At 69.0% G+C, this 224,460-nt stretch carries 219 protein-coding genes and 2 tRNA genes (2 of these 221 only partly in view); 155 read left to right on the top strand and 66 right to left on the bottom strand.

Annotation, left to right across the window (positions count from 1 at the left end; genetic code table 11):
- On the bottom strand, window positions 1–562 hold the start of the coding sequence (locus EL338_RS15960; protein WP_235666166.1) for an AraC family transcriptional regulator. Its footprint begins 617 nt before the window's first position; the window shows 562 of its 1,179 coding nt (coding positions 1–562); it begins with the start codon at window positions 560–562; its stop codon lies off the left edge, out of view.
- 143 nt (window positions 563–705) lie between these two features.
- Here EL338_RS15960 and EL338_RS15955 point away from each other — a divergent pair, with 143 nt between their 5' ends.
- The 31 genes from EL338_RS15955 (at window position 706) to nuoN (ending at window position 31,890) form a co-directional block, all read left to right on the top strand.
- A complete protein-coding gene (locus tag EL338_RS15955; protein ID WP_126334636.1) occupies window positions 706–1,260 on the top strand; it encodes a DUF1641 domain-containing protein in 555 nt (184 codons plus the stop codon).
- Between the two features lie 100 nt (window positions 1,261–1,360).
- A complete protein-coding gene (locus EL338_RS15950) occupies window positions 1,361–2,332 on the top strand; it encodes an NADH-quinone oxidoreductase subunit B family protein (protein WP_126336907.1) in 972 nt (323 codons plus the stop codon).
- A 75-nt stretch (window positions 2,333–2,407) separates the two neighbouring features.
- Window positions 2,408–4,015, top strand: a complete 1,608-nt coding sequence (locus EL338_RS15945) for a nickel-dependent hydrogenase large subunit (RefSeq protein WP_126334635.1) — start codon at window positions 2,408–2,410, stop codon at window positions 4,013–4,015.
- Window positions 4,016–4,121: 106 nt separating this feature from the next.
- Complete coding sequence (locus EL338_RS15940) at window positions 4,122–4,856, top strand: hydrogenase maturation protease (protein ID WP_235666534.1); 735 nt, start codon at window positions 4,122–4,124, stop codon at window positions 4,854–4,856.
- 5 nt (window positions 4,857–4,861) lie between these two features.
- Complete coding sequence (locus tag EL338_RS15935) at window positions 4,862–5,134, top strand: hypothetical protein (protein ID WP_126334634.1); 273 nt, start codon at window positions 4,862–4,864, stop codon at window positions 5,132–5,134.
- The gene (locus tag EL338_RS15930; RefSeq protein ID WP_126334633.1) at window positions 5,134–6,411 is read left to right on the top strand and encodes a tetratricopeptide repeat protein; all 1,278 of its coding nucleotides are present in this window, start codon (window positions 5,134–5,136) and stop codon (window positions 6,409–6,411) included. The genes EL338_RS15935 and EL338_RS15930 overlap by 1 nt, the downstream gene beginning before the upstream one ends.
- Entirely contained in the window at window positions 6,408–7,283 is an 876-nt protein-coding gene (locus tag EL338_RS15925; RefSeq protein ID WP_126334632.1) for a NifU family protein, read from the top strand. The genes EL338_RS15930 and EL338_RS15925 overlap by 4 nt, the downstream gene beginning before the upstream one ends.
- A complete protein-coding gene (locus tag EL338_RS15920; protein WP_126334631.1) occupies window positions 7,280–8,470 on the top strand; it encodes an NHL repeat-containing protein in 1,191 nt (396 codons plus the stop codon). Before EL338_RS15925 ends, EL338_RS15920 begins: the two co-directional genes overlap by 4 nt.
- A gap of 11 nt (window positions 8,471–8,481) precedes the next feature.
- A complete protein-coding gene (hypF, locus tag EL338_RS15915; RefSeq protein WP_235666164.1) occupies window positions 8,482–10,839 on the top strand; it encodes a carbamoyltransferase HypF in 2,358 nt (785 codons plus the stop codon).
- Window positions 10,840–10,843: 4 nt separating this feature from the next.
- A complete protein-coding gene (locus EL338_RS15910) occupies window positions 10,844–11,089 on the top strand; it encodes a HypC/HybG/HupF family hydrogenase formation chaperone (RefSeq protein WP_126334629.1) in 246 nt (81 codons plus the stop codon).
- Complete coding sequence (locus EL338_RS15905) at window positions 11,089–11,811, top strand: HypC/HybG/HupF family hydrogenase formation chaperone (protein ID WP_126336905.1); 723 nt, start codon at window positions 11,089–11,091, stop codon at window positions 11,809–11,811. The genes EL338_RS15910 and EL338_RS15905 overlap by 1 nt, the downstream gene beginning before the upstream one ends.
- Window positions 11,808–12,488 carry a D-sedoheptulose-7-phosphate isomerase gene (locus EL338_RS15900; protein ID WP_126334628.1) on the top strand — a complete coding sequence of 227 codons (681 nt, stop codon included), beginning with the start codon at window positions 11,808–11,810 and terminating at the stop codon, window positions 12,486–12,488. Before EL338_RS15905 ends, EL338_RS15900 begins: the two co-directional genes overlap by 4 nt.
- Window positions 12,485–13,597 carry a hydrogenase expression/formation protein HypE gene (gene hypE, locus EL338_RS15895; RefSeq protein ID WP_126334627.1) on the top strand — a complete coding sequence of 371 codons (1,113 nt, stop codon included), beginning with the start codon at window positions 12,485–12,487 and terminating at the stop codon, window positions 13,595–13,597. Before EL338_RS15900 ends, hypE begins: the two co-directional genes overlap by 4 nt.
- 65 nt (window positions 13,598–13,662) lie before the next feature.
- A complete protein-coding gene (locus tag EL338_RS15890; RefSeq protein ID WP_126334626.1) occupies window positions 13,663–13,935 on the top strand; it encodes a HypC/HybG/HupF family hydrogenase formation chaperone in 273 nt (90 codons plus the stop codon).
- A gap of 11 nt (window positions 13,936–13,946) precedes the next feature.
- Window positions 13,947–15,092: a hydrogenase formation protein HypD gene (hypD, locus tag EL338_RS15885; protein WP_126334625.1), complete on the top strand. Its 1,146-nt coding sequence runs from the start codon at window positions 13,947–13,949 to the stop codon at window positions 15,090–15,092.
- On the top strand, window positions 15,089–15,844 hold the full coding sequence (locus tag EL338_RS15880) for a DUF6390 family protein (protein WP_126334624.1): 756 nt from the start codon (window positions 15,089–15,091) through the stop codon (window positions 15,842–15,844). Before hypD ends, EL338_RS15880 begins: the two co-directional genes overlap by 4 nt.
- Window positions 15,841–16,686 carry a hypothetical protein gene (locus EL338_RS15875; protein ID WP_126334623.1) on the top strand — a complete coding sequence of 282 codons (846 nt, stop codon included), beginning with the start codon at window positions 15,841–15,843 and terminating at the stop codon, window positions 16,684–16,686. The genes EL338_RS15880 and EL338_RS15875 overlap by 4 nt, the downstream gene beginning before the upstream one ends.
- A 117-nt stretch (window positions 16,687–16,803) precedes the next feature.
- Entirely contained in the window at window positions 16,804–17,163 is a 360-nt protein-coding gene (locus EL338_RS15870) for an NADH-quinone oxidoreductase subunit A (protein WP_126334622.1), read from the top strand.
- A gap of 4 nt (window positions 17,164–17,167) precedes the next feature.
- Window positions 17,168–17,722, top strand: coding sequence for a NuoB/complex I 20 kDa subunit family protein (locus tag EL338_RS15865; protein ID WP_126336903.1), 555 nt, complete (start codon window positions 17,168–17,170; stop codon window positions 17,720–17,722).
- A gap of 35 nt (window positions 17,723–17,757) precedes the next feature.
- A complete protein-coding gene (locus EL338_RS15860) occupies window positions 17,758–18,381 on the top strand; it encodes an NADH-quinone oxidoreductase subunit C (protein WP_126336904.1) in 624 nt (207 codons plus the stop codon).
- Window positions 18,381–19,700: an NADH dehydrogenase (quinone) subunit D gene (nuoD, locus tag EL338_RS15855; RefSeq protein WP_126334621.1), complete on the top strand. Its 1,320-nt coding sequence runs from the start codon at window positions 18,381–18,383 to the stop codon at window positions 19,698–19,700. The genes EL338_RS15860 and nuoD overlap by 1 nt, the downstream gene beginning before the upstream one ends.
- Window positions 19,701–19,728: 28 nt before the next feature.
- Window positions 19,729–20,379 (top strand): NADH-quinone oxidoreductase subunit NuoE, encoded by a 651-nt coding sequence (gene nuoE / locus EL338_RS15850; RefSeq protein ID WP_126334620.1) that lies wholly within the window; start codon window positions 19,729–19,731, stop codon window positions 20,377–20,379.
- Window positions 20,360–21,682: an NADH-quinone oxidoreductase subunit NuoF gene (gene nuoF, locus EL338_RS15845; RefSeq protein ID WP_126334619.1), complete on the top strand. Its 1,323-nt coding sequence runs from the start codon at window positions 20,360–20,362 to the stop codon at window positions 21,680–21,682. The genes nuoE and nuoF overlap by 20 nt, the downstream gene beginning before the upstream one ends.
- Window positions 21,679–24,033, top strand: coding sequence for an NADH-quinone oxidoreductase subunit G (locus tag EL338_RS15840; RefSeq protein WP_126334618.1), 2,355 nt, complete (start codon window positions 21,679–21,681; stop codon window positions 24,031–24,033). Before nuoF ends, EL338_RS15840 begins: the two co-directional genes overlap by 4 nt.
- Entirely contained in the window at window positions 24,030–25,337 is a 1,308-nt protein-coding gene (gene nuoH, locus EL338_RS15835; protein WP_126334617.1) for an NADH-quinone oxidoreductase subunit NuoH, read from the top strand. Before EL338_RS15840 ends, nuoH begins: the two co-directional genes overlap by 4 nt.
- Window positions 25,330–25,854 (top strand): NADH-quinone oxidoreductase subunit NuoI, encoded by a 525-nt coding sequence (gene nuoI, locus EL338_RS15830; protein WP_126334616.1) that lies wholly within the window; start codon window positions 25,330–25,332, stop codon window positions 25,852–25,854. Before nuoH ends, nuoI begins: the two co-directional genes overlap by 8 nt.
- A complete protein-coding gene (locus EL338_RS15825; RefSeq protein ID WP_126334615.1) occupies window positions 25,851–26,648 on the top strand; it encodes an NADH-quinone oxidoreductase subunit J in 798 nt (265 codons plus the stop codon). The genes nuoI and EL338_RS15825 overlap by 4 nt, the downstream gene beginning before the upstream one ends.
- Window positions 26,645–26,944, top strand: a complete 300-nt coding sequence (nuoK, locus tag EL338_RS15820; protein WP_126334614.1) for an NADH-quinone oxidoreductase subunit NuoK — start codon at window positions 26,645–26,647, stop codon at window positions 26,942–26,944. The genes EL338_RS15825 and nuoK overlap by 4 nt, the downstream gene beginning before the upstream one ends.
- Window positions 26,945–26,966: 22 nt before the next feature.
- Window positions 26,967–28,847, top strand: a complete 1,881-nt coding sequence (nuoL, locus tag EL338_RS15815) for an NADH-quinone oxidoreductase subunit L (protein ID WP_163792380.1) — start codon at window positions 26,967–26,969, stop codon at window positions 28,845–28,847.
- Window positions 28,844–30,361: an NADH-quinone oxidoreductase subunit M gene (locus EL338_RS15810; protein ID WP_126334613.1), complete on the top strand. Its 1,518-nt coding sequence runs from the start codon at window positions 28,844–28,846 to the stop codon at window positions 30,359–30,361. Before nuoL ends, EL338_RS15810 begins: the two co-directional genes overlap by 4 nt.
- Window positions 30,358–31,890 carry an NADH-quinone oxidoreductase subunit NuoN gene (gene nuoN / locus EL338_RS15805; RefSeq protein ID WP_126334612.1) on the top strand — a complete coding sequence of 511 codons (1,533 nt, stop codon included), beginning with the start codon at window positions 30,358–30,360 and terminating at the stop codon, window positions 31,888–31,890. The genes EL338_RS15810 and nuoN overlap by 4 nt, the downstream gene beginning before the upstream one ends.
- A gap of 15 nt (window positions 31,891–31,905) precedes the next feature.
- Here nuoN and EL338_RS15800 read toward each other — a convergent pair whose 3' ends face one another.
- Entirely contained in the window at window positions 31,906–32,790 is an 885-nt protein-coding gene (locus EL338_RS15800; RefSeq protein ID WP_126334611.1) for a phosphoribulokinase, read from the bottom strand.
- Window positions 32,791–32,816: 26 nt separating this feature from the next.
- Complete coding sequence (locus EL338_RS15795) at window positions 32,817–33,890, bottom strand: class 1 fructose-bisphosphatase (RefSeq protein ID WP_126334610.1); 1,074 nt, start codon at window positions 33,888–33,890, stop codon at window positions 32,817–32,819.
- 117 nt (window positions 33,891–34,007) lie between these two features.
- Here EL338_RS15795 and EL338_RS15790 point away from each other — a divergent pair, with 117 nt between their 5' ends.
- Together EL338_RS15790 and usfY are read left to right on the top strand one after the other, a co-directional pair.
- A complete protein-coding gene (locus EL338_RS15790) occupies window positions 34,008–34,442 on the top strand; it encodes an ANTAR domain-containing protein (RefSeq protein WP_235666163.1) in 435 nt (144 codons plus the stop codon).
- On the top strand, window positions 34,442–34,750 hold the full coding sequence (gene usfY / locus EL338_RS15785) for a protein UsfY (RefSeq protein WP_126334609.1): 309 nt from the start codon (window positions 34,442–34,444) through the stop codon (window positions 34,748–34,750). Before EL338_RS15790 ends, usfY begins: the two co-directional genes overlap by 1 nt.
- Window positions 34,751–34,891: 141 nt before the next feature.
- Here the strand turns inward: usfY and EL338_RS15780 are convergent, their stop codons facing one another.
- The 4 genes from EL338_RS15780 to EL338_RS15765 are packed head-to-tail and all read right to left on the bottom strand — an operon-like array spanning window position 34,892 to window position 39,492.
- Window positions 34,892–36,523 (bottom strand): SulP family inorganic anion transporter, encoded by a 1,632-nt coding sequence (locus EL338_RS15780; RefSeq protein ID WP_126334608.1) that lies wholly within the window; start codon window positions 36,521–36,523, stop codon window positions 34,892–34,894.
- Window positions 36,520–36,885 carry an ArsR/SmtB family transcription factor gene (locus EL338_RS15775; RefSeq protein WP_126334607.1) on the bottom strand — a complete coding sequence of 122 codons (366 nt, stop codon included), beginning with the start codon at window positions 36,883–36,885 and terminating at the stop codon, window positions 36,520–36,522. The genes EL338_RS15780 and EL338_RS15775 overlap by 4 nt, the downstream gene beginning before the upstream one ends.
- Before the next feature lie 43 nt (window positions 36,886–36,928).
- A complete protein-coding gene (locus EL338_RS15770; protein ID WP_126334606.1) occupies window positions 36,929–38,074 on the bottom strand; it encodes an NAD(P)/FAD-dependent oxidoreductase in 1,146 nt (381 codons plus the stop codon).
- A 38-nt stretch (window positions 38,075–38,112) separates the two neighbouring features.
- Window positions 38,113–39,492, bottom strand: a complete 1,380-nt coding sequence (locus EL338_RS15765) for an MBL fold metallo-hydrolase (protein WP_126334605.1) — start codon at window positions 39,490–39,492, stop codon at window positions 38,113–38,115.
- A 208-nt stretch (window positions 39,493–39,700) separates the two neighbouring features.
- Between EL338_RS15765 and EL338_RS15760 the strand changes: the two genes are divergently transcribed.
- The 5 genes from EL338_RS15760 (at window position 39,701) to EL338_RS15740 (ending at window position 42,650) form a co-directional block, all read left to right on the top strand.
- Window positions 39,701–40,294, top strand: coding sequence for a rhodanese-like domain-containing protein (locus EL338_RS15760; protein ID WP_126334604.1), 594 nt, complete (start codon window positions 39,701–39,703; stop codon window positions 40,292–40,294).
- A gap of 6 nt (window positions 40,295–40,300) precedes the next feature.
- Window positions 40,301–41,200 (top strand): sulfite exporter TauE/SafE family protein, encoded by a 900-nt coding sequence (locus EL338_RS15755; protein WP_126334602.1) that lies wholly within the window; start codon window positions 40,301–40,303, stop codon window positions 41,198–41,200.
- Between the two features lie 102 nt (window positions 41,201–41,302).
- On the top strand, window positions 41,303–41,572 hold the full coding sequence (locus EL338_RS15750; RefSeq protein ID WP_126334601.1) for a metal-sensitive transcriptional regulator: 270 nt from the start codon (window positions 41,303–41,305) through the stop codon (window positions 41,570–41,572).
- Between the two features lie 18 nt (window positions 41,573–41,590).
- Window positions 41,591–42,010 carry a DUF302 domain-containing protein gene (locus EL338_RS15745; protein ID WP_126334600.1) on the top strand — a complete coding sequence of 140 codons (420 nt, stop codon included), beginning with the start codon at window positions 41,591–41,593 and terminating at the stop codon, window positions 42,008–42,010.
- Window positions 42,011–42,173: 163 nt separating this feature from the next.
- Window positions 42,174–42,650: a homocitrate synthase gene (locus EL338_RS15740; protein ID WP_126334598.1), complete on the top strand. Its 477-nt coding sequence runs from the start codon at window positions 42,174–42,176 to the stop codon at window positions 42,648–42,650.
- A gap of 1 nt (window position 42,651) precedes the next feature.
- Here the strand turns inward: EL338_RS15740 and EL338_RS15735 are convergent, their stop codons facing one another.
- A complete protein-coding gene (locus EL338_RS15735; RefSeq protein WP_126334597.1) occupies window positions 42,652–44,139 on the bottom strand; it encodes a cytochrome P450 in 1,488 nt (495 codons plus the stop codon).
- A gap of 126 nt (window positions 44,140–44,265) precedes the next feature.
- Between EL338_RS15735 and EL338_RS15730 the strand changes: the two genes are divergently transcribed.
- Together EL338_RS15730 and EL338_RS15725 are read left to right on the top strand one after the other, a co-directional pair.
- A complete protein-coding gene (locus EL338_RS15730; RefSeq protein ID WP_179967215.1) occupies window positions 44,266–44,919 on the top strand; it encodes a TetR/AcrR family transcriptional regulator in 654 nt (217 codons plus the stop codon).
- Between the two features lie 26 nt (window positions 44,920–44,945).
- On the top strand, window positions 44,946–45,887 hold the full coding sequence (locus tag EL338_RS15725; RefSeq protein WP_126334596.1) for an SDR family oxidoreductase: 942 nt from the start codon (window positions 44,946–44,948) through the stop codon (window positions 45,885–45,887).
- On the opposite strand, the gene EL338_RS15720 is transcribed toward EL338_RS15725, so the two are convergent.
- The 3 genes from EL338_RS15720 to EL338_RS15710 are packed head-to-tail and all read right to left on the bottom strand — an operon-like array spanning window position 45,811 to window position 48,677.
- Window positions 45,811–46,926 carry an AAA family ATPase gene (locus tag EL338_RS15720; RefSeq protein WP_126334595.1) on the bottom strand — a complete coding sequence of 372 codons (1,116 nt, stop codon included), beginning with the start codon at window positions 46,924–46,926 and terminating at the stop codon, window positions 45,811–45,813. The genes EL338_RS15725 and EL338_RS15720 overlap by 77 nt on opposite strands.
- 48 nt (window positions 46,927–46,974) lie before the next feature.
- Window positions 46,975–47,922 carry a sensor domain-containing protein gene (locus tag EL338_RS15715; protein WP_126334593.1) on the bottom strand — a complete coding sequence of 316 codons (948 nt, stop codon included), beginning with the start codon at window positions 47,920–47,922 and terminating at the stop codon, window positions 46,975–46,977.
- A gap of 32 nt (window positions 47,923–47,954) precedes the next feature.
- Window positions 47,955–48,677 (bottom strand): sensor domain-containing protein, encoded by a 723-nt coding sequence (locus EL338_RS15710; protein WP_126334592.1) that lies wholly within the window; start codon window positions 48,675–48,677, stop codon window positions 47,955–47,957.
- Window positions 48,678–48,944: 267 nt separating this feature from the next.
- Between EL338_RS15710 and EL338_RS15705 the strand changes: the two genes are divergently transcribed.
- Complete coding sequence (locus tag EL338_RS15705; RefSeq protein WP_126334591.1) at window positions 48,945–50,423, top strand: neutral zinc metallopeptidase; 1,479 nt, start codon at window positions 48,945–48,947, stop codon at window positions 50,421–50,423.
- On the opposite strand, the gene EL338_RS15700 is transcribed toward EL338_RS15705, so the two are convergent.
- Together EL338_RS15700 and EL338_RS15695 are read right to left on the bottom strand one after the other, a co-directional pair.
- A complete protein-coding gene (locus EL338_RS15700; RefSeq protein WP_126334590.1) occupies window positions 50,420–51,496 on the bottom strand; it encodes a DNA polymerase IV in 1,077 nt (358 codons plus the stop codon). The genes EL338_RS15705 and EL338_RS15700 overlap by 4 nt on opposite strands.
- Window positions 51,484–52,047 (bottom strand): TetR/AcrR family transcriptional regulator, encoded by a 564-nt coding sequence (locus EL338_RS15695; protein ID WP_126336900.1) that lies wholly within the window; start codon window positions 52,045–52,047, stop codon window positions 51,484–51,486. Before EL338_RS15695 ends, EL338_RS15700 begins: the two co-directional genes overlap by 13 nt.
- A 134-nt stretch (window positions 52,048–52,181) precedes the next feature.
- Here EL338_RS15695 and EL338_RS15690 point away from each other — a divergent pair, with 134 nt between their 5' ends.
- From EL338_RS15690 to nrdE, 4 genes are all read left to right on the top strand, one after another.
- The gene (locus tag EL338_RS15690; RefSeq protein ID WP_126334589.1) at window positions 52,182–52,763 is read left to right on the top strand and encodes an NAD(P)H-dependent oxidoreductase; all 582 of its coding nucleotides are present in this window, start codon (window positions 52,182–52,184) and stop codon (window positions 52,761–52,763) included.
- Window positions 52,764–53,297: 534 nt separating this feature from the next.
- A complete protein-coding gene (gene nrdH, locus EL338_RS15680; protein WP_126334587.1) occupies window positions 53,298–53,540 on the top strand; it encodes a glutaredoxin-like protein NrdH in 243 nt (80 codons plus the stop codon).
- Window positions 53,541–53,620: 80 nt separating this feature from the next.
- Window positions 53,621–54,073, top strand: coding sequence for a class Ib ribonucleoside-diphosphate reductase assembly flavoprotein NrdI (gene nrdI, locus EL338_RS15675; RefSeq protein WP_126336899.1), 453 nt, complete (start codon window positions 53,621–53,623; stop codon window positions 54,071–54,073).
- Window positions 54,040–56,226, top strand: coding sequence for a class 1b ribonucleoside-diphosphate reductase subunit alpha (gene nrdE / locus EL338_RS15670; protein WP_126334586.1), 2,187 nt, complete (start codon window positions 54,040–54,042; stop codon window positions 56,224–56,226). The genes nrdI and nrdE overlap by 34 nt, the downstream gene beginning before the upstream one ends.
- Before the next feature lie 88 nt (window positions 56,227–56,314).
- Here nrdE and EL338_RS15665 read toward each other — a convergent pair whose 3' ends face one another.
- Window positions 56,315–56,701 (bottom strand): DUF5997 family protein, encoded by a 387-nt coding sequence (locus tag EL338_RS15665; RefSeq protein WP_126334585.1) that lies wholly within the window; start codon window positions 56,699–56,701, stop codon window positions 56,315–56,317.
- 29 nt (window positions 56,702–56,730) lie between these two features.
- Here EL338_RS15665 and EL338_RS15660 point away from each other — a divergent pair, with 29 nt between their 5' ends.
- Together EL338_RS15660 and EL338_RS15655 are read left to right on the top strand one after the other, a co-directional pair.
- Complete coding sequence (locus EL338_RS15660) at window positions 56,731–57,444, top strand: LysR family substrate-binding domain-containing protein (protein WP_126334584.1); 714 nt, start codon at window positions 56,731–56,733, stop codon at window positions 57,442–57,444.
- A gap of 61 nt (window positions 57,445–57,505) precedes the next feature.
- Entirely contained in the window at window positions 57,506–58,924 is a 1,419-nt protein-coding gene (locus EL338_RS15655; protein WP_126334583.1) for an IS110 family RNA-guided transposase, read from the top strand.
- A 253-nt stretch (window positions 58,925–59,177) separates the two neighbouring features.
- Here EL338_RS15655 and EL338_RS15650 read toward each other — a convergent pair whose 3' ends face one another.
- Complete coding sequence (locus EL338_RS15650; RefSeq protein WP_126334582.1) at window positions 59,178–59,594, bottom strand: VOC family protein; 417 nt, start codon at window positions 59,592–59,594, stop codon at window positions 59,178–59,180.
- Between the two features lie 127 nt (window positions 59,595–59,721).
- Between EL338_RS15650 and EL338_RS15645 the strand changes: the two genes are divergently transcribed.
- Window positions 59,722–62,505, top strand: coding sequence for a toll/interleukin-1 receptor and WD40 repeat domain-containing protein (locus EL338_RS15645; RefSeq protein ID WP_163792189.1), 2,784 nt, complete (start codon window positions 59,722–59,724; stop codon window positions 62,503–62,505).
- 4 nt (window positions 62,506–62,509) lie between these two features.
- Here the strand turns inward: EL338_RS15645 and EL338_RS26575 are convergent, their stop codons facing one another.
- Genes EL338_RS26575 through EL338_RS15635 form a run of 3 tightly spaced genes read right to left on the bottom strand, consistent with a single transcriptional unit; the run spans window position 62,510 to window position 66,090 of the window.
- Window positions 62,510–62,923 carry a hypothetical protein gene (locus EL338_RS26575; RefSeq protein ID WP_235666162.1) on the bottom strand — a complete coding sequence of 138 codons (414 nt, stop codon included), beginning with the start codon at window positions 62,921–62,923 and terminating at the stop codon, window positions 62,510–62,512.
- Window positions 62,920–64,899, bottom strand: a complete 1,980-nt coding sequence (locus EL338_RS15640; protein WP_235666161.1) for a hypothetical protein — start codon at window positions 64,897–64,899, stop codon at window positions 62,920–62,922. Before EL338_RS15640 ends, EL338_RS26575 begins: the two co-directional genes overlap by 4 nt.
- Before the next feature lie 9 nt (window positions 64,900–64,908).
- Complete coding sequence (locus tag EL338_RS15635; RefSeq protein WP_126334580.1) at window positions 64,909–66,090, bottom strand: NAD(P)/FAD-dependent oxidoreductase; 1,182 nt, start codon at window positions 66,088–66,090, stop codon at window positions 64,909–64,911.
- A gap of 239 nt (window positions 66,091–66,329) precedes the next feature.
- Here EL338_RS15635 and EL338_RS15630 point away from each other — a divergent pair, with 239 nt between their 5' ends.
- The 3 genes from EL338_RS15630 to nrdF all read left to right on the top strand — a co-directional run bounded on the left by EL338_RS15630 (window position 66,330) and on the right by nrdF (window position 69,688).
- Window positions 66,330–67,079 carry a TetR/AcrR family transcriptional regulator gene (locus EL338_RS15630; protein WP_179967214.1) on the top strand — a complete coding sequence of 250 codons (750 nt, stop codon included), beginning with the start codon at window positions 66,330–66,332 and terminating at the stop codon, window positions 67,077–67,079.
- A gap of 44 nt (window positions 67,080–67,123) precedes the next feature.
- On the top strand, window positions 67,124–68,605 hold the full coding sequence (locus EL338_RS15625) for a flavin-containing monooxygenase (RefSeq protein WP_126334579.1): 1,482 nt from the start codon (window positions 67,124–67,126) through the stop codon (window positions 68,603–68,605).
- A 120-nt stretch (window positions 68,606–68,725) separates the two neighbouring features.
- Window positions 68,726–69,688, top strand: coding sequence for a class 1b ribonucleoside-diphosphate reductase subunit beta (gene nrdF / locus EL338_RS15620; protein WP_126334578.1), 963 nt, complete (start codon window positions 68,726–68,728; stop codon window positions 69,686–69,688).
- A gap of 4 nt (window positions 69,689–69,692) precedes the next feature.
- On the opposite strand, the gene EL338_RS15615 is transcribed toward nrdF, so the two are convergent.
- From EL338_RS15615 to EL338_RS15605, 3 genes are all read right to left on the bottom strand, one after another.
- Entirely contained in the window at window positions 69,693–70,742 is a 1,050-nt protein-coding gene (locus tag EL338_RS15615; RefSeq protein ID WP_126334577.1) for an NAD(P)-dependent alcohol dehydrogenase, read from the bottom strand.
- An 83-nt stretch (window positions 70,743–70,825) separates the two neighbouring features.
- Window positions 70,826–71,101, bottom strand: coding sequence for a YciI family protein (locus EL338_RS15610; protein WP_126334576.1), 276 nt, complete (start codon window positions 71,099–71,101; stop codon window positions 70,826–70,828).
- 26 nt (window positions 71,102–71,127) lie between these two features.
- Window positions 71,128–72,228 (bottom strand): ABC transporter substrate-binding protein, encoded by a 1,101-nt coding sequence (locus tag EL338_RS15605; RefSeq protein WP_126334575.1) that lies wholly within the window; start codon window positions 72,226–72,228, stop codon window positions 71,128–71,130.
- A 125-nt stretch (window positions 72,229–72,353) separates the two neighbouring features.
- On the opposite strand from EL338_RS15605, the gene ctaD reads away from it, so the two are divergent.
- Together ctaD and serB are read left to right on the top strand one after the other, a co-directional pair.
- Complete coding sequence (ctaD, locus tag EL338_RS15600; protein WP_126334574.1) at window positions 72,354–74,099, top strand: aa3-type cytochrome oxidase subunit I; 1,746 nt, start codon at window positions 72,354–72,356, stop codon at window positions 74,097–74,099.
- 9 nt (window positions 74,100–74,108) lie between these two features.
- The gene (gene serB / locus EL338_RS15595; protein ID WP_126334573.1) at window positions 74,109–75,350 is read left to right on the top strand and encodes a phosphoserine phosphatase SerB; all 1,242 of its coding nucleotides are present in this window, start codon (window positions 74,109–74,111) and stop codon (window positions 75,348–75,350) included.
- On the opposite strand, the gene yczR is transcribed toward serB, so the two are convergent.
- Window positions 75,351–76,826, bottom strand: a complete 1,476-nt coding sequence (gene yczR, locus EL338_RS15590; protein WP_126334572.1) for a MocR-like transcription factor YczR — start codon at window positions 76,824–76,826, stop codon at window positions 75,351–75,353.
- Window positions 76,827–76,890: 64 nt separating this feature from the next.
- Here yczR and yczE point away from each other — a divergent pair, with 64 nt between their 5' ends.
- Genes yczE through EL338_RS15550 form a run of 8 tightly spaced genes read left to right on the top strand, consistent with a single transcriptional unit; the run spans window position 76,891 to window position 83,573 of the window.
- Window positions 76,891–77,625 (top strand): membrane protein YczE, encoded by a 735-nt coding sequence (gene yczE, locus EL338_RS15585; protein ID WP_126334571.1) that lies wholly within the window; start codon window positions 76,891–76,893, stop codon window positions 77,623–77,625.
- Window positions 77,574–78,425, top strand: a complete 852-nt coding sequence (locus EL338_RS15580; RefSeq protein WP_126334570.1) for an ABC transporter ATP-binding protein — start codon at window positions 77,574–77,576, stop codon at window positions 78,423–78,425. Before yczE ends, EL338_RS15580 begins: the two co-directional genes overlap by 52 nt.
- Window positions 78,422–79,231: an NUDIX hydrolase gene (locus EL338_RS15575; protein WP_126334569.1), complete on the top strand. Its 810-nt coding sequence runs from the start codon at window positions 78,422–78,424 to the stop codon at window positions 79,229–79,231. Before EL338_RS15580 ends, EL338_RS15575 begins: the two co-directional genes overlap by 4 nt.
- On the top strand, window positions 79,228–79,950 hold the full coding sequence (locus EL338_RS15570; RefSeq protein ID WP_372939236.1) for an enoyl-CoA hydratase: 723 nt from the start codon (window positions 79,228–79,230) through the stop codon (window positions 79,948–79,950). Before EL338_RS15575 ends, EL338_RS15570 begins: the two co-directional genes overlap by 4 nt.
- An 11-nt stretch (window positions 79,951–79,961) precedes the next feature.
- Window positions 79,962–80,960, top strand: a complete 999-nt coding sequence (locus EL338_RS15565) for a class I SAM-dependent methyltransferase (protein ID WP_126334568.1) — start codon at window positions 79,962–79,964, stop codon at window positions 80,958–80,960.
- A gap of 8 nt (window positions 80,961–80,968) precedes the next feature.
- Window positions 80,969–82,153 (top strand): THUMP-like domain-containing protein, encoded by a 1,185-nt coding sequence (locus tag EL338_RS15560; RefSeq protein ID WP_435404936.1) that lies wholly within the window; start codon window positions 80,969–80,971, stop codon window positions 82,151–82,153.
- Between the two features lie 9 nt (window positions 82,154–82,162).
- Window positions 82,163–82,837 (top strand): esterase, encoded by a 675-nt coding sequence (locus EL338_RS15555; RefSeq protein WP_235666159.1) that lies wholly within the window; start codon window positions 82,163–82,165, stop codon window positions 82,835–82,837.
- A 31-nt stretch (window positions 82,838–82,868) separates the two neighbouring features.
- Complete coding sequence (locus EL338_RS15550; protein WP_276006090.1) at window positions 82,869–83,573, top strand: esterase; 705 nt, start codon at window positions 82,869–82,871, stop codon at window positions 83,571–83,573.
- A gap of 7 nt (window positions 83,574–83,580) precedes the next feature.
- On the opposite strand, the gene EL338_RS15545 is transcribed toward EL338_RS15550, so the two are convergent.
- On the bottom strand, window positions 83,581–84,873 hold the full coding sequence (locus EL338_RS15545; protein WP_126334566.1) for an outer membrane protein assembly factor BamB: 1,293 nt from the start codon (window positions 84,871–84,873) through the stop codon (window positions 83,581–83,583).
- Window positions 84,874–84,963: 90 nt separating this feature from the next.
- Here EL338_RS15545 and EL338_RS15540 point away from each other — a divergent pair, with 90 nt between their 5' ends.
- Window positions 84,964–85,701 carry an acyltransferase gene (locus tag EL338_RS15540; protein WP_126334565.1) on the top strand — a complete coding sequence of 246 codons (738 nt, stop codon included), beginning with the start codon at window positions 84,964–84,966 and terminating at the stop codon, window positions 85,699–85,701.
- Window positions 85,702–85,786: 85 nt separating this feature from the next.
- Here the strand turns inward: EL338_RS15540 and EL338_RS15535 are convergent, their stop codons facing one another.
- The 3 genes from EL338_RS15535 to EL338_RS15525 form a co-directional block, all read right to left on the bottom strand.
- Window positions 85,787–87,016, bottom strand: coding sequence for a glycosyltransferase family 4 protein (locus tag EL338_RS15535; protein WP_126334564.1), 1,230 nt, complete (start codon window positions 87,014–87,016; stop codon window positions 85,787–85,789).
- A gap of 130 nt (window positions 87,017–87,146) precedes the next feature.
- Window positions 87,147–88,688, bottom strand: coding sequence for a 1,4-alpha-glucan branching protein domain-containing protein (locus EL338_RS15530; RefSeq protein ID WP_126334563.1), 1,542 nt, complete (start codon window positions 88,686–88,688; stop codon window positions 87,147–87,149).
- Window positions 88,685–89,515, bottom strand: coding sequence for a class I SAM-dependent methyltransferase (locus EL338_RS15525; protein ID WP_126334562.1), 831 nt, complete (start codon window positions 89,513–89,515; stop codon window positions 88,685–88,687). The genes EL338_RS15530 and EL338_RS15525 overlap by 4 nt, the downstream gene beginning before the upstream one ends.
- A 229-nt stretch (window positions 89,516–89,744) precedes the next feature.
- Between EL338_RS15525 and EL338_RS15520 the strand changes: the two genes are divergently transcribed.
- The 6 genes from EL338_RS15520 to mnmA all read left to right on the top strand — a co-directional run bounded on the left by EL338_RS15520 (window position 89,745) and on the right by mnmA (window position 95,640).
- Window positions 89,745–90,536, top strand: coding sequence for an electron transfer flavoprotein subunit beta/FixA family protein (locus EL338_RS15520; RefSeq protein ID WP_126334561.1), 792 nt, complete (start codon window positions 89,745–89,747; stop codon window positions 90,534–90,536).
- Window positions 90,537–90,570: 34 nt separating this feature from the next.
- Window positions 90,571–91,527 carry an electron transfer flavoprotein subunit alpha/FixB family protein gene (locus tag EL338_RS15515; RefSeq protein WP_126334560.1) on the top strand — a complete coding sequence of 319 codons (957 nt, stop codon included), beginning with the start codon at window positions 90,571–90,573 and terminating at the stop codon, window positions 91,525–91,527.
- Between the two features lie 143 nt (window positions 91,528–91,670).
- The gene (locus tag EL338_RS15510; RefSeq protein WP_126334559.1) at window positions 91,671–92,492 is read left to right on the top strand and encodes a GNAT family N-acetyltransferase; all 822 of its coding nucleotides are present in this window, start codon (window positions 91,671–91,673) and stop codon (window positions 92,490–92,492) included.
- A complete protein-coding gene (locus EL338_RS15505; protein WP_126334558.1) occupies window positions 92,492–93,322 on the top strand; it encodes a lysophospholipid acyltransferase family protein in 831 nt (276 codons plus the stop codon). The genes EL338_RS15510 and EL338_RS15505 overlap by 1 nt, the downstream gene beginning before the upstream one ends.
- A gap of 45 nt (window positions 93,323–93,367) precedes the next feature.
- Complete coding sequence (locus EL338_RS15500; RefSeq protein ID WP_126334557.1) at window positions 93,368–94,561, top strand: cysteine desulfurase family protein; 1,194 nt, start codon at window positions 93,368–93,370, stop codon at window positions 94,559–94,561.
- Window positions 94,561–95,640, top strand: coding sequence for a tRNA 2-thiouridine(34) synthase MnmA (gene mnmA / locus EL338_RS15495; protein ID WP_126334556.1), 1,080 nt, complete (start codon window positions 94,561–94,563; stop codon window positions 95,638–95,640). The genes EL338_RS15500 and mnmA overlap by 1 nt, the downstream gene beginning before the upstream one ends.
- Here mnmA and EL338_RS15490 read toward each other — a convergent pair.
- Window positions 95,624–96,682: a zinc-dependent dehydrogenase gene (locus EL338_RS15490; RefSeq protein WP_126334555.1), complete on the bottom strand. Its 1,059-nt coding sequence runs from the start codon at window positions 96,680–96,682 to the stop codon at window positions 95,624–95,626. The two genes, mnmA and EL338_RS15490, sit on opposite strands and share 17 nt — an antisense overlap.
- A 300-nt stretch (window positions 96,683–96,982) precedes the next feature.
- Between EL338_RS15490 and EL338_RS15485 the strand changes: the two genes are divergently transcribed.
- Window positions 96,983–98,887 carry a PTS mannitol transporter subunit IICBA gene (locus EL338_RS15485; protein WP_235666532.1) on the top strand — a complete coding sequence of 635 codons (1,905 nt, stop codon included), beginning with the start codon at window positions 96,983–96,985 and terminating at the stop codon, window positions 98,885–98,887.
- 12 nt (window positions 98,888–98,899) lie between these two features.
- Window positions 98,900–99,658, top strand: coding sequence for a DeoR/GlpR family DNA-binding transcription regulator (locus EL338_RS15480; protein WP_126334553.1), 759 nt, complete (start codon window positions 98,900–98,902; stop codon window positions 99,656–99,658).
- Window positions 99,659–99,664: 6 nt separating this feature from the next.
- Here the strand turns inward: EL338_RS15480 and EL338_RS15475 are convergent, their stop codons facing one another.
- Complete coding sequence (locus EL338_RS15475) at window positions 99,665–100,300, bottom strand: sensor domain-containing protein (RefSeq protein ID WP_235666158.1); 636 nt, start codon at window positions 100,298–100,300, stop codon at window positions 99,665–99,667.
- 37 nt (window positions 100,301–100,337) lie between these two features.
- Between EL338_RS15475 and EL338_RS15470 the strand changes: the two genes are divergently transcribed.
- The 4 genes from EL338_RS15470 (at window position 100,338) to EL338_RS15455 (ending at window position 102,667) form a co-directional block, all read left to right on the top strand.
- Window positions 100,338–101,348 carry a uroporphyrinogen decarboxylase/cobalamine-independent methonine synthase family protein gene (locus EL338_RS15470; protein ID WP_126334551.1) on the top strand — a complete coding sequence of 337 codons (1,011 nt, stop codon included), beginning with the start codon at window positions 100,338–100,340 and terminating at the stop codon, window positions 101,346–101,348.
- 76 nt (window positions 101,349–101,424) lie between these two features.
- On the top strand, window positions 101,425–101,907 hold the full coding sequence (locus EL338_RS15465) for an SRPBCC family protein (protein ID WP_126334550.1): 483 nt from the start codon (window positions 101,425–101,427) through the stop codon (window positions 101,905–101,907).
- A complete protein-coding gene (locus EL338_RS15460) occupies window positions 101,904–102,236 on the top strand; it encodes an ArsR/SmtB family transcription factor (protein WP_126336894.1) in 333 nt (110 codons plus the stop codon). The genes EL338_RS15465 and EL338_RS15460 overlap by 4 nt, the downstream gene beginning before the upstream one ends.
- A gap of 32 nt (window positions 102,237–102,268) precedes the next feature.
- Window positions 102,269–102,667: a RidA family protein gene (locus tag EL338_RS15455; protein ID WP_126334549.1), complete on the top strand. Its 399-nt coding sequence runs from the start codon at window positions 102,269–102,271 to the stop codon at window positions 102,665–102,667.
- Here EL338_RS15455 and EL338_RS15450 read toward each other — a convergent pair.
- Entirely contained in the window at window positions 102,630–103,061 is a 432-nt protein-coding gene (locus EL338_RS15450; RefSeq protein WP_126334548.1) for an MmcQ/YjbR family DNA-binding protein, read from the bottom strand. The two genes, EL338_RS15455 and EL338_RS15450, sit on opposite strands and share 38 nt — an antisense overlap.
- A gap of 55 nt (window positions 103,062–103,116) precedes the next feature.
- Between EL338_RS15450 and ligA the strand changes: the two genes are divergently transcribed.
- Together ligA and EL338_RS15440 are read left to right on the top strand one after the other, a co-directional pair.
- Entirely contained in the window at window positions 103,117–105,228 is a 2,112-nt protein-coding gene (gene ligA / locus EL338_RS15445; RefSeq protein WP_372939229.1) for an NAD-dependent DNA ligase LigA, read from the top strand.
- An 18-nt stretch (window positions 105,229–105,246) separates the two neighbouring features.
- A complete protein-coding gene (locus tag EL338_RS15440) occupies window positions 105,247–106,068 on the top strand; it encodes a mycofactocin-coupled SDR family oxidoreductase (RefSeq protein WP_126334546.1) in 822 nt (273 codons plus the stop codon).
- A gap of 19 nt (window positions 106,069–106,087) precedes the next feature.
- On the opposite strand, the gene EL338_RS15435 is transcribed toward EL338_RS15440, so the two are convergent.
- Window positions 106,088–106,753, bottom strand: a complete 666-nt coding sequence (locus EL338_RS15435; protein WP_163792187.1) for an ACT domain-containing protein — start codon at window positions 106,751–106,753, stop codon at window positions 106,088–106,090.
- Between the two features lie 32 nt (window positions 106,754–106,785).
- Between EL338_RS15435 and gatC the strand changes: the two genes are divergently transcribed.
- Genes gatC through EL338_RS15420 form a run of 3 tightly spaced genes read left to right on the top strand, consistent with a single transcriptional unit; the run spans window position 106,786 to window position 109,622 of the window.
- Entirely contained in the window at window positions 106,786–107,085 is a 300-nt protein-coding gene (gene gatC / locus EL338_RS15430; protein ID WP_126334544.1) for an Asp-tRNA(Asn)/Glu-tRNA(Gln) amidotransferase subunit GatC, read from the top strand.
- Complete coding sequence (gatA, locus tag EL338_RS15425) at window positions 107,082–108,572, top strand: Asp-tRNA(Asn)/Glu-tRNA(Gln) amidotransferase subunit GatA (protein ID WP_126334543.1); 1,491 nt, start codon at window positions 107,082–107,084, stop codon at window positions 108,570–108,572. Before gatC ends, gatA begins: the two co-directional genes overlap by 4 nt.
- A gap of 18 nt (window positions 108,573–108,590) precedes the next feature.
- On the top strand, window positions 108,591–109,622 hold the full coding sequence (locus tag EL338_RS15420; protein WP_126334542.1) for an ATP-dependent 6-phosphofructokinase: 1,032 nt from the start codon (window positions 108,591–108,593) through the stop codon (window positions 109,620–109,622).
- Here the strand turns inward: EL338_RS15420 and EL338_RS15415 are convergent, their stop codons facing one another.
- The gene (locus EL338_RS15415; protein WP_126334541.1) at window positions 109,623–110,321 is read right to left on the bottom strand and encodes an NAD(P)-dependent oxidoreductase; all 699 of its coding nucleotides are present in this window, start codon (window positions 110,319–110,321) and stop codon (window positions 109,623–109,625) included.
- Between the two features lie 76 nt (window positions 110,322–110,397).
- Here EL338_RS15415 and EL338_RS15410 point away from each other — a divergent pair, with 76 nt between their 5' ends.
- Complete coding sequence (locus EL338_RS15410; protein WP_126334540.1) at window positions 110,398–110,877, top strand: MarR family winged helix-turn-helix transcriptional regulator; 480 nt, start codon at window positions 110,398–110,400, stop codon at window positions 110,875–110,877.
- Between the two features lie 17 nt (window positions 110,878–110,894).
- The gene (gene gatB / locus EL338_RS15405) at window positions 110,895–112,418 is read left to right on the top strand and encodes an Asp-tRNA(Asn)/Glu-tRNA(Gln) amidotransferase subunit GatB (protein ID WP_126334539.1); all 1,524 of its coding nucleotides are present in this window, start codon (window positions 110,895–110,897) and stop codon (window positions 112,416–112,418) included.
- On the opposite strand, the gene EL338_RS15400 is transcribed toward gatB, so the two are convergent.
- Window positions 112,419–113,549 carry a PQQ-dependent sugar dehydrogenase gene (locus EL338_RS15400; protein ID WP_126334538.1) on the bottom strand — a complete coding sequence of 377 codons (1,131 nt, stop codon included), beginning with the start codon at window positions 113,547–113,549 and terminating at the stop codon, window positions 112,419–112,421.
- 137 nt (window positions 113,550–113,686) lie between these two features.
- Between EL338_RS15400 and EL338_RS15395 the strand changes: the two genes are divergently transcribed.
- On the top strand, window positions 113,687–114,520 hold the full coding sequence (locus EL338_RS15395; protein WP_126334537.1) for a DoxX family protein: 834 nt from the start codon (window positions 113,687–113,689) through the stop codon (window positions 114,518–114,520).
- Window positions 114,521–114,530: 10 nt separating this feature from the next.
- On the opposite strand, the gene EL338_RS15390 is transcribed toward EL338_RS15395, so the two are convergent.
- Window positions 114,531–114,914: a PH domain-containing protein gene (locus EL338_RS15390; RefSeq protein ID WP_126334536.1), complete on the bottom strand. Its 384-nt coding sequence runs from the start codon at window positions 114,912–114,914 to the stop codon at window positions 114,531–114,533.
- A gap of 285 nt (window positions 114,915–115,199) precedes the next feature.
- Here EL338_RS15390 and EL338_RS15385 point away from each other — a divergent pair, with 285 nt between their 5' ends.
- The 3 genes from EL338_RS15385 (at window position 115,200) to ilvC (ending at window position 118,616) form a co-directional block, all read left to right on the top strand.
- On the top strand, window positions 115,200–117,038 hold the full coding sequence (locus EL338_RS15385; RefSeq protein WP_126334535.1) for an acetolactate synthase large subunit: 1,839 nt from the start codon (window positions 115,200–115,202) through the stop codon (window positions 117,036–117,038).
- Complete coding sequence (gene ilvN / locus EL338_RS15380; RefSeq protein ID WP_126334534.1) at window positions 117,038–117,553, top strand: acetolactate synthase small subunit; 516 nt, start codon at window positions 117,038–117,040, stop codon at window positions 117,551–117,553. The genes EL338_RS15385 and ilvN overlap by 1 nt, the downstream gene beginning before the upstream one ends.
- A gap of 61 nt (window positions 117,554–117,614) precedes the next feature.
- Window positions 117,615–118,616, top strand: coding sequence for a ketol-acid reductoisomerase (ilvC, locus tag EL338_RS15375; protein WP_126336893.1), 1,002 nt, complete (start codon window positions 117,615–117,617; stop codon window positions 118,614–118,616).
- A 43-nt stretch (window positions 118,617–118,659) separates the two neighbouring features.
- On the opposite strand, the gene EL338_RS15370 is transcribed toward ilvC, so the two are convergent.
- The gene (locus EL338_RS15370) at window positions 118,660–120,090 is read right to left on the bottom strand and encodes a phytoene desaturase family protein (RefSeq protein ID WP_126334533.1); all 1,431 of its coding nucleotides are present in this window, start codon (window positions 120,088–120,090) and stop codon (window positions 118,660–118,662) included.
- 63 nt (window positions 120,091–120,153) lie between these two features.
- Between EL338_RS15370 and serA the strand changes: the two genes are divergently transcribed.
- Window positions 120,154–121,740: a phosphoglycerate dehydrogenase gene (gene serA / locus EL338_RS15365; RefSeq protein WP_126334532.1), complete on the top strand. Its 1,587-nt coding sequence runs from the start codon at window positions 120,154–120,156 to the stop codon at window positions 121,738–121,740.
- Window positions 121,741–121,769: 29 nt separating this feature from the next.
- Window positions 121,770–122,780, top strand: a complete 1,011-nt coding sequence (locus EL338_RS15360) for a 3-isopropylmalate dehydrogenase (protein ID WP_126334531.1) — start codon at window positions 121,770–121,772, stop codon at window positions 122,778–122,780.
- Here EL338_RS15360 and EL338_RS15355 read toward each other — a convergent pair.
- From EL338_RS15355 to EL338_RS15345, 3 genes are all read right to left on the bottom strand, one after another.
- Window positions 122,777–123,925: an MFS transporter gene (locus tag EL338_RS15355; protein ID WP_126336892.1), complete on the bottom strand. Its 1,149-nt coding sequence runs from the start codon at window positions 123,923–123,925 to the stop codon at window positions 122,777–122,779. The genes EL338_RS15360 and EL338_RS15355 overlap by 4 nt on opposite strands.
- Before the next feature lie 43 nt (window positions 123,926–123,968).
- On the bottom strand, window positions 123,969–126,254 hold the full coding sequence (locus EL338_RS15350) for an esterase-like activity of phytase family protein (RefSeq protein ID WP_126334530.1): 2,286 nt from the start codon (window positions 126,252–126,254) through the stop codon (window positions 123,969–123,971).
- A gap of 126 nt (window positions 126,255–126,380) precedes the next feature.
- Window positions 126,381–127,589, bottom strand: a complete 1,209-nt coding sequence (locus EL338_RS15345) for an oxygenase MpaB family protein (RefSeq protein ID WP_126334529.1) — start codon at window positions 127,587–127,589, stop codon at window positions 126,381–126,383.
- 62 nt (window positions 127,590–127,651) lie between these two features.
- On the opposite strand from EL338_RS15345, the gene EL338_RS15340 reads away from it, so the two are divergent.
- The 5 genes from EL338_RS15340 to EL338_RS15320 all read left to right on the top strand — a co-directional run bounded on the left by EL338_RS15340 (window position 127,652) and on the right by EL338_RS15320 (window position 130,892).
- Window positions 127,652–128,278 (top strand): TetR/AcrR family transcriptional regulator, encoded by a 627-nt coding sequence (locus EL338_RS15340; protein WP_126334528.1) that lies wholly within the window; start codon window positions 127,652–127,654, stop codon window positions 128,276–128,278.
- 22 nt (window positions 128,279–128,300) lie between these two features.
- Window positions 128,301–129,077 carry a fumarylacetoacetate hydrolase family protein gene (locus tag EL338_RS15335; RefSeq protein WP_126334527.1) on the top strand — a complete coding sequence of 259 codons (777 nt, stop codon included), beginning with the start codon at window positions 128,301–128,303 and terminating at the stop codon, window positions 129,075–129,077.
- A complete protein-coding gene (gene gltX / locus EL338_RS15330; protein WP_126334526.1) occupies window positions 129,077–130,543 on the top strand; it encodes a glutamate--tRNA ligase in 1,467 nt (488 codons plus the stop codon). Before EL338_RS15335 ends, gltX begins: the two co-directional genes overlap by 1 nt.
- Window positions 130,544–130,672: 129 nt before the next feature.
- Window positions 130,673–130,744: transfer RNA gene (locus EL338_RS15325), tRNA-Gln, on the top strand.
- A 72-nt stretch (window positions 130,745–130,816) separates the two neighbouring features.
- A tRNA-Glu gene (locus tag EL338_RS15320) sits at window positions 130,817–130,892 on the top strand.
- A gap of 54 nt (window positions 130,893–130,946) precedes the next feature.
- Here EL338_RS15320 and EL338_RS15315 read toward each other — a convergent pair.
- Window positions 130,947–131,444: a PPOX class F420-dependent oxidoreductase gene (locus EL338_RS15315; RefSeq protein ID WP_126334525.1), complete on the bottom strand. Its 498-nt coding sequence runs from the start codon at window positions 131,442–131,444 to the stop codon at window positions 130,947–130,949.
- Window positions 131,445–131,553: 109 nt separating this feature from the next.
- On the opposite strand from EL338_RS15315, the gene EL338_RS15310 reads away from it, so the two are divergent.
- Window positions 131,554–132,735 (top strand): APC family permease, encoded by a 1,182-nt coding sequence (locus tag EL338_RS15310; protein ID WP_126336891.1) that lies wholly within the window; start codon window positions 131,554–131,556, stop codon window positions 132,733–132,735.
- Here the strand turns inward: EL338_RS15310 and EL338_RS15305 are convergent.
- A complete protein-coding gene (locus EL338_RS15305) occupies window positions 132,732–133,433 on the bottom strand; it encodes an IclR family transcriptional regulator (protein WP_126334524.1) in 702 nt (233 codons plus the stop codon). The two genes, EL338_RS15310 and EL338_RS15305, sit on opposite strands and share 4 nt — an antisense overlap.
- A gap of 69 nt (window positions 133,434–133,502) precedes the next feature.
- Between EL338_RS15305 and leuC the strand changes: the two genes are divergently transcribed.
- The 3 genes from leuC (at window position 133,503) to EL338_RS15290 (ending at window position 136,399) form a co-directional block, all read left to right on the top strand.
- Entirely contained in the window at window positions 133,503–134,918 is a 1,416-nt protein-coding gene (leuC, locus tag EL338_RS15300) for a 3-isopropylmalate dehydratase large subunit (protein ID WP_126334523.1), read from the top strand.
- Window positions 134,919–134,938: 20 nt separating this feature from the next.
- Window positions 134,939–135,535 (top strand): 3-isopropylmalate dehydratase small subunit, encoded by a 597-nt coding sequence (leuD, locus tag EL338_RS15295; RefSeq protein ID WP_126334522.1) that lies wholly within the window; start codon window positions 134,939–134,941, stop codon window positions 135,533–135,535.
- 201 nt (window positions 135,536–135,736) lie between these two features.
- On the top strand, window positions 135,737–136,399 hold the full coding sequence (locus tag EL338_RS15290; RefSeq protein WP_126334521.1) for an HU family DNA-binding protein: 663 nt from the start codon (window positions 135,737–135,739) through the stop codon (window positions 136,397–136,399).
- 69 nt (window positions 136,400–136,468) lie between these two features.
- Here EL338_RS15290 and mutT1 read toward each other — a convergent pair whose 3' ends face one another.
- The 3 genes from mutT1 to cofC are packed head-to-tail and all read right to left on the bottom strand — an operon-like array spanning window position 136,469 to window position 140,265.
- Window positions 136,469–137,380 (bottom strand): 8-oxo-(d)GTP phosphatase MutT1, encoded by a 912-nt coding sequence (gene mutT1, locus EL338_RS15285; protein ID WP_126334520.1) that lies wholly within the window; start codon window positions 137,378–137,380, stop codon window positions 136,469–136,471.
- 27 nt (window positions 137,381–137,407) lie between these two features.
- On the bottom strand, window positions 137,408–139,603 hold the full coding sequence (locus EL338_RS15280; RefSeq protein ID WP_126334519.1) for an RNA degradosome polyphosphate kinase: 2,196 nt from the start codon (window positions 139,601–139,603) through the stop codon (window positions 137,408–137,410).
- Window positions 139,600–140,265: a 2-phospho-L-lactate guanylyltransferase gene (gene cofC, locus EL338_RS15275; RefSeq protein ID WP_126334518.1), complete on the bottom strand. Its 666-nt coding sequence runs from the start codon at window positions 140,263–140,265 to the stop codon at window positions 139,600–139,602. The genes EL338_RS15280 and cofC overlap by 4 nt, the downstream gene beginning before the upstream one ends.
- A gap of 71 nt (window positions 140,266–140,336) precedes the next feature.
- On the opposite strand from cofC, the gene EL338_RS15270 reads away from it, so the two are divergent.
- Genes EL338_RS15270 through EL338_RS15260 form a run of 3 tightly spaced genes read left to right on the top strand, consistent with a single transcriptional unit; the run spans window position 140,337 to window position 143,639 of the window.
- Window positions 140,337–141,347 carry an NAD(P)H-dependent glycerol-3-phosphate dehydrogenase gene (locus EL338_RS15270; RefSeq protein WP_126334517.1) on the top strand — a complete coding sequence of 337 codons (1,011 nt, stop codon included), beginning with the start codon at window positions 140,337–140,339 and terminating at the stop codon, window positions 141,345–141,347.
- 2 nt (window positions 141,348–141,349) lie between these two features.
- Window positions 141,350–142,468 carry a cystathionine gamma-lyase gene (locus EL338_RS15265; protein WP_126334516.1) on the top strand — a complete coding sequence of 373 codons (1,119 nt, stop codon included), beginning with the start codon at window positions 141,350–141,352 and terminating at the stop codon, window positions 142,466–142,468.
- 34 nt (window positions 142,469–142,502) lie between these two features.
- The gene (locus tag EL338_RS15260) at window positions 142,503–143,639 is read left to right on the top strand and encodes a D-alanine--D-alanine ligase family protein (RefSeq protein ID WP_126336890.1); all 1,137 of its coding nucleotides are present in this window, start codon (window positions 142,503–142,505) and stop codon (window positions 143,637–143,639) included.
- Window positions 143,640–143,649: 10 nt separating this feature from the next.
- On the opposite strand, the gene EL338_RS15255 is transcribed toward EL338_RS15260, so the two are convergent.
- Window positions 143,650–144,168 (bottom strand): DUF3515 domain-containing protein, encoded by a 519-nt coding sequence (locus EL338_RS15255; RefSeq protein WP_126334515.1) that lies wholly within the window; start codon window positions 144,166–144,168, stop codon window positions 143,650–143,652.
- Window positions 144,169–144,222: 54 nt separating this feature from the next.
- Between EL338_RS15255 and EL338_RS15250 the strand changes: the two genes are divergently transcribed.
- Together EL338_RS15250 and EL338_RS15245 are read left to right on the top strand one after the other, a co-directional pair.
- Entirely contained in the window at window positions 144,223–145,188 is a 966-nt protein-coding gene (locus EL338_RS15250; RefSeq protein ID WP_126334514.1) for a thiamine-phosphate kinase, read from the top strand.
- 11 nt (window positions 145,189–145,199) lie between these two features.
- Entirely contained in the window at window positions 145,200–145,880 is a 681-nt protein-coding gene (locus EL338_RS15245) for a uracil-DNA glycosylase (protein WP_126334513.1), read from the top strand.
- Here the strand turns inward: EL338_RS15245 and EL338_RS15240 are convergent, their stop codons facing one another.
- Together EL338_RS15240 and rpmB are read right to left on the bottom strand one after the other, a co-directional pair.
- Complete coding sequence (locus EL338_RS15240; RefSeq protein WP_126334512.1) at window positions 145,881–146,222, bottom strand: hypothetical protein; 342 nt, start codon at window positions 146,220–146,222, stop codon at window positions 145,881–145,883.
- Between the two features lie 42 nt (window positions 146,223–146,264).
- Complete coding sequence (gene rpmB, locus EL338_RS15235; protein ID WP_126334511.1) at window positions 146,265–146,456, bottom strand: 50S ribosomal protein L28; 192 nt, start codon at window positions 146,454–146,456, stop codon at window positions 146,265–146,267.
- Between the two features lie 191 nt (window positions 146,457–146,647).
- Here rpmB and EL338_RS15230 point away from each other — a divergent pair, with 191 nt between their 5' ends.
- The 3 genes from EL338_RS15230 to EL338_RS15220 are packed head-to-tail and all read left to right on the top strand — an operon-like array spanning window position 146,648 to window position 151,206.
- Window positions 146,648–148,276: a fatty acid kinase ATP-binding subunit FakA gene (locus EL338_RS15230; protein WP_126334510.1), complete on the top strand. Its 1,629-nt coding sequence runs from the start codon at window positions 146,648–146,650 to the stop codon at window positions 148,274–148,276.
- Complete coding sequence (recG, locus tag EL338_RS15225; RefSeq protein ID WP_126334509.1) at window positions 148,277–150,499, top strand: ATP-dependent DNA helicase RecG; 2,223 nt, start codon at window positions 148,277–148,279, stop codon at window positions 150,497–150,499. It abuts the gene before it with no gap.
- A complete protein-coding gene (locus tag EL338_RS15220; RefSeq protein ID WP_179967212.1) occupies window positions 150,496–151,206 on the top strand; it encodes an HNH endonuclease family protein in 711 nt (236 codons plus the stop codon). Before recG ends, EL338_RS15220 begins: the two co-directional genes overlap by 4 nt.
- Here EL338_RS15220 and EL338_RS15215 read toward each other — a convergent pair.
- Window positions 151,115–152,800: a DUF222 domain-containing protein gene (locus EL338_RS15215; RefSeq protein WP_235666157.1), complete on the bottom strand. Its 1,686-nt coding sequence runs from the start codon at window positions 152,798–152,800 to the stop codon at window positions 151,115–151,117. The genes EL338_RS15220 and EL338_RS15215 overlap by 92 nt on opposite strands.
- A 116-nt stretch (window positions 152,801–152,916) precedes the next feature.
- Here EL338_RS15215 and EL338_RS15210 point away from each other — a divergent pair, with 116 nt between their 5' ends.
- Window positions 152,917–154,293 carry an FAD-dependent oxidoreductase gene (locus EL338_RS15210; protein ID WP_179967211.1) on the top strand — a complete coding sequence of 459 codons (1,377 nt, stop codon included), beginning with the start codon at window positions 152,917–152,919 and terminating at the stop codon, window positions 154,291–154,293.
- On the opposite strand, the gene EL338_RS15205 is transcribed toward EL338_RS15210, so the two are convergent.
- Window positions 154,232–155,074 carry an aldo/keto reductase gene (locus EL338_RS15205; protein ID WP_126334508.1) on the bottom strand — a complete coding sequence of 281 codons (843 nt, stop codon included), beginning with the start codon at window positions 155,072–155,074 and terminating at the stop codon, window positions 154,232–154,234. The genes EL338_RS15210 and EL338_RS15205 overlap by 62 nt on opposite strands.
- A gap of 99 nt (window positions 155,075–155,173) precedes the next feature.
- Between EL338_RS15205 and EL338_RS15200 the strand changes: the two genes are divergently transcribed.
- The 7 genes from EL338_RS15200 (at window position 155,174) to sepIVA (ending at window position 163,056) form a co-directional block, all read left to right on the top strand.
- Window positions 155,174–156,277: an alpha/beta hydrolase gene (locus tag EL338_RS15200; RefSeq protein WP_308213142.1), complete on the top strand. Its 1,104-nt coding sequence runs from the start codon at window positions 155,174–155,176 to the stop codon at window positions 156,275–156,277.
- 74 nt (window positions 156,278–156,351) lie between these two features.
- On the top strand, window positions 156,352–157,122 hold the full coding sequence (locus EL338_RS15195; RefSeq protein WP_126334507.1) for a DsbA family protein: 771 nt from the start codon (window positions 156,352–156,354) through the stop codon (window positions 157,120–157,122).
- A 17-nt stretch (window positions 157,123–157,139) separates the two neighbouring features.
- A complete protein-coding gene (locus EL338_RS15190; RefSeq protein ID WP_126336887.1) occupies window positions 157,140–157,781 on the top strand; it encodes a vitamin K epoxide reductase family protein in 642 nt (213 codons plus the stop codon).
- 28 nt (window positions 157,782–157,809) lie between these two features.
- The gene (locus tag EL338_RS15185) at window positions 157,810–161,193 is read left to right on the top strand and encodes a pyruvate carboxylase (RefSeq protein WP_126334506.1); all 3,384 of its coding nucleotides are present in this window, start codon (window positions 157,810–157,812) and stop codon (window positions 161,191–161,193) included.
- On the top strand, window positions 161,190–161,750 hold the full coding sequence (gene rsmD / locus EL338_RS15180; protein ID WP_126336886.1) for a 16S rRNA (guanine(966)-N(2))-methyltransferase RsmD: 561 nt from the start codon (window positions 161,190–161,192) through the stop codon (window positions 161,748–161,750). Before EL338_RS15185 ends, rsmD begins: the two co-directional genes overlap by 4 nt.
- Window positions 161,747–162,223 (top strand): pantetheine-phosphate adenylyltransferase, encoded by a 477-nt coding sequence (gene coaD, locus EL338_RS15175; RefSeq protein WP_126334505.1) that lies wholly within the window; start codon window positions 161,747–161,749, stop codon window positions 162,221–162,223. The genes rsmD and coaD overlap by 4 nt, the downstream gene beginning before the upstream one ends.
- Window positions 162,224–162,318: 95 nt before the next feature.
- Window positions 162,319–163,056, top strand: a complete 738-nt coding sequence (gene sepIVA / locus EL338_RS15170; protein ID WP_126336885.1) for a cell division protein SepIVA — start codon at window positions 162,319–162,321, stop codon at window positions 163,054–163,056.
- A gap of 7 nt (window positions 163,057–163,063) precedes the next feature.
- Here the strand turns inward: sepIVA and EL338_RS15165 are convergent, their stop codons facing one another.
- Complete coding sequence (locus EL338_RS15165) at window positions 163,064–164,263, bottom strand: SfnB family sulfur acquisition oxidoreductase (RefSeq protein WP_235666156.1); 1,200 nt, start codon at window positions 164,261–164,263, stop codon at window positions 163,064–163,066.
- Complete coding sequence (locus EL338_RS15160; protein ID WP_163792185.1) at window positions 164,260–165,429, bottom strand: LLM class flavin-dependent oxidoreductase; 1,170 nt, start codon at window positions 165,427–165,429, stop codon at window positions 164,260–164,262. Before EL338_RS15160 ends, EL338_RS15165 begins: the two co-directional genes overlap by 4 nt.
- Window positions 165,430–165,608: 179 nt before the next feature.
- Here EL338_RS15160 and EL338_RS15155 point away from each other — a divergent pair, with 179 nt between their 5' ends.
- Genes EL338_RS15155 through smc form a run of 6 tightly spaced genes read left to right on the top strand, consistent with a single transcriptional unit; the run spans window position 165,609 to window position 172,029 of the window.
- Window positions 165,609–166,163: a YceD family protein gene (locus EL338_RS15155; RefSeq protein WP_126334504.1), complete on the top strand. Its 555-nt coding sequence runs from the start codon at window positions 165,609–165,611 to the stop codon at window positions 166,161–166,163.
- Window positions 166,160–166,855, top strand: a complete 696-nt coding sequence (gene rnc / locus EL338_RS15150; protein ID WP_126334503.1) for a ribonuclease III — start codon at window positions 166,160–166,162, stop codon at window positions 166,853–166,855. The genes EL338_RS15155 and rnc overlap by 4 nt, the downstream gene beginning before the upstream one ends.
- A 1-nt stretch (window position 166,856) precedes the next feature.
- A complete protein-coding gene (mutM, locus tag EL338_RS15145) occupies window positions 166,857–167,717 on the top strand; it encodes a bifunctional DNA-formamidopyrimidine glycosylase/DNA-(apurinic or apyrimidinic site) lyase (RefSeq protein WP_126334502.1) in 861 nt (286 codons plus the stop codon).
- A 9-nt stretch (window positions 167,718–167,726) separates the two neighbouring features.
- Complete coding sequence (locus tag EL338_RS15140; protein ID WP_126334501.1) at window positions 167,727–168,140, top strand: OsmC family protein; 414 nt, start codon at window positions 167,727–167,729, stop codon at window positions 168,138–168,140.
- Complete coding sequence (locus tag EL338_RS15135; protein ID WP_126334500.1) at window positions 168,137–168,418, top strand: acylphosphatase; 282 nt, start codon at window positions 168,137–168,139, stop codon at window positions 168,416–168,418. The genes EL338_RS15140 and EL338_RS15135 overlap by 4 nt, the downstream gene beginning before the upstream one ends.
- Before the next feature lie 29 nt (window positions 168,419–168,447).
- Window positions 168,448–172,029, top strand: a complete 3,582-nt coding sequence (gene smc / locus EL338_RS15130; RefSeq protein ID WP_126334499.1) for a chromosome segregation protein SMC — start codon at window positions 168,448–168,450, stop codon at window positions 172,027–172,029.
- Here the strand turns inward: smc and EL338_RS15125 are convergent.
- A complete protein-coding gene (locus EL338_RS15125) occupies window positions 172,026–172,466 on the bottom strand; it encodes a type II toxin-antitoxin system Rv0910 family toxin (RefSeq protein ID WP_126334498.1) in 441 nt (146 codons plus the stop codon). The genes smc and EL338_RS15125 overlap by 4 nt on opposite strands.
- Before the next feature lie 56 nt (window positions 172,467–172,522).
- Here EL338_RS15125 and ftsY point away from each other — a divergent pair, with 56 nt between their 5' ends.
- The 6 genes from ftsY to EL338_RS15095 all read left to right on the top strand — a co-directional run bounded on the left by ftsY (window position 172,523) and on the right by EL338_RS15095 (window position 180,908).
- Window positions 172,523–173,812, top strand: a complete 1,290-nt coding sequence (gene ftsY / locus EL338_RS15120; RefSeq protein ID WP_126334497.1) for a signal recognition particle-docking protein FtsY — start codon at window positions 172,523–172,525, stop codon at window positions 173,810–173,812.
- A gap of 168 nt (window positions 173,813–173,980) precedes the next feature.
- Window positions 173,981–175,345, top strand: coding sequence for an ammonium transporter (locus EL338_RS15115; protein ID WP_126334496.1), 1,365 nt, complete (start codon window positions 173,981–173,983; stop codon window positions 175,343–175,345).
- Between the two features lie 39 nt (window positions 175,346–175,384).
- Complete coding sequence (locus EL338_RS15110) at window positions 175,385–175,723, top strand: P-II family nitrogen regulator (RefSeq protein ID WP_102142927.1); 339 nt, start codon at window positions 175,385–175,387, stop codon at window positions 175,721–175,723.
- Between the two features lie 32 nt (window positions 175,724–175,755).
- A complete protein-coding gene (locus tag EL338_RS15105) occupies window positions 175,756–178,233 on the top strand; it encodes a [protein-PII] uridylyltransferase (protein ID WP_126334495.1) in 2,478 nt (825 codons plus the stop codon).
- 51 nt (window positions 178,234–178,284) lie between these two features.
- Window positions 178,285–179,841, top strand: coding sequence for a signal recognition particle protein (gene ffh, locus EL338_RS15100; RefSeq protein ID WP_126334494.1), 1,557 nt, complete (start codon window positions 178,285–178,287; stop codon window positions 179,839–179,841).
- Window positions 179,841–180,908 (top strand): amidohydrolase family protein, encoded by a 1,068-nt coding sequence (locus tag EL338_RS15095; protein ID WP_126334493.1) that lies wholly within the window; start codon window positions 179,841–179,843, stop codon window positions 180,906–180,908. Before ffh ends, EL338_RS15095 begins: the two co-directional genes overlap by 1 nt.
- Before the next feature lie 11 nt (window positions 180,909–180,919).
- Here EL338_RS15095 and EL338_RS15090 read toward each other — a convergent pair whose 3' ends face one another.
- The 3 genes from EL338_RS15090 to EL338_RS15080 form a co-directional block, all read right to left on the bottom strand.
- Complete coding sequence (locus tag EL338_RS15090; RefSeq protein WP_126336882.1) at window positions 180,920–181,762, bottom strand: D-alanyl-D-alanine carboxypeptidase family protein; 843 nt, start codon at window positions 181,760–181,762, stop codon at window positions 180,920–180,922.
- Between the two features lie 72 nt (window positions 181,763–181,834).
- Window positions 181,835–182,701 carry a D-alanyl-D-alanine carboxypeptidase family protein gene (locus EL338_RS15085; protein ID WP_126334492.1) on the bottom strand — a complete coding sequence of 289 codons (867 nt, stop codon included), beginning with the start codon at window positions 182,699–182,701 and terminating at the stop codon, window positions 181,835–181,837.
- Between the two features lie 17 nt (window positions 182,702–182,718).
- The gene (locus EL338_RS15080) at window positions 182,719–184,359 is read right to left on the bottom strand and encodes a diflavin oxidoreductase (RefSeq protein WP_126334491.1); all 1,641 of its coding nucleotides are present in this window, start codon (window positions 184,357–184,359) and stop codon (window positions 182,719–182,721) included.
- Window positions 184,360–184,454: 95 nt separating this feature from the next.
- Here EL338_RS15080 and EL338_RS15075 point away from each other — a divergent pair, with 95 nt between their 5' ends.
- The 5 genes from EL338_RS15075 to trmD all read left to right on the top strand — a co-directional run bounded on the left by EL338_RS15075 (window position 184,455) and on the right by trmD (window position 186,984).
- Window positions 184,455–184,874: a nuclear transport factor 2 family protein gene (locus tag EL338_RS15075; RefSeq protein WP_126334490.1), complete on the top strand. Its 420-nt coding sequence runs from the start codon at window positions 184,455–184,457 to the stop codon at window positions 184,872–184,874.
- A 166-nt stretch (window positions 184,875–185,040) separates the two neighbouring features.
- Window positions 185,041–185,523, top strand: coding sequence for a 30S ribosomal protein S16 (gene rpsP, locus EL338_RS15070; protein WP_126334489.1), 483 nt, complete (start codon window positions 185,041–185,043; stop codon window positions 185,521–185,523).
- A complete protein-coding gene (locus tag EL338_RS15065) occupies window positions 185,520–185,762 on the top strand; it encodes an RNA-binding protein (protein WP_085102554.1) in 243 nt (80 codons plus the stop codon). Before rpsP ends, EL338_RS15065 begins: the two co-directional genes overlap by 4 nt.
- Window positions 185,763–185,776: 14 nt before the next feature.
- Window positions 185,777–186,298, top strand: a complete 522-nt coding sequence (gene rimM / locus EL338_RS15060) for a ribosome maturation factor RimM (RefSeq protein ID WP_126334488.1) — start codon at window positions 185,777–185,779, stop codon at window positions 186,296–186,298.
- Between the two features lie 8 nt (window positions 186,299–186,306).
- Window positions 186,307–186,984: a tRNA (guanosine(37)-N1)-methyltransferase TrmD gene (gene trmD / locus EL338_RS15055; RefSeq protein WP_126334487.1), complete on the top strand. Its 678-nt coding sequence runs from the start codon at window positions 186,307–186,309 to the stop codon at window positions 186,982–186,984.
- 7 nt (window positions 186,985–186,991) lie between these two features.
- On the opposite strand, the gene EL338_RS15050 is transcribed toward trmD, so the two are convergent.
- Window positions 186,992–187,894 (bottom strand): serine hydrolase, encoded by a 903-nt coding sequence (locus EL338_RS15050; RefSeq protein ID WP_372942702.1) that lies wholly within the window; start codon window positions 187,892–187,894, stop codon window positions 186,992–186,994.
- Between the two features lie 281 nt (window positions 187,895–188,175).
- On the opposite strand from EL338_RS15050, the gene rplS reads away from it, so the two are divergent.
- The 5 genes from rplS to EL338_RS15025 all read left to right on the top strand — a co-directional run bounded on the left by rplS (window position 188,176) and on the right by EL338_RS15025 (window position 190,889).
- Window positions 188,176–188,517, top strand: coding sequence for a 50S ribosomal protein L19 (gene rplS, locus EL338_RS15045; RefSeq protein ID WP_126336881.1), 342 nt, complete (start codon window positions 188,176–188,178; stop codon window positions 188,515–188,517).
- Between the two features lie 63 nt (window positions 188,518–188,580).
- Entirely contained in the window at window positions 188,581–189,402 is an 822-nt protein-coding gene (gene lepB, locus EL338_RS15040) for a signal peptidase I (RefSeq protein ID WP_126334485.1), read from the top strand.
- Window position 189,403: 1 nt separating this feature from the next.
- Window positions 189,404–190,108 carry a ribonuclease HII gene (locus tag EL338_RS15035; RefSeq protein WP_126334484.1) on the top strand — a complete coding sequence of 235 codons (705 nt, stop codon included), beginning with the start codon at window positions 189,404–189,406 and terminating at the stop codon, window positions 190,106–190,108.
- Window positions 190,105–190,410 carry a DUF2469 domain-containing protein gene (locus EL338_RS15030; RefSeq protein ID WP_003893809.1) on the top strand — a complete coding sequence of 102 codons (306 nt, stop codon included), beginning with the start codon at window positions 190,105–190,107 and terminating at the stop codon, window positions 190,408–190,410. The genes EL338_RS15035 and EL338_RS15030 overlap by 4 nt, the downstream gene beginning before the upstream one ends.
- A 59-nt stretch (window positions 190,411–190,469) precedes the next feature.
- Entirely contained in the window at window positions 190,470–190,889 is a 420-nt protein-coding gene (locus tag EL338_RS15025; protein WP_126334483.1) for a DUF6188 family protein, read from the top strand.
- Between the two features lie 58 nt (window positions 190,890–190,947).
- Here EL338_RS15025 and EL338_RS15020 read toward each other — a convergent pair whose 3' ends face one another.
- Window positions 190,948–191,934 carry an Abi family protein gene (locus tag EL338_RS15020; protein WP_126334482.1) on the bottom strand — a complete coding sequence of 329 codons (987 nt, stop codon included), beginning with the start codon at window positions 191,932–191,934 and terminating at the stop codon, window positions 190,948–190,950.
- A gap of 219 nt (window positions 191,935–192,153) precedes the next feature.
- Between EL338_RS15020 and EL338_RS15015 the strand changes: the two genes are divergently transcribed.
- Genes EL338_RS15015 through dprA form a run of 3 tightly spaced genes read left to right on the top strand, consistent with a single transcriptional unit; the run spans window position 192,154 to window position 195,163 of the window.
- Entirely contained in the window at window positions 192,154–192,522 is a 369-nt protein-coding gene (locus EL338_RS15015; RefSeq protein WP_126334481.1) for a YraN family protein, read from the top strand.
- A complete protein-coding gene (locus tag EL338_RS15010) occupies window positions 192,522–194,033 on the top strand; it encodes a YifB family Mg chelatase-like AAA ATPase (protein ID WP_126334480.1) in 1,512 nt (503 codons plus the stop codon). The genes EL338_RS15015 and EL338_RS15010 overlap by 1 nt, the downstream gene beginning before the upstream one ends.
- On the top strand, window positions 194,030–195,163 hold the full coding sequence (gene dprA, locus EL338_RS15005) for a DNA-processing protein DprA (protein ID WP_126334479.1): 1,134 nt from the start codon (window positions 194,030–194,032) through the stop codon (window positions 195,161–195,163). The genes EL338_RS15010 and dprA overlap by 4 nt, the downstream gene beginning before the upstream one ends.
- A 7-nt stretch (window positions 195,164–195,170) precedes the next feature.
- On the opposite strand, the gene EL338_RS15000 is transcribed toward dprA, so the two are convergent.
- Window positions 195,171–196,580 (bottom strand): short-chain fatty acyl-CoA regulator family protein, encoded by a 1,410-nt coding sequence (locus EL338_RS15000; protein WP_126334478.1) that lies wholly within the window; start codon window positions 196,578–196,580, stop codon window positions 195,171–195,173.
- Window positions 196,581–196,698: 118 nt separating this feature from the next.
- Between EL338_RS15000 and prpD the strand changes: the two genes are divergently transcribed.
- The 5 genes from prpD (at window position 196,699) to EL338_RS14975 (ending at window position 202,182) form a co-directional block, all read left to right on the top strand.
- Window positions 196,699–198,204, top strand: coding sequence for a 2-methylcitrate dehydratase PrpD (gene prpD / locus EL338_RS14995; RefSeq protein WP_179967210.1), 1,506 nt, complete (start codon window positions 196,699–196,701; stop codon window positions 198,202–198,204).
- The gene (gene prpB, locus EL338_RS14990; RefSeq protein ID WP_126334476.1) at window positions 198,201–199,118 is read left to right on the top strand and encodes a methylisocitrate lyase; all 918 of its coding nucleotides are present in this window, start codon (window positions 198,201–198,203) and stop codon (window positions 199,116–199,118) included. The genes prpD and prpB overlap by 4 nt, the downstream gene beginning before the upstream one ends.
- Window positions 199,115–200,215: a bifunctional 2-methylcitrate synthase/citrate synthase gene (locus tag EL338_RS14985; RefSeq protein WP_126334475.1), complete on the top strand. Its 1,101-nt coding sequence runs from the start codon at window positions 199,115–199,117 to the stop codon at window positions 200,213–200,215. The genes prpB and EL338_RS14985 overlap by 4 nt, the downstream gene beginning before the upstream one ends.
- A 175-nt stretch (window positions 200,216–200,390) precedes the next feature.
- Entirely contained in the window at window positions 200,391–201,260 is an 870-nt protein-coding gene (locus EL338_RS14980) for a siderophore-interacting protein (protein ID WP_126334474.1), read from the top strand.
- Window positions 201,261–201,264: 4 nt separating this feature from the next.
- Window positions 201,265–202,182, top strand: coding sequence for a tyrosine recombinase XerC (locus EL338_RS14975; RefSeq protein ID WP_126334473.1), 918 nt, complete (start codon window positions 201,265–201,267; stop codon window positions 202,180–202,182).
- 1 nt (window position 202,183) lies between these two features.
- Here EL338_RS14975 and EL338_RS14970 read toward each other — a convergent pair whose 3' ends face one another.
- A complete protein-coding gene (locus EL338_RS14970) occupies window positions 202,184–202,693 on the bottom strand; it encodes a M23 family metallopeptidase (protein WP_126334472.1) in 510 nt (169 codons plus the stop codon).
- Between the two features lie 289 nt (window positions 202,694–202,982).
- On the opposite strand from EL338_RS14970, the gene rpsB reads away from it, so the two are divergent.
- The 3 genes from rpsB (at window position 202,983) to EL338_RS14955 (ending at window position 206,167) form a co-directional block, all read left to right on the top strand.
- Window positions 202,983–203,819, top strand: coding sequence for a 30S ribosomal protein S2 (gene rpsB, locus EL338_RS14965; protein ID WP_126334471.1), 837 nt, complete (start codon window positions 202,983–202,985; stop codon window positions 203,817–203,819).
- 21 nt (window positions 203,820–203,840) lie between these two features.
- Window positions 203,841–204,662, top strand: a complete 822-nt coding sequence (tsf, locus tag EL338_RS14960; protein WP_126334470.1) for a translation elongation factor Ts — start codon at window positions 203,841–203,843, stop codon at window positions 204,660–204,662.
- A 98-nt stretch (window positions 204,663–204,760) separates the two neighbouring features.
- Window positions 204,761–206,167 (top strand): amidase, encoded by a 1,407-nt coding sequence (locus EL338_RS14955; RefSeq protein ID WP_126334469.1) that lies wholly within the window; start codon window positions 204,761–204,763, stop codon window positions 206,165–206,167.
- On the opposite strand, the gene EL338_RS14950 is transcribed toward EL338_RS14955, so the two are convergent.
- Genes EL338_RS14950 through EL338_RS14930 form a run of 5 tightly spaced genes read right to left on the bottom strand, consistent with a single transcriptional unit; the run spans window position 206,155 to window position 210,976 of the window.
- The gene (locus EL338_RS14950) at window positions 206,155–206,784 is read right to left on the bottom strand and encodes an ABC transporter ATP-binding protein (RefSeq protein ID WP_126334468.1); all 630 of its coding nucleotides are present in this window, start codon (window positions 206,782–206,784) and stop codon (window positions 206,155–206,157) included. The two genes, EL338_RS14955 and EL338_RS14950, sit on opposite strands and share 13 nt — an antisense overlap.
- Window positions 206,781–207,548, bottom strand: a complete 768-nt coding sequence (locus EL338_RS14945) for an ATP-binding cassette domain-containing protein (RefSeq protein WP_126334467.1) — start codon at window positions 207,546–207,548, stop codon at window positions 206,781–206,783. The genes EL338_RS14950 and EL338_RS14945 overlap by 4 nt, the downstream gene beginning before the upstream one ends.
- A 1-nt stretch (window position 207,549) precedes the next feature.
- Window positions 207,550–208,389 carry an ABC transporter permease gene (locus EL338_RS14940; RefSeq protein WP_126334466.1) on the bottom strand — a complete coding sequence of 280 codons (840 nt, stop codon included), beginning with the start codon at window positions 208,387–208,389 and terminating at the stop codon, window positions 207,550–207,552.
- Entirely contained in the window at window positions 208,386–209,414 is a 1,029-nt protein-coding gene (locus tag EL338_RS14935; RefSeq protein ID WP_126336880.1) for an ABC transporter permease, read from the bottom strand. Before EL338_RS14935 ends, EL338_RS14940 begins: the two co-directional genes overlap by 4 nt.
- Window positions 209,402–210,976 carry an ABC transporter substrate-binding protein gene (locus EL338_RS14930; protein WP_126334465.1) on the bottom strand — a complete coding sequence of 525 codons (1,575 nt, stop codon included), beginning with the start codon at window positions 210,974–210,976 and terminating at the stop codon, window positions 209,402–209,404. Before EL338_RS14930 ends, EL338_RS14935 begins: the two co-directional genes overlap by 13 nt.
- Before the next feature lie 182 nt (window positions 210,977–211,158).
- Between EL338_RS14930 and pyrH the strand changes: the two genes are divergently transcribed.
- The 4 genes from pyrH to rlmN are packed head-to-tail and all read left to right on the top strand — an operon-like array spanning window position 211,159 to window position 214,515.
- Window positions 211,159–211,887, top strand: a complete 729-nt coding sequence (pyrH, locus tag EL338_RS14925) for a UMP kinase (RefSeq protein WP_126334464.1) — start codon at window positions 211,159–211,161, stop codon at window positions 211,885–211,887.
- Window positions 211,888–211,936: 49 nt separating this feature from the next.
- Window positions 211,937–212,494: a ribosome recycling factor gene (gene frr, locus EL338_RS14920; protein ID WP_126334463.1), complete on the top strand. Its 558-nt coding sequence runs from the start codon at window positions 211,937–211,939 to the stop codon at window positions 212,492–212,494.
- An 11-nt stretch (window positions 212,495–212,505) separates the two neighbouring features.
- On the top strand, window positions 212,506–213,381 hold the full coding sequence (locus EL338_RS14915; protein ID WP_126336879.1) for a phosphatidate cytidylyltransferase: 876 nt from the start codon (window positions 212,506–212,508) through the stop codon (window positions 213,379–213,381).
- 39 nt (window positions 213,382–213,420) lie between these two features.
- Complete coding sequence (gene rlmN / locus EL338_RS14910; RefSeq protein ID WP_126334462.1) at window positions 213,421–214,515, top strand: dual-specificity RNA methyltransferase RlmN; 1,095 nt, start codon at window positions 213,421–213,423, stop codon at window positions 214,513–214,515.
- A gap of 13 nt (window positions 214,516–214,528) precedes the next feature.
- Here rlmN and EL338_RS14905 read toward each other — a convergent pair whose 3' ends face one another.
- The 4 genes from EL338_RS14905 to EL338_RS14890 are packed head-to-tail and all read right to left on the bottom strand — an operon-like array spanning window position 214,529 to window position 217,825.
- A complete protein-coding gene (locus EL338_RS14905; protein ID WP_126334461.1) occupies window positions 214,529–214,783 on the bottom strand; it encodes a DUF2631 domain-containing protein in 255 nt (84 codons plus the stop codon).
- Between the two features lie 35 nt (window positions 214,784–214,818).
- Entirely contained in the window at window positions 214,819–216,120 is a 1,302-nt protein-coding gene (locus EL338_RS14900) for a cryptochrome/photolyase family protein (protein ID WP_126334460.1), read from the bottom strand.
- Window positions 216,117–216,743, bottom strand: a complete 627-nt coding sequence (locus EL338_RS14895) for a TetR/AcrR family transcriptional regulator (protein WP_235666153.1) — start codon at window positions 216,741–216,743, stop codon at window positions 216,117–216,119. Before EL338_RS14895 ends, EL338_RS14900 begins: the two co-directional genes overlap by 4 nt.
- Window positions 216,740–217,825: an oxygenase MpaB family protein gene (locus EL338_RS14890; RefSeq protein ID WP_126334459.1), complete on the bottom strand. Its 1,086-nt coding sequence runs from the start codon at window positions 217,823–217,825 to the stop codon at window positions 216,740–216,742. Before EL338_RS14890 ends, EL338_RS14895 begins: the two co-directional genes overlap by 4 nt.
- Before the next feature lie 93 nt (window positions 217,826–217,918).
- Here EL338_RS14890 and dxr point away from each other — a divergent pair, with 93 nt between their 5' ends.
- The 6 genes in view from dxr to EL338_RS14860 are tightly spaced (at most 51 nt apart) and all read left to right on the top strand, a layout consistent with a single transcriptional unit that may run on beyond the window.
- On the top strand, window positions 217,919–219,112 hold the full coding sequence (dxr, locus tag EL338_RS14885) for a 1-deoxy-D-xylulose-5-phosphate reductoisomerase (RefSeq protein ID WP_126334458.1): 1,194 nt from the start codon (window positions 217,919–217,921) through the stop codon (window positions 219,110–219,112).
- The gene (locus EL338_RS14880) at window positions 219,109–220,326 is read left to right on the top strand and encodes a M50 family metallopeptidase (RefSeq protein ID WP_126334457.1); all 1,218 of its coding nucleotides are present in this window, start codon (window positions 219,109–219,111) and stop codon (window positions 220,324–220,326) included. Before dxr ends, EL338_RS14880 begins: the two co-directional genes overlap by 4 nt.
- An 18-nt stretch (window positions 220,327–220,344) precedes the next feature.
- Window positions 220,345–221,508, top strand: a complete 1,164-nt coding sequence (gene ispG, locus EL338_RS14875; protein ID WP_126334456.1) for a flavodoxin-dependent (E)-4-hydroxy-3-methylbut-2-enyl-diphosphate synthase — start codon at window positions 220,345–220,347, stop codon at window positions 221,506–221,508.
- Window positions 221,509–221,554: 46 nt separating this feature from the next.
- The gene (locus tag EL338_RS14870) at window positions 221,555–222,409 is read left to right on the top strand and encodes a GNAT family N-acetyltransferase (RefSeq protein ID WP_126334455.1); all 855 of its coding nucleotides are present in this window, start codon (window positions 221,555–221,557) and stop codon (window positions 222,407–222,409) included.
- A gap of 51 nt (window positions 222,410–222,460) precedes the next feature.
- Window positions 222,461–224,275 (top strand): penicillin-binding transpeptidase domain-containing protein, encoded by a 1,815-nt coding sequence (locus tag EL338_RS14865; protein ID WP_126334454.1) that lies wholly within the window; start codon window positions 222,461–222,463, stop codon window positions 224,273–224,275.
- 34 nt (window positions 224,276–224,309) lie between these two features.
- Window positions 224,310–224,460 carry the 5' end (the start) of a DUF1707 SHOCT-like domain-containing protein gene (locus EL338_RS14860; protein ID WP_126334453.1) on the top strand. The gene runs 437 nt beyond the window's last position, so only the first 151 of its 588 coding nucleotides appear in the window; it begins with the start codon at window positions 224,310–224,312; its stop codon lies off the right edge, out of view.

Raw genomic sequence — 224,460 nt, 5'->3', positions numbered from 1 at the left:
ATTGTGGGGAGTCGTAGTCGAGTCCCATCCGTAGCGGCGCTCCAGGGCTGGTCACCAGCGCCCGTAGGGTGTTGGCTTCGAAGGCGGTGTCCCGGTATTCCACCAGTGCGCGACCGTTCATCGGCATGTGCACGGCGAAGTATTCGCCAAGGGCGGGAACGTCGATGCGGGCCGGCGTGTGCAGGTCGAGGTACAGCATGCTGACATTGCGCAGGCGCACGCCGTGCAGCACCGCAGCAAACTCTGCCGCGGCGTCGTAGGCCACGTTCAGCGACAACGGAGCGAGGGCTTTGCCGACCAGTCGGGTGGCCTCGGCGGTGCTCTCGGTATAGAAGATCTCCTTGTCGGCAAGGGCCGGCGGCACGCCGCGGGAGCGCACCTTCCGGCGCACCGGGTTGCTGGTGCGCCGATCGTCGATGAACCCGATTCGGGTCAGCCGGGACAAGGCCGCCGCCTCACCCAGAATGTGCGGCTCAACTGCCGCGATGATGAGGATTTCTTTAAAGTGTCGGTGTCGATCATGCAAGCCTCGGAGGGGATGGGCGCGCGTCAACGCGTTCAACTTTGCGTAATTTTGACAGGTATTGCGTGAAAATGATAGGCAAGCGCCCGTCGGCTCGTTAAATTGTGATCGGAACCACATCCCTCATCCAAGTGTCGTCCAGCCCACGGGCCAGCCCGCCCGTACACGACTTAGGAGGCCACGTGGTGGCAAACGGTCAGATTGTTGCGGTGTCGCCGGAGCAGCAACTCCGCGAGCGGTTGGCGGATCCGAGAGTTGCGGAATCGTTGAACAGGCTGCTCGATCATGCCGATCTGTTGGCTGTCCTGGTCGACGGACTCGACGGATTCGTCCACCGCGGTGATGAGATCAGCGCGTCGTTGTCGTCGGCGGTCGATGAACTGCGCGGCCCTGTCGGGAGCCTCAGTGCCCGGTTCAGCGGGTTCGACGAGCTGAAATCGGTGGACCGGCAGGGTTTGGCGGACAGTGTGAGTTCACTGGCCGCGGCCCTGGTGGCCGCGATGCCGGCGATGAACAAGATTCTGCAGTCCCCGCTGATGGATCCGCAGGCTGCCGAGGTGCTCGCCGGGATGGGTACCGCCCTGGTCGAGGGGAAGGCCGCGGCTGAGGCCGACCCGGGTGGACCCAAAGGGCTGTTCGGGCTCTGGCGGGTGTCCAAGGACAAGGACATTTCCCGGGGTTTGGGATTTCTCGTTCAGGTGGCCCGCGCATTCGGCCGACAGCTCCCACATGACTGAATCAATCAGACTGATAACCGTAACCAAATAGCCGACACAGTTTCTGTTCAGCCCAACAGAAAATGTGGCCGATTCCCGGTCGCATTCCGAGAGGAGAATCATGGCATCCGTTTTGTGGTTCCAAGGTGGCGCGTGCAGTGGTAACACCATGTCCTTTCTCAACGCCGAGGAACCCAATGTCGTCGATTTGATCGTCGACTTTGGACTCGAGTTGCTGTGGCATCCTTCGTTGGGGTTGGAACTCGGCCAGAATGCCCAGAAAGTGTTCTGGGACTGCGCCCGCGGTGAGCGTCCACTCGACATCTTCGTATTCGAGGGCACCGTCATCGAGGCACCCGATGGGACCGGGCGGATGGATATGTTCGCCGATCGAGCCATGAAGGATTGGGTCACCGACCTTGCCGGGGCGGCACAGGTGGTGGTGGCCCTCGGTGACTGCGCCTGCTTCGGCGGTATCCCGGCGATGGAACCCAACCCTTCGGCGTCCACCGGACTGCAGTTCCACAAGCGGAACAAGGGCGGCTTCCTGGGCCCTGACTTCCGCTCGAAGATGGGGCTGCCGGTCATCAACATTCCGGGCTGTCCCGCGCACCCGGACTGGATCACCCAGATCATCGTGGCGTTGGCCACCGGCCGCGCCAGTGACATCGCGCTGGATGAATTGCACCGTCCGGAAACATTTTTCAAGACATTCACACAGACCGGATGCACGCGCGTGCAGTTCTTCGAGTACAAGCAGTCCACCTTGTCGTTCGGCGAGGGCACCCGAACCGGTTGCCTCTTCTACGAATTCGGCTGCCGCGGGCCGATGACCCATTCACCGTGCAACCGCATTCTGTGGAATCGGCAGTCCTCCAAGACCAGGGCGGGCATGCCGTGCCTGGGCTGTACCGAACCGGAGTTCCCGCACTTCGACCTGGCGCCCGGCACGGTGTTCAAGACGCAGAAGGTCAGCGGGATGATCCCCAAGGAAGTGCCCGAAGGTTCCGACCACCTCACCTACATGGCGCATGCGGCGGCCGCGCGGATCGCTGCGCCGCAGTGGTCCAAGGAAGACATGTTCGTGGTGTAGCGGCGCGCCGCGCACTCCCGACGTCGCCCACACCCGACATAGCCAACGTGGTCAATCGAAAGGACCTGTGAACAAATGACCGAACTCGATCTTTGGGTCAGCCCGCTGGGACGTGTGGAGGGCGATCTCGACGTGCGCGTCACCGTCGATTCCGGGGTGGTTACCTCCGCGTGGACCGAAGCCGCGATGTTCCGTGGCTTCGAGATCATCCTGCAGGGTAAGGATCCCCAGGCCGGCCTGATCGTGTGTCCGCGCATCTGCGGCATCTGCGGTGGCAGCCACCTGTACAAATCCGCCTACGCGCTGGACACCGCGTGGCGGACGCATATGCCGCCCAACGCCACGCTGGTCCGCAACATCTGCCAGGCCTGTGAGACGTTGCAGTCGATTCCGCGGTACTTCTACGCGCTGTTCGCGATCGACCTCACCAACAAGAACTATGCGAAGTCCAGCCTGTACGCCGAGGCCGTCCGCAGGTTCGCCCCCTATGTCGGCACCAGCTACCAGAAGGGCGTGGTGCTGTCGGCCAAACCCGTCGAGGTGTACGCGATCTACGGTGGCCAGTGGCCGCATTCGAGCTTCATGGTGCCCGGGGGTGTGATGTGTGCCCCGACCCTGTCGGATGTCACCCGGTCCATCGCGATCCTCGAACACTGGAACAACAACTGGCTCGAGGGGCAATGGCTGGGCTGCACCATCGACCGGTGGCTGGAGAACAAGACCTGGGAAGACGTGCTGGCCTGGGTCGACGAGAACGAGGCGCAGTACAACAGTGACTGCGGGTTCTTCATCCGCTACTGCCTGGACGTGGGTCTGGACAAGTACGGCGCCGGCGTTGGCAACTACATCGCCACCGGCACGTACTTCGAACCATCCCGCTACGAGAACCCGACCATCGAGGGCCGCAACGATGCGTTGATCGGCCGCTCCGGCGTGTACGTCAACGGTGACTGGCACGAATTCGATCAGGCCAAGGTCACCGAGGACGTCACGCACTCGTTCTATGCCGGTGACCGGCCACTGCATCCGTTCGAGGGGGAGACCATCCCGATCGATCCGGAACAGGGCCGCAAGGACGGCAAGTACAGCTGGGCGAAGTCACCCCGCTATGCGGTGGGCGAGCACGGGAACATCCCGCTGGAGGCCGGGCCGCTGGCGCGGCGGATGGCCGCGGGCGCACCCAACGCCGCGGCGCATCAGGACTACGATCCGCTGTTCGTCGATATGTACAACAAGATCGGCCCCAGCGTGATGGTGCGTCAGTTGGCACGTATGCACGAGGCCCCCAAGTACTACAAGTGGACCCGCGAGTGGCTCGATCAGCTGGATCTGCGGGAGAGCTTCTACACCAAGCCGGTCGAGCATGCCGAGGGTATGGGGTTCGGCGCCACCGAGGCCGCACGCGGTGCTCTCTGCGACTGGATTGTCATCGAGGACAGCAAGATCAAGAACTACCAGGTGATCACGCCCACGGCGTGGAACATCGGTCCGCGTGACGGTGATCAGGTCCTCGGGCCAATCGAGCGAGCGCTGGTCGGATCGCCCATCGTCGATCCCGAAGACCCTGTCGAACTCGGCCATGTGGCAAGAAGTTTCGATTCCTGCCTGGTGTGCACCGTACACGCCTACGATGGGAAGACCGGTAAGGAGCTGTCCAAGTTCGTTATCAACGGAATGGTGTGATCTGCCCTTGAATTCACCGTCAAGCCAGAGCCATGTCGACATCGAAGCCCCCGGGTGCGCGGTGCTCGTCGTCGGATGCGGGAACCTGCTGCGAGGTGACGACGGGGTGGGTCCCGTTCTGGTGCGTCACTTATGGGAGCGGGGTGCTCCCGAAGGCGCGCGTCTCGTAGACGGCGGTACCGCCGGCATGGACGTGGCGTTCCAGATGCGCGGTGCCGGCCAGGTCGTCATCGTCGATGCGGCGGCCACCGGCGCTGCACCGGGCACCGTTTTCCAGGTGCCCGGTGCCGAACTGGCCGAGCTGCCACCACTACAGGGGTTGCACACGCACTCGTTCCGATGGGACCACGCCATCGCATTCGCGCGCTGGGCGCTGGGCGACGATTGTCCGACCGACATCACGGTCTTCCTGATCGAGGCCCAGTGCGTCGACTTCGGTGCCGATCTCTCCGAACCCGTACAGGCCGGAATGGATGCCGTGATCGAACGCATCGAGGCCGATTACTTTGCGCCGCTGCGACCTCCGGGTGCCGATGACGTCAGCGTCGAGTTCAGCGCCGACGGCGATCTGCGTCTGGACTCGGCGTTGGCCGCCAGTCGCTTCCCGTCCGACGCGGTTGCCGCGGTGCTGCGCGGCGACGATCTCTGGTTGATCCCGCTGCGAGGACCACGCAGCGGTGGCCTGCTGCTCAAACAGCGCAACCCGAAGGGTGACCGGTCGGTTCTGGTCCGCGAGGTTCTGCAGGGCCGTTCGGTGGCGGGACCGCGATCGGCATCCTGGGATGACCAGCAGAAAGCACTGTGTATTGCGCTCGGGGTGCCGCCGGAGTCGCGAAGGTGATCCTGATGGTAGGGCAATCGCCGGATGAAGATTCCCCGGAACGCCCCCGCGCCGAGGCCCGGTCGAAGCGTTCGACCGACGATGCCCTCAGCGTCGACGCCGTGATTGTCGAGGAACATCGTCGGTGGGCCGTCGACATCGTGGTGGTGTTCGCCGACGGGGTGGTCCGGCACCGGATCAGTGTCCATCCCAGTCGACGACTCGCCGAGATCTCCGCCGACCTCATTCGGCGTACCGCCGAACGTAATATCCGTGGCCCACTGAATGGTTCGAGCTGATGACTACTGCCCCCGATGTCACCGAGTTGGTCACCACGCTGCCCCGACCGCAGCCCATCGGTACGTTCCCGCTGCCGCTGGGCTACCTGCTCATTCCGAACGGCCCGGGAGCCGACGAGGCGCGCACCGCATTGCTCGATGGCCACGAGCCCGCGACCTGGCCGGATTCGTTGCGGGCGCACGAACTGGCGCACCGCGGTGAGGTCGATCAGGCCGTTGCGCTGCTGGTCGACGACGATCCCGTCACCCGCTACAACCGATTCGTACTGGATCCCGAAGGCGTTGACACCGACCAGCTTCGCGGTGACCTTGGGCGCTTCGGTGTGCTGGTGGATGTGGTGCTGTTCACGCTGGGTCGCATCGATGACCCGCCTCGGGACGAGGGGACCGACGGTGAGCTGACCGCGGTTGTGCTGGCCGCGCAGGCCAGTCATCTGTTGGCGCAGGGTGATTCGGACGGCGCGGCCAATGTGCTGGAACGCGCGGCACAGTCCGTGACCGCGGACTCGCCACGCCTGGCGGGTGTGCTGATCGGATCCGCGGGTGCGATCGGCGCCGACACCGCCGACACCGCCGACTCGGCCGCACAGGCTCGCCTGGAGCGGGCGTTGCGGTTGCTGGACGGGGCGGATGGCCTGCGCATCGGCCGCGCCGAAATACATCTGAGTTTGGCCGGACTGTTTCATCACCGGGCAGTGCAGAATCCGGGCCTGCTGGCCCAGGCGATACCGCACTACCACTCGGCTCTGCAGTTGGTGTTGCGCGACGAGGCCCCGCTGGTATGGGCGTCCGCACATGCCAACCTGGCCACCGCCTATCTGACCATGCCGATGGTGGAGGCCTCGGATCAATTGCGTCTCGGCGTCGCCGCGAACTCGTTGCGTTCGGCGCTCAAGGTCTATACGCCCCAGGACTATCCGGAGCAGTGGGCCAGCGTTCAGCTCAATCTGGCGAACTCGCTGGTGTACACGCCGTCGAAACATCAGGCCGACAACCTGGTGGAGGCCGTGGAACTGTACGAGGCGGTGCTGGCCGCGCGTGATCGGGACAGCGACCCGCTGGGCCGCGCACGGGTGCTCACCAATCAGGGCAACGCGCTGGCGCACCTCGGTGCGTTCGATCAGGCCAAGGCCAAGCTCTACGAGGCGCGGTTTCTGTTCGAAGAGCAGCAGGACCACGAATCGGTGCGGACGGTGCGCGGAGTGCTCGACGAGGTGGCCCGCCAGGTCGCGTTGTTGCGGACCGCGGCCGAGGCCGACGGAGGGGCCGAACGATGACCACGATCCTCGAACCCACTCTGGAGGAGCTGGCCAAACGCGTCGACGACGCGATCACGGCGCTGGCCGACCTCGACCCCGCGGCGCGTGCCGTCGCCGAGGAACTCAAGGCAGCCCTCGAGGCCGTACACCGCGCGGGCCTGGTGACCATGGTCCGACGGATGCGCGCCGACGATGCCGCGCGGGCCGTGCTCTTCGACCTGGTCGATGACCCGGTGGTGCACCTGCTGCTATCGCTGCACGAGATCGTCCGCCCCGACCCCGTCACGCACGCGAATCGGGTGTTGGTCGCGGTGCGGCCACAATTACAAAGCCATGGCGGTGACGTCACGTTGGTGCGCATCGAAAACGGTACCGCGTTCGTCCGACTGGAGGGTGCCTGCAACGGCTGCTCGATGTCGTCGGTAACCCTGCGCAACCTGGTCGAGCAGGCGCTCGTCGAGGGCGTCCCGGCGGTATCCGGGGTCGAGGTGTTGCCCAATGAGCCCTCGCCCACGCTGATTCCGCTCGAATCACTACGGATCGGGCCGAACCCGTCGCTCGAGGGTTGGGCCGATGCGGGTCCGGTGACCGATGTGCCCGACGGCGGCCTGATAGGCCGCAGCCTGGTGGCCGAGTCCGGTGAACAGGCCGAGGTCGTCATCGTCAGCCTGGAACGGCGACTTTCGGCCTACCGCAACGAATGCGCGCACGAAGGGTTGCCGTTGGACAACGCACTCGTGGACGTCAACAACGGAACGTTGACCTGCCCGTGGCATGGATTCTGCTACGACGCATCGTCGGGGGAGTGCCTGAGTGCCCCCGAGGCGCAACTCGAGCCGTTGCCGCTGCGGATCGACAACGGAACCGTCTGGATCCGGGTGCGGGAATGAGTCGGCTGGTCGTCCGACACAACATCACCGGATTGCGGACGCGACCGGCGGAGGTAGTAGACCGCACACTGGCCGGCGGCTGGTCCGCCGAGGTGTGGCTGGGAGCGCCCGCACCCGGCGGGCTTGCGCTGCCGCCGGCCAGCCCGAGCATGGCCTGGATGTATTCGCCGCGCGGTGTGTTCCTCGGGGCCGACCACCTGGTGGTCGCGGACTCGGGCAACCATCGCGTCCTGGTATGGCAGGGCATCCCGGTCACCGATGAGCAGCCGGCGGATGTTGTGCTGGGACAACCGGATGGATCGACCGAGGGCCCGGCGGCGGGAGGGCGCGGTCCCGAACGGGGGATGCACCTGCCGACCGGCGTATTGGTGCACGACGGACGATTGATCGTCGCCGATGCGTGGCACCACCGGATCCTGGTATGGGATGAGGTTCCACACCGTAGTGACGTCGCACCGGATCACATTCTGGGACAGCCGGATTCATCCGCGGTGCAGCCCAACGCCGATGGTGAGTGCTCGGCGTCGTCGATGTACTGGCCGTTTGGCATCGCGATCGTCGGCGGGTCGTTCTGGGTCGCCGACACCGGTAACCGTCGGGTGCTGGGGTGGCGCCGCGGCGTTCCCGAACCGGGGCAACCCGCCGATGTCATTCTCGGTCAACCCAGTGCCGCGGATCGCCAGGAGAACCGCGGCGGCGTGGCCGGGCCGGCCAGCTTCCGCTGGCCACACGCCATTGCCGGGCGAGATGACCTGCTGTTGATCGCCGATGCGGGCAATCACCGGGTGCTGGGCTGGACCCCGCACCCCGAATCCGACAAACCCGCGGACCTCCTCATCGGGCAACCCGATTTCGCCTCGGCCGCGGAATGGCCCTACGGCCCGCACACTGGTGACCGGTTCCGTTTCCCGTACGCGGTTTGTCTGGACAGCGGCGCCGGCGACGAATGCTTCGCCGTCGCCGATACGGCGAACAACCGAATACTGTTGTGGGACGGTGTGCCCCGCGATGGGCGAGCTGCCGATCATGTGCTGGCGCAGCCGGACTTCGCCTCCAATGGCGAGAATCGCTGGACCTCGGTGCAGCGTGACACGCTGTGCTGGCCGTACGGCATGTCGCTGCGGGGGGACCGGTTGGCCATCGCGGACTCCGGAAACAATCGCGTCACCGTCTGGCGGCGGACGTGAGGACCTCCATCGTGTCGGGGCCGTCTGCCCGGATCTGCCGGCGCCGTTTCACCGTCGTCGGTGTGGTGCAGGGTGTCGGGTTTCGCCCGTTCGTGCATCGGGTGGCCACCGGGCTGGGCCTGACCGGATTTGTCGGCAACGATTCGGCCGCGGTATTCATCGAGGTGCAGGGTCCGGTGGCCGCGGTCGACGAGTTCGCGCAGCGCCTCGTTGCCGACGCCCCGCCGCTGGCCACGATCAGCGAACTGTCCGCGGCCGAGTTGTCGGCGCAGGACGGTGACGGGTCCGGCTGCTTCTACATCGTCGCCAGCCAGTCCGCGGCCGGCGCCCTGACCGCGATTCCACCGGATATCGCGACGTGTGACGCCTGTGTCCGGGAGCTGTTCGAGCCGGCCGATCGTCGGTACCGGCATCCGTTCATCACCTGTACGGACTGCGGTCCGCGGTTCACCATCATCCGGGAGCTACCGTACGATCGCCCGGCCACCACGATGGCCGGGTTCCGCATGTGCGCACGATGCGACGCCGAGTACCACGATGTCACCGACCGGCGGTTCCATGCGCAACCGGTCGCCTGTCCGGACTGTGGTCCGACGCTGTGGTTCCAGGACGGCCCCAACCGTACGGACGGCTCGGATGCGGCCGTAACGGCGGCGCAGCGGGCGCTCGCCGAGAGTAGAATTGTCGCAATCAAAGGGATCGGCGGCTACCACGTGAGCTGCGCCGCCGGAGACGACGCAGCGGTGACTGCGTTGCGCCGCCGGAAGGCCCGTGGAGGCAAACCTTTCGCCATCCTGGTGCGAGATCTCGACGTTGCGCGACGATACGCGGAGATCGACGACCATGAGGCCGCAATTCTGTCCAGTCGGCAGCGACCGATCGTGCTGTTGCGCCGCCGCCGGGATGCGCCCATAGCGGATGCGGTGGCGCCGGGTAACCCGTGGATCGGCGTGCTGCTGCCCTACACGCCGGTGCACCATCTGCTGCTGGCACCCGCCCCGGGGACAGCGCACCGGGTTCTCGAGTCGATCGTCCTGACCAGCGCGAACCGCTCCGACGAGCCGATTTGCTACTCCGCCCAAGATGCGGCACAACGACTTCCGGAGCTGTCCGACGCGGTGCTCGACCACGACCGGCCGATCCATGTGCCGTGCGACGACTCGGTGGTTCGGGTGGTCGATGGGCGCGAACTGCCGATCCGCCGGTCCCGGGGCTTTGCCCCGCTGCCGGTAGATCTCGGCCGCGACGGGCCGGCCGTGCTCGCCGTGGGCGGGGAACTGAAGAACACCTTCTGCCTGACCGACGGCCGGCGCGCCTATTGTTCGGCGCATATCGGCGATATGGGCACATTGGAGACGCTGCGCGCGTTCGAGCAGTCGGTCGGTCAGATGTCCACCATGCGTCGGTCGCCGACTCGGCTGGCCGCCGACCTGCACCCGAGCTACCTGACTCGCGGCTGGGCCGAACGTAATGCCGGGGCGCGGCCCCTGGATCTGGTGCAGCATCACCACGCCCATGTCGTGTCGTTGTTGGCCGAGCATGGGCGGCTGGGCGAGCCGATCGTTGGAGTTGCCTTCGACGGCACCGGGTTTGGCACCGATGGCGCGGTATGGGGTGGCGAGATTCTGGCGCTGGGCACCGACAGCCGGCGTTTCACTCGGGTCGGTCATCTGGCCGCGGTACCGATGCCCGGCGGGGACGCGGCGGTGCGCAACCCGTGCCGGATGGCGTTGTCGCACCTGTGGTCGGCCGGGATCGAGTGGACTCCGGACCTGGCGTCGGTGCGCGCGCTGTCCAGCTCCGAACTACGTCTGCTGAACTCGCAGTTCGGCAGCGGAGTGGGATGCGTGTCCTGCACCAGCATGGGGCGGCTGTTCGACGCCGTCGCATCATTGCTCGGCGTGCGGCACACGATCGAGTACGAGGGGCAGGCCGCGATCGAACTCGAGTATCTGGCGGAAACTGCGGCACCGGCTTCGGCTTCAGGCGCCGTGCCGGCGTTGGCACTGCCGGTGACCGCCAACGGTATTCTTGATCCGGCCCCGCTGATCCGGGATATCGTGGCGCAGTTGCGCGCCGGGGCCGGTACGGCCGAACTGGCAGCCGCGTTCCACCGAGCCGTCGCTGTCGCTGTCACGGATATTGTTGCCCAGGTCAGTGTTTCAGGACAGTTGGTCGGACTTACTGGCGGAGTGTTCCAGAATGTGTTGCTGCTGCGCGCTTGCCGGAGTCTGTTGGAAGGGTCGGGGTTCGAAGTACTGGTACACCGGACCGTCCCGCCCAACGACGGTGGGCTGGCGCTGGGGCAGGCGGCGGTCTCGGTGCTCACCGCTCGGGATGAGCAGCGGGCCATGATCGAGGAGGGCTGATCGAATGTGTTTGGGAATTCCCGGCCGGATCACCGAAATCTGGGACGAGGCCACCGGGGCACGGATGGCACGGGTGGCTTTTCCCGGGGAGGAGAAGCTGGCGTGTCTGGCCTACCTTCCCGATCTGCAGGTTGGTGACTACACCATCCTGCATGCCGGCTTTGCACTGACCAAGATCGATGAGGACACCGCGAGAGTCACCATCGCGACGATGACCGAATACGGCGTCTTCGGTGAGGAGGTGTCGTGATGGACACGGTGGTCGAGAATGCCGTGGATGCCGATCTGGCGGCAGATCTTGCCGCTGCCGCGTTGACTCTGGCCAGAAGGTTCTCCGCGGGTGGCACCATGTGGTGTGTATCGCCGGCCTGGCAGCCGCATGCGCAGCACATCGCCGTCGAGTTCGTGCATCCGGTGATCGTCGGTAAGCGGGCGCTGCCCGCCGTCGCACTGACCGGTCCAGATTTGATTGACGTGGTCCGGGTTTCGGTGCGTCCGGGTGACATCGTGATCGCGGTGGCCGACTCCGCCGACGCCGACGTGCGGTCGATCATGCGCCGCGCCTCGGCCTGGGGTGCCACCGGGATCTGGATTGGCAACGGGGTGCGCCCGGCTGCCGGCGCCGCCGATCACGTGCTGTGGCTCGACGATCCGGACCCGCGGATACCCGCGACCGGCGGCTTCGTACTGCTGTATCACGTGCTGTGGGAGCTGACCCACGTCTGCTTCGAGCACCCGGGTCTGCTCAATATCGACGACTGTGCCGGGGAAACCTGTGTGGTGTGCAGCGACGAGGGGCGGCTCGCCGAAGTGGTTGCCGCGTCCAGTGAGCATTCGGCCCGGGTCCGCACAGCCGAGGGCTCGGAGTCGATCGAGACCTCGTTGGTGGGGCCCGTCGACGCGGGGGATCTGCTGCTGGTGCATGCCGGTATGGCAATCAGCCGGGTCGAGGAAGAGGTGAGTTCGTCATGACCGCACAGGATTCCGGTGCCAAGACGCCCGAGGAAGCCACCAACTTCCTCTATCCGTTCATCGATTCCGAGGAACACGACCCGCAGGCCCTGCTGGTAGATCTTGCCCAATCGGCACAGGCCAAGGCCGCCGAAAGTACCGCCTTGCGGCGATCCACGCTGGCGGCGAGCGGCGAGCTCGTGGAATCGGCGGGCGCGGAGTTGGCGCGGCGCTTCGCGGCCGGGGGACGGCTGTTCACCTTCGGCAACGGCGGTAGCTCAACGGATTCCGCGACGCTGGCTGCGCTGTTCGCCAGGCCGCCGGTCGGGGATCCACTGCCGGCCTGGTGCCTGACCGCCGATCAGGCGATTCTGACGGCGCTGGGCAACGACGTCGGATTCGAGTTGGTGTTCGCCCGTCAGCTGATCGCCCGGGCCAAGGCGGGCGATATCGCCGTCGCCTTGTCGACCAGTGGCAGCTCGGCGGATCTGACGGTGGCGTTGCGGGAAGCCAAACGTCGGGGCATGTACACCATCGGGTTCGCCGGATACGACGGCGGCGCTTTTGCCACCAGCCCGGATGTGGACACCTGCTTCATCGTTAGATCGCAAAGTGTGCACCGTATCCAGGAGGCCCAGGCGCTGCTCGGCTATCAACTGTGGTCGTCGGTACACGAGAAGGGGGCGGTGGTCGCATGAACAGATCCGTGGGCGACTATTTGGACGCTGGACCCGGCTTTGCCGAAGGTGAGGTCATCGAACGTATCGAGGCGTTCCGGCGGCGCAGGCCCCGGCTACGCGACGATATTGTCACGTTGGCGCACGGCGCGGGTGGCAAGGCGTCGGCCGCCCTGGTGGACGCGGTGTTCGTGGAGGCGTTTCGCAACCCACAGCTGGAATCGCTGGGTGACGGTGCCGTCGTCGCACTGCCGAGTGGTGAGCGGTTGGCGCTGTCCACCGATTCATTTGTGGTGCAGCCCTTACGGTTTCCGGGTGGTTCCATCGGACACCTTGCGATCCATGGCACGGTCAATGACCTCGCGATGACAGGCGCCATCCCATCCTGGATCAGCGCCGCCTTCGTGCTCGAAGAGGGCTTCCCGATCGATGAACTCAAGGAGATCGTGGCGGATATGGCGGACGCGGCCGCCGGGGCCGGCGTCGCGATCGTCACGGGTGACACCAAAGTGGTGCCCAAGGGCGCCGCGGACGGACTGTTCATCACCACGGCCGGGGTTGGCGCCATTCCGGTCGGCCGCGAGCTCTCTGCGGCGTCGGTTCGCCCCGGCGACAAGGTGCTGCTGTCGGGATCGATCGGCGATCACGGTATGGCGGTGATGCTCGCGCGCGGTGACCTCGAACTCGAGGCCGACATCCACTCCGATACCGCCGCGGTCAGCGAGTTGGTCGAGGTGCTACTCGCGGCGGCGCCAGCGACCAGGTGGCTGCGCGACCCGACCCGTGGTGGCGTCGGCACGGTGTGTAACGAATTGGCCCGGTCGGCCAACGTCGGCATCGTGCTCGATGAGGAGCCCCTGGTGGTGCAACCGATGGTGGCCGGGGCATGCGAAATGTTGGGCATCGACCCGCTGTACGTGGCCAACGAGGGCAAGTTTCTCGCGGTGGTGGCGCCTGACGAGGCCGGGGCCGCGCTGGCTGCCCTGCATGCGCATCCGCTGGGCGCAGAGGCCGCCGAGGTCGGCGAGGTGACCGAACAGCCCGCGGCAACCGTGGTACTGCGTACCCCGTTTGGGGGTACCCGGATCGTCGACATGCTGGTAGGAGATCCATTACCCCGAATTTGTTGAGACAGCCCTGCGAGCACACCCCGGCGCAGCCCGCCGGTGTGTAAAGAGGAAGGGAGGCGACGCTCATGTGTCTCGGAATTCCAGGCCGAATCGTCGAGATCACCGATCCCGCGAACTTCATGGCGAAGGTCGACGTGAGCGGTGTGAAGCGCACCATCAGTGTGCGCCTGCTCGAGAAGGACATGCCCGAACCCGACGATTGGGTGTTGGTCCACGTCGGATTCGCGATGGCGAAGATCGATGAGCGCGAGGCCTTGCTCACGCTGGCCGCGGTCAAGAAACTCGGCGATGCCTATGACACCGAACTCGAAGCATTCGACTCGTCGTCGATCATCTGAAAGGAAACATCATGCGATTCATCGATGAATTTCGTGATCCGGCAGCGGCGCGCAAACTCCTGGGCGCCATCGAGGTGCTTGCGGACGGCGGCAACGACGGCGAACCCTTCAAGTTCATGGAAGTCTGTGGGGGGCATACCCACACCATTTACCGACATGGCATTGAGCATTTGTTGCCGTCGACCGTGGAGTTGGTGCACGGACCGGGTTGCCCGGTATGCGTCATCCCGATGGGCCGAATCGACGATGCGATGTGGCTGGCCGGTCAGCCCGACGTGATCTTCACCTGCTTCGGCGACATGATGCGGGTGCCCGGCTCCAACGGCAGCCTCCTCGATGCCAAGGCCCGCGGCGCGGATGTTCGATTCGTGTACTCCCCGCTGGACGCGCTGAAGATCGCGGTGGACAACCCCGACAAGCAAGTGGTGTTCTTTGCGATCGGGTTCGAGACCACGGTGCCCTCCACCGCCGTAACCCTGGTCAGGGCGCGCGAACTCGGCGTGACCAACTTCAGCGTGTTCTGCAACCACGTCACCATCGTCCCGCCGATCAAGGCGATCCTGGAGTCGCCCGATCTGCGGCTGTCGGGGTTCCTTGGCCCCGGGCATGTGTCGACCGTGGTCGGCAACCGGCCGTACCGGTTTGTTCCCGATGTCTACGGGAAACCGTTGGTGGTCGCCGGATTCGAGCCGCTGGACATCCTGGCGTCGGTGGCGATGCTGTTGCGGCAGATCCGCGAGGGCCGATGCGAGGTGGAGAACCAGTATTCCCGCATCGTGCACCCCGAAGGTAATCCCGCGGCACTGGCCCTGATGGGACGGGTGTTCGCATTGCGGCCGCACTTCGAGTGGCGTGGACTCGGCTTCATCTCGCAGAGCGCGCTCAAGGTCAACGACGACTTCGCCGATTACGACGCCGAACTGCGCTACGACATGCCCGGCGTCCGGGTCGCGGACCCGAAGGCATGTCAATGCGGTGAGGTGCTCAAGGGTGTGCTCAAGCCGTGGGAGTGCAAGGTATTCGGCACCGCCTGCACGCCCGAGACGCCAATCGGCACCTGCATGGTGTCCCCGGAGGGGGCGTGCGCGGCCTACTACAACTTTGGTCGTATGCATCGGGATGCCGCGCAACTGGTCGGGTCGGCCAGCCAGGGATGACATCGGTGGGCGACGTCGACATTCGGGGACCGGAGATGTTCGCCCGTTACGCCTATGCGCCCAACCAGCTTGGCTATTGCGGGCCGCCGGACCTCGACGCGTTGACCGGCGGCTCGGTCGAACGCATCCGGACCGCCGCCCGGCGGTTCTCCGGCGCATGGCCCTATCTTCGGGTGCTGTCGGCTCTGACCGGGATTTCCGATCCGCTGGACTACCGGCTGGTGGAGTCGTACTGGCTGGGCGGCGGTGTCGGCGCGGCACTCGATGCCGATGAGTTCTACGCGGCGCTGCTGGCCGTCATCGGTCCACAGGCCGGTCATTACTGGTCGCACCTCGACGACGAGTTGGCCGGCGAGGCCGCCGGAAATCACTGCTTCCACGTATTCGGGGTGTATCCGTGGACCCGATTCCTGGGCCGCGGCATGGACGAACACCCGTTGCACGTGCTCGATAGTTGTCGAATCACCCCCGCCACGGTGCTGGCCCGGCACGGTGATCACGCGGAGGTGCGTTGTCAGCGGCTGGAATGGGATGGCACGTCACTGCAATTGTCCGTGCCGACAACGCAAACCGTTGAGGTGCGCATCGAGGGGTACAGCGCGGTACCCGATGTGCAACCGGGAGAATCGGTGGCGGTGCACTGGGGCCGAGTGTGCGGCCGACTGGACGCAACCCACGTGCGCGATCTCGACGACAGTACGGACCGACAGCTCTCGGTCACCAACCGCCGGCTTGCGGTGGTCGCCGGATGAGACCCCGAATCGTCCAGGACGACGAGCAGATCGGGTTCTACTGGACCACCGTGACCGATGGGCCAACTTCGTTGCAGGCGTTGGTGGAGACCGATGACGAGCCCGACCGGTTGATCGCCACACACCTGGCGGCGCTCGACGATGCACTCATCATTGCCGCCGAACGCTTCGCTGAGATCCTGGGTGGGGGGCGGCGCCCGGCCGACGCCCAAGAGCGCGCTGCACTGCTGGATCTGCATCGCACCCTGGACCGGTTGTGTTTCGAATTCGCCGCCGCGCTGCAGCGTCGCGGGCAGATAGCAGATCTGCGGGCCGGCAAGATCATCGGGACCGCGGCCCTCTTCTCGATTCGGGCCCGCGGTCCGCTGGATCTGCTGGGGCCGGTGCCGTTCGACGGTGAACTCGACGAACCCTCGATCGGTGTGGTCGGCGGCTACGGACAGATGTGCCAAGTCGACCCCGATCGCCCCTGGATGGGTGGCCGGTGGATAGTCAGAACTGAATCAGGGCAACGGCTTCCACTCACTCTGTCGATGTTGATGTTCGACAGCTCCGGGGTGGAGAAGGAGTCCGCACGCAAAGAGCATCTGGATGCCCTCAACGCGGTGATCGACTCTGCCGGGATGCCCGACGCCGATCCGTTGGCGGTCAGCTGTGCGATCGACTGGCTGCTGTATGACTGGCTGATGGCGCACCGGGACGGGCCGGACAGTGCCGAGATTGTCTTTCCCAAAGGGCATGAAACCGACGCCGGCGTGGTGGTTGCCGCGGCGGCGGCGTCGGTTTCGGCCCGCGCAACATTTGATCCGGGCCTGGTCGGGCTTGGATCGGTGTACCGCTAGCCATACCCCGGACTTTCACCTGGCGAATCCCCCGTAGTGGGGTACAGGACAATTCGGCCAGTCGATAAACAGGGATCAACGCATTCGTATCCCGTCACCCCATCGATTGGAAGCGATATGGATTTGTACCTGCCCATCGCGGTTCTGGGTGTGATTGCGGCCGCGTTTGCTTTTGGCTCGGTCGGCATGGCGTTGGTTCTGGGTCCGCGTCGGTACAACCGGGCGAAGTTGCAGGCCTACGAGTGCGGCATTGAACCCGCGGTGCAGTCGGTGTCGGGCGGACGGTTTCCGATCAAGTTCTATCTGACGGCGATGTTGTTCATCGTGTTCGACATCGAGATTGTGTTTTTGTATCCATGGGCGGTGTCGTTCGGCCAGTTGGGTGTGTTTGCACTGGTGGAGATGGTGTTGTTCATGGGGGCGGTGTTCGCGGCGTATGCGTATGTGTGGCGTCGCGGCGGGCTGGCTTGGGATTAGTGCCATGGGTTTAGAGGAGCAGTTGCCCGGCGGCATCCTGCTGTCCACAGTGGAGAAGGTCGCCGGGTTTGTCCGCAAGGGTTCGTTGTGGCCGGCGACGTTCGGGTTGGCGTGTTGTGCGATCGAGATGATGGCGACGGCGGGTCCGCGGTTCGATATCGCCCGGTTTGGGATGGAGCGATTTTCGGCGACGCCGCGGCAGGCGGATCTGATGATCGTGGCCGGCCGGGTGAGCCAGAAGATGGCCCCAGTGTTGCGGCAGGTCTATGACCAGATGGTCGAGCCGAAGTGGGTGTTGGCGATGGGGGTATGTGCCTCCTCGGGCGGCATGTTCAACAACTACGCGATTGTGCAGGGTGTCGATCATGTGGTGCCGGTGGATATTTATCTGCCGGGTTGTCCGCCGCGACCGGAGATGTTGTTGAACGCGATTGTGATGTTGCACGCCAAGATCGCCGAGATGCCGTTGGGTGTGCACCGCGATGAGGTGGTGGCGGCGGCGGAGGAGGCTGCGTTGTCGGCGCCGACAACGCTGGAGTTTCGGGGGTTGCTGCGGTGATCGGTGGTCGTGAGGTCATCGGGGTGCGCCGGGGCATGTTCGGCACCGCGGGCAGCGGTGATACGTCCGGTTATGGGCGGCTGGTCTCCGAGATCAGCCTGCCCGGTGGTGGTCCGCGCCCGTATGGGGGGTATTTCGACGAGGTGATAGACCGGCTCGCGGCCGCGCTCGGAGAGGGTTTCGAGGCCGCTATCGAGCAGGTGGTGGTGTATGCCGGGCAGCTCACCGTCGATGTTGCCCGTGCGCACCTGCGGTCGGTGGCCACGGTGTTGCGTGATGACCCGGGGTTGCGGTTCGAGTTCTGCGCCGGGGCCTCGGGGGTGCACTATCCGGACGAGGCCGGGCGGGAGTTGCATGTGTTCTATCCGTTGATGTCGATCACCCATGACCGGCGGATCCAGGTGGAGGTGGCCTGCCCGGAGGCCGATCCGCGTGTGCCGTCGTTGTTTTCGGTCTACCCGACGGTGGACTGGCACGAACGGGAGACCTACGACTTCTTCGGGGTCATCTTCGAGGGCCATCCCGCGCTCACCCGCATCGAGATGCCCGACGATTGGGTCGGGCATCCGCAGCGCAAGGACTACCCGTTGGGCGGGGTGCCGGTGGAATATCACGGCGCGCAGATCCCGCCACCGGATGAGCGTAGGACGTATCACTGATGACCGATATCCGGGACGCAGCAGAGTTCACCATCACCCTGGGTGGGCAGGATTGGGACGACATCGTCGCGCTGGCCCAGCAATCCGCGCACGTCGATGCTCGTGATCGGATCGTGGTGAACATGGGTCCGCAGCATCCGTCGACGCATGGGGTGTTGCGGCTGATCTTGGAGATCGAGGGGGAAACGGTCACCGAGGCGCGCTGCGGTATCGGGTATTTGCACACCGGCATCGAGAAGAATCTGGAGTACCGCAACTGGATCCAGGGTGTCACGTTCGTGACCCGGATGGACTATCTGTCCCCGTTCTTCAACGAGACCGCGTACTGCCTGGCCGTCGAGAATCTGCTCGGGATCACCGACGACATCCCCGCCCGGGCGAGCGTGATCCGGGTGTTGTTGATGGAACTCAACCGGATCTCGTCGCATCTGGTCGCGTTGGCGACCGGGGGTATGGAGTTGGGGGCGATGAGCGCGATGTTCTTCGGGTTCCGTGAACGCGAAGAAATCCTGAAGGTTTTCGAGGCCATCACCGGTGTGCGGATGAACCACGCTTACATCCGGCCCGGTGGCCTGGCCGCCGACCTCCCCGAGGACGTCCCCGCCCAGATCGCCGCGCTGTGTGAGTTGTTGCCCGGCCGGCTGGCCGAACTGGAAGCGCTGCTGCGTGGTAACGCGATCTGGAAAGCCCGTACCGTCGATATCGGCTACCTCGATCTGACCGGATGCATGGCGCTCGGGATCACCGGCCCGGTGCTGCGCTCCACCGGACTGTCGCACGACCTGCGCAAGGCCCAACCGTACTGCGGGTATGAGACGTACGACTTCGACGTGATCACGGGCACCCACAGTGACTGCTACGACCGCTACGTCATCCGCGTCGAAGAGATGAACGAATCCTTGCGCATCGTGCGCCAATGCCTGGACCGTTTGGAGCCCGGGCCGGTGATGATCGAAGACCGCAAGCTGGCCTGGCCCGCCGACCTGGCGCTCGGCCCCGACGGTTTGGGGAACTCCCCGGCGCATATCGCCAAGATCATGGGCACCTCGATGGAAGGCCTGATCCATCACTTCAAATTGGTCACCGAGGGTATCCGGGTGCCGGCCGGGCAATGCTATGTCGCCGTCGAGTCGCCGCGCGGTGAACTCGGTGTGCACATGGTCTCCGATGGCGGCACCCGGCCGTACCGGGTGCATTACCGCGACCCGTCGTTCACCAATCTGCAAGCCGTGGCGGCGATGTGTGAAGGCGGCATGGTGGCTGACGTCATCTCCGCGGTCGCCTCGATCGACCCGGTAATGGGAGGAGTCGACCGATGATGAGCGCTCGCGCGAAGAACGGATGGCTATGACCAGTATCGATCTGACGTTGGGGCCGCGCCCCGACGAACTCGGACCACCGATCGGTGGCCCACTGACCTACCCACGCGAGATCGAAGACCGGCTCGCGATCGATGCCGCGACCATCATGGCCCGCTACCCGCAGCCGCGTTCGGCGCTGCTGCCGCTGCTGCATCTCGTACAAGCCGAAGACGGCTACCTCACGGCCGCGGGTATCGGGTTCTGCGCCCGCACACTCGAACTGACCGACGCCGAAGTGACCGCCGTGGCCACGTTCTACTCCATGTACCGCCGCGCCCCCACCGGCCGCTACCTCGTCGGGGTGTGCACCAACACGCTGTGCGCGATCATGGGCGGCGACGCGATTCTCGACACCCTCCAACACCACCTCGGCGTCACCTCCGGTGACACCACCGACGACGACCTGATCACCCTCGAACACCTCGAATGCAACGCCGCCTGCGATTACGCGCCGGTCATGATGGTCAACTGGGAATTCTTCGACAACCAAACCCCCAGCACTGCCGTTGATCTGGTGGACCGACTACGTGCCGGAGAACAAGTCACCGCCAGCCGCGGCGGAGTCATCTGCCCTTTCACCCACACCTCACGCACCCTCGCCGGCCTACCCCACCCCGATGAGTCTGGAGGGATCTGACGTGCCGTTGGTTTCCGTTCTGACACGGTCCTGGGGCAAACCGGAATCCTGGTCGCTCACCAATTATTTGCGCCATGAGGGTTATCAGGCGCTGGACAAGACGCTGACCATGACGCCTGGCGAGGTCATTGACCTGGTGAAGGAGTCCGGGCTACGGGGCCGCGGCGGCGCCGGGTTCGCCACCGGGACCAAGTGGTCGTTCATACCGCAGGATCGGTCCAAGCCGCACTATCTGGTGATCAATGCTGACGAGTCGGAACCCGGTACCTGCAAGGACATTCCACTGATGTATGCCACCCCGCATGCGTTGGTGGAGGGAGCGATTATTGCGGCCTATGCGATTGGTGCTCGGCATGCATTCATCTACCTGCGCGGTGAGGTGGTGCCCGTATTGCGCCGGCTGCGAGATGCCGTGAACGAAGCCTATGACGCGGGCTATCTGGGTACCGATATCTGTGGGTCGGGGTTCGACCTGGATCTGATTGTGCATGCGGGTGCGGGTGCCTATATCTGCGGTGAGGAGACCGCGCTGCTGGATTCGCTGGAGGGCCGCCGCGGCCAACCCCGGCTGCGGCCACCCTTCCCTGCGGAGGAGGGTCTGTATGCCTGCCCGACGGTGGTGAACAATGTCGAGTCCATCGCCTCGGTGCCGCCCATCGTGGTGAACGGGTCGGATTGGTTCCGTTCGATGGGCACGGAGAAGTCACCGGGTTTCACCCTGTACTCGTTGTCCGGGCATGTCAGCGCGCCGGGCCAGTACGAGGCCCCGCTGGGAATCACCTTGCGCGAGTTGCTGTCCTACGCCGGTGGCGTCCGGTCCGGGCATGAGCTCAAGTTCTGGACGCCCGGCGGCTCGTCCACGCCGATGCTGACTGCCGAGCATCTCGATGTGCCCTTGGATTACGAGGGCATGGTGTCGGTGGGCTCGATGCTGGGGACCAAGGCGTTGCAGATCTTCGACGAAACCACCTGCGTGGTCCGGGCGGTGCGCCGCTGGACACAGTTTTACGCGCACGAATCCTGCGGTAAATGCACACCGTGCCGGGAAGGCACCTACTGGCTGGCCCAGATCTACGAGGGGCTGGAGGAGGGGACCGCGTCCGGTGACGATCTACAGAAGTTATCGGATATTTCCGATGCGCTTCTCGGTAAGTCATTCTGTGCGCTCGGTGATGGCGCGGCCAGCCCGATTATCAGCTCGCTGAAGTATTTCCGCGCCGAGTACGAGGCTCACCTGGGCCGCGGGTGTCCGTTCGACCCGTACGCGGCCATGCTGGCCGCACCGGAGGGGGTGGGCGCATGACACTGGCCGAACACAACCAACAGGCGCCTCCGGTCGAGTTGGTCACGCTGACCATCGACGATCAACAGATCTCGGTCCCCAAGGGCACGTTGGTGATTCGGGCGGCGGAGCTGATCGGGGTGCAGATTCCCCGGTTCTGTGACCACCCACTGCTCGATCCCGTCGGGGCGTGCCGGCAATGTCTGGTCGAGGTCGAGGGCCAGCGCAAGCCGATGGCGTCGTGCACCATTGCGGTCGCCCCGGACATGGTGGTGCGCACCCAGCACACCAGCGAGGCCGCCGACAAGGCGCAGCACGGTGTGATGGAACTGCTGCTGATCAATCACCCGCTGGACTGCCCGGTCTGCGACAAGGGCGGCGAATGCCCACTACAGAACCAGGCAATGTCCAACGGGCGCCCGGAATCGCGCTTCGACAAGGTGAAGAGAACGTATCCAAAGCCAATTCCGTTGTCTGCCGAGGTGTTGTTGGATCGGGAGCGCTGTGTGCTGTGCGCGCGCTGCACCCGGTTCGCCAACCAGATCGCGGGTGACCCGTTCATCGAACTGCTGGAACGCGGTGCGCTGCAGCAGGTCGGCATTGCCTCGGGGGAGTCCTTCGATTCATATTTTTCCGGCAACACCGTCCAGATCTGCCCGGTGGGTGCGCTGACCGGCACGGCGTACCGGTTTCGGGCCCGGCCGTTCGACCTGGTGTCCTCGCCGAGTGTGTGCGAGCACTGCGCCTCCGGTTGCGCGCAGCGCACCGACCACCGACGCGGCAAGGTGCTGCGCCGGTTGTCCGGTGATGACCCGGAGGTCAATGAGGAATGGAACTGCGATAAGGGCCGCTGGGCGTTCACCTATCCCACCCAGGGCGATCGGATCCGCACCCCGCTGCTGCGCGATACCGACCGCGGGTTGCGGCCGGCGTCGTGGTCGGAGGCGATCGGGGTAGCCGCGATGGGCCTGTCTGCCGCGGCCGGCCGGGCCGGTGTTCTGGTGGGTGGTCGGGTCACGGTCGAAGATGCCATGGCGTATAGCAAGTTCGCACGAATGGTGCTGAACACCAACGATATTGATATGCGGGCGCGAGCACATTCGGCCGAGGAAGCCGAGTTCCTGGCGGCCCGGGTCGCCGGCCGTGTCGTGGCGGTCAGCTACGCCGACCTCGAATCCGCGCCGGCGGTACTGCTGGTCGGCTTCGAGCCCGAGGAGGAATCCCCGATCGTGTTCCTGCGGCTGCGCAAGGCCGTGCGCCGCACCGGCCTGCAGGTGATCGGTATCGCCCCGTATGCCTCTCGTGGGCTGTCCAAACTCGAGGGCCGGTTGGTGATGACGGCGCCCGGCAGTGAAGCGGCCGCACTCGACGCCGTGGCCGGCGACGTGCCCGAAGGCTCGGTGATTCTGGTCGGTGAACGCCTGGCCGGTAGTCCCGGCGCATTGTCGGCCGCGGCGCGGTTGGCCGATGCGACGGGGGCGCGGCTGGCCTGGATCCCGCGGCGAGCGGGTGAGCGCGGCGCCCTGGACGCCGGCTGCCTACCCAACCTGCTGCCCGGAGGCCGACACGTTGACCATCCGCGGGCCCGCGAGCAAGTTATGAATGCCTGGAATGTTGCGGAGTTGCCCGCCCTGCCCGGGCGCGACACCGACGCGATCCTCGCCGCCGCCCGCAGCGGAGACCTGGAGGCATTGGTGGTGGGTGGTGTGGAACTTGATGATCTGCCCGACCCCGTGGCGGCACGGGCGGCCGTCGAGGCCGCACCGTTCGTGGTGAGTTTGGAACTGCGGGAAAGCGCGGTCACCGCGCTGGCCGATGTGGTGTTCCCGGTGGCGCCGGTGGCGGAAAAGGCCGGCTCCTACCTGAACTGGGAAGGACGACTGCGGCCGTTCGATCGGGCCATTGCCACCACTTCCGATTCCGATGCGCGGGTGTTGAACGAGCTTACCCGGGCCATCTCCGGTCGATCATTGGATCCGGCCTCGCCGGCGCTTGGCCCCTGGAACGGCGCCCCGATACCGGCGCCCAGCACCGAACCCGCGCCGCCGAACCCGGCTGCCGGCGAGGCGGTGCTGGCGTGCTGGCAGATGTTGTTGGATGCGGGTCGGTTACAGGACGGCGAGCCGCATCTGGCCGGTACGGCACGCCCGCCGGTGGCGCGGCTGTCGGCGGCCACCGCAGCCGAGATCGGTGCCCACGACACGCTCACGGTACGCACGACCCGGGGGTCGATCACGCTGCCGCTGCTGATCACCGAGATGCCCGACCGGGTGGTGTGGCTACCGACGAACTCACCCGGCAGCCACGTACACACCCAACTGGGCGCGAGTTCCGGAGACATCGTCGATATCGCAGCGGGGAGCCCGTCATGAGCTATTCCGGTTTGGAAGCGTTCGGCCACGACCCGCTGTGGCTCATCATCGTCAAGGCCGTCGCGGTCTTCGCCTTCCTGTTGTTGACCGTCCTGGTGGCGATCCTGGTGGAACGCAAGATCCTGGGCCGCATGCAGATGCGATTCGGCCCCAACCGGGTCGGCCCATTCGGGCTGCTGCAATCGCTGGCCGACGGCGTCAAACTCGCCCTCAAGGAAGGCCTGACGCCGGCCGGGGCCGACAAGCCGATCTACCTGATGGCCCCGGTGATCGCGGTCATCCCGGCCATCCTGGCGTTCGCCGTGATCCCGCTGGGTCCGGTGGTGTCGATCTTCGGCCACCACACCCCACTGCAGCTGACCGACCTGCCCGTCGCGGTGCTCTACGTGCTGGCCGTCACCTCCATCGGCGTGTACGGCATCGTGCTGGCCGGGTGGTCCTCCGGATCGACCTACCCGCTGCTGGGCGGGCTGCGCTCGAGCGCACAGGTGGTGTCCTACGAAATCGCGATGGCCCTGTCGTTCGTGGCGGTGTTCCTGTACGCGGGCACCATGGCCACCTCCGGGATCGTTGCCGCCCAACAGCACACCTGGTTCATCTTTCTGCTGCTGCCGTCGTTCGCGGTCTACCTGGTGGCCATGGTCGGCGAAACCAACCGCGCCCCCTTCGACCTGCCCGAAGCCGAAGGCGAACTGGTCGGCGGCTTCCACACCGAATACTCGTCGCTGAAATTCGCGATGTTCATGCTCGCCGAATACATCAACATGACCACCGTGTCCGCCCTGGCCACCACCATGTTCCTCGGCGGCTGGCACGCGCCACTGCCGATCAGCCTGTTCTTCGAGGGCGCCAACACCGGCTGGTGGCCCCTGATCTGGTTCACCGGCAAAGTCTGGGCCTTCCTGTTCTTCTACATGTGGCTACGCGCCACCCTGCCGCGGCTCCGCTACGACCAGTTCATGGCCCTGGGCTGGAAAGTCCTCATTCCCACCTCACTGGCCTGGATCATCACCGTCGCCGTCATGCGGGAGCTGGGTCAAGATGATGTGCTTCCTGCGCTCGGGGTCGGAGTGCTCTTCTTGCTGCTGGTCGCCGGGGTATACCGCCGTGCGCGTGCACGCGGCACGCATCGGCTGGGCACCGGTTCCGAACCGGTCATCCAGCTTGCGGGTGGTTATCCGGTACCGCCGCTGACGGGACCTGGTGAACAGCCCGGTGTCAGAACCTATTTCGCTCCACCTTCCCGGAATGGGAAATCGATTCACAGCAACGTATTGAGCCAACGGGGGAGCAGCGATGACTAGATTCGGAGACGCGCTGGCCGGTTTCGGTGTGACCTTCTCGACGATGTTCAAGAAGCCAATCACCGAGCAGTATCCGGAGGGTAAGCAGCCCACCCAGGCCCGCTATCACGGCCGCCACCAGTTGAACCGGTACGACGACGGTTTGGAGAAGTGCATCGGCTGCGAACTGTGCGCGTGGGCCTGCCCCGCCGATGCCATCTATGTCGAGGGCGCCGATAACACCGACGCGGAGCGGTTTTCACCGGGTGAACGTTACGGCCGGGTCTACCAGATCAACTACCTGCGCTGCATCGGCTGCGGACTGTGCATCGAGGCGTGCCCCACCCGGGCACTGACCATGACCAACGACTACGAGATGGCCGACGACAACCGGTCGGACCTGATCTACGGCAAGGACAAACTCCTGGCACCACTGCAACCCGGCATGCAGCCCCCACCGCACGCCATGGCCGACGGTGCCACCGACGACGACTACTACCTGGGACACATTTCCTCGGAAGGAGGAGCCCACCGATGAGCACCGAATCGATTGTCTTCTGGGCGATTGCACCGCTGATCGTGGTATTTGCCCTCGGTGTGGTGGCCGCGCCGAAGGCGGTGTACTCGGCACTTTGCTTGGCCGGCACCATGGTCGGCCTGGCGATTGTCTATGCGAGTCAGGATGCGCTGTTCCTGAGTGTGGTGCAGGTAGTGGTGTACACCGGCGCGGTGATGATGCTGTTCCTGTTCGTGCTGATGCTAGTCGGTGTGGATTCCTCGCAGTCGCTCACCGAAACCATTCGGGGGCAACGGGTTGCCGCGATCGTGGCCGGAGTGGGGTTCGGGCTGCTGCTGATCGCCGCCATCGGTTCGGCGTCGATCTCCGGGTTCACGATCGGCGGAGTCGATGCTGTGTCCGGTGGTCGCTCGGCAAGCCTCGCTCCCGAAGGTAACGTGCAAGGGCTGGCCGCGCTGATTTTCACCAAGTACCTGTGGGTCTTCGAACTGACCAGCGCCTTGTTGATCACCGCCGCGCTGGGCGCCATGGTGCTGGCGTACCGGGAACGCTTCGAACACCGCAAGAGTCAGCGCGAACTCGCCCAGGAACGGTTCGCGAACATCGGTGCCGCATCGTCCTACCCGTCGACGTTGCCGTGCTCGGGCGTGTACGCCCGACAGAACTCGGTCGACACACCCGCACTGCTGCCGGACGGCAGTATCTGCGAGCTGTCGGTAAGTCGCACGCTCGAGCGGCGAGGACTTGTCCTGACGCTTCTAGTTGCCGGTGACGGTGACGCATCGCCGTCCAAGCGGGCGGGAGGTGCCCGGTGAATCCGGACCAGTATCTGTATCTGTCGGCGTTGTTGTTCACCATCGGCGCTGCGGGAGTGTTGTTGCGCCGCAACGCGATCATTATGTTCATGTGTGTGGAGTTGATGTTGAACGCCTGCAATCTCGCCTTCGTCAGCTTTTCCCGCATGCACGGCCAACTCGACGGTCAGGTGGTGGCATTTTTCACCATGGTGGTCGCCGCCTGTGAGGTGGTGGTGGGCCTGGCGATCATCATGGCCATCTACCGCACCAGGAAGTCCGCCAACGTCGACGACGCCCACCTGCTGAGGCATTGATCAGGTGGCTACGGGAGTGACCATGTTGTGGCCGTTGATCGCGCTGCCCCTGGCCGGGGCCGCGGTGTTGCTGCTCGGTGGCCGACGCACCAACGGCTGGGGTCACCTGTTGGGGTGTGCCACCGTGGTGGCGTCGTTCGGCTGGGCGGCGGTGCTTTTCGCGGATCTGCTGGGGCGCGAGGCCGCGGGCCGGGTGATCGGTGAGCGCCTGTTCGCCTGGGTCCCGGTGGCCGGCCTGCGGGTGGACTTCGGGCTGCAACTCGATGCCCTGAGCGTGTGTTTCGTGTTGCTGATCACCGGGGTCGGCGCGCTCATCCACATCTATTCGATCGGCTACATGAAACAGGACGCCGGTCGCAGGCGTTTCTTTGCCTACCTGAACCTGTTCGTCGCCGCGATGCTGCTGCTGGTGCTGGCCGACAACTATCTCGGGCTCTACGTCGGCTGGGAGGGCGTGGGCCTGGCGTCGTATCTGCTGATCGGGTTCTGGTCGCACAAGCCGAGCGCGGCGACGGCGGCGAAGAAGGCGTTCGTCGTCAACCGGGTCGGCGACATCGGCCTGGCGATCGCCATGATGGTGATGTTCGCCCAGTTCGGAACCCTGTCGTACGCCGGGGTTTTCGCCGGCACCACCGGCGCGTCGACCGGGGCGCTGACCGCGATCGGCCTGCTGCTGCTGCTCGCGGCGTGCGGCAAGAGCGCCCAGGTGCCGCTGCAGTCCTGGCTCGGCGACGCGATGGAGGGCCCGACGCCGGTTTCGGCGCTCATCCACGCGGCCACCATGGTGACTGCCGGGGTGTACCTGATCGTGCGCTCGGGCCCGGTGTTCAACCTGGCGCCGGACGCGCAGACCGCGGTGGTGACGGTCGGCGCGGTCACGCTGCTGTTCGGCGCCGTCATCGGGTGCGCCAAGGACGACATCAAGAAGGCGCTGGCGGCCTCGACGATGAGCCAGATCGGGTACATGGTGCTGGCCGCCGGTCTGGGACCGGTGGGCTACGCGATCGCGATCATGCACCTGCTGACCCACGGCTTCTTCAAGGCGGGGCTGTTCCTCGGGGCCGGATCGGTGATGCACGGCATGAACGACGAGACCGACATCCGTCGCTACGGCGGACTGCGCGCCCTGATGCCGATCACCTTCGTCACCTTCGGGCTGGGGTACCTCGCGATCATCGGTGTGCCGCCGTTCGCGGGTTTCTTCTCCAAGGACGCCATCATCGAAACCGCGTTCGCGGCAGGCGGTTTACGCGGCTGGCTGCTCGGTGGCGCGGCGCTGCTGGGCGCCGGCATCACCGCGTTCTACATGACCCGGGTGATGATCCTGACGTTCTTCGGACCGCGGCGCTGGTCGCCGGAGGCCCACCCGCACGAATCCCCGCCGAGCATGACCCTGCCGATGATGGTGCTGGCCGTCGGTTCGGTCGGCGCCGGCGCGCTGCTGGCCCTCGGCGGCCGGCTGGTCGATTGGCTCGAACCCGTCGTCAACCCCGACGGCGCGCACGCCCACCACGCGGTGCCGGTGTGGGTGATGTCGGCGATCACGCTGTCGGTGGTGCTCATCGGCGTCGCCGTCGCCTACCGGGCCTACTCCACCCGGGCGGTGTCACCCGTCTCCTCCGAATGGGTCACCGGCACAACTGAAGCTGCCCGAAGTGATCTCTATGGCGATGCGTTCAACGAAGCCGTCTTCATGCGACCGGGTGCGCGGCTATCCGAGACCTTGGTCGGGGTGGAACGGCGCGGGATCGACGGTGCGGTCGAGGGCCTCGCTCGAGGGATCAGCGCGATATCGTCCACGATCCGCCGGAGCCAGACGGGCTTCGCCCGGTCCTACGCATTGTCGATGCTGGGCGGCGCCGTGCTGCTACTCGGGATCCTCGCGACGATGGGTCTGTCATGAATCAGCTACCCGTGTTGAGCGTGCTGTGGTTGGCACCCCTGGTCGGGGCGTTGGTGGTGGTAGCCCTCCCGTCGAAGAGGCCCGACTGGATCAAGGGCACCGCCGTGCTGACGGCACTTCTGGTGCTGGGGCTCGCAGTCGCGGTTGCGGTTCGGTTCGATCGCGCAGGCGGGCAGTACCAATTGGTCGAGGAGTTGCCGTGGATTCCGTTCTTCGGGGCCGGTTACACACTGGGCGTGGACGGCATCGCGATGGTACTCGTTGTGCTGACCGCAGTGCTGACGCCGCTTCTCCTGCTGGCGGGGTGGCACGACACCCGTCGCCCCAAAACCTACTTCGCACTGCTGCTGGTGGTCGAATCGATGGTGTTGCTGAGTTTCATCGCGTTGGATGTGCTGCTGTTCTACGTGATATTCGAGGCGATGCTGATCCCGATGTACTTCCTCATCGGTCGCTACGGGGGACCGGATGCGGGACGGGCGGCACTGAAGTTCTTGTTGTACAGCCTGTTTGGCGGAGTGGTCATGTTGGTCGCCGTGATCGGAGTGTACGTAACAGCCGGGACCTTCGATTTCCGCACCATTGTCGGCGCGGTATCGTCCGGCCAGTTGAACCTCAACCCCGCCGTCATGCACGCGATGTTCCTGGGCTTTCTGTTCGCCTTCGCGGTCAAGGCCCCGCTGTGGCCCTTCCACACCTGGCTGCCCGGTGTAGCCACCGAGGCCACCCCGGTTACCGCTGTGCTGATGATGGCGGTCGTCGACAAGGTCGGCACCTTCGGCATGCTGCGCTACTGCCTGCAACTGTTCCCCGACTCGGCCGTCCTGCTGAGTCCGGCGGTGATCACGCTGGCGGTGATCGGAATCGTGTACGGGGCGATACTGGCCGTCGGGCAGACCGACGTCATGCGACTCATTGCCTATGCCTCCATCTCGCACTTCGGCTTCATCATCCTGGGCATCTTCGTGATGACCAGCCAGGGCCAATCCGGCGCGACACTGTACATGGTCAACCACGGCATATCGACCGCAGCACTGTTCCTGATCGCCGGATTCCTGGTATCGCGCAGGGGTTCTCGGCTCATCGCCGACTACGGCGGCGTACAACAGGTCGCCCCGCTACTGGCCGGTACCTTCCTGGTCGCGGGCCTCAGCGCCCTCGCGCTACCGGGCCTCGCTCCGTTCATCAGCGAAATCCTGGTGCTCATCGGCAGCTTTACCCGGTACCCGGTAGCCGCCGTCATCGCCTCGGCGGCACTGGTGCTGTCCGCGATCTACATCCTATGGCTGTACCAGCGGATGATGACCGGACCGGTCACCGACGGCAACCACCGGCTACGCGATCTATTGCCCAGGGAACTCGCGGTGGTGGCACCGCTGATCGCCCTGCTGTTGGTGCTCGGGGTGCATCCCAAACCCGCGCTCGACGTGATCAACCCGGCGGTTGCACACACCCTGACCACCATCGGGGTCAGCGACCCCGCGCCCGCCACAGCGAGAGGACCCGCGCCATGACCACACTCGCCGCACTTACCACGCCTTCGGTCGAATACCGGGCTGTGCTACCGCTTTTGGTGGTGTTCGGTGCAGCCGTCGCGGGCGTGCTGATAGAAGGGTTCGTACCGCGTGCTCGGCGGGTCCGTGCTCAGCTGGCACTGGCGTACACGGCACTGCTCGCAGCATTGCTGGCCGTCGTCACGCTGGCGGGCACCAGCCAGCTTGCCGTCATGGGTGCCGTCGCGATCGACGGGCCCACGCTCTTCCTGCAGGCCGCCATCTTGATCATGGCGCTGTTCACCATGGTGGTGCTGGGCAGTCGGAGTTCGATGACGATCACCGCCCAGGCTTCCTCGGTGCCCGGCGGTGCCGAGGAACGAACGGCGATCCGGGTCGGCGCGATCCAGACCGAGGTGTTCCCACTGCTGATGTTCGCTGTCGGCGGCATGTTGCTGATGCCCGCGGCAGCCGACCTGCTGACCATGTTCATCGCCCTGGAGGTACTGTCCCTCCCGCTGTATGTGTTGTGCGGCCTCGCCCGTCACCGCCGGGTGCTGTCGCAGGAGGCGGCGTTGAAATATTTTCTGTTGGGCGCCTTTTCGTCGGCGCTGTTCCTCTACGGGGTGGCGCTGCTGTACGGGTACAGCGGCACCCTGACACTCCGTGGGATCGCGACAGCCATCGCGGACAACGGTGAAGGCACGCTGGCGGTGATCGGGATGGGGCTGGTGTCGGTCGGCCTGCTGTTCAAGGTAGGTGCCGTGCCGTTCCACTCCTGGGTCCCCGACGTCTACCAGGGCGCGCCCACGCCCATCACCGGGTTCATGGCCGCGGCCACCAAGGTGGCGGCCTTCGGTGCCATGCTGCGGTTGTTCTACGTGGCGTTACCCGATCTGCTTGCCGAATGGCGGGCCGCATTGTCGGTGATCGTGGTGCTGACCATGGTGGGTGGCGCGTTGATGGCGATCGGACAGAATGATGTCAAGCGATTGCTGGGCTATTCGGCGGTGGCGCAGGCCGGGTTCTTGTTGATGGGCATTGTGGCGGCCAACGACAGGGGGGTGGCAGCCGTCATGTTCTACCTGTTGGTCTACGGGATCGCCGCGATAGCCGCAGTCGCGCTCGTCGAACTGGTCCGCAATCTCGACGGAGTCGAGGACAACGACATCCGGAGATGGAGTGGGCTGGCACGCCGATCCCCCGCGCTGGCGTGGGCATTCACGGTGTGCCTGCTGGCCTTCACCGGGATTCCGCTGACGAGTGGATTCATCAGCAAGGTGGCGGTGTTCAGTGCGGCGGCGGAAAGTGGCGCAATGGCACTGGTCGTGGTTGGAGTGCTGGCGAGTGCTATCGCGGCATTCGTCTACCTGCGGGTGATCCGGGTGATGTTCTTCGCTGAACCGCCGGCCGACGCGCGGGTGTTCATCGTGGGCAGCCCGCCGGTGTCGATCGCGGTCGGGGCGGCGGTGGCGCTGACCGTGCTGATGGGTGTACTGCCGCAGCCGCTGCTGGGCCTGGTGGGCTCAGCCGGTGCTTTCGCCGGCTGAGCCCCGGCCTCGAATCTATCCCTCGGCCAGCGCAGCTTTACGCCGCTCGAGCAGCCTGAGGACCATCGGCGTGAAGATCAGCTGCATGGCCAGATCCATCTTGCCGCCCGGGCACACAATGGTATTGGGCCGAGACATGAACGAGCCGTGCAGCATCGACAGCAGATAGGGAAAGTCGATGCCGTGCGGATCGCGGAATCGGATGATCAGCATCGACTCGTCCGCGGTGGGGATCGCCCTGGCGATGAACGGGTTTGAGGTGTCCACTACCGGAACCCGCTGAAAGTTGACGTCGGTATGCGAGAACTGGGTGCACATGTAGTTCACGTAATCGGGCATCCTGCGCAATATCGTATCGGCGACCGCCTCGGAGGTGTATCCGCGGGAAGCCCTGTCGCGGTGCAGTTTCTGAATCCACTCCAGGTTGATCACCGGAACCACCCCGATACGCAGATCGGCGTAGCGGGCCACGTCGACCTCGTCGGTGACGATCGCGCCGTGCAAACCCTCGTAGAACAGCATGTCGGAGCCGTCCGGGATGGCCTCCCACGGGGTGAACGTTCCGGGCGGCTGGTCGTAGGCTGCGGCCTCGTCCTCGTCGTGCAGATACTTGCGCACCTTCCCGCTGCCGGTGTCACCGTAGGACTGGAACAGTCCCTGCAGTTCCTCGAAGAGGTTACCGTCGGGGCCGAAATGACTGAACGCGTTGTTACCTTGCTCGGCCGCTTGGGCAATCGCGGCCTTCATCCCGGCGCGATCGTAGCGGTGGAAGCTGTCACCCTCGACGTACACCACGTTGATCTCTTCGCGCCGGAAGATCTGTTCGAAGGTTCGCATCACCGAGGTGGTTCCGGCTCCCGAGGATCCGGTGATGGAGATGATGGGGTGCAGACGTGACATGGTTTACCTCGACTCGGATCCAAAAGTCATTGCAGGGCAGCGCGGAACAGTCCTCGCTCGCCGTACAGCGGCGACGAGGGTGGAAGGTCGTTCTTCTCTCTGTGGTACTCCTCGATCTTGAGCACTTCTTCGGCGGCACCGAAGACCAGCGGCACCCGCTGGTGGATCTGCGTGGGTACAACGTCGAGCAGTCGGGAACGCCCGGTGCTGGCGATGCCGCCGGCCTGCTCGATGAGCAACGAGACGGGGTTCGCCTCGTAGAGCAGTCGCAGGCGGCCGGGCTTGCTGGGGTCCTTGGAGTCCCGCGGATACAGGAAGACCCCGCCGCGGGTCATGATCCGGTGTGTTTCGGCCACCAGCGAAGCAACCCAACGCATGTTGAAATCCTTGTGCCGCGGACCGGTACGCCCAGCCAGACATTCGTCGATGTAGCGGTGGACCGCGGGCTCCCAGAACCGTCGATTTGAGGTGTTGATCGCGAATTCGGTGGTGGTGCGCGGGATCTGGATGGACGGACTGGTGAGCACGAACTCACCCATGCCGCGGTCCAACGTGAAGGCATGCACACCGGTGCCCACTGTCAGCACCAGCACGGTTGCCGGACCGTAGATCGCGTAACCGGCGCAGACCTGCTCGCAACCCGGTTGGAGGAACTCCTCGACGGTGGGATCCTCGCCGGGTGATGGTGCGCGCAGGATCGAGAAGATGCTTCCGACAGAGACGTTGACATCGATGTTGGAGGAGCCGTCCAGCGGGTCGAAGACCAACAGGTACTTCCCGCGCGGATACTGCGTCGGCAGCAGGTAGGGCTCATCGAGCTCCTCGGACACCATGCCGGCGACCTGGCCGGTCCACTCGGTGGCCCGCAGGAAGTAGTCGTTGGCCAGTACGTCGAGCTTGTGCTGCACTTCACCTTGCACGTTGACCGCGTTCGCGCTGCCCAGTACGCCGCCGACGGCGCCCTGGCCGAGCCGGTAGGCGATGGCCTTGCACGCCAACGCGACATCGAGAATCAACCCGTTGAGGTCACCGCTGGCGCCGGGATGTCGGCGACGTTCCTCGATGAGAAACTGCACCAGGGTCGTGTGATTAGCGAGCATGGTTTCCAGCCTGGGGCACCGCATCCGATGGACCATCACCCCGGCGGGTGGCTCGGCAGGGGATAGTGCCCGCAATGGCTGGTGCGGTGCGAGCGGACCGGCCTAGCATCCTCGGGCATGCGAGTCCTCATCTACAGCAGCGATGCTGCGACCCGCCGCGAGATCCGGCAGGGGCTGCGTGCCGACACCGATTGTCTCGAAGTCGGCACGCAGGCCGTGCTGCTGGCGCACATCGAAGCCGCGGTGTGCGAGGTGGCGATCCTGGACGGGGAGTCCACCCCAGCGGGCGGGATCGGTCTCGCGAAACAGCTGCGGGACGAGTTCTCGACGCTGCCGTGGCTCATTGTGCTCACCGGCAGGCCCGGTGACGGTTGGCTGGCCCGCTGGTCGGGCGCCGACGCGGTGCTCTCGCGGCCGATTGATCCGTTCGCGCTGGCCGCGGCGGTGTCCGCGGCCCGCGATTCGCCTCCTCCCATCCCCCTGATGGGGGATGGGAATCGGAGCGGATCGAGCCATTGTGACAGGCACGTACTGACCCTCGAGGAGGCATGATGGGCGACACACATCACGATCCGACCGATCACTTCCGCACGACGAATCAGCATGCGGGCGAGCACATGATCGACGTGTACTTCTGGCCGGGGTTGTTCCTGCTGGTTATGGGGGCGGCCGCGGTGATCGGAGCGGTCGCGTCAGCGGCCTATGGCCATTCGACTGGATTCGCCCTGATGGCCCCGACCGCGGTCGGGGCGACGATCGTTGGCGCGCTGTGGATCGGTTACGAACGGCGCCGGGTTCGCCGCATCGAAGCGCGGTGGCTGTCGGCGCACCCCGGCCATCCGCGCGTCGGTATCCATTGACGGTTGAGCGCCGCTCAGGCTTTGGTCGATGGTGGGCGAAGTGCTTGCCATCGGTGCGGTCGGGCCGGGGTCCACTGAGCAAGTAGGCCCCGGCCCGAAACCCTTTGCTCGTACTGGGTTTCACCGACGAGGAGCGCGACGTCAATCCGACGACGCGGCGTGACTGCGGGCGTGTGCGATCGCGTCGTCGAGGGAGTCGATGAGGTGGTTCTCGTGGCGCAGCGAATCGATGACCCCGACGTTGGTCAGCAGCTTCAGGTGCTCGGCTTGCACACCCTTGATGATGACGGTGATGCCGCGCGACTCCAGTTCCTCGGCGATGCGGCCCAGGGTGTGCGCTCCGGTGGCATCGAGCATGCCCAGTTGCGACATCCGGATGATGACCACCGTGACCTCGGGTTGGTCGGCACCGGTGATGCTGGTCGAAATGCGTTCGGCCGCACCGAAGAACATCGCGCCGTCGAGTCGCAGCAACGCGATGCGCTCGTCCCCGGGCTGTGCGGGGCCGGGTAGCCTCTCGCGGGTCACGCTGCTGCGCCGGGCCACCGAGCGCAGCGCGAAGAACGCGGCGACCAGGATGCCGATCTGCACGGCTTCGATGAGGTCGAAGCACACCGTGATCGCCGCCGTCAGCACGAAGGTCAGGGCATCCGAGCGTGTCGAGCGCAGGATGGTGAGGATCGTGGCGCGCGAGATCATCCGGAACGCCGTGACCATCAGGACCGCCGACAGCGCCGCCAACGGGATGGTCGAGACCGGCCCGGTGGCCAGGTACACCACCCCGAGCAACAACAACGAGTGCACGATGGCCGCGACGCGGGTGCGGGCCCCGGAGCGCACATTGACCGCGGTGCGGGCGATCGCGCCGGTGGCCGGCATGCCGCCGAACATCCCCGAGGCCACCGAGGCGAGGCCCTGCCCGACCAGTTCACGGTCGGGGTCATACGGTCCGGTCGGTGCCATGGCCGCCGCGACGCGCGCCGAAAGCAGCGATTCGATGGCCGCGAGCGCGGCGATGGCCAGCGCCGCGCCCAGCAGGGCCCGCAGCGCGCCCAGGTCGGCGTGGGGCAGGATCGGCGCGGGGAGATGATTGGGCAGCTCGCCGATGCGAGCGACCTGGAGGTCGAGAGCGATGACCAGCAGCGTCGCGGCGACGACCGCGCTCAACGACTCCGGGATTGAACGATGCAGCCGGGGCAGCCCGATCATCAAAGCCGCGGCGAACGCGACCACCGCCAGAGGCGGTGCCGCCGTGCTCCATTCGGCCGCCGTGAGGACGTCCCAGGCTGCGAACAGGGCGGTCTTGCCCCCGGGGGTCGGCTGGCCGACGGCGGCGGGGACCTGCTGCAGGAAGATGATGGTGGCGATGCCCAGGGTGAAACCTTCGATCACGGGCCACGGGATGAAGGTGACGGCGCGGCCCAGTCGGGTGATGCCGGCGGCCAGCACGATGATTCCGGCGAGCACCGTGACCAGGGCAATGCTGCCCAGTCCATAAACCGCGACGATGGGGGCGAGGACGACGGCCATCGCGCCCGTGGGGCCGGAGACCTGCACGTGCGATCCGCCGAAGACCGCGGCCACCAGACCGGCGACGACCGCGGTGACCAGTCCGGCGGCGGCACCGACTCCGGAGCTGATGCCGAACGCGAGCGCCAGCGGCAGAGCGACCACGCCCACGGTGATGCCGGCGACGATGTCCTGCCGCCAGGAGCGGGGGAGTTCGGCGTAGTCGGTGCGGTGCGGCAGTAGGCGGGCCAGGGCCGACGTCACCGCGGGCCCTTGATGGGGGGCAGGGCCCGCAGGGCCTCCAGGTGCTTACCGGCCGTCGACAGGGAGTCGGCGAGGAAGGTCCGGGAGATCGACAGCAACGCGGCGACCTTCGGGTGCGCCAACCGGTAGAAGACGGCGTTGCCGACGCGTTCGGCCGTGACCACCTGGTGGCGCTTGAGCACCGCCAGGTGTTGCGAGAGCAGCGTGGCCTCCATCCCGGTCTCGGCGAGGATCTCGCTGACCGGGGTGGGCTCGGCCGCCGCCGAGAGGATCTCGAGCACTCGTATGCGGGCCGGGTGGGCCAGCGCTTTGAACAGGTTCGCCTTGATCTCGTAGAGCGGCTTGTCGGACTCGAACGGCATCCGCGATTCTTTCATTTTATGGATTGACGGAATTATCAATCCACTATACGGATGCATGGTGGGGCCGGCAACCGGTGGTGGGGTTCAGCAGCGGCACCGACGGCGTGAGTTCCAGGTCGTAGTCGAACTCGGCCAGCAGCATCGAGTGCGAGGACGTCACGATCGGACACGACCCGTAGCCGTGGTAGGCCTGGCTGAGGGGTCGGCCGGCCAAGTGGTTCTCGATGTTGGCGACGGCGACGGGTGCCTGCTTGCGGATCGCGGCACCGGTCTTGGAGTTCGGCGTCGATCCGGCATCGCCGAGCGCAAACACGTTGGGATAGCGCACGTGTTGCATGGTGTGCTTGTCGACCTCCACGTAACCGTTGGCGTCGCCGGTGCTCAGCGGGCTGGACTTGATCCAGTCCGGCGCCGACTGGTGCGGTGTCGCGTGCAGCATGTCGTAGGACAGCATGTCGGTGCCGCCGGAACCGTTGACACTGCCGACCGCGATCTTGCGGGAGGCGGAGTCAACGGCGGTCACCTCGGCCTCGGTGTGCACGGTGATGCCGTAGTCGGCTGCCACCCCGTCGAGGCTGTCGGCAATCGCGGGGATCCCGAACAAGCGTGGTGTGGGGATCACCAGATGAACGTCGATGTCGTTGAGTACGCCTTGGCGGCGCCAGTAGTCACACGCCAGGTAGGCGGTCTTCTGCGGCGCCCCCGCGCACTTGATCGGACCGGACGGCATGGCGAACACGGCACTGCCGGACCGGGTCTCTCGGATGAAATCCCACGTGCGCGGGGCCAGGTCGTAGCGGTAGTTCGACGAGACACCGCCCTTGCCGAGGGCCTCCTCCAGGCCCTCGGTGCGCCGCCAGTCCAGTTGGATTCCGGGACAGACCACGAGCACCTCGTACCCGTGATCCGTCCCGTCCGCGCAGGTGACCATGTTGCGGTCGGGGTCCACTCGTACCGCCGAGCTGCGGATCCAGGTGGTGCTCTTCGGCAATACCGAGGCCATGGGGCGCTTCGTCGTCGCGGCGGCGGCGTGACCGCCGCCGACGAGCGTCCACAGTGGTTGGTAGTAGTGCTCCGCGGACGGCTCGATGATCGCGAGGTCGCGGTGGCCCTTGCGGGCCAGTCGCGCGGCCACCGAGACGCCGGCCGTGCCGCCGCCGACGATCAAGATCCGATGCCGGGTGGTCATGATGGGTGGTTCCCTTCTTCGTGGATGCCCCGATGTTCCTAGGCGTTCTGACGGGCTTCCGCCCAGGCGTTGTAACCACCCAGGATGTCGCTGACATCGGTGAATCCCTTGTGCCGCAGCAGGCTCGCTGCCACCGACGACCGGTAGCCGCCGGCGCAGAAGACGACGGTGGGCTTGGTCGGATCCAGCTCATCGTGCCGGGCGGGCAACTGCCCCACCGGGATGCCGACCGCGTTCGGGATACTGCCGCCCTCGACTTCACCGGGATTGCGGACGTCGATCACCTGCAGGTCGGTCAGCTCGTTGGTGCGCTGGTCGAACGCCGGCGCGGTCAACCGGGAGGCCCTCTGAACGTCGTCGGGATGGTTGATCATCGCTTCGAACGGCTGCTCCAGGTAGCCGATCACCCGATCGAATCCGATCCGGGCCAACCGCGTCCTGCCTTCTTGCTCGTGTCCCGGCTCGGTGAACAGCACGATGTCGACGTCGGACGGCACCACCGACCCCGCGTACTCGGCGTAGCGGCCTTCCAGGCCCACGTTGATCGCGCCACGCAGGTGGCCCTGCGCGAACTCCTCGGGGGCGCGACCGTCCACCAACACGGCCCCGGCGGCGGCCGCTTCGCGGACCTGTTCGTAGGTCATCGCGGCCGGCATTTCGGTTTCGTCGTACAGTTCGCGGTCCTTGCGGTTGAGGATCGCGTCGTAGACGAAGTAGCTCGGGGCCGGCGGCTGGTCCGCGGTGACCAAGTCCATGAAGCGTTCCCGGGTGAGGGCGCGCAACGCGTAGTTCGACTGCTTCTGCGCGCCGATGGTCGATGACAGGTCGGTGGACAGGTTCTTGCCGCATGCCGACCCCGCGCCGTGCGCAGGATAGACCCGGGTGGCCTCCGGCAGCGTCATCAGCTTGTTGTGCAGCGAGTCATACAGCTTGTGCGCCAACTCTTCTTGGGTGAAGCCGATCGACGCCAGGAGGTCTGGCCGGCCCACGTCACCGATGAACAGCGTGTCCCCAGTGAGCACCCCGTAGGGCGCCTCATCGTCGGCGTGCTCGTAGATGACGATGCTCATGGACTCGGGTGTGTGCCCCGGAGTGTGCCGGAACTCCAACGTCACCTCGCCCAGCGAGTAGCGTTCGCCGTCGGCCACACCCATGGATTCGAACTCGGTCTCGGCGACCGAGGAGTAGACGATCTTGGCGCCGGTGGCCTTCGCCAGCTCCAGATGGCCCGACAGGAAGTCGGCATGGAAATGCGTCTCGATGACGAGTTCGATGGTGAAGCCGTACTTCTCAGCGTCGGCCAGGTATTGACCCACGTCGCGCTGCGGGTCGACAACGACTGCGCGCCCGGTCTTTTCGTCGGCGACCAGGTACGACGCGTGTGACAGGCACTCCAGGTAGTACTGGATGAACTTCATGTCGGATTCCTTTCGGGAGAACTTTCACTCTGTGTTGGCTGGGCCTGATGACCCCGAGCCTGATATACCCCTACGGGTATAGCAAGTGCCTCGCGAGGTATAAATATTCCGGTGTTGCAAATACCCCCTTGGGTATGTATATCATGCAAGGAGATATACCCCCATAGGTATATAGAACGCGCGCCACCAAATTTTGAAGGAGCTCTCAATGACCGTCCCCGCAACCATCCCCGCGCACGACCTCAGGGCCATGCTCGTCTCGGAACGGCCGCCGCGGCTGCTCGATGTCCGCACGCCGGGCGAATTCGAAACCGTGCACATCGCGGGGGCCTACAACGTGCCGCTGGACCTGCTGCGCGAACATCGCGCTGAGATCCGCCAGCACCTCGACGACGACGTGGTACTGGTGTGTCGCTCCGGTCAGCGGGCAGTGCAGGCCGAGGAGACGCTGCGCAGCGCCGGACTGCTCAACGTCCACATCCTCGACGGCGGCATCACAGCGTGGGTGGCCAGCGGCTTTGCGGTCAACCGCGGCGCCGCCCGTTGGGATCTCGAACGGCAGGTCCGTCTGGTCGCCGGTTTGATCGTGGCGCTCGGCATCTTGGTCAGCATCGTCTTCCCCTGGGCGAAGTGGGTGGCCGGCGCCGTCGGCCTGGGCCTGACCTTCGCGGCACTGACCAACACCTGCGCCATGGGCGCGTTGCTGTCCCGGCTGCCCTACAACCGCGGCGCCCGCTGTGACGCCCAGGCCGTCGTGTGTCAGCTGGTGGATTCCGCCGCTACGGACAAGAAGGCGAGCTGAGCCGCCATGGTTGCGCTCACCATTGCCCTGGCCGTGTTCGTCGGGATCGCCCTGGGCCTGCTCGGCGGCGGCGGCTCGATCCTGACGGTGCCGTTGTTGGCCTACGTCGGGGGCATGGACGCCAAGCAGGCCATCGCCACCTCGCTGCTGGTGGTCGGGGTCACCAGCGCGATCGGCGCCATTTCACATGCCCGTGCGGGCCGGGTGCAGTGGCGCACCGGGCTCATCTTCGGGGCGGCCGGCATGGTCGGGGCCTTCGCCGGCGGCGTGCTGGCCCGATTCATCCCGGGCACCGCGCTGCTGATCGGCTTCGCGGTGATGATGGTCGGCACCGCGGTGGCGATGCTGCGCGGCGGCCGGGCCGAAACCCGCGAGACCGGGGCGCGCCGACTGCCGGTCGTGAGAATTCTGGCCGATGGGCTGGTGGTCGGGTTGGTCACCGGGCTGGTCGGGGCCGGTGGCGGCTTCCTGGTGGTCCCGGCGCTGGTACTGCTGGGTGGGCTGTCCATGCCGGCTGCCGTCGGCACTTCGCTGATTGTGATCGCGATGAAATCCTTTGCCGGACTGGGCGGTTACCTGTCCAGTGTCACCATCGACTGGGGACTGGCCCTGGCGGTGACCGGTGCGGCCGTGGTGGGCGCACTACTGGGCGCGCGGATGACTGCCAAGGTGGATCCCGACGTACTGCGCAAGGCATTCGGGTGGTTCGTGCTTGTGATGTCGTCGGTGATCCTGGGCCAGGAGATCCATCCGGCCGTGGGCATTGCGGGAGCCGCGGTGACGACGCTGGCGGCGGTCGCCGTGTATGTGTGTACCCGCCGGGTGGACTGCTCGTGGCTGCGCCGTGCGGGAGTCGGGAGGTCGATGGGACCGCGCCGGATGCGCAAGCATCCCGCCGGAGTCTAGGTGGGTGGACCCGCGACGGCCGCTGCGCCAAATAACTGCGGCTGCCCGCGCGTCATACCCCGGAGGGTAAAGTTGAGAGCTGAGAGAAAAAGGAGATGCACCATGGTTGGTGACGAAGATGCGATTGCCGCGGTGCTCAACAGGTTGCGTCGTGCGCAAGGTCAACTGGGCGGCGTGATCTCGATGATCGAGGAAGGTCGCGACTGCAAGGAGGTGGTGACCCAGCTGGCCGCGGTGTCTCGCGCCTTGGACCGGGCCGGCTTCAAGATCGTGGCGACAGGCCTGCGGGAATGCCTGTCCGGACAGGGCGCTGACAACCAGGAGCCGATGTCGGAAGCCGAACTGGAAAAACTGTTTCTGGCGCTGGCGTGAAAGGAGTGGTGATCGAGCATGACCGGAACTGATGTGGCACTGAGTACAACCCTGCAGACCAGCTTTGACGACGCAGTGACACGCACCCGTAAAGCGCTGGCCGATCACGGGTTTGGTGTGCTCACTGAGATCGACCTCAGGTCGACCTTGAACGCCAAGCTCGGCGGCGGCGCCGGTGACGAGGTGGGGGACTACCTGATTCTGGGAGCCTGCAATCCGCAGTTCGCGCACCGCGCTGTTGAAATGTTCCCCCAGATCGGCGTGCTGTTGCCGTGCAACGTCGTGGTGCGCGCCGACCCGGCCCGGGACGGCGCGGTGATCATCGATGCGATGAATCCGCGGCTGATGGTGCAGGTGACCGACGAACCCGCGCTGGGTGAGATTGCCGACGAGGTCGGCCAACGGTTGCAGACCGCACTGGACAGCCTCGGCGCGTAATGGCGTTGCGGCACTGGAATCCGATTGGCTAAGGTGGCGGGCATGCAACGGCGTCTTCTCGTAGTAGCGCCCCGCAGCGGGGTCTGATCCAGACCGACCCCCCGCTGTGGGTCGTCAGCTACTGCCCGTCGGTCGCATCGGTTCGACCAGAGAAGACCGGCACATGCCTTACCTCGCCAGCACCACCCCACCACCGTCGACCCTCGTGGATGCGGCCCTGCCACGCGGCCTGCGCGACCGCACCGCGGGCATGTCCTGGGAGGCGGTCCTGGCCGCCCACGGTCCCACCGTCGGCCCCCTGCGGTTGAGCGGCTGGAAGTCCTCCGAACCCCGACACCAGGGCCGCCGTCCGTGGCTGGGACATCGAAAGTTCCAGGCCACCTTGGCAATTGGAGATCTCATCTGCAATGCGTCGGTCGCCGCGGGCGGTCCGGTGGCCGCGCTGACCGAGATGCTCTACGAGCACGGCTTTCCCGTCGAGATGCTCGAGTTCCACCAGCGCGACGCCGGCACCCAGACCGTCACCTTCGTGCACGGCAGCAACGGGCTGCGCGACGAGTGGGCGGTGGGTTGGGACTCCGACGCCACCCAGTCGGCGCTGCGAGCGGTCGTCGCCTGCGCCAACCGGGTGTGCGCCTGAGTCAGCGCAGCGGGCGCAGCACGATCGGCATACCGTCGATCGGCACCGGCATGCCGCCGTAGTCGTAGCGCGGCCGGTAGGTCGGGCTGGCCAGCTCCAGCCGGTACTGGCGCAGCAGCCGGTGCATCACGGTCTTGATCTCGAGCTGGCCGAACACCATGCCGATGCACTTGTGCGCGCCGCCGCCGAACGGGGCGAAGGCATAGCGGTGCTTCTTGTGTTCGGAGCGCGGCTCGGAAAATCGCTCCGGATCGAACTTCTCCGGCTCGGTCCACAATTCCGGCAGCCGGTGGTTGATCGACGGCCAGGTCACCACGTTGGTGCCGGCCGGGATGAAGTACCCCAGCAGGTCGGTGTCACGCACGGCCTGGCGGAAGTTGAACGGCAGCGGGGTCATCATCCGCAGCGCCTCGTTGATCACCAGGTCGTAGGTTTCCAGCTTCTCGAGCGCCTCGATGTCCAGCGGTCCGTCGCCGATGCGCTCGGACTCCTCGCGCAGTCGCTCCTGCCACTCGGGGTTGGCGGCCAGGTGGTAGGCCATCGTGGTCATGGTCGACGTCGACGTGTCGTGGGCCGCCATCATCAGGAAGATCATGTGGCTGACGATCTGGTCGTCGGTGAAGGTCTGCCCGTCCTCGTCGGCCGAGTGACACAGCACGCTGAACATGTCGGTGCTCTCGGTGCGCCGCTTCTCGGCGATCCGGCTGTTGAAGTACTCCTCCAGCGTCTTGCGGGCCTGGATGCCGCGCCACCACTTCAACGGGGGCACCGGCTTGCGCACGATGGCATTGCCCGCCCGCGTCGTCGTGGTGAACGCGTTGTTGATGGTGGTGACCAGTTCCTTGTCGGTGCCCGCGGGGTGGCCCATGAACACTTCGGAGGCGATGTCGAGCGTCAATTCCTTGAGGGCGGGGAAGATCAGGAACCGCGGGTCGTCGGCGACCCAGTCGTTGGCGACGACCTTCGAGGCCACCGAGTCGATGTGCGGGATGTAGCCGGTGAGCCGGGTGCGGGTGAAGGCGTCCTGCATGATCCGGCGGTGGAACATGTGCTCGTCGAAGTCGAGCAGCATCAGCCCGCCCTCGAAGAACGGGCCGATCACCGGGTCCCAGGCGCGCTGCGAGTAGTCCTTGTTGCGGTTCGAGAACACGGCCTGGGTGGCGTCGGGACCCAGGGCCATCACGGCCGACAACGCGGGGGAGTCGGCGAAGTAGACCGGACCCTCGCGGTGGTAGAGGTCCAGGATGAAATCCGGACCGCCGCGGAAGATCTCGATCATGTGGCCGAGGATGGGCAGCCCGGAGTCGCCGATGATCGGCTTGAGGCCGCTACCCGCCGGCGGCTGCGAGAAAACGAACTGATCCCACTTCTTCTCCCGGAGGCGCTTTTCGACGGCGCCCATTCCGGGCAGGGTGTTGGGCGTCGGGGTCAGCCGGCGTTTTGCCTGGTCGAGAAGGTAATGCGGGGTGCTGATGGTCGCTGGGGCCACTTGGTGCTCCTTTGCCGCAAGTAGGGAAGGCGAGGTGTGGCATATGCCACCTTGCCCACCATTTCACCGGCTGACTTGACGCGTGTCAAGTTTCGTTACGGCGGCGGCGTGGTGCATGGTTGACGGGTGAGTGTTGAGCAGCGGGGGAAGCAGTCGGCTGCGGCGGAGCCCTCCTCGCGCCGCCGCGGTGACAAGCAGCGGCAGGCGATCGTCGACGCGGTGCGCGAGTTGTTGGAGGAGAAGCCGTTCGCCGACCTGTCGGTGAGCGCGATCAGTGACCGCGCGGGGGTGGCGCGGTCGGGCTTCTACTTCTACTTCGATTCCAAATACGCCGTGCTGGCGCAGATCCTGGCCGAGGCCACCCACGAACTCGAGGAACTCACCCACTACTTCGCACCTCGCGGCGCCGACGAGACGCCGGCGGCGTTCGCCCGACGGATGGTGCGCTCGGCGGCCGCCGTCTTCGCCCGCAACGACCCGGTGATGATGGCGTGCAACGCCGCCCGCACCAGCGACGCCGAGATCCGCAAGGTGCAGGACGACCAGTTCGCCGGCGTGGTCGACCAGATCGTGGGCGTCGTCCGCAACGAGATGGCGGCGGGCACCGCGAACCCGATCAGCGACGACATCCCGGCGTTGATCCGGACGTTGGGCGCGACCACCGTCATGCTGCTCTCGCGCGACCCGCGGTTCCTGAGCCCCGACGGCGACATCGAGCGCGGCGTGCGGGTGCTCGAACAACTGTGGCTCACCAGCTTGTGGGGTGGCGCCGCCGTTTGAGCGATACCGTCGGTATCGTTTCGTCCATGGCGAACACTTTCGGGGGGAAGCGGTGTTTCATCACCGGCGCTGCCAGCGGGATCGGGCGCGCGCTGGCGCTACGGCTGGCCGCTGACGGCGCCGAGCTCTACCTGACCGACCGCACCGCCGAAGGTCTGCGGCAGACCGTCGACGACGCGCGAGCCCTGGGCGCGCAGGTGCCCGAGTATCGCGCGCTGGACATCTCCGATTACGACGCGGTCGCCAACTTCGCCGCCGACATCCACACCCGGCACCCCGCGATGGACATCCTCCTCAACGTCGCCGGGGTGTCGGCGTGGGGGACCGTCGACCAGCTCAGCCACCGGCATTGGCGCTCCATGATCGACATCAACCTGATGGGCCCGATCCATGTGATCGAGAGCTTCATCCCGCCGATGATGGCCGCCGGCCGCGGCGGTCACCTGATCAACGTGTCCTCGGCCGCGGGCCTGGTCGCGCTGCCGTGGCACGCCGCCTACAGCGCCAGCAAGTACGGCCTGCGCGGGCTCTCGGAGGTGCTGCGCTTCGACCTGGCCCGCCACGACATCAACGTCTCGGTGGTGGTGCCGGGTGCGGTGAAGACCGGGCTGGTGCAGACGATCGAGATCGCCGGCGTGGATCGGGACGACCCGAAGGTCAGCCGGTGGGTCAAGCTGTTCAGCGGGCACGCGGTGTCACCGGAGAGGGCCGCCGACAAGATCCTCGCCGGGATGTCCAAGAACCGCTTCCTGATCTACACCTCGGGGGACATCCGCGCGTTCTATGCGTTCAAGCGGTTGGCCTGGTTGCCCTACAGCGCCGCGATGCGACGGGTGAACGTGCTGTTCACCCGGGCGCTACGGCCGCGGTCCGACTGGAGCGTCGCCGCGCTCAGCGCGAACCCCAGTGCCACGCCGGCGCGTCCAGCAATCCCTGACCGGCAACCAGGGTCTGACCCGACTCCTTGACCAGCTCGAGCACCGCGGCGTCCGCGCCGAGGAACTCGAGCAGCCGCGCCGAGTGGGTGACGACGAAGACCTGTGTCCGCTCGGCCGCGGCCCGAACAAGGCCGGCCAGCGGCCGCGCCAGGTCCGGGTGCAGCGAGGTCTCGGGCTCGTTGAGCACCATCAGCGACGGCGGCTGCGGACTGCACAGCGCGGTCGCCCACAGCAGGAAGCGCAATGTGCCGTCGGACAATTCGGCCGAGCGCAGCGGCCGCAGCACCCCGGGTTGATGCAACTCGACGTCGAAGTACCCGTCGCTGACCGACGTGGCGACCGTCGCCCCGTCGAAAGCCTCGGCCACCGCTGCGGGCAGGTCCTCGAAGCCGGCCTCCAGGATGGTCTGGACGGCGGCGGCGAGGTTGTGTCCGTCGTCGGCGAGGACCGGACTGCGGGTGCCGACACCGGCCCGGCGGGCCGGGGCTCCGACGTCGACCCGGAAGCCATCGTAGAAACGCCAGCCGCGCAACCGATCTCGCACCGCGGCCAATTCCGGTGACTGTCCCGGGTGGGCGAACTCGGCCAGCACGCTGTGGTAGGTGGGCAGCGCGCGGGTCAGGTCGTCGAAGCCGCGGCCGGTGTCGGCGCAGGCCTGTGCCAGCGGGCCGGTGCGCCGCACCAGGGTGGTGTTCGGCCGTGGCACCGGGCCGGCGAACACCACTTCGCGCTTGATCTCGGGATCGCGGTGAAACTTCGAGTCGATACCGGCCATCTGGGGCAGACCAAGGTCGACGAGATAACCGAAATCGTCTGCGGCGTAACCGAGTTTGAGTTCCACCGTCCGCTTCTTGGTGCCGGTCCCGGCCCACAGCGCGGACTGCAGGCCGCCCTCCCGGGCCAGGGCCGCGACAATCTCCCCGCGTCCGCAGTCCGAGAGCAGGCGCAGTGCGCGATACACCGAGGACTTGCCGGTGCCGTTGGCGCCGGTGAGGACCGTCAGCCGGCTCAGCGGGAGCACGATGTCGCGCAGGGAGCGGTAACCGTGCACGGCTACGGTCGACAGCATGGGGCCGACCGTAGCCGGTGCCGGTGACACCGCGCGGAGCGGGACGGCTCAGCCCCCGATGCCCTCGATCTTGTCGGCGACCTTGTCGACGTAGGCCGGCACTACGGACTCCGGCACGTTCTCGCCGCAGATCGCGAAGTCGATGACGACGTTGTTGCGGGCCGCGAGCCCGTCCTGGCAGACCCATCCGCCGCCGCCCTCCTCGATCTTGGTGGCCGCCAGGATGCCGCCGGATTCTCCGACTCCGGCCACGGCCCAGAAGATCGGATCCCCGCCGACGACGCCGAGATTCACGGTCCGGTTCTCGCAGGCCCGCCACTTCGGCGCGGCCGCGGCCACATAGTTCTGCGCGGCCGCGGCATCGGAGAACGCCACGACCGTCTGTACGACCTTGCGCTGCGGTGTCTCCCCGGCGAGGAACTGCTGACGCGACGCGGTGAATCCGCTGCCGCGGTAGGCCAACAGCTGGCCCGGCGACAACGACGCGCAGTCGCCGTCGACGTAGGGTTCGTCGGCCATCGCCTCGTAGATGCGCTCGCCGGACAGGGGGCTGCCGGCCATGGTGGCCGATCCCGCGACGGCCGCGGCCTCCGGCAGGTTCAGCAGCAGCCCTGAGAGGGCTGCCACCGGCACGGGGGCGATCTCGTCCGCCTCATCGCCGGGAATCGACGGGTCATCGGCGGTGTCGGCCGCGGCCGGCGTGACGCTCGGGGCCGGGGTCGGTGCGTCGCTGTCGTTGCCGGTGACCGCGACGACGGTGCCGATCAGGGCGGCACCGAGCGCCACCGAGGCGGACAGCGCGATCCACAGCGTGCGCCGTCCGGCCGGCCGCGGCGGCGGTGGTTGCCACGGCGGGACCTGCGGACGGGCGGACCAGTACGGCGCTGCGACGGGCTGCGGTGCCGGGCCGGGGCCGTGGCCGTGGGCCCCACGCGGGGCGATGCGTACCGTCTTCTCGTCGCTGTGGCCGGCGAAGCCGGGGATCGGTGCGTTCATGGGGTCTCCTGACGTTGTTCCGGGTGGGGGGTTCAGCTGGTGGGGGCGGAATTACCGGCGATGGTCAGCGCGATCTGCTCGGCCCGGCCGGCCGGCTCGCCGCCGCGCAGATCGCAGGCCAGCACGTCGGCGACGACCCCGCCGTCCTTGGCGGTGGCGGCGCTCATCGCGCGTTCGCAGACGATGCCGCGACCGACCTGGCGTTGCACCAAAACGGTGTTGTCCCGGTGTAATTCGGCCGGGTCGAGCCGCCATTGGACGGTCTTGCCGGAGCTGCTGGTGAAGGTGATGGTCTGCGCGCCGCAGCGCGACCAGGCGCGGGCCGATGCCCGCAGTTGCGCCGTGGCCGCCTCGGTGTCGGCGGTGCCGAGCACCACCTGATGCACGTAGTGGCGTGCCCGGCCCGGCTTCCCGTCGGCGGCGATCTGGCCGGCGATTCCAGACGGCTGCACCGCGTAACCGTCGCGGTGCCCCGGCTCGAACGCGCCGAGGCACACGGCGGGTTCGAGAGTCCCGCGGGTAGCGGTGAATTCGGTCGCCGACCCCACCACCCGCATGGGCGACGTCGAACCGGTGATGTGCGTGAGCTGCCGCGCGGTCGGCAGCAGCGCCTCCAGCGGCGAGACGTAGGTGAACGCCGGCGTCCGGTCGACGCCGGGGGTGGCCGCGGCGGGTGCGGCGCCGAAACCAGCCGCGGCGAGGGCGGCCGCGCCGGCCAGGACGGCGGCCGCGGCGGGTAGGGAGCTGCGATTCATCTCGATCTCCTCGATCCCCGATGTTGCATCGGATGCTACGACTTTAATCCTAAAACCGTAGCGATGCAAGCCTTGCGACGTTGCGGCAGTAAGATCGCTGAAATGCGAGGTAAAGCGGATTATTGCTGAGCGGTGTGGCGGGTTGACGCTACGTAATATGCGGATTTATGGCGATTCTGTCCGTGTTGGTATCCACTAAACCGAAGCATGAGCTACGATTTGTCGCGGCGTGGCGGATGGCCGTCGCGCAGGGACGGGAGGGTGGGAATGCTGAAGCTTCGACGGAGTGCGGCACGGACGATCGTGCTGGCGGCCCTGGCGGCCACCGTGGCGGCCGGCTGCGCGATACAGACCGAGGGGACCGCGGTGTCGCCGCTGTATGACCCGTATCGAGTGGGAGGACTGCCGGCGGTCGACGGCCCCAGCGGGATCCGGCCCGACGCGCCGCGACCCGTCGGCAAGGTGTTCAACACGGACAAGGGTGATATCGACACGCTGGCGTTGTCGGCCGTCAACGACATCGAGGAGTTCTGGTCGCAGCACTACCGCGAACCCTTTGCGGGGACGTTCCGCCGGGTCAACCGGCTGATCTCCTACGACGCCGAGGACCGGGACAGCCCGCGGATCTGCGGCGCCAGCCCGTACGGTCAGCCGAATGCGTTCTTCTGCCCCCGGGACCGCTCGATCGCCTGGGACCGCGGCGTGCTGCTGCCCATCGGGGTGAAGTACTTCGGCCCGATGTCCGTGGTGGGTCTGGTGGCCCACGAATACGGCCACGCCCTGCAGTACATGGCCGAACTCGTCGATCAGGACACCGCGCCCATCGTCCGGGAGCAGCAGGCCGACTGCTTCGCCGGCGTCTACATCCGCCATGTCGCGGAAGGTAATTCGCGGCGGTTCCAGATCGACACCGCCGATGGCCTGAGCCACGTGCTGGCCAGCCTGATCGCGATCCGCGACCCGCTGCTGGGCCCCGACGACGAGAAGATGCTCGAGTTCGGGCACGGCACGGCGGTGGATCGGGTGACGGCCTTCCAGACCGGCTTCGTCCGCGGCCTCGACGCCTGTGTCGCCATCGATCTGCGCGATGTCGAGGAACGCCGCGGCGAACTCCCCATGAGCCTCCAGGAGGGCCGCGACGGCGCGCTCGAGACCGGCGAGGCCCCGGTCAACGAACGCACCCTCGCGGTGCTGTTCGAGGGGCTCGATCAGATCTACGCGCCGACCGCGGCGCCCGAATTGGTGTTCGCCTCGTCGCCGGACGATCACGACTGCCCCGATGCCCGGGCCACCGCACCCGCGTCGTACTGCCCGGCGACCAACACCGTCACCGTCGATGTCGAGGCCCTGCGCGCCTTGGGGCAGCCGGGTGACGAGCGGACGAATGCGGTACTGCTGCAGGGGGATAACACTGCGCTGTCGATCGTCGTGTCGCGGTACCTGTTGGCGGTGCAGCACGAGCGCGGCCTGCCGCTGCGCTCGGCGGCGACGGCCCTGCGCACCGCCTGCCTGACCGGAATGGCGCAGCGGCATCTCAGCGAGCCGGTGGAGTTGCCCTCGGGTGAGCAGCTGTGGCTGACCGCCGGCGACATCGACGAGGCCGCCGCGGGGTTGCTCACCAACGGGCAGGCCGCCACCGACGTCGACGGCGCCACCGTGCCCGCCGGGTTCACCCGGATCGTGGCGTTCCGCTCCGGGCTGGTCGACCACGCCGACGGCGAGACCTGCTATGCCCGGTTCGGCTAGGTGGGTGGCTGCAGTTCCAGCCGCACTCCGAGGAGGCGCACCGGCCGGTCGAGCTCGAACTGGTCGAGCACGGCCAGTGCGGTCCCGATGACGGCGGCCGGGTCGGTGCCGGGGGAGGGCAGCTTGCGGATCTTGGTGCGGGTGTAGAACGTGCTGCTGCGCACGGTCACCGCGACCCGGGTGACCACGCGCCCGTCGGCGACCACCTCGTCGAGGGTGCGTCGCGCCAATTCGGTGACCGCCGAATCGATCTCGGCGCGATCGGTGAGATCGAGGGGGAACGTCACCGCGTGGCTGCGCGAGCGCGGGACCCAGGGTTGCGAGCTGACCTCGTCGTCCCCGCCACCCTTGGCCAGCAGCAGGATCCACAGCCCGGTCGACGGGCCGAAGGTCGCCGTCAAGGTCTCGGCGTCGGCGGCGGCGAGTTCGCGCACGGTGGTGATGCCCAGGGCGGCAAGCCGTTTGGTGGTTTTGGGGCCGACGCCCCACAGCGCGTCCACCGGGCGCTGGGCCATCACCTCCATCCAATTGGCGTCGGTGAGGGTGAAGATCCCGTCGGGCTTGGCGAAACCGGTGGCCACTTTGGCGCGTTGCTTGTTGTCGCTGATCCCCACCGAGCAGGACAGCCCGGTCTGCGCGGCGATGACCGACTTGACCTGCCGGGCGAGCGCGACCGGATCCTCGGTGCGGGCGCCGAGGTAGGCCTCGTCCCAGCCCCAGACCTCGCAGGGCTGACCGAGATCGCGAAGCAGGCCCATGACCACCTCGGAGGCCGCGTCGTAGGCATCGGGATCGGCGGGCAGGAACGTCGCCTCGGGGCAACGGCGCGCCGCGGCGCGCAGGGGCATGCCGGCGTGTACGCCGAATTCGCGAGCTTCGTACGACGCGCAGGTGACCACCTTGCGGGCCTCGGTGGGGTCGCCGTTGCCGCCGACGATCACCGGGGTGCCGACCAGGTCCGGCCGGCGCCGCAACTCGACCGCGGCGAGGAACTGGTCGAGGTCGACGTGCAGGATCCAGTGCGGCGGCCCGCGGTCCGGGCCGTCCTCGGTTGCCTCGGCTACCGTCCGCACAGCTTGCGGGCCAGGCTCTCCCACGCATCGCCCAACTGCTCGACGGTCAGGCCATCCGTGCCGATCCGGTGCTCCACGTAGTCCGCGGCCAACAGCGCCAACAGGGCATCCGTCTGGGCGTCGAGGTCGCCGGAGGTCTCGGCGGCCTCCAGCAGGACACGGACGTGGCGGCGCAGCACCAGCACCGCCGCGGTGGAACGCACCTGCGGATCGCGGCTGGCCGCCGAGAGCAGCGCGTGATGGGAGTGCGCGAAACGGATCCGCTCGCGGCCGAAGGCCACCAGCCGTTCCAGCGGCGGGGCACCGGGGCCCAGCGGCGGCGGACCGAACAGAAAGGCCTGTTGGCTGGCGCGTTCGTCCTCGTCGAGCAGGACCATCATCAGACCGGCGCGGCTGCCGAACCGGCGGAACAGGGTGCCCTTGCCGACCCCGGCGGCGGCGGCGATGTCGTCCATGGTGACGGCGTCGGCGCCGTGCTCGGCGACCAGGCGGCGGGCCGCGTCGAGCAATCGGAGGCGGTTGCGGGCCGCATCGCCGCGCTCGGTGGGCATAGCGTCGGTCAGCGGTAGCTCATAGGCTGCACCGACGGAATTCACATCCGCCACTTTAGCTCAGCCGGATTAAGCGGACCATGGTCCGGTTGAACGATGCGAGGATGTCAGCACACACGGACGAAGGGATGAGCATGGCTGAGACGGGTAAGACGGCGACGGATGTGAACGTACTGGTTCTGGTGGGCAGCCTGCGCGCTGAATCGGTGAATCGGCAGATCGCCGACGTGGCCGTAGCGAATGCGCCGGAAGGCGTGGCGCTGACGATCCACGAGGGCCTGGATCAGGTGCCGTTCTACAACGAGGACATCGACGTCGAACCCGTCCCCGCCGCGGCGGCCGCACTGCGGGACGCCGCAGCGGCCGCCGATGCCGTGCTGGCCGTGACGCCGGAGAACAACGGCACGGTGCCGGCCGTGTTGAAGAATGCGATCGACTGGCTGTCGCGGCCGTACGGCAACAGTCCGATCAAGGGCAAGCCCGTCGCCGCCATCGGCGCGGCGCTCGGTCGCTACGGCGGCACCTGGGCGCACGACGATGCGCGCAAGTCGTTCGGCATCGCCGGCGGCACCCCGGTCGAGGCCATCTCCCTGTCGGTGTCGACCAAGCAGTTCGACGGCAAGCATCCGGCCGAACACGCCGAGTTCGTCGGGCAGGTGCGCGGGGCCGTGCAAAGCCTGGCCGAGGAGGTCGGCGCGGCGTTGGTCGCCAAGTAGTCCACCGAAGAGTTTGGCTCCAGTCGCCGGCGGGTCTGTCTTGACCCGCCGGCGACTTTGCTGTAGCCCCCCTGCGGCCCGGGTCCGGCACGCCGGGAAATCCGATGCTCGCCGGCTTGTCGGTGGTCGGTGGTAGAGATGAGCCGCGAGCTACGCACAGTCCGCCGGTGCGCGCGGTGCTTTCGGCGTGTTGTGATCTACGACACGCCGAGTGCCGGGTCTTCAGTGGGCTTACGACCTGGGAATTTCACGAATGTTGTTCAGAACATCTGGTATCTCTTCGCAATGTCGGCCACTAGGTGTAGTGTCTGACAGGCCGACAGACCCAAGATGTAGAAGGTCAGCCGGACCGCAGAAACCGACCCGGATCACCTCCGGGAGCCACCGGCGGAGGCGGTGCCGCAGAGACGGAATTTCGGGGCCGACCGGCGCGCTGAACAGCAATGAGTGCCACCCGTTGAACAAGTCCGAAGTCAAGTACAAGTCGATCAACCATCGACTTCGCTGAGCAGAGTGAGGGAGACGTAGGAGAAGATGAGCGTCACCGTGTACACCAAGCCCGCCTGCGTGCAGTGCAACGCCACCTACAAGGCGCTGGACAAGCTGGGCGTCGCCTACGAGGTCGTCGACATCAGCATGGACAACGAGGCCCGTGACTACGTCATGGCCCTGGGCTACCTGCAGGCACCCGTCGTCGTCGCCGGCGACGAGCACTGGTCGGGCTTCCGGCCGGACCGGATCAAGGCGCTGGCCGCCGCGGCCGCGGAGATCGCTTAATCACATCCACCAACGAGACCGAGAGGGAGGGGTCGACCGTGCCGAGCACTGACACCGAGCGCGCCGAACACGCGCAGCCGGTGGGCAGCTTGGTCTACTTCTCCAGCGTGTCGGAGTACACCCACCGATTCGTGGAAAAGCTCGACTGGCCCGGGCCGGTGACACGCATCCCGCTGCATGACCGCATCGAGGTCCATTCCCCGTACGTGCTGATCCTGCCGACCTACGGCGGCGGACGCGCCAACGGCCCGGACCCCGACGCCGGGGGTTACGTCCCCAAGCAGGTCATCGCTTTTCTGAACAACGAACACAACCGGTCGTTGATCCGCGGCGTGATCGCCGCGGGCAACACCAACTTCGGCGCCGAGTTCGCCTACGCGGGCGAGATCGTCTCGCGTAAGTGCGGCGTCCCGTATCTCTACCGATTCGAACTCATGGGAACGACGGACGACGTCTTCGCCGTCCGGGCGGGCCTGAAGGACTTCTGGAAGGAACAGACGTGCCACCTACCGTCACAGCTGCAGAACCTGTAGTCACCTCGGGCGCGCACACTGCTGCGCCTTCCGGGACGCAGAGCGAACTCGACTACCACGCGTTGAACGCGATGCTGAATCTGTACGACGCCGACGGCAAGATTCAGTTCGACAAGGACGTGCTGGCGGCTCGGGAGTTCTTCCTGCAGCACGTCAACCAGAACACCGTCTTCTTCCACAGTCAGGACGAGAAGCTCGACTACCTGATCGAGAAGGAGTACTACGAGCGCGAGGTGCTCGACCAGTACTCGCGCAACTTCGTCAAGACGCTGCTGGATCGCGCCTACGGCAAGAAGTTCCGGTTCCCGACGTTCCTGGGTGCGTTCAAGTACTACACCTCCTACACGCTGAAGACCTTCGACGGGAAGCGCTACCTCGAACGCTTCGAGGACCGCGTGGTCATGGTGGCGCTCACGTTGGCCGCCGGCGACACCACCTTGGCCGAGAAGCTGGTCGACGAGATCATCGACGGTCGGTTCCAGCCGGCCACCCCGACGTTCCTGAACTCGGGCAAGAAACAGCGCGGTGAGCCGGTGAGCTGCTTCCTGCTGCGCATCGAGGACAACATGGAGTCCATCGGCCGCTCCATCAACTCCGCGTTGCAGCTGTCCAAGCGCGGCGGCGGAGTCGCGTTGCTGCTGACCAACATTCGCGAGCACGGCGCGCCGATCAAGAACATCGAGAACCAGAGCTCGGGCGTCATTCCGATCATGAAGCTGTTGGAGGACTCGTTCTCCTACGCCAATCAGCTCGGTGCCCGCCAAGGCGCTGGGGCGGTGTACCTGCACGCGCACCACCCCGACATCTACCGCTTCCTGGACACCAAGCGGGAGAACGCCGACGAGAAGATCCGGATCAAGACGCTGAGCCTCGGCGTGGTGATCCCGGACATCACCTTCGAGCTGGCCAAGAAGAACGAGGACATGTACCTGTTCTCGCCGTACGACGTCGAGCGCGTCTACGGGGTGCCGTTCGCCGACGTCTCGGTCACCGAGAAGTACTACGAGATGGTCGACGACGCGCGGATCCACAAGACCAAGATCAAGGCCCGCGAGTTCTTCCAGACGCTGGCCGAGCTCCAGTTCGAATCCGGTTATCCGTACGTCATGTTCGAGGACACGGTGAACCGCGCCAACCCGATCGACGGCAAGATCACCCACTCCAACCTGTGCTCGGAGATCCTGCAGGTCTCGACCGCCTCGGAGTACAACGAGGATCTGTCGTATTCCAAGGTCGGCAAGGACATCTCGTGCAACCTCGGCTCGCTGAACATCGCCAAGGCGATGGACTCGCCGGACTTCGCGCAGACCATCGAGGTGGCCATCCGCGGGCTGACCGCGGTGTCGGATCAGACCAGCATCGCCTCGGTGCCCTCGATCGAGAAGGGCAACAACGAGTCGCACGCCATCGGCCTGGGGCAGATGAACCTGCACGGCTACCTGGCGCGGGAGCGGGTCTTCTACGGCTCCGAAGAGGGCATCGACTTCACCAACATCTACTTCTATACGGTGCTCTACCACGCGCTGCGGGCATCGAACAAGATCGCCATCGAACGCGGCACCTCCTTCAGCGGCTTCGAACGCTCGAAGTACGCCTCGGGTGAGTTCTTCGACAAGTACACCGACCAGGTGTGGGAGCCCGCGACCGACCGGGTGCGTCAACTGTTCGCCGACGCCGGCATTCGCATTCCCACGCAGGAGGATTGGCTGCGGCTGAAGGAATCGGTGCAGACCCACGGGATCTACAACCAGAACCTGCAGGCCGTCCCGCCCACGGGGTCGATCTCCTACATCAACCACTCGACGTCCTCGATCCACCCGATCGCCAGCAAGGTGGAGATCCGCAAGGAAGGCAAGATCGGCCGCGTCTACTACCCGGCGCCCTACATGACCAACGACAACCTGGAGTACTACCAGGACGCCTACGAGATCGGCTTCGAGAAGGTCATCGACACCTACGCCGCAGCCACCCAGCATGTGGACCAAGGGCTGAGCCTGACGCTGTTCTTCAAGGACACCGCCACCACGCGCGACGTGAACAAGGCGCAGATCTACGCGTGGCGCAAGGGGATCAAGACGCTGTACTACATCCGGCTGCGCCAGATGGCCCTCGAGGGCACTGAGGTGGAGGGTTGCGTCAGCTGCATGTTGTGACCGCGGCGCCGGTGCCCTGCGGCGCCGGCACTGCGAATTCATCCGTCCGCGCGGCGTGTTTGCGGATGAATTCGCAGTCTCGCCCCGGTCAGTCCCCGCGCGCCTGCTCGGCGCGCACCGCCTTGAGGCGCCGCTGCTCGCGCAGCACTTCCTGGTAGCTCTCGCGCTCGGCGACCAGCCAGTCCGGCTGCTCCTCGAGCAGCGCATCGATCTGCTCGGTGGTCAGGGCCTTCTCGACGCCGCCTCGGGTGAGACCCGCGATCGAGATGCCCAGCTTGGCGGCCACCAGGTTCTTCGGGTGCGGCCCGTTCCTGCGCAGATCCTGCAGCCACTGCGGCGGATCGGCCTGCAGCGCCGCGAGTGCGCCGCGGGTGATCGGGTTCTCCTGGAACTCCGCCGGCGTGGCCGGCAGGTACACGTCGAGCTTCTTGGCCGCCGTGGCGGGTTTCATGGACTGCGCGTTCGGCCGGCTCATGGGGGTCAGCCTATCGGTAGCCTGAGGCGATGATCGCGCGCTCACTGACCCTCGGGTACGTCCCCGGCGCGACACCGGCCAAGTGGGCACGCAACTGGGCCCAGCGCCGGCCCGACGTGCCGCTGCAGCTGACCCTGGTGGCCGCGGCGGACGCGGCCGATGCGGTTCGGGCCGGCGTCGTCGACGTAGCGGTGCTGCGGTTGCCGGCCGACACCTCCGGGTTGGCGGTCATCCCGCTGTACGAGGAGGCGACGGTTGCGGTGGTGCCGGCCGATCATCTGCTCACCGCGGCCGACGAGATTACCGCAACGGACCTGGACGACGAGCCCGTGCTGGTGCCCCGCGATCACGTGCTGGACTGGGCGGAGCAGCCCGGCACCCCGGTCGAGCACCGGCCCGAAACAACCCGGGATGCAATGGAACTCGTCGCGGCGGGAATCGGTCTGCTGTTGGTTCCGCAGTCGTTGGCGCGGCTGCATCACCGCAAGGACCTCGCCTATCGCCCCATCGCGGATGCGCCCACCTGCCCGGTGGCACTCGCGGTCCCGGACGGCGAGCAGTCGGAGTTGATCGAGGAGTTCATCGGCATCGTGCGGGGCCGCAAGCCCGGGTCGTCGCGCGGGCAGTCGCAGCCGGCCCCCAAACGCACCGCGCGGGAGAAGACGCTCGCGAAGCAGGCCGCCCGGGCGACCGCCGGTAAGGGCGTCCGCAAGTCAGGGCGGGCCGGGCGTGGTCGACGCTGACGCGGGGCTGGCCTCGCCGACAGTGCGGTCTCATACGCGTGTGCGGCGTAGTAAGAGCGCTATGTCGAAGAACGCTGATGAAAAAGACGTCCTCCTGATGTCGTTAACGGGCTTGGAATCCCAAAACATCAAGGAGGACGTCATGACTCAGGGTAGTAGCTTGTCGCGAGGTGACAAGCGTCGTAATGCGCGGTTGGCTCAGATGCGCGGGTTGGTTCCGTTATGCAACGCGATCGTGGGGATCGATCTGGCTGACGAGAAGCAGGCCGTGGTGGTCACTGATCACGATTCGCAGGTATTGGCTCGGCGCCGGGTGCGGGCCAAGGCCTGGAATCTGACTCCGGTTCTGGCGTGGGCTCGTCACGTAGCCCGTGAGCACGGTTACATCGATGTGACGGTCGGGTGTGAGCCGACTGGTCATCGGTGGCGGGTGCTGGATCAGCTTGCTGCCCAACAGGACATGGCCTTGGTGTGTGTGCAGCCGTTGCTGGTGGGGCGGGCCCGTGAGGCCGAGGATTACACCCGCGACAAGAGCGACGACAAGGACGCGGTGTTGATCGCCCGCCTCGTCGGACAGTTGCGCTGCTATGCCCCTGAGCGTGCCGATGAGACCTGGGCGCGGTTGCGTCAGCTCGGTGCCCGCCGGGAACAGCTGATCGTCGAGGCGACTGCGTGCGTGCAGCAGCTGCGGGATCTGCTGGAGTGCGCGTGGCCTGCGGTGTTGGGTGCGGCGGGGTCGCCGTTTGACTCCACCAACTGGTGTGCCGCGCTGGCGGTAGTGCTGAAGCGCTGTGATGGTGACCCGACACGACTGGCCCGGCTGGGCCTGGTGCGGTTCCAGGCTGCGGTGCGCCGCGAGCTGCCCTGTTGGGGTGGCCAGCGGCTGTGGCGGCGCATCGTCGGCGCGGTCTTCGCTTCGCTCACCGATCCGGCCGGGGTGATTACCCAACGTCGTGGGGCGTTGGAACGTGCGGGGTGGGTACTGGCCGATTGGCACTCGACTAAGGCCCGACTGGCTCAGGTGGAGGGTTGCATGGTCGACATCCTCGACCAGCTAGAACTCACCGCCCTGGTCACCAGCATTCCCGGCGTCTCGGCCATAGGCGCGGCAGCGATCCTGGCCGAGACCGGCGACCCCACCCGCTTCGACACCCCCCGCGCACTGGCCAAACACGCCGGACTCTGTCCCCGGGACAACAGCAGCGGCACGGCTACCGGCCGGTCCAGGATCTCCGGTCGCGGTCGGCCTCGGCTACGCCTGGCAGCGTGGCGCGCGGTCTGGGGGGCGTTGCCCAGTAATCCGGTAATGGCTTCCCGTTACCGATACCTGACCACCCGAGCGGACAACCCATTATCGGATGGACAGGCCAGGGCGGCGATCGCTGCAGCATTGCTGCGCTGGTTGCACGTCATCACCACCCAGCGCGTCAGCTGGGATCCTGTGATGGCCGGCGTCAGCGAAATATCTCCTGCAGCTTGAAACAACCTCTACACACAATCCACCTGAAGAGCAGGTTGGGCCAAGCTCCACGCGGCGTAGAGGACCACCTCGAGCGACACCCTGAGCAGGCCCACCCGTCCCTCAACGAACTCGATTGCACGCTGTCGGGGACCACCCCGTTTGACGAACTACGTTGAGACGCAGGGAACGGGTCGGCCCCCAACCCCTTGACTAAATCCTCTTACGTTGGTGTCGCGTAGCAAACCGCACTCTCGGCGCGCACGGCTTGCGGTCAGATCGTCACGGACCCATCGTCATTGATGGTCCAGAACGGGTTGTGCGCCACTTCCCACACGTGACCGTCGAGATCGGCGAAGTACCCCGAGTAGCCGCCCCAGTGGGTCTTGTGTGCGGGTTTGACGATCGTCGCGCCGGCCGCCTGCACCCTGGCCATTGTGGCGTCGACGTCGGCGTCGGTGCGTTCGTTGATGGCGATGCTGATGCCGCTGAACCGGCCGTCGACCACCTGTCCGGCATCGTCGGCAAGATCGTCGCGGCCGAACAACGCGAGCGCGATCCCGGGCAGTTGGTAGAAGACCACGCCTTCCGGGGCCTGCGCGGGGGTCCAGCCCAACCCGGCCTCGAAGAACTCGCGGGATCTGGCCAGGTCGTCGACGCCGAGGGTGATCAGGCTGATGCGTTGCTCCATAGTGGAAAGGTTAGTCGGCCGCGGCAACCGCGGATATCCGTCGATCACAGGCCGCGGACCTGCGGGACCCTCTAGTCTGACGAGCACGGCAAACTCGTGCTCGGCTGAGCGAAAGTGTCGGGGGGACATGCGCTACGACGGCTTCATCTCGTACTCCCACGCGGCGGACGGTGAACTGGCGCCCGCCCTGCAACGGGCCCTGCAGCGGATGGCCAAACCGTGGTACCGGCGACGCTCGCTGGAGGTGTTCCGGGACGAGACGGGGCTGTCGGTGGACCCGCACCTGTGGGGCGCCATCGTGGCCGCGCTGGACGACTCGGAATGGTTCTTGCTGCTGACATCCCCGCAGGCGGCCGCTTCCGAATGGGTCAATCGCGAGATCGAGCACTGGAAGTCGCACCGCTCCGTCGACAAGATCTTGCCCGTCCTGACGGAGGGCCACTGGGAATGGGACGCCGCCGCCGGCGATTTCACCGCGAATTCCGATGCGGTCCCACCGGCGCTGCGGGGCGTGTTCACCGACGAGCCGCGCCATCTCGACCTGCGCTGGGCCCGGCAGGAGAAGCAGGTCGACCTGCACAACAGTCGCTTCCGGAATGCCGTGGCGGAGTTGGCCGCACCGCTGCACGGCCGCAGCAAGGACGAGATCGAGGGCGAGGACGTTCGCCAACACCGACGGACCGTCCGGATCACGTGGGCGGCCACCATCGCCCTGGCGTTGTTGACGGTGGCCGCGCTGGTCGGGGCCGGGGTCGCGGTCCGCAACGCACAGCACGCCGAGCAGCGACGCATCCAGGCCGAAGCGCAGCGCCTGGCAGCACAAAGTCAATCCGAACTCGAACGTCCAGACCTCGCCTTCCTGCTGGCCGCACACGGATACCGCCTGGACGCCGGGGTGCGGACCCAGAGCGCCCTGCTCACCGCGGTGGCCAACCACCCCGAGATCAAGATGCGGATTGGCGCCGACGCACCGGTGACGGCCGTGGCCACTTCCGCTGCCTCCGACCGGGTGTGGATCGGCACCGCTGACGGCGGTCTTACGGTGCACCGCTTCTCCGACGGTGCCGAACTGGCGCGCGCCGACGAACTGTTCGCCCGCGAGGTGGTGGCGATGTATCCGGGCGGCGCCGGTTCCGACACGGTGGTGGTCACCGACGGCGCCGTCGTCCTGACCCTCGACGCTGACTTGGCGCTACGGCAGACCCGCACACCCGGGCAGGCGGTGCAATCCCTTGCCGTCGAGGCGAAGACCGGACGGGTGGCCGCCGGTACCGGCGACGGTCACGTGATCGTCTGGGAGCCAGGACAATCCGAGCCGACGGAGACGCTGACGGCGTCGGGCGCCGTCGCCGACGGCGAATTCTCCTGGGTCACCGCGCTGGCCTGGACACCCGACGGCGGGCTGATCGCGGCCAGCGCCGACGGATCGTTTCGTCGGTTCGATCCGGGCGCCGCGGACGCGCCGGTCTGGGAGCAACGAGACGCGGCCGCACCCGGCGGGTGGGTTTCGGCCATCGCCGTGGTGGCGGACGGCACCGTGGTCACCGGTGCGACCGACGGGACGGTCGGGTTCTGGTCCGGGGGCGACGGCGCCCTGACGGACGCCGGTCTCACAGCGCTGCACCTTGATTCGGTGACCGCGCTCGCCGCGACCGGCGATCCAGCGGAGTCCGGTTCGGTGGCCTCGGTGTCCGACGACGGGTCGCTGGTCTACTGGAACCACCTCAGTGGCGCCCAACCGCTGGCGCCGTTGCGCGTCGACGAGCAGGCGGTCACCGCCGTGGCGTGGGACCCCGCCAACCCGGCACACGGGGTCACCGGCGGCCGGGCCGGCGGGGTGGTGCTGCTCGACTACGGCGACGATGCGCGTCGACCGCTCGCACGGCCGGTCGAGGGATGGACCCGCGCCGTCGCGGTCGCCCTGGCCCCGGAGGGCGATCGGTTGGCCGTGGTCCGTGACGACGGCGCGTCGACGAGTCAACTGGTTCTCACCGGCGCGGATCAACCCGACCCGAACAGCAGATCGGTGCCCGTCGACGGCACGGTGGAACAGCTCGCCCTCACCCCCGACGGCAATCTGGCGTTGGCGGGCACCGGCGACGGTGCTGTCGCCGTCTGGGACGGTACGGCCGGGGCGACGACGGTGACCGAGGTCGCGCCGGGTCAGGTGGTCAGCCGGCTCGCCGTCGCCGCCGACGGCACCACGGTGGCCACCGGGGCCCAACACCTCGACGACACCTCGGGCGGGCCGGCGACTGTCCAGCTGTGGCGGCTCGAGGGCCGAGAGTTACTGGCACAGCATCAGATCGAAGCCCCGCGGTTCGGCTACGGGCTGGCCTTCACCCCGGACGGGACGGCCTTGGTGATCGGCGGCGCCGGCGAATTCCTGATCCATCCGATCGACGCCGGCGAACCGGTCCGGGTCGATCTGGGCGACGACTGGACCCGCTCGCTGGCGGTCTCGCCCGACGGCGCAACCGTGGCGGTCGGTTTGGGCAGCGGGCCGGTGCGGCTGTTCGACGTCCGCACCGGCGAAACCACCGGCGACGATCTTCGGGTGGCGGCGCGGGTCACCGACCTGGCCTTCGGGGCCGACGGCACGCAACTGGTGACGGTGTCCCAGGACGGCAGCTTCATCGTGTGGGATGTGGCCGGCCGCAGCCGATTGTCGGATCGCGCACTCACCGTGGCCGGGCCCGGCGCGGCGGCGACCGGACGTCTGCAGACCAGCCTGGGCCTCGCCCCCGACCGCGCGGTGACGGCCACGGCCGCCGATGGGCTGCTGGTGCAGTGGTCACTGTCCCCCGAAGACTGGATCGCCGAAGGGTGCCGGGTCCATCGCCGGGATTTGACCGCGGCCGAACAGGACCGCTACGACCTACAGGGCGCCCCGCCGATCTGTGCGCCGTGAGCGGTCAGGGCGCACCGGTGTCGCCAGGCGGGGCACCGTCGACCGGACGGTAGCGTTTGGCGAACTCCGGCGCACGGACCGGCCAGCACTCACCGGCATCGCCGCGCACCACCCAGTCACCGGCGTGGGCCGTCGCGGCACCTTCCAGGGTTTCGATGACCTCACCGTCGCGGGCGGGTCGGGCCAGGACCACGCCCCGGCGTCGCCACCGCCGCCCCTCGAGATGTTCGTAGCTGGATCGGAAGATGTCCTCGCGCACCGACCACGGCTCGTCGTCCTCGGACTCGCGGACTTCCCAATCGCCGGCCTCCCCGCGCAACGTCAGCCCGGAGTGCGTGACCCACGTCCACGGCCGGTCGCGCTGCACCGCGAGCACCGTTCCGGTGCGTTGAAAGGACTGCCAGCCACCGTTGATCATTCGGCCGCCGCCACCGGCCTGGAGCGGTAGCCGAGTTCGCGGAGCTTGGACAGGGTCGCCGCGAGGCTGGCCACGGCCTTGTCGAGCTTGTCCGGGTCGGCCTCGATATCGGACCAGTCGACCAGATTGGGGTGCACCTTGCGGCTGTTGTCACGGGTAGCCCCGGCCACCCAGCCGTACCGCCGGTAGAACCGACACCAGTCCTCGTGTTCGGCGCGGGCCATGGCGAAGATGGCGGATTCGTCGAATCCCATCGCCTTCAGCTGATCCAGCGGACTCAGGTGCTGCATCCCCTGGGCCGGCCAGGGGGCGGCCGAGGTGCCCCAGGTGTTCCAGGAGTGTCCCCCGATGGCTTCGACCATCCACAGTGCGTTGTTGACCTGGCGGCGATTGGATTCGCGGTAGAACTCGTCGAGTTCGTGCCACGGGGCGCTGGCCGATGTTCCACCGGGTCGCGCGTAGCGCTCGTGGATCAGCCGTGCGGCCAGCTCCCAGGCGTCGTGGGCCGCGTCGTCGGGGATGTCCATGGTCAACGGGTAACTGTGCAGCCGGCCGATCAGGGGAGCGCTGCGCCAGGCGCCCTGCTGGTCGGCGGCCGGGTCGAAGGCATGTATCGCGGTGTCCGGGTAGCGCACGGCGAGCCGGGTGCCGAACCCACGGACGGCATCGTCGTCGACGAGGATGACCGCCACCGACCGCGGGTCGGCGCCGTCGTCGTCGATCAGTGACATCATCAGTGGTACAGCGGGTTTGGCCGCGATGGCCGTCAACGCCGGCCGGTCGTGCGGCAATCCGGTCTGACGGCGGGAGTACTCGTGGTCGTTGAGGTAGTCGGTGGCATCCTCGGCGACGATGAGGGTCTGCGGCAGCGACGGCTGATCGTAATAGTCGCGTTCGAGTTGGCGTTGCGAGATCTCCGCGCACAGTGCCAGGGTCAGTCGCGAAGCGCCACACAGCAGTATGCGCGTGATGGCCGGGTCCGAGGTGACGTGCTCGACCAGCCGGCGTGCCGTCACTTCGTAGCGCCCCACGGCGTCGGGTGCCCAGAGCCGACTCGGATCACCGAATTGTTTTGCCCGCCATGCGGTCGCCTGCCACGGGTCGTCGATGCGCACGATCAGCGGGATGCGTATCCGGCCATCTCGGGTGCCGAGGTGGTCGGTGATGGTGGCCAGCCGGGCAAGATTGGCCGACGGGTCCGGTGCCAGCAGGTACAGCGCATCGAGTTTGCGCCACAACGAGACATCGGTGAGCGTGGCGGGTCGGTCGAAATCCACCGTGACGATTCGCGCACCCTGGCTGCGAGCCTGGCCGATGCAGGGCCGGTCCGGGTCGTCGGTGAGGATGACCAGGGTGCTGCGCGGATCGAGGGTGCGCCGGACGGCAGCGATCATCGACTGACCGTCGTCGTCGAGGTCGACGACCGCGGTGACCCGGCGGGCGAAATACACTCGCAGGCGATCCAACCGGGCCTGGAACAACGCCATGCCGACCCCGACGATGCTCAGGAAGACCGCCGCCAACGCCGAGAGCTGGGCGACGTTGAGGGCCACCGGCAGCTCGGCCGGGCAGGCGCCCGTATCCAGCGATTGCTGGGGACTGCCCCCTTTGACCACCGACGCGGTCCACAGCACCGGCGTGAAGAACGTGGGGTGGGAGTCGTCGTGGCAGCGCCAGTAGGAGGCCATCCCCAGCAGCGCGCTGATCCCGGCCAGCCCGGCGACGATCGCCACCGGGGCGCCGCGGCGGTGTCCATCCCGGGACCGGTTCAGCGCGATTCCCAACACCGCCAGCACGGCGACGGTCACGGCGATACTCAGCGCAGAGTTGGGTTGCCCGAACCCGTTCAGCGGCGCCGGCACGGCGTCGCGCACCTGCGGCCACGCGGCGATGACGGCCAGATATCCGATCAGCAGCGCAGCGAGCGCGCCGAAGCCGACCCGTACCACGCTCCACGTGTCCCCGGCGCTGCGCACCGCCAAATCCTAGTAGCTGTGCTGCGGCCCCTGTGCCTTCTTGTACAAGCCTTTGAGTAACCGGTCCCGAAACGCGGCATTATCGAGCAGCTTGAGGCCCGTCTCGGCGACCTTCGGATGGCCGATCAACCGGTGAAAGATCCGCCCGCGCCGGTACTCCCGGCCCCAGCTGGCCTCCAGGCGCTGCTGGTAGTTGGTGAAGTCGTCGGGTCCGCCGTTGGTCAACGCCGCGACCGCGCTCTCGCCGGCCACCAGACCCGACTCCAGGGCCTTGGAGATACCCGCACCCGAGGCCGGTTTACCGGCCCCCAGCGCGTCGCCGGCGAACAGCACGCCCGGGCGCCACGGCGGCCACGCGGTGAAACCCATCGGCAGTCGCCAGGCCCGCACGCTCTTGTTCTTCTTGAGCTCGTCGATGCCGGGTAGCTCCCACTCGGCGGGCAGCGTGCGCAGGAACTCGCCGAGAAACTGAGTTGCGTTGATGGACTGCCACTTTCGATAGCTGTTGACGTAACCCAGGCCGATGTTGAATCGGCCGCCGCCCATTGGGAACACCCAGCCGTATCCGGGTAACTGGTCGCCCTCGAACAACAGCTTGCAGTAGATGTCGAGGCTGTCGGTGTCGGGGCGTTCGGCGTGCATCTCGGAGCGGATCGCGATCGCCGAATAGCCGTTGTAGTGCGAGTCGATCTTCATCGCGCGCTTGATGGGGGAGTAGGCGCCATCGGCGGCGATCACCGCGTCCGCCAGGATCTTCTCGCCGCTCTTGAGCACCACCCCCGCGACGCGACCGCGGGCGTCGACCTCCGGGCCGGCGACCTCCGCGGACTGGCGCACCGTGACCCCGGCGGCCTCGGCGTGTTTGAGCAGCAGCATGTCCAGTTCGGAACGGCTGACGGTGTGGCCGTGGCTCGGCATGCCGGGGCGCTTGGGGAAGGACAGTTCCCACCGACTGGGGCTGAATACGGTGACCCGGTCGATGCGGTGGAACTTGCTGACCTCGGTGGCCAGTCCCATCCTCTGCAGGTAGCTGACCGCGCGTGCGGTCAGTCCGTCGCCGCATGGCTTGTCGCGGGGGAAGTCCGCCTTGTCGAGCACTATCACGCGGGCGCCGGCCTGAGCCGCCTGCCACGCTGCCGCCGACCCTGCGGGCCCCCCGCCAGAGATCGCCACGTCGAATCGCTGCGTCACAAATGGATCTCGTTTCGCTGCTCGTCGTTGCTGGTCATCGTTTTGTGGAGTTTGTGGTCCTGCTCAAGCGTACGCCGCGGCGCCATTCGGCGCGGTCCACGCGCCTGGCGGTCAAATACTTTGGGTTTCAAGTTGTTTCATCGGAGCTGACTGATCTGTGATCGATCTCATCGCCGATTCTCCGGCGTGTATGTCCTGTAGTGCCAGGTCAGCGCGCCGGTGGGAGTACAGTGCTGGGCGTGCGCGTGCCTCGACCCAAGCCGAAGCCGGGCGGTGAGACCACCGCCGGGCCGAAGGTCGACGCCCGCAGCGAGCGCTGGCGCGAGCACCGCAAGCAGGTTCGGGCGCAGATCGTGGACGCGGCCTTCCGGGCGATCGACCAACGCGGCCCGGAGGTCAGCGTGCGTGAGATCGCCGAGGAGGCCGGCACCGCCAAGCCGAAGATCTACCGGCACTTCACCGACAAGGCGGATCTGTTCCAGGCCATCGGTGAACGGCTGCGCGACATGCTGTGGGCCGAGATCTTCCCGGTGATCAACCTGACCACCGACTCGGCCAGCGAGGTCATCAAGCGCAGCATCGAGCAGTACGTGTACCTGGTGGACGAGCACCCCAACGTGGTCCGATTCGTGCTGCAGGGCCGTTTCCCGGAGCAGGCCGAGGCCACCATGCGGGCGGTCAACGAGGGCCGTGAGATCACGCTGGCGATGGCCGAGCTGTTCAACAACGAGTTGCGCGAGATGGAGCTCGACCGGCAGGCGATGGAGCTCGCGGCGTTCGCGACCTTCGGGACCGCCGCGTCCTCGACGGATTGGTGGCTGGGCCCGAGTCCGGACAGTCCCCGGCGGATGCCTCGCGACAGGTTCATCGAGCATCTCGCCACCATCATGATGGGCGCGATCATCGGCACGACGGCGCTGTTGGGCGTCAAAATCGATCCTGACCTGCCCATTCACCAGGCCGTCCCGCGCGACGAGGCCAGCGGGTAGTTCCCGGTACCGCCGGTTCCGCATATTGCGGGTAGCGTGGGTGCATGACCGACGCCAACGCGCCCGTGCACACCCGCGCTCTGATCATCGGCACCGGATTCTCCGGCATCGGAATGGCCATCGCCCTCCAGCAGCAGGGGGTGGATTTCCTCCTGCTCGAGAAGGCCGACGAGATCGGTGGCACCTGGCGGGACAACACCTATCCGGGCTGCGCCTGCGACATCCCGTCGCACATGTACTCGTTCTCCTTCGAACCGAAGCCCGACTGGACGCACATGTGGTCGTTCCAGCCCGAGATCCAGGACTATCTGCTCGGCGTCACCCGCAAGTACGGGCTGCGCCGCTACATCCACTTCGACGCGCACGTAGACCGGGCGGTGTGGGACGACGAGGAACTGCGCTGGCACGTATTCACCACCGGCGGTGCCGAATACGTGGCGCAGTTCCTCATCTCCGGCGCCGGCGGACTGCACATCCCGTTCATCCCGGAGTTCGAGGGTCTCGACGAATTCGGCGGCGCGGCTTTTCATTCCGCGCGCTGGGACCACGACGTCGACCTCACCGGCAAGCGGGTCGCGGTGATCGGCACCGGGGCCAGCGCCATCCAGATCGTGCCCGAGATCGTCCGCGAGGTCGCCGAACTGCAGCTCTACCAGCGCACACCGGCCTGGGTGATGCCGCGGCCCAACAACCCGATCCCACCGGCGCTGCGCCGGATCTTCTCCTATGTGCCCGGCACCCGGGCGGCCCTGCGTGCCGGCATCTACTGGGTCCACGAGGGCGTCGGGTTCGCGATGACCAAAGCTCCGCGGCTGCTGAAAATCGGTGAGCTGCTGGGCAAGTGGAACATCCGCCGCCACATCAAGGACCCGCAGCTGCGCCGCAAGCTCACCCCCGACTATCGGGCCGGCTGTAAGCGGATCCTCAACTCCGACACCTACTATCGCGGCATCGCCGATCCCAGGACCACCGTGATCACCGACGGGATCAGCCGCTTCACCGCCGACGGCATCGTCACCGCCGACGGCACCGAGCGGCCGGTGGACGTCGTGGTGTTCGCCACCGGCTTCCACGTCACCGACTCCTACACCTACGTCGACATCAAGGGGCCCGGCGGGGAGGATCTGGTGGACCGCTGGAACCGGGAGGGGCTCTCGGCGCTGCGCGGCATCACCGTGGCCGACATGCCCAATCTGTTCTTCCTGCTCGGGCCCAACACCGCGCTGGGGCACAACTCGGTGGTCTTCATGATCGAGTCGCAGATCCGCTACGTCGCCCAGGCGATCGCGGCCACCGACAAGGCCGGGGCGGCCGGGCTGGCGCCGACGCGCGCCGCCGCCGAGCGCTACAACGCCCGGTTGCAGGACGACCTGGCCGGCACGGTGTTCAACACCGGCGGGTGCCGCAGCTGGTACATGGACGCCCACGGCGTCAACCGGACGCTGTGGAGCGGCATGACCTGGCAGTACTGGTTGGCGACGCGGTCGTTGGACCTCGACGAATACCGGTTGATCCCGTCGAACTGAGCGCCCCGGCGACACAAGGTGTTGTGTTGCCGCGTGTTGTCGCACCCCAGCGGTAGTGTTGCTGGCACGGGTTAGTTCTATCGAGTTCCACGTCCAAGAGGGGTTCAGGTGTCCGACGGAATGAAGCTGATCGATCGGGTTTCGGCCATCAACTGGAACCGGGTGCAAGACGAGAAGGATGCCGAGGTCTGGGACCGCCTGACGGGTAACTTCTGGCTGCCGGAGAAGGTGCCGGTGTCCAACGACATCCCGTCGTGGGGCACGCTGACCGACCACGAGAAGCAACTCACCATGCGGGTCTTCACCGGCCTGACCATGCTGGACACCATCCAGGGCACGGTCGGCGCGGTCAGCCTGATCCCGGATGCGCTGACCCCGCACGAGGAGGCGGTGTACACCAACATCGCGTTCATGGAGTCGGTGCACGCCAAGAGCTACAGCCAGATCTTCTCCACGCTGTGCTCCACCGCCGAGATCGACGACGCGTTCCGCTGGTCGGAGGAGAACCAGAACCTGCAGCGCAAGGCCGAGATCGTGCTGCGGTACTACAACGGCGACGAGCCGCTCAAGCGCAAGGTGGCCTCCACGCTGCTCGAGAGCTTCCTGTTCTACTCGGGCTTCTACTTGCCGATGTACTGGAGCAGCCGGGCCAAGCTCACCAACACCGCCGACATGATCCGGCTGATCATCCGCGACGAGGCCGTGCACGGGTACTACATCGGCTACAAGTACCAAAAAGGTCTGGCCATGCAGGACGCCGCCGCCCAGCAGGAGCTCAAGGACTACACCTACGAGCTGCTGTTCGAGCTCTACGACAACGAGGTCGAGTACACCCAGGACCTCTACGACGAGGTCGGGCTCACCGAGGACGTCAAGAAGTTCCTGCGCTACAACGCCAACAAGGCGCTGATGAACCTCGGCTACGAGGCCCTGTTCCCGCGCGACGAGACCGACGTCAACCCGGCGATCCTGTCGGCGCTGAGCCCCAACGCCGACGAGAACCACGACTTCTTCTCCGGGTCGGGCAGCTCGTATGTCATCGGCAAGGCCGTCGTCACCGAGGACGACGACTGGGACTTCTGACCCGTCAGATGGTCGAGGCGTCGATCACGAACCGGTAGCGCACGTCGCTGGAGACCACGCGCTGGTAGGCCTCGTTGATGTAGGACGCCTCGATCACCTCGATCTCCGGGGTGACGTCGTGCTCGGCGCAGAAGTCGAGCATGTCCTGGGTTTCCGGGATGCCGCCGATCATGGAGCCGGTCAGGCTGCGGCGCATGGCGCCCAGTGGGAAGAACGGCACCACCAGCGGCTTCTCGGGGGCGCCGAGTTCGACCAGCGTGCCGTCGAGGGCCAGCAGGCCCAGGTAGGCGGCCATGTCCAGGTTGGCCGACACGGTGTTGATGATCAGGTCGAAGCGGCCGGCGAGTTGGGTGAAGGTGTCCGGGTCGCTGGTCGCGTGGTAGGCGACGGCGCCCAGCCGCAGCCCGTCCTCCATCTTCTTCAGCGACTGGCTGAGTACCGTGACCTCGGCGCCCATCGCGGTGGCCAGCTTGACGGCCATGTGGCCCAGGCCGCCGAGGCCGATCACGGCGACGCGCTTGTCCGGCCCGGCGTTCCAGTGCCGCAGCGGCGACCACACCGTGACCCCGGCGCACAGCAGGGGAGCGGCCTTGTCCAGCGAGATGGCGTCCGGGATGCGCAGCACGTAGTTCTCGTCGACCACCATCGCGGTGCTGTAGCCGCCGTAGGTGGGGCTGCCGTCGCGTTCGGTCGAGTTGTAGGTGCCGCGCATGCCGCCCGGTCCGGTGCAGTACTGCTGCAGCCCGGCCTCGCAGTTCTCGCACTCCCGGCAGGAGTCGACGAAACACCCGACGCCCACGCGATCACCGACCTGGTATCTGGTGACGGCCGAGCCGATCGCGGTGACCACCCCGGCGATCTCGTGGCCGGGCACCACCGGATAGTTCGCCCCGCCCCATTCCCCCTTGACGGTGTGGATGTCGGAGTGGCAGATCCCGGCGAACTTGATGTCGAAGGCCACGTCGTGCGGACCGAGGTCGCGGCGCTCGATGGTGGTCTTGGTCAGCGGGTCGGTGGCCGAGTTGGCGGCGTAAGCGGAAACTGTGGTCGTCATCTGTGCTGCGTGCCCTCTCCGGGTGGTCTCTGAGGTTGGATCTGGGAGCCGTCGTCTCCAGACCATGGTGGCAGAACCGCGCGCTACAGGCCGTTCGCGCGCAGCGATCCCGCGAAGCTCAGCCGCTCGTAGCGCACCAGCCCGGCCAGTTGGTACGGGTCCTCGGCCATGAGCTTCTCGGCCTCGGCGACGTCGATGTCACCGGTGATCAGCACGCCGCCCTGCTGGGACTCCTGACGTCCGGCCAGCAGCAGCCGGCCGGCCTCGATCTCGCGCTCGATCCACGCCACGTGCGCGGGCCGGGTCTGGTCGACGACCTCTAGGGGTTGCAGGTAGTCGAGCTTGAGCACGTGGAACATGGTGGGCCTTTCTGGTTCTTCGGGCGCTAGTTGATCGGGGCGTTGAGCCAGCGCAGGTCGTCGAGGATGCCGCGGGCGGCCACCGGGCCCTGACCGGTCTGCCAGACCTCGTTGTTGACGATGAACACCCGGTTGTCGCGGTTGGCCGACAGTGCGCGCCAGGCGTCGCTGCCGAGCACCGTGGTGGCGCGCTCCTTGGCCGCATCGGAGGCGAACGACACGTAGACGATGTCGGCCTCGACGGGGGCGAAGTCGGCGTCCTCGAGGTCGGTGGTGTCGATCTCCTCGAACGGCTGGTCGGTGAACCGTTGTGCCGCAGGACGATCCACCCCTACGGCGCCGAGCACGCTGGCCGGGAAGTTCTCGGCGCCGAACACCCGCACGGAGTCCTCGGTGAACTGCACCACCGAGGCCTGGAAGTGCGTCGCGTCGTTGGCGACACCGGTCTGCTCGGCATCCTCGTCGAAGTTGTCGACCACCTCGTCGGCGGCGTGCGCGCGGCCCGCGGCGGCCCCGATCGCCCGGACGTTGTCGCGCCAGTCGGCGCCCGCGGCGCCGGTGAAGACCGTCGGCGCGATCGCGGTCAGCCCGGCGTAGGCATCGGGGGTCAGCGCCCGCGAACCCAGGATCAGGTCCGGTTCCATCGCGGCGATCGCCGCGGTGTCGACCTCGGTGCGGCTGCCGACCGCCGGCAGCTCGTGGATCACGGTGCCCAGATACGACGGCTGGGCATCCGCACCGTCGGGCACGGCCGCGGCCACGATGCGCGACTGCAGGCCCAGGGCGCACAGCACGTCGAGCGCATCGCCGGCGAGGACGACGATGCGCTGCGGATCGGCCGGCACGTCGACCTCGCCGCGCTCGGTGCCGCTGGGCACCCGCCGGGGCGACTCGCCGGGATCGACGGCGGCCGGCTCGGCGGCGCAGGACTCGTCGGGCCGGCGCTGATTGCCCAGCACGCCCGCGCCGGCGATCGTCGTCGTACTGGTGATCACGCTGTCCGTCGGCGGGACCGGGGTCAGGCCTTGCGGCTCCGAACAGCCGGCGACCAGCAACGTTAACGTTGCGGCCAGAGCGACGGAAGTGGTGCGAATCGGCACGGATCCGACGGTAACACCCGGCCGCATCGCGACATCTACGACAGATTGTCGGACCCGCGCCGACAACGACGAAGATGGGGGATAGGATTCAGGCACAGAAGATCTAAAGTCCCCTGGCGCCATGCCCGGACATCGGATATTTGGAGGAGTTCTTGACCGCCGAAGCGCCCCCGTTGCGGGAACTCGAGGCCAATCGTCCCTACCGGGAGCGGATGGGCCCCAAGGGCAACCTGATCTACAAGCTCATCACGACGACCGATCACAAGCTGATCGGCATCATGTACTGCGTCGTCTGCTTCATCTTCTTCTTCATCGGCGGCCTGATGGCCCTGCTGATGCGCACGGAGTTGGCGATGCCGGGCCTGCAGTTCCTGTCGAACGAGCAGTTCAACCAGCTGTTCACCATGCACGGCACGGTGATGCTGCTGTTCTATGCGACCCCGATCGTGTTCGGCTTCGCCAACCTGGTGCTGCCGCTGCAGATCGGCGCGCCGGACGTGGCGTTCCCGCGGCTGAACGCGTTCTCGTTCTGGCTGTTCCTGTTCGGCGCACTGATCGCCACCTCCGGGTTCATCACCCCCGGTGGCGCCGCCGACTTCGGCTGGACCGGCTACGCGCCGCTCTCGGACGCCATCCACTCGCCGGGCGCCGGCGCCGACCTGTGGATCATGGGTCTGGGCGTCAGTGGTCTGGGCACCATCCTCGGTGGCGTCAACATGATCACCACGGTGGTCTGCATGCGCGCCCCGGGCATGACGATGTTCCGGATGCCGATCTTCACCTGGAACATCCTGGTGACCTCGATCCTGGTGCTGCTGGCCTTCCCGCTGCTGACCGCGGCGCTGCTGGGCCTGATCGCCGACCGACACCTGGGTGCGCACATTTATGACCCGGCCAACGGCGGTGTGCTGTTGTGGCAACACTTGTTCTGGTTCTTCGGACACCCCGAGGTGTACATCATTGCGCTGCCATTCTTCGGCATCGTCAGTGAGATCTTCCCGGTGTTCTCGCGCAAGCCGATCTTCGGTTACACCACGCTGATCTACGCGACGCTGGCCATCGCCGCGCTGTCGCTGGCGGTGTGGGCGCACCACATGTACGCGACCGGCGCCGTGCTGCTGCCGTTCTTCAGCTTCATGACGTTCCTGATCGCCGTGCCAACGGGTATCAAGTTCTTCAACTGGCTGGGCACGATGTGGAAGGGCCAATTGACGTTCGAGACACCGATGCTGTTCTCGGTCGGCTTCATCGTGACCTTCCTGCTCGGTGGCCTCTCGGGCGTGCTGCTGGCCAGCCCGCCGCTGGACTTCCACGTCACCGACAGCTACTTCGTGGTCGCGCACTTCCACTACGTGCTCTTCGGCACCATCGTGTTCGCCACCTACGCGGGCATCTACTTCTGGTTCCCGAAGATGACCGGCCGGATGCTCGACGAGCGCCTGGGCAAGCTGCACTTCTGGCTGACCCTGGTCGGCTTCCACACCACCTTCCTGGTGCAGCACTGGGTCGGCGATGAGGGCATGCCGCGCCGGTACGCCGACTACCTGGCCACCGACGGCTTCACCACGCTGAACGTGGTGTCCACCATCGGCTCGTTCATCCTGGGTATCTCGGTGCTGCCGTTCGTGTGGAACATCTTCAAGAGCTGGCGCTACGGCGAGGTCGTCACGGTCGACGACCCGTGGGGCTTCGGTAACTCCCTGGAGTGGGCGACCAGTTGCCCGCCGCCGCGGCACAACTTCACCGAGCTGCCCCGGATCCGTTCCGAGCGGCCCGCCTTCGAGCTGCACTATCCGCACATGGTCGAGCGGATGCGGGCCGAGGCGCACGTCGGACGGTCGCACGGCCCCGACGACGGTGACGTCACCCGGCTCGACGACGCAAACGTCCGCACTTAAGAGGTGACCGTGGCCCCCTTATCGGGGAAGGTACCGGTCCTCATCACGGTCACCGGTGTGGACCGACCGGGCGTCACCTCCGCACTGTTCGGCGTGCTGTCCACCCACAAGGTGGAGCTGCTGAACGTCGAGCAGGTGGTGATTCGCGGTCGGCTCACGCTCGGTGTCCTGGTGTCCGGATCGGCCGAGACCGTCGGCGGGACGGACTTCCACGACGCCGTCGAGAAGGCGATCCACGGGGTCGGCCTCGAGGTCACCATCGAGCGCAGCGACGACATCCCGGTCATCGTGGAGCCCTCGACGCACACCATCGTGCTGCTGGGGCGGCCCATCACCGCCGAGGCCTTCGGCGTGCTGGCCCGCGAGGCCGCGGCCCTCGGCGTCAACATCGACACCATCCGGGGCGTGTCCGACTACCCGGTCACCGGGTTGGAGTTGCGCGTCTCGGTGCCGCCTGGTGGGGCCGCGGAGTTGCAGAACGTGTTGGCGCGGGTGTCCGGTGAGCAGGGCGTGGACCTGTCCGTCGAGAACTATTCGCTGGAGCGACGGGCCAAGCGGCTCATCGTCTTCGACGTCGACTCGACCCTGATCCAGGGCGAGGTCATCGAGATGCTCGCCGCGCGCGCCGGCGCGGAGGCCAAGGTCGCGCAGATCACCGAGGCGGCCATGCGCGGCGAACTCGACTTCGAGGACTCGCTGCGGGAACGGGTGGCCACCCTGGCCGGTCTGCCCGCCGAGGTGGTCGACGAGGTGGCCCAGGAGCTGCAGCTGACCCCGGGGGCCCGCACGACGCTGCGGACCCTGCGCCGCCTCGGTTTCCACTGCGGCGTGGTCTCCGGCGGCTTCCGGCAGGTCATCGAGCCGCTGGCCGAGGAACTCATGCTCGACTACGTGGCGGCCAACCACCTCGAGATCGTCGGCGGCAAGCTCACCGGCCGGGTCACCGGACCCATCATCGATCGGCCCGGGAAGGCCAAGGCGCTGCGGGACTTCGCCAGTCAGGCCGGGGTACCGATGGAGCAGACCGTCGCGGTCGGCGACGGCGCCAACGACATCGACATGCTCGCGGCCGCGGGCCTGGGGGTGGCGTTCAACGCCAAACCCGCGCTGCGCGAGGTCGCCGACGCGTCGCTGAGTTACCCCTATCTCGATACGGTGTTGTTCTTCCTGGGCGTGACCCGCGGCGAGATCGAGGCCGCCGACGCCGTGGACGGCACGCTGCGGCGCGTCGAGATCCCGCCGGGCCAGTAGTCAGACCACCGGCCCGCCGGTCTTCGGTGCGGTCACCAGCTCGGCTCCGGTCACCGTGGCCCAGGCCTGCGCGAGTCGCGAAACCCCTTCGGTCAGTTGATCTTCGGGCAGTGTGTACGGCACCCGGATAAAACGCTCCAGCGTCCCGTCCACGCCGAACCGCGGTCCGGGCGGGATGTCGACACCCAGCCGGGAGGCCGCGGCCGACAGCGCCGAACTCATCGGCGTCGGCAGCCGCATCCACAGCCCCAGGCCGCCGGTGGGCAGACCCGCATTGGACTCGCGCCACTGCGGCAGGTGTTCGGCGAGCAGGTCCCGCAGCAGGCGGCGGCGGGCGGCGATGAGTTCGCGCCGCTCGGGTAGCACGTCGGGGGCGTTGTCGAGCAGGCGGGCCGCGGCGAGTTGTTCGAGGATCGGCGTGCCGAGGTCCAGGGCGGGGCGGCGCGCGGCGAGGACCGCCAGGGTGGCGCGTTCGGCGCGGATCCAGCCGATCCGCAGACCGCCCCAGAACGCCTTGGACATCGACCCCACGGTCAACAGCAGGTCGGCGCGTCGGGTCATCGACGCGGCCACCGGCGGCGGCGTCGGGGCGTCGAGCCAGATCTCGCTCAGCGTCTCGTCGATGACGGTGCGGGTGCGGGTCTCGGCGACGATCTTCGCCAGCCGGTCGCGCTGCTCGGCGGGCATGGTCAGGCCGGTCGGATTGTGTTGGTCGGGAACCAGATACGCGAGGTTGGGTGCGAGCTGACGGATCGCGATGTGCATGGTGTCGATGTCCCACCCCTCGTCGGGCGGGAGCGAGACCGGCACGGCGCGGGCACCGCGGGCCGAGATAGCGGCCAGCGCACCGGTGAACGTCGGTTGCTCGACCAACACGCGGTCGCCGGGCTCGACGAAGCTGGCCAGGATCAGCCCGGTGGCCGCGAGCGCGCCCGAGGTCACCATCACCTGATCCGGTTCCGTGGGCAGCCCTCGGCGACAGTACATTTCGGCGATCGCGACCCGCAGCGGCTCGACGCCGTACAACTCCAGGCCGGTGTGGTGCAGGTAGGAGGCCACCTCGTGGGCGGCGTCGGTGAAGGCGTCGCGGACCGCCGAGGCCGGTGCCGACATTGCCGCCGCGGCGAAGTTGATCGGCCGGTCGTCGCCGGGTTCGGGTGCCCACGCGGCGATGGTGTCGTGGCGGGGCAGGGCGACGGTGCTGCGGGCGCCGCGGCGCGCGGTGAGGTAGCCCTCCTCGCGCATCTGCGCGTAGGCGGTGGTCACCGTGGTGCGCGAGATCCGCAGCGTTTCGGCCAGCGACCGCTCGCTGGGCAGGCGCGAACCCACCGGCAGCCGCCCGTCGACGATCAGCATGCGCAGTCCGTCGGCCAGCCCCCGGTACACCGGGCCGGCGCCGTTGGCCGTGCGCCAGTTGCCCAACTCGCGGGCCAGCAGCGTCACGTCCAGCCTGCGACTCGCCGTTTCCGTGCTCATCGCAGGCCAGTTTGCCATGACTGGCTATTGATCAACAGGCCACTTTCTTCGGATCATCGGTGCCATGGAGCTTCGTCAGCCGCGCCGGACCGCCGCGCGCGCCGCCCTGCGCACCGCCCTGTTGCTGACGGGGCTGCTCGCCTACGGCTTCTCGATGGCGCTGATGGTCCGGGCCGGACTCGGACTGAACCCGTGGGACGTCTTCCACCAGGGCCTGTCGCGCCACACCGGCTGGAGCCTGGGCACCACCACCGCCGTCGTGGGCCTCGTCGTGCTGCTCGTCTGGGTCCCACTGCGGATCCGGCCGGGCATCGGCACCGTCGCCAACGTCGTCGTCATCGCGATCGCGGTGGACCTCTCGTTGGCCTTCCTGCCGGCCCCGTCGGCGCTGCCGGTGGCGGCCGCCATGCTGATCGGCGGCGTGGTCCTCAACGCCATCGCCACGGTGTTCTACATCGGTGCCGGCCTGGGGCCCGGGCCACGCGACGGGCTGATGACCGGGCTGGTGGCGCGCACCGGCCGGTCGGTGCGCGGGGTGCGGACCGCGATCGAACTCGGCGTGTTCACCATCGGGGCACTGCTGGGTGGTTCGGTGGGCGTGGGCACCGTGCTCTACGCGCTCGGCATCGGCCCCCTGGTGCAACTGTTCCTGCGGCTGACCCCGGCCGCGCTGCTGTTCGATGACTTCGGTGCCGACGGGGTGCGGCGGGCGCGCGAGTCCCGAAATCGCATGACTACCATGGTCGAGTGCCCGAAGCCGATACCGAACAAGCCGACGTCACCGACGCCGACCTGCTGATCGACTTCCGCGGCGTCGAGTTGCGCCGCGGCGGGCGGACCCTCGTCGGACCGCTCGACTGGCAGGTCGAACTCGACGAGCGGTGGGTGATCGTCGGCCCCAACGGTGCGGGCAAGACCTCACTGTTGCGCATCGCCGCCGCCACCGAGCATCCCTCCGCCGGCACCGCGTTCGTGCTGGGGGAGCGGCTGGGCCGCACCGACGTCTCCGAACTGCGCTCGCGGGTCGGGCTGTCGTCCTCGGCGCTGTCGCAGCGGGTGCCCGACGACGAGGTGGTGCGCGACCTCGTGGTCTCGGCCGGCTACTCGGTACTGGGCCGCTGGCGGGAACGCTACGAGGACGTCGACTACGCCCAGGCCATCGACATGTTGGAGAGCGTCGGCGGCGAACACCTGGCCGAGCGCACCTACGGCACCCTCTCGGAGGGCGAGCGCAAACGCGTGCTCATCGCCCGGTCCCTGATGACCGACCCCGAACTGCTGCTGCTCGACGAACCGGCCGCCGGGCTGGACCTCGGCGGCCGCGAGGAACTCGTCGCCCGGATGGCCGATCTGGCGGCCGACCCCGACGCCCCGGCCATCGTGCTGGTCACCCACCACGTCGAGGAGATCCCGCCGGGCTTCACCCACTGCCTGCTGCTCGCCGAGGGGGCGCCGGTGGCCAGCGGCCTGCTCACCGACGTCCTGACGTCGGAGAACCTGTCCCGGGCCTTCGGCCAGGCCATCACCGTCGACACCATCGACGGCCGTTACTTCGCGCGACGGGTGCGCAGTCGCGCCGCACACAGGAGGCGCGCATGAGCGAGGACCGACCCGAGCCACTGCCCGTCCGGCCCGCCGCGACGGTCATGCTCGTGCGCGAGGAGGCCGACGGCACCGAGGTGTTCCTGATGCGCCGGCATCGGGCGATGGAGTTCGTCGGCGGCGTGGTGGTCTTCCCCGGCGGCGGCGTCGACGACCGCGACCGCAACGCCGACATCGACTGGCACGGCCCGCCCCCGTCGTGGTGGGCGCAGCGCCTCGGCGTCGACGAGGACCTGGCCCTGGCGCTGGTGTGCGCGGCGGCCCGCGAGACGTTCGAGGAATCCGGCGTGCTGTTCGCCGGCGCCGCCGACGACCCGGATCTGTTGGTCGACGACGCGAGCGTCTACCGCAAGGCGCGCAGGGCGCTGGCCGACAACTCGCTGGCGTTCGGGGACTTCCTGCGCAGCGAGAAGCTGATGCTGCGCGCCGACCTGCTGCGGCCGTGGGCCAACTGGGTGACCCCCGAGGAGGAGCGCACCCGGCGCTACGACACCTACTTCTTCGTCGGGGCGCTGCCGCCGGGCCAGCTGGCCGACGGGGAGAACACCGAGTCGGACCGGGTCGCCTGGGCCAAGCCGGAGGCCGCGCTCACCGAGTTCGCCGCCCAGCGCATCTTCCTGCTGCCGCCCACCTGGACCCAGCTGGACTCGCTGGCCGGCGGCCGCACGGTCGCCGAGATCCTGGCCGTCGAACGCCAGATCGTCCCCGTGCAGCCGCACCTGAGCGAGGCCAACGGCAACTGGGAGATCGAGTTCTTCGACAGCGACCGCTACAACGCCGCGCGCGCCGGACGCGCCCCGTGACCATCCAGCGCGAGTTCGTCAGCCTGCACACCGATCCCCAGCAACCGGGCATCGGCACCATCTGGCTGTCCCGGCCGCCCACCAACGCCCTGACCCGGCAGATGTACCGGGAGCTGACCGCCACCGCCGCCGACGCCGCCGCGCGCGACGACATTGCGGTGGTGATCCTGTTCGGCGGGCACGAGATCTTCTCCGCCGGCGACGACGTGCCGGAACTGCGCACCCTGACCCGCGAGCAGGCCGACCGGGCGGCCACCGTCCGGGACACCGCGATCGAGGCCGTCGCGGCCCTTCCCAAACCCACCGTCGCCGCCGTCACCGGGTACGCGCTGGGCGCGGGACTGTGGCTGGCGCTGGCCGCGGACTGGCGGGTGGCCGGGGACAACGTCAAGGTCGCCGCCTCGGAGATCCTCGCGGATCTGATCCCCGGCGGCGCCGCCCTGGACCGGCTGACCGCGGCCGTGGGCCCCGGCCGCGCCAAGGACATGGTGTTCAGCGGGCGGTTCGTCGACGCCGAGGAGGCCGCCACCGTCGGTCTGCTGGACCAGCTGGTGGCCCCCGACGCGGTGTACGACGCGGCGTGCGCCCGGGCCCGGCGCTACCTGACGGCGCCGGGCGTGGCCGTGGCCGCCGCCAAGGACATCATCGACGGCCGCTGCGACGGCGCTGAGCAGCGCCGCCGCTACCTCGACGTGTTCGCCGCGGGCAGCAACGTTTAGGCTGGCTCCCTATGACCAGCACGCACGAATCGCCGGCGCCCAACCCGCACGCCACCGCGGAGCAGGTCGAAGCGGCCATGAAGGACAGCAAGCTCGCCCAGGTGCTCTACCACGACTGGGAAGCCGAGAGCTACGACGACAAATGGTCGATCTCCTACGACCAGCGCTGCGTCGACTACGCCCGGGGCCGGTTCGATGCCGCGGTCCCCGACGAGGTGCAGCGCGAGCTGCCCTACGACCGGGCCCTGGAACTGGGCTGCGGCACCGGGTTCTTCCTGCTCAACCTGATCCAGGCCGGCGTCGCGCGCCGCGGGTCGGTCACCGACCTGTCCCCGGGCATGGTCAAGGTCGCCACCCGCAACGGCCAGGGCCTCGGGCTGGACATCGACGGCCGGGTCGCCGACGCCGAGGGCATCCCGTATGAGGACAACACCTTCGACCTGGTGGTCGGCCACGCGGTGCTGCACCACATCCCCGACGTCGAACTGTCGCTGCGCGAGGTGGTCCGCGTGCTCAAACCGGGCGGGCGCTTCATCTTCGCCGGCGAGCCCACCACCGTCGGCAATCGGTACGCCCGCGAACTGTCGACCCTGACCTGGCGGATCGCCACCAACGTCACCAAGCTGCCCGGCCTGCGTGAGTGGCGCCGCCCGCAGACCGAACTCGACGAGTCCTCGCGCGCCGCGGCCCTGGAGGCCGTCGTCGACCTCCACACCTTCGATCCCGCCGACCTCGAGCGGATGGCCCGCAACGCCGGTGCCGTCGAGATCCGCACGGCCAGCGAGGAATTCACCGCCGCGATGCTCGGCTGGCCGGTGCGTACCTTCGAGGCCGCGGTGCCGCCCGGCAAGCTCGGCTGGGGCTGGGCCAAGTTCGCCTTCGGCAGCTGGACCTCGCTGAGTTGGGTCGACGCGAACGTGTGGCGCCGGGTGGTGCCCAAGGGCTGGTTCTACAACGTCATGGTGACGGGCGTGAAGCCCGAGTCCCCGGCCGAGGCCGCCGGCAGCTGAGTTCCGGGCTGGCCTTCACCCTCGACGACGTCGAGTACCTGACGTCGCCGCGGGGCGTGGCGGCGCTGGCCGACGTGGCCGCGCTGGACCTGGCCGGCGACCGGATCGCCGACATCGCCGCCGTGCGGGCGCGCCACGGCGCGCGCACCGCCGTCCTCGTGGAGACCACGTTGCTGCGCCGCAGGGCGTCGCAGAAGCTGCCCGACGCCGAGCACTGGCTGTTCACCGACGAGGCGCTGCAGCAGGCGACCGCGGCGCCGGTCGCCGCGCAGCGGGCGCGCCGGCTGGCCGGCCGCACGGTCGCCGACGTCACCTGTTCGGTCGGTGCGGAGCTGGCGGCCCTGTGCGGCACCGCAACCGCCGTCATCGGCAGCGACATCGACCCGATCCGGCTGGCCATGGCCCGGCACAATCTCGCGGGCGCACCGGTGTTGCTGTGTCGCGCCGACGCTTTGGCGCCGATCACCGCCGAGGCGGCGGTGATCGCGGATCCGGCGCGGCGCAGCGGCGGCCGGCGCCGCTTCGACCCGCGGGACTACGCCCCGGCCCTCGACGACCTGCTCGCGGCGTACGCGGGCCGGGACCTGGTGGTGAAGTGCGCCCCCGGCATCGACTTCGATGCGTTGGCGGACATGGGTTTTCGCGGCGAGATTGAGATCACCTCGTGGCGCGGCTCGGTGCGCGAGGCCTGCCTGTGGTCGGCCGGGCTGGCCGAGCCCGGCATCGCCCGGCGGGCCAGCGTGCTCGACACGGGGGAGCAGGTCACCGACGCCGAGAGCGACGACTGCGGCGTGGGCCCGGTGGGACGCTGGATCGTCGACCCGGACGGCGCCGTGGTCCGCGCGGGGTTGGTGCGTCATTACGGCGCGCGGCACGGGCTGTGGCAACTGGACCCCGACATCGCCTACCTCACCGGCGACGCCGTACCGCCCGGGATCCGCGGTTTCGAGGTCATCGAGCAGATTCCGTTCACGGAAAAAGCGTTGCGGCAAGCGCTTTCGGCGCTGGACTGTGGTGCCCTGGAGATCTTGGTGCGCGGCGTTCGGGTGGATCCCGATCAGCTGCGGCGCCGGATGCGCCCGCGCGGCGACACCCCGCTGTCGGTGGTGATCACCCGCGTCGGCGCCGGTCAGGCCGCCCGCGCCGTCGCCTTCATCTGCCGTTCGCCGCGGCCGGAAGCGGCGCGGGACTAGGCTCGTGCCATGATGCGCGTCTGGTTGCTCACCGCGCTGCTCGCGGCGGCCCTGCTGGGATGGACGCCGGCGGCCGGCGCCGCCAACGGCTGCGGCGACCTGGGCGGCACCCTCGACCAGGAGGGAATGTGCCGCACGCAGGAATCGCGGACCCACTACGACCTGGACATCGCGTTCCCGGTGGACTATCCGGACCAGGCGGCCATCACGGAGTTCATCACCACCACCCGCGACGGCTTCGTCGACACGGCGCTCGACCGGCGCGCGCACAACCTGCCCTACCGGATGGAGATCCAGTCCACCGAGCACGCCACCGAGACCACCCGATCGGTCGCGTTCGAGGTGTACCAGAACGTCGGCGGGGCCCATCCGTCGTCCTGGTACCAGACGTTCAACTACGACCTGGCGCGGCAGCGGCCCATCACCTTCGAGGCGCTGTTCGCCCCCGATACCCGGCCGCTGGAGGCGATCTACCCACTCGTGCAGCGTGAGTTGGCCGACCGGCTCGGGGTGCCGGACCCGGTGTCGCCGAAGACGGGTCTGGACGCGGCCAGTTATCAGAGCTTCGCGATCACTCCCGATCAGCTGATCTTCTACTTCGACCGCGGCGCGATCATGGCCGGCGCCGCGGGCGCGCACACCGTGGCGCTGCCGCGCGCGGAGTTGCCCCGGTTGGCGGTCTGACTCGACGCTCCGGGTCGGTATCGTGACGCCCATGCTGACCCGTTCGCTGGCCGCCTCGGCCGTCCTGATGCTGGCCGCCTGGACTCTGGGCGCCCTCGGCGTCGCCGGACCCGCGGCCGCCGCGCCGCCGACGTGTGCCGACATCGACGCGACGGCGGTGGGACAGACGTGCCAGATCCAGCTGTCCGATCCCGGTTACCGCGTGGACATCACCGTCCCGGCCACCTACCCGGACGCCGAAGCGCTGTTCGACTACGTCACCCAGACCCGCGACGGCTTCCTCAACGTCGCGCGCACCCCGGATGCCCGGTGGGCACCGTATGTGTTGGAGATGAAGTCCACCGAATACCGGTCGGCGGTGCCACCGCCCGGCACGCAGTCCGTGGTCCTGGAGACCTACGAGAACGTGGGCGGCCCGCACGCGGCCACCTTCTACAAGACGTTCACCTGGGACCAGGAGCACCGCGAGGCCGTCACCATCGACACCCTGTTCCGAGAGGGGACCGATCCGTTCCCGGTGCTGCGCGCCCTGGTGCAGGACGAGGTGACCCAGCAGTTCGGGGTCACCGAACCCATCCTGGGCGGGGCCGGGACGAATCCGCGGACCTACCAGAACTTCGCCCTCACCGACGATTCGGTGATCTTCTTCTTCGACAGCGGGACGCTGCTGGCCGAGACCGCCGGCGCCTTCCAGGTCAGCGTGCCCCGCGAGCCCCTCGACGCGCTGCTGGCCTGAGACCGGCTCAGCGGCCTTCGAAGCTGTAGACCTGCCCGGCGCTGGTTGCCGCGACCACCCGGCGATCGTTGCCGACGGCCACCCCGACCGGGAAGCCGCGCGCATCGGGCAGCGGATAGCTGTTGACGGACTGGCCGTCGCGCGGATCGAAGACCAGCAGCGCCAGGCCCGATTCGCCCTCGTCGCGCACCACGGTGTAGGCGACCTCCGCGCCGGCCCGACTCGCCGAGGTCAGGGTCTCGACATCGCCGCGGCGCCAACGGATCTCGGCTTCATCGCCGGTGTCCTCGATGCCGGTCAGGGTGGCGTCCGGACCGCCGCCGGCCACGATGGTCCCGTCCGGGGCCACGGTGGGCGGGGTCTGCGCCAGGTAGTCCAGCGGCACCGACCACTTCACCTCGCCGTCGGCCGCGTTCAGCGCCCACAGCTGCCGGTCGCGCCCGTTGACGTAGACGGTGGACCCGTCGGCGGACATGGTTGGCGCGGCCAGCGCCCCGTCCTCGACCGCGTCGCTGGTCCACTCCCGGGTCAGCAGCGGATTCTCGCCGTGCCGGTAACGCAGCCCGACCAGCGTCGCCGCGTCGGCGCCCGGCCGCCACAGGCTCACCACGATGATGTTGGACTGCGGGGAGAACGCCGGCGGGGCCGCCACGGGGCAGCGCGACCGGGCGGGCGCGCAGTCCTCGAGACCCCGCTCCGGATCCGTCGGATCGACCCCGTCGACCAGATCGATCGGGTTGCCCACCACGGTGCCGCGGTGCGAATCGAACACCAGGACCTGGCCCAGGTGGGTGACCACCAGGAGTTCGCCGTTGCCCAGAAGCCTTGGCGTCAACGGCATTCCGATGACCTGCTGGCGCCAGCGGATCCACTGCGTGGGAGGGAAGGACAGGATGGCGCCGGGCTGGCCGACATAGAGGTTGTCGAAGCCGTCGAACAGCGGACCGCCGAAGCCCCCGCCCTGGGCCAGCCGGGTGCACCAGCGCTGGCGGCCGTTGTTGTCGTTCTCCCACACCATCAGCGAGCAGCCGGTCTCGGTCTGGGCGTTGGCGGCCAGATAGCCGTAGGCGCCCAGCGCGACCCCGGCCCCGAGTTCGCCCTTGACCGACCGGATCCAGGTGGCCTCGAGGTCCCGGGCGCCGGCGGTGTCGCTGTAGCTGCTGTTGGCGGCGTCGGCGTACGGGGCGGCCCAGCCGTCGGCCGGGGTGGCGTGCACCCACGGGTCGCTGTCGCTGCAGCCGGCCAGCACCACCGCGGCGACCAGGGTGGCGGATGCCAGTGCAGCAAGTCGCCGAAGCACCAGGGGGATCCTTTCCGGTCGGCTCGATCACGGTCGAAGTCCACCGAGGGTAACCCGTCGGGGTTCGGCGCTCGCGTATGCTTCCCGCCCATGACGACCATGTGGGGTGCACCAATCCACAAGCGGTGGCGCGGTTCGCGGCTCGGTGATCCGCGGCAGGCGAAGTTCTTGACGCGCGCATCGCTGCGATGGGTGCTGTCCAATCGGGCCTACACCCCGTGGTACCTGGTCCGGTACTGGCGGCTGCTGAAGTTCAAGCTGACCAACCCGCACATCATCACCCGCGGCATGGTGTTCCTGGGCAAGGACGTGGAGATCCAGGCGACCCCCGAGTTGTCGCAGATGGAGATCGGTCGCTGGGTGCACATCGGCGACAAGAACACCATCCGTTGCCACGAGGGATCGCTGCGCATCGGCGACAAGGTGGTGCTGGGCCGCGACAACGTGATCAACACCTACCTGGACATCGAACTCGGTGATTCGGTGCTGATGGCCGACTGGTGCTACATCGTCGACTTCGACCACAAGATGGACGACATCAACCTGCCGATCAAGGATCAGGGCATCGTGAAGAGCCCGGTGCGCATTGGCCCCGATACCTGGGTGGCGGCCAAGGTCAGCGTCCTGCGGGGCACGTCCATCGGCCGCGGCTGCGTACTCGGTTCGCACGCGGTGGTCCGCGGTGAGGTGCCGGACTATTCGATCGCGGTCGGCGCACCGGCGAAGGTGGTCAAGAACCGCAAGCTGGCCTGGGAGAACTCGGCCGCCCAGCGCGCGGAGTTGGCCGCGGCGCTGGCCGACATCGAGCGCAAGAAGGCCGCCCGCTAATTGGGTCCGCCTTCAGCGCGAAGGTGCGCGTCCCCGGGCAACACGCCGAGCGAAATCCCGGGTTTGCACACGGTCGCACCAGGCCTCAGCCGTAATCGGGCAGCGGCCGTTCGATGATGACGCGGCGCCGCTGGGGTTCCCGCTCGCCGCGTTTGGCGGCCAGGTACACCTGCGAGGTGTCGTCGGCGACCGTCGACCAGGAAAAGTCGGCGGTGAGGCGCTCCCGCGCGGCGACGGCGCGCTGCTGGGCCGCAGCCGGATCGTCGAGCACCGTGCGCACCGCCGCGGCCAGCGCGGCCACATCGCGCGGCGGGCAGGACACCCCGGTGAAGCCGTCGATGACCGCCTCGCCGAGGCCGCCCACGTTCGAGGTGACCAGGGGAGTGCCGGTCGCGGCCGCCTCGAGTGCCACGATCCCGAACGGCTCGTAGTGCGAGGGCAGCACCGCGGCGTCGGCACGGTGCAGCAGCCGCAACAGTTCCTGATGGTCGACGCGGCCGATGAACTTGGTTGCCTTGCGCACCTTGTGCTTACGCGCCAGCTCGACGAGCCAGTCCAACTGGGTGCCGTCGCCGGCGATGGTCAGCGTGGTGCCCGGATGCGCCCGGCGGATCCGCGGCAGCGCGGCAATGGCCTCGTGCACGCCCTTCTCGTATTCGAGGCGACCGAAGTACAGCAGTTCCGGGGGACCGGCGTGCGGTTGCCGCGGCGCGAACGGCCAACCGGCCGTGTCGATCCCGTTGGGGATGACGCAGATCTCCGACAGTCCGGGGCCGAACAGTCGGGTGATCTCCTCGCGCATCGAGACCGAACATGCGATCAGCGAATCGGATTCGTGCACCAGCCAGGATTCCAACGCGTGCACCTGCCGGCTGACCTGCCCGGAGATCCAGCCGGAGTGCCGACCGGCCTCGGTGGCGTGAATCGTGGAAACCAATGGCACATCGAAGTATTCGGCCAAGGCGACGGCCGGGTGGGCGACCAGCCAGTCGTGGGCGTGCACCACGTCGGGCTGCCAGTCGCGCAGCGTCAGACCGGAGCGGACCATGGCGTGCCCCATGGCCAGCGTCCAGGCCATCATGTCCGTGCCGAAGGTGAACTCGTGCGGGTCCTGCGCGGCGGCGATCACGCGCACGCCCTCGGAGACCTCGTCGGTGGACGGATGGGTGCTCGGATCGGTGCCGGTGGGACGACGGGACAGCACGACGACCTCGTGGCCGGCCGCGACCAGGTCGGTGGCCAGGTGGTGCACGTGCCGGCCGAGCCCGCCGATCACGACCGGGGGGTACTCCCACGACACCATCAGGATCTTCACTGGCCTGCCTCACAACGGGTCGAGCGTGCGGAAACTACGGAAAAGTCGCGGCGTGTTGCCCGGGGACGCCCCTGCAAGCGGGGGGCCCCAGCCCGCTCGCAGAAAAGGGGCTCGCGCAAAAGAGGAGCAGTCATGGGCGGGGTAGCCGCCTCGCATCCAGCGCGCCGAACAGGCCGTCGGCGCGGTTCCAGCCCTCGGCCAGGCGGACGGCCGCATCGCGGCGCCCCGAATCCAGCGCGGCGGCCATCTCCCGGGTGGCGTGCGCGTGCAGATGCGCGCGGTAGCGCGCGTACTCGGCCGCGGAGTCCTTGCTGACCATGAACGGCCAGTCGCTCGAGACCGTCAGCAGCGTCTCGCGCAGGATCTGATCGGCGACGTGGTCGCGGGCCGGGGTGCGGCCCGGACTGCTGGCGTGCGCCAGCGCCTTGTCGACGCTGGCCAGCGCCGTGTCGACGACCTCGGCGTTGAGCTGCACCAGGTCGGCCACCTGCTCGCCGGACCACACCTGCCAGTCCTTGCCGGAACCCCAAGAGCTGGGCGGCAATTCGACCGGAGACCCGGTGAAGCCGGCGGCCGCGGCGGCGCGCAGGGTACCGACCTCGATGCCCGCCTCGGGCAGGGCGCGCAGCACCTTCTCCAGCCACATCGGCCCCTCGTACCACCAGTGCCCGAACAGTTCGGTGTCGAAGGCGGCGACGACGTGGGCGGGCCGGCCGATGCGCTCGGATTCCGAGATCAGCCGGCGCCGGATCACCTCGACGAAGTCGGCGACGTGGGTGTCCACCGCGGCCGCGGCGCGCGCCGGGTCATACGGCGCCTTGTCCTCGGAGGCCACCTTGCGTCCGGTCACCCGCGCCGGCTTGAGGCCGGTGGTGTGGTCGTAGGTGTGGAAGTCGCGGTAGGCGCCGTGGCCGGGGTAGCCGGACTTGGGCGACCACACCCGGTAGCTGACCTGCAGGTCGCGCCCGAAGGCCAGCACGTCGGTGTCGCCCACCGGCCGGCCCAGCGCGGTGTCGCCGTGCAGCGACGGCCCGTCGACCATGAAGTGGGTGACCCCGGCGGCGGCGTAGCCGGTCTCCATGCCGGGCGCGTAGGCGCATTCGGGCGCCCAGATCCCGTCGGGGGTGTGCGCGAAGCGCTGCTGCGCGTCGGCGAGGCCCTCGCGCAGCGCGAACTCGCGCAGCCGGGGCGCCAGCAGCGGCTGGAACGGATGGGCCAGGGGACCGCCGAGCAACTCCAGCGTGCCGGCGTCGATCAGCTCGCGCAGCAGCGGGCTGCCGCCGTGGCGCCACAGTGTGGTGAAGTCCTCGAGGGCCTCGGTGGCGTGGCCGTGTTCACGAATCCCGAACTGTCGCAACGCCTCCGAGTTGTCACCGGTCAGCGTGGTGGCTTCCAGGGCACGCAGCTGCCAGTTGGCCAGCCAGTGGTGCATCCCGTCGAGGCAGTACGGGTCGTCGAGTTGCGCGGTCACCACCGGGGTCATGCCCAGGGTGAGCAACCCGCGCCGGTCCTCGGCGGCCAGCCGGCGCAGCACCCGCATCAGCGGCAGGTAGCAGGCCGACCACGACTGGTAGAGCCATTCCTCGCCGACGGGCCAGCGACCGTGATGGGCCAGCCACGGCAGGTGGGTGTGCAGGACCAGGCTGAACATGCCCGGGACCCGGGTCGTCATGGCCGCACCGCGACGGCGACCAGATCCAGGCTCGCGTCGATGTCCACGCCGGCGTCCTCGGCGTCGAGCAGGTCGAAGTCGGCGCTGGCGACCCCGGCGACGTCGGCCAGCAACTCGGCGGGCCAGGGCGCGTCGGCCAGCGCGCGGGCGATCTGGGCCTCGATGATCGACCCGCCGTGCTTGTCGTCGAGGGCGCGCAGCGCCGGCCCGTGGAACACACCGAGCATCGACTCGACGGTGAAACCGCCGTCGACCAGCAGTTCGGTCAGTTCGGCGGCGTTGAGTTCGCGAGTATGGAACGGGTTGATCGGGGTGTCGCTGCCGGGGGTGAAGGTGATCCGGTTGGGCGTGGAGATCAGCAATTTGCCGCCCGGACGCAACACGCGCAAACACTCGGCGACGAATTGTGACTGATCCCACAGGTGCTCGATGACCTGGAAGTTGACCACAATGTCGGCCGATGCGTCCGGCAGCGGAAGTTCAGCGAGATTCCCCTGCCGGGCGTCCACCCGCGGGTAGCGGGAGCGGACGTGCGCGACGGCCGACTCGTCGTAATCCACCCCGATGACGCCGCGGGCGACACCGGCGAGCAGATCGGCGCCGTAGCCCTCGCCGAATCCCGCCTCGAGGACGTCGCGATCGGCGCACAGCGGCGCTAACTGCAGGTAAACGACTTCGTGGCGGCGAAACCAGTAGTTCTCGACATCCAGTCCGGGGATGGTTCGCTCCCCGGTGAGCGGCAACTCCGACGGCGGCACGGTGCCGGGCCGCGACGCCGGCTCGGCGGGATTCGGGTCAACTGGACCGTCGGTCTCTAATGCGCTCATGGTGCAGGCAGGCTAACCCGAAGCTCTCAACTGACACAGTGCCGCGTTGTGGTAGCGCGCAACCGGACCGTAAGAACATGCAGCGTGCTCGGTTATGGTGTACGAGCGGACCACCATAAGTTACCGGCTAGTAACATTGCGAGGTGGGACGAACACTGGCCCAAGGCCCAAAGTTACTCACAGCGGTTGCCGCCGCCGTGGGGCCCGTCGAGGAGGACGAACCAGAGTCATGACGAACATCGTGGTCCTGATCAAACAGGTCCCAGACACGTGGTCGGAGCGCAAGCTGTCCGACGGCGACTTCACGCTGGACCGTGAGGCCGCCGACGCCGTGCTGGACGAGATCAACGAGCGCGCCGTGGAAGAGGCGCTGCTGATCAAGGAGAGGGAAGGCGGCGACAGCACGGTCACGGTGCTCACCGCCGGACCCGAGCGCGCCACCGAGGCCATCCGCAAGGCCCTGTCGATGGGTGCCGACAAGGCGGTCCACCTCAATGACGAAGGTATGCACGGTTCCGACGTCGTCCAGACCGGCTGGGCCCTGGCCCGCGCGCTGGGCACCATCGAGGGCACCGAGCTGGTCATCGCCGGCAACGAGGCCACCGACGGCGTCGGCGGCGCGGTTCCGGCGGTCATCGCCGAGTACCTGGGCCTGCCGCAGCTGACCCACGTGCGCAAGCTGAACGTCGAGAACGGCAAGGTCACCGGCGAGCGGGAGACCGACGAGGGTGTCTTCACCCTGGAGGCCTCGCTGCCCGCCGTGGTCAGCGTCAACGAGAAGATCAACGAGCCCCGCTTCCCGTCCTTCAAGGGCATCATGGCCGCCAAGAAGAAGGAAGTCACCACTCTGACCCTGGCCGAGATCGGCGTCGAGGGTGATGAGGTGGGCGTCGCCAATGCCGGTTCGACCGTGCTGGCCTCGACCCCCAAGCCGCCCAAGACCGCGGGCGAGAAGATCGCCGACGAGGGTGACGGCGGCACCAAGATCGCCGATTACCTGGTCGCCCAGAAGCTGATCTAAGACTTCCAACTCAGAGCAAAGAGGCTAAGAATCCATGGCTGAAGTACTTGTGCTCGTCGAGCACGCCGACGGTGCCCTCAAGAAGGTCACCGCTGAATTGATCACCGCCGCCAACGTTCTGGGTGAGCCCTCCGCCGTCGTGGTGGGCGCCCCCGGGACCGCGGCCGGCCTGGCCGACGAGCTGAAGGCGGCCGGTGCCGCCAAGATCTACGTCGCCGAGTCCGAAGATGTGGACAAGTTCCTCATCACGCCCTTCGTCGACGTGCTGGCCGGCCTGGTCGAGCAGAACGCCCCGGCCGCGGTGCTGATCGCCGCCAACGCCGACGGCAAGGAGATCGCGGGCCGGTTGGCCGCGCGGCAGGGCGCCGGCCTGTTGGTCGACGTCGTCGAGGTCAAGGAGGGCGCCAAGGGCGTCCACTCGATCTTCGGTGGCGCGTTCACCGTCGAGGCCCAGGCCAACGGCGACTCGCCGGTCATCACCGTGCGTCCGGGTGCCGTCGAGGCGGTGCCGTCGGCCGGTGCCGGCGAGCAGGTCACCGTCGAGGTGCCCGCGCAGGCCGAGAACGCCACCAAGATCACCGCGCGCGAGCCCGCGGTGGCCGGTGACCGTCCGGAGCTGACCGAGGCCTCGGTCGTCGTGGCCGGTGGTCGTGGCGTGGGATCCGCCGAGAAGTTCTCGGTGGTCGAGGAACTCGCCGACGCCCTCGGCGCGGCCGTCGGTGCCTCGCGCGCCGCGGTCGACTCGGGCTACTACCCGGGCCAGTTCCAGATCGGTCAGACCGGTAAGACCGTGTCGCCGCAGCTGTACATCGCCCTCGGTATCTCCGGGGCCATCCAGCACCGCGCCGGCATGCAGACCTCGAAGACCATCGTCGCCGTCAACAAGGACGAAGAGGCGCCGATCTTCGAGATCGCCGATTACGGCATCGTGGGTGACCTGTTCAACGTCTCCCCGCAGCTGACCGAGGCGGTCAAGGCTCGCAAGGGCTGATCTGTTTCGCATGACGGCCCCCGGACCCAATGAGGTCCGGGGGCCTTCTGCGTGCCGGGTGCGGCGAAGTCGTCACCTGACGCTCACGAACACGTCACGCGGTGCTTGCCGCCACGCCCGCTGGCTGCGCGAACGTGCAGGCCATGAGCACTGCAGCTGTACTCATTCCCGCCGAGAAATCCGCCGCCTCCGCCACCGCGGCACGCTATTCGCTGCTGCTGTCGACCGACGCCGAGCTGATCGAGGCCGCCCAGCGGCTGCGTTACGACGTGTTCAGCACCGAGCCCGGGTTCGCGTTGCGAGCCCCGGACGGCCGCGATCACGACGAGTTCGACGAGTTCTGCGACCACATCCTGGTGCGTGACGACGACAGCGGCGCCCTGGTCGGGTGCTACCGCATGTTGCCGCCGCCCGGGGCGATCGCCGCCGGGGGCCTGTACACCGCAACGGAATTCGACGTCCGCGGGCTCGATGCGCTGCGGCCCTCGCTGGTCGAGATGGGCCGCGCGGTGGTGCGCGCCGAGCATCGCAACGGCGCGGTGGTGTTGATGATGTGGACCGGCATTCTGGCCTACCTGGACCGCTGCGGCTACGACTACGTCGCGGGGTGCGTGTCGGTGCCGGTGGCCGATCCGCACGGCGACCTGGCCCCGGGCGCCCAGATCCGCGGGGTGCGCGATTTCGTGAACCGCCGCCATGCCGCGGCCCCCGAGCACACGGTCTTCCCGTACCGACCCGTGGTCATTGACGGGCGCGGCCTCGACGACATCGACCCGCCCGCACGCCCGGCGTTGCCGCCGCTGCTGCGCGGCTATCTGCGCCTGGGCGCCCAGGTCTGCGGCGAGCCCGCCCACGATCCCGATTTCGGCGTCGGAGATTTCCCCGCCCTGCTGGCCAAGAACCGCGCCGACACCCGCTACCTGCGGCGGTTGCGGTCGATGGCGGGCACCGGGGCGGGGCTGTGATGTCCGAGCACGCCTGGCTGCCGCGGGCCTCCTGCACCGACGCCTGCCTGCGCGCCGGCGCCGCCCCGGCCGGCCGCCGTCCGATGGTCGCGACGCGGGTGGCGCTGCGCGCGGGCCTGGCCCTGCTCCTGCTGCCGGCCCTGCCGCTGCTGGCCGTCCCGCTGCCGGGACGTTCGCACCTGCAGCGCGGCTACTGCCGCCTGATGCTGCGCGCCCTCGGGGTGCGAATCACCATCTCGGGCGGGCCGATTCGCAATCTACGCGGGGTGCTGGTGGTCGCCGGGCACGTGTCCTGGGTGGACATCTTCACCATCGGCGCGGTGCTGCCCGGGTCCTTCGTCGCCAAGGCGGAGATGGTGCGCTGGCCGGCCCTGGGCGTGGTCGCGCGGCTGATGAAGGTGATCCCGATCGAGCGGACCAGCCTGCGCCGGCTGCCGGCGGTGGTGGCCACCGTGGCGACCCGGTTGCGGGCCGGTCAGACCGTGGTCGCGTTCCCGGAGGGCACCACCTGGTGCGGGCTGGGCTACGGGCGGTTCCGCCCGGCCATGTTCCAGGCCGCGATCGACGCCGAACGCCCGGTGCAGCCCCTGCGGCTGGCCTATCACCACCGCGACGGCAGCGCCTCGACGGTGCCGGCCTACATCGGCGAGGACACGCTGTGGGCCTCGTTGTGCCGCCTGGTGGTCGCCCGGCGCACCGTGGTGCACGTCCGCGTGGAGTCGCTGCAACTACCCGGAACCGACCGGCGTGAACTGGCCGGGCGCTGTGAAACCGCGGTGCGCGCGGCCGGCGTCGCGCCTGTGCCGGCCGGGCACGCCCTGGCCGCCTAACTCGCGGGTGGGGGCGCGTCGTCCGGCGGGTACCCTGGACGGGTCATGAGCCCCGCCACTTCGGTGTATCTCGACCACGCCGCCACCACCCCGATGCACGCTGCTGCCATCGAGGCGATGACGGCGGTGCTGGCCACGGTCGGGAACGCCTCCTCGTTGCACACCGCCGGCCGCGCCGCCCGCCGCCGGATGGAGGAGTCCCGCGAGAGCATCGCCGCCGCGCTGGGCGCCCGCCCCTCCGAGGTGATCTTCACCGCGGGCGGCACCGAGAGCGACAACCTGGCCATCAAGGGCATCTACTGGGCCCGGCGGGACGCCGAGGAACGCCGGCGCCGCATCGTCACCACCGGCGTCGAACACCACGCGGTGCTCGACGCGGTCAGCTGGCTCGGCGAACACGAGGGCGCCGCGATCACCTTCGTACCCACCGACGCCGACGGCGCGGTGTCGCCGGCGGCTCTGCGCGCCGTGCTCGAGGAGCACGACGACGTCGCACTGGTGTCGATCATGTGGGCCAACAACGAGGTCGGCACCGTCATGGCCGTCGACGAGTTGGCTGCGGTGGCCGCCGAGTTCGACGTCCCGATGCACACCGACGCGGTGCAGGCCGTCGGGCATCTGCCGGTCAGCTTCGCCGACAGCGGCTGCGCGGCGTTGAGCGTGACGGCCCACAAGTTCGGCGGTCCGACCGGCGTGGGCGCCCTGCTGCTGCGCCGCGACACCGCGTGCGTGCCGCTGTCGCACGGCGGCGGTCAGGAGCGCGATGTCCGTTCGGGCACACCGGACGTGGCGGGCGCGGTGGCCATGGCCACCGCGCTGCAGATCGCGGTCGAGGGCCGCGAGGCCAACAGCACCCGGCTGCGCGAACTGCGCGACCGGTTGATCGCCGGCGTGCTCGACGAGATCGACGACGTGGTGGTCAACGGCTCGCGCACGCACCGCCTGCCGGGCAACGCGCACTTCACCTTCCGCGGGTGCGAGGGCGACTCGCTGCTGATGCTGTTGGACGCCAACGGGATCGAGTGCTCCACCGGTTCGGCCTGCACGGCCGGGGTGGCCCAGCCCTCGCACGTGCTGCTCGCGATGGGCGCCGACCCGGCGGCCGCGCGCGGATCCATCCGGCTCTCGTTGGGACACACCAGCGTCGAGGCCGACATCGAGGCGGCGCTGCGGGTGTTGCCGGCGGCGGTACAGCGGGCCCGCCAGGCGGCCCTGGCCAGCGCCGGGGTGCCGCGCTGATGAAGGTGTTGGCGGCCATGAGCGGCGGGGTGGATTCCTCGGTCGCCGCCGCGCGGATGGTCGACGCCGGACACGACGTGGTCGGTGTGCACCTGGCGCTGTCCTCGGCGCCGGGCACGCTGCGCACCGGTTCGCGCGGATGCTGTTCGAAGGAGGACGCGGCCGACGCGCGCCGGGTGGCCGACGTGCTCGGGATCCCGTTCTACGTCTGGGATTTCGCGGACCGCTTCAAGGAAGACGTGATCGACGACTTCGTCGAGTCCTACGCGCGCGGCGAGACCCCGAACCCGTGCGTGCGGTGCAACGAGCGGATCAAGTTCTCCGCGTTGGCCGCCCGGGCGCTGGCGCTCGGTTTCGATGCGGTGGCCACCGGCCACTACGCCCGGTTGGCGCAGGGCCGGCTGCGGCGCGCGGTCGACAAGGACAAGGATCAGTCCTATGTGCTGGCGGTGCTCACCGCCGAGCAGTTGCGGCACGCGGCGTTCCCGGTGGGGGACACCGCCAAGCCCGAGATCCGCGCCGAGGCGCAGCGCCGCGGACTGTCGGTCGCGCAGAAGGCCGAGAGCCACGACATCTGCTTCATCCCGACCGGGGACACCCGCGCGTTCCTCGGCGCCCGGATCGGCGTGCGCCCCGGTGCCGTGGTGGACGGCGGCGGTACCGTGCTCGCCGAACACGACGGGGTGCACGGGTTCACGATCGGGCAGCGCAAGGGCCTCGGCATCGCCGGCCCGGGTCCCGACGGCGCGCCGCGCTACGTCACCGAGATCGACGCCGAGTCCGGCACCGTGCGGGTCGGCTCGGCCGACGACCTCGACGTCGTCGAATTACGGGGCGAGCGACCGGTTTTCACCTCCGGGCAGCCGCTGCGAGGACCCCTCGAATGCGAGGTACAGGTGCGCGCGCACGGCGGGCTGGCCCCCGGTGTCGTCGAGGTGGTCGACGGCGAACTGCGGATGCGCCTGCACACCCCGCTGCGCGGGGTGGCGCGCGGTCAGACGATGGTGCTCTACCGCCCCGACGCGGACGGCGACGAGGTGCTGGCCAGCGCCACCATCGGGGCTACGGCTCGACCGTGACCTTGATGGCCTCGCCGTTCTTCACGATCTGAAACGCATCGAGCACCTGCGCGAGCGGTACGTGCCGGGTGATCAGGTCCTTGACCGGCACCTGCCCGGTCGAGATGTACTCCAGGGCGCGCTTGTTGTGCTCCGGGGCCGACCCGTTGGCGCCGTGGATGTGCAACTGCCGGTAGTGCACGACGTTGGAATCGCAGGTGATCGTCGGGTTGTTCTTGGGCAGGCCGCCGAAGAACGAGATGCGCCCGTTGCGGGCGGCCATCGCGATGGCCTGCTCCTGGGCGATGTTGGCCGCGGTGGCAGTGATGACGACGTCGGCGCCGCGCCCGCCGGTCAGTTCCATGACGCGCTCGACGACGTCGACCTTGGAGCCGTCGATGATCTCCTCGGGTGCGACCGCGTCGGCCGACATCTGCAGCCGGGCCTCGTTGACGTCGACGAGATAGACCGGGCCGCAGCGGTGCACGCCGCGGGCGATGCGGATGTGCATACAGCCGATCGGGCCGGCGCCGAAGACCACCACCGTGTCGCCCTCCTCGATGCCGAGCAGGTCCTGGGCGTTGATCGCGCAGGCGAACGGCTCGGCCGCCGACGCCTCGTCATAGCCGACGTTGTCCGGGATCCGGTTGAGCCCATCGACTTTGAGCACCTGCTTGGGCACGATCATGTACTCGGCGAAGCCGCCGTCGTACTGATATCCCATCGAGGTCTGGTTCTGGCACACCGCCATCCAGCCCTTGCGGCACTCGTAGCACTCACCGCACGGCACCGCGGCGATCACCTGGGTCCGGTCGCCCACCTGCCAGTTCGAGCCGTAGGTGGCGTTCACATTCGCGCCGACCTCGACGATCTCACCGGCGATCTCGTGGCCGATGGTGCGCGGCGGGGAGAGGTTCTGGTGGCCGTTGTAGAAGATCTTGACGTCGGTGCCGCACGTCGAACAGTTGCGCACCCGCAGCTTGATCTCGTCGGGACCGCAGGTCGGTTCGGGAACGTCCTCGAGGCGGACATCCTCGGGTGCGTAGAAGCGCAGGGCCTGCATGGTGGTGTCCTTCCGGCGTCGGATCTGGGTGTGTACATCGGGGTGTGCACGAGGTGTGACCTGACAGCACTGTAGCGACCTTATCGGCAATCCGGGCACAAAACCACCAAAATGTTCGCCCGGATATGCCCGAATGCTTGCCGATGTGCCCGTTTGTGGGGTTTACTGCTAGTCAGGTGATGTGACTGGCATCACTGTCGCGCCGAGACCGGAGGTCCTGAGTTGTCCACCATTGAAGCGTCGTCACCGCGGACCGGGCTGCGGGTCCGGGTCCAGAAACTCGGCACCGCGCTGTCGAACATGGTCATGCCCAACATCGGCGCGTTCATCGCCTGGGGCCTGATCACCGCGCTGTTCATCGAGACCGGCTGGCTCGCCGGGATTTTCGAGGCGCTGCGCGACCCCGACGGCTGGGTGGCCAAGATCGGCGGCTGGGGAGCCTACGAGGGCGCCGGTGTCGTCGGCCCGATGATCACCTATCTGCTGCCGCTGCTGATCGGCGCCACCGGCGGCCGGATGGTCTACGGCGTGCGCGGCGGGGTGGTCGGCGCGATCGCCACCATCGGCGTCGTCGCCGGGGCCGACGTGCCGATGTTCATGGGCGCGATGATCATGGGCCCGCTCGGCGGCTGGGCGATGAAGAAGGCCGACGAACTCTGGGAGGGCAAGATCCGGCCCGGCTTCGAGATGCTCGTCGACAACTTCTCGGCGGGCATCCTGGGTATGTTCCTGGCGATCTTCGGCTTCTTCGGAATCGGGCCCATCGTCTCGTCGTTCACCCGGGCGGCCGGCAGCGCGGTGGACTTCCTGGTGGAGAACGACCTGTTGCCGCTGACCTCGGTCTTCATCGAACCCGCCAAGGTGCTGTTCCTCAACAACGCGATCAACCACGGCGTGCTGACCCCGCTGGGCTCCACCCAGGCGTTGGAGACCGGCAAGTCGATCCTGTTCCTGCTGGAGACCAACCCCGGACCCGGCCTGGGAATCCTGCTGGCCTACATGGTGTTCGGCCGCGGCATGGCCCGGGCCTCGGCGCCCGGCGCGGCGATCATTCAGTTCTTCGGCGGCATCCACGAGATCTACTTCCCGTACGTGCTGATGAAGCCCAAGCTGATCGCCGCGGCCATCCTCGGCGGCATGGCCGGCGTGTTCATCAACGTGCTGTTCAACTCCGGCCTGCGCGCGCCGGCGGCGCCCGGTTCGATCATCGCCATCTACGCGCAGACCGCCACCGGCAGCTTCCTGGGGGTCACCCTGGCGGTGCTGGGGGCCACCGCGGTCTCCTTCGCGGTGGCGGGGCTGCTGCTCAAGACCGACCGGGCGACCGAGGAGCCCGACCTCGCCGCGGCGACGGCCGAGATGGAGTCCATGAAGGGTAAGAAGTCCAGCGTGGCCGCCCAACTGGTGGACGGTCCTCCGCGCGGTCCGATAACCAGCATCGTGTTCGCCTGCGACGCGGGCATGGGCTCCTCGGCGATGGGGGCCTCCGTGCTGCGCAAGAAGGTGCAGCAGGCCGGCCATCGCGAGGTCAAGGTCACCAACCAGTCCATCGCCAACCTCACCGACAGCTACGGCCTGGTGGTCACCCATCGCGATCTGACCGACCGGGCGCGTCTGAAAACGCCGTCGGCCGTGCATGTTTCGGTGGACGACTTCATGGCCAGCCCACGCTACGACGAGATCGTGGAACTGCTGGGTCGCGACGGCGCGCCCGATGCCCCTGAGTCAGGCCAGGCGCCCGAGACCCCGGCCGTCGAGGAGGATGCGGCCCCGGCGGGCGAGGAGGTGCTGCGGCTGGAGTCGATCGTGTTGGCCGGCGCGGCGCGCACCAGCGCCGACGCCATCAGCGAGGCCGGCCGGCTGCTGGTGGACGCGGGTGCCGTCGAGGCGTCCTACGTCGACGCGATGCACGAACGCGAGACCTCGGTGTCGACCTACATGGGCAACGGCCTGGCGATCCCGCACGGCACCAACGAGGCCAAGGACTCGATCCGGCGCACCGGGATGTCGTTCGTGCGCTACGCCGAGCCCATCGACTGGAATGGCAAGCCCGCCGAATTCGTGGTGGGCATCGCCGGCGCGGGCAAGGACCACATGGCGCTGCTGACGCAGATCGCGCAGGTGTTCCTCAAGCCCGACGAGGTGGCGCGGTTGCGCGCGGCGACCACGCCCGAAGAGGTGCGGGCAGTGCTGTCCGGCCACTAGGCGGGACCGACGGTGGATTCCGAGAGCAGGCAGGCCCGCATCGTCGAGTTCGCCCGGACCAGGGGGCGGGTCGAGGTCGGGCCCCTGGCCGACGAACTCGGTGTCGCCAGCGAGACCATCCGCCGCGACCTGAAGGTGTTGGCCGGGCGCAAGTTGCTCAAGCGGGTGCACGGCGGGGCGATCGCGCTGGAGACCGCCGGATTCGAATCCGGGGTCGAATATCGCAGCCGGGTCGACCTCGCGCAGAAGCACCGCATCGCCAATGCGGCCGCGGGGCTGCTGCACGGCGCCGAAACGGTCTATCTCGACGAGGGTTTCAGCCCGCGGCTGATCGCCGAACGCCTGGCCGAGTCCCCGCTCACGGTGGTCACCGCATCGCTGTTGGCGGCCGAGGCCCTGGCCGACAGCACCAGCGTCACGGTGTTGCTGCTCGGCGGGCGGATGCGCGGCCGGACGTTGGCGACCGTCGACCATTGGGCCGTCAGCCGGCTGCAGACCCTGGTCATCGACGTGGCTTATCTCGGTACCAACGGGATCTCGATCGAGCACGGCGCCACCACCCCGGACCCGGCGGTGGCCGCGGTCAAGCAGACCGCCCTGAGCGTGGCGCGGCGCAGCGTCCTCGTCGCGGCGGCTTCGAAATTCGACGTGGCGCACTTCTGCCGGTTCGCCGGCGTCGCCGACTTCGAGACGATCGTCACCGGAACGGAGTTGTCCGCGGCGGCCGCGCAGCGCTACGAGGCCCTGGGGCCGAACGTGATCCGGGTCTGACGCGGCCTACTCGGGGATGCCGCCGAGCAGGTTCGCCAGCACGATCTCGGGGACGGTTTCGCCGAACGCGCAGAACGTCACCTCGGCGACCACCACCGCCTTGAGCCGGTAGTCGCGGCCGCACTCACCCGAGCGGGTCTGCAGGGCGGACCCGTCGGCGCTCACCTCGCCGAGGTAGGTCTGGCCGAATCGGGTCTGCGCGCAGTCGGTGGCGGCCCGTGTCAAGGTGTCGAACACCGTCCGCGCGGCTGGCTTGTCGACGTACACGGCGGCGGCCTGGGAGATCAGCCCGGCGTCCGGCGGGCTCTGGTAGCTGATCTTGTGGAAGTCGTCGATGCTGGTGCCGAACGTCGCGGTCTCGGCGAACAGGAACCGGCACGGCGGCGGGGTCTGCTCGGCCAGCGGTTCGATGTCGACGGGATAGGCGGTGTCCATCGAGGGGATCACCGACAGGTCGGTGCCCGCCCCGGTGATGGCCCGCATGGTGTTCAGGTCGAGCAGCACCGCGTGGGCGTCGATCAGCGGCGGTGCCCACAGTTCTGCGCCGGCGGGGGAGCGGGCGAGCCCGTCGACGGTCGTGGTGCACGCCGGTAGGGCCAGCGCGGCGAGACACCAGCACAGCAGCCGTACGACGAGGCCCACGTCCTGAACTCTAGCGGCGATCCCATACGGTTGACCGGTGAGCATCTTCGCGACCGCAACCGGGGTCGGCTCCTGGCCGGGGACCGCTGCGCGGCCCGCCGCCGAAATCGTTGTGGGCGAATTGCATTCGATGTCGCACCTGGTCGAGCTGCCGGCCCGGGGCGTCGGTGCCGATCTGATCGGCCGGGCCGGGGCGCAGCTGGTCGACATCGCCATCGACACGGTGCCCCGCGGGTACCGCGTGGTCGCGCGGCGCGGGGCGGTCGCGCGGCGGGCCACGAGCCTGCTCGGAGAGGACATGGACGCCCTCGAGGAGGCCTGGGAGCTGGCCGGATTGCGTGGGTCGGGGCGCCCGGTGAAGGTGCAGGCACCCGGGCCCATCACGCTGGCCGCCGAACTCGAACTGGGCAACGGGCACCGCGCCATCACCGACACCGGCGCGGTGCGGGATCTGGCGGCCTCGCTGGCCGAGGGCGTGGCCGCCCACCGCGCCGAACTGGGCCGGCGTCTCGACACCGAGGTGGTGGTGCAGTTCGACGAGCCGACACTGCCCGCCGCGCTGGCCGGGCGGCTCAGTGGCGTCACCAGTCTGAACCCGGTGCACCCGGTGGACGAGTCGCTCGCGGTCGAACTGCTCGACGCCGTTGCCGACCGGGTCGGGGCCGAGGTCATGCTGCACTGCTGCGCCGCCGACGTTGCGTGGAACGTAGTGCGCCGCAGCACGATCGGCGCGGTCGCGGTGGACATTACTGTGCTCGAGGCCGCGGACCTGGATCAGCTGGGGGAGTTCCTCGAGTCCGGCCGCACCGTGCTGCTGGGGGCGGTCCCCGCGCTCGAACCGGCGCGGCGGCCGTCGGTCGAACAGGTCGCCGGTGCCGTCGCCGCGGTCACCGACCGGTTGGGCTTTCCTCGCGCGGTGCTGACCGAGCGCATCGGAGTGACGCCGGCCTGCGGCCTGGCCGGTGCGACGCCCGAATGGGCCCGGCGGGCCGTGGAACTGTGCCAGAAGGTGGCCGACGGCCTGGCGTCCGATCCCGACGCCATCTGAGCAATGGGCAACCAGAAGGTTGCGCATAATCTCTTCCAGTCGTAACCTCTCAATAGGAAACTAGGAGGTTGCATATATGTCCACCGATCGCATCGAGAAGAGCGCCGTCCTGCGCGCGCCGCTGGACCGGGTCTGGCGCGCCATCAGCGACGCCGAACAGTTCGGCACCTGGTTCGGCATGCGCGTCGACGGCCGGTTCGTCCCCGGTGCCTCGATCGTCTGCGCGATGACCGGGACCGCCGTCGACGAGGAGATCGCCGCGGCCCAACGGGCCCACGAGGAAGAGTCGTTCGTTCTGCAGATTGTCGCCGTGGAACCGCGGCGCCGGTTCAGTTTCCGATGGAATCCCCTGCCCGGAGCGGAATTTGCCGATCTGACCACGCTCGTCGAGTTCACGCTGTCCGAGACCGACGACGGAGTCCTGCTGGAGATCGTCGAATCCGGATTCGACGCGCTGCCCGCCGCCCGGCGCGGCGCCGCGTTCACGGACAACTCGCAGGGCTGGGCCGAGCAACTGACCCTGATCGGTCGCTACGTCACGGCGCCGCAGTGGGCTTGACCGCACCCGAGGCCGCGGCCGCGCCGGTCTTCGACGCCCTCGGCGACCCGAACCGGTTGCGCATCATCGACCGGCTCTGCGCGGACGGGCCCTGTTCGACCTCGACGCTGACCCAAGCGATCCCGGCGACCCGGCAGGCGGCGACCAAGCACCTGACGGTGCTGGAATCGGCCGGTCTGGTGCACAGCGAAAAACGCGGCCGGGAACGGATCTGGACCATGCGGCCGGAATCGTTGACGGCGGCCGGCGATTATCTCGAAGCCCTGTCGCGGCGCTGGGATCAACGGATCGAACGGTTGCGCACCTTCGTCGAGGACGTGTCGGAGTAGCCTGCGACGAACCGAGCCCCGTGGAGGTTGTCATGCCCGAAGCGATCATGCCCACCGACCTGCCCGCCGACCCGGCCGTCAACAACACGTACTCGTACGGCGTGCGGGCCGGCGACACCCTGCACATCGCCGGCATGGTGTCCTTCGCGGCCGACGGCGCGATCGTCGGGGAGGGCGACATCGAGGCCCAGGCCGAGCAGGCGATGAAGAACATGAAGGCCGTCGTGGAGGCGGCCGGAGGGTCGATGGACGACATCGTGCGGACAACGACCTACCTCGTCGATGTCGCTGACGCGCCGATCGCCTCGGCGGCCCGTGCCAGGTACTTCACCGGCCCCGTCAAGCCGACGCACACCGTCGTCGGCGTCGCAGCGCTGGGCCGCCCGGCGTTCCTCATCGAGATCGAGGCGACGGCTTACCTGGGCGACTAATCCGCGTGTCGAGTTCCTTGATGTGCTTCTTGGCGGCGGTCAGGCGGAAGGACGCGTCCACCAGTTCGGTGACCTCGTCCCAATCCACCTTCGCGGCGGCCAGGTTGAGCCCCAGCCAGCCGAAGGGCCCCAGGTACATCGGGAAGAAGAACCGAGGGTCCTGCTCGAGGGCGGGCCGCTCGGCCTCGTCGACCTTGACCAGCACCGAGTGCGGGAACGAGACCATCTCGCCGGTCGTCTTGCAGGTGCCGCCGTACATGGCGAACATCTTCGGGGCGTGGAACACCGGGCGACCGTGCGAGACCTTCTCGGCCGCGCCGGGAAAATCCAGCGCGATGCGCCGCAATTCGGCCAGGCCCGGGTCGTCGTCGTCGAACATGATCGGATGGGGCACGCCCGAAGCATATGTGCGTGGGTTCGGTGTCGGCCGACTTGGTTAACCTGCCATGGTGAGCCCCGCTGACCCCGACCTCGGAGATGCCGTCGAAGCAGATCCGCAGGAAGCCGATCTGCGCCGCGAGTGGCAGGACCTCGCCGACGAGGTCCGTGACCACCAGTTCCGCTACTACATCCGGGACGCGCCGATCATCTCCGACGGGGAGTTCGACGCGCTGCTGGGCCGGCTCAACGCGCTCGAGGAACAGCATCCGGAGCTGCGCACCCCGGATTCACCCACCCAGCTGGTCGGCGGCGCGGGTTTCGCTACCGAGTTCGCCCCCGCCGAGCATCTCGAACGGATGCTGAGCCTGGACAACGTCTTCAACACCGACGAGCTGGCGGCCTGGACCTCGCGGCTGCGCGCCGAGATCGGCGAGAATCAGAACTTCCTGTGCGAGCTGAAGATCGACGGGGTCGCGCTGTCGCTGGTGTACCGCGACGGCCGGCTCGAGCGCGGCGCCACCCGCGGCGACGGCCGCACCGGTGAGGACGTCACGCTCAATGCCCGCACCATCGAGGGCATCCCGCTGCGGCTGACCGGCAGCGACGAGTACCCGGTGCCGGCGGTGCTCGAGGTGCGCGGCGAGGTGTTCTTCCGCGTCGCGGACTTCGAGGCGCTCAACGCCAGCCTGGTCGCCGAGGGCAAGCCGCCGTTCGCCAACCCGCGCAACAGCGCGGCGGGCTCGCTACGGCAGAAGAATCCCGCCGTCACCGCGCGGCGCCGGCTGCGGATGATCTGCCACGGCCTCGGCCACGTCGAGGGCTTCACCCCGACCTCGTTGCACGACGCGTACCTGGCGCTCAAGAGCTGGGGGTTGCCGGTCTCCGAGCACACCGCCCGGGTGCAGGGCCTGGCCGCGGTCGAGGAGCGGATCGCCTACTGGGGCGAACACCGCCACGACGTCGAGCACGAGATCGACGGTGTGGTGGTCAAGGTCGACGACGTCTCGCTGCAGCGCCGGCTTGGCTCCACCTCCCGCGCGCCGCGCTGGGCCACGGCCTACAAGTACCCGCCCGAGGAGGCCACCACCAAGCTCCTCGACATCCGGGTCAACGTCGGGCGCACCGGGCGCGTCACCCCGTTCGCGTACATGGAGCCGGTCAAGGTGGCCGGTTCGACGGTGGGGCTGGCCACGCTGCACAACGCCTCGGAGGTCAAGCGCAAGGGCGTGCTGATCGGCGACACGGTGGTGATCCGCAAGGCCGGCGACGTCATCCCCGAGGTGCTCGGCCCCGTCGTCGATGTCCGCGACGGCTCGGAGCGCGAATTCGTCATGCCGACAACGTGTCCCGAGTGTGGCAGCCCGCTGGCGCCGGCCAAGGAGGGCGACGCCGACATCCGCTGTCCGAACTCGCGTAGCTGCCCCGCGCAGCTGCGGGAGCGGCTGTTCCACATGGCCGGCCGCGGCGCGTTCGACATCGAGGGGCTGGGCTACGAGGCGGCCACCGCGCTGCTGCAGGCCGGGGTCATCGCCGACGAGGGCGAGCTGTTCACCCTGACCGCCGAGGATCTGCTGCGCACCGAGCTGTTCACCACGCAGAAGGGTGAGCTGTCGAAGAACGGTGAGCGGCTGCTGGGCAACCTCGATCAGGCCAAGGCCCAACCGTTGTGGCGGGTGCTGGTGGCGCTGTCGATCCGGCACGTCGGGCCGACGGCGGCCCGCGCGCTGGCGGGCGAGTTCGGCAGCCTCGAGGCCATCGAGGCGGCCTCGGAGGAACAGCTGGCCGCGGTCGAGGGCGTGGGGCCCACCATCGCGGCCGCGGTCGTCGAGTGGTTCACCGTCGACTGGCACCGCGCGATCGTCGAGAAGTGGCGCGCCGCCGGCGTCCGGATGGCCGACGAGCGCGACACCAGCATCGAGCGCACCCTCGAGGGCCTGTCCATCGTCGTGACCGGCTCGCTGGCCGGCTTCTCCCGCGATCAGGCCAAGGAGGCGATCCTGGTGCGAGGCGGCAAGGCGGCCGGCTCGGTGTCGAAGAAGACCGCCTACGTGGTCGCCGGCGACGCGCCCGGTTCCAAGTACGACAAGGCCGTGGAACTCGGCGTACCCATCCTCGACGAGGACGGGTTCCGTCGACTTCTCGAAGAGGGCCCGGACAGCAGCCCGGGCTCGGACGACTGACGAAAACGAAAGCGGGACATGGCAGAACTGGAGAACTGCGTCGCGGTCATCACCGGTGCGGGACGCGGGCAGGGCAGGAGCGAGGCGGTTGCGCTGGCGGCCGAGGGTGCGGACATCATCGCAATCGACCGTTGCGCCGACGTCGAACACATCCCGTACCCGATGGCCACCAAGGAGGATCTCGCCGAGACCGCCGACCTGGTCCGGGCCGCCGGGCGCCGCGTCGTCTCCGTGGTCGCCGACGTGCGCAACCTCGCGGACCTGCGGGCCGGGGTGCAGAGCGGAATCGATGAACTCGGCGAGATCGACATCGTCGTCGCCAACGCCGGCGTCGTCGCGATGGGCCTGCCGGACCCGGACGACGAGGAGCTCTACCGCACCATCGTGGACACCAACCTCAACGGTGTGTGGCATACCATCGCGGCCACCGCGCCGTCGATCATCCGCAAGGGCCGCGGCGGTTCGATCATCCTGACCAGCTCCATGCAGGGGCTGATCGGCCGCGGCGGCGACGGCAGCGCCGCGATGTTCGCCTACGCCGCCTCCAAGCACGGGGTCGTGGGACTGATGCGCTCGGCGGCCAATGCCTATGCGCAGCACAATATTCGGGTGAACTCGGTGCATCCCACGGGGGTGGCCACCCCGATGATCATGAACGAGCACATGGCCAACGTGTTCGCCGGCAGCGCGCCGTCGGCGGCGATGGCCGGCAACCTGCTGCCGGTGCCGTTCGTCGAGGCGCAGGATGTGGCCGACGCCGTGGTGTGGCTGGCCGGCCCGAAGTCGCGGTACATCACCGGCACGGCGCTGCCGGTCGACGCCGGCAACGCGGTGATGTGACGGGCGGGCCGAGCAGGATTCAGCCCAGGATGGTCGCGACGATGCCGGCCAGGTAGCCCAGCCGGGCGACCTCCGAGGGCCGGAAGTCGGGACCGCCGGGCCGGCCCAGCAGCACCGCGGTGTGCGGGTCGCCCAGCGGGGCCGCCGCCAAGGTGGTGTCCATGTCGCGCCACAACTGCGGCGCCCAGTCGGCGGTCCCGTCGAGGGCCTGGGCGGCCGCCAGCGGCAGCCATGGCGCCGAATCCGGCTGCGTCTCGGGCGCACTCGCGCTGCCGGCGACGCGCTGCAGGCCGGCCCCGGCGGAGCGGACCACCGTGCACCAGCCCACCCGCAGCACCCGCGGCGCCTCGTCGACGAGTACCTGCAGCCGTGCCGCGCGGTCCCCGGCGGCGGCGACGTGGTCGATCAGTTCGAGTTCGCGGTGCGCCTCCAGCAGCCCGGTGTGCGGCCGGATCGATTCCACCCGGATGCCGTCGAGCGCCTCGGCGGCCGTGATGAGCGTGTCCGGCATGGCGCCGGCGGGCAGGTCGACCACCAGGTCGTCGATCGCGTAGCCCGACGTCCGCTCGACCACGTCCAGCGAGAGGATGTCGGCGCCCGCGGAGCCCAACGCCACCGCCAGGGAACCGAGGCTGCCCGGCCGGTCGTCGAGCCGGACTCGCAGTAGATAGGAAGGCACGCGCATACTTTTTCACAGCCCGACTAGGCTTGACGCTCGTGTCCCAGATCTCCCGAGATGATGTCGCCCACTTGGCGCGGCTGGCCCGGCTGGCCCTGACCGATGACGAGCTGGACGGCTTCTCCGGCCAACTCGGCGCCATCCTCGATCACGTCAGCCAGATCCAGGCCGTCGACTGCACCGGCGTCGAGGCCACCGACAACCCGCTCAAGGACGTCAACGTCACCCGCCCGGACGCGGTGGCGCCCAGCCTGACCCAGGAGCAGGCCCTGGCCGCCGCCCCGCGGGCCGCCGACGGCCGCTTCGAGGTTCCGCAGATCCTAGGGGAGAGCCAGTGAGCAACGCCGACCTGATCCGGCTGTCCGCCGCCGAACTCGCCGCCAAGATTGCGGCCAAGGAAGTGTCGTCCACCGAGGCCACCCAGGCTTGCCTGGACCAGATCGACCGCACCGACGGCCAGTACAACGCCTTCCTGCACGTGGCCGCCGAGCAGGCGCTGGCCACCGCCGCCGCGGTCGACAAGCAGGCGAGCGCCGGCGAGCAGCTGCCGTCCGCGCTGGCCGGGGTGCCGCTGGCGCTCAAGGACGTGTTCACCACCACCGACATGCCCACCACCTGCGGATCGAAGATCCTCGAGGGCTGGAACTCGCCGTACGACGCGACGGTGACCGAGCGGCTGCGCGCCGCGGGCATCCCGATCCTGGGCAAGACCAACATGGACGAGTTCGCGATGGGTTCGTCCACCGAGAACTCGGCCTACGGCCCGACCCGCAACCCCTGGGACACCGACCGGGTGCCCGGCGGTTCCGGCGGCGGCAGCGCGGCCGCGCTGGCGGCGTTCCAGGCGCCGCTGGCCATCGGCTCGGACACCGGCGGCTCGATCCGCCAGCCCGCGGCGCTGACCGCCACCGTCGGGGTGAAGCCGACGTATGGCACCGTCAGCCGCTACGGCCTGATCGCCTGCGCCTCGTCACTGGACCAGGGCGGCCCGTGCGCGCGCACGGTGCTCGACACCGCGCTGCTGCACGAGGTGATCGCCGGGCACGACCCGCGCGATTCGACGTCGGTGGACGCCGCGGTGCCCGACGTGGTGGCCGCCGCCCGGGCCGGCGCCGGCGGGGACCTCAAGGGCGTCCGGGTGGGCGTGGTGTCCCAGCTGCACCGCGGCGAGGGCTACCACCCGGGCGTGCTCTCGTCGTTCAACGCCGCGGTCGACCAGTTGCGCGAACTCGGTGCCGAGGTCAGCGAGGTCGACTGCCCGCACATCGACTACTCGATGGCGGCCTACTACCTGATCCTGCCGTCGGAGGTGTCCAGCAACCTGGCCCGCTTCGACGCGATGCGCTACGGCCTGCGGGTCGGGGACGACGGCACGCGCAGCGCCGAGGAGGTCATGGCGCTCACGCGCGCCGCCGGGTTTGGCCCGGAAGTCAAGCGCCGCATCATGATCGGCACCTACGCGCTGTCGGCGGGCTACTACGACGCCTACTACAACCAGGCGCAGAAGGTGCGGACGCTGATCGCCCGCGATCTCGACGAGGCCTACAAGTCCGTGGAAGTGCTGGTGTCGCCGGCCACCCCGACCACCGCGTTCCGGCTCGGTGAGAAGGTCGACGACCCGCTGGCGATGTACCTGTTCGACCTGTGCACGCTGCCGCTGAACCTGGCCGGGCACTGCGGCATGTCGGTGCCCTCGGGCCTGTCGCCGGACGACAATCTGCCCGTCGGGCTGCAGATCATGGCGCCGGCGCTGGCTGACGATCGACTGTACCGGGTGGGCGCGGCCTACGAGGCCGCCAGGGGATCGCTGCCGACCGCGCTCTGAGCGGGTTAGATGGAGCCCATGCGGATCGGAGTGCTCACCGGAGGCGGCGACTGTCCAGGGCTCAACGCGGTCATCAGGGCGGTGGTGCGCACCTGCGACGCCCGGTACGGCTCCACGGTGGTCGGCTTCCAGGACGGCTGGCGCGGCCTGCTGGAGGATCGCCGCGTGCAACTGGTCAACGACGACCGTAACGACCGGCTGCTGGCCAAGGGCGGCACCATGCTGGGCACCGCGCGGGTCAACCCCGAGAAGCTGCGCGCGGGACTCGACCAGATCAAGCAGACCCTCGACGACAACGGGATCGACGTGCTGATCCCGATCGGTGGCGAGGGCACACTGACTGCCGCCAACTGGTTGTCCGAGGAGGGCGTCCCGGTGGTCGGGGTGCCCAAGACCATCGACAACGACATCGATTGCACCGACGTGACATTCGGCCACGACACGGCGCTGATGATCGCCACCGATGCCATCGACCGGCTGCACAGCACGGCCGAGTCGCACCAGCGGGTCATGCTGGTCGAGGTGATGGGCCGCCACGCCGGCTGGATCGCCCTGAACTCGGGACTGGCCTCGGGTGCGCACATGATCCTGATCCCCGAGCAGCCCTTCGACGTCGAAGAGGTGTGCCGGCTGATCAAGGCGCGCTTCGTGCGGGGCGATTCCCACTTCATCTGTGTGGTGGCCGAGGGCGCCAAGCCCGCCGAGGGCACCATGGCGCTGCGCCAGGGCGGGACCGACGAGTTCGGCCACGAGCGGTTCACCGGCGTTGCCCAGCAGCTGGGCCTCGAGGTCGAGAAACGCATCAAGAAGGAAGTCCGGGTCACGGTGCTCGGCCACGTGCAGCGCGGCGGCAAGCCCACCGCGTACGACCGCGTGCTGGCGACCCGGTTCGGCGTGAATGCCGCCGACGCCGCGCACGCCGGCGAGTACGGGATGATGGTGTCGCTGCGCGGCGAGAACATCGGGCGCGTGCCGTTGGCCGAGGCCACCGCGCACCTGAAGCTGGTGCCGCAGAGCCGCTACGACGATGCGGCCGCGTTCTTCGGTTGATCACGCATTCTTGAACGCCTCCCGTTTCACCGTCTGCCACATGGTCGGGGCGTGCTCGACGGTGGAGACGGTGACGGTGGCGCGGGGGCCGGGGGCGGCCGCCAGCGTCAGCAGATAGTGCGCCAGATCGGTGCGTGAGGTAAATGCGCCCTCCGGATCTACCTGTCCCGCAACGTAATCGGTGACAAACGGTAGCTCGAAGAGTCCGGATGGCCGCACGATGGTCCAGTCCAGGCCGCTGACGCGCACGATGTCCTCCATGCGGCGCTGATCGTCGTAGGTGCTCTTGCCGGCGGTGCGTTTGAGCACCGGTTCGAGAAACCGCAGCAGGACCGGCGCGTTGGTGCGGCCGGGGTAGTGGTCGACGGCGGTGGAACTCACCACCACAAGGCGTCGCACGCCGGTGCGGTGCATCGCCGCGACGATGTTCGCCGCGCCGGTCGAGTACGTGTCGATCCGATGCCGGCTGAACGGCACGCCCAGCGTCGAGAGCACGGCGTCGGCGCCGGCCACCGCGTCGTCCAGGGCGTGCGTCGTGGTCTGACGGACGTCGGCGTCGACGACCGTCAGCGCGGGATCGGTGAGCGGGAAGTCGTCGGGTCTGCGGGTGACCGCCACAGCGGTGTGCCCGCCGTCGAGCGCCTGCCGGGTGAGCAGCCTGCCGGTGGGCCCGTTGGCCCCGAAGATCGTGATGCGCATGAGCGGTCCTCCAATTGATCCATACATGTGATTATCACGTTAGGTGATAATCTTGCGCGGTGCTAGTGTCGTTCCGGTGACCGAGCCTTCACCCGGAATCGCAGGCCTGCACCAGCGGATCCCGTTCCTGCTCTCCCAGCTGGGCGTTCACATCGCCGACGACTTCGTCGTGCGGCTGGAGCCCTTCGGTGTGGGCCCACGCACCTTCGCGGTGTTGACCGCCCTGTCCGCCGATGACGGGCAGTCGCAACGCCAGCTCGCGACCCTGCTGGGGATTCACCGCAACGCCATGGTCGCGGTGGTCGACAAGCTCGAGAGCCAGGGGCTGGTGAAGCGAACACCGCACGCGCAGGATCGGCGCGCGTTCGCGATCAGGTTGACCGACAAGGCCCGCGAGTTGCTGCCCGCGCTCGACGCGCAGGGGCGCCTGCAGGAGGAAACGATCACCGCGATGCTGACCGGGCAGGAGCGCGACGCGCTGCGGCACCTCCTCCAGCGGGTGTCGACGGGACTCGGCATGAGTCCCGGAGTGCACCCGAGGCTGGCCGAGCGCTGACAACTAAGATCGCGGCCATGACTGCTGCGCGGACTCCCACGGCCGAAGCCGAGTTGCTCGACTACGACGATGTGCTGGCTCGCTTCGACCCCGTGATGGGCATGGAGGTGCACGTCGAACTCTCGACGGCCACCAAGATGTTCTGCGGCTGCGCCAACCGGTTCGGCGCCGAACCCAACACGCTGGTGTGCCCGGTGTGCCTCGGCCTGCCGGGGGCGCTGCCGGTGCTCAACCAGTCGGCGGTCGAATCGGCGATCCGTATCGGGTTGGCGCTGAACTGTCAGATCGCGCCGTGGGGTCGGTTCGCCCGGAAGAACTACTTCTATCCGGACCAGCCGAAGAACTACCAGATCTCCCAGTACGACGAGCCGATCGCGATCAACGGTTACCTCGACGTGCCGCTGGACGACGGGACCACCTGGCGCATCGAGATCGAACGCGCCCACATGGAGGAGGACACCGGCAAGCTGACCCACCTGGGCAGCGACACCGGCCGCATCGCCGGGGCGACCACCTCGCTGGCGGACTTCAACCGCGCCGGCGTCCCCCTGATCGAGATCGTCACCAAGCCCATCGAGGGCACCGGTGAGCGCGCGCCCGAGATCGCCCGCGCGTATGTGACCGCGCTGCGCGACCTGCTGCGCTCGCTCGGCGTCTCCGACGTCCGGATGGACCAGGGCTCGATGCGCTGCGACTCCAACGTGTCGTTGAAGCCCAAGGGCGCCAAGGAATTCGGCACCCGCACCGAGACCAAGAACGTCAACTCGCTCAAGAGTGTCGAGGTCGCGGTGCGTTACGAGATGCGCCGGCAGGCGGCGGTCCTCGAGGCCGGCGGCACCGTCACCCAGGAGACCCGGCACTTCCACGAGGACGGCTACACCTCGTCGGGACGCACCAAGGAGACCGCCGAGGACTACCGATACTTCCCGGAACCCGATCTGGAACCCGTCGCGCCCAGCGAGGAGCTCATCGAGCGGCTGCGCGGCACCATCGGCGAGCTGCCGTGGTTGGCGCGCAAGCGGATCCAGGAGGACTGGGGCATCTCCGACGAGGTGATGCGTGACCTGGTCAACGCCGGTGCCGTCGAGTTGGTGACGGCGACCGTGGCGGCCGGCGCGCCCAGCGAGGCCGCCCGCGCCTGGTGGGGCAACTTCCTGGTGCAGAAGGCCAACGAGGCCGGCGTGGAACTCGACGCCCTGGCCATCACCCCCGAGCAGGTCGCGGCGGTGGTCAAGCTGGTCGAGGACGGCAAGCTGTCCAACAAGCTGGCCCGGCAGGTGATCGAGGGCGTGCTGGCCGGCGAGGGCGAGCCCGAGGCCGTGATGACGGCCCGCGGGCTGGCGCTGGTCCGCGACGACGGGTTGATCCAGGCCGCGGTGGACGAGGCGCTGGCCGCCAATCCCGATGTCGTCGAGAAGATCAAGGGCGGCAAGGTGCAGGCCGCCGGCGCCATCGTCGGCGCGGTGATGAAGGCCACCAAGGGCCAGGCCGACGCCGCGCGGGTGCGCGAACTGGTGATGGCCGCCTGCGGCCAGGGCTGATCAGGTGATGTCGGCCTCGTTGCGCGGGAAGCCGCCCTCGGGGAACAGCGGGAACACCACGTCGTCGAGCTTGTCGGGGTCCCCGACGCTCCGGTTGACCGTCGCGCCCCACACGTTGCCGTCGGGCGAGAGCCGCACCGCCCAGGCGTGACCGTGCTGACCGTCGCGGACCACCTCGGGATCCCCGGTGACCGCGCCGGTGTCGGGGGCCAACCGGACCGCGACGGTTTGCTTGGTGTCGACCAGGTTCACCAGCACGGTGCCGTCCAGCGCCGCGCAGCCGGCCACGCCGGGCTTGTCGGGCCAGGTCCACACCGTGGAGGTCTTGGAGTCCTTGGTGATGCGCTGCAGCCGATCGGCGGTGGGGGTGCGGTCGGTGATGTAGAGCGAGCCGTCGGCCGGATCGGTGCACAGCCCGCCCGCGCCGCCGAGCCCCGACAGGGCCGTGGTCAGCGGGGCCTGCCCGACCGTCGTCGGCTGTTCGATGCGCAGCAGCTTGCCGGCCAGCGAGCCCGGGTCGGCGGCCGCGCCGGGATCGCCGGCGTCGCCGGTCTGCACCACCAGCGTGGTGGGGCTGGTGAAGATCAACGCCCCGGCATTGTTGGTGGGGCCCTTCGGAATTCCGGTGAGCAGATCCTTGGGGACGTCGCCGTCGGCGATACGCACCACCCGGTTGTCGGTGGGAGTGCTGATGTAGGCGTACATCAACCGGTCCTGGGCGTAGGTCGGCGACTTGACGATGTCCAACAGCCCGCCGTCACCGGAACCGTCGACCGGGATGGTGGCCATCACCTTGGGTTCGGCGGCGATCGCGACTTCCTTGATGGCCCCGGTGGTGCGCTCGGCGACCAGGGCCGTCTTGCCGTCCGGACCCATGATCAGCCCGCTGGTGCTCTCCAGGCAGCCCTGCATCACCCCGGTGGCGGGGCAGGCCTTCGGGAACGGCTTGCCCGGCAGCGGGGGCGGGGGCGGGGTGGTCGACGTGGTCGGCGGCTTGCGCTCCGGTTCGGTGGTGAACGGCTGCGACATCGCATCGTCGAAGCGCGCGCACCCGGTGCCCGCCGCCGCGACCAGGAACAGCACCGCACACGTTGTGGTCAGCGCGCGCGGCACCCGACGGCGGATCTGCATGCAGCCAGGTTACGGATCGCCCCGCGGTGCCCGCCACGGCGTCCGGGCGGCGCGGTTACATCACCATCCGATATAGGTGGGCAAAAGCGGGCCGCAAATACCAGGATCTGGGATGGGTTGCACTTACCCTGGCAGGCGTGACGAGTCCATCGCATGATCCAAGCTGGCAACGGCCGGGCGATTCGTCGTCGTCCGGGACCGGTTCCTCGCGGCCCAGCACGGCCAGCCTGGTCGACCCCGAGGACGACATGCCGTCGGACGGCTACGGCGGAGATTTCGAGACCACCGCAATCCCACAGTACGGATCGACGCCGTCGACGACGGGATACGGGCTGCTCAACGATCCGGAGCCGCTGCCGTACGTGGCGCCGCACGATGACCGCCCGCCGACGGTCGGACCCGCGGCCATCGAACCGGAGGACTACGACGCGGTGCGCCGCGCGGGCCGCCGCGGCACCCAGGACCTGGGTCTGCTGCTGTTGCGTGCCGGTTTCGGTGCGCTGCTGATCGTGCATGGCCTGCAGAAGGCATTCGGCTGGTGGGGCGGATCGGGCCTGGGCAGCTTCGGTGACGGGCTCGCCGATCTGGGCTACCGACACGCCGAGCTGCTGACCTATGTGGCCGCGGGCACCGAGATCGTCGCCGGACTGCTGCTGGTGCTCGGCCTGTTCACCCCGCTGGCCGCCGCGGCCGCACTGGCCTACCTGATCAACGGGCTGCTGGCCGGGGTTATGAGCCAGCAGGACTCCGGGCGCTTCGAGTTCTTCCTGCCCGAGGGCCACGAGTTCGAATTGACCCTGATCATGGTGGCCGCCGCGATCATCCTCATCGGCCCCGGCCGGTACGGCTTCGACGCGGGCCGCGGCTGGGCGCGTCGGCCGTTCATCGGCTCGTTCGTGGCGCTGTTGCTCGGCGTCGGCGGCGGCATCGCGGTGTGGGTGCTGCTCAACGGCACCAATCCGCTGGGCTGAGCCGGGCGCGTCAGACGTACGGGTTGGGCACCCGTCCGCCGCTGGCCTCGGCCAGCTGCGGCAGCGTGGAGAACGACACCGCCGGCAGCGACAGTTCGGTCCCGTCGGTGAGTTCCGCGCGGGCCCAGGAACCCTTGACGAACTTGAGCCCCTTGACCTTGTCCCAGCCCACCGTGGTGGTCTTCAGCAGCGACCGCGCGGTCACCGTGTCCCGGTTTGCCACCGTCCGCAGCCGGACGATGGCCACCGAGGCCAGCACCGGGATGAGCAGCATGGGCGTCAGCCAGGGCAGCGCGAGGACGGGCAGCAGCATGGTGAACGCCACCAGCGCGACGGCCACGTGGGCCATCGGCGACATCCGGATCACCACTCGAGCTTCGGGTGCGGCAGCCATGCCGCCATCTTGCACCGCGGCTGGGACTGCTGTCCGCGCAGGTCAAACAATTTGACGCGGACCGCCGACGAGGGCTACCGTCGTGGGCTATGACCACCCGCGAGATTCTCGTAGTAGTAAGCCGGCGCGTTGGTGCCGCGTAAGGTCTAGCGAGGCCACGATCAGGCCGAGCCTACGAGCATCGACGCGCAACCCTCGTGCAGCAGCAGCTGACCGGGGGTTTTTTGTTTGCTCAAAGCACCGCCCAACCGACAAGACATCCCAGAACACGAGCAAGGACACATCGTGAGCGCACCCACCACGCGACCACCCGCATCGGTGACCGCAGCCAAGCCCGCGAACGACAACCCCTCCGGGTCGGGCCATCGGGTCCCACCGCAGCAGCTGACCGGCGCCCAGTCGGTGGTGCGTTCGCTGGAGGAGATGGGCGTCGACACCATCTTCGGCATCCCGGGCGGCGCGGTCCTGCCGGTCTACGACCCGCTCTTCGATTCCCAGAAACTGCGCCACGTGCTGGTGCGCCACGAGCAGGGCGCCGGCCACGCGGCCAGCGGTTATGCGCATGCCACCGGCAAGGTCGGCGTCATGATGGCGACCTCCGGGCCAGGTGCGACCAACCTGGTCACGCCGCTGGCCGACGCGCAGATGGACTCCATCCCAGTGGTGGCCATCACCGGGCAGGTCGGTCGCGGCCTGATCGGCACCGACGCCTTCCAGGAGGCGGACATCTCCGGCATCACCATGCCGATCACCAAGCACAACTTCCTGGTGCGCACCGGCGACGACATCCCCCGGGTGATCGCCGAGGCGTTCCACATCGCGAAGTCGGGCCGCCCCGGCGCGGTGCTGGTGGACATCCCGAAGGACGTCCTGCAGGGGCAGTGCACCTTCAGCTGGCCGCCGGAGACCGATCTGCCCGGCTACAAGCCCAACACCAAGCCGCACAGCCGGCAGATCCGGGAGGCCGCCAAGCTGATCGCCGCGGCCCGCAAGCCCGTGCTGTACGTGGGCGGCGGGATCATCCGCGGTGAGGCCAGCGCCGAACTGCTGGAGTTGGCCGAGCTGACCGGCATCCCGGTGGTGACCACGCTGATGGCCCGCGGCGCGTTCCCCGACAGCCATCCGCAGCACCTGGGCATGCCCGGGATGCACGGCACGGTGGCCGCGGTGGCCGGCCTGCAGCGCAGCGACCTGCTGATCGCGCTGGGCACCCGGTTCGACGACCGGGTCACCGGTCAGCTGGACTCGTTCGCGCCGGAAGCCAAGGTGATCCACGCCGACATCGACCCGGCCGAGATCGGCAAGAACCGCCACGCCGACGTGCCGATCGTGGGCGATGCCAAGGCTGTCATCACGGATCTGATCGCGGCGCTGCGTCGCGACGACGTGCCCGGCAACATCAAGATGGATCAGTGGTGGGAGTACCTGGTCGGGGTCCGGTCGACCTACCCGCTGAGCTACGGCCCGCAGAGCGACGGCAGCCTGAGCCCGGAGTACGTCATCGAGAAGCTCGGCGAGATCGCCGGCTCGGATGCGGTGTACGTCGCCGGGGTCGGCCAGCACCAGATGTGGGCCGCGCAGTTCATCTCCTACGAAAAGCCGCGCACCTGGCTGAATTCCGGCGGTCTGGGCACCATGGGCTTCGCCATCCCCGCGGCCATGGGCGCCAAGATGGCCCGGCCCGAGGCCGAGGTCTGGGCCATCGACGGCGACGGCTGCTTCCAGATGACCAACCAGGAACTGGCGACGTGCGCCATCGAGGGTGCGCCCATCAAGGTCGCGCTGATCAACAACGGCAACCTGGGCATGGTGCGGCAGTGGCAGACGCTGTTCTACGGCGAGCGCTACAGCCAGACCGACCTGGCCACGCACAGCCAGCGCATCCCGGACTTCGTCAAGCTGGCCGAGGCGCTGGGTTGCGTCGGATTGCGTTGTGAGCGAGCCGAAGACGTCGAGGACGTCATCAAGGCGGCCCGCGCCATCAACGACCGGCCCGTCGTGATCGACTTCGTCGTCGGCGCCGACGCGCAGGTGTGGCCCATGGTCGCGGCCGGCACCGGCAACGACGAGATCATGGCCGCCCGCGACATCCGCCCGCTGTTCGACAACGAGGATCAGGTCTGATGAGCGCAACTGGAGTGTCCACGCACACGCTGTCGGTGCTCGTCGAGGACAAGCCGGGCGTGCTGGCCCGGGTGTCGTCGCTGTTCTCCCGGCGCGGGTTCAACATCAAGTCGCTGGCGGTCGGCCCGACCGAGCAGAAGAACATGTCGCGGATGACCATCGTCGTCTCGGTCGAGGACTTCCCGCTCGAACAGATCACCAAGCAGCTCAACAAGCTGATCAACGTCATCAAGATCGTCGAGCAGGACGAGGAGCAGTCCGTCTCGCGGGAGCTGGCGCTGATCAAGGTGCGCGCCGATGCCGGCACCCGCAGCCAGGTGATCGAGGCCGTCAACCTGTTCCGGGCCAAGGTCGTTGACGTCTCCACGGAATCGCTGACCATCGAGGCCACCGGTACCCAGGAGAAGATCGGCGCGCTGCTGCGCGTGCTCGAGCCGTACGGTATCCGTGAGATCGTGCAGTCCGGCGTCGTGTCGCTGGCTCGCGGCCCCCGCGGTATCGGCTCGACGAAATAGCACTTCCGTACACCAAAGAATAGATAGGAAAAAGCAGTTGGCAGCACAAACAAGCGTTGAGATGTTCTATGACGACGACGCGGACCTGTCGATCATCCAGGGCCGCAAGGTCGGCGTCATCGGCTACGGCAGCCAGGGCCACGCCCATTCGCTGTCGCTGCGGGACTCGGGCGTGCAGGTGAAGGTCGGCCTCAAGGAGGGCTCCAAGTCCCGCGAGAAGGTCACCGAGCAGGGCCTCGAGGTCGACACCCCGGCCGAGGTGGCCAAGTGGGCCGACGTGATCATGCTGCTGGCGCCCGACACCGCGCAGGCTGAGATCTTCAAGAACGACATCGAGCCCAACCTGGAGGACGGCAACGCGCTGCTCTTCGGCCACGGCCTCAACATCCACTTCGGCCTGATCAAGCCGCCGGCCAACGTCACCATCGGCATGGTCGCCCCCAAGGGCCCCGGCCACCTGGTGCGTCGCCAGTTCGTCGACGGCAAGGGTGTGCCCGCGCTGATCGCCGTGCACCAGGACCCCAAGGGTGAGGGGCAGGCGCTGATGCTGTCCTACGCCAAGGGCATTGGTGGCACCCGCGCCGGCGTCATCAAGACCGACTTCAAGGAAGAGACCGAGACCGACCTGTTCGGCGAGCAGGCCGTGCTCTGCGGCGGCACCGAGGAACTGGTCAAGGCGGGCTTCGACATCATGGTCGAGGCGGGTTACGCGCCCGAGATGGCCTACTTCGAGGTCCTGCACGAGCTCAAGCTGATCGTCGACCTGATGTACGAGGGCGGCATCGCCCGGATGAACTACTCGATCTCCGACACCGCGGAGTTCGGTGGCTACCTGTCCGGCCCGCGCGTCATCGACGAGGGCACCAAGGACCGGATGCGCGCCATCCTGAAGGACATCCAGGACGGCACCTTCGTCAAGCGCCTGGTGGCCAACGTCGAGGGCGGCAACAAGGAGCTCGAGGCCCTGCGCAAGGAGAACGCCGAGCACCCCGTGGAGGTCACCGGCAAGAAGCTGCGCGACCTGATGAGCTGGGTGGATCGGCCGATCACCGAAACCGCCTGACACACCTGACTTCGGCGTGATCTCCCACACACAGCGTGGGAGATCACGCCGAACTCGTCAGTGGGGGCAGGTCCAGGCCGAACTCGCGGCGCAGCACGGTGCGGGCCGCGTAATAGCCCGCCATCCCGTGCACACCGCTGCCGGGCGGCACGGCCGAGGAACACAGGTAAGCCCGGGGGATCGGCGTCGACCAGGGGTTCCAGCGCAACGCCGGGCCCGTGGCCACGCTGAACAGGTTGGCCCCGCCCACCCCGATGTCGCCGCCGATCAGGTTGGCGTTGTGCTGCGACAGGCGCGCGGCGGGCACGCTGCGCACCCCGACCACCAGGTCCCGGAATCCGGGCGCGAAGCGCTCGAAGATCTCCGTCACGGTCTCGGCCTGATCGACCGGCGAACCGGCGGGCACGTGGACGTAGGTCCACAGCGGCCGGCGGCCCTGCGCGTCGATGCGGCCCGGGTCCGCCAGGTGCGGTAGCGCGGCCAGGATCATCGGCCAATCGGCGTGCCGGCCCTCGGCGACATCGCGTTCGGCGCGCGCCATCATCGCCCGCTCGCCACCCATGTGCAGCGTCGGGGCGTCGGCCAAACGCGAATCACGCCAACCAATCTCGCCGCTGAGCACGAAGTCGACCTTGGCCACGCCCGGCCCGTACCGGTAGCGCCGCAGCGTGCGGGCGTACCGGGCGGGCATCCGGTCGCCGTAGATGTCGAGCAGTGCGGTGGGTGCGGTGTCGTAGATCACCACGCCGGGCGGCGGGGCGGTGACCTCCTCGCCGAGCACCAGTTCGCCGCCGTGGGCGCGCATGTCGGCCAGCAGCGCATCGGGGATGGCCTGCGAGCCGCCGACCGGGATCGGCCAGCCCACCGCGTGGGCCAGGCTGGCCAGCATCAGGCCGGCACCGGCGGAAACCATCGAGGGCATCCGCGAAATGGCGTGTGCCGCAACACCACTGAACAGCGCGCGGGCGTCCTCGCCGGCCAGCGTGTTCCAGGCCGGGCTGCCCTGGACCAGCAGTCGGGGCGCCATCTTCAGCGCCGCGGTGATGCTCGGCGGGATCGACCTCTTGTCGCCGAGCACGAGTGCCACCACGTTCTCGGAGTCCTCGACCAGCGGGCCCAGCAGCCGCCGCCACGAGGCCCCGTCGTCGAGTTCGGCGCAGGTGCGGTCGAGGTCGCGATAGCCGACGGCGGCCGGGTGGCCCGGCATCGGGTTGGCGTAGGACACCTCGGGGGTGGCCAGCGACACCCGGCCGGGCAGGTCGAACTCGGCGAAGAACGGCGAGGCCAGCGCCAGCGGGTGCACCGCCGAGCAGATGTCGTGCGAGACCCCCGGGAACTCCGGGTCGGCCAGGGTGCGGGCGCCGCCGCCCGCCGTCGGCTGGGCCTCGATGACCCGCACCGAAAGCCCGGCTCGCGCGCAGATCACCGCCGCGGCCAGCCCGTTGGGACCGCTTCCGACGACCGTGACGTCCATATCGACTCCTGGCTGGGCGCTCCTGCCCTCGCCTCCGAAATTACCGCCCATTAGGCTGTCCGGGTGAGTTTGCCCGTTGTACTTATTGCCGACAAGCTGGCCGCATCCACCGTGGAAGCCCTGGGGGACCAGGTCGAAATCCGCTGGGTGGACGGTCCGGACCGTGAGAAGCTGCTGGCCGCCGTGCCGGAGGCCGACGCCCTGCTGGTGCGTTCGGCGACCACGGTGGACGAGGAGGTGCTGGCCGCGGCGCCCCGGCTCAAGATCGTCGCCCGCGCCGGCGTCGGCCTGGACAACGTCGACGTCGACGCCGCCACGGCGCGCGGCGTCCTGGTGGTCAACGCCCCGACGTCCAACATCCACAGCGCCGCCGAGCACGCGCTGGCGCTGATGCTGTCCGCCGCGCGGCAGATCCCGGCCGCCGACGCCACGCTGCGAGAGCGCACCTGGAAGCGCTCGTCGTTCTCCGGCACCGAGATCTTCGGCAAGACCGTCGGCGTGGTGGGCCTGGGCCGCATCGGGCAGCTGGTGGCCCAGCGGCTGGCGGCGTTCGGAACCGAGATCATCGCGTATGACCCGTACGTGCCGCCCGCCCGGGCCGCGCAGCTGGGCATCGAGATGATGCCGCTGGACGACCTGCTGGCCCGCGCAGACTTCATCTCGGTGCACTTGCCCAAGACCCCGGAGACCGCCGGCCTGATCGGCACCGAGGCGCTGACCAAGGTCAAGCCCGGCGTGGTCATCGTCAACGCCGCCCGCGGCGGCCTGATCGATGAACAGGCCCTGGCCGACGCGATCAACGCCGGCCGGGTGCGCGCGGCCGGGCTGGACGTGTTCGCCACCGAGCCGTGCACCGACAGCCCGCTGTTCGACCTGCCGCAGGTGGTCGTCACCCCGCACCTGGGCGCCTCGACCGAGGAGGCCCAGGACCGCGCCGGTACCGATGTCGCGGCCAGCGTGCAGTTGGCGCTGGCCGGCGAGTTCGTGCCCGACGCGGTCAACGTCGCCGGCGGCCCGGTCGGCGAAGAGGTCGCCCCCTGGCTGGAGCTGGTGCGCAAGCTGGGCGTGCTGGTCGGCACCCTGGCCGCCGAGCCGGTGGTCAACCTGACCGTCGCGGTGCGCGGCGAGCTGGCCTCGGAAGATGTTGGCATTCTGCAGCTTTCAGCGCTGCGCGGGCTGTTCTCCACGGTCCTCGACGACCCGGTGACCTTCGTCAACGCGCCGGCGCTGGCCGAGGTGCGCGGGGTCACCACCGATCTGGTGACCGCCACCGAGAGCCCGAATCACCGCAGCGTCGTCGACGTCCGCACGGTGCACGCCGACGGCTCGGCGGTCAACGTGTCCGGCACCCTGTCCGGCCCGCAGCAGGTCGAGAAGATCGTCCAGATCAACGGCCGCAACTTCGATCTGCGCGCCGAGGGCGAGAACCTGCTCATCAACTACAGCGATCAGCCCGGCGCGCTGGGCAAGATCGGCACGCTGCTCGGCGAGGCCGGCGTCAACATCGAGGCCGCCCAGCTCAGCCAAGATTCCGATGGCGTGGGCGCCACGATCATGTTGCGGATCGACCGCGACGTGCCCGAGGACGTCCGCACCGCGATCGCGTCCGCGGTGGAGGCGACGACGCTGGAAGTGGTCGACCTGTCATGACCTGGGTCCGCAAACAAGGGGTGGCGTAAATGAAGTTGGCAATCATCGCCGGTGACGGCATCGGCCCGGAGGTCATCGCCGAGGCGACCAAGGTGCTCGACGCCGTCCTGCCGGGCGTGGAGAAGGTCGACTACGACCTCGGGGCGCGGCGTTATCACGCCACCGGGGAGCTGTTGACCGAGGCCACCATCGAGGAACTGCGCGAGCACGACGCGATCCTGCTCGGCGCCATCGGCGATCCGTCGGTGCCCAGCGGGGTGCTCGAGCGGGGCCTGCTGCTCAAGCTGCGCTTCGCGCTCGACCACCACGTGAACCTGCGCCCGTCGCGGCTGTATCCCGGTGTGAGCAGCCCGCTGTCGGGTGCCCCGGAGATCGACTTCGTGGTGGTGCGCGAGGGCACCGAGGGGCCCTACACCGGCAACGGCGGCGCCCTGCGGGTCGGCACGCCGCACGAGGTGGCCACCGAGGTCAGCGTCAACACCGCGTTCGGCGTGCAGCGCGTGGTGCGCGAGGCGTTCGCGCGGGCCGCCGGGCGGCGCAAGCACGTGACGCTGGTGCACAAGACCAACGTGTTGGCCTTCGCCGGCAGCCTGTGGGCGCGGGTGGTCGACGAGGTCGCCCGCGAGTACCCCGACGTCGAGGTCGCCTATCAGCACATCGACGCCGCCACCATCCACCTGGTGACCGATCCGGGCTGCTTCGATGTGATCGTCACCGACAACCTGTTCGGCGACATCATCACCGACCTCGCGGCCGCGGTGTGCGGCGGAATCGGGTTGGCCGCCAGCGGCAACATCGATGCCACCGGCGCCAATCCGTCGATGTTCGAACCCGTGCACGGCAGCGCGCCGGACATCGCCGGCCAGGGCATCGCCGATCCGACCGCCGCGGTGATGTCGGTGGCGTTGCTGCTGGCGCACATCGGCGAGGAGGGTGCCGCCGAGCGCGTCGACAAGGCCGTCGAGCAGCATCTGGCCACCCGCGGCGACGAGAGGCTGTCCACCGCGCAGGTCGGCGAGCGGATCCGGGCCCGGCTCTAACGCAGCGGGTCCTCGTCGACCGGCACCAAAGGCATTGCCAGCAGCGGGAACAGCGCGCACACGGCGAAGGCCACCGGGAAGCCGGCGACCCCGATCAGTGCGCCGAAGGCGGGCGGCACCACCCCGGTGGTGAACAACTGCGCGGTGTTCTGCATCCCGAGGGCGCGTCCACTCCAGAACGGCCCGGCGATCTCGGCGATCGCCGTGAACGCCAGGCCGTTGTCGGAGACCGTCACGGTCGAGGCCACCATCATGATCGCGATGGCCCACGACGAGCCCAGGTGATCGGTCAGGGCGAGCAGTCCCATCGACACCCCGGCCGCGAACGCGATGATGCGGACCGGGCCCAGCCGCGAGCCGACGATGTCCGACCAGCGGCCGGCGGCGATTCGCCCTGCGGCGCCGAGGATCTGGGCGACGGTCACGATGGCGCCCGCCGAGGCTGCCGACCATCCGCGGTCGGCCATCAGCCACACCAGGGTGAAGGTCCACACCAGCGACTGCGGGATGACCAGTAGCACCGAGACGACGTGGATCCGCCACAGCGTGGACGATCCCCGGTAGGGGTTCGCGAGTTCGGTGTGGTGCGCCTCGGCGCGCGGCGGGCGCGGGGGATCGAGCACCCCGACGGCGGTGATCACCGCGGCCAGCGCGCACACCCCGGCCGGGAACAGCAACGCCGCCGAAACCCCGCGGGACTCGGCGAGCTGGGGAATCACCAAGGCGCCCAACGCCACCCCGAGCGGTTGGGCGGTCTGCCGGATGCCCATGACCAGCCCGCGCTGATGCGGCGGGAACCAGCCCACCACCACCCGCGCGCTGGCGGTGTTGCTGCTGGCCGCCGCCATGCCGCCGAGGAACAGGAACACCGCGACCGCGGGCAGCGAATCGACTGACGCGGCCCCCAGGGCGGCGGCCGCGGTCAGCGCCGAACCGGCGGCCAGCACGAACCGCTCGCCGATGCGGTCCACCACGTAGCCCCACGCCAGCAGCGTCACCACCATCCCGAAGCTGGGCATCGCGACCATCAGGCCGGCCTGGGCGAAGTCCAGCCCGCGTTCGCTGTGCAGCGTCGGGATCAGGAAGGCGGTGCCATTGATGAAGACGTTGGCGAACAGCGTCGCGGCCAACGCGATCACCAGCATCGACCAACGGCGCCTCGTGCTGATATCGCCGTCGGTCACCCGGCTATGGTGCCATCATCTCCAGGAACACCGTCTCGCCGGAGGCGTCATCGAGGCCGTCGTTGTCGGTGACCACGTACAGCTTCCCGTTGCCGGCCACGGCGGCGCCCTCGACCTTCTCCTGCACCCAGCCGTTGGTGGCGCGCAGATCCGGCAGCAGGTCGCGCGCCAAGGTCTTGGTCAGCACCTGCGGTTGCTCGTCGGCGCCGGTGACCCCGGCGTCGGTGGGGATCGCCACGGAGTAGAGCGCCTTCACGCGGGCGTCCGGGCCATTGAGCTTGTCGCGCTCGACGAGCAGCAGGGCGCCGTCGTGCACGACGATCTCGGACAGGCCGATCCAGTCGTCCGGATGCTCGGTGGTCTCCAGTTGGTAGCCATACCACTGCCATTCACTGGTCTCGGCGGTGTACTTGCCGATCCGGGCGATGCCCGCCGGGTCGGTGGACAGTTCGCGCTGCAGCGCGACCCAGACGGTGTCGCCGTCGACCGCGACCCCTTCGAGGCCCTGGCTGCCCAACGCGTCGGCGATGTCGGCCGGCAGCGCGATCCGCTCGCTGATCGCACCGTCGGCGGCCACCCGCACCAGTTCGTTGTCCGCGCCCTCGGAGCCCTCCACGGCCAGGTAGAACCCGCCGTCGGGGTGCGCGGCCAGCCCCTCGATGTCCAGGGTGACGGGCTCGCCGTCGTCGGTGATGACAATCTCGCGGTCGATCAGCGCCGGCGTCACCGAAACGTCCACGCCGAGCACCCGTGCGGGCCCGTAGGCGTCGTCGGTCGCGGTGAAGAGCCGGTTCTCGTCCGACGGGTCGGCGCTCAGCGCGCCGAGCGCGCCCCAGCCGATCGGCACGCCGTCGACGGCACCGGAGACGATCGACGGGAACGGGGGCACCCCGCCGTCGGCCTCGAACTGTTCGCCGTAGCCGTAAACGGTGACGGCGGCGCGGATTCGGGCCTCGGCGTCGTCGGCCTCGGAGGCGATGACGAACAGGTCGCGCTGGGGGACCGGCAGCAGCCCTTCGGGGCCGTTGGTGGCCGGCAGGACCTGGCGGAACACCGGCTCGGTGACGTCGCTGATGTCGTAGACCGCGACGAAGTTGCTGCGCTCGGAGCCCACCAGCGCCACCGGGCGCCCGTCGATCTCGGTGACCGCGAGGCCCTCGGGCTCCGGGCCCTTGGCCTCGGCGCGGCTCTCGATGTGCAGCCCGGTCAGCACGGCCAGTTCGGAGAACGAGCTACCCGCGTCCCAGACCACCTCGCCGGTGGTGGTGTCGAACACGGTCCAGCCGCGGGTGCCGCCCTTCCAGTCGCCCTCGTTGGCGGTCGCGACGTGGGTGTCGTCGGCCCAGGCGATCGCGTCCGGTTCCCGCGGGGTGTCGGTGATGGAGCCGGTCTGGTCGATGGTGCCGTCCTCGGCGGTGTCGATGCCCTCGACCGACTGGGTGCCGGCGGAGAAGATCGAGCGGACCTCACCGGTCGGGCCGTCGATGACGGCGATGCCGTTGTTCTCCTGCAGGGTCACCGCGATCTGGCCGCGCGAGTTGACGGCGACGTACTCGGGTTCGAGGTCCGCTGGCGTGTCCAGGCCGGCCGCGCGGGCAGCCTCGACGTCGAATTCGACCTTGCGGGCCGACCAGTCCTGCGGTGCGCCGTCGAGGTCGACGATGGTGACGAATCCTGTTGGCGGCTGGGGCAGGTCGCCCTCGTCGCCCCCGTCCGGGGTGAACTCCTCGTCGCGCTGGTTCTCGACGGCGATCGCGGCGAACGACCCGTCGGGGCTGACCGCGATCGAATCCGGTTGTCCGCCAAGGTCGATGCTGTGCACGCGGCTGCGATCGGCGATGCGCACCACGTCGATGCGACCCGACGGGTTGGCGAAATCCCCGCCGGTGGTGTCGACGACGACGATGAGGTGCTCGCCGGCCACGGCCACCGAGGTGGGCTGATCGTCGGCGTTGCCGAGTTCGGCCAGCGACAGGGTGCCCCGGCCCGCTGGGTTGGCCGGATCGGTGATGTCGACGAATCCCACCCGCTTGGCGGTGGCGTCGGTGTAGATGACGGTGTTGCCGTCCTCGGTGACCGCCGAGATCTCCGCGACGGTCTCGGTCTCGGCGGGTTCGGCGGGCGGACGGTTGAGGTAGACGGGGTAGGTGGCCAGCCGGTGATAGCGCTCGGCGGCCGGCAGGTTCCAGTCGATGGGCGAGGTGGCGAGGGGGGCTGCCGGTCGCGGGTCCGGTTCCGGTTCCGGTTCACCGGAGGAACAGGCGGCCGCCACGAGCGCCACCGCGCTCATCGCTGCCAGGGTCGGTCCCACCTTCGCTCTTGCCACGTTGCAGCCTCCAAGTTGTCGCGCGTCAGCGCCGCTGAGCGTGGCGGGCCCAGATGAGCGGTTCGGGTACCGCAGGTGAACGGCAGGTGGCTATCCCGTCGCGGCGAGCTGATCGTGGCGGCCGTAGCTGCGGTCGCCGCCGGTCTCCATCAGTCCGCGCGACACCAGTCCCTTGCGGGCCCGCTGCCCCAATTCCTCACTGAGCCAGGTCATTCCGGGCAGCAGGCGGCGATATTCCAAGGCCCGGTTGAGCGCCGAGGTCGCCAGCACCGCGGCCTGCAATCCCTTGTTGTCGACCAAGCCGAGGCGGTCGGCGTTGGTCTTGCCCAGGATCAGTCGGCTGTAGGACGACAGGTACGCGCGTCCCAGTTCGGTCGCCCAGCCCTCGTCGCGGTCGGCGTGCAGCGCCTGGGCCAGCAGGAAGGAGTCCTCGTCCGGTTCGAACTCGGTGTCGGCCTCGAGCCAGAACAGCCGCCAGGTGTCGGCCTCCGAGGTGGGGACCAGTTCGGGGTGCACGCCCATCAGTAGTCCCACGTAGCGCCAGAAGTGGAACACCGCGTCGCGCTCGCGATCGGAGAACCGCATCCCCATGGCCTGGCAGCCGGCGAGGTTGGCCAGCGAGAACAGCATCAGCGTGCCCGCCAGTTGCACCTGGTTGACCGGGGCGTCCCAGTTGTCGTAGTCCCAGTCCTCGCGCCGATTCATCGCCGCGCGCACCAGGGCGTGCATCAGTCGCACGCGCAGCGTGCCGGTGAAGCCGTCGGCGAAGCGGTCCAGCCCGCCCGGCGAGGTCACGTCGATGTACCAGGTGGCGGTCTCGTTGAGCCGCCGCGGCGCCATCCGCTGCAGATCGCCGGTGCCCACTAGGGGCTTGTCGGCCTTGGATGCCAGATACCCGCCGGTGAGCGCCAAGCCGGGCAGCGCCAGGCCGATGCCGACGACGCCGGTGCGCATGGTGACCCGCGCGGCCAACTCCAGCTTGTCGTGGTCGAGCCAGTACGGCTGGTCGTCGACGGAGGCGAAGAAGGCCACCAGCTCCTCGGGCGGATCCGGCACCGCGTCGACGCCCTGCTCGACGGCGGTCTCGAACATCGCCCGGCCCTGCCCGGTGGGCAGGCGCTGGATCATCGCGACGAGGTCGTCGGCCAGCGGATCGCCGAGGTCGGCGAAGCGGCGGAACGACTCGCGTTGCGGGGCCGTCGCGCGCACGTCCTGGCCGGGCAGCAGGCGCATGAACAGGCTGAACGGGAATACCGTCAGCGCCGGTGGATTCGGCAACTTCTCGGGAGTGGGGCCCATGTGGTGACAGTCTTCACCAGAATGGGGGGTCGGTCAAGGTAGTGGGTGCGACAATCGAGGTCATGTCGACGCGGGCGCGCACCTACGGCGGCGCCACCTCCGGGGAGCGCCGCTCGAAGCGGCGGGCCGCCCTGATGGACGCGGCGCTCGGGTTGGTGGGCGAGGTCGGCGTCGGCGGGATCACCGTCCGCGGGGTGTGCTCGGCCGCCCGGCTCAACGACCGGTACTTCTACGAAAGCTTCCGCACCACAGACGAATTGCTGTTGGCGCTGTTCGACGAGCAGATTGCGCTGGCCTCGACGGTCATGCTGGCCGCGATCGCGCAGAATCCGCCGGACCCGATGGTGCGGGCGCGCGCCGCGATCGGGACCGGTCTGCGGCATCTGACCGCGGACCCCCGGCGCGGGCCGCTGCTCATCGGCTCGCAGGCCACCGAGGGTCTGCGCGCCCGGCGGCGCGACCTGATCAAGTCGTTGGCGCAGATCATGGCCGAGCAGGGCCGCGCGCTGCTGGCCGGCCAGCAGGCCCTGGACCCCGACCTGGACCTGGCGGCGCTGACGCTGGTCGCCGGGGGCTTCGACCTCGTCACCGGCTGGCTGCAGGGCGAGCCCGACATCACCCGCGAGCACCTGGAGAACTTCCTGGTGGCGATGGTCACCGCGCCCCGGGTCAGCGGCACGCCCGACTGAGTCCCCCGACTAGGCTGGACCAATGCGCCTAGGTCGAATCGCCAGCCCAGACGGCGTCGCCTTCGTCAGTATCGAAGGGGATGCCGGCCAGGAAACCTGCCAGGAAATTGCCGAACATCCGTTCGGCACACCGACGTTCACCGGCCGGGCCTGGCCGCTGGCCGACGTCCGGCTGCTGGCCCCCATCCTGGCCAGCAAGGTGATCTGCATGGGCAAGAACTACGCCGCCCACGCCGCGGAGATGGGTGGTGTGGCCCCGGACGATCCGGTGATCTTCCTCAAGCCCAACACCGCCATCGTCGGCCCCGGCGTGCCCATCCAGCTGCCCGCCGGCGCCAACCCGGTGCACCACGAGGGCGAACTCGCCGCGGTCATCGGCCGGCCCTGCAAGGACGTGCCCGCGGCGCGGGCGGCCGAGAACATCCTGGGCTACACCATTGCCAACGACGTGTCCGCGCGCGATCAGCAGAAGCACGACGGGCAGTGGACCCGGGCCAAGGGGCACGACACGTTCTGCCCGGTGGGCCCGTGGATCGTCACCGATCTGGACCCGTCGGACCTGGAGTTGCGCACCGAGGTCAACGGCCAGGTGCGCCAGCAGTCCAGCACCGCGCTGATGATCCACGACATCGGCGCCATCATCGAGTGGGTCTCGTCGGTGATGACCCTGCTGCCCGGTGACCTCATCCTGACCGGCACCCCCGAGGGGGTCGGTCCGCTCGAGGACGGCGACACCGTCAGCGTCACGGTCTCGGGCATCGGCACCCTGACCAATCCCGTTGTGCGCAAAGGAAAGTGATGTCGACCAATTCTGCTGTCCGGGTTCGGTTCTGTCCGTCGCCGACGGGTACCCCGCACGTCGGGCTGATCCGCACCGCGCTGTTCAACTGGGCCTACGCCCGCCACACCGGCGGCGCGTTCGTGTTCCGCATCGAGGACACCGACGCCGCCCGCGACAGCGAGGAGAGCTACCTGGCGCTGCTGGACGCGCTGCGGTGGCTGGGCCTGGACTGGGACGAGGGCCCCGAGGTCGGCGGGCCGTACGGGCCCTACCGGCAGTCGCAGCGCCGGGAGATCTACCTCGATGTGATCGAGCGCCTGCTGGCGGCGGGGGAGGCCTACGAGGCGTACTCCACCGCCGAGGAGGTCGAGGCGCGCCACGTCGCCGCCGGCCGCAATCCCAAGCTGGGCTACGACAACTTCGACCGCGACCTCACCGCGGAACAGCGCGAGAGCTTCCGCGCGCAGGGCCGCAAACCCGTTGTCCGGCTGCGGATGCCCGATACCGACCTGAGCTGGCATGACCTGGTGCGCGGCGAAACCACCTACCCGGCCGGGTCGGTGCCCGACTTCGCGCTGACGCGCGGCAGCGGAGATCCGTTGTACACGTTGGTCAATCCCGTCGACGACGCCCTGATGAAGATCACCCACGTGCTGCGCGGCGAGGACCTGCTGCCGTCGACACCGCGGCAGTTGGCGCTGTACGCGGCGCTGATCCGGATCGGGGTCGCCGAGGCCACCCCGCAGTTCGCGCATCTGCCGCCGGTGCTCGGCGAGGGCAACAAGAAACTATCCAAGCGCGATCCGCAGTCCAACCTGTTCCTGCACCGCGATCGCGGGTTCATCCCGGAGGGTCTGCTCAATTACCTTGCCCTGTTGGGCTGGTCGATCGCCGACGATCGCGACATCTTCACCATCGAGGAGATGATCGCCGCGTTCGACGTCGTCGACGTCAACTCCAACCCCGCCCGGTTCGACCAGAAGAAGGCCGACGCGCTCAACGCCGAACACCTCCGCCTGCTCGACGCCGCCGACTTCACCGCGCGACTACGGGCCTACTTCGAGGCCCACGGCCACGACACCGGGCTCGACGACGCCGGCTTCGCCGAGGCAGCCGCGTTGGTCCAGACCCGGGTCGTGGTGCTCGGCGACGCCTGGGGCCTGCTGAAGTTCTTCGGCGACGGCTCCTACGAGATCGACCCCAAGGCGGCCGGCAAGGAACTCGGCGCCGCTGCCGCACCGGTGCTCGACGCCGCGGTGGCCGCGCTGGAGGCGCTCGGGCAGTGGAGCACCGAGGGCATCGAGACCGCGCTGAAGACCAGCCTGATCGACGGCCTGGAGCTCAAACCGCGTAAGGCCTTCGGACCGGTGCGGGTGGCCATCACCGGGTCCCTGGTGAGCCCGCCGCTGTTCGAATCGATGCAACTGCTGGGCCGTGACCGCAGCTTGGCGCGGTTGCGGGCGGCGCGCGCCGGGCTCCAGTGAGGCCGGTGGTAATTGCACCCGAGAATCTTTGATAGTCTGCTCGTCGGCCCATGACGGCTGGTGCGGAGGCGTCCGAGGACGGTGTGAAGTCGTCGAAAGATACTTCTACCAGCGGAAATAGGTCGAAATTGGGGTATGGTGTAATTGGCAACACAGCTGATTCTGGTTCAGCCATTCTAGGTTCGAGTCCTGGTACCCCAGCTGAAGCGAAGCGATTCTTCAGGATTAGGTCAGCCGCACAGGTTCGGCTATGCTGACCCTCCGGAAGTTCTAGCCCCCGTCGTCTAGCGGCCTAGGACGCCGCCCTCTCACGGCGGTAGCGTGGGTTCGAATCCCATCGGGGGTACCAATACATCGGCCGGCCCATCTGGGCCGGCCGATTTGGTCTCCGGGCCTCGTGGCTTCAGCCCTGCGGCGCGGTCGACCCGGACAACGGCATCGCGGGCATTCCGAGCTTGCGGTGATCCCAGGACCGCGTGCGCGTGGTGACCAACCGCACAGCGACCCGCTTGTTCATCATCATGTCGACGGCGGGCCGCATCTCCTCGGTGTAGGGCCCGGTGTAGCGCTCCCACACGCTGATCCCCACTCGCAGAATGGTGTCCGGGTCGTCGGTGATCTCGACGGTCCCCTCGAACGACACCCCGCGCAGGCTGTCGTAGGTGTCGCCGGCCTCGATCATGAAAGTGAACCGCGGATCGCGCCGCAGGTTCACCGCCTTCTGCGACTTGATCTTGGTCTCCAACCAGATCTCGCCGTCGACGATCCCGTACCACATGGCCACCAGGTGCGGTTGTCCGTCGGGGCCGACGGTGGCCAGCGTCCCGGTGCGACTGGTGGCGACGAACTCGGTGATCTCGTCGTCAGACATGACGATCTGTGCGCGTTGATTGGTTCCCATCGCGTCAGTGTGTCAGGTCGCCGCGCTGCATAGGGCCCAGCGGCGAAGTAGGGTCAACCGCGTGGGCCCAGTTGGCTTGCCGCGCAGGCTAGGACTCGTCGACGCCGTCATGGTCGGGCTGGGCGCAATGCTGGGGGCGGGCATCTTCGCCGCCCTGGCCCCCGCGGCCGGGGCCGCGGGCCCGGCGTTGCTGATCGGGTTGGTCCTCGCGGCGGCCATCGCCTACTGCAACGCCATCTCCTCGGCGCGCCTTGCGATCCGGTACCCGGTCTCCGGCGGCGCCTACATCTACGGCCGACGACGGCTCGGTGACTTCTGGGGCTACCTGGCGGGCTGGGGCTTCGTCGTCGGCAAGATCGCCTCGTGTGCGGCCATCGCGCTGACGGTGGGCCATTACGCATGGCCGGCCGCGCCGCAGGCCGTTGCGGTGGCGGCCGTGATTGTCGTCACGGTGATCAACTACCTGGGCGTGCAGAAGTCGGCATTGGTGACCCGGGTCATCGTCGGCGTCGTGCTGACGGTGCTCGGCGCTGTCGCGGTGACGGTGTTCACGTCGGGGCACAGCGCGGAACCGGCGGCGGCCGCAACGCCCGCGTCGGTGCCGGGCGTGCTGCAGTCGGCGGCGCTGTTGTTCTTCGCCTTCGCCGGGTACGCCCGTATCGCCACCCTGGGCGAGGAGGTGCGCGAGCCCACCCGGGTCATCCCACGGGCGATCCTGATCGCCCTGTCGGTGGCGGTGCTCTGCTACGGCGTCGTCGCCGTGGCGGTGCTGAGCGTGCTTGGCCCGCAACGGTTGGCGGCCTCGGCGGCCCCGCTGGTGGCGGCGGTCGAGGCGGCCGGCGCGCCGGCGCTGATGCCGGTGGTGGCGGCGACGGCGGTGATCGCCGCGGTCGGTTCGCTGTTGGCGCTGCTGCTCGGGGTTTCGCGCACCGTCTTGGCCATGGCGCGGGACCGGTATCTGCCAACGTCGTTGGCCGCGGTGCATCCTCGGTTCGGCGTGCCGCACCGCGCCGAACTCGCGGTGGGCGCGGTGGTCGCCGTGCTGGCGGCGACGGTCGACCTGCGGGCCGCCATCGGATTCTCGTCGTTCGGGGTGCTGGTCTACTACGCGATCGCCAATGCCGCGGCGTTCACGCTGCGCGGCAGCGGCGGCCGGGCGGCCGGGGTGATCCCGGTGGTCGGGATGTCGGGCTGTCTGGCACTGGCATTCGCGCTTCCGCTCACCGCCGTGCTGGCCGGCGTGTTCGTCCTGGCCGTGGGGGCCGGGGGGTACGCGCTGCGCCGACGTTAGAGCCGGCGGGTCACCGCGTCGGCCGCCGCGAGCAGGTCGGTGGCCCACCGGACGCCGGGGCGCCGGCCCATCCGGTCGATGGGGCCGGACACCGAAATCGCCGCTATCACCGCACCCTTGGCGTCGCGCACCGGAGCCGACACGCTGGCCACCCCGGGTTCGCGTTCGGCGGCGCTCTGCGCCCAACCGCGCTTACGCACCTCGGCCAGGGCGCGGTCGGTGAACTTGGCCTCCGAGAGCACGGCCTGTTGGGTGTCCGCATCGCTGTAGGCCAGCAGCACCTTGGCGCCCGACCCGGCGGTCATCGGCATCCGCGCCCCGACCGGGACCGTGTCGCGCAGGCCCGAGGGCGGTTCCAGGGCGGCGACGCAGATCCGTGAGGTGCCCTCGCGGCGGTACAACTGCACGCTCTCGCCGGTGATCTCGCGCAGTTCGGGCAGTACCGCCGCACTGGCGGCCAGCAGCGGATCGTTGACGTGGGCGGCGAGTTCGGTCAGCGCGGGACCCAGCCGCCACCGGCCCTCGCCGTCGCGCGCGAGCAATCGGTGCGTCTCCAGGCCCGCGGCCAGGCGGTGGGCGGTGGCCCGGGGGAGTCCGGTGCGTTCACACAGCTCGGCGAGGCCGCACGGGGAATCCGCGATGGAATGAAGCACGCCGACGGCTTTGTCCAGAACGCCAATGCCGCTATCCTGTCTCACAGAGAGATACTAACGTCCCGCATGCTGAGATTGCCAGCCCGATCGGCACCGCGGGGGAATCGAGATGTGATGGCCACCAATTCTGTTCCGCGCACCATGGCCGAGAAGGTCTGGGCGGACCATGTCGTCGCCTCCGGCGACGGCGAACCCGACTTGATCTACATCGACCTGCACCTCGTCCACGAGGTGACCAGCCCGCAGGCGTTCGACGGTCTGCGCCTGGCCGGCCGCCCGGTGCGTCGCCCCGATCTCACGATCGCCACCGAGGATCACAACGTCCCGACCGTGGACATCGACAAGCCGATCGCCGACCCGGTCTCGCGCACGCAGGTCGAGACGCTGCGGCGCAACTGCGAGGAATTCGGCATCCGGCTGCACCCCATGGGCGATGTCGAACAGGGCATCGTGCACATCATCGGACCGCAGCTGGGCCTGACCCAGCCGGGCACGACGGTGGTGTGCGGGGACAGCCACACCTCCACGCACGGCGCGTTCGGCGCGCTGGCCATGGGCATCGGGACTTCCGAGGTCGAGCACGTGCTGGCCACCCAGACGTTGCCGCTCAAGCCCTTCAAGACCATGGCGGTCAACGTCGACGGCACCCTGCCGGCCGGCGTGACGGCCAAGGACATCATCCTGGCCGTGATCGCCAAGATCGGCACCGGCGGGGGACAGGGCCACGTCATCGAGTACCGCGGCAGCGCCATCGAGGCGCTGTCGATGGAGGGCCGGATGACGGTGTGCAACATGAGCATCGAGGCGGGTGCCCGCGCCGGCATGGTCGCCCCGGACCAGACCACCTACGAGTTCCTGAAGGGCCGGCCGCACGCGCCGAAGGGTGCCGATTGGGATGCAGCGGTGGCCGCCTGGGATCAGTTGCGCACCGACGAGGGCGCCGAGTTCGACACCGAGGTCTACATCGACGCGGCTGCCCTGAGCCCGTTCGTCACCTGGGGCACCAATCCGGGGCAGGGCGTTCCGCTGTCGGCGACGGTGCCCGATCCGGAGATGATGACCGACGACGCGGCCAAGCAGTCCGCCGAGAAGGCGCTGACGTACATGGATTTGACGCCTGGCACGCCGATGCGCGAGATCGCGGTCGACACGGTGTTCGTCGGGTCGTGCACCAACGGCCGCATCGAGGATCTGCGGGCGACGGCCGAGGTGCTGCGCGGCCGCAAGGTCGCCGACGGGGTCCGGATGCTGGTGGTGCCCGGTTCGATGCGGGTGCGCGCGCAGGCCGAAGCCGAAGGCCTCGGCGAGGTTTTCGTGGCCGCCGGCGCCGAGTGGCGGCAGGCGGGCTGCTCGATGTGTCTGGGCATGAACCCGGATCAGCTCTCGCCCGGGCAGCGCTGCGCCTCGACGTCGAACCGCAACTTCGAAGGGCGACAGGGCAAAGGTGGCCGAACTCACCTGGTATCCCCGGTGGTGGCCGCCGCAACGGCGGTGCGCGGCACGCTGTCCTCGCCGGACGATCTGAACTAGAAGACTGGAGCGGATAAAAGATGGAAGCCTTTGACACCCACACCGGCATCGGAGTTCCGCTGCGACGGGCCAATGTCGACACCGATCAGATCATTCCGGCGGTCTACCTGAAGCGCGTCACCCGAACGGGTTTCGAGGACGGATTGTTCGCCGAATGGCGCAAGGATCCGAGCTTTGTATTGAATCTGAGTCCCTTCGATCGGGGCTCGGTGTTGGTCGCCGGACCGGATTTCGGCACCGGATCCTCACGCGAGCACGCCGTGTGGGCACTCATGGACTTCGGCTTCCGGGTGGTCATCTCGCCCCGCTTCGCCGACATTTTCCGGGGCAATGCCGGAAAGGCCGGTCTGTTGGCCGCACAAGTTTCTGCCGATGATGTGGAACTGCTGTGGAAGCTCATCGAGCAGAGCCCGGGGCTGGAAATCACTGTCAATCTTCAAGATCGAAATATCGTCGCCGGAACGGCGGTGGTGCCGTTCAACATTGACGATTACACCGCCTGGCGGCTGCTCGAGGGGCTCGACGATATAGGCCTTACGCTGCGGAAACAAGATTCGATCACGGCCTACGAGGCGGCGCGCCCGAGTTGGAAGCCGAAGACCCTGCCGGCCCCCTGAGCCTGTCGAAACTTCCGAATTGACGCCAGCTGAATGGACTTCTGCGGCGCCCCGCCATGAGGCCTAGGGCCCCAATCGGATTGAAAAAAAGTTCGCTGGCATTACCTGAAACCGCGCGTGGCTCTTGGAAATCAGGCATAGCAGGGTTTACCGTGTCCACTAGTCGGTCCAAAGAGGGCCACTGGTTTCGGAGGTTTTTGGATGAACAAAGCAGAGCTCATCGACGTACTCACGGAGAAACTGGGCTCGGACCGTCGTCAGGCCACCGCCGCGGTGGAGCATGTCGTCGACACCATTGTGCGCGCCGTGCACAAGGGCGACAGCGTGACGATCACCGGCTTCGGCGTATTCGAGCAGCGCAGGCGCGCCGCCCGGGTTGCGCGCAATCCCCGCACTGGTGAGACGGTGAAGGTGAAGCCGACCTCGGTTCCGGCGTTCCGCCCGGGGGCGCAATTCAAGGCGGTTGTCTCTGGCGCACAAAAGCTCCCGGCCGACGGTCCGGCAGTCAAGCGTGGCGTCGTGGCGGGCCCCGCCAAGAAGACGGCGGCCAAGAAGGCCGCGAAGAAGACGGCCGCCAAGAAGGCCGCACCGGCCAAGAAGGTAGCCGCCAAGAAGACCGCCGCCAAGAAGGCGGCACCGGCCAAGAAGGCTGCGGTCAAGAAGGCCACCCCGGCCAAGAAGACCGCTGCCAAGAAGGCGGCACCGGCCAAGAAGGCTGCGGTCAAGAAGGCGGCACCGGCCCGCAAGACCGCCGCCAAGAAGGCCGCACCGGCCAAGAAGGCCGTCGCCAAGAAGGCACCCGCCCGCAAGGCCGCGACCAAGGCTCCGGCGCGTAAGGCGCCGGCCAAGAAGGGTCGCAAGTAGGGCGGCAGCACCACTGAATGCGCCGCGGGAGTTCGGCTCCCGCGGCGTATTCGTGTGTGCAGGGAACTCTCAGCGAAGTGCCAGCGGACTCTCGACATGGTCGGCGGCGATGAGCTTTTCGCCGTCCAGCGACAGGATCCACACGCTGCCCTTCTTGTTCCGCGAGGTCTCCGGGGTGAGCCCGGCCGATTCGCACCACCACGCGATGAGATCCGGGATGACCTTGCCCTGCGTGCAGATCACCGGAGTGCGTGAGGTCGCCGCGATCTCGAGGACGCGGGCCCGGCCCCGCTTGGGGTGCTCGTTGTAGGCCTCTTCGGTCAACGCCGGTTCGTTGCTGATCGGGGCGCCGATCTCGTCGGCCAGCGGTTCGATGGTCTGATGACAGCGCACCCGGTCGGCGGCGTGTAGCTCGCTCGCCCCGAACGCCAGCAGCAGACCCACCAGGGACTCGGCCTGGGCCCTACCGTTCTTGTCCAGCGGGCGCTTTCGATCATCGCCCCGGTACTTGCTCTTCTGCCCGGCGGTCGCGTGCCGGACGATCAGCACGGTGCGGGTGTCGGCGGGCAGTTCGTTGAACTGCCGCAGCACCGACTGATCATGGGGATACTTCAGCTGCGTCAACGCATCCTCGACCGGCAGCCACAACAGCTTGTCCACTTCGTGATTCGGCGTGAAGTCGCCGTCGGTGGCGCGGGCCGCCCAGTACTGGACATGTTTGGTGCCCTCGGCGACGGGGTAGGTGACCGACATCAGTCGCCGACCGAGCACGGCGTGATAGCCGGTCTCCTCGTGGATTTCCCGCACCGCGGTGACCGCCAGGGTCTCGCCGGGATCCACCTTGCCCTTGGGCAGCGACCAGTCGTCGTAGCGCGGCCGGTGGATCACCGCGACCTCGCGCCGGGACGGCTCTTCCGGGGCGGGCCGCCAGAGGACCGCGCCGGCGGCGAGTATCGGTTGGGGTGAAGCCTGTTTCGGCACCTCTACTCCTGCAGGTCGATTCGACGGCTAGGGCTGGCGGTGCTTTTCCATCAGCGAGCGCTGATGGTCGCGCACCGTCTGGCCCTGCAGCGGTGAGGCGATCCAGTTGCCGTCGGGACTCAACTCCCAGCACCGGGTGTCCGGGTGCAGGGCCGACTCGAAGACGTCGTCGAGTTGGGCGGTCAGGCGCGGATCCTTGACCTGCGCCATGACCTCCACCCGGCGGTCGAGGTTGCGGTGCATCATGTCGGCGCTGCCGATCCAGAACTCGTTGATGGCCTTGAAGTGGAGTATCCGCGAATGTTCCAGGAACCGGCCGAGAATGGAGCGCACCGCGATGTTCTCGGACAGGCCGGGCACCCCGGCCTTGAGCGCGCTGATGCCGCGGACCACGATCTCGACCCGGACGCCGGCCTGCGACGCGCGGTACAGCGCATCGATGACTTGCTCGTCCACCAGGGCATTGGCCTTCAACCGGATTCGCGCGTCCATCCCGTCCTGAGCGGCCTCGACCTCGCGTTCGATCCGCTCGATGATGCCCTTGCGGACGCTGTGCGGAGCCACCAACAGATTGCGGTAGCTGACCTTGCGGGAGTAGCCGGTCAACGAGTTGAACAGGTCGGTGAGGTCGGCGCCGATGTCGGGCGCGGCGGTCAGCAGGCCCACATCCTCGTAGAGCCGAGCGGTTTTCGGGTTGTAGTTGCCGGTGCCGATATGGCAGTACCGGCGGATGGTCGACCCCTCGCGCCGCACCACCAGACACGTCTTGCAGTGCGTCTTGAGTCCGATCAGGCCGTAAACCACGTGTACACCGGCCTGTTCGAGGGCGCGTGCCCACTTGATGTTGGCCTGCTCGTCGAAGCGGGCCTTGATCTCGACGAGGGCCACCACCTGCTTGCCGGCCTCGGCGGCGTCGATGAGCGCGTTGACGATCGGCGAGTCACCCGAGGTGCGGTACAGGGTCTGTTTGATCGCAAGCACATTGGGATCGGCCGCGGCCTGCTCGATGAACCGTTGCACCGTCGTCGAGAACGAGTCGTAGGGGTGGTGCACCAGCACGTCACCGTCGCGCAGGGTCGAGAAGATGCTCTTGGGGGTCTCGCGCTCACCGAACGCCGCGGGCGTGGCCGGCACGAAGATCGGGTCCTTGAGTCGCGGCCGGTCCACCCCGTAGATCTGCCACAGCGACGAGAGATCCAACAGCCCGGGCACCTGGATGACGTCGCCGGGGTGCACATCGAGTTCGCGCAGCAGCAGTTCCAACATGTTGTCGGTCATGTCGTCGGCGACCTCGAGGCGCACCGGTGAACCGAACCGGCGCCGCGCCAGTTCCCGCTCGAGCGCCTTGAGCAGATCCTCGTCGCGGTCCTCTTCGACCTCGAAGTCGGCATTGCGGGTGATCCGGAACGCGTGATTCTCCACGATGTCCAGACCGGGGAACAGCACCGGCAGGAAGGCCGCGATCAGTTCCTCCATGGGCAGGAACCGGATGTCGTGGTGCCCGTCCTCGCGTTCGGCGCCCTGCAGTTCCACGAACCGGTCGACGTTGTCGGGCACCTTGATCCGCGCGAAGTGCGTGGTGCCGTCCTCGGGTTGGCGCACCGTGATCGCCAGATTCAGGCTCAGTCCGCTGACGAACGGGAACGGATGCGCGGGGTCCACCGCCAGCGGCGTCAGGACCGGGAAGACCTGCTCGTGGAAGTAGGTCGACAACCGGTCGCGTTCGCTGTCGTCGAGATCGGTCCAGCCCACCACCCGGATGCCCTCGGCGGCCAGCGCGGGTCGCACCGAATTCTGGAAGACCTCGGCGTGTCGATTGGCGATCTGCTGGGTGCGCTCGCCGATCCGGCGCAACTGCTCGCGCGGGGACAGCCCGTCGGCCGAGCGTACCGACAGGCCCATCTCGTCGCGGCGCTTCAGCCCGGCGACCCGGACCATGTAGAACTCGTCGAGGTTGGAGGCGAAGATGGCCAGGAACTTCAGGCGCTCCAACAGCGGCAACGACGTGTCGGCGGCCAGCGCCAACACCCGGGCGTTGAAGTCCAGCCAACTCAGTTCCCGATTGAGGTAGCGATTCTCCGGAAGCTCGCTGTCGGCGGCGGCGTTGGTCGCCGCCGGCGGAGCATCCGGTGCCGCGGGCCGCGCCTGCCAGTCGTCGCTGTCGGTTGCCGGAACGGGGGGAGCGGACGGTGTGGCGTCGGTATCGGTCACGCCGCCAATCATCCCCCATGACCCCGATCGGTGCTCGGGGATCGATGGGCGGGCTCGACCGCACGCCGGGTCGCCCTGCCCATGCCGAGGCGACGCGCGGCCCGCAGATCCTCGGGGGTATCGATGTCGCAGCGCAGGCCGGGCCAGGCGCCGGTGAGTTCGACGGCACCCGAGGACCGATGCCGGTCGGCGGAATCGGTGCCGAAGCGCGGCTCCATCGGTACGCCGAGGGCGAACAGCGCCGAGGTGCCCGATCCGTGCCGGTCGGCGACGAAGCTGCGCGGGTGCCGCCGGGCCGCGGCCAGCGCCTCGCTCAACTCGTGGGTCTGCAGTGCGGGCAGATCACCTTGCAGCACAGCAACATTCGGAACCTCGCGGCGAATCTCGGCCTCGGCGACGGCGATGGCGTTGTTGAGCGGATCGGGATGGCCGACGGGGGTGGGATCGACGATCACCCGCGCGCCGAGGTCGACGGCCGCCGCGGAGGCGTCCTCGTCGGGAGTGACGACCGTGATCGAGGCCAGGGCCGGCAGTGCGCGGGCCGCCACGATGGTGTCGATGAGCATGGCCAACACCACCGCCTCCCGGGTGCTCGCCGAGAACACCGGTGCCAGGCGGGTCTTGGCGGCGCCGAGCCGTTTGACGGCGATGACCAGCCCCACATCCGAGCTCATGTGGGTCATCCTGCCAGCGCCGCTCGCTAGGCTGACGGGCACATGGGTTGCCAACGCATCACGAGGGAGATATGGCCAGCACGGTAGGTACCGCGGCGGTGATGGGCGCCGGCGCCTGGGGGACGGCGCTGGCCAAGGTGCTGGCCGAGGCCGGCAGCGACGTTCGACTCTGGGCGCGGCGCCCCGAGGTGGCCAAGGAGATCAACACTGACGCCACCAATCGCGAATACCTCGCTGACGTCGTCCTTCCGGCCGGTGTGCGGGCCACCACGGACGCGCGGGAGGCCCTGGACGGGGTCACGACCGTGCTGTTGGCGGTGCCCTCCCAGAAGCTGCGGGCCAACCTCGAGCAGTGGACGCCGCTGATCGATCCCGGGGCGACCCTGGTCAGCCTGGCCAAGGGCATCGAGCTGGGCACGCTGATGCGGATGAGTCAGGTGATCGCGCAAGTCAGCGGCGTCGATCCGGCGCAGATCGCGGTGCTCTCCGGGCCCAACCTCGCCAGCGAGATCGCGCAGGGCCAGCCCGCCGCCACCGTGATCGCCTGCACCGATTCAGGCCGGGCCGTGGCGCTGCAGCGGGCGTTGAGCACCGGCTACTTCCGGCCGTACACCAATTCCGACGTGATCGGCACCGAGATCGGCGGCGCCTGCAAGAACGTCATCGCGCTGGCGTGCGGGATGGCCTCCGGCGTCGGGCTGGGGGAGAACACCGCGGCCGCGATCATCACCCGGGGGCTGGCCGAGATCATGCGGTTGGGCATCGCCCTGGGCGCCAAGGGCGCGACCCTGGCCGGGCTGGCCGGTGTCGGCGACCTGGTGGCCACCTGCTCCTCGGAGCAGTCCCGCAACCGGGCCTTCGGGCGGCGCCTGGGGCAGGGCGCCTCGCTGCAGGCCGCCCAGGAGGCCACCAGCGGGCACGTGGCCGAGGGCGTGACGTCGTGCGAATCGGTGCTGGCGTTGGCCTCGAGTTACGACGTGGAGATGCCGCTGACCGATGCGGTGCACCGGGTCTGCCACCGCGGTCTGTCCGTCGACGAGGCCGTGGCGCTGCTGCTCGGCCGCAGCACCAAGCCGGAGTAGCGATGACCGACACCTACGGAACCGACGGGCCCTCCACCCGGTGTGTGAAAGCCGCCAGCGCACAACCGGTTCCCGGTCAGCCGGTCGCGCCGTTCCCCATCACCGCGTCCGCCTACCACCTGTCCGACGACGAGACGGCCGACCTGGACACCTACGGCCGCAGCTCCAATCCCACTTGGCGGCAACTGGAATCGGCGCTCGCGCAACTCGAGGGCGCGACCTCGGCGCTGATCTTCGGGTCCGGGATGGCCGCGATCACCTCGGCGCTGCGCGCGTTGACGGCGCCGGGGACCACGCTGGTGGTGCCCGGCGACGGCTACTACCAGGTGCGCGCCTACGCCACGGAATACCTTGCGCGCAACGGGGTCAACGTTGTCGCGGCGTCCAGTTCCGAGATGGTCGATGCCGCCGGGGACGCCGACGTGGTGCTCGCCGAGACGCCCGCCAACCCCAGCCTGGACGTCGTGGATCTGCATCGGCTGGGGATGGTCTGCCGATCCCGCAACGCGCGGCTGATCGTCGACAACACCGCGGCCACACCGCTGGGGCAGCAACCGCTGTCGCTGGGTGCGGATCTGGTGGTCGCCAGCGCGACCAAAGCTCTTTCCGGACACAGCGATCTGATCTCCGGATACGTCGCGGGCTCGCATCCGGAGTTGCTGGATGCCATTGCGCGCGAACGGTTGCTGTCCGGCCCGATCCCGGGCGCATTCGACGCCTGGCTGGTGCTGCGCAGCCTGGGCAGCGCGGGCCTGCGCTTCGAACGGCAGTGCTACAACGCGGCCGCGCTGGCCGCGCTGCTGGACGGCCACCCGTCGGTGTCCCGGGTGCGCTACCCGGGCCTGCCGGGCGACCCCGCGCACCCGGTGGCCGCGGCGCAGATGCGCCGCTTCGGCGGATTGGTCAGCGCGGACCTGGCCGACGCCGCGGCCGCCCGCGACGTCGTGCAGCGCAGCGAGCTGCTGGTGGCCTCGACGAGTTTCGGCGGCATCCACACCTCGGTGGATCGGCGGGCCCGTTGGGGCGACGACGTCGACGCCGGTTTCATCCGCATCTCGGCCGGCATCGAGGACACCGACGACCTGATCGCCGACGTTGAACGGGCGCTGCACGGGCTGTGAACGGCGCGGGCCGGTAGCCTCCTAGGCTGTGACTGTGCCTGACCGCCACCCGCAGCCGGATCCACCGCTCGGCAAGGTGCGCGTTGCGGTCGTCTTCGGCGGCCGCAGCAGCGAACACGCCATTTCCTGTGTGTCGGCCGGCAGCATCCTGCGCAACCTCGACCCCGAGCGCTTCGAGGTGGTCCCGGTCGGCATCACCCGCGAGGGTGCCTGGGTGCTGTCCGAGGCCACCCCGGCCAGCCTGGCGATCACCGACGGGCGGCTGCCCGAGGTCACCGACGCGCCGGGCGCCGAACTGGCGTTGACCGCCGGCCCGCACCGCCGCGGCGAGTTGCTCTCGCTGGAGGCCGCGGCCGCCGGGGAGATCCTGGCGTCGGTCGACGTGGTGTTCCCCGTCCTGCACGGTCCGTTCGGCGAGGACGGCACGCTGCAGGGCCTGCTCGAACTCGCCGGCGTGCCCTACGTCGGGGCCGGCGTGCTGGCCAGCGCGGCGGGCATGGACAAGGAGTTCACCAAGAAGCTGCTGGCCGCCGACGGACTGCCGATCGGCGACCACGTCGTCCTGCGGGCGCACCAGCCCACGCTGACACCGGAGCAACAGGAGCGGCTCGGCCTGCCGGTCTTCGTCAAGCCGTCGCGCGCGGGATCGTCGATGGGCGTCAACCGGGTGGGCTCCTGGGCCGACCTGCCGGCCGCCATCGCCGATGCCCGCCGCCACGATCCGAAGGTCATCGTCGAGGCCGCGATCGTCGGCCGCGAACTGGAATGCGGCGTCCTGGAACTGCCCGACGGCCGGCTCGAGGCCAGCACCGTCGGCGAGATCCGGGTCGCGGGCGTGCGCGGCCGCGAGGACGGCTTCTACGACTTCAACACCAAATACCTCGACGACGCCGCCGAACTCGACGTGCCCGCCAAGATCGACGACGACATTGCCGACGAGATCCGGCAGCTCGCCATCCGGGCGTTCAGCGCGATCGACTGCCAGGGCCTGGCGCGGGTGGACTTCTTCCTCACCGAGGACGGCCCGGTGGTCAACGAGATCAACACCATGCCCGGCTTCACCACCATCTCGATGTATCCGCAGATGTGGGCGGCCAGCGGCGTGGACTATCCGACCCTGCTGACCGCGATGGTGGAGACGGCGCTGTCCCGCGGCACCGGCCTGCGTTAGCGCGATCTGATCAGCGGGGCGGCGCCGGGTCGATCGGCTCGGCGGGCAGGGCCGCGCTGATGGCCGCCGAGAGTCCCTGTATGGGTGTGGGGCCCGAATCCTCGGGCAGCGTGAGCGCGATGTACACCTCGCGGTCCACCGCGAACCAGGTGATGCGGTCGGCCTCGCTGACCCGGAACCAGCTCACGTCGTCGACCATCTGCAGCGGGGCGCCCTGCACGAAATCCACGGGGCGGTCCAGCCCGCAGCGCAGGATCACCGGCTCCGGGTCGGCCGCGTCGCGCCAGGCGGCAACGCCGTCGGGGGACGGGTCCGCGGTGGGCGCGCGCTGGTAATCCCCGAGCCCGTCCGGCAGGGCCGCCAGCAGCTGGACGCACGCGGCGCTCTCGGCGTGCGGCGCGGGCACGGCCGCGACGGGAACGGGTGCGGGCGCGCGGTTGGCCGCGAGCACCAGGATTGCGACCAGGGCACCCACACCCACCACTACCGCCGCGATGAACACCCAGCGCGGCGGGCCGTCCTGCTCCACGCGAACTCCTGCCTTTCTCCTACACTGACCTGCAGAACGTACCGCAGAGGTGAGATGACCGACGACAACCAGACCTTGCGCGAGGTCGGCGAATTCGCGGTCATCGACCGTCTGGTCGCGGGCCGCCGCCAGCCGGACTCGGTGCTGATCGGCCCCGGTGACGACGCCGCGGTGATCACCGCCCCCGACGGCCGCGTGGTCATCTCCACCGACATGCTGGTCCAGGACCGACATTTCCGGCGGGACTGGTCCACACCGCACGAGATCGGCCGCAAGGCGATCGCGCAGAACGCTGCCGACATCGAGGCGATGGGCGCCCGCACAACGGCATTCGTCGTGGGTCTCGGCGCTGCCGCGGACACCCCCGCCCGCGACCTGCAGCAACTCTCCGACGGTCTGTGGGACGAGGCCGAGCGGGCCGGGGCGGCCGGGATCGTCGGCGGGGATCTGGTGTCGAGCCCGCTGTGGGTGGTGTCGGTGACCGTCTTCGGCGACCTGGCGGGCCGCGCGGCGGTCACCCGCGGGGGCGCGCAGGCGGGCGACATCGTGGCCGTTGCCGGGCACCTGGGTTCCTCGGCGGCCGGGTTCGAGCTGCACCGCGCCGGCCTGATCGACTGCGAGGACCTGCGCCGACGGCACCGGGCGCCCGAGCCGCCCTACGGGCAGGGAAAGGCCGCCGCACTGGCCGGCGCCACCGCCATGACCGATGTCTCCGACGGCCTGCTGGCCGATCTCGGTCACATCGCCGCGGCGTCCGGGGTGCGCATCGAGGTGACGAGCGCGGCGCTGGGACCGGACCGCGAGGCGCTGGCCGGCGCGGCCGAACGGCTGGGGGTCGACCCCTTGGGCTGGGTGCTCGGCGGCGGTGAGGACCACGCGCTGGCGGCCTGCTTCCCGGGCGCACCCCCGGCGGGGTGGCGCGTCATCGGCACCGTTTCCGAGCCCGGGCCGGCCGGTCCCGACGTCCTGGTCGACGGCCGCCGGTGGACCGGTTCGGCGGGCTGGGAGTCGTTCAATTAGGTTGGTCCATCGTGACTGCGCAGCCGTTGAACGAACTCGTGGAGGAGGGCTGGGCGCGGGCGTTGGCGCCGGTGGCCGGTCAGGTCGCGGAGCTCGGTGAGTTCCTGCGCGCCGAACTCGCCGAGGGCCGCGGCTATCTGCCCTCGGGGAAGAATGTGTTGCGCGCCTTCACCTTCCCGTTCGATGCGGTCCGCGTGCTGATCGTCGGGCAGGACCCCTATCCGACCCCCGGGCACGCCGTCGGGCTGAGCTTCTCGGTGGCGCCGGACGTCCGTCCGCTGCCGCGCAGCCTGGAGAACATTTTCAACGAGTACGGCAAGGACCTCGACCTGCCCAAGCCGTCCAACGGCGATCTCACGCCCTGGTCGCAGCGCGGCGTGCTGTTGCTCAACAGGGTGCTCACGGTGCGACCCGGCAACCCGGCGTCGCACCGCGGCAAGGGTTGGGAGGCGGTGACCGAATGCGCCATCCGCGCGCTGGTGGCCCGCGGCACCCCGATGGTCGCGATCCTGTGGGGGCGCGATGCCGGCACGCTCAAGCCGATGCTGGGCGCCGGCTGCGGCATCGTTGAATCCCCGCATCCGTCGCCGCTGTCGGCCAGCCGCGGGTTCTTCGGCTCGCGGCCGTTCAGTCGCGCCAACGAACTCCTGGTCAAGCAGGGCGCCGAGCCCATCGACTGGCGCCTGCCGTAGTTACGGCGCCGGGATCGGCGGCGGCGAAGGAATTGGGGGCGGCGACGGGATCGCCGGCGGGGACGGGATGGCCGGCGGCGACGGGATGTTGATGTCGACGTCGCCGTCACCGTCGGTCGGCGGCGGTGTCTGCTCGGCCGGCGGCATGGTCTCCGCGGGCGGCATGGTCTCGCCCGGCAGCGTGGTCTCGGTCTCCGTCACCACCTCCGAGGTCGTCGTCTCGGTGGTGTCCGTGGTGGTGGTGTCCTCGGTATCGGAGCTGCTACCGCAGGCGGTCAGCAGCAATCCGGCCGCCGCGAGCGACGCGACGGCAGCCTTGGGTTGTGAACGCGAAATGGTCATGGAGCGTGCCATACCCAACGGGCACGGCACGCTAAACCTGAACTAGCCGCGGACCTTGCCGGCCTTGATGCACGACGTGCAGGCGTTCACCCGGCGCTTGTTGGCACCCGGACGGTCGGCCACGCGCACCGCCTGGACGTTCGGGTTCCAGCGGCGGCTGGTCCGGCGATGCGAATGCGACACCATCTTGCCGAAGCCGGGGCCTTTTCCGCAGATCTCGCACACGGCAGCCATGGGGCACACTCCTCTTTCATCAAGCTTCAGTACGTACTGGGGGCCAACGACCGCGTGGCGGGTGGCACCGACAACCTGACCAGAATACCGGGGGTCGCTCAGATCGCCAAAACGTGGTCGCCGCGTGAACGAAACCGTCGCCGGTCCCGACTAGGCTAGCGCCCGCACCGGGCGGCAGGAAGGGGGCATCGATGTCGGAGCGTCGGCTTGACGGTGTTGCCCTGCGGGACTGGGCCCACGCCTGCGTGGGCGATCTGATCGCCCACACCGACGAGATCAACGCGCTCAACGTATTCCCCGTGGCGGATTCGGACACCGGCACGAACATGCTGTTCACCATGCGTTCAGCGGTGTCCCGGGTCGACACGACCGATCAGCGGGGCATCGTCGCGGTGGCCGGCGCGCTGGCCACCGGGGCGCTGCGCGGCGCGCGCGGCAACTCCGGGGTGATCCTGTCGCAGATCCTGCGGGCCTTCAGCGATGTGCTCGCCGACGAGGGCGTCTCCGAGATCGACGCCGGCATGTTCGGCGCCGTCCTGCGGCGCGCGGTGGGCCTGGTGGTCGCCGCGATGGGCGGGGCGCCGGTGGCCGGGACCATCGTCAGCGTGTTGCAGGCGGCCGCGGATGCGGCCGAGGACAGTGCCGAATCTTCGCTGCCCGAGATCTCGCTGACCGAGGCCGTGGCCGCCGCCGCGGACGCCGCGGCCACCGCCCTGGACCGCACGCCCGAGCAGTTGCCGGTGCTGGCCGAGGCCGGGGTGGTCGACGCGGGCGGGCGGGGACTGCTGGTCCTGCTGGATGCGCTGTGCGCGACGGTCGGCGGCCGGCGCAGCGCCCGCCCCGTCTACGAGCCCAGCACCCCGGCGGGGTCGGCCTGCACGCACCTGCAGTCGGCGCCGGCCTTCGAGGTGATGTACGTGCTGGCGCAGTGCGAACCCGGGCGGGTCGGCGAGTTGCGGTCGCGGCTGCTGGCGCTGGGGGATTCGGTGGTGATCGCCGCGGTTTCCGAGGTGGGCTATTCGGTCCACGTGCACGCCGACGACGCCGGTGCCGCGGTCGAGGCCGCGCTCGACATCGGCACCCCCAGCCAGATCCAGATCTCGGCGCTGACCGCGGGCCCCACCGGCGTCGCGCCGAGCAGTTGGGGCCGCCGACGCGCGGTATTGGCCGTCGTCGACGGGGAGGGCGCGGCGAGGTTGTTCGCCGACGAGGGTGCCGCCGTGCTGCGGCCCGCCCCGCCCGGCCACCATCCGCGGGTCAGTGCCCAGCAGTTGCTCCGCGCCGTCGTGGACACCGGGGCCGCGTCGGTGCTGGTGCTGCCCAACGGATTTGTGGCCGCCGAGGAATTGGTGGCCGGCTGCACCGCGGCCATCGGGTGGGGCGTCGACGTGGTGCCGGTACCGACCCGCTCGATGGTGCAGGGGCTGGCGGCACTGGCCGTCCACGACGCGACCCGCCAGGCGGTCGACGACGGCTACACCATGGCGGCCGCGGCCGGGGCGACCCGGTTCGGCTCGGTGCGGGCCGCCGATCAGGAGGCGCTGACCTGGGCGGGGCCGTGCCGGGTGGGCGACGGCCTGGGGATCTTCGGCGACGAGGTGCTGGTGGTGCGCCACGACGTGGTGGCCGCCGGGCGCGGGCTGATCGACCTGCTGCTCGGGGTCGGCGGCGAACTGGTGACCGTCCTGCTGGGCGCGGATGTCGACGATCAGGTCGCGGCGCTGCTCACCGAACACGTCGAGCGGCACCACCTGGGGACCGAAGTCATCACCTATGCCACCGGCCACGCCGGCGACGCACTGATCATCGGGGTCGAATAGATGGCCGCGCTCGGGGATCCGCTGGACTTCATCATCGGCAAGAAGGCCGCCGACCTGCTGGACGACACCTTCGGCATCCGCACCGTCGACGATCTGTTGCGGCACTACCCGCGCAAGTACAGCCGCGGGTCGACGGTGCTCGGCGAGGACGACGAACCGCCCGAGGAGGGCGAGCACATCACCTTCGTCGACACCATTTCCCAGGCCGATCTGCGCAGGATGAATCGCACGCCGCACCGCGAGTACCTGGTGGTGACCCTCGGTGACCGACGGCCGAAGGTCACCGCGACATTCTTCAACCCGAAGTACCTCAAGCGCACCCTGGTGAAGGGCACCAAGGTGATGCTGTCGGGGGAGGTCGGCTACTTCCGCGGCACCATGCAGCTGACGCATCCGGGTTTTCTCATACTGGACTCGCCCACCGGCAAGGCCGGCGGCGGCACCAAGTCGCTGATGAAGATCGCCGAAAGTGCCCAGGGCGACGGTGAATTCGACCTGTCGGTGTTCGAGCGGGACTTCTTCCCGATCTACCCGGCCAGCTCGAAGTTGCAGAGCTGGGACATCTACGCCTGCGTGCGGCAGGTGCTGGCCGTGCTGGACCCGGTCCCGGACCCGCTCCCGGAGTCGATCCGGCGCGAGATGGATCTGGTGTCCGAGGACGAGGCGCTGCGGGCGGTGCACCTGGCCGAGAACCAGGCCCCCCGCGAGCGTGCCCTGGAGCGGTTGCGCTTCGACGAGGCGGTCGGGCTGCAGTGGGCGTTGGCGCAGCGCCGATTCGGCGAACTGTCCGAGGCCGGGCCGGCCGCACCGCGGCGCGACGACGGGTTGCGGTCGGCGCTGCTGTTGCGGTTGCCGTTCGAGCTCACCGGCGGGCAGAACGAGGTGCTCGACGTCATCTCGGGAGAGTTGGCGCAGACCCGCCCGATGAACCGCATGCTGCAGGGCGAGGTCGGTTCGGGCAAGACCGTGGTGGCGCTGCTGGCGATGCTGCAGATGATCGACGCCGGGTATCAGTGCGCCATGCTGGCGCCCACCGAGGTGCTCGCCGAGCAGCACGCCCGGTCCATCCGCGACGTGCTGGGGCCGTTGGCCATGGCCGGCCAACTCGGCGGCGACGAGGACGCCACCGGGGTTGCGCTGCTGACCGGCTCGATGTCGGCGGCCGCCAAACGCGATGCGCGCGAACAGATCTCCTCCGGGACGGCTGGCATCGTGATCGGCACCCACGCGCTGCTGCAGGATGTGGTGGAGTTCGACCGCCTCGGCATGGTGGTGGTCGACGAGCAGCACCGCTTCGGCGTCGAGCAGCGAGACCAGTTGCGCTCCAAGGCCCCCGACGGCGTGACCCCGCACCTGCTGGTGATGACCGCGACGCCGATTCCCCGCACCGTGGCGCTGACCGTGTACGGGGACCTCGAGACCTCCACGCTGCGGGAGCTGCCCCGGGGCCGGCAGCCGATCGCCACCAACGTCATCTTCGCCAGGCAGAAGCCCAGCTGGTTGGACCGGGCCTGGCAGCGCGTGGTCGAGGAGGTCGCCGCCGGACGGCAGGCCTACGTGGTGGCCCCGCGCATCGAGGACGACGACAAGATGGCCAAGCCCGTCGCGGGATCGGGGCGCACCGCGACCGCCGTCGTCGACCTGTACGCCAAGCTGAGCAAGGGCCCGTTGGCCGGCGTGCGGGTGGGGTTGATGCACGGTCGGCTGACGCCGGAGGAGAAGGACGCCGTGATGGGCGGTTTCCGCGCCGGCGAGATCGACGTGCTGGTGTGCACCACCGTCATCGAGGTCGGCGTCGATGTGCCCAATGCCACCGTCATGGTGGTCATCGACGCCGATTGGTTCGGCATCAGCCAGCTGCATCAGCTGCGGGGTCGGATCGGTCGCGGTTCACATCCGAGCCTGTGCCTGTTGGTCACCGACCTGTCCGAGGCTTCCAAGGCCGGTGGCCGGCTGCGGGCGGTCGCGTCGACCCTGGACGGGTTCGAGCTCGCCGACCTCGATCTGGAGGAACGGCGGGAGGGTGATGTGTTGGGCCGCCGCCAGTCCGGGCGGGCCTCCGGGTTGCGGCTGTTGTCGCTCATCGATCACCGCCCGCTCATCGAAACCGCGCGCGAGTTCTGCGACGAGATGTACCCGCGGGACCCCGACAATCGCGGCATGGCCCTGCTGGCCGCGCCGTTCAGCGGCACCGACCGCATCGAATACATGGACAAGTCGTGAGGCGCACGACGCTGCTGTGGCTGGCGGCCATCGCGGTGTTGACGGTGGTGGTCGCCGTTCAGGTGCTGATGTCCGCGGGGGAGCGCGAGGTGGCCGCGCAGGCGACCGGCGGTCCGCCCACGGTCGAGCCCGGCGCCGACGTTCTGGCCGGGATTGCGGTGGTGCCCATGCGAATTCGCGGTTTCGATTATCACCGCGCGGCGTTCGGGGATGCCTGGGACGATTTCAATGACGCCCCGGGTGGGCGCAACGGATGCGACACCCGCAACGACATCCTCAACCGGGATCTGGTGGACACCACGCCGGTGGCGATCAAGCGCTGTCCGAATGCGGTGGCCACCGGCACGCTGCACGATCCCTACACCAACGCCGTCGTGTCGTTCGTGCGCGGCAATCAGACCGGGGCCTCGGTGCAGATCGACCACATCGTGCCGCTGGCGCTGGCGTGGGATCTGGGTGCGCGGGGCTGGGACGACGCCAAGCGGAAGCGCTTCGCCAATGACCCGGCCAACCTGCTTGCCGTGGCGGGGAAGGCCAACCAGGACAAGGGCGATGGCGAGCCCGCGGTGTGGATGCCGCCCAACGTCGCATTCCACTGCCAGTACGCGATGCAGTTCATCGAGGTGTTGCGCGGCTACCAGTTGCCGGTGGACGAGCCCTCGGTCCCGGCGTTGCGTGCCGCGGCCGCAACCTGTCCCGCCGGCTAGAAGGGTGGTTCGTCGGGGTCGGTGGTGGGGGTTTGGGGTGGTGGTTGCCAGTTGGCGGTGATGGTGGGTTTTCGGGTGGGTCGTTGACCCAGGTGCAGTAGGGGCTGGTGCTGGGGGTGCCTTTGAGGAGGTGGAGTCGGCGGCGGACTTCGTTGCGCCATTGGCGGAGGTCGATTTCTTGGGCGCGGGCGTGGTTGAGTTGTTGGGTTTCGGTGTTGGTGGCGCGTTTGGCGGTCATGGCGGCGCGGGCGGTGCGGGTGCGGCGGGCTTTTTCGGCGTGGCGGTTGCGCGGTAGTGGGGCCGGGGCGGCGCAGGCGGCGATGTCGGGAAAGAGTTCGGCGCCGTCGGGGGTGCTGCGGTAGGTCCGTCCGGTGGGGGAGGTCCATTCGATGGTGCCGTCGTGGTGTTGTGTGGTGCGCCAGCCGTCGGGGCCGGTGTGGAAGGTTTTGAGGCGGTGGTGTTCGCGGCATTTGGCGTCGAGGTTGCCGGTCAGGGTCCAGCCGCCGCGGAAGGGGTGGCGGTGGTCGAAGGGGATGGTGTGGTCGAGGTCGGCGCGCCAGGCGGAGCGGTTGCAGCCGGGGAAGCTACACGTCAGGCTGCGGCATCGGACCCAGCGGGTGGCTGCGGCGCTGGGTTGGTGGCGCAGTAGGTCGTCGGTGTCGGTGTGGGGTTCGGGTCGGGTGGTGGGGCGTAGCAGGGCGCCGTTGTCGGCGAGGTCGCGGACTTGGGCGGCGTCGATGACGCCGTAGCCGTCGAGGTAGCCGGGGTCTTCGGTGGCGCCGGTGAGGGTCTCGGCGCTGGCGATGACGTTGATGACCACCCGCCCCGTGGCGGGATTGGCGGCTTGGGCGGTGCGAGTGGGGCAGTCGGTGTTCTCACACGCACAGGCCAGGGTGGCGTGGCCTTCGCCGAGGGCGGCCATCGCATCGGCGCGACGCTGATCGGGGGTGCGGGGGTCTTCTGAGCAGACTGCGCGGGCCATCGCGGTGAGGCGTTGGTCGAACAGTACGGCGGCGGGGGCGGTGAGTTTGGCGTCGATGCGGGCCATGCCGTTGGGTTGGGTGTTCAGGGTGACGCGGCGGTCGGTGTCGGCGGTTTTGCGGCGTTGTTTGGCGGCGTCGGGGTCGGCGTCGTGCACGGTGGTGTCGATGGTGTTGAGCAGTCGGCGTCGTGACCAGCAGTCCCAGGTGCTGATCTTGTCTGCCAGGGCGGCGTCGATGGTGGGCATCAGCGCGGTTTCGACGTAGTCGGTGCCGGTGGTGATCGCGGTGGCATCTGACCAGCTGATCTTGCCGTCGGCCAGCAGCCCGTGGATTCGGGGTAGGCGGGTGTCGAGGGCTTCGGCGTGCCCGACGAGTTGGCGCGCCAAGTGCGGGGTGATGTTCATCGCGGCGCCGACTTCGGCGCAGGTGCGGCTGAATCCGGTGATCAGGGCGTAGCCGGGGTCGGTGGGGTCGTGGCCTTCGGCTTCGGCGGTGCGTAGCCACAGCAGCGCGGCGATCGCCCCGGTCCGTCGAGCGTGGGTCGCCGATTCGGCGCGGTGGGTGTCTTCGACCACCGCGAGCAGCTCATCCGGCGAGCTCGACTCGAACATACGTTCGATTCTACACGGCCGTGGAAGCCATGTCGAGAAGTTGCTGGAAAGAGTGAGTAGCCGATCACTCTAGGCCCGCCCGACCCCGCGCCCGACCATTGAGGAGGAGGTGTCGCATGAACAAGATCGGTGACCATGCCGTGGTGCTCGGGGCCAGTATGAGCGGCCTGCTCGGGGCGGCGGTGCTCGCGGACTTCTACGAGCGGGTGACGTTGGTGGAGCGCGACGCGTTGAGCAGCGACGTGGCGAATCGGCGCGGCGTGCCGCAGGGCCGGCACCCGCACGCGCTACTGGCGCGCGGGGCGCAAACGCTCGAGGAACTCTTCCCGGGAATTCTGGACCAACTGGCCGCCGACGGCGCCCCGGTGTGGTCCGACGGTGATCTGTCCCGCCTGCACGTCAGCTTCGGCGGGCACCGGATGGTGCACCGGGGCTATTCGCCTTTGGTCGACGAGCTTCCCGGCATGTATCAGCCCAGCCGACCCTTCCTGGAAGCCCATGTCCGCCAGCGAGTTTCGAAACTGCCGAACGTCGGGCTGCTCGACCATCGCGAGGTGCTCGGACTGACCGCGACCGAGGACCGCCGGCGGGTGACCGGAGTCCGGATCAGCGGCGATCGGGTGCTGCCGGCGAACCTCGTGATCGACGCCATGGGTCGCGCCGCCCACACCCCGGCGTTCCTCGAAAGCCTCGGGTACGAACGGCCGCCCGAGGACCACGTCGTCGTCCGCACCACCTACGTCAGCCAGACGCTGCGGTTACCGCCCGAGGCCCTGCCCGAGCAGGCGGTCCTCATCAGTCCCGCCCCCGGCCGGCCGACGGGAATGTTCCTGGGCCACAACGAGAACGACTCATGGATCTTCACGGTGTTCGGGATGGCCGGCCGTCAACCGCCGCGCGGTACGGACGGGATGCTGGCCTTCGCCGAGGAATTTGCGCCCGAGCACGTGCTGGCGGCGCTGCGGGCCGGCGAACCGCTGGCGCCGGTGGTCCAGCACCGGCTGCCGTCGAGTCAGTGGCGACGGTACGACAAGATGCGGCGCTTCCCCGACGGTCTCCTGGTCACCGGCGACGCCATGTGCAGCTTCAACCCGATCTACGGACAGGGCATGTCGGTGGCGGGCATGGAGGCCGTCGCCCTCCGCTCCGTGCTGCACCACGGCGATACGGCCCTGTCCCGCCGCTACTTTCGCGCCGCGGCCAAGTCCATCGGGGTGGCGTGGCGACTGGGTGCCGGCACGGATCTTGCCTTCCCGGAGGTGGTTGGACGCCGCACGCCGTCGACCCGGCTCACCCAGCGGTACGCAGACTGGGTGCTGCGCGCCTGCGAGCAGGACGCGGCGGTGCACGCCCAGTTCACCAAGGTCACGGGCCTGGTGGATCCACCGGCGAAGCTGTTCCACCCATCGTTCGTCCGCCGGGTCGCGGCGGTCAGATACCTGAGTAGGTCTCCGGATCCGGCCGGAACCGGGTCCCGTCGTCGAGCGAGCTGAGCTTGTCCATGTCCTCGGCGCTCAACTCGAAATCGAAGACATCCAGGTTCGCTGCGATCCGCTCGGCCGAGGACGACCGGGGGATGACGACGTTGCCCAACTGCAGGCTCCAGCGGATCAATACCTGGGCGGGGGACTTGTCGTACCCGGCGGCCACCGTGGTCACGGCCGGGTTGTCGAGCAGGTTGGCGACACCCAGCGGCGCGTACGCCTCGGTGATGATGCCGTGCCCGGCGTTGGCTGCGCGCAGTTCCGCCTGATTGAGCAAGGGGTGCAATTCGATCTGGTTGACCGCGGGAACCACATAGGTCAGGTCGATCAGGTCCGACAGGTTCTCGGCGGAGAAGTTCGCGACGCCGATCGAGCGGGTGTGCCCGTCCTGGCGTGACTTCATCATGCCGCCGAAGCTGTCGACGAACTTGCCCTTCGCGGTGTTGGGCCAGTGCACGAGGTAGAGGTCCACGTAGTCGAGCCCGAGGCGCTCCAGGCTGGCCTTCAGTGCGTCCTGCGCGGTCTGGAAACCGTGATCGGCGTTGGCCAGCTTGGTGGTGACGAAGATCTCGGCGCGCGGGATGCCGGACTCGCGGATCGCCTTGCCGACGGCGGCCTCGTTGTCGTAGGTCGCGGCGGTGTCGATCAAGCGGTAGCCCAACTCCAGCGCGGTCGCCACGGCGGCCTCGGTCTGCGCGGGGTCCAGCCCGCCCACGCCGAGACCCAACGCGGGCATCGTGTTCTCGTCATTGAGCCCGATCGATGGAACCGACTGGCCATTGGACGTCATCGCACCTGCCTGAAAGTCGTGGTGTTGGGGGAATTCGAGTTGTTGATCTTACTCAGTGAACAGGTGTGTGCTCGACCGGCGTCCACTACCTTCGGCTATGTGACCAACGCCGTGCCGCCACAACCGAAGCGCAAGCGCCGACCACCACTGCCGTTGCTCCGCGTCGGCGCGAAGCTCACCCCCAAGGTGCTACCCCGGATTCCGGCCCCGCTGCAGCGCACGTTGGCCGGCGGCGGTCCGGTGGTGATCGACGGCAACACCCTGGACCCGACGCTGCAACTGCTGGTTGCGGCGCTGCGCTTGAACGGCGTGACCGCATTGATGCTCGACGAGGACGACGTCGCCGCCAGTCGGCAGGCCTTCAACGACCTGTGCGTCTCGCTGGGCGGGCCGCCGGTCGACGTCGAGATGGAGCAGATCTCCATCGACGGGATCGGCGTGCGCCATTACCGGCCCCATTACCGCCCGGTCGACGGCGCGCCGCCGCTGTTGGTGTTCTTCCACGGCGGCGGATACGTCCTGGGTGAGCTGGACTCCTACGACGCGCTGTGCCGCCTGATCTGTCGCGACGCGCAGGTGCAGGTGCTGTCCGTCGACTACCGGTTGGCGCCCGAGCACCCGGCGCCGGCGGCCGTCGACGACTGCTACGCGGCCTATCTGTGGGCCGTCGAGCACGCCGAGCGTCTGGGTGCCGACCCGGCGCGGATCGCGGTCGGCGGGGACAGCGCCGGGGGTGCGCTGGCGGCGGTGGTCGCCCAACTCGCCCGCGACGCCGGGCCCGCGGTGCCGCCGCCGGTGCTGCAGTTGCTGATCTACCCGTGGACCGACCTGACCGCGCCCAGCCGATCCCGCGCGCTGTTCGCCGAGGGCTTCGTGCTGACCCAGCGCGATCTCGATTGGTGCGGGGCGGCCTACCTGGCGGGATCGGGCCTGGCCGCCACCGATCCGCGGGTCTCGCCGGCGCGGGCCGCGGAGCTGTCCGGGCTGCCACCAGCGCTGGTGCTCACCGCGGGTTTCGATCCGCTGCGCGACGAGGGGGATCGCTACGCCGAGGCGCTGGCGGCCGCCGGCGTGCCGGTGGACCTGCGCCGGATGGATTCCCTGCTGCACGGCTTCGTCAACTTCCACGAGCTCGGCGGCGCCGTGCGGCACGCCATCACGGAGATGATCTCCGCCCTGGCGGCCCACCTTCGGCGCAGTTGAGGTGCACCCAGCCGCCGCCGGTAGGCTGGAGCGCGCCATTTACGCAGACTGCGAGCGCAAGGATCATCACACCCGTGGCCAAAGCATCGAAACGCCCCGCCAAGTACGACCTGAAGGCGGCTGACCGCAAGCGGAACCTGGCCGTCCAGATCGGTCTCACCGCGATCGTGGTGGTCTTTGCCGTCGGCCTGGTGTTCTACATCGTCAGCAACGGCAGCAAGGGACAGACCGGTGAGGCCCAGGCCGTTCGGGTCGAGTCCACCTCGGTCATCAAGGAGGAGGGCAGCGATCAGCCCAAGGCCGTCATCTCGGTCTACGAGGACTTCCTGTGCCCGCACTGCGCGCAGTTCGAGGCCGCCTTCGGGCCCACCCTCAACCGGCTGATCGACAGCGGCGCGGTGGCCGTCGACTACTACATGCTGGGCTTCATGGACTCGGCCGCCAGCCAGGATGGCTCCACCCGCGCGGCCAACGCCGGTTACTGCGTCGCCGAGGCCGACACCACCCCAGCCAAGGAGGCGTTCCGTCGCTTCCACACCGCGCTGTTCATGCAGCAGCAGCCGTCGGGAACGCCCGATAGCGGCCTGATCGAGACCGCGCGCCAGGCCGGGGTGGCCGACGGCGTCGCCGAATGCGTCAACGGCGGGAACTTCGTCGACATGATCGGCGGCCTGCCGGAGGCCACCGGCGTCACCGCGACCCCGACGATCCGGATCAACGGCGAGGACTACCAGCAGAGCACCCCCGACGCCCTGGTGGCCAAGATCACCGAGATCGTCGGCGAGATCCCCAACGTTCCCGCGCCGGCCCCGGCGCCCGAGCCCGCTCCCGCCCCGGCGCCATGAGCCCGCGCCCCGGCGCCATGAGCGTGGAATCCACCGCCCCCGTCGTCGACCCGGATGCGGCCGACGACACACCTCCGCCGCGGTCCGGCGTGGCGGTGGGTCGCCCGAGTGCGTTGTGGGTGCTGCTGGCCGGCGTGATCGGTCTGGTGGCCTCCTTCACCTTGACGGTGGAAAAATTTGAGCTGCTGATCAACCCGGCCTATGTGCCGTCGTGCAACCTGAACCCGGTGCTGTCCTGCGGGTCGGTGATGGACACCCCGCAGGCCGGCTTCTTCGGCTTCCCCAACCCGCTGATCGGTGTCATCTCGTTCACCGTGGTGATCGTCACCGGCGTGCTGGCCGTCGCCAAAGTACGTCTGCCGCAATGGTATTGGGTGGGAATGGCGCTCGGGACCGCGCTGGGCGCGGTGTTCGTGCACTACCTGATCTTCCAGAGCCTCTACCGCATCGGTGCGCTGTGCCCCTACTGCATGGTGGTCTGGGCCGTGGTCATCCCGCTGCTGGCCGTCGTCGCCTCGATCGCGCTTCGTCCACTGGCCGGGAACCCGGTCCTGCGGGTCCTCTACGAGTGGCGCTGGTCGATTGTCACGCTATGGTTCACCGCGTTGGTGTTGATGATCCTGGTGAGGTTTTGGGATTACTGGTCGACGCTGATCTGACCGCATCCCCATACAGGCAGGGACCACAGTGATATCGAAAGTACTGGTGGCGAATCGGGGCGAGATCGCGATTCGTGCCTTCCGCGCGGCATATGAACTCGGCGTGGGGACCGTGGCGGTATACCCCTACGAGGACCGTAATTCGGTGCACCGGCTGAAGGCCGACGAGTCGTATCAGATCGGCGAGGCCGGCCATCCGGTGCGGGCCTACCTGTCGGTCGACGAGATCGTCAGCACCGCGCGCGCCGCCGGCGCCGACGCGGTGTACCCCGGCTACGGCTTCCTGTCGGAGAATCCCGAACTCGCGGCGTCCTGCGCCGCGGCCGGCATCACGTTCGTGGGCCCGTCGGCCGAGGTCCTGGAGCTGACCGGCAACAAGTCGCGGGCCATCGCCTCGGCCCGGGCGGCCGGGCTGCCGGTGCTGGAGTCCTCGGAGCCGTCGTCCTCGCCGAAAGAGCTTCTGGCGGCGGCGGAATCGATGCAGTTCCCGTTGTTCGTCAAGGCGGTTGCCGGTGGCGGCGGCCGGGGCATGCGGCGGGTGGCCGAGCCCTCGGAGCTCGCCGACGCCATCGACGCCGCCTCGCGGGAGGCCGAATCCGCGTTCGGCGATCCGACGGTGTTCCTCGAGCAGGCGGTGATCAACCCCCGCCACATCGAGGTGCAGATCCTGGCCGACAACTACGGCAACGTCATCCACCTCTACGAGCGCGACTGCAGCGTGCAGCGCCGCCACCAGAAGGTCATCGAGCTGGCCCCGGCGCCCAACCTGGATCCGGAGCTGCGGGAACAGATCTGCGCCGACGCCGTCGCGTTCGCCCGTGAGATCGGCTACACCTGCGCGGGCACCGTGGAGTTCCTGCTCGACGAGCGCGGCCGGCACGTCTTCATCGAGATGAATCCGCGAATCCAGGTGGAGCACACGGTCACCGAGGAGATCACCGACGTCGACCTGGTGTCCTCACAGCTGCGGATCGCCGCCGGTGAGTCGCTGAGTGAGCTGGGGCTGCAGCAGGATTCGATCGTCCCGCACGGTGCCGCGCTGCAGTGCCGGATCACCACCGAGGACCCGGCGAACGGCTTCCGCCCGGACACCGGTCGGGTGACTGCCTACCGCTCGCCGGGCGGCGCGGGGATCCGCCTGGACGGCGGGACCAACCTGGGTGCCGAGGTGAGCGCACACTTCGACTCGATGCTGGTGAAGCTGACGTGTCGCGGCCGCGATTTCGCCACCGCCGTGCGCCGGGCCCGCCGCGCGGTCGCCGAGTTCCGCATCCGCGGGGTCTCGACGAACATCCCGTTCCTGCAGGCGGTCCTGGACGACCCGGACTTCCTGGCCGGGCGGGTCACGACATCGTTCATCGATGAGCGTCCGCAGCTGCTGACCGCGCGGTCCTCGGCCGACCGCGGCACCAAGATCCTCAACTACCTGGCCGACGTGACGGTCAACCAGCCGCACGGCGTGCGCCCGTCGAAGGTGTACGCCCAGGACAAGCTGCCCGCGATCAACCTGTCCGCGCCGCCCCCGCCGGGGTCCAAGCAGCGGCTGGTGGAGTTGGGCCCGGAGGGCTTCGCGCGCTGGATGCGGGACACCCCGGCGCTGAAGGTCACCGAGACGACCTTCCGCGATGCGCATCAGTCGTTGTTGGCCACCAGGATTCGTTCCACGGGCCTGCTGGCGATCGCGCCGTACATCGCGCGGATGACGCCGGAGTTGCTCTCGATGGAGTGCTGGGGCGGGGCGACCTACGACGTGGCGCTTCGGTTCCTCAAGGAGGATCCGTGGGAGCGGTTGGCCGCGCTACGCGAGGCGATGCCCAACATCTGTCTGCAGATGCTGCTGCGCGGGCGCAACACCGTCGGCTACACGCCGTATCCGGAAACGGTGACCACGGCGTTCGTGCAAGAGGCCACCGCGACCGGCGTGGACATCTTCCGGATCTTCGATGCGCTCAACAACATCGACTCGATGCGGCCGGCCATCGACGCGGTGCGGGAGACCGGCACCGCGGTGGCCGAGGTCGCGATGTCCTACACCGGGGACCTCAGCGACCCGGCGGAGAACCTCTACACGCTGGACTATTACCTGAAGCTCGCCGAACAGATCGTCGAGGCCGGTGCGCACGTGCTGGCCATCAAGGACATGGCCGGGCTGCTGCGGGTGCCGGCGGCCCAGACGTTGGTCTCGGCGCTGAAGTCGCGCTTCGACCTGCCGGTGCACGTGCACACCCACGACACCCCGGGCGGGCAGCTGGCGACGTATCTGGCGGCCTGGCACGCCGGGGCGGATGCGGTCGACGGGGCCGCCGCCCCGCTGGCCGGCACCACCAGCCAGCCGGCGCTGAGTTCGATCGTGGGGGCCGCCGCGCACACCGAGTACGACACCGGGCTGTCGCTGGGCGCGGTCTGCGACCTGGAGCCCTACTGGGAGGCGCTGCGGAAGATGTACGCGCCCTTCGAGTCCGGGCTGCCGTCCCCGACCGGGCGGGTGTACAGCCACGAGATCCCGGGCGGGCAGCTGAGCAACCTGCGGCAGCAGGCCATCGCGCTGGGCCTCGGCGACCGGTTCGAGGACATCGAGACCAACTACGCCGCCGCCGACCGGGTGCTGGGCCGGCTGGTCAAGGTCACGCCGTCGAGCAAGGTGGTGGGGGACCTGGCGCTCGCGCTGGTCGGTGCGGGCATCACCGCCGAGGAGTTCGCGGCCGACCCGGGCCGCTACGACATCCCGGATTCGGTGATCGGCTTCCTGCGCGGCGAACTCGGCGAGCCCCCCGGCGGCTGGCCGGAACCGTTGCGCACCAAGGCCCTCGAGGGCCGCGGCCCGGCCAAGCCGGTGCAGGAGCTGTCCGCCGAGGACGAGCAGGTGCTGTCCGCACCCGGCCCGAAGCGGCAGGCCACGCTGAACCGGCTGCTGTTCCCCGCGCCCACCAGGGAATTCGAGGAGCACCGCGACGAGTACGGCGACACCAGCCAGCTCAGCGCCAACCAGTTCTTCTACGGGCTGCGTCGCGGCGAGGAACACCGGGTGAAGCTGGAGAAGGGCGTCGAGCTGCTGATCGGCCTCGAGGCCATCTCCGAGGCCGACGAGCGCGGCATGCGCACCGTGATGTGCATCCTCAACGGCCAACTGCGCCCGGTGCTGGTGCGCGACCGCAGCATCGCCTCGGCCGTGCCCACCGCGGAGAAGGCCGACCGCACCAACGCCGACCACGTCGCCGCGCCGTTCGCCGGGGTGGTCACCATCAGCGTCAGCGAGGGCGACACCGTCGCTGCGGGCGCGGCCATTGCCACCATCGAGGCCATGAAGATGGAGGCCGCGATCACCGCGCCCAAGGCCGGCACCGTCGAACGCATCGCGGTGTCGGAGACCGCGCAGGTCGAGGGCGGCGATCTGCTGGTGGTGGTCAGCTGACCCGGATCGTGGCCGGGGCGGCGGGGGGCCGCCGGATCGCGGTGCCGTCCCGGGGGACCCGCCCGACCACCGACCGGGTGCGCGAGTCGTTGTTCAACGTGCTCGCCGCCCGGCTGGATTTCGAGGGGCTGGCCGTGCTGGACCTCTACGCCGGGTCGGGCGCGCTGGGGCTCGAGGCGCTGTCGCGCGGGGCGGCCAGTGCGACCTTCGTCGAGTCCGACGCGCGCGCGGCCGCGGTGCTCGCCGACAACATCAAGACCCTCGGACTGCGCGGCGCCACGCTGCGGCGGGGTTCGGCGGCCACCGTCGTCGCGGCCGGGACGACGGATCCGGTGGACCTGATTTTCGCCGACCCGCCCTATGAACTGTCCGACGCCGACGTCGAGGCGGTGCTGGCCGGCCTCACCGCACACGGCTGGGTCGCCGACGGCACGATCGCGGTGGTGGAGCGGGGCCGCGGCGGCGCGCTGCGCTGGCCTGCCGGTTGGACGGCGTTGCGCGAGCGCAAGTACGGCGACACCCGGTTGGAGCTGGCCTGCTACGGTCGTCAGCCATGAGTGGCGCCGTCTGCCCCGGATCCTTCGACCCTGTCACGCTCGGCCATCTCGATGTCTTCGAACGCGCCGCGGTGCAGTTCGACGAGGTGATCATCGCGGTGCTGGTGAACCCCAACAAGAAGGGCATGTTCACCCTCGAGGAGCGGATCGCGCTGATCGAGGAGTCCTGCCGGCATCTGCCCAATGTGCGCGTGGAGTCGGGTCGGGGCCTGGTGGTCGACTTCGCCAAGGAGCGCGGCCTGACCGCGATCGTCAAGGGCCTGCGCACCGGCACCGACTTCGAATACGAGTTGCAGATGGCGCAGATGAACCGCCACGTCGCCGGGATCGACACGTTCTTCGTGGCCACCGCGCCGTCGTATTCGTTCGTGTCGTCGTCGCTGGCAAAGGAGGTCGCGTCGCTCGGTGGTGACGTGTCGGCCCTGCTGCCGGCGGCGGTGCACCGCGCGGTGCAGGAGAAACTGCGCGGATAAACCGCGACACACCGACGGCACAACGCAGTCACAGGCGTAACACCAGGCACACTAGTAACAACATCCGTGTGGGATACAACCTGGAGGGTTGCGCCGTGTACCGAGTATTCGAAGCTCTCGATGAGTTGGGTGCCATCGTCGAGGAGGCGCGCGGCGTCCCGATGACGGCCGGCTGCGTGGTGCCCCGCGGCGACGTGCTGGAACTCATCGACGACATCAAGGACGCCATCCCGGGTGAACTCGACGACGCCCAGGACGTCCTCGACGCGCGCGACGGCATGTTGCGCGACGCCAAGCAGCACGCCGACGGCATGGTCGGCTCGGCCACTCAGGAAGCCGACTCGACGCTCAACCACGCCCGCGCCGAGGCCGACCGGCTGCTGGCCGACGCCAAGGCGCAGGCCGATCGCATGGTCGCCGAGGCCCGCCAGCACTGCGAGCGGATGGTCGGCGAGGCCACCGAGGAGGCCAACCGGCTTGCGGCCGTCGCCAAGCGCGACTACGAGGCCAGCATCAGCCGGGCCAAGGCCGAGGCCGACCGCCTGGTCGAGAGCGGCAACCTCTCCTACGAGAAGGCCGTCCAGGAGGGCATCAAGGAGCAGCAGCGCCTGGTTTCGCAGACCGAGGTGGTCAGCTCCGCGAACGCCGAGGCCACCCGCCTGATCGACACCGCCCACGCCGAGGCCGACCGGCTGCGCGGCGAATGCGACATCTACGTCGACAACAAGCTGGCCGAGTTCGAGGACCACCTCAACGGCACGTTGCGGTCGGTCAGCCGCGGGCGTCACCAGCTGCGCACGGCCGCCGGCACGCACGACTACGTGCAGCGCTGAGGCGAACTCAGAGCTGGCCGTGCCGCGGCGGGGGCGTCCCCGACAGCGTGTAGCGGCCGATGTGCTGCAGCTTCCAGCGCGTTGCATCGTGCAGGGTGTGGGTGCGCGCGTCGCGCCAGAACCGCGACAGGTTGCCCGCCGCGGTAGCGCTGCGCGTACCGCCCAGTTCGAACAGGACGCCGGCCGCCTCCAGCGCGGCGCGCACCGCGGCGACCTTGGCCGTGGCCACCGCGACCGATGCGACTGCCGCGGTGTCGGCGGTCAGATTGCCGTGGGCGGCATCGACCTGACGCGCGGCCTCGGCCAACAGCGCCTGCGCCGCGCGCACCGTGACGGTCAACTCGCCGGCCACGGCGATCAGCGTGGGGTCCTCGGCCGCGGTGGACACCGCGGCCTCGAAATGCGGCCGCGCCCGGCCCGCCTGCCGGACACCCTCGGCCAGGGCGCCGGTCGCGATGCCAACATCGATTGCCGCGTGCAGCAATTGGGCCCGTGCGCCGTACAGCGTCGGCGCGGTGAAGATCTCGCTGAAACCCACCACGTGATCGGGCGGCACCACGACGCGGTCGAGGGTCACGGTCCCCGAGGCCGTCGTCCGCTGCCCCATGCCGTCCCAGTCGTCGACCACCTCCACGCCCGGGGCGTCGGCCGGCACGAAGGCAATCACCTTGGGAGTGGCCGCCGTCGGGGTGCCCAACGAGCCGTCGGACAGCGACGCGCGGACGATCAGCCAATCGGCGAACAGCGCCCCGGTGCAGTAGAACTTGCGGCCGTCGAGCACGAAATCCCCTGAGCCGACGGGCGCCAACGTGGTGGTGTCCACGTCGATGGGATGCGGGCCGCGCTCGGATTGGGCGTTGGCGAACAACGCCCCGTCGAGCACCAGGCCGTAGAAGAACGCCTGCTGCGACCGCGAACCCTGCAGGCGTAGCGCCTCCAGAAAGGTGAAGTGCGAGTGCGGAATCTGCGCCAGCGACGGGTCGCCGTGGGCGAACAGCCGGAACACCTCGGCCAGCACCGTGGCCGGTACGTCCAGACCGCCGAACTTGACCGGGACCGAAAGGGTCAGCAGCCCAGAGTCTTTCAGCTCGTGCACCGCCTCGCTCGGTAGCCCGCGATAGGCATCGCGGTCGGAGGCCCCGGCGGCGAAGGTATCGGCGAGATCGCGCGCGATCTCGAGTGCCTGACTGGCGGAGCCGATCCTCACTGAGCGCCGACGAATGGGATCGACACCGCCGAGGGCCGGTCGTCGTCGCCCGGGGCGAACAACCCGCGCTCGCGCAGGATCGGCACCACACCCTCGCCGAACCAGTACAGCTCCTCGAGGTGCGGGTAGCCGGAGAAGATGAACTCGTCGATACCGATCGCGGCGTATTCGGCGATGCGGTCGGCCACCTCGGTGTGGCTGCCGACCAGCGCCGTGCCCGCGCCGCCGCGCACCAGGCCCACGCCCGACCACAGGTTCGGGGCGATCTCGAGGCTGCGCGCGTCGTGCCAGGTCCCGGCGCTGCGATTCGCCTCGTGCAGGGCCAGCATCCGGCGCTGTCCCTCGGACTGGCTGCGGGCCAGCCCGGCCTGCGCCTTGCGCACCGTGTCGTCGTCGAGCGCGGCGATCAGGCGGTCGGCCTGCGCCCAGGCCTCGGCCGAGGTGTCCCGGGAGATGGTGTGCAGGCGGATGCCGAAGCGCAGCTTGCGGCCCTCCCGCTCGCCGAGCGCCGAGATCCAGGCGATCTTCTCCCGGACCGCCTCCGGCGGCTCACCCCAGGTGAGGTAGACGTCGGCGTGCCGGGCGGCCACCGGTCCGGCGGCCGGTGAGCTGCCGCCGAAGTACAACGGCGGCACCGGATTCGGGGGCAGCGCCAGCGAGGCCTGATCCACCGTGATGTAGTTGCCCGAGGCGCTGACGGTCTGACCCGCCCACAGCCGGCGGACGACGTCGAGGAACTCGTCGGCGCGCTCGTAGCGGCCGTCCTTGTCCAGATAGTCGCCGAAGGCCCGCTGCTCGTGGGCCTCGCCGCCGACGACGACGTTGAGCAGGATGCGCCCGGGCGCGTGCCGGGCGAACGTCGCGGCCATCTGTGCCGACAGGGTGGGACTGACCAGGCCGGGCCGGAACGCCACCAGGAACGCCAGGGTCGAGGTCTCGCGGGCCAGCAGCGCCGCGGTGATGAAGGCGTCCTCGCACCACGCGCCGGTCGGGATCAGCGCGCCGGTGAAGCCGAACGTCTCGGCGGAGCGCACGATCGAGGCGAGGTAGTCGATGCTGGCCTCGCGGTCGCTGTGGGCGGCGCCCACCGGGGTGCCGTGCCCGCCGCCGACGATGGAGCGGCTGTCACCGTAGGTGGGCAGAAACCAGTGCAGCTTGATTGTCACGACCGTCATTGTGCTGAGTTGTCGGCCTCCGGCCGCCGACGGCGGCCTCGGCGGTGCGCGGTCGCCGGCCCCGCTACCGGCGGCGTTCGCGCGCGGGGGATTAATAATCGCGGTGATTCCGAGGTGCCGGTCCGCCGCGCGCAAGAACTGTCCGAACGGCGCACGTAGAATTGGTAACTATGTCAAGTGCACGCTCGGCGTTGGCCTTCGATGTGTCGAGGCTGGGGCGCCGTCCCGGCTCGATGATCACCGTGACCGACGCCGTCGCGAGTCCCAGCCGCATCGGGCTCGACCTGATCGCCATCGAGGCGGGCGCCCCGCTGGAACTCGATCTGCGGTTCGAGTCGGTGTCGGAGGGCGTGCTGGTGACCGGCAGCGTCAGCGCACCGACGTCCGGCGAATGCTCGCGCTGTCTGTCGCCGCTGACGTCCGCGGTACGCATCGACCTGACCGAGCTCTACGCCTACCCGGACAGCGCCACCGAGCAGAGCAGCGAGGCCGACGAGGTCGGCCACGTCGTCAACGACACGGTGGACCTCGAGCAGGCGATCGTCGACGCCGTCGGCCTCGAACTGCCGCTGTCGCCGGTGTGCGCGCCGGACTGCGAGGGCCTGTGCCCGCACTGCGGCATCGCGCTTGCCGAGGAGCCGGGGCATTCCCACGAGCTGATCGACCCGCGCTGGGCCAAGCTCGCCGACCTGAAAGTTGTTGATCCGTCCCAGGACTCGAAATGACGGAGGCCACGACGCAGCCGTTGCTCGACGCGCTCGGGGTGGAGCTGCCCGCCGACCTGCTGACCCTGGCGTTGACGCATCGCAGCTACGCCTACGAGCACGGCGGCCTGCCCACCAACGAGCGCCTGGAGTTCCTCGGCGACGCCGTGCTGGGCCTGACCATCACCGACGAGCTGTTCCACCGCCACCCGGAGCGCTCCGAGGGCGACCTGGCCAAGCTGCGGGCCTCGGTGGTCAACACCCACGCGCTGGCCGACGTGGCGCGCGGGCTCACCGAGGACGGTCTGGGCGCGCATCTGCTGCTCGGGCGCGGGGAGATGAACACCGGCGGCGCCAACAAGTCGAGCATCCTGGCCGACGGCATGGAGTCGCTGCTGGGCGCGGTGTACCTCGAGCACGGCATCGAGGTGGCCCGCGAAGTCATCCTGCGGCTGTTCGCGGTGCTGCTCGACACCGCCCCGACGCTGGGCGCCGGGCTGGACTGGAAGACCAGCCTGCAGGAACTGACCGCGGCCCGCGGGCTCGGGACGCCGACGTATCTGGTCACCGCGACCGGGCCCGACCACGACAAGCAGTTCACCGCCACCGTCGTGGTGATGGACATCGAGTACGGCGCCGGGGTCGGCCGGTCGAAGAAGGAAGCCGAGCAGAAGGCGGCCGCTACGGCGTGGACTGCGCTGGACCAGGACTGACATGCCGGAACTGCCCGAGGTGGAGGTGGTTCGTCGCGGCCTGGCGAACCACGTCCTGGACCGCTCGATCAGCGCGGTGCGGGTGCACCACCCCCGCGCGGTGCGCCGGCACGAGGCCGGGCCCGCGGACCTGACCGCCCGGCTGCTCGATGCCCGGATCGTCGAGACCGGCCGACGCGGCAAGTATCTGTGGCTGGTGCTGTCCACCGAGGAGGCGCTGGTGGTGCACCTCGGGATGAGCGGTCAGATGTTGATCGGCCCGGTGCCGCGCTCCGATCACGTCCGGATCGCGGCGCTGTTCGACGACGGCACCACGCTGAGCTTCGTCGACCAGCGCACGTTCGGCGGCTGGCAGCTTGCCGAGTTGGTCGAGGTCGACGGTGCGGTGCTGCCCGAACCCGTCGCGCACATCGCCCGCGACCCGCTGGATCCGCGGTTCGACCCCGATGCGGTGATCAAGGTGTTGCGGCGCAAGCACTCCGAGATCAAACGCCAGCTGCTGGATCAGACGGTGGTCTCCGGCATCGGCAACATCTACGCCGACGAGGCGCTGTGGCGGGCCCGGATCAACGGCGCGCGGTTGGCCGAGAAGCTCACCCGGCCGCAGCTGCGGGCCGCGCTGGACGCCGCCGCCGAGGTGATGCACGAGGCGCTGGCCCAGGGCGGGACGTCGTTCGACGCGCTGTATGTCAATGTCAACGGCGAGTCCGGATACTTCGACCGCTCGCTGGACGCCTACGGTCGCGAGGGCGAGCCGTGCCGGCGCTGCGGGGCGCCGATCCGGCGGGAGAAGTTCATGAACCGCTCGTCGTTCTATTGTCCGCGCTGTCAACCCCGACCACGCGCCCCGCGCACAAAATAAGGAGCAACGATGACCAAACTGTGGGTCGAGCGCACCGGCACCCGGCGCTACACCGGGCGCAGTTCGCGCGGGGCCGAGGTGCTCGTCGGCTCCGAGGACGTCGACGGCGTCTTCACCCCCGGTGAGCTGATGAAGATCGCGCTGGCGGCCTGCAGCGGGATGAGCAGCGACGCGCCGCTGGCCCGTCGGCTCGGCGACGACTACCAGGCCACGATCGAGGTCTCCGGGCCCGCCGACCGGGAGCAGGAGCGCTACCCGCACCTGGCCGAGACCCTGGTGCTGGACCTGTCGGGGCTCACCGAGGCCGAGGCCGAGCGGCTGCGCGTGGTGGTCAACCGGGCGATCGACCAGGTCTGCACCGTGGGCCGCACGCTCAAGTCCGGCACCGAGGTCAGCTTCGAGATCGCCGAAAGCCAGTCGTGACCGACGCCGCGGTCCGGTTGACGGCGTGGGTGCACGGCCACGTCCAGGGCGTCGGTTTCCGCTGGTGGACGCGGTCCCGCGCGCTCGAGCTCGGGCTGACGGGCTACGCGAAGAACCAGCCGGACGGCCGGGTGCTGGTGGTGGCCCAGGGCCCGCGGGAGGCGTGTGAGCGGCTGCTCGAGCTGCTGCGGGGCTCCTCGACGCCCGGCACCGTGGACAACGTGGTGTCGGATTGGGCGCAGAATCCCGCGCCGATCGAGGGTTTCGTGGAACGGTAAGTGAACCCCGGCCGGTACGCTGGCACGCCATGCACCTCAAGAGTCTGACGCTGAAGGGCTTCAAGTCCTTCGCCTCGCCGACGACTCTGCGCTTCGAGCCCGGGATCACCTGTGTCGTCGGACCCAACGGGTCGGGCAAATCCAATGTCGTCGACGCGCTGGCCTGGGTGATGGGCGAGCAGGGCGCCAAGACGCTGCGCGGCGGCAAGATGGAGGACGTCATCTTCGCCGGCACGTCCTCGCGGGCGCCGCTGGGCCGCGCCGAGGTGACCGTCACCATCGACAACTCCGACAACGCGCTGCCCATCGACTACTCCGAGGTGTCGATCACCCGGCGGATGTTCCGCGACGGCGCCGGCGAGTACGAGATCAACGGCAGCAGCTGCCGCCTGATGGACGTCCAGGAGCTGCTCAGCGACTCCGGCATCGGCCGCGAGATGCACGTCATCGTCGGGCAGGGCCGGCTCTCGCAGATCCTGGAATCGCGGCCCGAGGATCGCCGCGCATTCATCGAAGAGGCCGCCGGCGTGCTCAAGCACCGCAAGCGCAAGGAAAAGGCCGTCCGTAAGCTCGACGCGATGGCCGCCAACCTGGCCCGGCTGACCGACCTGACCACCGAGCTGCGCCGCCAGCTCAAGCCGCTGGGCCGGCAGGCCGAGATGGCGCGGCGCGCGCAGACCATCCAGGCCGACTTGCGCGACGCCCGGCTGCGGCTGGCCGCCGACGACCTGGTGAAGCGGCAGGCCGAGCTCGACGGGGTCGGCGGCACCGAGGCCGTGCTGCGCAAGGAGCACGAGGAGGCCGCCGAGCGCCACGCGGCCGCCACCGAGGAGCTGAGCGCGCACGAGGCCGCGGTGAGCACGCTCAGCGAGCGCGCCGACGCCGCCCAGCAAACCTGGTTCCGGCTCTCGGCGCTGGCCGAACGGGTCAGCGCGACGGTGCGGATCGCCAGCGATCGCGCCCAACTGCTCGAGGCCGAACCCGTGCAGACCGGTGGGCGCGATCCCGAGGAGCTTGAGGCGGAGGCCGACGAGGTCGCGGCGCTCGAGCTGGAATTGCTCGGCGAGCTCGAGGAGGCCCGGATCCGGGCCGAGGCGGCCCGCGCCGAGCTGTCGCGTGCCGAACAGATCGCCGCCGAGGCCGAGCGTGCGCACATGGCCGCGGTCCGCGCCGAGGCCGACCGCCGCGAGGGCCTGGCCCGGCTGGCCGGTCAGGTGGAGACCATGCGGGCCCGGGTCGAGTCGATCGACGACCGGGTGACCCGGCTGACCCAGGGCATCGAGGACGCGGCCGGTCGCATGCAGGCCGCGCAGGCCGAGTTCGAGACCGTGCAGGGCAAGGTCGGGGAGCTGGACCAGAGCGAGGTCGGCCTCGACGAGCATCACGACCGCACCGTGACGGCGCTGCGGCTGGCCGACGAGCGGGTGGCCGAACTGCAGGCCGCCGAGCGCAGCGCCGAACGGCTGGTGGCCTCGCTGCTGGCCCGGATCGACGCGTTGTCGGTGGGGCTCGATCGCAAGGACGGCGCCGCGTGGCTCGCCGAAAATCACAGCGACGCAGGGCTTTTCGGATCCGTCGCCAACCTGCTGAAGGTGCGCCCCGGGTCCGAGTCCGCGCTGGCCGCCGTGCTGGGGTCGGCCGCCGACGCGATGGCCGCCGAATCCTCCGGTGCGGCGCGTTCGGCCGTCGAGGCGCTCAAGACCGCCGACGGCGGCCGCGCGTCGATCGTGTTGGGGGACTGGCCCGAACCGACCCGCGAGCAGGGCTCGCTGCCCGCCGGCGCGCAGTGGGCGCTGGACCTCGTCGAGATCCCGCAGCGGCTGCGCGGGGCGATCACGGCGCTGCTGGCCGACGTGGTGGTGGTCGAGGATCTGGGCGCGGGCCTGGACCTGGTCGCGGAGCGGCCGCGGCTGCGCGCGGTCACTCGCGAGGGCGACCTGGTGGGCCCGGGCTGGGTCAGCGGCGGTTCGGACCGCAAGCCCTCGACGCTGGAGATCACCTCCACCATCGAGCAGGCTCGTGCCGAGTTGGCCGCCGCCGAGACCCAGACCTCGGAGTTGGGCGCCGCGCTGGCCGGGGCGTTGGCCGAGCAGGCCGCGCGCCAGGATGCCGCCGAGCACGCGCTGGCCGCCCTCAACGAGTCCGATGCCGCCATCTCCTCGATCTACGAACAGCTGGGCCGGTTGGGGCAGGAGGCCCGGCTCGCCGAGATCGAGTGGCGCCGGCAGATGCAGCAGCGCGAGGAACTCGAAGCCGGCCGCGGCGAGACCGTGGCCGAACTCGCCGAGCTGGAGACCCGGCTGCGCAACGCGCAGGAGACCCCGTCGGAGACCGACGCCGCGCCGGTCGACCGGGAGGAGTTCGCCGCCGTCGCCGACGAGGCCCGCACCGTCGAGGTGGAGTCCCGGCTGGCGGTGCGCACCGCCGAGGAACGCGCGAATGCGGTTCGGGGGCGGGCGGATTCACTGCGCCGCGCGGCCGCGGCCGAACGCGAGGCCCGGGTGCGCGCGCAACAGGCCGCCGCGGCCCGCGAGCACGCCGCCGCGGTGGCCGCGACGGTGGCCGCCGCCGGCCGCGAGGTGGCGCAGCGGTTGTCCGGCGTGGTGGCCGTGGCCTCGCGCAACCGGGACAGGCTGACCGCCGAGCGCGCTCAGCGCGCCGCCGCGCTGAGCGCCGCGCGCGAGGAGGTCGACGCGCTGAGCACCCGGATCGCGGCGCTGACCGACTCGCTGCACCGCGACGAGGTGGCCAAGGCGCAGGCCGCGCTGCGCATCGAACAGCTCGAGGAGCAGGTGCTCGAGCAGTTCGGGTTGGCCGCGGCGGATCTGGTCGCCGAGTACGGGCCCGAGGTGCCGCTGCCGCCCACCGAGCTGGAGATGGCGGAGTACGAGCAGGCCCGTGAGCGCGGCGAGCAGGTGATGGCCCCGGCCCCCATGCCGTACGACCGGCCCACCCAGGAGCGCCGCGCCAAGCGCGCCGAGCGGGAGCTCAAAGAACTGGGCCGGGTCAACCCGCTGGCGCTCGAGGAGTTCGCCGCGCTCGAGGAGCGCTACAACTTCCTGTCCACCCAACTCGAGGACGTCAAGGCCGCCCGCAAGGATCTCCTGGACGTGGTCGAGGAGGTCGACGCGCGGATCCTGCAGGTGTTCACCGAGGCCTATGCCGACGTCGAGCGCGAGTTCAGCCAGGTGTTCAGCTCGCTGTTCCCGGGCGGGGAGGGCCGGCTGCTGCTGACCGACCCGTCGGACATGCTCACCACCGGGGTCGAGGTGGAAGCCCGCCCGCCCGGCAAGAAGGTCAAGCGACTCTCGCTGCTGTCCGGCGGGGAGAAGTCCCTGACCGCGGTCGCGATGCTGGTCGCGATCTTCCGGGCCCGCCCGTCGCCGTTCTACGTCATGGACGAGGTGGAGGCCGCCCTCGACGACGTCAACCTGCGCCGGCTGATCGGGCTGTTCGAGCAGCTGCGGGAGAAGTCCCAGCTGATCGTCATCACCCACCAGAAGCCGACCATGGAGGTCGCCGACGCGCTCTACGGCGTCACGATGCAGGGCGACGGCATCACCCAGGTGATCTCCCAGCGGCTGCGGGGCCAGGAGCTGGTGAGCAGCTAGCTGGCCGTAGGTGACAGCCGCGCCAGTTTGCGGACCGAGCGGCGGACGTCGGATTCGACCACCTTGGCCACCAGCCGGCCCACCGGCCCGGACAGCAGGCCACCGCGCAGCTCCGCCACCAGATGGAACGTCGAACCGGGCTGCCCGTCCGTGACGGTCATGTCGAGCTGGATCTGCACGCCGCCGCGGCCGTGGCCGTGCAGGGCGATGCGGCGCGGCTCCTCGTAGCGGGTCACCTCCCAGTGGATGACGTTGCGGAAGCCCTTCACCTTGATCAGCGAGGACACCGTGGTGCCCACCTCGATGGTGTCGGGCACCGGTCCGCGCCAGCCGCCGAAGATGGTCAGCCATTCGTCGAAGCGCCGCAGGTCCGAGGCCAGCGCCCAGGCCGCGGCGGGGGTGAGGTTCGAGGATTCGGATACGTCGACCGTTGCCATGTGTGCCCGGGTACCCACTTCCCGCGCTCTTGCCGACCCGCGTGCACAATGGCCGGGTGTCGCAAGGTTTGTGGATCGCCGTAGCGGTCATCGCCGTCCTGGTCATCGCCGCCCTCATCGTCGGCCTGGTGCGCTATCGGCGCAGCCGCATCAGCCTGCCGCCGGCGGAGACCGACAAGCAGATCGACCGCTCGGGCGGCTATACCGCCGGCTCCGGGATCACGTTCAGCCGCAGCGAGGACCAGATCCCGGTCATCGGCGACGACGCCGAGATTCCGCGCGACGCGCCCAAGCGGACCATCTCCGAGGTGCAGCTGCCGGAGCCGGAACCCGAGCCCGCGCCGGAACCTGAGCCCGAGCCGGAGCCGGAGCCCGAACCCGCGCCCGAGCCGGAGCCCGAACCCGCTGTTCAGTTGGACACCATCGCACCGGCCGAGGGGCGCCTGGACCGGCTGCGCGGCCGGCTGGCCAAGTCGCAGAACGCGCTGGGCAAGTCCGTGCTGGGCCTGCTCGGCGGCGGCGACCTGGACGAGGACTCCTGGCAGGACGTCGAGGACACCCTGCTGATCGCCGACCTCGGGCCCACCGTGACCGCCGCGGTGATGGAACAGCTGCGCGCCAAACTGCTCGCCAGCGGGGCCCGCACCGGCGCGGACGCCCGCGCGGTACTGCGCGAGGCGCTGATCTCCCAGTTGCACCCCGAATACGACCGCTCCATCCGGGCGCTGCCGCACGATGCCGCGCCGTCGGTGCTGCTGGTCGTCGGCGTCAACGGCACCGGAAAGACCACCACCGTGGGCAAGCTGGCCCGCGTGCTTGTCGCCGACGGCCGCCGCGTGGTCCTCGGCGCCGCCGACACCTTCCGTGCCGCCGCGGCCGATCAGCTGCAGTCCTGGGCCTCGCGGGTGGGCGCCGAGGTGGTCCGCGGCCCCGAGGGCGCCGATCCAGCGTCGGTGGCCTTCGACGCCGTCGACAAGGGCATCGAGAACGGCGCCGACGTCGTCGTCATCGACACCGCCGGCCGGCTGCACACCAAGACCGGCCTGATGGACGAACTCGGCAAGGTCAAGCGGGTGGTCAGCAAGCGCGCCGTCGTCGACGAGGTGCTGCTGGTGCTCGACGCCACCATCGGTCAGAACGGGCTGCCGCAGGCCAAGGTGTTCGCCGAGGTCGTCGACATCACCGGCGTGGTGCTGACGAAGCTGGACGGCACCGCCAAGGGCGGGATCGTGTTCCGGGTGCAGCAGGAACTGGGCGTGCCGGTGAAGCTGGTGGGCCTGGGCGAGGGGCCCGACGACCTCGCGCCGTTCGAGCCGGGAGCGTTCGTCGACGCGCTGTTGGGCTGACTCACAGCGCGCCGCAAGTGCTTGTCGGCCGGGCGAAACATGAGTGTAACGACGTCGGGAAATCCGTTCACAAGCAAGAAACACAACAGAATCACCGGTGAAACCGCGACTGAGGAACCTTCTCAGCGAGGCCGTTAAGTCGGCGTACTTCGCGAGGAGGTTCACCAAGTGCTCTTAGCCTTACCAGATGAAGCGTTCGCGCCCTTCGGGCCGGACGGCTTGAGCGCCGGCGACACAGCGTGGGTCCTGACCGCCGCTGCCCTGGTGCTGTTCATGACGCCCGGGCTGGCGTTCTTCTACGGCGGTCTGTCCCGGCAGAAGTCCGTGCTGAACATGATGATGATGTCGTTCGGGTCGATCGGCGTGGTCAGCGTCATCTACGTGCTGTGGGGATACTCGATGTCGTTCTCCTCGGCGCACACCGGCGAGGGCGACATCCTCGGCATCTTCGACAATCCGTTCTCGCTGTTCGGCGTCAGCCAACTGCTCGAGACCCGGGTGATCGACGGCGCCGACACGTTCGTGCTCGGTGGCTTCGGCACTGTCCCCGCCATCGTCTGGGTGGGCTTCCAGCTGACCTTCGCGGTCATCACCGTCGCGCTGATCAGCGGGGCGGTCGCCGAGCGGATGAAGTTCGGCACCTGGCTGGTGTTCGGCGGCATCTGGGTGACCCTGGTGTATTTCCCGCTGGCCCATATGGTTTGGGGTGGTGGCCTGCTGTCCGGGGCCGAGAACGGTTTCGCCGCATGGCTGTTCGGTACCAGCACCGCCGAAGACGGCTCGGTGTCGGCCACCGTGGCGCCCATCGACTTCGCCGGCGGCACCGTGGTGCACATCAACGCCGGCGTGGCCGCGCTGGTCCTGGCCATCCTGCTGGGCAAGCGGACCAGCTTCGGCAAGTCCACCTTCCGGCCGCACAACATCCCGTTCGTGATGCTCGGCGCGGCCATCCTCTGGTTCGGGTGGTTCGGCTTCAACGTCGGCTCCGAGGGTGCCGCGGACATGATCGCCGGTCAGGTGTGGGTCAACACCACCGCGGCGACCGCCGCCGCGATGCTGGGCTGGCTGCTGGTGGAGCGCCTGCGCGACGGCCACGCCACCAGCGTGGGTGCGGCCTCGGGCATCGTCGCGGGTCTGGTGGCCATCACCCCGGCCTGCGGCGCGCTGTCGCCGATCGGGTCGCTGATCCTCGGCGGGGTGGCCGGTGCGCTGTCCTCGCTGGCCATCGCGCTGAAATACAAGCTCGGTTACGACGATTCGCTCGACGTGGTCGGCGTGCACCTGGTGTCCGGGCTGTGGGGCACCATCGGCATCGGGTTGTTGGCGCTGGACACGGGCCTGTTCTACGGCGGCGGAATCCAGCAACTCGTGGTCCAGTTCGTCATCGCCGCGATCGCCGTCGTGTTTACTGCGATCATGACCACCATCATCGCCTTCTTGGTCAAGCCGCTGGGTTGGCGCATCAGTAAAGAGGATGAGCACACCGGTATCGACGAGACCGTGCATGCGGAAACCGCTTATGAGCTCGTCTGATCGGGGAGAATCGACTGTGTCTGAGAAGGGATCGACGAAATGAAGCTGATCACCGCGATCGTCAAGCCGTTCACGCTCGAGGATGTGAAGACCGGGCTGGAGCAGACGGGAATTCTCGGCATGACCGTCAGCGAGGTGCAGGGCTACGGCCGGCAGAAGGGCCACACCGAGGTCTACCGCGGCGCCGAGTACTCCGTGGACTTCGTGCCCAAAGTTCGGGTGGAGGTCGTCGTCGACGACTCGGCCGTCGACAAGGTCGTGGACGTCATCGTGCAGGCCGCCCGGACCGGCAAGATCGGCGACGGCAAGGTGTGGGTGAGCCCGGTGGACACGGTGGTGCGCGTGCGCACCGGCGAACGAGGCAGCGACGCCCTTTGACGCACAACGGTTTCTGACCCTCGGCTGGACAGATGAATAGTCAACAACCCGATCCCGCCGCCGGGGCCTCCCGATGGGAGGCGCCGGCGGCGGGCGCGTCCAAGCCGGCCACCGACCTGGCCACCGCGGTCAAGCATCTGCTCGCCGGCGCGGGCCGCCACCTCGACGCCGCCGGCCTGCGGCAGGCGCTGCTCGAACTGCACGAGTTCTGGCTCACCAGCAAGGCCACCGAGATCGGCATCACGCCGACCAGCGGGTTCGCCATCGTGGCCACCGGCGGGCTGGGCCGCGGCGAGTTGGTCCCGTTCTCCGACCTGGATCTGATGCTGCTGCACGACAACATGCCCGCCGAGACGGTCTCGCAGGTCGCCGAGCTGCTGTGGTACCCGTTGTGGGACGCCAACATTCGGCTTGATCACAGCGTGCGCACCGTGCCCGAGGCGCTGCAGGTGGCTAACTCCGACATCTCGGCGGGCCTGGCCATGCTCGAGGCCCGGCACATCGCTGGCGATTCGGAGCTGTCGACGCTGCTGGTCGGCGGGGCGCGGCGGCAGTGGCGCACCGGGATCGCCGGGCGCTTCGCCGAGTTGGCCGAGCACACCCGCGAGCGGTGGCAGCGCAGCGGCGAGATCGCCCACCGGGCCGAGCCGGACCTCAAGTGCGGCCGCGGCGGACTGCGCGACGTGCAACTGCTCAACGCGCTGGCCATCGCGCAACTCGCCGACGTCTATCCCAGTCGGCTGCTGGCGTCCCCGACGGGCACCCTCGGCGATGCCCACGGCGCGCTGCTGGACGTGCGCACCGAACTGCACCGGGTGTCCGGGCGGGGCCGCGACCTGCTGCTGGCCCAGCACGCCGACGAGATCGGCGCCGCGCTGCACATCGGCGACCGCTTCGACCTGGCTCGCCGGCTGTCCGACGCGGCCCGCACCATCGGCTACTACGTGGACTCCGGGCTGCGCACCGCCGGGAACGCGCTGCCCAAGCGGGGATTCGCCGCGCTGCGGCGCCCGATCCGCCGGCCGCTGGACGAAGGGGTGGTCGAGTACAACGGCGAGGTCATCCTGTCCCGCGACGCCCGCCCGGAGCGCGATCCGGGCCTGATCCTGCGGGTGGCGGCCGCCTCGGCGACCACCGGCCTGCCGATGTCGGCGGCCACCCTGAGCCGGCTGGCCGCCTCGGCCCCGGAGTTGCGCACGCCGTGGCCACCGCAGGCGCGCAAGGATCTGCTGGTGCTGCTGGCCGCCGGCCCGTCGGTGATCGCCACCGTCGAGGCGCTGGACCGCACCGGCCTGTGGGGCCGGCTCTTCCCGGAGTGGGGCGCCATCCGCGACCTGCCGCCCCGCGACATAGTGCACATCTGGACCGTCGACCGGCACCTCATCGAAACCGTCTCCCGGGCAAGCGCTTTCACCACCCGGGTGTCGCGACCCGACCTGCTGATGCTCGGGGCGCTGTGCCACGACATCGGGAAGGGCCGCGGGGGTGACCACAGCGTCATCGGCGCCGAACTGGCCAACCAGATCGGCACCCGGCTGGGGCTGTGGCCGTCGGACATCGACACGCTGTCGGCGATGGTGCGCTACCACCTGCTGCTGGCCGGCACCGCCACCCGCAGGGACCTGCAGGACCCCGAGACCATCGCCGCCGTCGTCGAGAAGCTCGACGGCGACCCGGTGCTGCTGGAACTGCTGCACGCGCTGGCCGAGGCGGATTCGTTGGCCACCGGCCCCGGCGTGTGGGGCGACTGGAAGGCCTCCCTGATCGGCGACCTGGTGCGGCGCTGCCGCCTGGCGATGGCCGGTGAAGCGCTGCCGCACGCCGATGCCGTTTTCCCCGAGCACCTTTCGCTGGCGGCCGAGGTCGGCGGCGTGCACGTCGGCCTGGCGCCGGGGGATCACCCGCGCACGTTCGTCGTGACCATGATCGCCCCGGATCAACGCGGGCTGCTGTCCAAGGCGGCCGGGGTGCTGGCGCTGCACTCGCTGCGGGTGTACTCGGCCTCGGTGAACAGCCACGAGGGCTCGGCGATCAACTCGTTCGTGGTGGCGCCGCACTTCGGCGACCCGCCCAGCGTCGGGCTGCTGCGCCAACAACTGGTCCTGGCGCTCGACGGGCAGCTGGACGTCATCGCCGCCCTGGCGCGTCGCGACGCCGAACACCCGGCCCCGGGCGCGCGGGGCCGCGTCGGGACGTTCCGCCCGGGGGTGCCGATCAACCCGCCGGCGGCCCCGGCCCGGATCCTGTGGCACCCCGGGGGCGCGCCGGATCGGCTGACGGTCGAGGTGCGCAGCACCGACCGGGCCGGGATGCTGGCCACCCTGACGGCGGTCCTCGAACGCGCCGGCGTCGACATCGCCTGGGCGCGGGTGACCACGCTGGGATCGTCGGTGGTGGACGTGTTCGGGCTCGTCGGCCCCGATCTGTCCGATAAGCGGCAGGGGCTGGAGCAGGAGCTGTACGCGGCGTTGCCCGCCCCGCCGGCGAAACCCGCCGAGGAGGCAGGCTGAGCACAGCGGCGCAGTCTCAACGTGGCCACGGCGAACGGTTAGGCTGGCCCCGTGTTTGAATCCCTGTCCGACCGGTTGACCGGCGCACTGACGGGCCTGCGCGGCAAGGGCCGGCTCACCGATGCCGACATCGACGCGACCGCCCGCGAGATCCGCCTGGCGCTGCTGGAAGCCGACGTGTCGCTGCCCGTGGTCCGCGGGTTCATCGGGCGCATCAAGGAACGCTCCCGCGGCGCCGAGGTCTCCGAGGCCCTCAACCCGGCCCAGCAGGTCGTCAAGATCGTCAACGAGGAGCTCATCGGCATCCTCGGCGGCGAGACCCGTCCGCTGGTCTTCGCCAAGACACCGCCGACCGTGATCATGCTGGCCGGCCTGCAGGGCGCCGGTAAGACCACGCTGGCCGGCAAGCTCGCCAAGTGGCTGCGCGGCAAGGGACACACCCCGCTGCTGGTGGCGTGCGACCTGCAGCGCCCCGGCGCGGTCAGCCAGCTCCAGATCGTCGGCGAACGGGCCGGGGTCAGCGTGTTCGCGCCGCACCCGGGCACCGCCGCCGACGCCGTCGACACCGAGGGCGCCGGGCCCGGCGACCCGGTGGCCGTCGCCGCCGCCGGCCTGGCCGAGGCCAAGGCCAAGCACTTCGACGTGATGATCGTCGACACCGCGGGCCGCCTCGGCATCGACGACGTGCTGATGGCCCAGGCCGCCGCCATCCGCGATGCGGTGTCGCCGGACGAGACGCTGTTCGTCCTCGACGCGATGATCGGTCAGGATGCCGTGGCCACCGCCGAGGCCTTCGGTTCCGGCGTCGGCTTCACCGGCGTGGTGCTGACCAAGCTCGACGGCGACGCCCGCGGCGGTGCGGCGCTGTCGGTGCGCGAGGTCACCGGCGTGCCGATCCTGTTCGCCTCCACCGGCGAGAAGCTCGAGGACTTCGACGTCTTCCATCCCGACCGGATGGCCGGCCGCATCCTCGGCATGGGCGACGTGCTGAGCCTGATCGAGCAGGCCGAGCAGGTCTTCGACGCGCAGAAGGCCGAGGAGGCCGCCGCCAAGATCGGCTCGGGGGAGCTGACGCTGGAGGACTTCCTCGAGCAGATGCTGGCGATCCGGCAGATGGGCCCCATCGGCAACCTGCTGGGCATGCTGCCCGGCGCCGGGCAGATGAAGGACGCCCTGGCCGCCGTCGACGACCGGCAGCTGGACCGGCTCCAGGCGATCATCCGCGGCATGACCCCGGCCGAGCGCGCCGACCCGAAGATCATCAACGCCTCGCGCCGGCTGCGGATCGCCAACGGCTCCGGGGTCGCGGTGTCCGAGGTCAACCAGCTGGTGGACCGGTTCTTCGAGGCCCGCAAGATGATGTCCTCGATGGCCGGCCAGTTCGGCATGCCGGGGCTGAACCGAAAATCCAAGAACCGCAAGGGCGGCAAGAACGCCAAGGGCAAGAAGGGCCGCAAGAAGGCGGGTCCGACGCAGCCGCGCAACCCGCTGGGCGCCGTGCCGGGTGGCTTCCCGGACCTGTCGAAGCTGCCGCCCGGCCTCGACGAGCTGCCGCCCGGCCTGGCGGACTTCGACCTGTCCAAGCTGAAGTTCCCGGGACAGAAGTAGTGCGGCTGCACGTACGCGGTATCGGGTTGCCCGATGCGGAACCCGTGGACTGGTGGATCGCCGACGGTGTGCTGTCGGCCGAGCCGCTGCCCGACGCGCAGAGCGTGTTCACCGACGGCTGGATCATCCCGGGCCTGGTCGACGCGCACTGCCACGTGGGGCTGGCCCCGCAGGGCGCGACCGATCTCGACGAGGCCGCCGCCCAGGCCGAGACCGAACGCGACGCCGGCGCGCTGCTGCTGCGCGACGCCGGGTCGCCGGTGGACACCCGCAGCTTCGACGACCGCGAGGACCTGCCGCGCATCATCCGTGCCGGCCGGCACCTGGCCCGGCCCAAGCGCTACATCCCCAACCTGCCGATCGACATCGAGGACGAGTCGCAGCTGCCGCAGTACGTCGCCGAGCAGGCGCGCTTCGGCGACGGCTGGGTCAAGCTGGTGGGGGACTGGATCGACCGCGGTGTCGGCGACCTGGCCCCGCTGTGGTCCGACGACGTGCTCGTCGCCGCCATCGAGGCCGCGCACGCCCACGGGGCGCGGGTGACCGCGCACGTGTTCGGCGAGGATGCGCTACCCGGTCTGATCAAGGCCGGCATCGACTGCATCGAACACGGCACGGGCATCACCGAGGACACCATCGAGTTGATGCTCGAGCACGGCACCGCCCTGGTCCCGACCCTGATCAACATCGAGAACTTCCCCGGAATCGCCTCCGCGGCAACGAAATACCCCACCTACGCCAAGCACATGCAGGATCTGTACGGGTCCTGCCGGGACCGGGTGGGCGCGGCCCGCGAGGCCGGTGTCCCGATCTACGCGGGCACCGACGCCGGCGGCATGATCGCCCACGGCCGCATCGCCGACGAGGTCGCCGCGCTGACCGGGATCGGGATGAGCGCCCACGACGCACTGGGGGCGGCGTCCTGGGCGGCGCGGGACTGGCTGGGCCGACCGGGCCTGGCGCACGGCGCACCCGCGGACCTGGTCTGCTACGCGGCCGACCCCCGTCAGCCCGGCGTGCTGGGCAATCCCGATCTGGTGATCCTGCGGGGTCGGGTCTTCAAGTAGCTTCCCGGCGGCTAGCGGGGCTGCGCAAAACCCCAGTCCAGCAACGCCGTTGCCTGACCGTACTGGCTACCACTGCCCTTGAGTTGGGCGACGATCAGGCGGCGCCCGTCCCGTTGGGCGGCCGTAACGAACGTGTGCCCGGCCAGGTTGGTGAATCCGGTCTTGCCGCCGAGGTTTCCGGGATAGGTGCGCAGCAGTTCATTCTGGTTGGTGATCTGCTTGAAGCCGGTGCGCGACGGGAACTGCGCCGTGCTCTGCCGCATGATCTGAGCGATCACCGGATAGGCCAGGGCGCGGCGCATCAGGATAGCCAGATCGTGCGCGGTGGTGATGGATTCCCAACCGGGGCCGTCCAACCCGGACGGCGACATCGCCCGGGTGTTGCGGGCGCCGAGGCTGTGTGCCTTGGCCGTCATCCGGGCGATCGCCGCGCGGTAGCCGCCGAGCATGTCGCCGAGCAGGTTCGCCGCGTCGTTGCCGGAGACCATCAGCAGGCCGTCCAGCAATTGGCGAGTGGTGTAGACCTGACCGGGAACCACGCCGGCACAGGAGCATTCGACTCTGGCGTGGTTGGCGTTCGCACGCACCGCGGCGGCCGGCGACAGGTGATCGAGCACCACCATGGCCAGCAGCACCTTGATGGTGCTGGCCGGAGCGAAGTGGGTGTAGGGATTCTTGGAGGCCAGGATGTGACCGGTGTCCATGTCGGCCACCAGCCACGCCTTCGCCGAACCATCGGGTGCGGCGATCGCCGCGCCGGGCGGTTCGGTCGCAGCCTGCGGCGCCACCGTGCCGGCGATCAGCAGCAGCACAGAGGTCAGCAGCGTGACCGCCCGCCAACGCGGTCTTCGCACAGGCACGAGGGCCGAGCGTATTCGGTCAGGGTCTCCCGACGGCCCCGATGCGGTCTCGAACCGGTTGCGGCCTCAGAGCATCCCGACGGACTCGCCGCGGTCCAGGCCGAAGCCCCAGTCCAACAGCGTCGACGCCTGATCCCAGTAGGTCGGCCCGCCCTCGCGTACCAGGCCGTACATCAGGACCACCACCAGCCGGCGGCCGTCGCGGGCCGCGGCGCCGACGTAGGTCTTGCGGGCCAGGTCGGTGTAGCCGGTCTTGCCGGCCAACATGCCGGGATAGCGGGCCAGCATCTCGTTCTGGTTGACCAGGACCCGTTGCCCGGTCTTGGTGGGGAACACCGCGGTCGGCTGGCCCGCGATCTCGAGGAACGTCGGATTGCTCAGCGCGGAGCGGAAGATCACCGCCAGGTCGTGCGGAGTGGACCACATGTCGATCCCGGGGCCGTCGATGCCCGAGACACTGCCCGCGTGGGTGCCGTACGCGCCGGCCAACGCGGCCTTGCCGTTCATCTTGGCCAGCGCCGCCTCGGTGCCACCGACCATCCGGGCCAGCGTGTTGGCCGCGTCGTTGCCCGAGGCCAGCAGCAGCCCGTCGAGCAACTGGCGGGCGGTGTAGGTCTGGCCGGGGGCGACGCCGGCGCAGTTGCACTCCACCAAGGTGTCTTCCTCGATGGCCTCGATGGTCGCGTCCAGCGGGACCTCGTCCAGCACCACCTGGGCCAGCAGCGTCTTGATGGTGCTGGCGGGGGCGTAGTGCTGGTTCTCGTTGCGGCCGGCGAGCACCTGGCCGCTGTCCAGGTCGGCGACGATCCAGCCCTGCGCGGGGCCGGCCGGGATCGGTGCCGAGCCCGCGGGCTGGATGTCGGCCCCCGCGGTTGGCGCGATGACGGGGGAGAACAGCAGCATCAGGGCCAGGCCGAGGGCGAGTCTGCGCATGGCCGTCGAGCTTAACGTCAGTACACGTCGCGCACGTAGCGATGATCCTTGATCAGCTGATTGACGTAGCCGTGGGCGGCGTCGGCGTCCAGGCCGCCGCCGGTGGCCACGACCTCGTGCAGGGTCTTGTCGACATCGCGGGCCATCCGGTCGGCGTTGCCGCAGACGTAGAAGTAGGCGCCGTCCTGCAGCCACGACCACAGCTCGCCGGCCTGCTCGAGCATCCGGTGCTGCACGTAACGCTTTGTCGCCCCGGCGTTCCCGTCGCGGGAGAACGCGAGGTCCAGCCGCGTGAGGTGGCCGGAGTCGACGAAGCCCTCCAGCTCCTCGCCGTACAGGTAGTGCGTCGCGCGGCGGCGATCGCCGAAGAACAGCCAGGACTTGCCTGCGGCGCCGAGGGTCCGCCGTTCCTGCAGGAACCCGCGAAACGGGGCGACGCCGGTGCCGGGGCCGACCATGATGATCGGCACGTCGGGCGCGGGCAGCCGGAACGCGGTGTTGGGCCGCAGATGCACCCGCACCGAATCGCAGCGCCGCGCCAGATAGGTGGAGGCGACCCCGCCGTGGCGGCGGGTCGGGCGGGTGTACTCGACGGTCGCCACCGTCAGGTGCACGCGGTCCGGGTGGGCCAGCGGACTCGACGAGATGGAGTAGTCCCGGAACTGCAGGGGCCGCAGCGTCTCGACCACCTCGTCGACACCCAGGTCGGCCAACTCCAGCAGGTCCAGCACGTCGCGACCGTAGAGCCAGGCGTTCTGCTGTTCGGGATCGGCGCCGCCGAGGGCGGCCGCGGCCTCGGCGTCGCGGGTGCGGCCCCCGACCAGGGCCTGCAGGGCCCGCGACGGGATGCGGATCTCGAGGTGTTCGGCCAGCAGCGTGCCCAGCGGGAGGTCGTGGCCGTCGACGACGTGGTCAGGGCCGACGCGCAGGGCGGCCAGCATCGCCTCGACCAGCCGCGGGTCGTTGACGGGGTGCACGGCCACCGAGTCCCCGGCCGCATAGCTGATGCCCGAGTCGGCCAGGTCGATCTCGAAGTGGCGGACCTCCTTGTCCGCACCCGGGGCCGACAGCAGCCGGTTGACGGACAGCGTCGCCACATAGGGATTGTTGCGGTCCCAGCCTGACTTCTCCGGTGACTTCTCCGGCGCGGCAACGGGTTCCGTGCTGATGCTCACCGACGCGGACGAACCCTCGGCGTGCAGGGCCGCGAAGATCTTGGTGGTGTCGGCGATCCAGGTCCCAGACTCCGGTTCGTAGTGGCCGTCGATCTCGTAGCGGTCGGCCAGCCGCGTCGCGCCGAGTTCCTCGAGGCGGTCGTCGAGCAATCGTCCGGCGTTGCAGAACAATTCGTAGCCGCTGTCGCCGAGGGCCAGCACCGCGAAGCTCAGATGCTCGAGGCGGGCGGCCGCCGGCGCGCTCAACTCCTCCCAGAACAGCGTCGCGTTGTCGGGAAACTCGCCGTCGCCGAAGGTCGAGACCACGACCACGAAGTGCGTCGCGGTCTGCAGGTCGGCCAGGGCCACCTGATTGAGTTCGATCTCCTCGGCCGCGATGCCGATCGCCGTGGTGGCCTCGGCGAATTGCATGGCGACGTATTCGGCGCTGCCCATGTCACTGCCGTAGGCGACGAGCAGCGAAAAGTCGGAAGATTCAGACACGGGGCCCTCCAGCCAGCCAGATAGTTAGGGTGACCTTAGTTAGGCGACGCCGGGTTGTGGGGGCTACGGGGTGTCCGACCGTGTTCAATGGGGGCGTGCTGAGTTTGGCAGAGATCTCCGACCGCCTCGAGATCCAGCAGTTGCTGGTCGACTACGCCTCGGCGATCGATCAGCGCCGCTTCGACGACCTGGACCGGGTGTTCACCCCGGACGCCTACATCGACTACCGGGTCTCCGGGGGCGTCGACGGGCACTATCCGGAGGTCAAGGCGTGGCTGGGCGAGGTGCTCCCGAACTTCCCGGCCTACTCGCACATGCTGGGCAACTTCGACATCCGCGTCGACGGGGACACGGCCACGGCGCGCACCATCTGCTTCAACCCGTTGGTGTTCGACGAGACCACCAAGCAGGTGCTCTTCGTCGGGATCTGGTACTGCGACGAGCTGCTCCGCACCCCCGACGGGTGGCGCCTGACCCGTCGGGTGGAGGAGAAGTGCTTCGACAAGCTGCTGTGATTTCCACTCGGGCGGGCCGTTCTGGCACAATGGTCCGCTGTCTGCCCCGCGGCTTCCTCAGAAGGATGCGCCGCGCGGCGTCACACACGCGAGGCAAAACCGGATCGGGCAACCCGCCCGCATCGCTGAATTGCAGCGTGGCAATCGTAGGAGAAAAGACTTCACCATGGCTGTCAAGATCAAGCTCACCCGACTCGGGAAGATCCGCAATCCGCAGTACCGCATCGCGGTCGCCGATGCGCGCACCCGCCGCGACGGACGTTCCATCGAGGTCATCGGCCGGTACCACCCGAAGGAAGAGCCCAGCCTGATCGAGATCGACTCCGAGCGCGTGCAGTACTGGCTGAGCGTGGGCGCGCAGCCCACCGAGCCCGTGCTGGCACTGCTGAAGATCACCGGCGACTGGCAGAAGTTCAAGGGCCTGCCGGGCGCCGAGGGCACCCTGAAGGTCAAGGAGCCCAAGCCCAGCAAGCTGGACCTGTTCAACGCCGCGCTGGCCGAGGCCGACGGTGCCCCCAGCGGCGAGGCCACCACGCTGAAGAAGAAGAAGGCGCCGGCCAAGAAGGCTGAAGACAAGGCCGACGAGAAGGCCGGTGAGACTGCTGAGGCCGAGAAGGCCGAGACCGCCACCGAGGCGCCCGCAGAATGAGCACGGTCGTCGTCGACGCCGTTGAGCACCTGGTGCGCGGAATCGTCGACAACCCCGAAGACGTTCGCGTCGACATGGTCACCTCCCGCCGTGGTCGCACCGTCGAGGTGCATGTCCACCCCGACGACCTCGGCAAGGTGATCGGCCGGGGCGGACGCACCGCGACCGCCCTGCGCACCCTGGTCGCCGGAATCGGCGGTCGTGGTATCCGCGTCGACGTGGTGGACACCGACCAGTAGGTCCTGGTGCTCTCGTGGAGCTGGTAGTCGGTCGGGTCGCCAAGGCCCACGGCATCACCGGTGAGGTCGTCGTGGACATCCGCACCGATGATCCGGACGTTCGGTTTGCCCCCGGGAACACGCTGCGTGCCAAGGCCTCTCGCGGCGCTCCGGCCGGCAGCTACACCGTCGAGTCGGCGCGTACCCACGGCAACCGGCTGCTGGTGCGCCTGGCCGGGATCGGCGACCGCAACGCCGCCGAGGCGCTGCGCGGCACCCTGTTCGTGGTGGATTCCGCGGACCTGCCGCCCACCGCGGACCCCGAGGAGTACTACGACCACCAGCTCGAGAACCTCGCGGTGCGCACGGTCGACGGGGTCGAGGTCGGCACGGTCGCCGAGGTGCTGCACACCGCGGGTGGCGAACTACTGAGCGTGAAAACCCCGGCGGGGACCGAGATCCTGGTGCCGTTCGTCACCGCGATCGTGCCGACGGTGTCCCTGGCCGACGGGGTCATCGAGATCGATCCGCCGGACGGTCTGCTGGACCTGGAGTAGTGGCCGCCATGCGTATCGACGTCATCACCATCTTCCCGGACTACCTGCTGCCGCTGCGGCAGGCGTTGCCGGGCAAGGCGATCGAGGCCGGCATCGTCGACCTCGGCGTGCACGACCTGCGGCGCTGGACCCACGACGTGCACCGCTCGGTCGACGACTCGCCGTACGGCGGCGGGCCGGGCATGGTGATGAAGGCCCCGGTCTGGGGGTCGGCGCTGGACGAGATCTGTTCGCAAGATTCCCTTCTGGTGGTGCCGGCACCCGCCGGCAAGCTGTTCGACCAGGCCACCGCGGCGCGGTTCAGCACCGAGAAGCACCTGGTCTTCGCGTGCGGCCGCTACGAGGGCATCGATCAGCGGGTGGCCGAGGACGCCGCGCGCCGGATGCGCGTCGAGGAACTCTCGATCGGCGACTACGTGCTGGCCGGGGGCGAGTCCGCGGCGCTGGTGATGATCGAGGCCGTCGTCCGGCTGCTGCCCGACGTGCTGGGCAATCCCGCGTCACACCAAGAGGATTCGCACTCCGACGGCCTGCTGGAGGGGCCGAGCTACACCCGCCCACCGAGTTGGCGCGGCCTGGACGTGCCGGAGATCCTGCTCTCCGGTGACCACGCGAAGATCGCGGCCTGGCGCCACGAACAGTCGCTGCAACGCACCCGCGAACGCCGCCCGGACCTGCTGGACTGAGCCGCGCTCAGATCCGGCCGGTGGGGAAGATGGTCCGGATGGCGTCGGTGATGGTGTTGCGTGCGGTGGCGTCGTCGGTGGGCTGCAGCGCGTAGACCACCATCACGTAGCGGCGGTCGGCGCCGACGATGCCGCTGGACAGGTGCATCCAGTCGGGACCGATGCAGCACATCCAACCCTGTTTGACCGCAACGGGTTCGCCCGGCAGGCCGTCGGGAATGCCGAACCGCTGCGGATACCCGTCGATCCCCTCGGGCGTCGACTGGGCCAGGTCGTTGAGGATGATGTTGGCCCGCTCGGGCGGCAGTCCGCCGGAGCCGTCGAGCAGCTTGTCGTAGAACCGCACCAGATCCTCGGTCGTGCTGACGGTGTTCCACCAGCGCCCGTTGCTCGGCGGCGCGGTGGCGGCCAGGCCGTAGCGCGCGGCGACCCGGCCGATGATCTCCTCGCCGCCGCCGCGGTTCCAGAATTCCTCGGCCGCATTGTCGTCGGAGGACCGCAGCATGACGTCCAGCGATTCGCGGTCGGCCGCCGACAGGTCCGGCTCGCGCATCAACAGGTCGTCGGCGATGAACAGCTTGACCACCGACGCGGTGGCCAGCCCGGGCGCCCCGGCGGCGACCTGTCGGCCGGTCTGGCGGTCGAGCATCCGGAACGAGATGTCGGCGCCCCTCTCGGCGGCCTCCGCGACCGCCTGCTCGGCGCGGAGGGCCAGGTCGGCCAACGAGGCAGCGGCCGCAGCGGGCGGGGCCAGGGGGGTCGCGTCGGTGGGGGCGGCGGGGACCGCGGTCAGGCCGGGACCCTCGGGCTGGTGGCCCGGGTTGCCGTAGACGCGCGCCTCGCAACCCGCGCAGGTGGCCAGCAGTACCGCGATCGTCACAGTCGCGACAGCGCGACGCATCGTGGGCATCTCCTCACCGGACTCGGGCCGCGTAATGTCGTCGTAATGGCGTGGTCGCCCGCGTTTTCACCCTAATCCGCGCGGACCTGACGCGCGCCGTCGGTGGCGATTTCACTCCAGTGGGTCTGATCTGGCACAATTGAGCAGTTGTCCGCGCCTGCTGGTGTCTGCATCGGCGGCGCGAGAACCATGTGAGAACGTAATTTAGCCCGAACATCGGCTCGGCAACCGCATCGCTCCCACGAGCGGACGGTGCTGCAATGAGCCGCGACCGCAAGGAAGAGTCACCGATGAACACGCTGGACTTCGTCGACCAGGCGTCGCTGCGCGACGACATCCCGGCCTTCGGCGCCGGCGACACCGTGAACGTGCACGTGAAGGTCATCGAGGGCACCAAGGAACGTATCCAGGTCTTCAAGGGCGTCGTCATCCGCCGCCAGGGTGGCGGTGTCCGCGAGACGTTCACCGTCCGCAAGGAGAGCTACGGCGTCGGTGTCGAGCGCACCTTCCCGATCCACTCGCCCAACGTCGACCGCATCGAGGTGCTGACCCGCGGCGACGTGCGCCGGGCCAAGCTGTACTACCTGCGCGAACTGCGTGGCAAGAAGGCCAAGATCAAGGAGAAGCGCTGATCTTGCGCGACCCGCGCACGCTGCGCTGCGCGGTCGCCTTCGGCCCCTGGCTACGCTGATCCCGTGACCGACACCGAGGACTCGGCCGAATCTGCACGGCAGGCCCCGCCCCCCTCCGAGGGTGGCAACGAGGACGGCAGCGCGAAGACCAAGAAGCATTCCGCGCTTCGCGAAGCCGCGATCCTGGTGGTGATCGCGCTCGTTCTCTACTACGTGATGCTGACGTTCATCGCACGGCCCTACCTGATTCCCTCGGAGTCGATGGAGCCCACGCTGCACGGCTGCCCGGGGTGTGTGGGCGACCGGATCATGGTCGAGAAGCTGTCCTATCGGTTCACCGAACCGGGACCCGGCGACGTGGTGGTCTTCAAGGGCCCGCCGTCGTGGAACGTCGGCTATAAGTCGATCCGCTCGGACAACACCGCGATCCGCTGGGTGCAGGACGCACTGTCGGTCATCGGTTTCGTCCCGCCCGACCAGAACGACCTGGTGAAGCGGATCATCGCCGTCGGCGGACAGACCGTGCAGTGCCGCGCCGAGACGGGCCTGACCGTCGACGGCAAGCCGCTGCACGAGCCGTACCTGGACCCCGAGACCATGAACGCCGACCCGGCCATCTACCCCTGCCTGGGCAACGAGTTCGGCCCGGTGACGGTGCCCGACGAGCGGTTGTGGGTGATGGGGGACAACCGGACCCACTCGGCGGATTCGCGCGCCCACTGCACCAGCACGCCCGAGGACGCCCAGGAGGGGCTGATCTGCACGGGTGATCCGATGAACGGCACCATCCCGGTGGAGAACGTCATCGGTAAGGCGCAGTTCATCGCCTGGCCGCCGTCGCGGTGGGGCGGGGTGAACTCGGTCAACCCGCAGCAAGGCGGTTAGCGTGACCACCGTGTGGCCGCCGCGGGCGATCATCCGCAAGTCTTCCGGGATGCGCACCCTGGAGTCCGCGCTGTACCGCAGCGGGCTGGGCCCGGTGGCCGGGGTCGACGAGGTGGGTCGCGGCGCGTGCGCCGGTCCGCTGGTGGTGGCCGCCTGCGTGCTGGGTCCCAACCGGCGGGAGAGCCTGTCGCTGCTCGACGACTCCAAGCGCCTCACCGAGAAGCAGCGCGAACAGCTGTTCCCGCTGATCCGCCGGTACGCCTTGGCATTTCACATCGTCTTCATCGACTCCACCGAGGTGGACCGGCGCGGCGTGCACGTGGCCAACATTGAGGGGATGCGGCGGGCGGTGGCCGGGCTCTCGGTGCGCCCCGGCTACGTGCTCTCCGACGGCTTCCGGGTGCCCGGCCTGCCGGTGCCGTCGCTGCCGGTGATCGGCGGGGACGGGGCGGCGGCCTGCATCGCCGCGGCCAGCGTGCTGGCGAAGGTCAGCCGGGACCGGCTGATGGTCGAGATGGATTCGACCCATCCCGGCTATGGTTTCGCCGAGCACAAGGGCTACAGCACCCCCGGCCACAGCGCGGCGCTGGCCGAGCTGGGCCCGAGCCGTGCGCACCGGTATTCGTTCATCAACGTGCGCCGGCTCGCCGTACCGTGCGAGCCTGGGAACATCGATCGGACACGAGAAGGACTGCGAAACAGATGAGTGCTGAAGATCTCGAGAAGTACGAGACCGAGATGGAGCTCTCGCTGTACCGCGAGTACAAGGACATCGTCGGGCAGTTCAGCTACGTCGTGGAGACCGAGCGGCGGTTCTACCTGGCCAACAGCGTCGAGTTGATCCCGCGCAACGCCGACGGCGAGGTGTACTTCGAACTGCGGTTGGCCGACGCCTGGGTGTGGGACATGTACCGGCCGGCGCGCTTCGTCAAGCAGGTCCGCGTGATCACGTTCAAGGACGTCAACATCGAAGAGGTCGAGAAGCCCGAGCTGCGACTGCCCGAATAGGCCGCCGCCGCGGGCATACCATGTAGACCTGCCCCGATGACGTGGCGAAGGGAGCGGTCATGCTCACGCAATGGATCGAGCAGTGCACTGTCCAGCGGGTCTCGCTGCACGGCGGTCTGGTCCTCAATCTCGACGACTACAACGAACTGGTCATCTCCGGGCCGATGCGGCTGACGGTGCCTCCGGTGGGTCGCTACCCCGAGGAGCAGGTGCTGATCGACCCGACCAACGTGCCCGCGCAGCAGCGGCCGCTGCTGGATCTGGCCGGCGCGGTGTGCACCCACGCCCGGTGCGACGACGAGGGCTGTCTGCACCTGGGGTTCTCCCGGGGGCACCGCATCGACGTCGACCCGGACGAGCGCGCCACCGCGTGGGAGCTCTACGGCAAGTACCACGGCTACATGGCCTGCCTGCCGCACGGGCGGGTGCGGGTGGTGCGCCACGACATCGACGACGAGGACACCACCGCGATCCACTGATAATGCGCCGGGTGGAGTTCCGTTGGGGCGGTGGGCGTGCCGTCCTGTGGCGGCTGCCTCAGGAGTGCCAGAGATCCAGCGACTCCCAGTCTTGCGGCGTCCCCATCGACTTCAGGGTCAGGGCGCCCGAGGTTGGGAACTCCCGCAGTAGGTTGGCGACCTGCGGTGTCCACTCGTTGTCGGGTTCGATTGACGGCAGCAGATGGGCAATTACTGCCAGCGCGTTGTAGGTGCCGAAGGCACCCTTCGCGCTTTCTTCGTTTCGCAGGTGGTCGAGGACCGGAATCTGACCGACCTTTGGCCTGGACGGTGCGTTCTGGAGCTTGCGATTGAACAGCCGTGCGTGGTGCGCGGCTACGTTACGCACGTAATTCAGACTGGCAAGCCAGCTGGCCATGAGCTTTTTCGTCGGGACGTCGAAGACGGTGGCGATTTCTTCCGCTTCTTTCTGATTCATGCCCGTGTAGAGGAGGGAGAGATGACCGAGCTCGAGGATCTCGGTCAGAGCCCAGATCGGCATCCGACCGTCGTACTTCTCCCGAAAGTGCTCGACGAACTGCTCATCCGAACTGGCCCTGCGCACGTTGACCCGTTGTAGCCATTGCACGTGCTTGCTCGGCGCGGGCATGCGAGTGTCGGTGCTGGCCGCTGTGAATGTCGGAGTGAAGCAGCCAGGGTCCTCGTGGGCAAAGGGCGAGGAGCGCCCGAGAACATGCCCAATTCGCATCCGTACGGCGACCTCGATCCGCTCGACGCCTTCCATGACAAGCATCCGCAGCCGCCGATCGAAACTTATGATCTCCTCGGCGTGCCGGAGTGTCGTACCAGGCCGATAGCGGCTGAGAACGCGCGTTCGTGAGCGGCCATCGTCGTCGACGTACTGTTCGGACTCTCGAAAGGGATAGAGGTAGCCCGTGAGGCGGTAGTACCCGATCGCATGCAAGAAGGTGGACGCGCGACCGCGGTCGCCTACCTCTACTCCATGGTCGACCAGCCGTTCGATCTGCTCGCCGACGGACAGCCAGGGCTTCGTGTACTCCGCCATGTGCCTTTCCGGAAAGAAAATCAGCCCGCGCCTTTACGGCAACGGGCTGATCATGATGTGACCAAGATACCACTTCGGACTTCGTGGTCTTCGGGCCGATGCGGCTGGTCCAGCCCGGGCTGTGGATCGAGACCCGACTGTGGACAACAGCGCTTCCTGACCCGGAAAAGCCGATGAGGCGAGCACGCGATGTCGGGTGCTGCGCCCACCCTGGGTGCCATGACGACGTGGACGCGGGCCCAGCTGGGGGCGCTGGGGGAGCAACTGGCCGTTGAGCATCTGCAGAACCTGGGGTTGACCATCCTGGCGCGCAACTGGCGCTGCCGCTACGGCGAGCTCGATGTCATCGCCGTCGAGAACGGCTCCGGCACCGTGGTTTTCGTCGAGGTCAAGACACGCACCGGGGACGGCTTCGGCGGCCTGGCCGAGGCGGTGCCACCGCAGAAGGTGCGCCGGTTGCGCCGCCTGGCGGGCCTGTGGCTGGCCGGTCAGGACCGCCGGTATCGGGGTCTGCGCATCGACGTCATCGGGGTCCGGATCGGGCGGCGCCGCACCCCGGAGATCAACCATCTGCGGGGCGTGGCGTGATGGCGCTCGGACGGGCCTACTCGGTGGGCGTCACCGGATTGCAGGGCGAACTGGTGGAGATCGAGGCCGACATCACCTCCGGGTTGCCCGGCGTGCACCTGGTCGGTCTGCCCGACACGGCGGTGCAGGAGTCGCGCAACCGGGTCCGCTCGGCGGTGACCAACAGTGGCGGCGAGTGGCCGATGGCGCGACTGACCCTCGCGCTGTCGCCGGCGACGCTGCCGAAGATGGGCAGCGTCTACGACCTCGCCCTGGCCGCCTCGGTGTTATCGGCCAGCCAGAAGAAGTCGTGGCCGCACCTGGACAAGACGATCCTGCTCGGCGAGCTGGCCCTGGACGGCCGGGTGCGGCCGGTGCGCGGTGTGCTCCCGGCGGTGCTGGCGGCCCGCCGGGAGGGCTGGCCGGTGACGGTGGTGCCGATGGCGAACCTGGCGGAGGCCAGCCTGGTCGAGGGCATCGAGGTGCTCGGCGTCCGATCGCTGCGCCAATTGCAGGCCTGGTTGGCCGGCAAGGCGCGCCTGGCTGACCGGGTGGCAGTGGGAACCCCGGACGACGACGCCCTCGCGGATCTCGCCGAGGTGGTGGGGCAGACCCAGGCGCGCTACGCGGTGGAGGTCGCGGCCGCCGGCGGGCACAACCTGATGCTCACCGGGCCGCCGGGCATCGGGAAAACCATGCTGGCCCAGCGCCTTCCGGGACTGCTGCCGCCGCTGTCACCGGACGAGGCGCTGGAGGTCACGGCCATCCATTCGGTGGCCGGGCTGCTCTCGGAGGAGACCCCGCTGATCACCCGCCCGCCATTCGTGGCTCCCCATCACACCTCGAGCGTGGCGGCGCTGGTCGGCGGCGGTACGGGTCTTGCACGCCCGGGTGCGGTCAGCCAGGCCCACCGCGGGGTGTTGTTCCTCGACGAATGCGCGGAGATCGGGGTCAGCGTCATGGAGGCCCTGCGCACCCCGCTCGAGGAGGGGGAGATCCGGCTGGCGCGGCGCGACGGGGTGGCGCGGTACCCGGCCCGGTTTCAGTTGGTGCTGGCGGCGAACCTGTGCCCGTGCGCGCCCGCCGATCCGCAGGAGTGCCTCTGCCCCGGAGCGGTCAAGCGGCGCTATCTGGGCAAGCTGTCCGGGCCGCTGCTCGACCGCGTGGACCTGCGGGTTCAGATGCAGACGGCGCGCTCCGGCGCCCTCGGCGACGAGATCGGCGAGCCCACCGCCGCGGTGCGGGCACGGGTCGCCGCCGCGCGGGAGGCCGCGGCGCAACGCTGGCGCGTCCTGGGGGTGCGGACCAATGCCGAGGTGCCCGGACCGGTGCTGCGGCGCGGATTTCGGCCCGGCCGCGCCGCCATGGCCCCGGTGCGCACCGCGCTGGACCGCGGGTTGCTCAGCATCCGCGGGGTGGATCGCACACTGCGGGTCGCCTGGTCGCTGTGTGACCTGGCCGGCCGCACCTCGCCCAACCAGGAGGACATCACGGTGGCACTCGGGTTCCGGCAGCCGGGGTCGGTCCGATGACCGCCGACCAGCGACGTGCTTGGGCGTATCTGTCCCGGGTGGTGGAGCCACCGTGCCCACCGCTGGACGCGCTGGTGGCCGAGCGCGGCCCAGTGGAGGCCGCCGCGCTGGTGCGTCGCGGCGAGGTGCCCGACAAGCTGCGGGAGTTGACCGCCGCGCGGCGCGAACTGGACTGCACGGCAGCCGATCTGGAACTGCTGGACCGCCGCGGTGGGCGGCTGATCACCGCCGACGACGACGAGTGGCCGCAGTTGGTCTTCACGGTCTTCGGCGCCGACGCCATGCGGGACCGGCCGCGTGGCGGCGCGCCCCTGGTGTTGTGGGCGTTGGGGCCGGGCCGGCTCGACGACATCGCGTGGCGGTCGGCGGCGATCGTCGGGACCCGCGCGGCCACCGCCTACGGCGAGCACGTGGCCGCGGACCTGGCCACCGGGCTGGTTGAACACGAGGTGGCAGTGGTCTCCGGCGGGGCCTACGGGATCGACGGCGCTGCGCATCGCGCCGCCCTGGCCGGGGCCGGCACCACCGTCGCGGTGTTGGCCGGCGGAATCGACGTGTTCTACCCGGCCGGGCATTCGGCGCTGCTGCACCGCATCGCCACCTCGGGGCTGCTGCTGACCGAATATCCGCCGGGGGTGCGACCCGCGCGGCATCGCTTCCTCACGCGTAATCGACTGGTGGCGGCCGTCTCCGGGAGCACGGTGGTGGTGGAGGCGGGGCTGCGCAGCGGCGCGGCCAACACCGCGGCCTGGGCCGCCGCGATGGGCCGGGTGGTGTGCGCGGTGCCCGGCCCGGTGACCTCGGGGGCCTCCGCGGGCTGTCACCAGTTGCTGCGCCGCGGGGCGGAACTGGTGACCCGCCCGCAGGAGATCGTCGAGATCGTCGGCCGGATGGGTGAACTCGCCGAGGACCCGCAGCACCCGGTGTCCCCGCTGGACGGGCTGACCGAGGTCGAACGCACGGTGTTCGAGGCGCTGCCGGGCCGCGGTGGGGCCACCGTCGAACAGATCGCCGTGGCCGCGGCCCTGCCCGCCCAACAGATCCTGGCGCCGCTGACCACGCTGGAGATCGCGGGCCTGATCGAGCAGCGCGACGGGAGGTGGCGGATCGCGCGGCGGGCCGCCGGGTGAACGTCGTTCAGGTGCGCGCGGCGTAGGGCAGGTCCGTGCTGGTGTGGGGGTCCACGTCGACCGGGCGGCCGACGTAGGGAAAGGCGCGCTGCGCGCACGCCGGGCGGTCACAGACCTTGCAGCCGGCTCCGATGGGAACCCGGGTTCGGCTGTCGGTCACGTCGATACCTGCCGAGTACACCAGCTTGTCCGCCTGCCCTAGTTCACAGCCCAGACCGATGGCGAACGATTTCCGTGGTCCCAGATAATGATTCGGCGACGCCTCGGTGGTTCGGGCGATCCATAGGTAGGAGCGTCCGTCGGGCATCTCCGCGACCTGGGTGATGAATTCGCCCGGGCGTCCGAACGCATGGTGCACGACCCACAGCGGACAGCTACCCCCGACGCGGGAGAAGTGAAACGCCGTCGCGGACTGCCGCTTCGAGATGTTGCCGGCCGCGTCGGCCCGCACGAAGATGAACGGCACGCCGCGGGCATCGGGGCGTTGCAGCGTCGAGAGCCGGTGGCAGATGGTCTCGAACCCGACTTCGAATTGCCGGGCGAGGCGGTCGATGTCGTAGCGCTGCGTCTCGGCGGCACGCAGGAACTGGCGGTAGGGCAGCAGCAGGGCGCCGGCGAAGTAGTTCGCCAGCCCGATCCGGGCCACCTCGCGGGCCTCGTGGGACAGGCGGTCGTCGCCGGCCAGGACCGCGTCGAACAACTCGCCGTGGTCCAGCAACGCCAACTGGGTCGCCAGTTGAAATGCGCGTTGGCCCGGCCGCAGCCAGCGGGCGATGTGCAACGTCCTGGCGACCGAGTGATAGCGCCGCTTGGCGTGGACGCCCAGAGCGTCGCCGTCGTCGAGGATCACCGTGATGCCGTGCTGTTCGGCGAGCACGGCGATCAGCTGGGTGTCGAGTTCGCCGATGCGCAGGCCGTTGTCGTCGAACACCTGCTCTGCCGCCCGGTCGATGGCGTCGAGGTAGTTCTTCCGGTCGTAGAAGAAGTCGCGCACCTCCTCGAACGGCATCGGTTGGGCGAGTGCATCATTGGTGTCGGTGGTGGCCCGTCCGCGCAGCGCCTCGACCTCGGCGGTGGTCGCGGCCAGCCGCCGATGCAGCGCCACGATGGCGTCACCGACCTCGGGCATGCGGGCGGCCAACTCCTCGATCTGCGGGGCGGTGGCCGGACTTTCGGCCAAGCTCTCGCGCAGATCCGCGATCAACCGGGCATCATTGTCGGCGGCGAAGTAGTGACTGGGTAGTGCGAAACGGTCGGTCAGCGCGAGGAGGACCGAGACGGTGATCGGGCGCTGATCGTTCTCGAGTTGGTTGACGTAGCTGGTGGACAACCCCACGGCCCGCGCCAGCCCGACCTGCGTCAGGCCGTGTTCCTCCCGCAGGCGGCGCAACCGTGCGCCCACGAAGGTTCGAGCCATGCAGCCACCCTAGCGGGCCGCCGTTACGCAAGGTTCGCAAAAGTGCCGATCTCAGGACACAAAAATACGCATTTACAGGGGCTTTTGCCGCTCGTGGCGGCTGCGTACGGTGCGGATTATGCAGATTCACGAGGTACGTACCCGACGCAGTGCCGAGGACTTCCCCCGCACCGAACACCTGGCTTGGAAGATCGCCGAGGTGGCCGCCGACCCGGTCGCCGTCCCGGCGGACACGCAGGAGATGGTGCTCAACCGCATCATCGACAATGCGGCCGTCTCCGCGGCCTCGGTGACCCGGGGACCGGTCACCGTCGCGCGGGTGCAGGCCCAGGCGCATCGGGCCAAGTACGGGGCCGGGGTCTTCGGCATCCCGGGCACCTATTCGCCCGAATGGGCGGCCTGGGCCAACGGCGTGGCGGTGCGTGAACTGGACTTCCACGACACCTTCCTGGCCGCCGACTACTCCCACCCCGGCGACAACATCCCACCGTTGGTCGCGGTCGCGCAGCAACTCGACGTCCGCGGATCCGATCTGATCCGCGGCCTGGCGACCGCCTACGAAATCCAGATCAATCTGGTTCGGGGAATCTGCCTGCACGAGCACAAGATCGATCACGTCGCGCACCTCGGTGCGGCGTCCGCGGCCGGCATCGGCACCATGCTGCGTCTCAACCCGGCCACCATCTACGACGCCATCGGACAGGCGTTGCACCTGACGACGGCCACCCGGCAGTCCCGAAAGGGACTGATCTCCAGCTGGAAGGCGTATGCGCCGGCGTACGCGGGCAAGGTGGCCATCGAGGCGGTGGACCGCGCGATGCGCGGCGAGGGCTCACCCGCCCCGATCTGGGAGGGCGAGGACGGCGTCATCGCCTGGCTGCTGTCCGGTCCGGAACACACTTACCGGGTGCCGCTGCCGGGACCGGGGGAGCCGAAGCGGGCCATCCTGGACAGCTACACCAAGGAACATTCGGCCGAGTACCAGAGTCAGGCGCCCATCGACCTGGCCCGGCGCATGCGCGAGCGGATCGGCGACCTGGAGCAGATCGCCAGCATCACCCTGCACACCAGCCATCACACCCACGTGGTGATCGGCACCGGCTCCAACGACCCGCAGAAGTTCGATCCCGATGCTTCCCGCGAGACCCTGGACCACTCCGTGATGTACATCTTCGCCGTCGCGCTGCAGGACGGCACCTGGCATCACGAGCGGTCCTACGCCCCCGAACGGGCACATCGGCCCGACACCATCGCCCTGTGGCGCAAGATCTCCACGGTCGAGGATCCGGAGTGGACGCGCCGCTACCACAGCAGCGACCCCGCCGAGAAGGCCTTCGGTGCGCGCGCGGAGATCACCCTCGCGAGCGGCGAGGTGATCGTCGACGAACTTGCCGTCGCCGATGCGCACCCGCTGGGAGCCCGACCGTTTGCCCGCGAGCAGTACGTCGCCAAGTTCACCGAACTGGCCGAGGGCGTCGTGGAACCCGAAGAGCAACGCCGTTTCCTCTCGGTCGTCGACAGCGTGCCCGATTTGAAGCCCGGCGGCCTCGACGAGCTCAACATCCGGGTGAACTCGCGGGTGCTGGACAAGGCGCCGACCGTCGGCTCGGGGATCTTCCGATGACCGGTCTGCTCGGCGCCGCGGCCGCCCCGGCCGACAAGCGCTGGCGGTTCCGGCAGGCACTGGAATCCGGGCGGCTGCAACGGTTCCCGGGCGCCTTCTCGCCGCTGGTGGCCAAGCTGATCGCCGAGATCGGCTTCGACGGGGTTTACGTCTCCGGGGCGGTGCTCTCCGCCGATCTCGGCCTGCCCGACATCGGCTTGACCACACTGACCGAGGTGGCGGCGCGCGGGGCGCAGATCGCTGGGGTCACCAACCTGCCGACGTTCATCGATGCCGACACCGGCTTCGGGGAACCGATGAGCGCAGCGCGCACCGTCACGGTGCTCGAAGACGCCGGCCTGGCCGGCTGCCACCTCGAGGATCAGGTCAACCCCAAGCGGTGCGGTCATCTCGACGGTAAGGCGGTCGTGGAGACCGCCGAGATGGCCCAACGGCTTCGCGCCGCGGTCTCCGCGCGGCGCGACCCGAACTTCATCATGTGCGCGCGCACCGACGCCGCCGGAATCGAAGGTATCGGGTCGGCCATCGACCGGGCCAAGGCCTACGCGGACGCCGGGGCGGATCTCATCTTCACCGAGGCGCTGCGCACGCCGGCGGAGTTCGAGCAGTTCCGTGCCGCCGTCGACACACCGCTGCTGGCCAACATGACGGAGTTCGGCAAATCCGAACTGCTCACCGCGAACCAGCTGACCGACCTCGGGTACAACGTGGTCATCTACCCCGTGACCACCCTGCGTCTGGCCATGTACGCCGTCGAGCAGGGCCTGCGCGAGATCGACTCGGCGGGAACGCAATCCGGGCTGCTCGACACGATGCAGCATCGCAGCCGACTCTACGAGTTGCTGCGATACGGCGATTACAACCAGTTCGATACCGACATCTTCAATTTCACGCTGCAAGGAGGCTCGCGATGATCCACAAGGGTTTGGCGGGTGTGGTGGTCGACACGACGGCCATCTCCAAGGTGGTACCGGAAACCAACTCCCTGACCTACCGCGGCTACCCCGTGCAGGATCTGGCGGCGCGGTGCAGTTTCGAACAGGTCGCCTACCTGCTCTGGTATGGCGAGTTGCCCACCGAACAACAACTGGAACTGTTCTGCCAACGCGAACGTGCCGCCCGGCGGATCGACCGCTCGATGCAGTCGCTGCTGGCCAAACTGCCCGACAACTGCCACCCGATGGACGTGGTGCGCACCGCGATCAGCTATCTGGGTGCCGAGGACCCGGACGAAGATGACAACAGCGCGTCGGCCAACATGGCGAAGTCACTGCGCATGTTCGCGGTTCTGCCCACCATCGTCGCCGCCGATATGCGCCGTCGTCGAGGGTTGGATCCGATTGCCCCGCACAGCCAACTCGGTTACGCCGAGAACTTTATGCACATGTGCTTCGGCGAGATGGCAGCGCCGGCGGTGGTCGAGGCCTTCGAACAGTCCATGGTGCTCTACGCCGAACACAGCTTCAACGCCTCCACCTTTGCCGCCCGAGTGGTGACCTCCACCCAATCGGACATCTACAGCGCGGTCACCGCGGCCATCGGCGCGCTCAAGGGGTCCCTGCACGGGGGCGCGAACGAGGCCGTCATGCACGACATGCTCGAGATCGGGACGCCGGAACGCGCGTCGGAATGGTTGCACGGCAAGCTGTCCCGCAAGGAGAAGGTGATGGGCTTCGGGCATCGGGTGTACAAGAACGGCGACTCCCGCGTGCCGACGATGAAGACTGCGTTGATCCGCATCGCCGCCGTGCGAAACGGACAGAACTGGCTGGACATCTACAACGCGCTGGAAGGCGCGATGGCTGCGACCACCGGCATCAAACCGAATCTGGACTTCCCGACCGGACCGGCCTACTACCTGATGGGCTTCGACATCCCCAGCTTCACGCCGCTGTTCGTGATGAGTCGGATCACCGGGTGGACGGCCCACATCATGGAGCAGGCCGCCTCCAACGCGCTGATCCGGCCGCTGAGCGAGTATTCGGGTCAGCCGCAACGCGTGCTCGCCTGAGCCAGGCGGAAAGGACACCAGCGTGTTTTTCGCACCGGGTTTCCCGCTCGGTGTCCGCGTCGAAACTGCCTGCTCGCCGCGGACAAACCAGTTGCGTGGCCGAGGATGTCCCGCTGCGCTCGTATAGAGTCGCGGACAGCAGAGTGCTGTGAGAAGACGATTTGCGGGAGGCGCTGTGGCTGGTCGGCCGTTGCATTCATTCGAGGTGGTCCGGACCGAACAGCTGACGCCGCACATGGTGCGAGTCGTGCTGGGCGGCAAGGGGTTCGACACCTTCACCGTCGGTGAGTTCACCGACTCCTACGTCAAGATCGCCTTCGTGCCCGCCGGGGTCGACGTCGATGCGTTGCCGCGACCGCTGACGATGGACAGCTTCTCGGAGCTGCCCACCAACCTGCAGCCCACGTTGCGTACCTACACCGTGCGCAAGGCCGACCCGGCCGCGCGCGAGCTCACCATCGACTTCGTCGTGCACGGCGACCACGGCGTGGCGGGGCCCTGGGCGGCCACCGCGCAACCCGGGGAACCGGTCTACCTGTCGGGCCCCGGCGGGGCGTACGCCCCGGACCCGGCGGCGGACTGGCACCTGCTGGCCGGCGACGAGGCCGCCCTGCCGGCCATCAGCGCGGCCCTCGAGGCGCTGCCCGCCGACGCGGTGGGCTACGCGTTCATCGAGGTCGCCGAACACGCCGACGAACTGGAACTCACCGCCCCCGAGGGCGTCACGGTGCGCTGGGTGTACCGCGGCGGCCGGGCGGACCTGGTGTCCGATGAGCAGGCCGGCGACAACGCGCCGCTGATCGACGTGGTCAAGGGCGCGCCGTGGCTGCCCGGGCAGGTGCAGGTGTTCATCCACGGCGAGGCGCAGGCCGTCATGCAGAACCTGCGGGCCTACATCCGCAAGGAACGGGAGGTCCCGGCGAAGTGGGCGTCGTCGATCTCCGGCTACTGGCGCCGCGGCCGCACCGAGGAGACCTTCCGGCAGTGGAAACGCGAACTCGCCGCGGCCGAAGAGGCCGATTCCGCCGGAAATCTGCAACGGTAGGTAGATGTCCATTGGCCCCGGGATAGGCGTCGAGACGGTCCTGGCCGAGTTTGCCGAGCATCTCGCGCTGGAAAAGGGTCGATCGGAGCACACCCGGCGGGCCTACCTGGGCGACCTGCGCTCGCTGTTCGACTTCCTCGGCGCCGAGGCCGACCTTTCAGGGTTGACGCTGCCGGTGCTGCGGTCCTGGCTCGCGGCGCAGGCCGCGGCGGGCGCGGCGCGCACCACCCTGGGGCGGCGCACGTCGGCGATCAAGGCGTTCACGGCCTGGGCGACCCGCCGGGGGCTGCTGGCCACCGATCCCGCGGCGCGGCTGCAGGTGCCCAAGGCGCGCCGGACGCTGCCCGCGGTGCTGCGCCAGGATCAGGCCATCGACGCCATGGCGGCCGCGAGGTCCGGTGCGGCCCAGGGTGATCCGCTGGCACTGCGCGATCGCCTGATCGTGGAGATGTTGTACGCCACCGGGATCCGGGTCAGCGAGCTGTGCGGGCTCGACGTCGACGACGTCGACGTGGACCGGCGGCTGGTCCGGGTGCTGGGCAAGGGCAACAAACAGCGCAGCGCGCCGTTCGGCGCACCGGCCGAGGAGGCGGTGCGGTCCTGGCTGACCGACGGGCGCCCGCAGATCGCCACCGGTGAGTCGGGGCCCGCGCTGCTGCTCGGGGCGCGCGGTCGTCGCATCGATCCCCGCCAGGTGCGCACCGTCGTCCACGACACCGTGGGCGCGGTTCCCGGCGCCCCCGACATGGGCCCGCACGGGCTGCGGCACAGCGCGGCCACGCATCTGCTCGAGGGCGGCGCCGACCTGCGCATCGTCCAGGAACTGCTGGGCCACTCGTCGTTGGCGACGACCCAGCTCTACACCCACGTCAGCGTGGCCCGGCTGCGCGCCGTCCACGATCAGGCGCACCCGCGGGCCTGACTCAGCCGGCCAGCGGCTTGAGCCGCATCCGCGTGCCGACCAGCAGCCCCCGCGGGTCCACGTAGTCCGCGGCCGAGGCCGGTCCCCACATGGCGCCCCAGTGCAGGCAGGCCGACGCCGAACAGCCGGGATGGCCCGGTGCCAGCGTCCCGATGACGCTCGCGCCGTCGACCCGCTGACCGGCCCGCACCGCCGCGCGCACCGGTTCGTAGCTGGTCCGCAGCCCGCCCGGATGGGCCAGTGAGATCACCGGGCGGCCCGCCAGCAGCCCGGCGAAGACCACCCGCGCGGGGCCCGCGGCGTGGACCGGTTGACCCGCCGCGCCGGCCAGGTCGACGCCGCGGTGCCCGCGCTGCCAGTTCGGGTCGGGCGCGTCGAAACCGCGCAGCACCGCCGGCGCGGGCCGCAGCGGCCAGGTCAACCGCGGCCAGTCCGCGCGCGCGGACGCGCCGGCGCCCACTAGCGTGAGGATCGCCGCCAGCACCCCGGCCCCTGCCGCCCGCCATCGCATCCGTGCAGTTCAGCCGGGCCGGCCGCGGTCCCGCCAGTTCCGCGGGTCCCGGTTGTGGACCGCGACGGCGCTGTGGACGGAGCACCCCGTCAGACGGTGTAAACTCTCTTCCTGCAGCTCGCTTGCGCGGGCTGACTTCGCGCGTCTGCATAACGGGCCTGTTCCATTGGGCTTGTGCCTGCTGCCGGGCGGTCCCGCTCCTAAGCGGGTCCGGCAGCAAAGCGGTCGCCAGGGTCCGGCTCACCCGATGCCGGACGACAACCGATTTCTAGAAGGACATGGGCTCACTATGGCTGTCGTAACAATGAAGCAGCTGCTTGACAGCGGCGCGCACTTCGGGCATCAGACCCGTCGTTGGAATCCCAAGATGAAGCGGTTCATCTTCACCGACCGCAACGGCATCTACATCATCGACCTGCAGCAGACGCTGACCTACATCGACCAGGCGTACGAGTTCGTCAAGGAGACCGTCGCCCACGGTGGGTCCGTGCTGTTCGTCGGCACCAAGAAGCAGGCCCAGGAGTCGATCGCGGCGGAGGCGACCCGAGTCGGCATGCCGTACGTGAACCAGCGCTGGCTGGGCGGCATGCTCACCAACTTCTCCACCGTGCACAAGCGTCTGCAGCGGCTCAAGGAACTCGAGTCCATGGAGCAGACCGGTGGCTTCGAGGGTCGCACCAAGAAGGAAATCTTGATGCTGACCCGTGAGAAGAACAAGCTCGAGCGCAGCCTCGGCGGTATCCGGGACATGCAGAAGGTGCCGTCGGCGATCTGGGTCGTCGACACCAACAAGGAGCACCTGGCCGTCAGCGAGGCCATCAAGCTGGGCATCCCGGTCATCGCGATCCTGGACACCAACTGCGATCCCGACCAGGTCAACTACCCGATCCCGGGTAACGACGACGCGATCCGCTCGGCCGCCCTGCTGACCAAGGTCATCGCCTCCGCGGTGGCCGAGGGCCTGCAGGCCCGCGCCGGCGCGAGTGCCGGCGACGGCAAGCCGGCCGCCGCCGGGGAGCCCCTGGCCGAATGGGAGCAGGAACTGCTCGCCTCGGCGACCGCGGCTCCCGCCGACGGTGCGCCCGCCGCGGCAACCCCCTCCGAAACCCCCACCGACGCTTCGTAATTTCTTCAGGAGAAGGCGTACATGGCTAACTACACCGCTGCCGACGTCAAGCGACTTCGGGAGCTGACCGGCGCTGGCATGCTCGACTGCAAGAACGCGCTGGCCGAGAGCGACGGCGATTTCGACAAGGCCGTCGAGGTACTGCGCATCAAGGGCGCCAAGGACGTCGGCAAGCGCGCGGAGCGCGCGACCGCCGAGGGCCTGGTCGCCGCCAAGGACGGCGCGCTCATCGAGCTGAACTCGGAGACCGACTTCGTCGCGAAGAACGCCGAGTTCCAGGAGCTGGCCGCCAAGATCGTCGACGCGGCGGTCGCCGCCAAGGCCGGCGATGTGGAAACGCTCAAGGCCGCGACCATCGCGGACGGCACGAGCGTCGAGCAGGCCGTCGCGGACCTGTCGGCGAAGATCGGCGAGAAGCTCGAGCTGCGTCGCGCCGTCTACTTCGACGGCACGGTCGAGACCTACCTGCACAAGCGGTCCGCGGACCTGCCCCCGGCCGTCGGCGTGCTCGTCGAGTACACCGGCGCGGACGGCTCGGAAGCCGCGCACACCGCCGCGCTGCAGATCGCCGCGCTCAAGGCCCGCTACCTCACCCGCGACGACGTCCCGGAGGAGATCGTGGCCAGCGAGCGTCGCATCGCCGAGGAGACCGCCAAGGCCGAGGGCAAGCCCGAGCAGGCGCTGCCCAAGATCGTCGAGGGTCGCGTCAACGGCTTCTACAAGGACGCCGTGCTGCTCGAGCAGCCGTCGGTGTCCGACAACAAGAAGACCGTCAAGGCCCTGCTCGACGAGGCCGGCGTGACCATCACCCGGTTCGTCCGGTTCGAGGTCGGCCAGGCCTGAGATTTGAGCGGCGCACCAACCGCTCACCCGTAAAACCCCGCGCCATGCCGGCGACCCCGGCGGCGCGGGGTTTTGCCTTTCCTTGCTAGCGTCGGGCAATGACCCACGTGCATGCCTTCGGTGACGACGCGCTCGGCGACCTGGACGCGGTGGGGGTGGCCGAGGCGCTGCGCGCGGGCACGGTCTCGCGGGCCGAGGTGACCGAGGCGGCGATCGAGCGCACCGAGCGGGTCGACCCGACGCTGAACGCGTTGGCGCTGGAATGCTTTGCGCGCGCGCGGGATCGCGCCGCGCGGCCGTTCGGCGGATTCTTCGACGGGGTGCCCTCGGCGCTCAAGGACAACTCGGATGTGGCGGGCCTGCCCACGATGAAGGGCGCCGACGCCTGGCAGCCGTTCCCGGCCGCGGCCGACGGCGCCTTCAGCCGACTGTTCTTCGCCACCGGACTCAACATCGTGGGCAAGACCCAGATGTCGGAGTTCGGCTTCAGCGCCGCCGCCGAACATCCGCGCCTGGGTCCGGTGCGCAACCCGTGGGATCCGCGCTACACCGCCGGGGCGTCCTCGTCGGGGTCGGCCGCGCTGGTGGCCGCCGGGGCGTTACCGATCGCGCACGCCAACGACGGCGGCGGGTCCATCCGGATCCCGGCCGCCTGCAACGGGATCGTCGGCCTCAAGCCGTCCCGCGGTCGGCTGCCGCTGGAGGCCGAGCACGGCGAGATGCCGATCCGCATCGTCGCCAACGGCGTGCTGACCCGCTCGGTGCGCGACACCGCCGCGTTCTACCGGGAGGCCGAACGGGCCTGGCACAACCGCAAGCTGCCGGCCATCGGTGACGTCACCGGCCCCGGACGGCAGCGGCTGCGGATCGCGGTCGCCACCCGGTCGATCCGCCGCGAGAGCGCGCCGGAGGTGCGGGAGGCGACGCTGAAGACGGCTGCACTGCTGGAGAACCTCGGGCATCACGTCGAACAGCTCGAGGAACTGCCGGTGCGGCCGTCGTTCGTCGAGGATTTCGTGCTCTACTGGGCGCTGCTGTCCATGGCGCTGGTGCGCGGAGGCCGCAAGCGCTTCGGCGCGACGTTCGACCGGTCCCGCCTGGACAACCTGTCGCTCGGGCTGGACCGCCACGCCGGGCGCAACCTGCACCGCATGCCGGCGGCGATCGCCCGGCTGGCCACCACCCGGCGCAGCCTGGCCACGCTGACCCGACGGTTCGACGTGGTGCTGATGCCGACGGTGGCGCACGAGACCCCGCTGATCGGTCACCTGGATCCGATGGCCGATTACGAGCAGGTCCTGGACCGCCTGATCGACTGGGTGGCGTTCACCCCGCTGCACAACATCACCGGCGACCCGGCGATCTCGCTGCCGCTGGCGCAATCGAGCACCGGCTTGCCGATCGGGATGATGTTCAGCGCCCCGACCGGGCAGGAGACCCGGCTGCTCGAGCTGGCCTACGAGGTGGAGGCCGCCGCGCCGTTCGCGCGCATTCAGGACCGCTGAGCTGCCGCCGATTCGGTCAGGTCCAGCACACTGTCGGCCAGCGCGGTGAGCAGCGTCGGCGTGTGACTGACCACGACGACCGCGGCGTCCTCGGACAGCTGCGCCAGCAGCTCCGTGATGTCCTCGGCGGCAATGGGATCCAGCATCGAGGTCGGCTCGTCGCACAACAGGTAGCGGGGCCGCTGCAGCAGCGCCCGGCCGATACAGGCGCGTTGCAGCTGCCCGTCGCTGACCTGGGCGGGGTAGCGGTCGAGCAGCGCGGCGTCCAGGCCGACGCGCCGCGCCGCCTCGAGCGCCGCGGAGCTGTCCTCGCCGCGGATCCGGGTGGGCTCCAGCAGGATTCGCCGCAACGTCCACCGCGGGTTGCAGACCTGCCGCGGGTGCTGGGCGAGCATGGCCACCGCGCCCGGTTCGGGGGCCGGCGCGCCCGCGTAGCGCACCGTGCCGGCGTCGGGTCGGCGCAGGCCGGCCAGCACGCGCAGCAGGGTGGTCTTCCCGCACCCCGACGGCCCGCGCACGCCGACGGTCTGACCGGCGCGCACCGTCACGCCGACGTCGCGCAGGACCTCGCGGGCGCCGAAGCGCACGGAGATGTGCTCGGCGTCCAGGGTGCTCATGTCAGGGCCCCGGCAAAGAAGCGGCCCACGTAATCGTCGGTGCTGCCGGTCATCTCGGCGACGGGGGCCCGGCGGATCACGGTGCCGGCGCGCATCAGGGCGATGTCGTCGCACACCTGCGCGTCCAGCAGCGCCGGCAGGTCGTGGGTGATGACCAGCACGGCGACCCCCTGGGCGGCCACGTCGGCGAGCAATTGCCACACCAGTGCCGCGTTGTCGGGGTCCAGCGCGGAGGTCGGTTCGTCGGCGATCAACAACTCGGGGCGACCGGCCAGGGCCGCGGCGATCGCGGCGCGCTGCGCCATGCCGCCGGACAGCTCATGTGGGTACAGCGCCGCGCTGGCCGCCGGCAGGTGGGCGGCGGCCAGCCACTGCGCGGCGGTGCGGTCGGAGCCGAGCCGCCGGCACACCTGCTGCAGCTGGGTGCCGACAGTGCTGACGGGGGTGAACGAGGTCGCCGGGGACTGGGGGACCAGCCCGATGCGGTGCCCGCGCAGCGGGCGCCAGCGCCGCTCGTCGGCCTGCGCGAGGTCGGTGCCGTCGAACAAGACCCGGCCGCGCACCCGCGAACCCGGCGGCAACAGTCCGCACAGCGCCGCGGCCACCAGCGACTTGCCGCAGCCCGACTCGCCGATCAGGGCGGTCACGGTGCCCGCGTTGACGGTCAGTTCGACGTCGCGCAGCGGTTGCACGCTCGGCGCGTGGCGGCCCGGCCGGGTCGCGATGTCCACGGTCAGTTGTTCCAATGCTGCGACGGCGCCCATGTCACCACACCTGTCCGGTCGGCGGCGAATTACGTTGCCGCAGTGTGGCTCCCGCGGCCGAGAAGGTCAGCGCGGTCACGATCAGCGCGGCCGCCGGAAACACCAGCGTCCACCAGGCGCCGAGCAGCACGTCGCCGCGGGCCTGCCCCAGCAGCGTGCCCAGGCTGGCCTGTTCGGGGGACAGGCCCACCCCCAGGAAGGACAGCGTCGACTCGTGCCAGACCGCGTGCGGCAGCAGCATCACCATGGCCACCAGGGCCTGTCCGGCCACCGCGGGCAGCAGGTGTTGCCGGGCGACGAACCACCGCGAGGCCCCGGCCAGCCGCGAGGTCTGCACCCAGCCGGCGTCGGTGACCGCGAGCAACTCGGCGCGCACCACCCGCGCCACCGCCGGCCAGTGCGTCAGGGCGATCGAGGCGATGATGGCCAGGGGGGCGCCGCGCCACATCGCGGCGATGACGATGCCCAGCACCAGGTGCGGCAGTGCGTTGAAGCCGTCGACCACGCGCATCACCAGGGCGTCGAGCCAGCCGCCGATCAGCGCCGACGCGGTGCCGATCAGCGCGCCGAGCACCGTGGCCACCACCGCGCACACCGCGGCGATCAGCAGCGAGATCTGCAGGCCCTGCGCGCAGCGCACCAGCAGGTCGTGGCCGAAATGGTCGGTGCCCAGCGGGTGTCCGGGCCCCGGCGGCTGCAGCGCGGCGGAGAAATCCGCGCCCTGTTCGCCGGCGATCGCCGGGATCAGCAGCGCGGCCAGCGCGATCAGCGCCAGGACGCCGAGCGGCCAGGTCACCGACAGGCGACGGGGCAGCGACCGGGTCTGCGGTTCGACGGTCATGCGCGCATCTCGATCCGGGGGTCCAGGGCCACCGCGGCGGCATCCGACAGTGCCGAGCCCAGCAGCACCGCCAGCGCCGCGCCCACGGTCAGCGCGGCCATCAGCGGGAAGTCCAGGGCCGCGGCCGATTCCACCAGCACCGCGGCCACCCCCGGCCAGCCGAACACGGTCTCGACGATGGCGGCGCCGGCGATCAACTCCGGCAGCCGGGTGCCCAGCAGGGCCAGCGCCGGCAGCACCGACACCGGGGCGATGTGCGAGCGCAGCAGCGGCCAGCCGTGGACGCCGCGGGCCCGCGCCGCGCGCACCGCATCCGAGGAGCAGGCCTCCACCACCGCGGTGCGCGTGCTCAGCAGCAGCCACGGGATCTGCGAGACGGTCAGCGCGATCAACGGCAGCAGGCCGTAGGTCAGCAGACCGTCGACGGTGTACTCACCGCCCGGGGGCCGCGCCCCAGAGGTGGGCAGCCAGCGCAGCCCGACGGCGAACACCGTGACCAGGGCCAGCGACACCACGAACGGCGGCACCGCGGCGAAGGTGACGGCAAACGCCGTGCACAGCTTGTCGACGGGGCCGCGGCGCATCCCGGCCAGCGTGCCCAGGCCGATGGCCAGCGCCGCGGCGATCAGCAGCGCGGTCCCGGATAGCGCGAAGCTGAACGGCATCCGTTCGGCCAGCACGGTGCTCACCGCCTGGGACTGCGTCGAGGACCAGCCGAGGTCCCCGTGCAGTAGGCCGCCGAGCCACTGCCACCACGCTTGCCACCAGGGCTGGTCGACGTCGTAGGCGGCGCGCATCGCCTCGCGCTGTGACGGCGTGGCCGTCTGATATCGGTCGCCGAGGTAGGCGACTAGGGGGTCGAACGGGGACAGCGAGGCCACCGCGAACATCGCCGCCGACACGGCGATCGTCACCGGGACGGCGACGGCCGTGCGCACCGCGAGCAGGCGTCCGGCCGCGCCGAGCCGTTCACCGCGTCGGGTGACGACGCGGTCCGGCGCGGCGAGGTCGGTCAACGCGTCCATGCGTTCAACTGCCACCACGGACCCCACGCGACGCCGTGGGAGTGCGGTTCCAGGATCGGGGCGCTCTGGTTCCAGCCCAGATCGCGGTAGGCGTAGGTGTGATCGAGGAAGGCCAGGAACACGCTCGACGGCTGGCCGACGTAGCCGGCCTGGATCTGGCGGTACAGCTCGTCCTTGGCGTCGCCGTCGGGCAGTTGTCGGGCGGCGTCGAGCAGTTCGTCGAGGCCGGGCGCGGTGAAGTTGCCGGGGTTCGAGTACGGCGAGGAGTCCGGCACCCGGGTGTGCAGGGTGTCGTACACCTGGGCGTCGATGCTGTACGGGGTCGAGCCGCCGCCGAGCAGCACGGCGGAGCGCTCGAAGCTGGTGTCGATCTCGTCCCAGCTGGTGCCGCGGGTCTGCACGGCGATGCCGAGTGGCTTGACCGCCGCCGCGAACGCCACCGCCAGGTCGCGCCGCAGGGTGTCGGCCGCGTTGTAGAGCAGCTCGAACTCGGCCCTGGCGCCGTCCTTTTCGCGGATCCCGCCCGGGCCGGTCCGCCAGCCCGCGGCGTCGAGCACCTCGCCGGCCCGTTCGGGGGCGAAGTCGAAGGTGGCCGCCGCGTTGTAGGCCGGGCCGTACACGTCGGCCACGGGGGTGTGGGCCGGGCGGCCGTGGCCGGCCAGCACGTCGCGGATGACCGCGTCTCGGTCCACGCCCAGGTTCATCGCCAGCCGGGCCTGCGGGTCCGCGGTGAACGGGTTGCCGGCCGGGAACGACACCGCGCGCCAGTCCGCGGACTTGACCGCCACCGTCGACACGTCGTCGGCGTTCAGCGAGTTGATGAGTTTGGGCGGCAGGTTGACGCCGTCGACCTCGCCGGTGCTGATCCGCTGGGCGCGCACGTTGTCGTCGGGGGAGTGGGTGTAGACGATCCGCTGGACCTGCGCCTGCTGACCCCAGTAGTCGTCGCGGGCCACCAGCACCGCCTGGTCGGGGCGCAGGCTGTCGAGCACATAGGGGCCGGTGCCCACGGGCGCGGTGTTGAGCGCCCAGTCCGCGGCCGGGGCGTCCTCGACCTGCTCCGACGGGACGATCCCGGCCAGCAGGTACGGCTCCGGGTTGGCGTCGGTGTGCATCGTGACGATCACCGCGCCGGGGCCGTCGGCGTCCACCTGCGCGATGGCCGCGACGTTGGTGGAGATCGCAGAGGCCACCGCGGGGTCCTTCAGGGCCGCATAGGTGGCGACGACGTCGGCCGAGTCGAAGGCGCTGCCGTCGGAGAAGGTGACGTCGCCGCGCAGCGGCAGTCGCCAGCGCCGCGGGCCCACCTGTTCGGGGGCGGCGTCGGCCAGGGCGGGCACCAACTCGGGGATGCGGTCGTCGTTGTCGGCGGCCGGGCGCAGCAGCCCGTCGTACAGCGGTGAAACGCCTTGTTCGCCATAGCCGTTGACCGGGTTGTAGCCACCGAGGTCGTAGCCTTCGGCCAACACGATCTGGTCGGCCGGGGCGTCGTCGGCCGTCGCGCAGCCCGCCGCGAGCAGCCCGGCCGTCGTCGCGAGGATCAGTAGGGTGCGAGGCTGCATGCCTGCCTTCCGCTCATCTGTTCAGGTAGACAGGAGATGTTACCGCCGCCCGGTCGGCCCCGCCGCACGCGCCCCGAGGCCGATTCCCGCCCGGCGATGAGGCAGGATGGTCGGCAGCCGTCCTGGCCTGCCCGGGGTGGCTTCCATGAGGAGTTTCCTGCCAGCCAGATGGGGGGCCGACGATGACCGACGCCGCAGAAATCCGCCCCAAGTACTCGCGAGTCCTGCTCAAGCTGGGCGGCGAGATGTTCGGCGGCGGCGCGGTGGGCCTCGATCCCGACGTGGTCGCCCAGGTGGCCCGCCAGATCGCCGACGTGGTGCGCAGTGGCGTGCAGATGGCGGTCGTGATCGGCGGCGGCAATTTCTTCCGCGGCGCCCAGTTGCAGCAGCGCGGCATGGAACGGACCCGCTCGGATTACATGGGCATGCTCGGCACCGTGATGAACAGCCTTGCGCTGCAAGACTTCCTGCAGAAGGAAGGCATCGACACCCGGGTGCAGACCGCGATCACCATGGGGCAGGTCGCCGAGCCCTACATCCCGCTGCGCGCGCTGCGGCACCTGGAGAAGGGGCGCGTGGTGATCTTCGGCGCCGGCATGGGGCTGCCGTACTTCTCCACCGACACCACCGCCGCGCAGCGCGCCCTGGAGATCGGCGCCGAGGTGGTGCTGATGGCCAAGGCCGTCGACGGCGTGTACACCGACGACCCGCGCAAGAATCCGGACGCCGAGATGCTGACCGAGATCTCCCATCGCGAGGTCATCGACCGGGGTCTGGGCGTGGCCGATGCCACGGCGTTCTCGCTGTGCATGGACAATGGCATGCCGATCCTGGTGTTCAATCTGCTCACCGATGGCAATATCGCTCGCGCCGTCGCGGGTGAGAAGATCGGAACACTGGTCACGACCTGACTGGGCGGCGGTCAGGGCGAACACGAATTGCGACGGGAGAAGATCGAGCATGATCGACGAGGTGCTCTTCGACGCCGAGGAGAAGATGGAAAAGGCCGTGACGGTGGCGCGTGACGACTTGGCGTCCATCCGAACCGGTCGCGCCAACCCCGGCATGTTCTCCCGCATCAACATCGAGTACTACGGGTCGATGACCCCGATCACCCAGCTGTCGAGCATCAACGTCCCCGAGGCGCGCATGGTGGTGATCAAGCCCTACGAGAGCTCGCAGCTGCGCAACATCGAGGACGCCATCCGCAACTCCGACCTGGGCGTCAACCCCACCAACGACGGCAACATCATCCGGGTCTCCATCCCGCAGCTCACCGAGGAACGCCGCCGCGATCTGGTCAAGCAGGCCAAGGCCAAGGGCGAGGACGCCAAGGTCTCGATCCGCAACATCCGTCGCAAGGCGATGGAGGAACTGGCGCGGATCAAGAAGGACGGCGAGGCCGGCGAGGACGAGGTCGGTCGCGCCGAGAAGGATCTCGACAAGACCACGCACACCTACACCAGCCAGATCGACGACCTGGTCAAGTCCAAGGAAGGTGAATTGCTCGAGGTGTGACAACCTCGGCAATCGTGCACGTGGCAGAGACCGAAACCGGCCAGACCTCCGACGGGCCGTCCCCCAAAGCGTCCCGGGCCGGACGCAACCTTCCCGCGGCGATCGCCGTCGGCGTGCTGCTCGGCGCCTCGCTGATCGCGATCCTGCTGTTCGCGCCGTACGTGTGGATCCCGGTGGTGGCCGTGGCGATCGCGATCGCCACCCACGAGGTGGTCCGCCGGCTACGCGACGGGGGCTACTCGATCCCGGTGCTGCCGCTGCTGATCGGCGGGCAGGCCATGATCTGGCTGACCTGGCCGTTCGGCGCGGCCGGCGCGCTGGGCGCCTTCGGCGGCACGGTCCTGGTGTGCCTGGTCTGGCGGCTGCTGTCCCAAGGTTTCAAGACCGCCCCGCAGAACTATCTGCGCGACGTCGCGGTGACCGTCTTCCTGGCGGCCTGGATCCCGCTGTGCGGCGCGTTCGGCGTGCTGCTGATCTATCCGGACGACGGCTGGGCCCGGGTGTTCTGCCTGCTGCTGCCCGTGGTGTTCTCCGACATCGGCGGCTACACGGCCGGGGTGCTGTTCGGCAAGCACACCATGGTCCCGGCGATCAGCCCCAAGAAGTCCTGGGAGGGCTTCGCCGGGTCGCTGGTGTGCGGCACCGCCGTCGCCGTGTTCGCCGTCGCCGTGCTGGCCGACAAACCGGCCTGGGTGGGCATCCCGCTGGGCATCATGCTCGTCATCACGGGCACCCTCGGGGACCTGGTGGAGTCCCAGGTGAAGCGGGACCTGGGCATCAAGGACATGGGCACCCTGCTGCCCGGCCACGGCGGCATCATGGACCGCATCGACTCGATCCTGCCGTCGGCGGTGGCCACCTGGATCGTGCTGTCCCTGTTGGCTTGAGATTGTTGGCCTGAGCGCCCATCCGGGATACTGGCAGGGATGAAGCAGGAACTGGTCTTCGAGGCGCCGCGCCGTGCCAAGCCTCCGCGGCATTTCGCCGACCTCGACGGGCCGGCCCGCGCCGCGGCGGTCGCGGACCTCGGACTGCCCGCATTCCGCGCCAAACAGCTGGCCAACCAGTACTACGGCCGGCTGGTCGGCGAGCCGCGGCTGATGACCGACCTGCCCGCGGCGCTGCGCGAGCAGGTCGGCGAGGCGCTGTTCCCGGACCTGCTGAGCGCGCTGCGCGAGATCGGTTGCGACGCCGGCGAGACCCGCAAGACCCTGTGGCGCGCCGTCGACGGCACCACCTTCGAGTCGGTGCTGATGCGCTATCCCGAGCGCAACACCGTGTGTATCTCCTCACAGGCCGGCTGCGGGATGGCCTGCCCGTTCTGCGCCACCGGCCAGGGCGGGCTGACCCGCAACCTGTCCACCGCGGAGATCGTCGAGCAGGTGCGCCGCGCCGCGGCGACCATGCGCGACGAGTTCGACGGGCGGCTGTCGAACATCGTGTTCATGGGCATGGGGGAGCCGCTGGCCAACTACAACCGCGTGCTGGCCGCCGTGCGCCAGATCATCGACGCCCCGCCGCACGGATTCGGCATCTCGGCGCGCTCGGTGACGGTCTCGACCGTCGGGCTCGCGCCGGCCATCCGGCGGCTGGCCGACGAGCGGCTCGGGGTGACGCTGGCGCTGTCGCTGCACGCCCCCGACGACGAACTGCGCGACACGCTGGTGCCGGTCAACAACCGCTGGGCGATCGCCGAGACGCTGGACGCCGCGCGGTACTACGCCGACGTCACCGGCCGGCGGGTCTCGGTGGAGTACGCGCTGATCCGCGACGTTAACGATCAGCCGTGGCGCGCCGATCTGCTGGGCAAGAAGCTGCGCGCGGCGTTCGGCCCGCTGGTGCACGTGAACCTGATCCCGCTCAACCCGACGCCGGGCAGCCAGTGGGACGCCAGCCCGAAACCGGTGGAGCGGGAGTTCGTCCGACGGGTGCGGGCGGCCGGGGTGTCGTGCACCGTGCGGGATACCCGCGGAAGCGAGATCGCCGCGGCGTGCGGCCAGTTGGCCGCCGACGGCGGTTAGCGAAAGAGGCGGGTCAGCGCAGCCAGCCGCGCTTGCGGCCGATCATGTCGCGCACGGTGATGACCAGCACCGCCAGCGCGAAGGCGATCACAAAGATGTTCTCGACGTTGCCGGGGTGCGCGCCGCGCAGCGTCCCGAGCAGGAAGATCACCATCACGAAACCGGCGATGTGCCAGTTGCGGTGGTTGATCCGGCTCCAACCCCACTTGGCCGACGGCACGTCGGCGGGATCGACGTCGTCGTAGCGCTCCACTTCAGTGCTGACCATGGCTGTCATTCTGGCATACCGGGTCCGCGCCGGGATCAACCGATCGCCCCGTAGCGGCGCAACGCTTCCTGGCGCTCCTCACCGTGGTCGACGAGGGGCTCCGGATAGTCCTCGGTGCCCAGTTCGGGAACCCAGCGCCGGACGTAGTCCCCGGTCGGATCGAACTTCTTGCGCTGGGTGTCGGGATTGAACACGCGGAAGTACGGCGAGGCGTCGGTCCCGCTGCCGGCGGCCCACTGCCAGCCGTGCTGATTGCTGGCCACGTCGCCGTCGACCAACTGATCGAGGAACCAGCGCGCACCCCATTGCCACGGCAGGTGGAGGTCCTTGACCAGAAACGAGGCGGTGATCATGCGGACCCGGTTGTGCATGAAGCCGGTCTCGCGCAACTGCCGCATCCCGGCGTCGACGAGGGGGAAGCCGGTGCGGCCATCGCGCCAGGTGTCGAAGGCCCGTTCGGCCGCGGCGTCGCGGTCGACCTCGATGGCGTCGAACGCGGGATTGAAGTTCCACCAGGCGCTGCGCGGCCACGCGGCCAGCACCGCGGCGTAGAAGTCGCGGAAGGCCAGCTCCCGGAGATAGGCCTGCGGTCCCGGCTCCGAGGCGGCCAGATCGGCGGCCAGCGTGCGCGGGTGGATGGTGCCGAAGTGCAGATGGGCCGACATCCGGCTGGTCGCCTCGAGATCGGGACGGTCGCGCTGCTCGGCGTAGTCGGCCAGGTGGTCCTCGACGAAGCGCGCCCACCGGCGGCGCGCGGCCTGCTCCCCGGCGGGCAGCTCGAGGTCCACCCCGGGATCGGGGATGCCGTGGTTCTTCTCGCCGACCGCGGCCGGGTCGATCCAGCGCGCGGAGCCGGCGCCCGAGCGGGCCGGCGCGCGCCAGCCGTGGTCGAGCCAGCGCCGGTAGTACGGCGTGAAGACCTGGTAGGCGGTGTCGTCGGACTTGGTCACCCGCCCGGGCGCCACCAGATACGGCGACCCGGTGGCCTGCAGTGCGATGTCGCCGAGCGCGGCGCGGACCGCCTCGTCGCGGCGCAGGCTGAACGGGGTGTAGTCCGCCGAAACGTGCACCGACTCCGCGCCGATGGCCTTGGCCAGCGCGGGAATTCGGCTCTCCGCCCGACCTCGGGTGATCAGCAGGCGGCCGTCGAGGCGGTCGCGTAGCTCGCGCAGCGAGTCGTACAGGAACTGCAGCCGCCGCGGGCCCGCGTGCGCGGTGAGCCGCGGCTCCAGCACATGACAGGCCAGCACCTCGGCGTCGTCGGCGGCGGCCGCCAGCAGCGCCGGATGGTCGGCCAGCCGCAGGTCGCGGCGCAACCAGAGCAGGCGCTGCGTCATACGGCGCGCATCGCGCGGTAGGCCGCCCGGCCGATGACGTCGGCCAATTCGTCGGGGTCCCAGCTGGAGTTCGGGTCGAGCATGGTGCGCGCCGCGGTGTCGCACATCCCGAGGAACAATTTGGTCAGCACCGGCAGGACGCGGTCGATCTCGTCGACGCCCCAGCGTTCGAACAGCGGCCGCATGACCGTGGCGGTGTGGGCGATCAGTTGTCGGCGGCCCCGCGAGATCGCCTCGGCCAGCACCGGATCCGGGTCGCTGAGGAAGATGATCCGCCACGAGGCGGGGCGTTCGCGGACATCGCCGAGCAGCGAGCGGAAGCCCTGGACGAACATCTCCTCGATCGATCCGGTCTTCAGCGGCGGCAGGATCGAGGTGAGTCGGCTCAGCGCGACCTCCGATTCGCGCGCCAGCAGGGCGGCCAGCACCTCGCCGCGGCCCGGGTAGCAGTCGTAGACCACCGGGCGACTGACGCCCAGCCGGGCGGCGATGTTGCCCATCGTGACCTCGCCGAGTCCCTCCTCGGCGGCGATCTGCAGTGCGGCATCCAACACCTGTGGTCGGCGCCGCTGCGGTCCGAGGTGCTCGGCCCGTGCCCGGTCCCCGGCGTGCCCGGTGCTCACCCGACGGTGCCCAGGATGGGCTGCGACTCGATGATGCCCTCGTCGCTTGGGGCCTGACCGGCGCCGAACACCCGCTGGTGCTGCTTGGCCCGCAGCTCGCGATGCGCCTCGCGGGGCAGCTGGTAGCCGAGGCGGGCCTGGGCGGCGCGCGGGGTGGTGGTCACCGGGTTGCGGGCGGGCATCCGTTTCAGCACCCGGGCCGCGACCGGGACGGTGGTGGGGGACAGCAACTGCAGCAGGATCAACTGCAGCCGGGTGTTGAGGCTGACGGCGGCGAAGCCGGCCCGCAGCGGGAGCCGGGCCGCGGCGTCGAGCACCCGGGAGGTCGGCAGACCGGACATCTGGCGCATCCAGCGCGGCATGGTGGCCAGCGTGCCGCGCCGCAGGAACGCGGTGATGACCAAGGTCGCCGGCCGGAGCGCCAGCGGCATGTCCGGCAGCATCACCTCCGCGCGCAGCAGGTGGTTCATGGCCTGCCGGGCGATGTCGGAGCCGATCAGCTGCGGCCGCATGCGCTCGAAGTAGGCCTGCACACCGGCGCGGGTCCGCGGGACGTCGGCGGGGTCGCAGGTCTGCAGTTCGGCGGCCACCGCACAGTCGGCCCAGTACCGGAGCTCGTCGGCCTCCGACAGCGGCCCCGGACCGTAGGTCTCGTACGCCTTGAGGATCGAATGCCAGGCGGTCAGGTGGATCCACAGCTGCGAGTCCGGGTCGTTGGCGTCGTAGCGGGCGCCGGTGACCGGATCGGTACCGATGGCCTTGGAGTGGATCTTGACCAGGACGTCGGCGGCCTTTGCGGTCGACGCGCTGTCGTCGAACGCGACCATGGCGAAGTACCGCAGGGTGCGGTCGTAGCGGGTGCGCGGCCGGTTGTAGATCTCGTGGGTCTTGTCGACGGCGGCCACCAGGGCCGGGTCGAGTTCCTCGACGACGACGGCGCGCTGGAACCCGATCGTCAGCGAGGTCGGGTAGCTCCAGACCCGCCAGGTCACCGAGTCCGGCCCGAAGAACCCGTAGTCGTCGGCGGGGGTCAGCTCCGGTGCGGAGGTCAGGGCGGTGATCCAGTCCCGAAAAGTGCTCATGACAGAAGTTTCCTACAAAGTGTCGGATTTTCCAACACCTCGTAGGAAATTGCCGATGCGGCTTCTCGTCGGCGCAGGCGGCACAATGGATCCGTGACAGATGAGGGATCCGTCCCAGATGAGCGCCTCAAGGTCCTGATCCTCGGCAGCACCGGGTCGATCGGCACCCAGGCGTTGGAGGTGATCGCCGCCAACCCCGACCGATTCGAGGTCGTCGGGCTGGCCGCCGGGGGTGGCAACACCGACCTGCTGGCGGCCCAGCGCGCCCAGACCGGTGTGACGAACATCGCGGTGGCCGACGAGGCCGCCGCGGATCGACTTGGCGACGTGCGCTTCGCGGGGCCGGAGGCGGCCACCCGCATCGTCGAGGACACCGCCGCGACCACCGGCGTCGACGTCGTGCTCAACGCGCTGGTGGGTGCCCTGGGCCTGGCTCCCACGCTGGCCGCGCTCGAGAGCGGGGCCCGGCTGGCCCTGGCCAACAAGGAGTCGCTGGTGGCCGGCGGTCCGCTGGTGCTCGCCGCGGCCGCGCCCGGTCAGATCGTCCCGGTCGACTCCGAGCACTCCGCGCTGGCCCAGTGCCTGCGCTCGGGCCGCGCGCAGGAGGTCGCGAAGTTGGTGCTGACCGCCTCCGGCGGGCCGTTTCGCGGGTGGGCCGCCGCCGACCTGGAATCGGTGACCCCCGAGCAGGCCGGCGCGCATCCCACCTGGTCCATGGGGCCGATGAACACGCTGAACTCCGCGACGCTGGTCAACAAGGGCCTCGAACTCATCGAGACCCACCTGCTGTTCGGCATCGACTACGACGACATCGACGTGGTGGTGCATCCGCAGTCGATCGTGCATTCCATGGTCACGTTCACCGACGGTTCGACCATCGCCCAGGCCAGCCCGCCCGACATGAAGCTGCCCATCTCGTTGGCGCTGGGCTGGCCCGACCGGGTCGCCGGATCGGCCGCGGCCTGCGACTTCTCCACCGCGTCGACCTGGGAATTCGAGCCGCTGGACAACACCGTGTTCCCCGCCGTCGACCTGGCGCGCCAGGCCGGCAAGGCCGGCGGTTGCATGACCGCGGTGTACAACGCCGCCAACGAGGAGGCCGCCGAGGCGTTCCTGGCCGGGCGCGCCGGTTTTGCCGCCATCGTGCGAACTGTCAGTGACGTGCTGCACGCCTCGGAGCAATGGGCGGCCGCACCCGCTACCGTTGACGACGTACTCGACGCGCAGCGCTGGGCCCGGGAGCGTGCCCAAGTTTCGCTCTCACAGGAGGTTCTGCCCGCACGATGATGTACGCGATCGGCGTTGTGCTGTTCGCCCTGGCCATCCTGGTCTCGGTGGCGCTGCACGAATGCGGCCACATGTGGGTGGCGCGCGCCACCGGGATGAAGGTGCGGCGCTACTTCGTCGGCTTCGGTCCGACGCTGTGGTCGACCAAGCGGCCCAATCGGTTGGGGGAGACCGAGTACGGCGTCAAGGCCATCCCGTTGGGCGGCTTCTGCGACATCGCCGGGATGACCGCCGTCGACGAGATCGCCCCGGCCGACGAGCGCTATGCGATGTACAAGCAGAAGGTCTGGAAGCGGGTCGCGGTGCTGTTCGCCGGCCCGGGCATGAACTTCGCCCTGGGGCTGGTGATCATCTACGTCATCGCGCTCGTCTGGGGGCTGCCCAACCTGAGCCAGCCCACCACCGCCGTCGTCGGCCAAACCATCTGTGTCGCACCGCAAATCGGCCCGCAGGAGATGGGGGAGTGCTCCGGTTCGGGACCCGCGGCGATGGCCGGGATGCAGGCCGGCGACGAGGTGCTGAAGGTCGACGGCATCGAGGTCGCCACCTTCGCCGACATGGCCGAGGTGATCCGCGGCCTCGACGGCCCGGTGCCCATCGTGCTCAACCGCGACGGAGAAACCGTCGACGTCGTGGTCGATGTGATCCCCACGCAGCGCTACACCAGCGCCGACGCGCAGGAACCCAGCACCGTCGGGGCCATCGGCGTCAGCGCGCTCGAGCCCGATCCGTTCACGCAGTACAACCCGCTGACCGCGGTGCCCGGGACGTTCGCGTTCACCGGGGAACTCGCGGTGCACCTGGGCAAGGCACTGCTCAACATCCCCACCAAGGTGGGCGCGCTGGTGGAGGCCATCGGCGGGGCCGAACGCGACCAGGACACCCCGATCAGCGTGGTCGGCGCCTCCCGGATCGGCGGGGAGACCGTCCAGCACGGCATCTGGATGGCGTTCTGGTTCTTCCTGGCGCAACTCAACTTCGTGCTGGGCGTCATCAACCTGGTGCCGCTGCTGCCGTTCGACGGTGGGCACATCGCCGTGGCCACCTACGAGAAGATCCGCGACATGATCCGCAAGGCCCGCGGCAAGGTCGCCGCAGGTCCGGTCAACTACCTCAAGCTCATGCCGGCCACCTACGTAGTCTTGATAGTGGTGTCCGGGTACATGCTGCTGACCGTCACCGCCGACGTCATCAACCCGATCACCCTGTTCTAGAAAAGAAGGGGACATCTCATGTCCATCGGTCTGGGGATGCCTGCGCCGCCGGCCCCCGTCCTGGCCCCCCGCCGCAAGACCCGCCAGTTCATGGTCCGCGACGTCGGAGTGGGCAGTGACCACCCGATCTCCGTGCAGTCGATGTGCACCACCCGCACCCACGACGTCAACAGCACGCTGCAGCAGATCGCCGAACTGACCGCCTCGGGCTGCGACATCGTCCGGGTCGCCTGCCCGCGGCAGGAGGACGCCGACGCGCTGCCCGCGATCGCCCAGAAGTCGAAGATCCCGGTGATCGCCGACATCCACTTCCAGCCGAAGTACATCTTCGCCGCCATCGACGCCGGTTGCGCGGCGGTGCGGGTGAACCCCGGCAACATCAAGGAGTTCGACGGCCGCGTCGGCGAGGTGGCCAAGGCCGCCGGGGCCGCGGGCATCCCGATCCGGATCGGCGTCAACGCGGGCTCGCTGGACAAGCGCTTCATGGAGAAGTACGGCAAGGCCACCCCGGAGGCGCTGGTCGAGTCGGCGCTGTGGGAGGCCTCGCTGTTCGAGGAGCACGGCTTCGGCGACATCAAGATCAGCGTGAAGCACAACGACCCCGTGGTCATGGTCGAGGCCTACGAGCAGTTGGCCGCGCAGTGCGACTACCCGCTGCACCTGGGCGTCACCGAGGCGGGCCCGGCGTTCCAGGGCACCATCAAGTCCGCGGTGGCCTTCGGCGCGCTGCTGTCCCGGGGCATCGGCGACACCATCCGCGTCTCGCTGTCGGCGCCGCCGGTCGAAGAGGTCAAGGTCGGCAACCAGATCCTCGAATCGCTCAACCTGCGGCCGCGCGGCCTCGAGATCGTCTCCTGCCCCTCATGCGGCCGCGCGCAGGTGGACGTGTACTCGTTGGCCAACGAGGTCACCGCGGGTCTCGAGGGGATGGACGTGCCGTTGCGGGTGGCCGTGATGGGTTGCGTCGTCAACGGTCCCGGCGAGGCGCGCGAGGCCGACCTCGGCGTCGCGTCCGGCAACGGTAAGGGGCAGATCTTCGTCAAGGGCGAGGTGATCAAGACCGTGCCCGAGGCCAAGATCGTCGAGACGCTGATCGAGGAGGCGCTGCGGCTCGCCGAACTCGCCACGGCGGGCGGGGACACGGGAACTCCCAGCGGTCCGCCGGTGGTCACCGTAAGCTGATAGCGGTGCGGCCTGTTGGAGGGCCGCAGTCGTAGGAAGAGTGCCAATGTCGGCTCCGCCGCTCTTTCGCCTGGTCGACGAACGACAGGTGTCGGTGGTTCGTGACGCCGCGGCCGTGCGCCGGGTGCTCGACGCCGACCCGGTGGCCTCCTGCATGGTGGCCGCCCGGGTCGCCGACTACGGGGTGGATCCCACCGCGATCGGCGGCGAACTGTGGACCCGGCGCGCTGCCGAGGAGTCGCTGTGTTTCGCCGGGGCCAATCTGATTCCGTTGCGCGGCAGCGTCGAGGACATGCACGCGTTCGCCGAGAAGGCGATGAGTTCGGCGCGGCGCTGCTCGTCGCTGGTGGGCCCCGCCGAGTTGGTGCTGCCGATGTGGCAGCGCCTCGACGGGGCGTGGGGACCGGCGCGCGACGTGCGCGAGCAGCAGCCCCTGATGGCCCTGCGCACCGAACCGAGCACGCCGATCGATCCCGCGGTGCGGCGCGTGCGCATCGACGAACTCGACGCGTATCTGGTGGCCGCCATCGACATGTTCATCGGCGAGGTCGGCATCGACCCCCGGGTCGGCGACGGCGGCCGGGGCTACCGGCGCCGGATCGCGAGCCTGATCGCGGCGGGCCGGGCCTGGGCGCGCTTCGAGCACGGCGAGGTGGTCTTCAAGGCCGAGGTCGGCTCGCAGTCGCCCAGTGTCGGCCAGATCCAGGGCGTCTGGGTGCATCCCGACCGGCGCGGCCACGGCCTGGGCTCGGCGGGGACCGCGACGCTGGGTGCCGCGGTGGTGGCCGGCGGCCGGATCGCGAGCCTGTACGTCAACAGCTTCAACACCGTGGCGCGCGCGGCCTACGAGCGGGTGGGCTTCCAACAGGTCGGCACGTTCGCGACCGTGCTGCTCGACTGAGGCGGTGTCGCTACCCGGGGAAGGGTCGTCCCCGCTCTAACATCAGTCCCAATGGTCACAATTAGATCAACAGCAACACGCGCGGTGGCCGTCGCCGCGGCGGCGCTGCTCGTCGCGGCGCTGCCGTCCTGCACCCCACGCCCCGACGGCCCCGCACCCGCCGCCGAGGCGTTCTTCGCCAAGCTGGCCACCGGCGACACCAGCGGCGCGGCCGACCTGGCCGACCGCCCCGAGGAGGCCCGCACCGCGCTGAACGCGGCCTTCTCCGGTCTGCAGGCCAGCGGCCTGGACGCGCAGGTGCTCGGATCGCGCTTCACCGAGGACACCGGCGCGGTGGACTACCGCTACACCTGGCACCTGCCCAAGGACCGCACCTGGACCTACGACGGCGAACTGAACCTGGTCCGCAACGAGGGCACGTGGGAAGTCCGTTGGACCGCAACGGGTTTGCATCCGCGGCTGGGGGAGAACCAATCCCTGGAGCTGCGCGGCGACCCGCCGCGGCGGGCCTCGGTCAACGAGGTCGGCGGCACCGACGTCCTGGTCCCGGGCAACAAGTACCGCTACGCGATCGACGCCCGGGAGGCCGGCGTCGCGCTGATGCCCACCGCGCGCGCCGTCGTCGATGCCCTGCGCCCGTTCGACGACACCCTGGACCCGCAGCGGCTGGCCGAACGCGCCAGCGCGCTGGGCACCCCCATGCAACTGGTCACCTTGAGCCGCGACGACCACGACCGCGTCGCGCCCGCGATCGCGCACCTGCCCGGCGTGGTGGTGACCCCGCTGGCCGACCTGCTGCCCACCGACCCGACCTTCGCCCCGGCGATCGTCAACGAGATCAAGAAGACCGTCATCGACGACCTCGACGGTGAGGCCGGCTGGCGGGTGGTCAGCGTCAACCAGAACGGCGTCGACGTCCGCGTGCTCGAGGAGGTCTCGGCCGAACCGGCCCCCTCGGTGTCGATCACGCTGGATCGCGCGGTGCAGAACGCCGCCCAGAACGCCGTCAACGGCCAGGGCCGCAAGGCGATGATGGTGGTCATCCGCCCATCCACTGGCGACATCCTGGCCGTGGCCCAGAACGCCGCCGCCGACCGCGACGGGCCCACGGCGACCATGGGCATGTACCCGCCGGGGTCGACGTTCAAGATCGTCACCGCCGGCGCGGCCATCCAGCGCGACATGGCCACCCCGAACACCCTGCTCGGCTGCCCGGGCACCATCGACATCGGGCACCGCACCGTGCCGAACTACAACCGGTTCGACCTCGGCACCGTCCCGCTGTCCAAGGCCTTCGCCAACTCGTGTAACACCACCTTCGCGGAGCTGGCCAGCCGGATGCCGCCGCGCGCGCTCACCCACGCCGCCGCGCAGTTCGGCATCGGCCCGGACTACATGATCGACGGCATCATGACGTTGTCGGGCTCCGTGCCGCCCACGGTCGACCTGGCCGAACGCACCGAGGACGGCTTCGGTCAGGGCAAGGTGCTGGCCAGCCCGTTCGGCATGGCCATGGCCGCCGCGACGGTCGCGGCCGGCGTCGCGCCGGTGCCACGGCTGATCATGGGCCGCGAGACCGAGATCATCGGCGAACGCCCGCCGGTGGGCCCCGAGCAGCTCGAGGGGCTGCGGTCGATGATGCGCATGGTCGTCACCAACGGCACCGCCAAGGAACTAGGCGGCTACGGCGACGTGCGCGGCAAGACCGGTGAGGCGGAGTTCGAGGGCGGTTCGCACGCCTGGTTCGCCGGCTACCGCGGCGACATGGCGTTCGCGGCGCTGATCGTCGGCGGCGGCAGCTCGGAGTACGCGGTGCGGATGACCAAGCAGATGTTCGACAGCATGCCCGACGGCTACTTGACCTGACCCGGCCGTGGCGGCCCGTAAACTGGCAACCGTCATGACCGGAATCGACCAGCAACCCGTCCCGATGCGCATCTCCGACGCCGATCGCAACGGCACCCTGCGCCGGCTGCACAACGCCGTCGCGCTGGGCCTGATCGACATCGAGGAGTTCGAGGAACGCTCCGCGCAGGTCTCGGTGGCCCGGC

The organism is Mycolicibacterium chitae (assembly GCF_900637205.1).
GTDB lineage: Bacteria > Actinomycetota > Actinomycetes > Mycobacteriales > Mycobacteriaceae > Mycobacterium > Mycobacterium chitae.
Note: the sequence above shows the minus strand (reverse complement) of the source record. Positions and strands in the feature narration are given on the sequence as shown.

Excerpts from the sequence above, each read along its gene's own strand:
- EL338_RS15455 (WP_126334549.1), top strand. The coding sequence starts at position 102,269 with ATGCCCGAAGCGATCATGCCCACCGACCTGCCCGCCGACCCGGCCGTC.
- EL338_RS15370 (WP_126334533.1), bottom strand. The coding sequence starts at position 120,090 with ATGGACGTCACGGTCGTCGGAAGCGGTCCCAACGGGCTGGCCGCGGCG.
- prpD (WP_179967210.1), top strand. The coding sequence starts at position 196,699 with ATGCAGATTCACGAGGTACGTACCCGACGCAGTGCCGAGGACTTCCCC.
- EL338_RS15645 (WP_163792189.1), top strand. The coding sequence starts at position 59,722 with ATGCGCTACGACGGCTTCATCTCGTACTCCCACGCGGCGGACGGTGAA.
- EL338_RS14880 (WP_126334457.1), top strand. The coding sequence starts at position 219,109 with ATGATGTACGCGATCGGCGTTGTGCTGTTCGCCCTGGCCATCCTGGTC.
- EL338_RS15205 (WP_126334508.1), bottom strand. The coding sequence starts at position 155,074 with ATGACGTCCAATGGCCAGTCGGTTCCATCGATCGGGCTCAATGACGAG.
- EL338_RS15440 (WP_126334546.1), top strand. The coding sequence starts at position 105,247 with ATGGCAGAACTGGAGAACTGCGTCGCGGTCATCACCGGTGCGGGACGC.
- hypE (WP_126334627.1), top strand. The coding sequence starts at position 12,485 with ATGAACAGATCCGTGGGCGACTATTTGGACGCTGGACCCGGCTTTGCC.
- EL338_RS15310 (WP_126336891.1), top strand. The coding sequence starts at position 131,554 with ATGGTCGGGCTGGGCGCAATGCTGGGGGCGGGCATCTTCGCCGCCCTG.
- EL338_RS15085 (WP_126334492.1), bottom strand. The coding sequence starts at position 182,701 with ATGCGCAGACTCGCCCTCGGCCTGGCCCTGATGCTGCTGTTCTCCCCC.
- EL338_RS15360 (WP_126334531.1), top strand. The coding sequence starts at position 121,770 with ATGAAGTTGGCAATCATCGCCGGTGACGGCATCGGCCCGGAGGTCATC.
- EL338_RS15865 (WP_126336903.1), top strand. The coding sequence starts at position 17,168 with ATGGGTTTAGAGGAGCAGTTGCCCGGCGGCATCCTGCTGTCCACAGTG.
- smc (WP_126334499.1), top strand. The coding sequence starts at position 168,448 with ATGCACCTCAAGAGTCTGACGCTGAAGGGCTTCAAGTCCTTCGCCTCG.
- EL338_RS15335 (WP_126334527.1), top strand. The coding sequence starts at position 128,301 with ATGCGCCTAGGTCGAATCGCCAGCCCAGACGGCGTCGCCTTCGTCAGT.
- EL338_RS15615 (WP_126334577.1), bottom strand. The coding sequence starts at position 70,742 with ATGACGACCACAGTTTCCGCTTACGCCGCCAACTCGGCCACCGACCCG.
- EL338_RS15215 (WP_235666157.1), bottom strand. The coding sequence starts at position 152,800 with ATGTTCGAGTCGAGCTCGCCGGATGAGCTGCTCGCGGTGGTCGAAGAC.
- nuoE (WP_126334620.1), top strand. The coding sequence starts at position 19,729 with ATGACCAGTATCGATCTGACGTTGGGGCCGCGCCCCGACGAACTCGGA.
- EL338_RS15125 (WP_126334498.1), bottom strand. The coding sequence starts at position 172,466 with ATGGCAACGGTCGACGTATCCGAATCCTCGAACCTCACCCCCGCCGCG.
- EL338_RS15725 (WP_126334596.1), top strand. The coding sequence starts at position 44,946 with ATGGCGAACACTTTCGGGGGGAAGCGGTGTTTCATCACCGGCGCTGCC.
- leuD (WP_126334522.1), top strand. The coding sequence starts at position 134,939 with ATGGAAGCCTTTGACACCCACACCGGCATCGGAGTTCCGCTGCGACGG.
- EL338_RS15800 (WP_126334611.1), bottom strand. The coding sequence starts at position 32,790 with ATGTCACGTCTGCACCCCATCATCTCCATCACCGGATCCTCGGGAGCC.
- EL338_RS14985 (WP_126334475.1), top strand. The coding sequence starts at position 199,115 with ATGATCCACAAGGGTTTGGCGGGTGTGGTGGTCGACACGACGGCCATC.
- EL338_RS26575 (WP_235666162.1), bottom strand. The coding sequence starts at position 62,923 with ATGATCAACGGTGGCTGGCAGTCCTTTCAACGCACCGGAACGGTGCTC.
- EL338_RS15240 (WP_126334512.1), bottom strand. The coding sequence starts at position 146,222 with ATGACCATTTCGCGTTCACAACCCAAGGCTGCCGTCGCGTCGCTCGCG.
- rlmN (WP_126334462.1), top strand. The coding sequence starts at position 213,421 with ATGAAGCAGGAACTGGTCTTCGAGGCGCCGCGCCGTGCCAAGCCTCCG.
- EL338_RS15740 (WP_126334598.1), top strand. The coding sequence starts at position 42,174 with ATGCCTTACCTCGCCAGCACCACCCCACCACCGTCGACCCTCGTGGAT.
- EL338_RS15945 (WP_126334635.1), top strand. The coding sequence starts at position 2,408 with ATGACCGAACTCGATCTTTGGGTCAGCCCGCTGGGACGTGTGGAGGGC.
- EL338_RS15025 (WP_126334483.1), top strand. The coding sequence starts at position 190,470 with ATGCTCACGCAATGGATCGAGCAGTGCACTGTCCAGCGGGTCTCGCTG.
- EL338_RS15155 (WP_126334504.1), top strand. The coding sequence starts at position 165,609 with ATGTCAAGTGCACGCTCGGCGTTGGCCTTCGATGTGTCGAGGCTGGGG.
- EL338_RS15825 (WP_126334615.1), top strand. The coding sequence starts at position 25,851 with ATGAGCACCGAATCGATTGTCTTCTGGGCGATTGCACCGCTGATCGTG.
- EL338_RS15565 (WP_126334568.1), top strand. The coding sequence starts at position 79,962 with ATGACCAGCACGCACGAATCGCCGGCGCCCAACCCGCACGCCACCGCG.
- EL338_RS15660 (WP_126334584.1), top strand. The coding sequence starts at position 56,731 with ATGATCGCGCGCTCACTGACCCTCGGGTACGTCCCCGGCGCGACACCG.
- EL338_RS14945 (WP_126334467.1), bottom strand. The coding sequence starts at position 207,548 with ATGGGCGCCGTCGCAGCATTGGAACAACTGACCGTGGACATCGCGACC.
- gltX (WP_126334526.1), top strand. The coding sequence starts at position 129,077 with ATGTCGACCAATTCTGCTGTCCGGGTTCGGTTCTGTCCGTCGCCGACG.
- rpsB (WP_126334471.1), top strand. The coding sequence starts at position 202,983 with ATGGCTGTCGTAACAATGAAGCAGCTGCTTGACAGCGGCGCGCACTTC.
- EL338_RS15315 (WP_126334525.1), bottom strand. The coding sequence starts at position 131,444 with ATGGGAACCAATCAACGCGCACAGATCGTCATGTCTGACGACGAGATC.
- EL338_RS15625 (WP_126334579.1), top strand. The coding sequence starts at position 67,124 with ATGACCGACGCCAACGCGCCCGTGCACACCCGCGCTCTGATCATCGGC.
- nuoF (WP_126334619.1), top strand. The coding sequence starts at position 20,360 with ATGAGTCTGGAGGGATCTGACGTGCCGTTGGTTTCCGTTCTGACACGG.
- EL338_RS15750 (WP_126334601.1), top strand. The coding sequence starts at position 41,303 with ATGGTTGGTGACGAAGATGCGATTGCCGCGGTGCTCAACAGGTTGCGT.
- nrdF (WP_126334578.1), top strand. The coding sequence starts at position 68,726 with ATGAAGCTGATCGATCGGGTTTCGGCCATCAACTGGAACCGGGTGCAA.
- EL338_RS15020 (WP_126334482.1), bottom strand. The coding sequence starts at position 191,934 with ATGGCGGAGTACACGAAGCCCTGGCTGTCCGTCGGCGAGCAGATCGAA.
- EL338_RS15435 (WP_163792187.1), bottom strand. The coding sequence starts at position 106,753 with ATGCGCGTGCCTTCCTATCTACTGCGAGTCCGGCTCGACGACCGGCCG.
- coaD (WP_126334505.1), top strand. The coding sequence starts at position 161,747 with ATGAGTGGCGCCGTCTGCCCCGGATCCTTCGACCCTGTCACGCTCGGC.
- EL338_RS15490 (WP_126334555.1), bottom strand. The coding sequence starts at position 96,682 with ATGCAGGCCCTGCGCTTCTACGCACCCGAGGATGTCCGCCTCGAGGAC.
- trmD (WP_126334487.1), top strand. The coding sequence starts at position 186,307 with ATGCGTATCGACGTCATCACCATCTTCCCGGACTACCTGCTGCCGCTG.
- EL338_RS14950 (WP_126334468.1), bottom strand. The coding sequence starts at position 206,784 with ATGAGCACCCTGGACGCCGAGCACATCTCCGTGCGCTTCGGCGCCCGC.
- EL338_RS15765 (WP_126334605.1), bottom strand. The coding sequence starts at position 39,492 with ATGAAGTTCATCCAGTACTACCTGGAGTGCCTGTCACACGCGTCGTAC.
- ilvC (WP_126336893.1), top strand. The coding sequence starts at position 117,615 with ATGTTCTATGACGACGACGCGGACCTGTCGATCATCCAGGGCCGCAAG.
- EL338_RS15605 (WP_126334575.1), bottom strand. The coding sequence starts at position 72,228 with ATGCGGCCGGGTGTTACCGTCGGATCCGTGCCGATTCGCACCACTTCC.
- yczR (WP_126334572.1), bottom strand. The coding sequence starts at position 76,826 with ATGAGCACGGAAACGGCGAGTCGCAGGCTGGACGTGACGCTGCTGGCC.
- EL338_RS15250 (WP_126334514.1), top strand. The coding sequence starts at position 144,223 with ATGACCGACGACAACCAGACCTTGCGCGAGGTCGGCGAATTCGCGGTC.
- EL338_RS15950 (WP_126336907.1), top strand. The coding sequence starts at position 1,361 with ATGGCATCCGTTTTGTGGTTCCAAGGTGGCGCGTGCAGTGGTAACACC.
- EL338_RS15465 (WP_126334550.1), top strand. The coding sequence starts at position 101,425 with ATGTCCACCGATCGCATCGAGAAGAGCGCCGTCCTGCGCGCGCCGCTG.
- EL338_RS14905 (WP_126334461.1), bottom strand. The coding sequence starts at position 214,783 with ATGGTCAGCACTGAAGTGGAGCGCTACGACGACGTCGATCCCGCCGAC.
- cofC (WP_126334518.1), bottom strand. The coding sequence starts at position 140,265 with ATGAGCTCGGATGTGGGGCTGGTCATCGCCGTCAAACGGCTCGGCGCC.
- EL338_RS15655 (WP_126334583.1), top strand. The coding sequence starts at position 57,506 with ATGTCGAAGAACGCTGATGAAAAAGACGTCCTCCTGATGTCGTTAACG.
- EL338_RS15505 (WP_126334558.1), top strand. The coding sequence starts at position 92,492 with ATGTCCGAGCACGCCTGGCTGCCGCGGGCCTCCTGCACCGACGCCTGC.
- EL338_RS15270 (WP_126334517.1), top strand. The coding sequence starts at position 140,337 with ATGGCCAGCACGGTAGGTACCGCGGCGGTGATGGGCGCCGGCGCCTGG.
- EL338_RS14930 (WP_126334465.1), bottom strand. The coding sequence starts at position 210,976 with ATGCAGCCTCGCACCCTACTGATCCTCGCGACGACGGCCGGGCTGCTC.
- EL338_RS15515 (WP_126334560.1), top strand. The coding sequence starts at position 90,571 with ATGGCTGAAGTACTTGTGCTCGTCGAGCACGCCGACGGTGCCCTCAAG.
- EL338_RS15015 (WP_126334481.1), top strand. The coding sequence starts at position 192,154 with ATGACGACGTGGACGCGGGCCCAGCTGGGGGCGCTGGGGGAGCAACTG.
- EL338_RS15690 (WP_126334589.1), top strand. The coding sequence starts at position 52,182 with ATGGCTGAGACGGGTAAGACGGCGACGGATGTGAACGTACTGGTTCTG.
- mutM (WP_126334502.1), top strand. The coding sequence starts at position 166,857 with ATGCCGGAACTGCCCGAGGTGGAGGTGGTTCGTCGCGGCCTGGCGAAC.
- EL338_RS15485 (WP_235666532.1), top strand. The coding sequence starts at position 96,983 with ATGGTCATGCCCAACATCGGCGCGTTCATCGCCTGGGGCCTGATCACC.
- mnmA (WP_126334556.1), top strand. The coding sequence starts at position 94,561 with ATGAAGGTGTTGGCGGCCATGAGCGGCGGGGTGGATTCCTCGGTCGCC.
- leuC (WP_126334523.1), top strand. The coding sequence starts at position 133,503 with ATGGCCACCAATTCTGTTCCGCGCACCATGGCCGAGAAGGTCTGGGCG.
- dprA (WP_126334479.1), top strand. The coding sequence starts at position 194,030 with ATGACCGCCGACCAGCGACGTGCTTGGGCGTATCTGTCCCGGGTGGTG.
- rpsP (WP_126334489.1), top strand. The coding sequence starts at position 185,041 with ATGGCTGTCAAGATCAAGCTCACCCGACTCGGGAAGATCCGCAATCCG.
- usfY (WP_126334609.1), top strand. The coding sequence starts at position 34,442 with ATGGGCGACACACATCACGATCCGACCGATCACTTCCGCACGACGAAT.
- EL338_RS14870 (WP_126334455.1), top strand. The coding sequence starts at position 221,555 with ATGTCGGCTCCGCCGCTCTTTCGCCTGGTCGACGAACGACAGGTGTCG.
- EL338_RS15525 (WP_126334562.1), bottom strand. The coding sequence starts at position 89,515 with ATGAGCGCATTAGAGACCGACGGTCCAGTTGACCCGAATCCCGCCGAG.
- nuoN (WP_126334612.1), top strand. The coding sequence starts at position 30,358 with ATGACCACACTCGCCGCACTTACCACGCCTTCGGTCGAATACCGGGCT.
- EL338_RS15550 (WP_276006090.1), top strand. The coding sequence starts at position 82,869 with ATGCTGACCCGTTCGCTGGCCGCCTCGGCCGTCCTGATGCTGGCCGCC.
- EL338_RS15650 (WP_126334582.1), bottom strand. The coding sequence starts at position 59,594 with ATGGAGCAACGCATCAGCCTGATCACCCTCGGCGTCGACGACCTGGCC.
- EL338_RS15530 (WP_126334563.1), bottom strand. The coding sequence starts at position 88,688 with ATGACGACCCGGGTCCCGGGCATGTTCAGCCTGGTCCTGCACACCCAC.
- EL338_RS15755 (WP_126334602.1), top strand. The coding sequence starts at position 40,301 with ATGGTTGCGCTCACCATTGCCCTGGCCGTGTTCGTCGGGATCGCCCTG.
- EL338_RS15770 (WP_126334606.1), bottom strand. The coding sequence starts at position 38,074 with ATGACCACCCGGCATCGGATCTTGATCGTCGGCGGCGGCACGGCCGGC.
- EL338_RS14975 (WP_126334473.1), top strand. The coding sequence starts at position 201,265 with ATGTCCATTGGCCCCGGGATAGGCGTCGAGACGGTCCTGGCCGAGTTT.
- EL338_RS15705 (WP_126334591.1), top strand. The coding sequence starts at position 48,945 with ATGCTGAAGCTTCGACGGAGTGCGGCACGGACGATCGTGCTGGCGGCC.
- EL338_RS15510 (WP_126334559.1), top strand. The coding sequence starts at position 91,671 with ATGAGCACTGCAGCTGTACTCATTCCCGCCGAGAAATCCGCCGCCTCC.
- EL338_RS15930 (WP_126334633.1), top strand. The coding sequence starts at position 5,134 with ATGACTACTGCCCCCGATGTCACCGAGTTGGTCACCACGCTGCCCCGA.
- EL338_RS15340 (WP_126334528.1), top strand. The coding sequence starts at position 127,652 with ATGTCGACGCGGGCGCGCACCTACGGCGGCGCCACCTCCGGGGAGCGC.
- EL338_RS15935 (WP_126334634.1), top strand. The coding sequence starts at position 4,862 with ATGGTAGGGCAATCGCCGGATGAAGATTCCCCGGAACGCCCCCGCGCC.
- EL338_RS15745 (WP_126334600.1), top strand. The coding sequence starts at position 41,591 with ATGACCGGAACTGATGTGGCACTGAGTACAACCCTGCAGACCAGCTTT.
- EL338_RS15010 (WP_126334480.1), top strand. The coding sequence starts at position 192,522 with ATGGCGCTCGGACGGGCCTACTCGGTGGGCGTCACCGGATTGCAGGGC.
- EL338_RS15925 (WP_126334632.1), top strand. The coding sequence starts at position 6,408 with ATGACCACGATCCTCGAACCCACTCTGGAGGAGCTGGCCAAACGCGTC.
- EL338_RS15795 (WP_126334610.1), bottom strand. The coding sequence starts at position 33,890 with ATGCTCGCTAATCACACGACCCTGGTGCAGTTTCTCATCGAGGAACGT.
- EL338_RS14865 (WP_126334454.1), top strand. The coding sequence starts at position 222,461 with ATGGTCACAATTAGATCAACAGCAACACGCGCGGTGGCCGTCGCCGCG.
- EL338_RS14970 (WP_126334472.1), bottom strand. The coding sequence starts at position 202,693 with ATGCGATGGCGGGCGGCAGGGGCCGGGGTGCTGGCGGCGATCCTCACG.
- nuoL (WP_163792380.1), top strand. The coding sequence starts at position 26,967 with ATGTTGTGGCCGTTGATCGCGCTGCCCCTGGCCGGGGCCGCGGTGTTG.
- EL338_RS15105 (WP_126334495.1), top strand. The coding sequence starts at position 175,756 with ATGAATAGTCAACAACCCGATCCCGCCGCCGGGGCCTCCCGATGGGAG.
- rplS (WP_126336881.1), top strand. The coding sequence starts at position 188,176 with ATGAACACGCTGGACTTCGTCGACCAGGCGTCGCTGCGCGACGACATC.
- EL338_RS15420 (WP_126334542.1), top strand. The coding sequence starts at position 108,591 with ATGCGGATCGGAGTGCTCACCGGAGGCGGCGACTGTCCAGGGCTCAAC.
- pyrH (WP_126334464.1), top strand. The coding sequence starts at position 211,159 with ATGACCGACGCCGCAGAAATCCGCCCCAAGTACTCGCGAGTCCTGCTC.
- EL338_RS15140 (WP_126334501.1), top strand. The coding sequence starts at position 167,727 with ATGACCAAACTGTGGGTCGAGCGCACCGGCACCCGGCGCTACACCGGG.
- EL338_RS14890 (WP_126334459.1), bottom strand. The coding sequence starts at position 217,825 with ATGAGCACTTTTCGGGACTGGATCACCGCCCTGACCTCCGCACCGGAG.
- EL338_RS14955 (WP_126334469.1), top strand. The coding sequence starts at position 204,761 with ATGACCCACGTGCATGCCTTCGGTGACGACGCGCTCGGCGACCTGGAC.
- nuoI (WP_126334616.1), top strand. The coding sequence starts at position 25,330 with ATGACTAGATTCGGAGACGCGCTGGCCGGTTTCGGTGTGACCTTCTCG.
- EL338_RS15190 (WP_126336887.1), top strand. The coding sequence starts at position 157,140 with ATGAGCGTGGAATCCACCGCCCCCGTCGTCGACCCGGATGCGGCCGAC.
- recG (WP_126334509.1), top strand. The coding sequence starts at position 148,277 with ATGGCCGCGCTCGGGGATCCGCTGGACTTCATCATCGGCAAGAAGGCC.
- EL338_RS15610 (WP_126334576.1), bottom strand. The coding sequence starts at position 71,101 with ATGTTCCACGTGCTCAAGCTCGACTACCTGCAACCCCTAGAGGTCGTC.
- EL338_RS15880 (WP_126334624.1), top strand. The coding sequence starts at position 15,089 with ATGACATCGGTGGGCGACGTCGACATTCGGGGACCGGAGATGTTCGCC.
- ispG (WP_126334456.1), top strand. The coding sequence starts at position 220,345 with ATGTCCATCGGTCTGGGGATGCCTGCGCCGCCGGCCCCCGTCCTGGCC.
- EL338_RS15720 (WP_126334595.1), bottom strand. The coding sequence starts at position 46,926 with ATGCTGTCGACCGTAGCCGTGCACGGTTACCGCTCCCTGCGCGACATC.
- EL338_RS15110 (WP_102142927.1), top strand. The coding sequence starts at position 175,385 with ATGAAGCTGATCACCGCGATCGTCAAGCCGTTCACGCTCGAGGATGTG.
- EL338_RS15860 (WP_126336904.1), top strand. The coding sequence starts at position 17,758 with ATGTTCGGCACCGCGGGCAGCGGTGATACGTCCGGTTATGGGCGGCTG.
- hypD (WP_126334625.1), top strand. The coding sequence starts at position 13,947 with ATGCGATTCATCGATGAATTTCGTGATCCGGCAGCGGCGCGCAAACTC.
- EL338_RS15810 (WP_126334613.1), top strand. The coding sequence starts at position 28,844 with ATGAATCAGCTACCCGTGTTGAGCGTGCTGTGGTTGGCACCCCTGGTC.
- EL338_RS15715 (WP_126334593.1), bottom strand. The coding sequence starts at position 47,922 with ATGAACGCACCGATCCCCGGCTTCGCCGGCCACAGCGACGAGAAGACG.
- EL338_RS15350 (WP_126334530.1), bottom strand. The coding sequence starts at position 126,254 with ATGAGCGCGGTGGCGCTCGTGGCGGCCGCCTGTTCCTCCGGTGAACCG.
- EL338_RS15910 (WP_126334629.1), top strand. The coding sequence starts at position 10,844 with ATGTGTTTGGGAATTCCCGGCCGGATCACCGAAATCTGGGACGAGGCC.
- yczE (WP_126334571.1), top strand. The coding sequence starts at position 76,891 with ATGGAGCTTCGTCAGCCGCGCCGGACCGCCGCGCGCGCCGCCCTGCGC.
- EL338_RS15555 (WP_235666159.1), top strand. The coding sequence starts at position 82,163 with ATGATGCGCGTCTGGTTGCTCACCGCGCTGCTCGCGGCGGCCCTGCTG.
- EL338_RS15920 (WP_126334631.1), top strand. The coding sequence starts at position 7,280 with ATGAGTCGGCTGGTCGTCCGACACAACATCACCGGATTGCGGACGCGA.
- EL338_RS15710 (WP_126334592.1), bottom strand. The coding sequence starts at position 48,677 with ATGAATCGCAGCTCCCTACCCGCCGCGGCCGCCGTCCTGGCCGGCGCG.
- EL338_RS14935 (WP_126336880.1), bottom strand. The coding sequence starts at position 209,414 with ATGGACGCGTTGACCGACCTCGCCGCGCCGGACCGCGTCGTCACCCGA.
- EL338_RS15575 (WP_126334569.1), top strand. The coding sequence starts at position 78,422 with ATGAGCGAGGACCGACCCGAGCCACTGCCCGTCCGGCCCGCCGCGACG.
- EL338_RS15000 (WP_126334478.1), bottom strand. The coding sequence starts at position 196,580 with ATGGCTCGAACCTTCGTGGGCGCACGGTTGCGCCGCCTGCGGGAGGAA.
- EL338_RS15230 (WP_126334510.1), top strand. The coding sequence starts at position 146,648 with ATGTCGGAGCGTCGGCTTGACGGTGTTGCCCTGCGGGACTGGGCCCAC.
- nuoD (WP_126334621.1), top strand. The coding sequence starts at position 18,381 with ATGACCGATATCCGGGACGCAGCAGAGTTCACCATCACCCTGGGTGGG.
- EL338_RS15280 (WP_126334519.1), bottom strand. The coding sequence starts at position 139,603 with ATGATTGGCGGCGTGACCGATACCGACGCCACACCGTCCGCTCCCCCC.
- EL338_RS15210 (WP_179967211.1), top strand. The coding sequence starts at position 152,917 with ATGAACAAGATCGGTGACCATGCCGTGGTGCTCGGGGCCAGTATGAGC.
- EL338_RS15415 (WP_126334541.1), bottom strand. The coding sequence starts at position 110,321 with ATGCGCATCACGATCTTCGGGGCCAACGGGCCCACCGGCAGGCTGCTC.
- EL338_RS15030 (WP_003893809.1), top strand. The coding sequence starts at position 190,105 with ATGAGTGCTGAAGATCTCGAGAAGTACGAGACCGAGATGGAGCTCTCG.
- EL338_RS15400 (WP_126334538.1), bottom strand. The coding sequence starts at position 113,549 with ATGCAGATCCGCCGTCGGGTGCCGCGCGCGCTGACCACAACGTGTGCG.
- EL338_RS15905 (WP_126336905.1), top strand. The coding sequence starts at position 11,089 with ATGGACACGGTGGTCGAGAATGCCGTGGATGCCGATCTGGCGGCAGAT.
- EL338_RS15345 (WP_126334529.1), bottom strand. The coding sequence starts at position 127,589 with ATGGGCCCCACTCCCGAGAAGTTGCCGAATCCACCGGCGCTGACGGTA.
- frr (WP_126334463.1), top strand. The coding sequence starts at position 211,937 with ATGATCGACGAGGTGCTCTTCGACGCCGAGGAGAAGATGGAAAAGGCC.
- nrdH (WP_126334587.1), top strand. The coding sequence starts at position 53,298 with ATGAGCGTCACCGTGTACACCAAGCCCGCCTGCGTGCAGTGCAACGCC.
- nuoH (WP_126334617.1), top strand. The coding sequence starts at position 24,030 with ATGAGCTATTCCGGTTTGGAAGCGTTCGGCCACGACCCGCTGTGGCTC.
- EL338_RS15355 (WP_126336892.1), bottom strand. The coding sequence starts at position 123,925 with ATGCTGGTGATCGCGTTGGCCGCGACGCTGTTCGCCAACGTCTTCATC.
- rpmB (WP_126334511.1), bottom strand. The coding sequence starts at position 146,456 with ATGGCTGCCGTGTGCGAGATCTGCGGAAAAGGCCCCGGCTTCGGCAAG.
- EL338_RS15775 (WP_126334607.1), bottom strand. The coding sequence starts at position 36,885 with ATGCCGTTCGAGTCCGACAAGCCGCTCTACGAGATCAAGGCGAACCTG.
- EL338_RS15870 (WP_126334622.1), top strand. The coding sequence starts at position 16,804 with ATGGATTTGTACCTGCCCATCGCGGTTCTGGGTGTGATTGCGGCCGCG.
- EL338_RS14900 (WP_126334460.1), bottom strand. The coding sequence starts at position 216,120 with ATGACGCAGCGCCTGCTCTGGTTGCGCCGCGACCTGCGGCTGGCCGAC.
- EL338_RS15890 (WP_126334626.1), top strand. The coding sequence starts at position 13,663 with ATGTGTCTCGGAATTCCAGGCCGAATCGTCGAGATCACCGATCCCGCG.
- EL338_RS15695 (WP_126336900.1), bottom strand. The coding sequence starts at position 52,047 with ATGCCCACCGAGCGCGGCGATGCGGCCCGCAACCGCCTCCGATTGCTC.
- EL338_RS15390 (WP_126334536.1), bottom strand. The coding sequence starts at position 114,914 with ATGGCTGCCGCACCCGAAGCTCGAGTGGTGATCCGGATGTCGCCGATG.
- EL338_RS15840 (WP_126334618.1), top strand. The coding sequence starts at position 21,679 with ATGACACTGGCCGAACACAACCAACAGGCGCCTCCGGTCGAGTTGGTC.
- EL338_RS15540 (WP_126334565.1), top strand. The coding sequence starts at position 84,964 with ATGACGACCATGTGGGGTGCACCAATCCACAAGCGGTGGCGCGGTTCG.
- EL338_RS15290 (WP_126334521.1), top strand. The coding sequence starts at position 135,737 with ATGAACAAAGCAGAGCTCATCGACGTACTCACGGAGAAACTGGGCTCG.
- tsf (WP_126334470.1), top strand. The coding sequence starts at position 203,841 with ATGGCTAACTACACCGCTGCCGACGTCAAGCGACTTCGGGAGCTGACC.
- prpB (WP_126334476.1), top strand. The coding sequence starts at position 198,201 with ATGACCGGTCTGCTCGGCGCCGCGGCCGCCCCGGCCGACAAGCGCTGG.
- EL338_RS15520 (WP_126334561.1), top strand. The coding sequence starts at position 89,745 with ATGACGAACATCGTGGTCCTGATCAAACAGGTCCCAGACACGTGGTCG.
- EL338_RS15065 (WP_085102554.1), top strand. The coding sequence starts at position 185,520 with ATGAGCACGGTCGTCGTCGACGCCGTTGAGCACCTGGTGCGCGGAATC.
- EL338_RS15265 (WP_126334516.1), top strand. The coding sequence starts at position 141,350 with ATGACCGACACCTACGGAACCGACGGGCCCTCCACCCGGTGTGTGAAA.
- EL338_RS15790 (WP_235666163.1), top strand. The coding sequence starts at position 34,008 with ATGCGAGTCCTCATCTACAGCAGCGATGCTGCGACCCGCCGCGAGATC.
- ilvN (WP_126334534.1), top strand. The coding sequence starts at position 117,038 with ATGAGCGCAACTGGAGTGTCCACGCACACGCTGTCGGTGCTCGTCGAG.
- gatB (WP_126334539.1), top strand. The coding sequence starts at position 110,895 with ATGACTGCTGCGCGGACTCCCACGGCCGAAGCCGAGTTGCTCGACTAC.
- EL338_RS15900 (WP_126334628.1), top strand. The coding sequence starts at position 11,808 with ATGACCGCACAGGATTCCGGTGCCAAGACGCCCGAGGAAGCCACCAAC.
- EL338_RS15500 (WP_126334557.1), top strand. The coding sequence starts at position 93,368 with ATGAGCCCCGCCACTTCGGTGTATCTCGACCACGCCGCCACCACCCCG.
- EL338_RS15875 (WP_126334623.1), top strand. The coding sequence starts at position 15,841 with ATGAGACCCCGAATCGTCCAGGACGACGAGCAGATCGGGTTCTACTGG.
- rnc (WP_126334503.1), top strand. The coding sequence starts at position 166,160 with ATGACGGAGGCCACGACGCAGCCGTTGCTCGACGCGCTCGGGGTGGAG.
- EL338_RS15760 (WP_126334604.1), top strand. The coding sequence starts at position 39,701 with ATGACCGTCCCCGCAACCATCCCCGCGCACGACCTCAGGGCCATGCTC.
- EL338_RS15050 (WP_372942702.1), bottom strand. The coding sequence starts at position 187,894 with ATGCCCACGATGCGTCGCGCTGTCGCGACTGTGACGATCGCGGTACTG.
- EL338_RS14940 (WP_126334466.1), bottom strand. The coding sequence starts at position 208,389 with ATGACCGTCGAACCGCAGACCCGGTCGCTGCCCCGTCGCCTGTCGGTG.
- EL338_RS15665 (WP_126334585.1), bottom strand. The coding sequence starts at position 56,701 with ATGAGCCGGCCGAACGCGCAGTCCATGAAACCCGCCACGGCGGCCAAG.